This window comes from Sphingosinicellaceae bacterium (genome assembly GCA_019285715.1).
In the GTDB taxonomy this organism is placed as follows: domain Bacteria; phylum Pseudomonadota; class Alphaproteobacteria; order Sphingomonadales; family Sphingomonadaceae; genus Glacieibacterium.
In genome coordinates, this window is sequence record CP079108.1 from 1,463,305 (window position 1) to 1,690,895 (window position 227,591).

The window sequence follows — 227,591 nt, forward strand, 5'->3', positions numbered from 1 at the left end:
TCGAGCTGTTGCGCGACCATCTCGGGCTTACGGGCACGCACATCGGCTGCGAGACCAGCCAGTGTGGGGCGTGCAACGTTCTGGTCGACGGCTTGCCGGTCAAGGCCTGCACGGTGCTCGCAGCGGCGTGCGCCGGGCAGCAGGTGACGACGATCGAGGGGCTGGCGCGCGGCGACACCCTCCATCCGATGCAAGCGGCGTTTCGCGAGCATCACGGACTCCAGTGCGGCTTCTGCACGCCGGGCATGGTCATCGCCGGCATTGGTATTGCCCAGCGCCACGGGGCGGGGGTCGACCGGGCGACGATTGCGCACGAGCTCGAAGGCAACCTCTGCCGCTGCACCGGCTACATCAACATCGTCAGCGCCATCGAAGCCGGCGCACGGGCGATGACCAGCAACGCGGCGGAGACGGCCGATGCATGATTTCGAACTGGTGCGGCCGACGAGTCTTGCGGACGCGGTGACCGCGTTCGGAGCGGGTGGCGAGGCGGCATGGCTGGCGGGCGGGCATACGCTGCTGCCGGCGATGAAGGCGCGGCTGCGGGCTCCCGAGCGGCTGATCGACCTGACCGGCATTCCCGGGCTGGCCGCGATCACCCGCGACGGCGACCGGCTGTGGATCGGCGCACTCGCGACTCACGCGGCCATCGCCAACGACGCGACGGTCGCAGCGGCGATCCCGGGGCTGGCGGCAGCGGCGCTGCTGGTGGGCGATCCGCAGGTGCGTAATCGCGGCACCATCGGCGGCGTCATCGCCAACAACGATCCCGCCGCCGACTATCCCGCCGCGTGCCTCGCGCTGGACGCGGTCATTGAGACCGACCGCTCCAGCCATGCGGCGCAAGACTATTTCCAGGGCATGTTTGCGACCGCGCTCGAGGACGGCGAGATCATCACGCGCGTCGGCTTCCGGGTTCCCGACGCCAGCGCCTACGCGAAGTTTCGCCACCCCGCCTCGCGCTATGCCGTCGCCGCCGTGTACGTCGCGCGCTTCGGGGCCGAGGTTCGCGTCGCGGTCACCGGAGCCGGGCCGGGTGCGTTCCGCTGGGCCGAGGCCGAGGCGGCGCTCGCTGCGCACTTTGACGTCAGCGCCGTCGCCGGGCTGGTCCTGCCCGACGACGACCTCAGCGCCGACATCCACGCCTCCGCCGAATACCGCGCCCACTTGTGCGGGGTGATGCTGCGGCAGGCGGTGACCCAGCTTCAGACCCGGTAGAAGTCCGCGACCCGGTCGAGGGCGAGGCACAGCACCAGCTTGGCCGCGCGCGCCGGCCATTTGAGCGCGCGTTCGGCGGTCTCCAGCCCTTCGCCCATGCAGACGACGCGCCACAGGATATCCGACAGGCCGGGGCCGGCGGCGGCGACCGCGGCGTCGAAGCTTTGGCGCGCCGCGATGCGCGCCGTCGTCGGGTCGCTGGCGGGTGGTGCGCCGCGAGCCCCGCGGGGGCCGCGTTCCAGCGCATCACGATCGAGGGGCTGTGGCCGGCGCGCATGAAGTCGGCGCGCAGGCGCTCGCCCGCGACGAACTGGCGGTCGGTGACGAGACCACGCCGCGCCAGCCAGGCAAGCGGCGACTCGGTCAGGTTGACCGCGACTCGGACACGGTCGATAGCATCGGCGGGCGGCAGGCGGCGCTCGCCCATCACCCGATTGCGGCTCGGCGGGGCCAGCACGTCCGGCGCAACAGCATTTCTATGCAATCTAACCAAGTAAGAGTCCTTCGATGGGGGTTTTTCCTTGCCACAAGCGTACAAGTGTAGGACAGAGTTAACCGTTCAGGTTTTAGGAGGTAGCGTTGATCACCCGCATCCGTGAGGTCCGCAAGGCCAAGGGCATGACCCTGCACGAGGTCGCGATGGCCTGCTCGCCGCCGACGACGGCGCAAACGGTCGGACGCCTCGAGACCGGCATGCGCACGGTTTCGGTTGGCTGGCTCAACCGCATCGCCAAGGCGCTCGGGGTCGAGGCGGCGACGCTGGTGACGCTGCCCGACCGGGTCGACGTGCCGGTCAGCGCCGTGTTTGGCGCGGAAGGCCCGGCCGCGCCGCGCAAGGTCGCGACGCTGCTCGCGCCTGCCCCGGCGGGCGAGGCGGTCGGCGTCAGCTTCGAGGTTGCAGCGGGCGACTACCGCGCCGGCGATGCCTTGTGGCTCGACAAGTTGATGCCGACCGAGTTCGCCAAGGCGATCAACCGCGATGTGCTGGTGCCGCGCGGGTCGTCGCGCTTCGTGTTCGGAAGGCTCGCGGCGGTCGAGGGCGGCAAGCTCCAGATCCTGCCGATCTCGCCGGGTGCGCGTCAGGTCGTGGTCGGCGATGCGCCGTGGCTTGCGGTCGCGCGGACGCTGATCCGGGCACTGTGAACGCGACCGAGACGCTGTCGCCGGGCGCACTCGTCGAGGCGCTGATCCCCGCGATGCGCGCGGCAGCCGAGGTTATCGAGCAGGTCCGCATCGCCGGCATCGTCCACCGCGACAAGCCCGACAGTTCCCCGGTGACCGAGGCCGACGAGGCTGCCGAGCGCCTGCTGACCGCCGCGATCCGCGCCATTGACGATGCCCCCATCGTCGGCGAGGAGGCGCATGCCGCAGGCCATAGACCGCCGCCATGCGCGCGTTTCTGGTTGATCGACCCGCTCGACGGCACCAAGGATTTCATCGCCGGCCGCGCCGCCTATTCGGTCAACGTCGCGCTGGTCGAGGGCGGCATGCCCGTGCTCGGCCTCGTGCTCAGCCCGCGCGATGGCGTGTTGTGGACCGGGGTCGTCGGGGCTGGGCCCGGCCAAGGCGCGTTCCGGCAAGCGTCGGCGAATGCAGCGCGCCTGCCGATCACCACCCACGCGATGCGGCCGTTGCCGGTGATCGTCGTCAGCCATAGCCACCTCGACCAGTCGACAAAGGATTGGGTCACGGCGCTGGGCGCATGCGCGCTCGAACCCGCAGGATCGAGCCTCAAGTTCTGCCGCGTCGCCGAGGGGTCCGCGGACGCTTATCCGCGCTACGGCCCGACGTGTGAGTGGGACACTGCGGCGGGTCACGCGGTGCTCCTCGCCGCGGGCGGCGCGATGCATGCGGCGGGCGGCACGGACTTCACCTACGGCAAGCCCGCGTATTTCAACGGCGGCTTCCTGGCGGTCGGCGACCCCGCGGCATTCGCGCGGCTGCCGGCGCTATAGATCGGCCGTCCGCACGATCCCGAAGCGCCTGAGCAACGGCGTCACCCGCGGCACAGTCAGCATCGTGCTCCCCAAAGCCATCAGCAGCAGCGCCGTGAAGGTTTCGTTGGTGATGATGTCCTTGTCGAGCAGGACGTTGGCGAAAATGATCATGATCAGTGCCTTGGTCTGCAGCAGCCAGCCGATGATGGATGCCTCGCCCTTCGGCCAGCGCAGGATGCGCCCCGCCAGGTGAACCCCCGCGAGCTTGCCTGCGACCGACGCCACTAGCAGCAGCCCGGCCGCCGCAAACACCGCCGCACCGCCGACGCCCCACTGGGTCTTGAGACCGGTCGACAGGAAGAACACCGGCATCACCGCAAGCAGCACGAAGTGGCGGAAGCGGTCCGTCGCCTCGCGGTCGAACCACCTGGCGTCGAGCACCGCGCCCGACAGGAATGCGCCGACCATGAAGTGCAGCCCGGCCCAGTCCGCCGCAAAACCGCACGCGGCCAGCCAGATCAGGCTGAGGTACCAGCGGTCACTTTCGCCGACGCGCGCCATCAGCTTGCGGAACGCCCAGGTCGCGACGGCGAAGCCGACGAGGAAGCTACCCTGGCGGCCGACCCGCGCCCAGTCGAGCATGATCAGCGCGAGCACGCCCCAGATCGCGATGTCGTCGAGGCTGGCGTAGCGCAGGATGCGCTGGCCGAGCGGCGCGCGCAGGATCTCGAGCTTCTCCATGAACAGGACCAGGATCGGCAGCGCGGTCACGGCGCAGGCCATGCCGATGCCGAGGACAACCTGCCAGGTTGCGCCGTGCGGCCCCTGCCAGCCGGGGTAACGGAGTATCAGCAGTGCCGCGAGACTGCCCGCCAGCAGCGGGGCCGCCAGCGCGAGGCCGGCGGTGACACCGGTTTCGCCGCGGCGCGCCCAGGCCTCGGCGAGGTCGAGCTCGAGACCGGCGACCCACACGAACATCATCACCGCCCACCAGGCGATACCGTTCAGCGAGCCGATGGTCGCGGGTGTAAAGATGGCAGCGTAGTATTCGGGAAAGACGGCGCCGAGCACGCCGGGGCCGAGCAGGATGCCGCCGACGATCTGCACCACCACCAGCGGTGCCCAGTAATCGGTGCGCCCGAGCCGCCACACCAGGAATGGCGCGGTGAAGATGACGACCATCGCAAGGAGGAAAACCTCCGTCGGTGTCATGTGCATGTTAGCGCTCCCCATGACGGGAGTAGCGCGCGATCGTGTCGTGTTGCAACCCGGTCGCCGACGGTGCCGGTGCGGCGATATCAGGCCTGGAGTTTGCGGATCAGCTCCGTTCCGTCGAAGCCCTCCGCCGCCGCTCGCACCGTTTCGTAGAACGCCAGCAGGCCTTGGCTGGCTTCATAGAGCTCGACGAAGTGGCCGTAGTCGCGGGTGCAGTCCATCATCGCATAGGCGTTGCCGCTCGCCAGCTCCGCGTAGAGCGCGGCTGGGTGGCCCGCCGCCTCGAATTCGCGCATCGCGGTGCCGAGGTCGTCGACCATTAGCGCGACGTGGTGGAGGCCCTCGCCGCCGTCGGGGTAGAGATCGTGGAAAACCGAGGGGCCGGCGTTGTTCTGCTGGCAGAACTCGATCATCAGCGTGCCCCACTGGCCGTAGGCGGAGCTGTGGTCGAGCGTCGCGGGCCGACCGCGATACTCGCAACGCGTCAGCGCGATGTTCTCGAGCAGGAAGTACGGCCCGGAGCCTAACAGCGCGTGGTGACGCGCGGCGGCGGCGCGGACGTCGGGAACGAAATAGGCGATCTGGCGGATCGGCTGGCGGTCTCGCATCGACACACTCACCGGCGGCGCACGAAGCGCGCGACCAGCTCGACGTGGGTCGACCAGCGGAACTGCCCGACCGGCCACAGGCGCTGGAGGTCGTAGCCGGCATCGACGAGCGTACGGGCGTCGCGGGCGAAGGTGCTCGGGTTGCACGATACCGCGACGACCAGCGGCACCTTCGATGCAGCAAGCGCGGCGGTCTGCGCGGCGGCTCCGGCGCGCGGCGGGTCGATGACGACGGCGTCGAAGCGGTCGAGTTCCGGTCCGGCCATCGGGTTGCGGAACAGGTCGCGGTGCTCGGTGATCAGCTTGAGCCCGGCCGCGCGCGCCGCAGGGAGGAGCGCGGCGACCGCGGTTCCGGCAGCATCGGCGGCAAGGACGCGTGCACCCCGGACCGCGAGCGGCAGGGCGAAGGTACCGAGCCCGCAGAACAGGTCCGCGATACGCGGCGCCCCGATGGTGGCAGCGAGGACGGCGGCGACCAGCGCGGCCTCGCCGTCGGCGGTGGCCTGGAGGAACGCGGCGGGGGGCAACGCGACGGGGACACCGGCGAAGCGCAGCGTCGGCTGGGCACGCTCCGAGATGATGGTCAGGCCGTCTTCGTTGTCGACGGCGAGCCGGGCGAGGGCTTGCGCATCAGCGAAGGCGGTGAGGCGCTCGATCTGCTTGAGCGTCGTCGCCTCGATGCCCGCGAGCAGCACGTCGATCCCGGCGTCGGTCAGGGTCAGCGTCACGCCCGCGGCACGTCCGTCGCCGAGGATACCGCCGAGAAGGCGCCGCAGCGGGGCGACCAGCGCGAACAGTTCGGGACGCAGGACGTGGCATTCGTGGAGGTCGACGATGCGGTGGCTTGCTTCGGCGTTGAAGCCGAGCGTCAGTTGTCCGCCGCGCTTGACGGCGCGGAGCGAGGCACGGCGGCGCGAGCGGGGCGGCGACAGGTGGATGGGCTCGATGTGGCCGATCGGGATGCCGGCGAGCGCCGAGACGATGCGGTCGATCGCCCAGCGCTCGTAGGCGGGGTCGCTGACGTGCTGGAGCTGGCAACCGCCGCACTCCGGGTAGTGTCGGCATGGCGGCGCGAGGTGGTCGGGACCGGGGACCAGCATGCCGTCGTCGCCGATGCGGTCGCCGGGAACGCCAAACGGCACAAAGCGGCCGTCGCCGGTGACGCCGTCGCCGCGCCCGCCGATGCGGACGATGAGGTCGCTGTCGACGGTCGGCGCGAGGCTGTCGGTCACGACAGGTCGCGCAGCGCTGCGGGTATCAGCCCCGGCAGGTCGTCGGCGGTCAGCCCGGTGCCACCCCGAAGCCCCAGGTCACCGTGCAGCCAGACGCCGGCACAGACCGCGTCGAAGGCCTCGATCCCTTGCGCGAGCAGTCCGGCGATGATGCCGGCGAGGACGTCGCCCGACCCCGCGGTTGCCAGCGCGGGGGAAGCGTGGGCGTTGATCCGGGCGCGGCCGTCGGGCGCGGCGATCACCGTGTCGGGGCCCTTGAGGACGACCACTGCACCGGTCAGGGCGGCGGCGACGCGGGCGCGGTCGACTTTGCTGCCGGGGAGGGTGCCGAAGACGCGGTCGAACTCACCTTCGTGCGGGGTCAGGACGACCGGTCCGAGGACCTGCTGCGCCAGTCCCGCAGCGTCGCCGGCGAAGAGGGTGAAGACATCGGCGTCGAGCACCAGCGGCCGGCCACTGGTCAGCGCCCGCCGGACCAGTGACCGGGCCTTGTCGTCGTGGCCGAGGCCGGGTCCGAGCAGGAACGCTGCCGCGCGCGGGTCGTCGAGCAGGCGTGCCAGTCCCGCCGCATCGTCCACGACGCGCAGCATGACCGCGTCCAGGCGGGCGGCGTTCTCGATGAAGGCGTCCGCCGGAACGCCGATGGTGACGAGCCCGGCCCCGACCCGGAGCGCGGCGTGGGCCGCGAGTCGGGCAGCGCCGCCGCGTCCGCTTGGGCCGGAAACAACGTACACCGCGCCGCGCGAGTACTTGTGCGCCTCGGCACCGAGGCCCGGCAGTCGTGGTGCGGTGTTCAGCGTCAGCGCGGCGGCGACCTCGCCGAGCCCGATGTCGGCGACGACGATGCGCCCGCAGCGGGCCGCTGCCGGGTGAAGGTAGTGTGCGCGCTTGCGGGCTCCGAAGGCGATCGTCAGGTCGGCGACGAACGGGCAGCCGAGGTCGCTGCCGTCATCGGTGCCGACCCCGCTCGGCACGTCGAGGGCGACGCGCAGCTGCGCGGCGTCGGCGAGGCGGCCCAGCGTCTGCGCCAGCCCGGCGTCGAGCGGACGGCTCATGCCCGTCCCGAACAGCGCGTCGACCAGCGCGCCACCCAGCGGAGCGTCCCCGAAAGGTGCGACGGGCCCATCCCAGTCGTGCGCTGCCGATCCGGCGGGCTCGCTGCGAGGCGGGCCATCCGCCGCAATGGAGACCGCGACCCCTGCCGCGCGGAGGTGACGGGCGACGACATAGCCGTCGCCACCGTTGCCGCCCGGGCCGCACACGACCAGCGCCGCGCGGGGTGCCTCGAACCGCAGGATCGCGTCCGCGGCGGCGGCACCGGCGCGCTCCATCAGCGTGCGGGCGGGGACTCCGCCGGCAATGGTCTGCGCCTCCGCGGCACGCATTGCGGCGGCGTCCAGAACCGGCGGGGTTGTCAAAGCCACGGCCAAGTGTAATCGGCTGACGCCATGGTCCGGAACCGAATTCTCTCGCTGGCTGCAATCACCTCGGCGCTCGCTCTTGCAGCCTGCGCGGCGTCGCCGCTGTATGTCCAGACGGACCAGCACCGCGGCACCGCCGGCGATGTCCCGCGCGACGGGACCGGCGAGCCGATGTTCACTGACATCACCGTCCCGCTGCCGGCACCGCCCACGCCGTACGTCGCGCCCGCGCCGGGCATTCCGGTCACGGGGCCGGGCGCCCTGGCGTTCGATGCCGCCACGCTGCCGCCGCCGCCGGGCCCCGCCTTTACGCTGGCCCAGCGCACCCCGAAAGAGATCCGGCAGGAGGAGCGCCGGAAACGCCGCGCCTGCCGCCACCTGCGCTCGTGCAACTGAACGCTCAAATATCCGCGTAGACGTGACGCTCGGCCCTGGCGCCGGGGTGAGTGAGCGCGCCGAGGTAGGCCGGGCCAACGTTCTGAGAGTAGCGGTACAGCGCGCCTGACTGATAGGCATTGATCCGCGGCACCCACGTCGCCCGCCGCGCCGCCAGCACGTCCGCATCGACAAGCAGTTCGATGGTCCCCGCCTCCGCATCGATGCTGATCGCGTCGCCGTCCTCGACCAGCGCGATTGGGCCGCCGTCGGCCGCTTCCGGTCCGACATGGCCGATGCAGAAGCCGCGCGTGCCGCCCGAGAAGCGCCCGTCGGTGATGAGGGCGACATGCTCGCCGAGACCCAGGCCGTACAGCGCCGCGGTGGTCGACAGCATCTCGCGCATGCCGGGGCCGCCCTTGGGGCCTTCATAGCGGATGACCAGCACCTCGCCCTTGTTGATGCTGCGTGCCTCGACCGCGGCGAAGCACTCCTCCTCGCTGTCGAAGACCCGCGCCGGGCCAGTGAACTGGAGCCGGTGCATGCCCGCGACCTTGACGATCGCACCATCAGGCGCGAGCGAGCCGACCAGCCCGACGACGCCGCCGGTCGCGGTGATCGGGTTGCTGACCGGGCGGATGACCTTGTTGTCCACCCACGTCACCTCGGCCAGGTTCTCCGCCAGCGTCTTGCCGGTGACGGTCATGCAGTCACCGTGCAGGAAGCCGCCCTGAAGCAGGGTCTTCATCACCATGTAGATCCCGCCCGCGTCGTACAGGTCGCGGGCAACGTACTGCCCGCCGGGCTTGAGGTCGGTGATGTAGGGCGTGCGCTTGAAGATCGCGGCGACGTCGTGGAGCGTGAAGTCGATGCCCGCCTCGCTCGCCATCGCCGGCAGGTGGAGCGCGGCATTGGTCGAGCCGCCGGTCGCGGCGACCACCGTGGCGGCGTTTTCGAACGCCTTGCGGGTACAGATATCGCGCGGGCGCAGGTTGAGCTCGAGGCACTTCATCACGGCTTCGCCCGCCGCCACCGCCAGCCCGGCGCGGCCCTCATAGGGTGCGGGCATCATGTTTGACGACGGCAGCGACAGCCCGATCGCCTCGGCGACGCAGGCCATGGTGTTGGCGGTGAACTGCCCGCCGCACGCACCGTGGCCGGGGCAGGCGACCTTCTCCAGTGCAGTCAGGCGCGCGATCGGGCAGGTCCCGGCGGCGAATTGCCCGACCGCCTCGAACACGTCGACGACGGTGACGTCCTTGTCCTCGAAGCGCCCCGGCAGGATCGACCCGCCATAGACGAACACCGCGGGCACGTTGAGGCGCAGCATCGCCATCATCATGCCGGGCAGGCTCTTGTCGCAACCCGCAAACGCCAGCAGCGCGTCATAGCTGTGGCCGCGCATCGACAGCTCGACCGAGTCGGCGATGACCTCGCGGCTGACCAGCGACGACTTCATGCCCTGGTGGCCCATCGCGATGCCGTCGGTGACGGTGATCGTGTTGAACCGCCGCGGCGTTCCGCCGCCCGAGATGACCCCCGCCCGCGCCGCGTCCGCCTGCGCGTCGAGCGTCGTGTTGCACGGCGCGGAGTCGTTGCCCGCCGAGACGACGCCGACGAACGGCTTGGCGATATCTTCCGCGGTCAGGCCCATCGCGTAATAATAGCTGCGGTGCGGCGCGCGTTCGGGGCCGACGGTGACGTGGCGGCTGGGCAGGCGGGACTTGTCGAACGTCATTGGCGAGGCTCCCCTTCGGGGTCGCTAGTGCCGGGTAGGAGCCTTTGGGGTCAAGGACAAGCGTACAGGAGCAAGCGTATCGGCTGCCAGAGCTGACTCCGGTGAATGCGAGAGAGCATTATTGCGCAGTATACCGCGGGGGCGAGCGGCGCGCGCCGTCAAACGGTCCGCAGCCTGCGGACCAGCGCGTCGTCGTCCAGCTTTTCGAAGTGCACCAACGGGGCCGCGCGCGCGGTCTGCCAGTCCGGATGCGAGCCTAGCTCGTCCTGCAAACGGCAGCCACCGGAGAAATGTTTGCTTCTCCGGTGGCCTCGATGCCTTTGAGGTCAGTTCGCGACGGCGATTTCGCGGCGGCGCATTGCTACGCCGACGAAACCGAAGCCGGCGATCATCAGCGCCCAGCTGGCGGGTTCAGGAACAGCGCCAGAAAGCCGGAACGCGTAGTTGACGCCTTCACCGGGAGCGCCGTGGTCCTGCACGTAGGCGGAATAGGCAGAACCAGTGCCTGGGTTGCTGTTGTAACCTGAACCGCCGGTATCCAGGCTGTAGCTCTGAGAAACCGTCGAAGAGAGATACTGCGAGTCGGCCCAACCATCGACATGCGCCTGAAAGTTGATCGCCGAGGTGTCGGGGCCGAGTGTTGAAATCGCATAGCTGCTGGCAGTTCCGCCAAACAGCAGCGCAGCGGCTTCCTGGCCGGTATAGACTGCCGGATTGGTTTGCCAGTTCGGACCGTCGCTGACCGACCACGAACCGACATAGGTATACGTCGCAGCCTGCGCGGTGCTGGCAGCGGCGACTGCAATCGTGGCCGCGATGAATAATGATTTCAGTTTCATTGAAAATTGCCCCTCATTCGCAGTGCATCCTCTTCCTGGTGCACTCCCGAAACATAAAGCAACGATCGTGCCAACTTTCAATTTATAGCGTTTTCAACACCTTATTCTGGCACAAAGAGCTATATCGTTTCGACTATGTAATATTCTTCGACACTTCTTGGGACCGGCGTGGCTCGTGGCGCCAGCGGTCGATTCAGCGTTTCGGAACGAACGCGGAGCTTGAAACGCACTCGCCAGCTGTGCTCCACCGCCGTCCTTTGCCGGAACATGCTTTTTCGAAACTGGTCGACCCTCGCTCCGCGCCGCTGTATTCGCCAGCGATGCTCCACCGCCTTGACACCGTGACCGCCTGATGTCCCTCGAACTCCGTCCCGATTGCGAGCGCTGCGGGATCGACCTGCCGAACGGGGCGGATGCTCGGATCTGCACTATCGAGTGCACGTTCTGCGGCCCGTGCGTCGAGGGTCCGATGGGCGGTGTCTGCCCGAACTGCGGCGGCAACTTCGAGCGGCGGCCGGTGCGGCCGCCGGCGATGCTGGCGAAGTATCCGGCGTCGACCGTGCGGATGTACAAGGCTTCGTGACCCCGCGCATTTTGCCCCGCATCCTGATCGTCGCCGGCTCGGACTCGTCGGGTGGGGCGGGTATCCAGGCCGACCTGCGCACCGTGCAGGCGCTCGGCGGCTACGGCATGACGGCGATTACCGCGGTGACGGTGCAGAACACGCTCGGGGTCAGCGGCGTACACGCGGTGCCGCCAGCGGTGGTCGCGGCACAGATGCGGGCGTGCCTCGACGACATCGGTGCGGACGCGGTGAAGATCGGGATGCTTGGTGGGGCGGACGTGATCGCGGCGGTTGCGGAGGTGCTGGCGGGGTTGAAAATCCCGGTCGTGCTCGATCCCGTCATGGTGGCGAAGGGCGGCGCGGTACTGCTGGCGGACGACGCGGTCGCAGCGCTGATGCGGCTGCTGCCGCTGGCGACGATCGTCACCCCGAACGCGCCCGAGCTGGCGGCGCTGAGCGGGACCGAGATCGAGGACGAGGCCGACATGCTGCTCGCGGCGCAGGAGTTGCTGGGGCAGGGCGTGCGCGCCGTGCTGGCCAAGGGCGGGCATCTGGAGGGCGACGAGGTCGCGGACTGGCTGGTGACGCGGGCGGGGCAGGTGCGCTTCGCCGGCCCGCGCATCGACACGCGCCATACCCACGGCACCGGCTGCACGCTGGCGTCGGCGCTGGCGGTCGGGCTGGCGCGCGGGCTGGGGCTGGAGGACGCCTCGCGGCAGGCTCGGGACTACGTCCACCAGGCGATCCTCGCGGCTCCGGGGTTCGGCGGCGGCCACGGTCCGCTCGGGATTCCGGCATGGTGAAGGGCCCGACCTACAAGCGCGAGAAGGCGTATCCGGGGCGTGTCGCGGGCGTCGACGAGGCCGGGCGTGGGCCGTGGGCCGGGCCGGTAGTCGCGGCGGCGGTGGTGCTCGACCCGAAGTGCATCCCCAAGGGCCTCAACGATTCGAAGCAGTTGACGCATGAGCGCCGTGTCGAGCTGTGTGCGATGCTGGTCGACTGCGCCGAGTTCGGGGTCGGCATCGCCTCGGTCGAGGAGATCGACACGATCAACATCCACTGGGCGACGATGCTGGCGATGGAGCGCGCCGTCGCGTCGCTCCCTCAAGATTGCCACCACGTCCTGATCGACGGCAATCGCAAGCCGAAGTGGACCCGGAGTTGCGAAACTTTGGTCTCGGGCGATGCGCTGTGCGTGTCGATCGCGGCGGCATCGATCATAGCCAAGGTCACCCGCGACCGGATGATGATCGAGCTGGCCGGCAGCCACGACGGCTACGGCTGGACGACCAACAAGGGCTATGGCACCGCCGAGCACGCGGCGGGCCTGCGGGAGCTCGGGCCGAACGCGCATCATCGCCAAAGCTTCTGGCCGGTGCGCGAATGGCGGACCCTCGAACCACGCGCGTTCCGAAAGAAGGTCGCCTGAGTCCTTTGGGCAACACGCTATGGGTGGGAGTCTGTGGAGCGTCGGGACTCAACCCCTAGCGTTTCGAGTCGATCGCGAGACCTCGATGCCAAGCCGTTGAATCGTGACGGTTTCGCAATCTGTTGACGGGTGAGTCCCGCCTGACTCAAACTAGCCCCCGTCATCCCCGCGCAGGCGGGGACCCATCACCTCAACTTTCGGTGGTGATGGGTCCCCGCCTGCGCGGGGATGACGGCTAGGAGCGGGGGCGCGGGTGACATTCGAGACTGATCGCATCATCGCGGGCGACTGCATCGCCGCCATGGCGGCCCTGCCCGCGAAGTCGGTCGACCTGATCTTCGCCGACCCGCCGTACAACCTCCAGCTCCAGCACAATCTGATGCGGCCCGAGGGCGGCAAGGTCGACGCGGTCGACGATGACTGGGACAAGTTCGACAGCTTCGCGACCTATGACGCGTTCACGCGGGCATGGCTCGCGGAGGCGCGGCGGGTGCTGAAGGATGACGGCTCGATCTGGACGATCGGCAGCTATCACAACATCTTCCGGGTCGGCGTGGCGTTGCAGGATCAGGGCTTCTGGGTGCTCAACGACATCGTCTGGCGCAAGTCGAACCCGATGCCGAACTTCAAGGGCACGCGCTTCACCAACGCCCATGAGACGCTGATCTGGTGCGCTAAGTCGGAAACCGCGCGCTACAAGTTCAACTACCACGCGATGAAGGCGCTCAACGAGGACCTGCAGATGCGCAGCGACTGGCTGCTGCCGATCTGCACCGGGGCGGAGCGGATCAAGGAGGGCGGCGTCAAGGCGCACCCGACGCAGAAGCCCGAGGCGTTGCTGTACCGCGTCCTGCTGGCCTGCACCGAGCCCGGCGACATCGTCCTCGATCCGTTCTTCGGCACCGGCACAACTGGGGCGGTCGCCAAGCTGCTGGGGCGGCGCTGGATCGGCATTGAGCGGGAGGCCAAGTATATCGCCGTCGCAAAGGCGCGGATCGACGCGCTGCTGCCGCTGTCGGGCGGCGACATGGCGGTCAGCGAGGGCGCGCGCGGGCTGACCCGGGTGGCCTTCGGAGCGCTGGTCGAGACCGGCATGGTACGGCCCGGCACGATGCTGTGGGACGCCCGCCGCCGTCACCGCGCCCGGGTCCGGCCCGACGGCAGCCTCGAAGCCGAGGGCCGCACCGGTTCGATCCACCAGATCGGCGCAGCGGCGCAGGGCGCAGCGGCCTGCAACGGCTGGACCTTCTGGCACGTCGAGGAAGCGGGCGGGCTGGTTGTGCTCGACGACAAGCGCGTCGCATATCGCGCCGCGACGGGCGGCTGACCTTGCTACCCTCCTCGCTCGAGGGGGGAGGGCAGAGGGGTTGCTCGCGTTCGTGCGCCGCTTCACAACAAACTTATGAGAATCCTCGCGCTCGCCGTCCTGCTCGCCGCCCCTGTCGTCGCGCAAACCCCACTCCCGACGATGACGCCCGACATCGCCGGCCCCGCGTTTACCTCGCCGGCCGCGACACTCAACTACCAGCGCCGCGTGCTGATGATCCCGATGCGCGACGGGGTGAAGCTGTACACCGTCGTCGTCGTGCCCAAGGGCGTGACGCGCGGCCCGATCCTGCTGACCCGCACCCCCTACAACGCCGACAAGACGACCAGTCGCACCGCCAGCCCGAACGTCGAGGCGATCATGCCGATCGCGGACAAGGAGTTCGTCGAGGACGGCTATATCCGGGTCTACCAGGACGTCCGCGGCAAGCATAAGTCGGAGGGCGACTATGTGATGACGCGGCCGCTGCGGGGGCCGCTCAATGCCACAAAGGTCGACCACGCCACCGACGCCTACGACACCATCGACTGGCTGGTGAAGCACGTGCCGGAATCGAACGACCGGGTCGGCATAATCGGCTCGTCCTACCCGGGCTTCACCTCGCTGATGGCGCTGATCGACCCGCACCCGGCGCTCAAGGCTGCCGTGCCGCAAAGTCCGATGGTCGACGGCTGGATGGGCGACGACTGGTTCCACAACGGCGCGTTCCGGCAGTCGAACTTCGACTATATCGCCGGGCAGACCGGGGCCAAGGACGACGATACCGCGGTCTCGACCGGGGTCGCCGACAGCTATGCGTTGTACCTGCAGTCGGGGTCGGCGGGTGACTACGCGCGCAAATACGGCATCGATACCCTACCGTTCGCGCGCAAGCTGATGGAGCACCCCGCCTACGACGCGTTCTGGCAGGGGCAGGCGGTCGACAAGCTGCTCGGCCTCCGGACGCTGACGGTGCCGACGATGCTGGTCGTCGGCCAGTGGGACCAGGAGGACAGCTACGGCGCGCCGGCGGTGTGGCGGGCGCTGCAGGCCAAGGCGGGCGACAAGCTGCACCTCGTGATCGGGCCGTGGCGGCACAGCCAGGTCAATTACGACGCCTTCAACCTCGGGCCGCTGAAATACCCGACCGACACTGCGACCAGCTTCCGCCGCGACGTGATGAAGCCGTTCCTCGACCAGTATCTGAAGGACCCGGCGCCGGTGGTGGCGACGCCGCGCGTGCTGACCTACGAGACCGGCGTCGATGTCTGGCAACCCAGTTCGCAGTGGCCACCTGCAGACATGACCCCGACGCCGATCTACCTCGCCGAAAGGGGCGGGCTGAGCTTTGTGGCTCCAGCGAAGGCGGGCAGCGACTCCTACGTCTCCGACCCCGCCAAGCCGGTGCCTTTCGTGCCGCGGCCGGGCAACATCGGCGACACACAGGTGTGGAAGCCGTGGCTGGTCAGCGACCAGCGCAATGTCTCGACCCGCACCGATGTGCTGACCTACGTGACCCCGGTGCTGACCAAGGCCGTCCACATCGCCGGTGCGCCGCTGGTCGACCTCAACGCCAGCACGTCCGGCACCGACAGCGACTGGGTGGTCAAGCTGATCGACGTCTACCCGGACGAGATGCCGCAGGCGGAGCTGTCGGGCTACCAGCTGGGCATTGGCATGGAGATCTTCCGGGGCCGTTATGCCGCCAGTTTCGAGCATCCACAGGCGCTGACGCCAGGCAAGCCGGTGCGCTACCGTTTTGCGCTGCCCAACGCCAACCACCGGTTCCTGCCGGGCCACCGCATCATGGTGCAGGTCCAGTCGAGCTGGTTTCCGCTGTACGACCGCAACCCGCAGAGCTTCGTACCAAACATCTTCAATGCCAGGCCGGGCGACTATCACGCCGCGACGCAGACGGTGCTGCATGGCGGCAGCACGGCAAGCGCGGTGATCCTGCCGATCGTTCCGGACTGAGGCAAAATCGTCGCGTCCGGGCTATGGCTGTCGTAATTCCGACACGCTAGAGACGCGCGATCTTAGCTTTTCGTTGGAGTTTGCATGCGCCGTTTTACTCTGCTCGCAGCCGCTGCGGTGATCGCGCTGACCGGTGCTGCACCGGCCGCGGCAATCCGCAAAGGCGTGCATCCCGTTGCCGCCGCCGTCGCTTCGGCAAAGAAGCCGATGTACGGCGACTTCGGCGTTGATCTTGCAGGCATGGACCGCAGCGTCGCGCCGGGTGACGACTGGGGCCGGTACGTCAACGGCACCTACATCAAGAACCTGGTGATCCCTGCCGACCGGTCGAACTACGGCATGTTCACCAAGCTCCGGGACCTAAGCCAGGAGCGCACCCGCTCGATCATCGAGACGGCGGCGGCCACCAAGGCGGCCCCGGGCAGCGAGGCGCAGAAGGTCGGCGATTTCTACGCCAGCTTCATGGACGAGAAGGCGATCGAGGCGAAGGGGCTGACCCCGCTGGCCCCGCGGCTTGCAGAAATCGCAGCGATCAAGGACCGCGGGGCGCTGGCGCAGGCATTCGGCGACGCCAGCCGTGACGGCGTCGACGTGCCGATCGGAATCGGCCCGCAGCAGGACCTCAAGAACCCCGACATCTACTCGGTCTATGTCGCCCAGGGCGGCCTCGGCATGCCCGACCGCGACTATTACCTCGACGACAAGAATCCGAAGTTCGCCGAGGTCCGGGCCAAGTACCAGAAGTACATCGTCGACATGCTCAAGCTCGCCAACATCCCGAACGCCGAGGCGCGCGGCAAGGCGATCTACGACCTCGAGGTCAAGATCGCCCAGGTCCACTGGACCAAGGTCGAGCAGCGGCAGGTCGACAAGATGTACAACCCGGTGGCGCGTACCGAGATCGACGGCAAGTATGCCGGTGTCGACTGGACGCCGCTGCTCACCGCCGCCGGCGTCGCCAGCCGCCCCGAGCTGATTGTCACCAGTCCGAGCGCGATCAAGGGCGCAGCGAAGCTGATCAAGGACGAACCGCTCGACACTTGGAAGGACTACCTGACCTTCCACACGCTCGACCGCTGGGCGCCGATGCTGCCCAAGGCGTTCGTCGATACCAAGTTCGCCTTCACCGGCACCGTCCTGTCGGGCCAGCCTGAGAACCAGCCGCGGTGGAAGCGCGGTGTCGACGCGACCTCGAACGCGCTCGGCGAGGCGGCGGGCAAGCTGTACGTCGCCAAGTACTTTCCGCCCGAGGCCAAGGCCAAGGCCGACGAACTCGTCCGCAACATCATCGCGGCGATGGATAACCGCCTCGCCAACCTGACGTGGATGGACCCTAAGACCAAGGCCGAGGCACGCGCCAAGCTGGCGGTGTTCACCCCGAAGATCGGCTACCCCGACAAGTGGCGCGACTATTCGAATTTGAAGGTGGTGCGCGGCGACGCGCTCGGCAACGCGATGCGGGCGGCGCGCTTCGACTACCAGCGCGAGGTCGACAAGATCGGCAAGCCGATCGACCGCAGCGAGTGGGGCATGACCCCGATGACGGTCAACGCCTACGCCAACCCGCTGTGGAACGAGGTCGTGTTCCCCGCTGCGATCCTGCAACCGCCATTCTTCGATCCGAACGCCGATCCGGCGGTCAACTACGGCGGCATCGGCGCCGTCATCGGCCACGAGATCAGCCACCACTTCGACGACCAGGGCCGCAAGTTCGATAAGCACGGGGCGTTGGCGGACTGGTGGACGCCCGAGGACATCAAGCGCTTCACCGCGCTGACCGACAAGGTCGTCAAGCAGTACGCTGCCTACAGCCCGCTGCCCGGCCTGCACGTCAACGGCGAGCTCACGCTCGGCGAGAACATGGCCGACCTCGCGGGCATCAACGTCGCCTACGACGCCTATCACAAGTCGCTGAACGGCAAGCCCGCGCCGGTCATCGACGGCGTCACCGGCGACCAGCGCTTCTTCCTCGGCTTCGGGCAGATCTGGCGGCAGAAGTACCGTGATGCCGCGCTGCTCCAGCAGACCACCACCGACCCGCATACCGCAGGCTTCCTGAGGCCGAATGTCGTGCGCAACCTCGATGCCTGGTACGCGGCCTTCCCGTCGAAGCCGGGCGAGGCGCTTTACCTCGCACCGGCTGATCGGGTGAAGGTCTGGTAATCACTACCCTCCGCCTTCAAGGGGGAGGGACCGGTCGCCCTTCGGCGACCAGGGAGAGGGCAGGGAGGGGACAATCGGAATGAGCGGCCCCCGACCCCTCTCCCTGGTTGCGAAGCCGCAACCTGTCCCTCCCCCCACGGGGGGGAGGGTGGTCCCGCGCATCCTCGGCATTCTCAACGTCACCCCCGACAGCTTCTCCGACGGCGGTCGCCACGCCGCGCCCGACGCTGCCCTCGCGGCCGCCCGCGCGATGATCAACGCCGGCGCGGCCATGGTCGACATCGGCGGCGAGTCGACGCGCCCCGGCGCTCCCCCGGTCTCCGAAGCCGAGGAGATCGCGCGCGTCGCCCCCGTCCTCGAGCGCCTGACCGGCAGCGGCATCCCGTTCAGCATCGACACTCGCAACGCCGCGGTCATGGCGCGCGCCGTCGATGCCGGGGCGGCCATGGTCAACGACGTCTCCGCCCTGACCCACGACGCGCGCGCCCTTCCGGCGATCGCCCGGCGCAATTGCGATGTCGTCCTGATGCACATGCAGGGCACGCCCGCGACGATGCAGGTCGCGCCGCACTACGAGGACGTCGTCGTCGAGGTCCACGCCTGGCTCGTCGAGCGCATCCGCGCCTGCGTCGCCGGGGGCATCGCTCGCTCGCGGATCGTCATCGATCCCGGTATCGGCTTCGGCAAGACCGTCGAGCATAACCTCACCCTGCTGCGGGGCCTGTCGCGGTTCCGCGATCTCGGCTGCCCGGTGATGCTCGGTGCGAGCCGCAAGGGCTTCATTGGCGGGCCGGTGGAGGGCCGCCTGCCGGGGAGCCTCGTGCTCGCCGTGCATGCGGCGGCGCAGGGCGTGAGTTGGGTGCGGGTCCACGACGTACCCGAGACCTTGCAGGCGCTGCAGGTCTGGGCGGCCCTCAACCGCTAGCGACCTCCCGCCACGCTGGCACCGCCGCGCGAGCCGCCCTAACTAGCGAGAATGGCAGACACCAACTCCCTCGGCGGCCGGCTTTCGCGTTACGCCAAGGTCGGCAGCACCGGCCTCGGCCTCGCCGCGCAAATGGGCGCAGCGCGGCTGTTCGGCGGCGACGTCGACAAGGCGACCGGAGCCGCGCAGCTTCGCGCCGCGCTTGGCGGGCTCAAGGGTCCGGTGATGAAGATTGCGCAGATCATCTCGACCATCCCCGACGCGGTGCCGCCGGAATACGCAGCCGAGCTGTCGCAGCTCCAGGCCAACGCGCCGTCCATGGGCTGGCCCTTCGTGAAGCGGCGGATGAAGTCCGAGCTCGGCCCCGACTGGGAGGCGAAGTACCTGAGCTTCGAGCATGAGGCTGCCGCCGCCGCGTCGCTCGGGCAGGTCCACCGCGCGGTCGCGCTGGATGGCCGTCGGGTCGCGGCCAAGCTCCAGTATCCCGACATGGCGAGCGCGGTGGAAGCCGACCTCGGCCAGCTCGACCTGCTGTTCGGGCTCTACAAGCGCTTCGACAAGTCGATCGACACCGTCGAGATCCATCAGGAACTCGCGGACCGGCTGCGCGAGGAGCTCGACTACGAGCGCGAAGCGAAGCACCTCGGTCTGTATCGCGACATGCTCGCGGGCGAGGCCTCGACGCACTTGCCCGAGGTGCTGCCCGAACTCTCGTCGCGCCGCCTGCTGACGATGACCTGGCTCGACGGCAGCCCGCTGCTCGACTTCAAGGGTGCCGACCTCGAGACCCGCAATCGGATCGCCAACAACCTGTTCCGCGCGTGGTACCTGCCGCTCCACCACTTCGGGATCATCCACGGCGACCCGCACCTCGGCAACTACACGGTGCGGGACGACCACTCGATCAACCTGCTCGATTTCGGCTGCATCCGGGTGTTCCCGCCGCGTTTCATCGGTGCGGTCGTCGACCTGTACCGCGCCATCGGCAACGGTGACGAGGCGCTGGCGGTCGATGCCTTCGAACGCTGGGGCTTCACCGGCCTCAGCCGCGAGATCATCGACACGCTGCTGATCTGGGCGAAGTTCCTGTACGGCCCGCTGCTCGACGACCGCGTCCGGGTTATCGACGCCAGTGGCAACCCCGCCACTTACGGCCGCGAGACGGCACAGGCGGTCCACCGCCGCTTGCGCGAACTCGGCACCGTGACCATCCCGCGTGAGTTCGTGTTCATGGACCGCGCCGCTATCGGGCTCGGTGGCGTGTTCATGCACCTGAAGGCCGAGCTCAACTGGTACGCGATGTTCAACGCCATGATTGCCGACTTCGACGAAGCGAAACTTGCCGAGCGGCAAACGGCGGCGTTGGCCCGTGCCGGGCTTGGTACGGTCTAAGGGGCTTCCCCGAACGTAAAGCTTTGCTATGAAGCTTTGGGGGCACGTGCTCCACAGGTGGTCAATGTCCGAAGATTTCGAGATCGTCGCAAGCGAGTTGCCCCACGATGGTGCGGCGGCTGAACATGTTCACACCTACGAGCGTTTTATGGCTGCGATGAAATGGGGCGTCGTGGTGCTTGCCGTCCTGCTCATCCTGCTGGCGGTTTTCCTGGTCCGCTAGAGACCGGCTCTTGGGAGCGATGATGCGGATTGCAGTTTTGCGCGAGACCGAAGCCGGGGAGGCGCGCGTCGCCGCGACCCCGGAAACGGTAAAGAAGTTGATTGTGCTCGGGGCGACTGTCGCGGTCGAGGCCGGGGCTGGGGCCGGAGCCAATATCGCCGACCAGCTTTACACCGACGCCGGTGCCACTGTCGGCGACCGCGCCGCGTCGATAGCCGATGCCGACCTCATTGTCGGCGTGCAAGGCCCCGCCGCCGATGCATTGCCCGGGCTCAAGTCCGGCGCCGTGCTCGCCGCGATCCTGTCGCCGTTCGCCGACCGCGCCCGCATCGACGGCTATGCCGCCGCCGGCATCGACGCGCTGGCGATGGAGTTCATGCCACGCATCACCCGCGCCCAGTCGATGGACGTGCTGTCGTCGCAGTCCAATTTGTCGGGCTACAAGTCGGTGATCGACGCCGCGGAGGCTTATGGTCGCGCCTTCCCGATGATGATGACCGCCGCCGGCACGATCAGCGCGGCGCGCGTCTTTGTCATGGGTGTCGGCGTCGCGGGCCTGCAGGCGATCGCAACCGCGCGGAGGCTCGGGGCGCTGGTATCGGCAACCGATGTCCGCGCTGCGACCAAGGAACAGATCGAGAGCCTCGGCGCCAAGGGCATCTTCGTCGAGAAGGTCGCCGGCATCCAGGGCGAGGGCACCGGCGGCTACGCCACGGAAATGTCCGACGAATACAAGGCGGCGCAGGCCGAGCTGGTGTCGAGCCACATCGCCAAGCAGGACATCGTCATCACCACCGCGCTGATCCCGGGCCGCCCCGCGCCGCGACTGGTTTCCGACGCCCAGCTCGCGACGATGCGTCCCGGCTCGGTGCTGGTCGACCTCGCGGTCGAGAGCGGCGGCAACATCGAGGGCTCGCGCCCCGGCGAGGTCGTCGAGGTCCACGGCGTCCGCATCATCGGCCACAAGAACGTGCCCTCGCGCCTCGCCGCCGACGCCAGCGCTCTCTATTCGCGCAACGTCTATAATTTCATCGCGGCGTTCTGGGACAAGGACGCCGGCAAGGTCGTGTGGGCGCCGGACGACGAGATCGTGAAGGGCGTGACCCTGACGCGCGGCGGGGTTGTGGTGCATGAGCGGTTGCTGGCAGCGTGAGGGTGATGGTCGCCTCAATCGTGGCGGCTACGATGCTTACGCACTCGGGGGCGGCGTTTGCCGCTGCGCAGTTCCAGCCGACGGAAGTGCACCAAAGGCCGTGCAACTACGGTCAGGATGATGCGCGTCGCATCGATTTCATGGCAGCGTTTCAAGCCGCAACGCGTGCCGAGCTCGAGCTCTGCGGCAAAGAGCGTAGCGTGAAGGTTGACGGGCTTCGTCTCGAACTGGAGAGGATCGTCGTTCGCGCGCAGCGACGAAACCCGGACGTCAACTTGACGACCCTTGAAGCGCGCAGTGGCACCGAAGTCTGTCACATGACTGGTGACACTTTCGCCGCGTGCGAGGGCGACCAGTCTGTGAAGGTCGCGGCGTTTGCCGAGGCCATGAGTGTGCTCCGCGATCAAGTTAAGAAATGGCGGTAATCAAATGGAACACCTGATCCCCCAGCTCTCGGTCTTCGTGCTGGCCTGTTTTGTCGGTTATTATGTCGTTTGGTCGGTGACGCCGGCCCTGCACACGCCGTTGATGGCGGTGACTAATGCGATTTCTTCGGTGATCGTGGTTGGTGCACTGATTGCGGCGTCGGCGGCAGCGGGCGGCTCCGAGATTTCGAAGTGGCTCGGGCTGATTGCGGTGGCGCTCGCCTCGGTGAACATCTTCGGGGGCTTCGCGGTGACCCAGCGGATGCTCGGAATGTACAAGAAGAAGGACCGCAAGGTCCCCGCAGCGAAGATTTGAGGGGCGGCACATGCATGAAGCTTTAGCCGCGACGCCCGCCTGGGTCCTGCTCGCCTACCTCGTCTCGGGGGTATTGTTTATCCTCGCGCTGCGCGGCCTGTCGTCGCCTGAGACCAGCCAGCAGGGCAACCGCTTCGGCATGATCGGCATGGTCATCGCCGTCGGCACCACCCTGATCGAGCACAATGTCGGCCTGCCGCTGATCATCGGCGCCATCGCGATCGGCGGCGGCGTCGGCTATTATATCGCGCGCCAAATCAAGATGACCGCGATGCCGGAGCTCGTCGCGGGCTTCCACAGCCTCGTCGGCATGGCCGCAGTGCTGGTCGGCGTCGCGGCCTACCTGAACCCCGCCGCGTTCGGCATTCTCGATCCCGTCACCGGTGACATCGCGACCGTCAGCCGCGTCGAGATGGGACTGGGCGTCGCCATTGGTGCGATCACCTTCTCGGGGTCGGTCATCGCCTTTCTGAAGCTGTCGGGGCGCATGTCGGGCGCGCCGATCCAGCTGCCTGGCCGGCACATCATCAACCTCGGCATCCTTGCCGCGATCCTGATCCTGATCGGCGTTTTCGTCACCAATTCGGCGCCGCTGATCTTCTTCCTCATCGTCGGCCTCAGCTTTGCCATCGGCTTCCTGCTGATCATCCCGATCGGCGGCGCGGACATGCCGGTCGTGATCTCGATGCTCAACAGCTATTCGGGCTGGGCGGCGGCGGCGATGGGCTTTACGCTGCAGAACTCGGCGATGATCATCACCGGCGCGCTGGTCGGTTCGTCGGGCGCGATCCTGAGCTACATCATGTGCACCGCGATGAACCGCAGCTTCATCAGCGTCATTGCAGGTGGCTTCGGCGGCGACAGCGGCCCCGCAGTCAAGGGCGATGCCGTCGAGCGGCCGTGGAAGCGCGGTTCGGCTGAGGACGCCGCGTTCATCATGAAGAACGCCGAGAGCGTCATAATTGTCCCCGGCTACGGCATGGCGGTCAGCCAGGCCCAGCACGCGCTGCGCGAGATGGGCGACCTGCTCAAGAAGGACGGCGTCAGCGTCAAATACGCGATCCACCCGGTCGCGGGCCGCATGCCGGGCCACATGAACGTCCTGTTGGCCGAGGCCAATGTGCCGTACGACGAGGTCTTCGAATTGGAGGACATCAACGGCGAGTTCGCGCAGGCCGATGTCGCGTTCGTCATCGGTGCCAACGACGTTACCAACCCCGCCGCCAAGACCGACAAGACCTCGCCGATCTACGGCATGCCCGTCCTCGATGTCGAGAAGGCCAAGACGGTGCTGTTCGTCAAGCGCAGCATGGGCGGCGTCGGCTACGCGGGGGTCGACAACGACGTGTTCTACATGGACAACACCATGATGCTGCTCGCCGACGCCAAGAAGATGGTGGAAACGATCAACAAGTCGCTGGGGTAAATCTGATGCGTATCGCACTCGTTGCCGTGTCGCTGGTCGCGCTGGCCGCATGCAGCAACAGCAAGTCCACCTCGATGGGCAAGACCCGAGACGCGCCGCCTTCGGTCACCGCGACGACGCAGTTGCTCGGCCCCAACGGCGAGTTACGCGGCACGGCGCGGCTCGAGCAGCGGCCGGCGGGGACGCAGGTCACGGTGTCGGTCGAGGGCATGGCTCCGGGGACGTACGGGGTCCACCTCCATGCAGTCGGCAAGTGCGACGCGCCCGACTTCAAGACCGCTGGCGGCCATTTCAACCCGACGATGAAGCAGCACGGCCACGACAACCCGATGGGTGCGCACGAGGGCGACTTGCCTAACGTCGTCGTCGGCAGCGACGGGCGTGGGCGTTTCGTCGAACAGCTTGCCGAGCTGACCCTGACCGGCGGCACGGCGCCATTGCTCGATGCCGACGGCGCCGCGGTCGTCGTCCACGCTGGTCCCGACGACTACAAGTCCGACCCGGCCGGCAACAGCGGCAACCGCATCGCCTGTGGGGTCCTCGCGGCACATCCGTAGCGACCGGGCGTCGGAGCGCCTTGACCCGGCGCGAGCAGGTCCGTATCTGCACACCTCGCTGGGCGTGGCGGTCGTAGCTCAATTGGTTAGAGCGCCGGTTTGTGGTACCGGAGGTTGCGGGTTCAATCCCCGTCGTCCGCCCCAGCGATTTCAAGCATCTGGCGCTTCCCTGGGGGTCCATGACTCAATCTCCTGACTCGCCGAGTTTCGATGCCGTCGTCCTCGGGCGACGCAGCGTCCGTGGCTACCGGCCCGAGCCGGTGCCCAAGACCCTGGTCCGGGAGATCATCGAGATCGCGATGCGCGCGCCGTCGTCGCTCAACACCCAGCCGTGGAATTTCTATGTGGTCGCGGGCGCGCCGCTCGACCGCATCCGGTCCGGTAACACCGAGCGCAATCTCGCGGGCGTCCCGGCGTCCCGCGAATTCCGCAGCCACGGCGAGTATGTCGGTGTACACCGCGAGCGGCAGATCGAGATTGCCAAGCAGCTGTTCGGTGCCGCCGGGATCGAGCGGCACGATCAGGACAAGCGCCGCGACTGGGTGCTGCGCGGCTTTCGCCAGTTCGATGCGCCGGTGTCGGTCGTGGTGACCTACGACCGGTCGATCCACGGCGGCGATATCGCGCCCTTCGATTGCGGTGCCGTCGCCAACGCGCTGGTCAACGCGGCGTGGTCGCGTGGCCTCGGCTGCGTGATCAACAGCCAGGGCATCATGCAGTCGCCGGTGGTCCGCGAGCACGCCGGCATCCCGGACGACCAGGTCATCATGATCTGCATCGCGATGGGCTATCCCGACGACGACTATCCGGCGAACGCGGTCGTCTCGCGCCGCAAGTCGGTCGACGAGGCGGCGGTGTTCGTGGGCTTCGACGAGTAACGGCGGCCGCCGTTAGCGGTCGTTCTTGTCGCGCCGCCGCCGGTCGAACAGCAACCCGTGTTCGAGGCGAGAGCGCAGGGCCGCGTAATAGGCCGCGAGGAAGGCATAATCGTCGTCGCCGCGCCGCCAGCCGATCTTGGTGCGGACCGTCGCCGCGACCAGCGTCACCGGGTCGTCGGCGGGCCGCCGCATCATGTTCGGAGTGCCGCGGCGGAGGACGTTCTCCAGCGTCTGCAGTTCGAACTCGCCATAGGCGTCGAGCTGGGCATCGCTGAACTCGAAGCCAACTGTCCCGGTGCGCTCGGCGATGTCGAGGCCGAGGCCCGGCCGCGGATTGCGCAGCACCCAGGTCCCGGCGATCAGGTCGCCGACGCGCAGCCGGTCGCGGTTGAACAGCGGGAACAACAGGAAGATCAGGCTCCAGCCGAGGCCTGCGAGCGCGGTCAGGGCGTCGCCCGCTCCCTCGCTCGCCTGGTAGCCGAGGAACGACAGCGGCAGGAAGAATTCGAGCTCGCGGAGCATGTTGCGCGCCACGATGGCATTGGTCGAAAGGCGGCCGCCGTCGCGCGCCGCGACCCGGATGCCGAGCAGGCGCTTGCCCGGTGTGGCCGCGCGGACGCCGCTCTCGAACAGGATGAACCACAGGCTGCGGAGCACGAAGAAGCCAAGCAGCCAAACCACCGCGATCAGCTCTGCACCGGTGCCGCCGGTCAGACCGAGCACGAGCAATAGCCCGATCGTCATTGCGACCAGCGTGGCGATCATCAGCACCATGTCGATAAGGAACGCCCCGAGCCGTTGCCCGGCGCGCGCCAGCGTTAGGCGCAGCATGACACCCTCGGGCGTGACGAGTGCGCGCTCGAACGCCTTGTCGGCGCCCCGGAAGTGCGGCCGCTCAGCCACGCGCGGGCAGGGAGGACCGGGGCCAGTAGTAATAGCCGAGCCACAGGGTCAGCATCGCGGACGCGACGAGGTAGCGGACGGCGTCGACCTTTATCAACTGGCGCGCGAAGCCCTCAAGCAGGCCGGCGACGAGGAGCATGACCACGACCCCCATCATCGTCGTCGCTGCGGTGCGCCCGGCGGCCTGCGCTGCGGCGATGCGGGTCAGCTCGCCCGGGAAGGCGACGGCGCGCCCGATGCGGAAGCCCGCGGCGCCCGCGAGGACGATCGCGAACAGCTCCGTGGTGCCGTGGATCAGCAGCCAGCCGCCGAGTTCGAAGCCCAGCCCGACGTGCGCGAACAGCGCCACGAACGCCCCCGCCATCGCGCCGGTGTAGATCAACAGCAGCGCCGTCGGCACGCCGAACGCGAAGCCGAGCGCGAAGGCACCGATCGCGACCTTGGCGTTGTTGGTGAACAGGAACGCCGCGAGGAACGACAGCGCGCTGTTGCCGTCGCCGTCGTAGAGCGTCTTGCGCAGGCTGGCGGCGGACGCCTGCGGGTTGCGGCCACCCGCCATGCTGTCGGGGACAAAGGCCGAGTACCAGGTGGGGTCATGCGCAACGAGGATGTAGCCGACGACGGTGCCGAGTAGCAGCAGGGCGGCGGCGACAAAGGTCTCGGGCACCAGCGTCCGCACCGCGTGCGGCCAGTCACGGGCGAGGAAGCGGCGGGCACGGCCCCAGAAGTTGGCGCGGACCCCGTAGACGAAGAAGTAGGCGCGCGCCGACAGGCCCTCCAGATAGGCGATCAGGTCGGCGTCGAGCGATGTGGCGCGGGCGACCGACAGCGAGGAGAGCGTGGCGCGGTACAGGCGGGGCAGGGCGACCAGCTCGTCGTCGGTGAGGGCGCGGACGGACTTGCGCTCGGCCTTGTTGAGCAATGCCTCGAGGTCGCGCCACTGCGGCTCGCGGTCGGCGCGGAAGCGGCGGCTGCCGACGACGAGGGCGTCGCCGCTCACAGTCGGCGTCGCTTGGCTTCGAGGTAGCGGCGGACGACCTGCGGACCGGCGTCGCGCCAGCCAACTGGTACGACTTCGACGCCTAGGCGGGCTAATCGCGTTAATACGATGGCGCGTTCCCGCAGCAGACCGGCGGCGACGACGGCGCGGCTGACGTCCTCGGGGCTTGTAGGATTTGCCCCGGCCAGCCCCTCGAGCTCCTCGTCGCGCAGGACGATGCACAGCAAGACGTGGCGTTCGAGCAGCTTGCCGACCGAGCGCAGCATCAACTCCGCCGACGTCGAGTCGACGAAATCGGTGAACAGCATGACCAGTGAGCGCCGGTCGAGGCGGGCGGCCAGCGTGCTCAGCGCGAGGGTATAGTTGGTCTCCTCCGCCGAATAATCGAGACGGGCGGCGGCGCGCTGGAGGCCGGCGAAGGCCCCGACCCCGGCCAGTGCCGCGCCCGCCACCCGGGGCCGCGCGTCGAAGCCGAACAGGCTGACCCGGTCGCCCATCTTGAGGCTGATATAGGCGGTCAGCAGCCCGGCGGTGATGGCGCGGTCGAGGCGCGGCAGGCCGGCGATCGGCTCGCACATCGTCCGCCCGCAATCGAAGGCGAGCACGATGTTGTTGTCGCGCTCGGCCCGGTATTCCTTGGCGAGCAGCTTCGAATGGCGCGCCGACTGCTTCCAGTCGAGGCGGCGGCGGTCCATCCCCGAGCGGTATTCGGCCAGCGCGTCGAACTCGCTGCCCTGGCCCTGCTCAAGCTGCGCCATCAGGCCGGTCCGCGCCTCGCGGGTCAGCAGCGCGACGCCGTCGGTGCGCACCGTGCGGATGTCGGGGGTGACGACGAGCTCGTGATCGAGAACCTGCCGCCGCTGCCGCCACGCGAGGCCGAGCGGTCCCTGCCAGCGCAGGTCGAGGTGCGCGACCCGCGACAGTCCGCGGCGCAGCGCCGTCAACGGCAGGGTCGCCGTGGTGCCGTCGAAGCCGATGCGGCCACCGGATGCTGACTCCAGCAGCGCGTCGGTGGTCACCGCGGCTTCGCGCCGCCGCGCCAGACCGGACGCCGTCAGCCGCACCGCAAACGCCTCGCCGACGTTGACCGAGCGCGGGAGCTCGGCGGTCGCGGTCAGTCCGGAAGGCATTACCGCCGCATCATAGGCCGCAAACGCCAGCACGGCCGCGACCCAACCGACCGGCAGGAGCCACAATTGCGGGAAAACCACGCCGACGAGCAGCGCCACCGGCGCGCCTGCCGCGGTCAGCCACACCAGCCGGTCGGTCGGGTAGATCAACGCGGCGCCTCGACCTGCTCGATCAGCGCGGCGACGACCGCATCGACCGCGCGCCCATCGATCTCGGCGGCGGGCGACAGCACGACGCGGTGGCGCAGCACCGACGGGGCGAGCGCCTTGACGTCGTCGGGGATGACATAGTCCCGGCCTGACAGTGCCGCCTCGGCGCGGGCGGCGCTGGCCAGCATCGCGGCGGCGCGGGGGGAGGCTCCGGACGACAGGTCGGCGGCGGTGCGGGTGGCGCGGACGAGGGCGACGACATAGTCGATGACCGGGTCGACGAGCTTGACGTCGGCGGTCGCGTCGGCGGCGGCGGCGAGGCCGGCGGCATCGGTCCGCGCCTCGATCCCCCACGCCTGCGGGGTTGCCGCGCCGAAGCGGCCGCCGTGCGCGGCGACGATGCGGCGCTCCTCCTCGGCGGTCGGGTAGCCGAGCACGTGCTTGAACAGGAAGCGGTCGAGTTGCGCCTCCGGCAGCGGATAGACGCCCTGGTGCTCGAGCGGGTTCTGCGTCGCGACGACGGTGAAGCGCGGGCTGAGCGGGTGCGTCACGCCGTCGATGGTGACCGAGCGCTCCTGCATCGCCTCGAGCAACGCGGCCTGGGTCTTGGGCGGGGTGCGGTTGATCTCGTCGGCCAGCAGCAGCTCCGAAAAGATCGGCCCCTGGGTCATGGTGAAGCTGCTGGTCTGGAAGTTGAACAGGTTGGAGCCAAGGATGTCGCCGGGCATCAGGTCGGGCGTGAACTGGATGCGGCCGTAGTCGAGGCCGGTGGCGCGGGCGAAGCATTGCGCCAGGAAGGTCTTGGCGACGCCGGGCGGCCCCTCCAGCAGGACGTGGCCGCGGGCGAACAGCGCGACCAGCAGCAGGCGCACGGCGCGGTCCTGCCCGACGACCGCCTTGCCGACCTCGGCCGCGATCGCCTCGCCGAGAGCCCGGACGTTGTCGACGGTGGTGTCGGTCATCGGTCCGCGCTCCCTGTTCTGTAGCCCCGGCGGATGCTGCTTCCCTCTCCCGCTTGCGAGAGAGGGCGAGAGACGGCGCCGGGCGCCGGCCCGGGGAGAGGGTGTCTCACCGTACGAGGCTCGCTTCGGGATCGAGCGCGAAGGGGCTCGCTCGACGATCCAGTTCCTGACGGTGAGACACCCTCTCCCCGCCGCGCCCCGAAGGGCGCGAGTCGCCCTCTCCCGCAAGCGGGAGAGGGAAGCGGCGTTCGTCGCGATGGCAATTTATCAACCGTCATGCGTCACATCCTCTTTCCAGCGATACAGCGCCTGCGCCGCCGCCAGGCCTTCGTCGCGGGTCTTGGCCGCGTTCGCAGCCTCCGCGAGCTGTTCAAAGCGCGCGTCGCCGGTGGCGCGGCGGTCGAGCCAGGCGGCGAGTTCGGACGGTGCCAGTCTGGGCGGGGCGCCGCGCGTGGCGGCTGCGGCGTCGAGCATCAACTGGCCGTAGCGCACCGCCATTGCCGGCTCGCGCTTGGCGCTGCGGATCAACTCGGCGGCATTGTCGACCAGCGCACGCTTGCCGAAGGCGATGGCGCGCGGCGTGGCGCGCGGCGCGCCGAAGCGGAACGCGGTCTGCAGTCCGGCCAGCGCGGCGGCGGCGAGCAGGCACAGGGTCAGCGCCAGGAACGGCGGCTCGAAGGCAAGCTTGGCGATATTGTGGGTGTGTTCGTAGCCGTTGAGCGTGACGTCGAAGACGATGCCGCCGCGGTCGGCGCCGAGCTTGGCCAGCAACGCGAGGGCCGCGCGGGCCGTGGCGGGATCGCGCATGCCGGCATTGTCCAGCAGATCGGGGTCGGCAAGCACGTAGACATCGTCGCTGCGTGACCAGCCCATCACTTCGCCGCCATCGGGCGCGGCAAGGACGGTGGTCGGCTTGGCGTCCTCGAGGACGCGCAGCAGGCGCGGGGTCGGGAAGGTAATCGAACGGTCGGTTGCGGTCACGCAGCAGGCGGCGCTGCTCGCGGCCGCAACCCCGATCCCGAAGCGGCGGGCGACGGAGGCCGCGGCGGCGGGGCCGGGAAGCACGCCGGCCTGCTCGACCCAGCCGCGATGCCGGTCGACCGGACCGGTCACCCATTTCGGCAGGATCACCAGCACCGGTGACACGCCGGGTTGCCCGCGCCGCGCATCGATCAGGGCGTCGACCTTCTTCGGATCGGTACCGGGCCCGGGCGTCAGAACCAGCAACCCGCCCTCCGGCAGGCTGCGCGAGTCCTTGCCGAGCGTCGCCTTCATTCCCGTCGCCTGCGCCAGCGCGACAATGCCGCTGAAGCCGACCGCGGAATTCGACAGCGCGTGGCCGCCGCCGTCCTGCCCGTCGCGGAGCTCCGGGGCATAAGCGGTCAGCACCGCGTACAGCCCGGCCAGCGCGATGCTCGCCGCGAGCAGGATGCCCATCAGGCGCGCGCCGAAGGTGGCGGGGGCGGGATCGCTGGTTGCGCTCATGCCGCCCACGCGCGCGGGAACGCGACCGCCTCATAGGCCTCGCGGCACCGCGCCCAGGCGTCCGCCCCGACCGGGCGGGCGGCGAACAGCCCGGTCTCGACGACGCTCGCGATCAGCCCGAAGGCGCGCGCGACGTCGCCGGGTAATCCCTCGACCTGCGCGATGTCGCGGCTGGTCAGGGCCGGGCGGACCATGTGCGGGCGGCGCGCGCCGATCTGCTCGACGCTGCGGAGGAGGACGAGATGCGCCGCCTCGGCATAGGCACCGTCCGCCGCCAGCGCGTCGGCCTCGGCGAGCAGGGCGCGCGCCGGTGCCGCCTCGGGCCGCCAGCCTTCTTCGTCGGTGGTGCTGGTCTTGCGCAGCTGGTGCCACAGCCGCAGCGCGTACGGCCACAGCCAGCGCAGCAGCGCGAGCACGATAGCGGCGACGATCAGCCAGAACAGGATCTTGACCACCGGGCCGGCCTCGGCGAGCTTCTTGAAGCCTTCGATGATCCAGTCGAGCACGCGCTTCAGCCACTCCGGCGGCGGCGGCTCGGGCGGGTGCGTCGGCAGGTCGAACTGGATGCGCGGGTCGGCGAGCAGCGTCTTGTGGGCTGCGGCAAAGCGCGCGTCGGCCGTTGCCGCTCCGTTCGCCGCCCCTGCCGCCACGCTGCCCCCAGTCTGCCCGTACCCCGAGCGACCTTGAAGCGGCGCGCGCGCGGGCGCAAGTCGCTGGACAGTCGCGGCGTGGCGGGCAACATTGCCGGCGGGGCGCAGGGGGATTTCCGGATGGCGACAGCGGCAGGCGCACAGCGCTTCGATCTTGGCCGCGTGGTGGCTCGCGCAACCGGGTCGATCGGGCGGAATATCGGGCTGTTCGCGATCCTTGCGATCGGGCTGGAGTTCGTTCCCGCGCTGGCGGTCCGCGCCCTTACGCCCACGCCCACGACCTTCACTGCTGGCGCGATCCCGGGATTCGGCGCGGGCAGCCTGATCGGCGTGTTCGTGGGCATCGCATTCTTCTGCCTGATGATCGGCACGATGATCCGGGCCGTGGTGGCCGACCAGCGGGGCGAGAAGCCCGAGCTCATGCCGAGCCTCACACAGGGCGCGCGCTCGGCGTTGCCGATGCTGGTGATGTTCGTGCTGATGTACTTCGCAATCCTGATCGCGAGTGTCTTCTTCCTGGTCCCGGGCATCATCCTGGCCCTGATGTGGGCGGTCGCGGCGCCGGTCATGGTCGAGGAAAATGCCGGCATCATCGGCAGCCTTGGGCGCAGCCGCGCCCTGACCAAGGGATCACGGTGGGTAATCTTCCTGACGCTGCTGGCGTTGCTGATCCTCTACCTGCTGGTGCTCGGCGGCCTGATCGCGATCGGCGGCACCTACCAGACCGCGAGCGGAGCCGGATGGTTCACCGGGGCGGCGATAGCGACCAGCCAGGGCTTCGGCGGTCTGGCGATCGCCTACATGCTTGCCAATGTCGTGCTCAGCGTCGTGTCGACGGTGCTCGTCGCCGCAATCTACGTCGAGCTGCGCTTCGTCCGCGAGGGTGACCGGCCCGAGAGCCTCGCCGAGGTCTTCGCCTAGCTCGCGCCCGCCGCGGCCTTGGCGCTCAGGGCCCAGCGCAGCACCGTCGCCAGCCCGCTGCCGCCGGCGCGGACCAGCGGCTTGCGGTGCGCGGGGATGCCGAGGCCCTGCATGTCGGCAGCCCAGCGCGGCAGCAGGTCGACGCCGGCGTCGAGCATGACCCGGTTGATCGGCGCGATCATCGGGTTGGGCGCAGGGTGCGACAGCAGGATGCGCGTCACCTCGAGCGTCCGCGCATCGGCGACCAGCGCAGGCCTCGTCGCCTCGATGTAGGCGTCGATGTCGCGGCGGGTGTCGGGCACGTCGCCGGCCCCGAGCAGGCGCGCGACGACGGCGCTCTCGGCGAAATAGCGGTCCTGCGCGGCGCGGCTCAGCCACGGCTCGCGGTAGCGGACGTAGGCGTCGAGGAAGCTGCGCGCGCCCGTCGCGTGGACCCAGGTCAGCACCGCGGGGTCGTTGGCGAAATACGGCGTGCCGTCGAGCAATGTCCCGTCGACGCGGTCGTGGATGCGGCGGACGCGGTCGATGAGCTGGTGCGCGTGCTCGGTCGAGCCGAAGGTCGTGCCGGCGATGAACTGCGCGGTGCGGCGCAGGCGGCCGGTCATGTCGCGGCGGAAGTTGCTGTGGTCCCAGACGCCCGCCAGCGCCGCCGGGTGGAGCATCTGGAGCAGCAGCGCCGACACGCCGCCGATCATCATCGCGGGGAAATCGCCGTGGACCTTCCAGCCGATCGAGCCGGGGCCGAACAGGCCGTCGTCACCCGGGGGCCGTGGCGGCAGCGGCGTCGACCGCTTCGTTCCCATCATCTGGCGGACCTGGCCGGCGATGGCATTGCGGAGCGGCTGCATCCCATCAATCTAGGGCGGACGGCGCGAACGTCCAGTGCGGCGTCGCGACCGCATTTCGGGCTTCACGATACGCCACTATTCGATTATTGCGCGCCATTGAACGATTATTGCGAGCCAGGCCGATGCTGTTCGACGCCCCCGATTTCGATGCCCACGAGGCGGTCCAGTTCGTCGCCGACGAAGCGACCGGGCTCCGCGCCGTGATCGCCGTGCACTCGACCCACCTCGGGCCGGCCGCGGGCGGCTGCCGCTGGTGGACCTACGCCGACGATGCGGCGGCGCTGACCGACGCGCTGCGGCTGTCGCGCGGCATGAGCTACAAGAACGCCATGGCCGGCCTGCCGATGGGCGGCGGCAAGGCGGTGGTGCTCAAGGGCGCGCCCAAGATCGACGCGCTGCTCGAAGCCTTCGGGCGGGCGGTCGAGGGGCTGAACGGGCGCTACGTCACTGCCGAGGACGTCGGCATGTCCGACGCCGACATGACCGTCATCGCGCGCACATCACGCCACGTCTCGGGCCTGCCGGTCGCGGGCGGCCAGGCGGGCGGCAATCCTGGGCCGTCGACCGCCGAGGGTATCTTCGTCGGCATGCGCGCCGCCGTCCGCCACAAGCTCGGCAAGGACGGCTTCGCCGGGGTCCACGTCGCGGTCCAGGGGCTGGGCAGCGTCGGCCATGCGCTGGCCCGCAAGCTTGCGGCGGCCGGGGCGAAACTGTCGGTTGCCGACATCGCCGGTACGCGCGCCAGCGAGGTTGCTGCCGAACTCGGTGCGACGAAGGTGGACAATGACGCGATCATGGCGCTTCCCGCCGACGTGTTCAGCCCGAATGCGCTCGGCGCGGTGCTGACCGCCGATAGCATCGGCGCGCTCGACGTCGCCATCGTCGCGGGAGCCGCCAACAACCAGCTTGCCACGTCCGATGACGGCGAGCGGCTGCAGCGGCGCGGCATCCTGTACGCGCCCGACTACGTCATCAACGCCGGCGGCATCATCAATGTCGTCGCGGAATATCTGGGGCAGGGCGATGCGGCGAGCGTCGCCACCAGCATCGCTCGGATCGAGGGGCGGTTGGCCGAAATCTTCGCCGAGGCCGATGCCAGCGGGCGCGCTACGGATGCGGTCGCGGACGCGATGGCGCGGAAGCTGATCGGGCGCTGAGCAGGCGAACTGATTGGGCGAACGGAGCCCCGTTGTCATCCCGGGCTTGACCCGGGACCCAGTTTCCTTCGTCGTCCGAGTGCTGGGTTAGCTGGGTCCCGGGTCAAGCCCGGGATGACAATGGCGCGCTGGATCACGACAGCGCGCTGGATGACATCGCGGCCCCTGACGACTTCGCAAGCCTGAGCGGTCCACCGCCTATCCGCGGTGGACGATTACCCGGCTGGGGAGGGCGGCGCTTTTGCAGGATACGCCGTCGTTGGCGGGGTCGAGCCGCGACCAGTAGCCGGGGTCGCCGCGATGCGCCGGCGCGAGCCCGACTTCGCTGGCCGCACCACAACCCAAGGCGGCGACGAGGTGGCGGATCGCCACGCTCTCCGACCCGAAGCCGAAACTGCGCAGCCCGAGCTGGGCGACCATGACGATGGCGACGGCCCAGACGATGCCGACGATCGACACCATGAACTCCTGTAGCTTGTTCGATTTGCGCTCGGTCCGGACCCGCTGTCGGTAGCTGCGACGCGATTCGGCAGCGTCGAAATCGGTGTCGCCGGATCGGGAAGAATGGCGCACCTGAACGAAACTCCGATAAAGACGGTTTCGTGTCGGTAGCAGTTCGTTAACTATTTGGAAAGGGGATTGCTCGCGTCCGAGGCGCGATCAATAGTCCTTCTTGAGACGCAGGTTGACGCTCGTACCCCCGAGTGTCGCGACCTGGCTGAGGATCGACAGCGACCGCGTCAGCGACACCTCGATGTTCGTCGCGGTGTAGCCCTGGGCGTCGGAGGCGAGCTCGAGGTAGATCCGCCGGCCGATATATTGCCCCGCCGCGATCGCGGTCCGGCGGCCCGTCGTGGTGTCCGCCGGCAGGATGCGAAGGCGGTCGATGCCGAGGCTTTTCCGCACGAAATTGATCGGGTTGAGCCCGGCACCCTTACCGCCGCGCAGCGAGGCGAGCGCACCGGCGAGCTGCAGCGCCTCCGGGGCCGACAGGCTGGCGATCGACGTGCCGAACAGGACGCGGCTGAGCACTTCGTCCTGCGGCAGAGCGGGGACCGAGCCGAACGTGATCTCGGGCTTCAGGCCCGTGCCCGTGATCGTCAGGGTCGCGGTGAACCCCGCGCTGACGTTCTCGGCGGCGATGTCGAGGATTGGGTCGGGCGGGTAGGTCCCCCCGAAGCGCAGCACGCCGCGAGTGAGCTGGAAGCGCTTGCCGGCGAAGTCGTAGTCGCCGCGGACCATGTCGACGCGCCCCGAAAGCGCCGGTGCGGTCGTCGTGCCCTTGACGGTGATGTCGCCGCGCCAGTCGGAGTTTAGGCCCATGCCCTCGACGTTGATGCGGTCGGGCGCGCTGACGGCGATGTCGAGTTCCCAGCGCGTCGGCTTGGCGGTCGCGACGACGCGCTGGCGGACGATCTCGGCGTTGACCTCGCGGACGGCAAGGACGGGGACCTCGACGGTCGCCGGTCGCCCGATCCGGAAGCGTGCCTTATCGGCGACGAGCTTGCCGGTGATTTTTGCGCCGTCCTTGCCGCTGACCACCCGCATGTCGCCGCTGACCGTCGCGGCAAGGTCGTCGCGCTTGAGCGCCTGCGCGTCCTTCAGGGTGAACCTGACGTCCATCGGGAAGCCGTCGACCGCCGACAGGCCGATGCTGCCGCTGCCGGTAACGGTGCCGCCCTTGCCGACTTCGCCTCTGAAGCTGGTGAGTTCGAGGCGCGAGGCGGTGAAGCGGCTGTCGAGGTGCGCCTTGTCGACGACGGTTCCGAGGGTGACGTTCTCGATGCGCGCGCCGTCGCTGGCGATGGTGCCGGTCAGCGTCGGCTCGCCGAGTTTGCCCCCGATGTCGGCGGTGATCCGGACCGGTCCGCGGACGTCGATCGCCTCGATGCCCGCCAGGGGCCACAGCGCCTGCGACGGGCCGTTGTAGCGGGCCTGGGCGAACAGCGGGGTTGCGAGCAGGCGCTCGAGCACGGGATCCTCTGCGGTGCCCGGGATGCCGCGGAGCTGGGCCTGGAACCGTCCTTCGACGATACCAGCGCGGACGATGACCGCGCGGGCGCTGCCGCCGCTCTCGTTGAGGACGGCGTTGACCCCGAGGTCAATCGGTAGCGAGGCGCTGGCGAGCCCGGCGCGGCTGAGCCCACTGATCCTGAGCGACGCCGTGCCGGTCGGCAGCTTGCCGCGAACCATGCCGATGTCGAGCATTCCCGACACGCGGCCGCCGAAATCGAAGGTCGGGCTGACCAAGGTGAGCAGCGACAGGCCGAGATTGTCGAGCCGGGCCTTTACCGCAAGCCGCTCGCCGAAGCGCCCGGACACTTCGGCACGGCCGTCGGGCGTCGTGACGATCGCCGGGGCGAGCACCCAGTCGGGCCCGTCGCGGGTCAGTACCGCAGTCCGTTGGAGGCCGATGCGACGGCTGTTGAAGGTGCCGCCGCCATCGACCTCGATGCGGCCGTCGGTGAGGCGCGCCTTGCCGCCGATGGTGAACGGCGATTCCGCCAGCCCCGCGGCGTCGAACTGCGCGGTGCCGTGGCCGTCGCGGTAGTCGATGCTGCCCGACGCGGTGGTCAACACGGTGTCCTGGCGGCGGATCTCGGTGGCGGTGAAGCGTCCGGTGACCTGCGGCCCGGCGTCGGGCAGCAGGATCGTCGCGCGCAGGTCGCCCTTGCCGACGGTGACCGGGGAGCCGAACGCCAGCTTTGCGTTGCTCGCGGTGACAACGACGTCGGCGCGCTGGACGGCGCTTGCGGCGCTCAGCCCGATGGTGCCGGTCAGCCCGGGTCCGGCGACGTCGAGCCGCCCCGAGAAAGGCCCGGCAGCGGTCTGCACGATGGTGCCGTGGCCGGTGATGCCCGCGACGGTCACCGCCGCGAGGTCGATCGGGGTGGGCTGGACGGTGGCGCGGATCAGCCCGCGCGCCGCGACCGGGCCGTAGTCGCTGTTGCCCTTGGCGTCGAACGTCCAGTTGCCGGCGCTCGGCGTCAGGTGGGCGCTGACGCTGCTCAAGCCGGCGCCGAGACCGGGGCGGGCAAGGGTGACGTCGACCACCGGCGCCTCGATCGCGCCGACCAGCTTGACCCCGACCGGCCCGTAGCGTCGCGATGTGCCGCTGCCGCTCAGCTGGAGGATGCCGGTCGGCGACCGGGTGCCGGCGGCGACGAAGTTCAGGCCGGGTGACGCGACGCGGGTGTTGCTGAAGCCGAGGTCGCCCGCGGGGTTGAGGACGATCGCGCTGGTGACGGTCGGCAGCCCCTCGAGCAATGTCGCGAAGAACGCGTTGTCGAGCCGCTTGACCCGAACCCCGACCTGCCCCGTGACGCGCGCTCCGGTGCCTGCGGGTACGATGCGGACGTCGGCATGGACGTCGGTGACGCCGAGGCCGGGCACGAGATAGTTGGGCAGGTCGCCCTTCGCGAGGACGTTGAACGCGCCGCTGTCGGTGAGGGCGATGCTGGCAACAGCACGCGCGGTGATGCGGTCGGAGCGCAGGACCAGGCTGTCCGAGACGAGGGTGTCGCCGCGCACGGTCAGCGGCCCGGTAACGCGGACATTGTGGAGCAGGGCGTCGGCATCGACTCCGAAGCCCGTGACCCGGGACGCGCTGGCGGCGAGCGGCACCACCAGTGGCCGCGCGCCGGTCTGGACGATGCCGATGGCGCGCAGGTCGGTGAAGCCGTTCTTGCCGAAGGTCATCGCCGGCGTGGTCACGACGTAGTCGACGATCGGATTGCGGAACGACCCGGCGATCCGCGCGCGCAGCCGCAGGTCGCGCGCCGTCAGTCGCGGGTTGATCGCCGCCGGCTTGAGCACCCGCGTGTCGATGGTCATGCCCGAGAAGCTCTCGTCGCCGAAGTCGATGAGGCCGCTGCCGGTCGCGGCGAAGGCCGGCGCGGAGGCGGTGAAGCGCGTGTTGGCGCGGCGGTCGGCGAGCGTTGCCGTCGCGTCGATCCGCAGTGCCGGGGTCGTGACCCGGGCCAGCAGGCCGTCGAGCAGGTGGGCGGGCGCGATCGTGCCGCCGACCCCGAAGCGGCCGTTGGCAGCGCTCAGCACGAGGTCGGCGAGCGGCGCTGCGCCCAGCCTGGCGACGGCGCGACCCTGCCACGCGGTCCAGCGGCCATCACCCGAGATGCTGAGCGCCAGCGGCGACTTGATGCGGAGCAGCCCGGTGATGACGCCGCCGGCGGGTGCCGCGACCTGTGCGTCGATGTCGAAGCGGTCGCGGTCCGGCTCGGCGTCGAGGCGCAACTTGACGCTGTCCCCGCCAGCGGCAGCGGGCGCGGCGGCGTCGAGCACGATGCGCGCCCGGCCGCTGCGGATATCGGCGTTGCCCGTCAGGCTGACGACACGCGCGCTGCCGATGACCGGCGCGGCCAGCACGATGCGGTCGATGCTCAGCTTGCCGACGACGATGTCGATGTCGGGCAAGATGCGCTTGTCGCCGCTCGGTCGCAGCGCCGGGCGGCGCAGCACATCGACCTCGGGCACGTCGAGTTCGTGGATGTCGAGGAGGTTGTGGATCAGCTCGACCGGACGCCAGTCGAGCGTCGCGACGGGCGCGCGCGCGAAGACACCCTTGGGGTCGCCGAACTCGAGGTCATGGATCGCGGCGCGACCGAAGATGGTGCCCTCGATGCGCCCGGCGCGCACGGTCAGGCCGGACTTGGGGGCGTAGAGCGGCAGCTGCCGGACGATGAAGTCGCGGCCCGCGTCGCTGTTCAGGAAGCCGATGCCGGCGACCACGGCGAGCGCCACCAGCGCGACCAGCGCGGCGACGAGCCAGAGGGCGCGAACTGCTCTCATAGTGCCGGGCCGCTCAAAACGCCTGTCCGATCGAGACGTAGAAGGCGACGACGGGATCGCCCGGCCCGGGGTTGATCGGGGTCGCGAGGTCGATGCGGACCGGGCCGAAGCTGGTGTAATAGCGCAGCCCGAGGCCCGCGCCGACCTTGAGATTGTTGACGCCGGGCAGCGTGCCGGTGTCGACCTGCCCGGCGTCGATGAACGGCACCAGGCCGACATCGCTGCCGAACGCCTTGAAGCGGAAGCGTGCCTCGATCGAAGTCTCGATGATCGAGTTGCCGCCGAGCGGCTTGTCGTTGGCGTCCAGGGGACCGACCTGCTGGTAGCCGAAACCGCGCACCGAGCCGCCGCCGCCGGCGTAGAAGCGCCGGGTCGGCGCGATCGTGCCGCGGCTCGCGCCGAGGATGGTGCCGACATGGAGCCGCCCCGCCAGCACGAACCGGTCGCCGATCGGCAAATAGGCGGAGCCGTCGATCTGGGACTTCAGGTAGGCGAAGGCGTTCGACTGGTACGACAGTTCGGGCGAGACGCGGCCGGTCAGCCGGAAACCCCGCGTCGGGTCGAGCAAATTGTCCGAGCCGTCGTAGGTCAGCGACAGCGGTGCCGCCAGGATCAGGTAGGTGTCGAAGCCCGCGGTCGTGTTGCTGCCGTCGCGCTCCGACGAGCCGATCAACTGGACCCCGAGCGAGTAGGTCCACTTCTTCTGCCAGATGATGTTGGTCTCGCGCTCGATCGCAGCGCCGAGCGTCAGCGTCCGCGCGTCATAGGCGTCCTGTTCCTCAGCGGCGGCTTCGGCGGTGAGCAACAGCGTCACGTCGCGCTTGCGCCAGTTGTGCCGCCTGAGCTCGGCGCCCAGCAACTGCTCGCGCTCGGCCGCGACCAGCCGGAAGGTCACGCCACCTTCGGGTGGCAGCAGGTTACGGTGCTGCCAGCTGGTTTCGAGGCGCAGGCCCTGGCCCGTCGAATAGCCGAACTGCGCCGCGATCGTGCGCAGCGGCGCGGTCTCGGTGGTGACGACGAGATCGACGCGCTGCAGGCCGTCTTCGGTGGTCTCGCCTGCCACCGGGCGGATCGAGGCCGAACCGACCAGGCCGGTCTGGATCAGCGCGCGGCGCAGGTCCTCGAGGTCGGCACCGTTGTAATTGTCGCCGGCCTTGAGCCGCGCCAGTCGCGCCAGGTGGGCATCGTCGAAGGGCTGTTTCTTGACCCCCTCGGCGAAGCGCACGCGGCCAAATACCGCGCGGCGGCCCGGGTCGATGCGCTGGGTCAGCGTCGCGGTGCGGGAGCTGTGGTCGACCGCGATGTCCTGCGCGCCGACATCGGGGAAGGGGTAGCCCGCGTCGGCGAGCTTGAGCTTCAAGCCGTCTTCGGCCAGCCCGACGGCCGTCGCGTCGACGGGATCGCCGACCTTGATGCCGAGCGCGGCTTCGACGACCGGCTGCGGTGCCCCGGCGGGGACTTCGAGGTCGACCGTCGCGAACGTGTAGACCGGGCCGGGTACGACCGTCAGCGTCACCTTGGTCGGCGTGCCGGGCTTGTCGGGCGGGGTGATCGCCACCGCGACATTGCCGCCGTAGCGGCCCTCGGCGCGGAGCAGCTGATCGATCAGGTCACTGTCCTCGGTCGCCCGGCGGTTGATCTGCGCCAGGTTCGCGGGCTGGTTCCGCCCCAGCCACAGCGACGAAAGCTCGTGGAAGCGCGGCAGCAGCCGGATCTCGGTCAGCCCGGCGACGACGACCTCGTAGCGCACGTCGCCGGCCTCCGCGGCGGCCGTCGCGTCGCCCGCGGTCGTCGACACCGCCGTCGGCCAGTCGACCCCGCCGGGTAGGGGAGCCATAGCGTCGAGCAGCGGATCGGGAGCGGCGACGGTCGGAGCAACCTGCGGCGCAACGGCCGGCTTCGTCGTCGGGGGCGTTGCCTGCGCTCCTGCCGCCGGAGTCTGGGCGTGGAGGGGCGCGGCGACGGCAAACGCCCCGCTCAGCACCAACCCGACGATCCCTCGACCCATTGCACGAGCGTCTAGCCGACCCCTGCCGCCGGGCATAGCCGAACCGAATCCACCCGTGTCGCCCCTGCGTCGTCCGGGCGCAGGGCGGGTTCCGGCTGGCGCTGCTGCGGAGCGCATGCGAGAGCAGCAACGATGGAAGATCGTCCCCCTCGCGTCGCCGGCGGCTGCCTGCTCGCCGGCTTCACCCTCCTCGGCGCTGCGGTCGGCGTCGCGGTCAACCAGGCCAGTGCTGGACTCCTGAGCGGCTTTGCGGCCGGTGTCGTGCTGGCGATCGTGGTCGCGGTATGGGATTCCCGGCGCGGGTCACGCTAGGCAGCGGCCTGACACGCGCTGAGTTCGCCTGGACTTGTGTCGGTACCTGAACCCCCATTGTCATCCCGGGCTTGACCCGGGACCCAGCTAACCCAGCGCTCGGACTCCGTGGTTAGCTGGGTCCCGGGTCAAGCCCGGGATGACAATGCAGTGCTGGTCGGTCCCCGTTCAATAGTCGACGGACCGATAGAGCGATCCAGCCGCCTCAAGCCAGCCGGCGTCCGACCCAGACGACGCGGCCGATGACCGCGACGGTCGCAGGGTCGCAGTCGTCCCAGCTCGGATAGGCGATGTTGTCGCTCTTGATCGACAGGCGGCGTGTCGCCGGGTTCACGCTCAGGCGCTTGACCAGCAGCGCGTCGTCGGTGCGCAGCACGTAGATCCCGTCGCGGAGCCGCTCGCGGTCGTCGGTGTCGACCACGATCTGGTCGCCGTCGGCCAGCGTCGGCAGCATCGAATCCCCCTCGACGCGGATCACCGACAGCGCCTCCGGCCGCCCGCTGGCGATCGTCCGCACCCAGTTCGACTGGAAGGCGAGGGTGCTAATAGGGTTTTCACCATCGTTAAGCGATCCTCCACCCGCCGATGCGCCAATGTCGAGCGCCGGGATCAGCACATAGTCCGTCGAGCGGGCCGCCGCGTCGCCGCGCGCGGTCAGGCTGCGCACCGTCTCGCGCTCGTCGGGGCCGCCGAGCAGCCGTTCGGAAACGCCGAAATGCGCGGCGAGTTTACGGCGATCGTCCTCGCTGAGCCGCCGCGGGACACCCCGCTTGACGAACTGCTGGACGTAGGTCGGATTGCGCCCCAGCAACCGCGACAACGAGGCGTAGTCCTCGCCGCGCTGATTGATCAGCTCATCCAACCGTTTCCGGATGGCAAGGTAATCCATACACGCGGAGCCTCCTTCTCCAAGCCCCACCCGTTTCACTATAGCATAGGTTATTACCTAGACAAGTAGGAAATGGCCGGGAATATAGCCTATACCGATTCGGGTCGGGGGAGAAACTAAGATGACACCATTATTGACGAAGATTGAACGTTACCTTCGGGCGACGGCAACGCCCCCGAGCCGGTTCGGTCGCGAAGCGGCACGTGACCCGCGATTCGTGTTCGATTTACGCAACGGACGCGAGCCCCGCGACACGACGGTCACCCGGGTTCTCGCCTTCATCGATACGGTCGGTTCGGCCTCGATCCCCCACCAGAAGGCCGCACGATGAGCGACCGCCTGCTGCACCTGCCGCTCGCCGGCGTCCCGGGGCACCTGGTGCGCCGGCTCGCGGCGCTGATCGCCGGCACCGACGAGCCCGTGCCGATGTTCCCGATGCTGGTCCTCGAGGCGGTCACCACCCGGCCGTGGTCGAGCGCGACCTTCGAGGGCCAGCGCCACCGGCTCGACCTGCGCCTCCACGGCGACGCCGCGTGCATCGGTGCGGCGCTCGACCGGCTGATCGAAGTGCTACCGGAGGCGGAGTTCGAGCTGCCCCGGCAGATCGTCGCCGAGGCCAGGTTGACCTCGCTCAGGGTCGATCCCGACCCGGCAGTGGCGGCGCTGGCGTTGACCATAGAAGTCTTGACGGTCACCGACTGACGAAGTTGCGCCGACGACGTTGCGAATTGCCGCACTTGGCCCGCCGCCGGAACGAAGCGCGGCGGCGGGCCGTTTCGGCGCAATGCTCACCTACGGCGATACGTCCGAGCCCGGGATTACGCGGCGCAAGCGCGGCAAGCACTGGCATTACTTCATGCCCGACTGCATCCGCATCACCGCGCCGGACGAAATCGCGCGGTTGAACAAGCTCGCGGTGCCGCCGGCCTACCAGCGGGTGTGGTATTCGCCCGACCCCGACAGCCACTTGCAGGCAATCGGCTACGACGACCGCGGCCGCCGCCAGTACCGCTACCACCCCGATTTCCGTCGCGCGCAGGACGGGCAAAAATACGACCGCTGCGTCGAGTTCGGATCGTCACTGCCGCTGGTGCGCGCCCGCGTCGAGGCCGACATGAAGCTGTCCGGACTGCCCCGCGACAAGGTGCTGGCCGCGGTCGTCCGCCTGCTCGACCAGGGCCATGTCCGCGTCGGCAACGAAGCGTATGCGACCGAGAACAAGAGCTTCGGCGCGACGACGCTGCGCAACCGCCACGGCGCGGTCCGGGGCGACACGGTCAAGCTCGACTACCGCGGCAAGTCCGGCAAGCAGCAGCAGGTCAGCATCACCGACAAGGCGCTCGCGAAGATCGTCCGCCGCTGCCAGGACCTGCCGGGCCAAGCGCTATTCCAGTATGTCGCCGACGACGGCACTCCGCACCGGATCGGTTCCGCCGAGGTAAATTCCTACATCAAGGCTGCGATGGGCGACGACTTCTCCGCCAAGCACTTCCGCACCTGGGGGGCGAGCGTCATCGCCTTCGAGACGCTGATCCGCACCCGCGCGCCGCTAACGCTGAAGGCCGTGCTCGAGCCGGTGGCGGAGGCGCTCGGTAATACGCCTGCAATCAGCCGCAAGTCGTACGTCCACCCGAAGCTGCTCAAGCTGGTCACCGAGGGCCACGCGTTCGAACTGGCGGGCACGAAGCTGCCGCGGTCGACGCAGTGGCTGACGGGGGTGGAGCGCGGGCTGATCGGGTTGCTGGAGACCTAGCCAAGCCGCGCAAGCGCCGCCCGCAGCCGCTCAGCCTCAGCCCCCCGCGCCGCCATGTCCGCGCGCGCCTTCTCGACCGCCTCGGGCTTCGCCTTGTCGACGAACCCCGGCGAGTTGAGCCGTCCCGCCAGCCCGTCGCGGTCCTTCTCGGCGGCCAATGCGTTTTTCTCCAGACGAGCGCGCTCCGCTCCCAAATCGACGATCCCGCCGAGCGGCAGCGTGTAGGTCGCCTCGCCGTGGACCAGTTGCAGCGCGCCGCCGCCGGTTGCCGGGCCAGCCTCGATCCGCGCAAGACGGGCGAGGGCAGGGGCGTTCGCCGCGAGGCGCGAAACGGTTGCTGGGCTGGCACCGTCGACACTGAAGGTAAGCTTCGCGCCCGGCGGAATGTTGAGCTCGGTGCGTGCCGAGCGGACCTCGGACACCAGCCCGATCAGCCAGTCGATCTCCGCCGCATCGTCGGTGTTGACCAGCATCGCTTCGGTCACCGGCCACGGCGCGACGATGAGATCGTGCTCGCGCGCGGCCAGCTTGTGCCACAGCTCCTCGGTAATAAACGGCATTACCGGATGGAGCAGTATGAGGATCTGGTCGAGAGCCCAGCCGGCGACGGCACGGGTCTCGGCGGCGATGGCCTCGTCCGCACCCTCGCCGAGCAGCGGCTTGGTCAACTCGACGTACCAGTCGCAGAAGCGGCTCCAGACGAACTGGTAGGCGACCTCGGCGTACTCGTCGAAACGGAAGGCGGCGATGGCGGCGTCCAGGTTGCGGGCGGTGGCGACGACCTCGCCGATGATCCAGCGGTTGACCGCCTGCGTCGCGTGCGGCGGCGCAGTGCCTTGGCCTCCGGAAATGCCGTTGGACTGGCAGAAGCGCGCGGCGTTCCACAGCTTGGTGGCGAAGTTGCGGTAGCCTTCGACGCGCTTCTCATCGAGCTTGATGTCGCGGCCCTGGCTCTCCATCGCGGTCAGCGTGAAGCGCAGCGCGTCGGCACCGTACTTGTCGATCAGGCCCAGCGGATCGACGCTGTTGCCCTTCGACTTGGACATCTTCTGACCCTTGGCGTCGCGGACCAGCCCGTGGCAATAGACCGTCGCGAAAGGCACTTCGCCGGTGAAGTGGATGCCTTGCATCATCATCCGCGCGACCCAGAAGAAGATGATGTCGAAGCCGGTGACGAGCACGTCGCCGGGGTAATAGCGCGCCAGCTCCGACGTCGGCTCGGGCCAGCCGAGGGTGCCGAACGGCCACAGCGCGGAGGAGAACCAGGTGTCGAGGACGTCGTCGTCGCGCCACATGCTGATCGATGGTCGCCCTTCCATCGACGCTAGCAAATCGCGCTCGATTGCCTCAGCGCGGCTATCGCAGATTTTTAGGACTCCATCACCGATGCGGCAATTGTAGTGTTGGCAAGCAGCCTCGATGGCAGCCGCTTCGTCAAGCTGAACGAAGATGTCGACGTCATCCGACGTCTCGCTGAGGTAATACCCGTCATCGCTGGACAGGGTCGTCGTCAGTCGGCCATCCTTTTGACGCGGTCCAAACCAAGCCGGAATCCGGTGGCCCCACCAAAGCTGCCGCGACACGCACCACGGCTGGATGTTCTCCATCCAGTTGAAGTAGGTTTTTTCCCACGTCTTCGGCACGAACTGGGTCTTGCCCTCGCGCACGGCTTCGATCGCGGGAGCCGCCAGCGTGGCGGCGTCGACGTACCACTGGTCGGTCAGATACGGCTCGATGACGACGCCGGAGCGGTCGCCGTAGGGCACCTGGTGGCGGTGCGGCTCGGCCTTGTCGAGCAGGCCGAGCGCGTCGAAGTCGGCGATGACCTTGTCGCGCGCGGCATAGCGGTCGAGGCCGCGGTAGTCGGGTGGGCAGGCGTCGCTCATCGTCGCGTCGGGGTTCATCAGGTTGATCAGCGGGATGCCGGCGTCGGGGTGGCGCTGGTAGACCGCATAGTCGTTGACGTCGTGCGCCGCGGTGATCTTGACCGCGCCCGAGCCGAAGTCGGCCTCGACATAGGAGTCCGCAATAATCGGGATCGAGCGGCCGACGATCGGCAGCAGGCAGCGCTTGCCGACGAGGTGCTTGTAGCGCTCGTCGTCGGGGTTCACCGCCACCGCGCCGTCGCCGAGGATGGTTTCCGGGCGGGTCGTCGCGATCGCGATGAAGCCGCTGCCGTCCTCGAGCGGGTAGCGGAAGTGCCACATCATGCCGTCGATCTCGCGGTACTCGACCTCGAGGTCGCTGATCGCGGTCTTGAGCTTCGGATCCCAATTCACGAGCCGCTTGGCGCGATAGAGCAAGCCCTGCTTGTGGAGCTCGACGAACACCTTGCTCACTGCGGCCGAGAAGCCGGCGTCCATGGTGAAGCGCTCGTGCGCCCAGTCGCAGCTGGCGCCGAGGCGACGGAGCTGGCGGGTGATGGTGTCACCCGATTCCTCCTTCCACTCCCAGACCTTCGCCAGAAAGGCGTCGCGGCCCATCTCGGTGCGCTTCTTGCCCTCGGCGGCGAGGCCGCGCTCGACGACCATCTGCGTCGCGATGCCGGCGTGGTCGGTGCCGACCACCCACAAGGCGTCGCGGCCCTTGAGCCGGTGATAGCGGATCAGCACGTCCTGCAGCGTATTGTCGAGCGCGTGGCCGATGTGCAGCGAGCCCGTCACGTTGGGCGGCGGGATGACGATAGTGAACGGCTTGGCGTCGGGCCGCTCGGGCCGGAAGGCACCGGTCGATTCCCAGTGCGCATACAGCCGCGCCTCGATCTCGGTCGGGTCGAAGGTCTTGTCGATGATGTTGGCGGCGCTGTCGGGCGTGGAGTCGGTGGTCATCCGCGGCTTTTTGCGGAAGCGCGCACCGGGGGCAAGTTTTCGATGCCTGCCGCGACGAATTCGGCGCGGAGCGGGCCGGGCGGCCGGTGGTGCCAGACGATCGTCCTGCCGAGCGCCTTGGTCGCCATTAGCTCAGGTTCTCTGGCCGAATTGTCGAACACCGCGAGCCGGTCGACATGCTCGGCGAACCACGCGAGCTGCTCGAACGAGCGGGTCCGGCGCGAGCGGATCTTGTCCTCGGGAACGTCGTGACCGCCGCCGCGAACCCGGATGCGGACCCGTTCGATCTGCATCGCGACGGTTTTTAACAGCACGAACAGCATCCGCGTTTCGAAGCCCTTGGACTGCGCGCGCAGCACCAGTTCGCGGTATTTCGGCGATGACAGCACGGTCTCGACGCCGATGGTCTGGTACACGTCGAGCGACCCATTCAGCCAATGCTCGATACGTTGGACGGCTGCGAGATTCGCTGCGGTAAGGTCGAGTTGCTCCTGCTCGACGATGTGCGACGTAAGCAGGTCGGGGTTGATGATCCACACCGAACCGCCCCAGCCCTCGATGTCACTGCGATTGTAGAGGGAGCTTTTGCCGCTGCCGTTCGGCCCGGCGATGATCCAGAGAACCGGCCGCTCGGGTTTACGCGGCGTCTTCGACACGGGCACGCTTCCGCTGTTCGGCCCGGATGCGCCGGACGTTGGAGCGGAAAGCGGCGAGCAGATCGAGTTCGAGGGTCTTGCTGTCGGACTGGACGACCTTCATGCGGACGACGGTGCCGTCCGCGGCACGGACGATCTTGGTCGGCAGGTCGCGCGGGGTGATTTCGGCTTTGCCCGCCATCGTCGTCTCCTCGGGGTCCGATATAGCAGCTAGCGGCAGTTCTTCAAACGACTGCAGCCATTTCGGACCCTTCCGCCAGCGCTCGATCTCAGCGCTCGATCTCAGCGCCCGGTCAGGCGTGCGATCTCCGCCTGCGCGGCGCGGTCGACGATTTCGGGGAGGTGGGCGTCGAGCCATTGCTTCAGGACCGGCTCAAGCGCCGAGCGGACAAGTGCCTCGAGGGTAACGTCGCGGGCAAGCGCTGCGGCGGCGGCGGGGGCAGCCGCGACGGCGGTCTCGGGTGCTGGGCCCGCGGCAGGCTCGGCACCCTCGGTCGCAACCGCCTGCCGGATCGAGGCAAGGATGTCGTCCATCGACTCGCGCGTGTCGGGACCCTGCGCCTCGGACCCGTAGCCGGCGCGGCTGTCGTCGCTCACTGCTGCGGGCCAATGACTGCCGACCGCGTCGCGACACCGGGGTCGGGGAGCGGCAGCGCCGGCGGATTCTTCGGCGTATTCCAGTCGTTGATCAGGTGCCGGACGGCACGGGCGTTGACCTCGGGATTGTAGTTCTGCACGGGCACCTCCAACGCTGCCGCCTCGGCCGCACCAACGGCCGCGAGCAGCGTATAGGCCCCGACATATTCGTCGCGGCGCGCGGTGACCAGGTTGACCTTGGTGACCAGCAATTCCTGCTGGGCGTTGAGGACCTCGATGATCGTCCGGGTGCCGACCTGATTTTCCTGCGTGACGCCCTCCAGCGCGAGCGCGTTGGCATCGACCGCGACCTGGCTCGACTGGATGATCGCGCGCGCCGTGCCGATCTGGACGAAGGCGTTGGTGGCGCTCTCGGTGACCTGCCGGCTGGTCGAGCCGATCGCCTCCAGAAGCTCCGACCGCCGCTGCTGCGCCTGCCGGACCCGCGAGGCGACCGCCCCGGCCTGGTAGATCGGCACGGTCAGCGTCAGCCCGACGTTCTGGGTGAAGTAGCCGCCGCTGGTGCTGCCGGTCGGGATGACCGGAATAGTCCCGGTCCCGGTTCCCGTGGTGCCGCCGGTCGCGCCGATTGTGCTGCCGCTGCTGCCGCCGCTGTAGCGCTGGTAATCGGCCCCGGCACCGACCCCGAGTGCGGGCAGGCGCTCGCGCTCGATGGTGCTGACGTCGTAGCGTGCCGCCGACTCGTCGAAGCGCGCTGCGATCAATGCCGGGTTGTTGGCATTGGCGAGGTCGACCGACTGGCCCTGGGTGCCGGGCAGGGTCGGCTGCGCGGGCAGGGGCGCGAGATCGTCGGCGAAGTGTCCGACGACGCGGAGATACGAGGCGCGCGCCGCCGACAACTGCCCGCGCGCCGAAATCTCGTTGGAGCGTGCGTTGGCGAGGCGGGCGTCGGACTGGGCAACGTCGGTACGGGTCAGGTCGCCGACCTCGAAGCGGTCCTTGGAGGCCTGGAGTTCGCGCTCCAGCACCTTGACCTGGTTGGCGTTGAGATCGACCACGGCGGCGTAGCGCAACACATCCGAATAGGCGGTCACGACGTCGAGGATGATCTGGTTCTCGACGGCGCGGAGCCGGGCGCGTGCCGCGAGGACCCGGCTGTCGGCGGCGTTGGTTGCGGTGCGGGTGCGGCCGCCGTTGTACAGCGACTGGTTGACACTGAGGCCGCCGAAGAAGGTGCGACCGCCGTCACCGAAGGAGTCGACGGCATTCTGCTGTGCGCTGACGGACACGCCGACGGTCGGACGACCGGCGCTGAGTGCCTGCGGGACGAGCTCGTCGACCTGGCGGACGACGGCGCGCTGGGCGGCGAGGTCGGGGTTGGTCTCGTAGGCCGAGGCGATGGCCTGCGCCAGCGTCTCGGCGTGTGCCGGCGTAACGGCGATCGACCCGCAGAGCGCGACGCCGAGAGCCAGGAGCGAGGAGTTGCGGATCATGTGGCCCACGGTGCTCAGAACACGAACTCCGGAGCGCGCGCAAAGCCGGGGAGCAGGGCCGCCGGCACCTCGATGAAGCCGTCGCCGACAAGGTGCTCGCCGACGATCCGCCCGACCGTGGCGCGGCCCGGGCTACCGGGCGCACGCACGACCGCCGCGGCGCGCCCGAGCGGTCCGAGCTGCGCCGCGAGGGAGGCGGGGATGCGCTCGATCGCGCCGTCGAAGTAGATCAGGTCGTAGGGCGCGCCGTCGGGAGCACCGTCGACCAGTGGACGCTGCTCGATCGTCACGCCGCAGGCCGTGGCGTGGGAGCACAGGCTCTCGTCCTCCTCGACGGCGACGACGCTGTCGGTCAGGCGGGCGACGATCGCGGCGGCGTAGCCGGTGCCGGCCCCGACGATCAGGACGCGGTGATGCCGCTCGATACGAGCGTGGGTCAGCAGCAGCCCGGTGACTAGCGGCTCGGGCAGCCAGCGGCCATTGCCGAGCGGCACCGCGGCATCGGCGTAGGCGAGCGCCTCGCGGCCTGCGGGCACGAATTTCTCGCGCGGCACAGTGGCCATCGCCGCCACGACTTCGGGATCGTTGACCCCAACCGTGCGCAGCTGGCTCGCGACCATCGTCGCACGGAGAGTATTGTAATCGGTCAAGTTGCTATCCGGTCGCTGCGGGTGTCGTAATCTGGTGCCGTCGATCAGGTGAGTTATACAGATAATACACGTGCCGCGCAACCGGTCGCGTGGCAAGTCTGTAGCGACCAAGGTTGCGGTCGCCAAGCGCGATTGCTATGCCCCGCCGCTCGCGCGGTCGAGGCCCGATGGCGGAGTGGTGACGTAACGGACTGCAAATCCGTGCACCCGGGTTCGATTCCCGGTCGGGCCTCCAGCGCGTAAGTTTTCTAAAACATTGATCTCTTCCGGCTTACGGTGCCGCGATCGGCATCTCGATGATTTGGGCTGTGTGTACTTCTGGTGTAATCGTGCCAGCCAAGCCGAAGCTGAGCAGCGACGCTGCCTTGTGAACGTGAGTGTCGAGGGCATGGAAATATCGCAGCACCATTGCCAGCGTCTTGTGGCCGCTGATGAGCTGGACAGTGGGCAAGTCGACACCGGCCATAATGAGTTTGGTGATCGCGGTGCGGCGCATGGTGTGGGGCGTTATCCGCTCTGGAGACAATCCCGCACGCACAACCGCTCGCGAGAATTGGCGGCCCATACGGGTGCGGTGGGCAGCCTTGGCTTGCTTCGCGTTGGCGGTCGGGAAGATCCAGCCATCGGTGTCACCCCCCATTTTTCGTTGCTTTTTAAGCATATCGGCGAGTTCGGGTGTGATCGGTTGGTTGCGGCTGCCTGCCTTCGCCAGCGGGACGAAGATACGTAGATTTCCGGCGTCGATTTGATAGAACCGCGCACGTAGTATCTCGCGGTGGCGCATAGCGGTGTTCAGCCCGAAAGCCACGAACAGCCACGTGAGGCAGTCCTGATCGGCAACTGCTGCAGTCTTCAAGGCCTGCGCCTGGTCTTCGGTAAGGACGATCATAGGAAGCTGATCCTCCTTGGTCTTGGTGATAGGTGGGATGTCATCAGCCTTGATCCATTTCCACCACTTAGCGGACGATAGCATGTGGGAGAGGGTCGCCAGCTCTCGGTTGACGAGCGCGTCAGAGGCGCCCTCGCCGCGACGGGCTTTCCGGTATGCCTTGATGCCGAAGTCGGTCAGCCGGTCGATTCGCTGCGCGCCGAAGTAGGGCTTTAACCGATCGCGCAGATGCTGATGGTCGACCTTGCCGATCGCTTTCATCTCATTGCACCCGACTACATCGGCTTCGGGCACTCCGACGCACCGTCTAACACCGAGTTCAAATACACGTTCGACAACCTGGCGGCCCACGTGACTGGGCTGATCGACGTCCTTGGGCTGAAGTCGTACATCCTATATATGCAGGACTATGGCGGCCCAGTCGGCTTCCGCATCTTCGCAGAGCGGCCCAGCGCGATCGCAGGCTTCGTCATCCAGAATACTAACGCTTATGTCGAGGGTTTCGGCGAACCTCCGAAGGCGGCGCTCGGCCCCTTATGGCAGGAACGGACCCCCAAGACGGAAGAGCCCGCGCGGGCGTTTGTGGGCCTAGAAAGCACGAAGCACCACTGGCTAGCGGGTGCTCGAGACGAGGCGAGCATCAACCCGGACAACTGGGTGCTCGATCAGGCCCTGCTAGACCGTCCTGGCGTGCAGGATGCTCAGGTCGATCTCCTCGAAGACTACAAGAACAACGTTGCAAAGTACGATGCGTGGCATTCGATGTTTCGTCAGGTCAAGCCCAAGACGCTGATCGTTTGGGGCAAGCACGACACGTTCTTCATCGAAGCGGGCGCGCGCGCCTTTCTGACGGACCTCCCCGACGCGAAGCTTGTCTGGCTAGATGCTGGTCACTTCGTGCTCGACGAAAACCACACGAAAGTTGCCGACGAAATCAAGGCGTTGTTTGTGGCCTGATCCCGCCTCCAGCTGGGGTGCCGTGAAGACGGCATTCCGGCGGGGACGCCCCGCCCGAGGAGCCCGGTAATGCGGTCCGCGACTGCTCGTGCAGGTCGCGCATCGAAAGCATGCCCAGCGGGCATTTCACCGCGGCCCCGGCTGCGGCCATTGAGGTTGGCAGGGACCGGGGTCTTCCCCCCTTTGATCTCGGTCCCACCGTTCGCATTCCAGAGGAAGTCGCCGTGAACATCAGGTCCATCTTCGTCGCCGCCAGCCTCGCCGTCGGCGCGATTGCCATTCCGGGCGCAGTCATTGCCAAGACGGCGCCGGTCTATACCGGCACCTTCAGCAATATCGCGCTGTCGGGCTATGACGCGGTCGCCTATTTCACCCAGGGCAAGCCGGTGAAAGGCACCGCCGAGTTCACCACCCGCTACGACGGTGCCGACTGGCAGTTCGCCAGCGCCGCCGACCTCGCCGCCTTCAAGACCAGCCCCGCGAAATACGCGCCGCAATACGGCGGCTATTGCGCCTGGGCGGTCAGCCAGGGCTACACCGCCTCCGGCGACCCGATGATCTGGAAGATCGTCGATGGCAAATTGTATGTCAATTACAATGCCGCGGTCGGTGCCAAGTGGTCGAAGAACATCCCCGGTTTCATCACTGCAGCGAACACCAACTGGCCAAAGCTCACCGTAAAATAATTATCAGTGGTTCGTTCAAGGAGTGACTGTGATGAATACTGTCCGCAAATACCAGTTCGTTTTCGTACTCTATATCGCTTTCGTGTTCATCCAGTCACTGTTCTTCAAATTCACGAATTCGCCGGAGACCCAATATATCTTCGGCACGCTCGATGCCTGGGCTGCCTCGCTGGGCTTCGCGGGTGTGTTTGCGCCCGGCGGGATTTTCTCGCAGTACGTCATCGGCAGCTTCGAGCTGATTGCCAGTACGGCGCTGCTCGCCAGCCTGCTGCCCGCACTGCGCGGTATTCGTCCTTACGCGGCGCTGCTCGCGCTGGGCGTCATCTCGGGCGCGATCTTCTTTCACCTGTTCACACCGCTCGGCGTGTCGGTGGTCAACGCCGACGGCAGTCGCGACGGCGGCGAGCTCTTCGCTCTCGCCTGCGGAGTCTGGGTCTCGGCCGCAATCCTCATCCTCCTCAATCGCGACCGGCTGCCGTTCATCGGCGGCGCGGCGGCGGTCTGAACCCTTCTCGACCGGAGCCCATGCGATGCACAATTTCCTCGCCGACCTGCTGACGATGCAGATGCTGACGCCGGTCGCGCTGGTCGCCGCGCTGATCGTCGCGACCTTCGTCCTGGAGGATGTCGCGACCGTCGCTGCCGGGCTGCTGGCCGGGCGTATGGCGATCGACCCGGCGATCGCAGTCGCAGCCGTCATCGTCGGGACGGTTGCCGGCGATCTCGCGCTCTACGCCGCCGGTCGCTGGCTTGGCGGCACCGCCCTCGCCGCACGCCTGCGTGCCCGTGGCTCGGGCACCGTCGAGGCGAGTCTACGCCGTCGCGGCCTGGCTGCGGTCGCTATTGCGCGCTTCCTACCCGGCACGCGGTTCCCGGTCTTCCTCGGCAGTGGCGTCGTGTCCTTGTCCTTCGCCGCGGTGACCGCGACCGTCGTCGCCACGACATTAGTCTGGACCCCGGCGCTGTTCTTTGTGAGCAGCCAGGCCGGAGCAACCGTCTTCGCCGCGCTGACACCCGCGACGGTCGCACTCGCGGCGGGCCTGCTTGCGCTGGTGTTGTGGGGTCCGCGTCTGCTCGCCCGCCACCGTGCCACGCGCACGATCGTGGCCTGAGTCCGATGCTCGACCGTCACAACCAGCTCACGCTGACCACCAGCGACACGGATGTCGTCGTTGCAGTCGACGGTCTCGAGGCAGCATTGCTGCGCTACGGCCGAGAGGTTGGCGACTATCTCAGCGGCCCCGGGCCGTCGAGCGATAGCGCCTATGCCCTCGCCAGCGCTGCCGCGATCCACTTGTTCGCGCTGACCGCACCGGGCCGGGTCCGCGCGCAGCCCTATGTTGCGGCGGCCGAGGAGTTCGCGGCTGCCGGGACATTGCACGAGCAGATGTTCGTTGCCGGCATCGCGACATGGGCGCGCGGCGATCTCGGCGAGGCCAAGGCCCGGCATCTCGTCATCGCTCAGCAGTGGCCACAGGACCTGCTGTCCGCCAAGATCCTGCAGTTCCACCAACTCAACACCGGCGACTTCAGCGGCATGCTCGCTGGCGTCGATCTGATCGTTCGCGCGCAACCGCAGAACGGCTTTGTCCACGGCATGCGCGCCTTTGCCCTCGAGCAATGCGGCGAGCTCGAAGCCGCCGAGCGCGCCGGGCGCAAGGCCATAGCGATGGGTCACGACCCATGGGCTCACCACGCCGTCGCACACGTCCTCGACACGCAGGGCAGGGCGCGCGAGGGACGGTCGTGGGCGCAGCGGTTCGGGCACGAATGGGCGGGCTGCTCGTCCTTTCTCTACACCCACAACTGGTGGCACGCCGCGCTGTTCGAGCTCAGCCTCGGTGATGAAGACGCCGCGCTCGACCTGTTCGACACGCGGATCTGGGGTGTGCGCCGCGATAGCGTGCAGGACCAGATCAACGCCGTGTCGCTGCTCGCGCGCCTCGAGCTGGAGGGCGTCGATGCCGGCGACCGCTGGGCCGACATCGCACAGCACCTCGCGTCTCGCATCGACGACCGTGCCAACCCTTTCGTCGACCTGCACCTCGCCTACGGGCTGGCACGCGCCGGTTGCGACGACGCTGTCGCGGACCTCCTCTGCGATCTTGACGCGCGCGCGCGCGACGGCGGTCGCATCGAGGTCGCCGCCGCGCGTGCTGCCACGGGCTTCGTCGCGCATGCCCGGCGCCAATACTCCACGGCCGCGAAACAGATCGGCAGCGCGCTCGGCGATGCGATCGGGTTCGGGGGTAGCCACACCCAGCGCCGTTTGCTCGACCTCCTCGCCGCCGACGCCGCCAGCAAGGCGAGCGATCGGAGCCGGTCCGTCGGCGGCTGGGCCAGGCCGGTCGGCTCGCGGCCCGAGATGCTGTCATGCGCAAGCTGAGCATCCTCACCGCCGTCGCCCTGACCGGTTGCGCGATGCCGACGACGCCGAGCGCCAAGGACGCCGCCCGCGATCGGCTCGCACGGTCGAGCTACGCCGCCCCAGGAGGACTCCAGGTCAGCATGCTGTCGCGCGGCAACCCCGAGGACCGCCGCGTCATCTTCGTCCACGGCACGCCGGGCAGCGCGGTCGGGTGGGAACACTATGTCCGCTCGCCTGAGCCCGGCACCGAAGCAATCGCGATCGACCGGCCGGGTTTCGGCGCGACGCGCCCCGGTGAAGCGCTGGTATCGCTCAAGACGCAGGCGGCCGCGATCGCGCCCCTGCTTGTCGAACGCGGCGGCAGCTGGCCGATCCTCGTCGGCCATTCGCTCGGCGGCCCGATCATCGCGCAGGTCGCGGCGGACAATCCCGGCAAGGTCGGCGGCCTCCTGATCCTCGCCGGGGCGTTCGATCCCGGGCTCGAGAAGATCAACCCGATGCAGCCCATCGGAGAATGGCCGCTCGTGCGCGCGTTGCTGCCGGCGCGGTTTCGCAACGCCAACCGCGAACTCCTCGGCCTGAAGCCCCAACTCGTGGCGCTGGCACCGCGCCTCGCCAACTTACGCTGCCGCGTCACCATCATCCACGGAACCAAGGATGACCTCGTGCCCTACGCGAATGTCGCATTCCTGCGCTCCCACCTTACCGGGGTCGCGGCGCTCACTGTCGAGACGATCGAGGGCCAGAACCACTTCATCGTCTGGAACCAGGAGAGCCGCGTCGAGGCCGCCCTCGCGGGACTGCTCGCCGCACCGTCGCCGACATGCTGAGCGCGACGCCCTCGCCGGTGCCCCATCGCGGCATGCCGCCACTTGCCCCGGCGCCGGTGCTGTCGTTCTTCGAATTCTGGCCGGCGTGGCTGTTCTACCTGCCGGTCTGGCTATGGATCGGCTGGCTGTCGCTGCGCCACCGCGGCATCCGGCTGCCGCTGGTCGCCAACCCGCTGTTTCCGGCGGGCGGCCTGTTCGGCGAGGTCAAGTCGGACATCCTCGACCAGCTTGGCGGCGACGCCCAGCGCTGGGTCGCGCGCTACGTGACCGTGGCTCGCGGCACCGGCCCCGCCGCATCCGTCGCGGATGCGGCGATCGCCAGCGCTCGTGCTGCCGGGCTCGACTTTCCGCTCGTTGCCAAGCCCGAACTAGGGTGCCGCGGCGCAGGCGTCAGGCCGGTCAAGGACCTTGCCGAGCTCACGGTCTACGCGGCGGGGTTTCCACACGGCGAGGCATTCCTGCTACAGACGCTCGTCGACGTCGAAGGCGAGGCCGGGGTGTTCTACGTCCGCGAGCCGGGCCAGCCGCGCGGCGAGATCATCTCGCTGACGCTCAAGTACTTCCCCTACGTTACCGGCGACGGCAAGCGCACGCTCGAGCAGTTGATCCGCGACGATCCCCGCGCCGGGCGATTGAGCCATCTTTACCTGGGCCGTCATGCCCGGCGTCTCACCGAAATTTTCGCCGCCGGCGAGCCGTTCCGACTGGCGTTCGCGGGCAGCCATAGCCGCGGTGCGATCTTCCGCGACGGCACGCCGATGATCACCGAGGCAATGCGCGCGCGCTTCGACGCAATTGCGGCGCAGGTGCCGGAGTTCTGGTTCGGACGATTCGACGTGCGCTTCGCCGACTTCTCGGCACTCCAGCGCGGCGAGGATTTCACCATCGTCGAGTGCAATGGCGCCGGGTCGGAGTCGACCCACATCTGGGATAGCCGGACCACGCTCCGCGCCGCCTACAGCGCGCTGTTCCGGCAATATGCGCTGCTGTGGCGGATCGGCGCTGCCAACCGCGCGCGCGGCTTCCGGCCGGAGGCCTGGTCGGTGTTCCTGGCCCGTCGGCGGCGCGAACTCGATGCCACCCCAGCTTATCCGGCGACAGCGTGATGGTGCCCGGCGCGCCAACCGGCATGACGGCCGCCAACTGGCGCGCGCACCCGTATGCGCCCTGGGCGTTCCGTAACGTCGCGGCGTTCTTGCCCACCGCGCCGATCCTCGGCGTCGCGCCGACCGACTTTCTCCCCGGCTCGCCGCTGTCCTCGCTCGTTCTTCCCTGTGACGACGGCATGCCCACCGACCTGCATGCCATGCTCGATGCGACCCACGCCGACGGCTTCATCGTCCTGCACCGCGGCAGGATCGTCTTCGAGCACTATGCCGAAGGGATGACCGCGGCGACGCAGCACCTGTGCTTCTCGGTGACCAAGTCGCTCGTCGGCCTGATCGCTGAACTCCTCATTGCGGACGGGACCATCGGCCCCGCCGCCGTGGCGGGGACGGTCGTGCCCGAACTCGCTGGCACAGGCTTTGCGCCGGCGTACCTGCGCGACCTGCTCGACATGACCGACGGGGTCGCCTTCGACGAGGACTATGCCGACTCGGCCGCCCAGATCCACGACTATTCGCGGCACTTCTGGGGCGACGGCGGCGGCGGCGTGCTCGCTGCACTCGCCCGCCTGCCGCAGCGCGCCTCGTGCTGCAAATCCTTCGCCTATCGGACGCCGGTCACCGATGTCGTCGGCCTGATGCTCGAGCGGCTGACCGGCGACCCGCTCGAACGCTTGCTGGTCGACCTGGTCTGGGGCCCGGCGGGGGCCGGACCGGCGACCTGGGTACGCGACACCGGCGGGCGTGTCATCGCGTCCGCCGGCCTGTCGTGCACGTTACGCGATCTTGCCCGCGTCGGGCGCTTGCTGGCCACTGCGGCAGATACCCCGTTCGCAGAAGCGCGCGACGCCATCGCCACCGGCGGGGATCGCTCGCTGTTCGCTGCGGGAAAGCAGCCCACCCGGCCGGGCTTCAGCTACCGAAGCTTCTGGTGGATCGATCACCCGACCGGCGCGATGAACGCCTTCGGGGTCTTCGGCCAGCGCCTGCACGTCGTGCCGCAGGACGATCTCGTCATCGCCCGCTTCGGCTCGCATCCCGTCGCCAGCAATGCGGCCACCGACCTCGGCAACGCCCGCGTCAACGCGGCAATTCGAACAGCGCTCGGCACCGCGGAGATATGAGTCTTCAACGCCGACGACGGTCGAGAACAAACGGGAGGATCCACGCCACGGGCTGGGCCTGAAACAGAAGGGAACGCCACTTGGAAATGCAGCAGGTTCGATACTTTCTGGCGGTAGCGCGAACGCTGAATTTCACGCGCGCGGCCAAGCTGTGCAACGTGTCCCAGCCCTCGCTGACCCGGGCCATCCAGGGCCTTGAAGCGGAACTGGGCGGTCCGCTTTTCCACCGCGAGCGAGGCAATACGCATCTCACCGAACTGGGGCGTATCATGGCGCCCTTCCTTGCGACCGCCGCCGAGCAGACGGCGACTGCAAAGCTCGCGGCCGCCGCCTATCGGCAGCTCGACTCCGTGCCGCTCAAGATCGGGGTGATGTGCACCGTCGGGCCGGCAATCATCTCCGACCTGATCAGCAAGTTCAGGCGCGACTATCCGACCGTAAAATTCGTCGTGCAGAACTGCACGGCGCAGTCGCTTGTCTGCATGCTCATCCGCGGCGATCTCGATCTGGCGCTTTCCGGCATGCCGGAGCGCCTCGACGATCGCTTCCACGCCCTCGAGTTGTTCGACGAGCGCTTTGTGATCGTGCTTCCGCGGGATCATCCACTGACGAACGGGGTGGTTGTAACGGGCCGGGAGTTGCATGGCGAGAACTACGTCAATCGGGCGAACTGCGAGTATTTCGACATCGCCCGCACGCAATTCATCGCGATGGGAGTGAAGCTGGAACAGGTCTTCGCCAGCGAACGCGACGATTGGGTGCAGGGGATGATCAAGGCGGGGCTCGGCCTCGGCTTCTTCCCCGAGTTCAGCGTTACCGATCCAAACCTGTTGGTCCGGCCGCTTGTCGAGCCAAGCTTCCAGCGGCGCATCGAGCTGGTTACCGTGCGCGGGCGGCCGCATTCGCCCGCGGTGGGCGCCTTCGTCGCCGAGGCACGGGCATTCACGTGGCCACGGGGCGGGACATGGCGCTCATGCCCGACCAGTACGGCAGGTCCCGCTCTCGACCACGGGGCTTGATCTTTGAAGCGGTTGCCTGAACGCCACTTGCCCAGGCGACGGTCAAAAGCCCTGCACAAGCTGGACGATGTATTTTTCCCGGAACGAGTTGCGGGTATCCGTGACGGGAAACTCGACGCCGGCAAGCAGGAACAGGTTGCCGCCGACGTGCGTGCGCATGCCCGGCGTGACGCTGACGAAGCTCGGATTGTTGCCGGTTGTCGGCTCCCGCCAGTTGCCCGCTACATATAAGGTAAGGTCGCCAAAGGGCGCGTCGCTGTGCGGCGTGAACGTACGACCGACCGCCGCATTGAGGACGAAGCTGTCCGGTCGGCCGGAGTCCGCGAGCTCGTACGCGACACGGCCACGAAGCGAAAAGCCGTAACCGACGTCGCTCCACAAGTTGATCTGCGGTTGCGCCGCGAACACCGAATTCCCGAGGCGGCTCGACCCCGTCGGAATTCGCCAGCCGACCCCGGTGTTGATCGACAGGTTCTTGGTTTCCGCGAGCATAAGCTGTGTCGTCAGGGTGATGTCGCCGAAATCGCTCCGGCCTCCCGACTGCTGGTAAAACGGAACTTCGAGGCCGGCCCACAGGCGCCGCGAGATCGGGTAGTTGAAGCGCGCCAGAACCTCGTGCGCGCCCGGACCCTGGCGGTCGGTGTAATCGTAGGCGAGGTGGACTTCCCGGGTGAAGAAGCCGTCGGCCGTCGCGAGCCAGCCCTGCCGCGGTGCGCCGCTGTCGCCGTTTGGCACCGGTATCCATTTTTCGAGGAGTTCCGAGCCGAATGCGGCGGAGCTTAGTGGCGACCAGGCGGGGTCGGCCGCGGCTAGCAATGGAGTCTCCTGCGCCGCGGCGGCCACGGGGAGGACTGCGAGAGCGGCCAGGAACGCGACGCGGCAAGTAAGTGCCGGTTTCGGGATTTTCACCGACGGAATCATGCTCGAGCCTTCAAGATTGCCGCCGGGTACGCCTCACTGCAGTTGGGCGGCGGACCGGGAACGGCGTGGGATGGCAATCAGGGCCGGGGGGAGGGGGAGCCCGGCCCTAAAGGCGACTCAGCGGGAGGGAAGTTCGGGTTGCGCGATGACCGGGCAATTGATGATCGCGCCGGTCGGGCGGAGGCCGCCGACGAACGGGTTGCCCGGGGCTGGAGGGTTGATGAAGGCGCTCTCGACCAGGCCCGCGCCGATCAGATCCTTGAGATCGGTGAACGACACGATGCGCCGAACCTTACCGTCGCGGATTGCAGCGGCAGTCCACTGGCTGACGTGGGCATCCCACATCGGGCTGTAGTTGTTCGTCGCCGACCGGTTGTCGTTCTGCGGTCCGACCGGGAAGACGTTGATCGGATCGACGCCACCGTTCGCGAGCGACATCTCAAAGCCCTGCGACTGGTCCGAGCTCGCATCGCGCGGCCCGTTCAGCACCGGCGAGAACCCCAGCAGCGCCGAATTGTCATCGGGCGTGGATTGGCCGATCGTCGGCAATTTGCCCAGGCGCGGCGCGTACACGCCCTTCTCGAGGACCGACGGCACGGCCGCCGACACGTCGGTCACCAGATGGTAGAACCACTGCTTGCCGTCGTGCATGCCATCGAGGAGCGACATGGTGATCGTGCGCTTCTTGAGATCGACGGCGACCGCGCGGTCGTGCCGGCCGGTCGAGTTGGCGACGACCTGGATGTTGAGGACGACACCGCTCGGCAAGACGGCGAGCGAGGAGTAGTTCGCATCGCCGAGCGCGCCTGGCGTTGCGACGCTGGGCGGGAAAGGCTTGTCGCCGGCGCCGGGAGCAACCGCGTACACGGGCGTGAAGTCGACGTCGCCCGGCAGATGCACGACGCCCTTGACGATCGTGACGGGCATCGCGCCATCTGATTGCGCGCCCTTGGCGAGCTTGGGAGCGAAGTTGATCCCCATGGCCCGGGCCACGTCGAAGTCGGACGATTCAGTAATGATGAAGTAGGTCGGCTCGCCGCTGGGACCGATGCCGCGGTAGAGCGGCAGGGTGACGTTCGCCTTGCGGAACGTGAAGTCAATTGCAAGGGCGCTTTTCACGAAGACGTGATCGGTCGCCTTGAACTTGGTCCCGTGGCCGATGGAATAGGCGTGGCGACCCGACTCCTTGGCGGCTTCCTGCTGGATCGACTGGATTTCGTCGGTCGTCGCGGCTTGGGCGACAACCGGTGCTAATACGGCAATAGCAATTGCCAGTGTCTTGAGTTTCATTGCAGCGTTTCTCTCGGTTCAATGGTTTGAGGCTGCAGGGTAGTCGGGGCCGTTTGATCGGTAGAATGCCGAGATGCTATCGGTTCGATAGGGTGGCGCTATCATTCTCCAGCGAAGTCGGGATCTACGGCAGAACGACCGTGGCGCATGTGGTGCGGTTCCGGCGGACCGGGTCTATTCCGAGTACCAGACGGAAACCGCAGTCGCTTGGATTCACTGTTGCAACGCTTACCTGTCCTATCCAGTCAGGAGAACGAAATGGCCGAATATCAAAAATCCGAAGCCGCGATCGCCAACCTGACGCCGGAGCAGTTCCGCGTCACGCAGCACAGCGGCACCGAGGCCCCCGGCAGCGGCGAGCATCTCGACAACCACGAGGCCGGTATCTACGTCGACATCGTCTCGGACGAGCCGCTGTTCGCGTCATCGGACAAGTACGAATCCGGCTGCGGCTGGCCGAGCTTCACCAAGCCGATCGAGCCTGCAAATGTCGACGAGCTGCGCGACACGGCGCACGGCATGGTCCGTACCGAGGTCCGCTCGGTGAACGGTGACAGCCATCTCGGACACGTCTTTCCGGACGGCCCCGAGGACCGCGGCGGGCTGCGTTACTGCATCAATTCGGCCTCGCTGCGGTTCGTCGCGCGCGAGGACATGGAAGCCGAGGGATACGGCGCTTATCTCAGCCAGGTGGAGGATATCTGATGACCATTGAACGCGCAGTTCTGGCCGGCGGCTGCTTCTGGGGGATGCAGGACCTCATCCGGCGCTTGCCCGGCGTGGTCTCGACCCGCGTCGGCTACACCGGCGGCGACGTGCCCAACGCCACCTATCGCAATCACGGTGACCACGCCGAGGCGATCGAGATCAATTACGATCCCGCCAAGACCGATTATCGTTCGCTGCTCGAGTTCTTCTTCCAGATCCACGATCCGAGCACGCCGAACCGGCAGGGCAACGACCGCGGCGCGAGCTATCGCTCGGCGATCTTCTACGTCGATGACGAGCAGCGCCGGGTTGCACTCGACACCATCGCCGACGTCGATGCGTCCGGCCTGTGGCCCGGGAAGACGGTGACGCAAGTCGTGCCGGTCAGCGACTTCTGGGAGGCCGAGCCCGAGCACCAGGATTATCTGGAGCGCATCCCGAACGGTTACACCTGCCATTTCGTGCGTCCGGCCTGGACGCTGCCAAGACGGGCCGATGCGGCATAGCCGCAGATGCGTTGGCGATTTGCGGATCATGTGACCTTTACGCCAGCGGCAGCGGCAGCGGCTGACCGGATGCTGCGGGGGGAGCAGATAGAGCATCTTTCGAGCTGACAGACTCGTTGGGGATTCCCAAGCCGGCTTCGATCTGATTCAAGATGCATGCTGGCGAGGGAGGCTGGCGTGCATGACCAAGGCGCTGTCGATCGATCTTCGTGAGCGTGTTGTTGCGGTGATCGACGGGGGTTTGTCACGACGCCAGGCGGCGGCTCGGTTCGGGGTCAGCGTGTCGAGCGCGATCCGTTGGCATGCGCTGGCGAGACAGACGGGTGCTGCCACGCCAAAGCGGCAGGGCGGCGACCGGCGCTCGGGACGGATCGAGGCCCATGCCGACATGATCCTCGGCGCCGTCGCCAGGCAGCCCGACATCACGCTTGCCGAGCTACGCGAGATGCTTACCGGGCACGGCGTCACCGTCGGCATCGCGACGCTGTGGCGGTTCTTCGCGCGTCGGAAGATCACGCTCAAAAAAAGTCCGGGCATGCAGCGGAGCAGGATCGTCCCGACGTCGTAGCTCGCCGCGAGGCGTGGTTCGAAGGTCAGCTCGACCTCGATCCGCATCGCCTCGTGTTCATCGACGAGACCGGGGCCAACACCAAGATGGCGCGCCTTCACGGGCGTGCCCCGTGCGGGCAGCGGCTGCGGATGAGCGTGCCGCACGGACATTGGAAAACCACGACGTTTACGGGCGCTCTGCGGTTGACGGGCATGACCGCGCCGATGGTGCTCGACGGCCCGATGACGGGCGAGTGGTTCCTCGCCTATGTCGAGCAGGTGCTGGGGCCGACGCTCAGCCCCGGCGACGTGATCATCATGGACAACCTGCCAGCCCACAAAGGCGCCGCCGTCCGTGAAGCCATTGAGGCGAGCGGCGCGACGCTGCTCTTCCTCCCGCCATACTCGCCCGACTTCAACCCGATCGAAAACGCCTTCTCGAAGCTCAAGGCGCTGCTCCGAAAAGCCGCCGCCCGAACCGTCGACCAGCTCTGGACCGTCATCGGCAACAGCCTCGACGCATTCACACCCGACGAATGCGCCAACTACTTCAGGCACGCCGGCTATGATGCGTACTGATCGGAAAATGCTTGTCTTATGAAGACTCCGGCCTTTCTGCGAAGATAGGCCGCCGCCGACGAGCCGCAAACTCGCCGGTGGCGGGAAGGGACGGATCGTAAAAATGCTGGTCGTCATGGACCGAGCTAGAGTTTGATCGCCCTTCTCTTTTCCTGTGGCCTGAACGGATACGTGGGCTTGTGGGCCCGCATGACAAGCAGAGGACCTGGAAAAGATGGAGACCAGTATAGCTCAGAATGTCGGCGTCGATATCTGCAAAGCGACGCTCGACGTTCACTTGCACCCGGCGGGCACAGCCCGCCAGTTCACCAATGATGCCAAAGGCCTCAAGGCCTTGCTGGGCTGGCTTGCAGATCGTCGCATCGCCCGCGTCGTCTTCGAGCCGACCGGACGCTACCACCACAACTTCGAGCGCCGGCTCGGTAGTGCCGGCTTGCCGCTTGCCAAGGTCAACCCGCGCCAGGCCCGGCGCTTTGCCGAGGCAATCGGCTGCAACGCCAAGACCGATGCAGTCGACGCCGCGATGCTGGCACGCATGGGTGCCTTGCTCGAGCTGCCGTCGCGGCCAATCGTCAGCGAGATCCTCGACGATATGAAGGAGTTGCAGGTTGCCAGGCTCGGCCTGGTCAAGGACCGGACCGCTGCAAAGAACCGCGAGCATGTTTGTCGCTCGCGGCTTTTGAAACGCCACGCCGCGCAGCGGCTTGCCCAGATCGACCGGCAGATCGCCGCGATCGACGCCGAGCTGAAAGCCAGCCTGTCCCGCGAGCCGGACCTTGCAACGCGCTTCGAGGTTCTCGTCTCCATTCCCGGTATCGGCGAGACTACGGCGATCGCCATGCTCATCGAAATGCCCGAACTCGGAACGCTCGACAGCAAGCAGGTCGCGTCGCTGGCCGGCCTCGCACCAATCGCCCGCGACAGCGGGCAGCACCGCGGCAAGCGTCATATCCGGGGCGGACGAGCCCAGCTGCGACACGCGCTTTACATGCCCGCGCTCGTCGCCACCCGGTTCAACGCCGACATGAAGGCTAAATATAAGGCTCTCGTTGCTGCCGGAAAACCGCCGAAAGTAGCCATCACAGCGGTCATGCGTAAGCTCGTCATCCTGGCAAACTCGCTGCTCAAAACAGGCAGAAACTGGACACCGAAATCCGCTTGATCACAACGGATACTCTAGTGGTCGTTGGCGACTTTAAGTCTGAAAGCTGTAGCAGCGACAAATCACCGGAGGATGTTCCGCAGGCCGGAGAGTTCGGCGATTATCCTGGTGGCGAGACTGATCGGTGGTCCCATAAGTACACCCGAATAAGTCGCATGACCGACGCGGTCTCTGCGGTCGTCGAAAGCGTCGGAATGCCATTCCAGAGGATGAGTTTCGAGTGAACGATGAGCCTGGCGCTTCCGCCCGCGTTGGCTTTTCGGTAGACGTCTGCGTCGTCGAAGCTCGAGATCCGGTTGCCTAGTAACTCTCTAATGCCGCTCGGGAGCAGGCTTTGTCTCTGGACGACGGTGTCGTTGCAAATCGATTAGACCGTAATTTCTAGGTCTCCACGCCAAGTGTGGGCGGATTGACAGGTTGGCGCGTGGTTATTCCGTCCTGCTGGATGGCGTGAATGTTATACGGGCCGGAAAGCCGATCATTTGCTCACGCTCAAGAATGCGGAATAATTTAGCCGGCAGGCGACACGTCACCGACCCACCGTTTGGAAGATCGGAATAGCGGGTTGGTCAATGTGATGCAGCGGCTCCGACGGAGAAGTCCCAGAAGACTCCGGGAGACGCCGATCCGCGGCGATCTTGACCGGACTGACCGTCCACAAATGGGGTCTTCCAGATTGTTGAACTGGGCCACTGCGTCAGGCAAATTGCGCCTGCAGGTTGGTGAGCAACCACGTTCCCGCGCGGCCCAGCGGATGGTCGCGCATGTGCGCTGCATAGACCGTCAGCGAACCTTTCGGACCAGCCGGGTCGTCCTCGATGACGAGCGCCACGAGCCTGCCCGTGGCGATGTGCGGCGCCACGAGACGCTCGGGCATCCGGCACCATCCCATGCCCGCCAGCAGGAAGTCGAGGCGGCGGCCCAGCTCGACAAAGCGCCATTGCCGCGATCCGACCACGCCGTAGCTCGGCCCGTCGGGCGCGGATGGGTCGGACAGGACGAGCTGGACATGGTCGCTAAGGTCGCTGCGGGTCGCTGCCCGGTCGAGCCGTGCCAGTGGATGATCGGCCGATACCACCGGCACGAGTTCGATGCCGAGCAACGGCAGGGCGACGACATCCTCGGGCACGTTCGGCAGCAGGATGCACAGTGCCAGCGCTGCCTCGCCGCGCCGCAGCCGACGCTCGGCGCCGCCGAGCCCCTCCGTCGAGAAGCTGACCGACAGGCAGGGGAACTCAGCGCGCAGCGCATGCAGGCTGTCGATGAAGGTATCGGTCGGCACCAGCGGGTCGATCGCAATCGCCAGCTCAGGCTCGACGCCGCCGCGCGTCGCGGCAGCGATCGCCTCGAACCGGGCGGCGCCGGACAGCACCGTGCGCGCCTGGGCAACGAGGACGCGCCCTGCCTCTGTCAATACCGGCCGAAAGCCCGAGCGGTCGAACATTGCGATACCTTGCGCATGCTCGAGCGTTGCGACCATCTGGCTGATCGCCGATTGCGCGCGGCCGAGCCGACGTCCGGCCGCCGAAAAGCTGCCGACCTCGGCGATCGTGACCAAGACGCGGAGCTGGTCGAGCGTGAGGTTACCGATCATCCATCGGCAAGACTGATGGACATCATCACAACTTCATAGCTGTCGCTAGCCGCCTGCGGAACCCATATAACCGGCATGCAACCGACATTCTTCATCAATCACGGCGGCGGACCTTGCTTCTTCCTCGACCCCGGGCCGATGCGCGACACCTGGCGTGAGCTTGAAGACTATCTGCGCGGCTTCATGGCGACGCTCGACGAGCGACCGCGTGCGATCCTGATCGTCTCGGGCCACTGGGAAGCGGATGCGCCGACCGTTAACGCAGGCGCGCATCCGGCATTGATATACGATTACAGCGGCTTCCCGGCACACACCTACCGCCTGACTTTCCCGGCACGCGGCGCGCCCGATGTCGCGGCTAGAGTCAACGCGCTACTGTCTGCGGCGGGCATCGCCAGTGCCAGCGAGACGTCGCGCGGCTGGGATCATGGCGTGTTCGTGCCGCTCAAGGTCATGCTGCCGGGAGCGGACGTGCCTGCTGTCCAGCTCTCGCTCCAGCGCGGTCTCGATCCTGCCACCCACCTCGCGATCGGCCGAGCCTTGAAGCCGCTGCGCGACGACGGCGTGCTGATCCTCGGCAGCGGCCAGAGCTATCACAACATGCGGGGCTTCTTTGCCGGCGGTGGGCCCGACCTCAAGGCCGAGGCCTTCGACGAATGGCTTCGCGCGGCGATGATCGATGGCCAGAACCGGGACAGCGCCCTGCTGCGCTGGGAGGACGCCCCGGGTGCCCGCGACGCGCAGCCGCAAGAGGATCATTTCTTGCCGCTGATGGTCGCGGCCGGTGCCGCGTACGGCGAACCCGGCACTGTCGACTTTCACGGCCATGCACTCGGCAAGCCGATCTCCGGCTTTCGTTTCGGCTGATCCATTCCCCTCAGGAGTATACCCATGACCAAGCTTCTCGTCGTTGAGACCAGCCCGCGAGGCGACCATTCGATCTCGCGCGGCCTTACCCGCCGCTTCGTCGCTGAATGGCAGGCGGCGCATCCCGATGGCGAGGTCGTCATCCGCGACCTGATGGAGACCCACCTGAAGTTCATCGACGCGCCGTGGCTGCAGGCGTATTTCACGCCGGCCGAACAGCACTCGTCCGCGATGAAGGAGGAGCTGGCCCTGTCGGACGATCTCGTCGCCGAACTGCTCGCCTGCGACCACCTCGTCATCGCGACACCTGTCTACAACTACAATGTCCCCGCTGCGCTCAAGGCCTGGATCGACAGCATCGTCCGCAAGGGGATGACACTGGGCTTCGATGGAAGCGGCCTCGTCCTGGGCAAGAAGGCGACCATCCTGATGGCCTCGGGCGGCGTCTACACCGAAGGCTCGCCGATCCGCGACCGCGACATCGCCACGCAGTACCTGCGCCTGATCCTGAAGATCATTGGCATCACCGACGCCACCTTCATCGCCGCCAGCAATGCCAAGTCGGTCGACATGGGCGAGATCGACCGCGATGCCTTCCTCGACAAGTTCTCGAGCGAGATCACCGCTTAAGCCGCGTAACAGTAGGCAACTAGGCTCAGGACCCATTAAAGGGATTCCCATCGGATCGATGATCTGATTCATTGGTGGCGCTGAGGAGGCGTCGCGATGAGTGATCTGATCTGGTTGTCGGCGGCACAGATGCGTCGGATCGAGCCGTATTTTCCACTGTCGCACGGCGTACCCAGGGTCGATGACCGGCGGGTGATCAGCGGGGTCATCTTCGTGATCAGGAACGGCTTGCGCTGGCGCGATGCACCCAAGGATTATGGTCCGCACAAGACGATCTACAACCGCTTCATCCGCTGGAGCCGGCTCGGCGTGTTCAACCGCATCTTCGCAGCGCTGGCGGCAAAGGGCGGCAAGCCTGACCAGTTGATGATCGATGCGACACACCTGAAGGCGCGCCGGAGCGCCGCCAGCCTGCTCAAAAAAGGGCTCTTCCCCGATGTATCGGACGCACCAAAGGCGGCCTGAACTCCAAGCTGCACGCGGTCTGCGACGGCCAGGGTCGGCCGCTGGTGATGCTGCTTACGGAGGGGCAGACGAGCGACTACAAGGGCGCAGCGCTGATGCTCGAGGCCCTGCCCAAAGCCAAGGCCATGCTCGGCGACCGGGGCTACGACGCCGACTGGTTCCGCGCCGCGCTGCTCGCCAAGGGCATCGCACCCTGCATCCCGTCGAAAGCCAACCGCAAGATACCCATCGACCATGACCGCATACTCTACCGGCAACGTCACCGCATCGAGAACATGTTCGGCAAACTCAAAGACTGGCGGTGCATCCACACCCGCTATGACCGCTGCGCCCACACCTTCTTCTCGGCTATCGCAATCGCCGCCACCGTCATCTTCTGGCTCTGATCAATGAGTCCTGAGCCTAGAAAGGGCTCGTCACATCCAGTCCCGCTGCAGCCCTTTCAATGAAGTACCTAGGTAACCATAGCAGCTAAAATCAGCCGTATGAACCGCGGCGGTGTTGGAGATCGTGCGATAGTTGTAGTCGACGCAATCGCGGAAGGTAGCCACGCCGAACTTGGTTTTCGAACGCTGAAGCATCCCCTTGGACATGCCATCCGAGAAGATTCCGGCGCGGTGAACGGTCTAGTCCAGATCGTTAGGCTCGGTGTTCAGATAAGCCATCACGGCCTCGTTATCTAGTTTCCTACAAGCCGATGAACGTAAATTCGGGTCCACTTGTCGGCAATGTGATGATCGTGGATATCGAAACAGGAGGCACATCGTCATGAAGTTTATTAATGCGGCGAGCTTGCTCGTTTTGATCGGCCTGAACGCTTGCGAGAACGCGGCTCAACAAACGGTCGCTTCGACCAGCGGCACAGATGGACCGGTCTTGGACACCGCTGGAAATCTGCGCGTGCCGAGGAACTACCTCACTACGTATGAGACGCTGGGGAGTTGGGCAGTCGCCGCCGACAGCCGTCAGGGATCAAAGGAAATGCATATCGTCTATGCCTCTCCTGGTACGATCAACGCTTACCGCAAGACCGGGCGCTGGCCTGATGGTGCAGTCCTCGTTAAGGAGGTTCGCTCGACCGTGACGGCGCCGATGACAACAGGCACTGTCAGCCACCCCGGAGCGCTGAAGGGTTGGTTTGTCATGGTGAAGGATGGCAAAAACAGCCATCCGCAAAACAAGCTTTGGGGCGATGGTTGGGGCTGGTCATGGTTTGATGCAGCCAAGCCTCTGCACACAACGTCGAGCGATTATAAAGTGAACTGTCGGAGTTGCCATATGCCGGCCCAAAAAACCGACTGGATCTACGCCCAAGGTTACCCGAAACTTACCGGATCCTTGCCATAGTTGCTGAGAATATCACCATTCTAAGGCTCTGCAATCTTTGCTTAGCTGCAGCGACCGAAAACAATGATTACGACCTAGGGCCACGCCGCAATGTCACGTCTTTGGGCCCTCGCAAGTCCTTGGCCATCAGCATTACAAGGATCTTCGGGTTGGCAGCGTTCGGGGCTCCACTTACTGAAACCCCGGCGCCGCGTCCGCTACTTCTTCGGCTTCACATGTGCATCGTAAAAGCTGATGATATGGTTTGCGATGAAGGGTAGGTTGTCCTCGGTGGCAAAACGTCCGGCGTTGAGCCGGTAGAACTCGGCTTTGGGAAGGTCCTTCAGATACGATTCACCGCCTTCGGGCGTGAAGAACACGTCGTGCTGGCCCCAGAAGATCAGCGTCTTCGGCTGCTGGTCGCGCAGGAACTTCTGCCAGACCGGATAGAGCGCGACGTTGTTCCGGTAATCGTAGAACAGGTCGAGCTGGATGCGCAGGTTCTTGGGTCCGGCGACGGAGGCCGCATCGCTTTCATAGCTTTCCGGAGCGATCAGCTCGGGATGGCCGGCGCCACCGAGATAGACCGTGTTCTTGATCGCATCGAGCGTGTTGAACCCGGCGAGCGGGGCTTCGTTCGCCGCCGTGCGGTCGATCCACAGCGCCTTGCGGAAGCCGTCCCACGCCGGCGAGAAGCCATTTTCATAGGCGTTGCTGTTCTGGACGATCAGCCAGTCGAGCGCCTTGGGATTGCGGCCGACGATGCGGAAACCCACCGGGCCGCCGTAATTTTGCACGTACAGGCCGTAATGGTCGAAGCCCTTGGCGGCGAGAAATTTCTCGATCGTTACGGAGATCGCATCGAACGAATAATGGTACGTCGCCGGGTCGGGATGGTCGCTGTTGCCGAAGCCCTGGTAGTCGGGGGCGATGACGTGGAACCGGCCGGCGAGCGCCGGGATCAGGTTGCGATACTGGTGCGACGACGAAGGCCAGCCGTGGAGCAACACCAGCTTGGGGTTCTTCGGGTCACCGGCCTCGCGATAGGCAATGGTCAGGCCGTCGACCTTGATGGTGCCGTAGTGAACCTGGGTCTCGGCAACCGGGGTGGTGATGACCGCCGCCGGCGCTGCGTAAGCGGCAACCGACATGACGAGGGTGGATGCGGTGACGACGGCGCTGAAGGCAGCCGCCAGCAGGCGATGTTTGCGGGTCATGGCAATGGTCTTTCAATATGAGGGAAGGCGGCGATTGCCGGGCAGGGCGCTCAGGCGGCCTTGCGGGGCTCGACGACCGGAAAGTCGATCTCGGTGCCGAAAATCTCGTTGACGTAGAAAGTCCAGGTGTTGAGCACGACATGCTGGACGATCTCGAGCAGCTGGGCGTCGGTGTAACCGGCGAGTCGGACCGCCGCGAGGTCGGCCTCGGCGATGCTGCCGCGCTGGCGAGCCACCTTGGCAGCGAAGCGGACGGCGGCATCGGCCATCGGGTCGTTCGACGCACCGCTGCGGTTGGCGGTCATTTCCGCATCGTCGAGATTGGCGATGTGCTTGCCCATGTAGGTGTGCGCGGACAGGCAATAGCCGCAGCCGTTCACCTCGGCGACGGCGAGCGCGATCCGCTCGCGGGTCGGGGCGGGCAGGTCGCCTTTGCCGAGCGCGACGAACATGCGGAGGTGCCCCTCGAGCGCGTGCGGGCTGTTCGATATCAAGCGGTACATGTTCGGCACCAGGCCGAATTGGGCGTTGACGGCCTCGAGCAGCGGCTGCGACGCGGCGGGGGCTTCGGCGATCGTGGCGGGGGTCCGGATACGGGACATCGGTGCATTCCTTTGGCGCTGGCGGGCTGCAGCGCCCGGTAAGCACAAACTAGGCGCTTCCGCTTTCTTGGAATATCTGGCAAGATCAGGAACCAGACTTCCGTTTTACGGAAGCCCGGTAAAGTACTGCATGGCGATATAGTTGCCGCGTCCGACGGCGGCAACCTCCGGCAAGTCACGCCAGTTCTGCGAACCGCGCCTAACCAGCGAAAGCTCTCTCGATCGCCGCCAGGCTCAACTGCAGTCGGGGGACGACGAAATCGAGAAAAGCCCGCAACTTCATCGGTTGCTGCTGATGCGGGGCGTGGACGAGCTGGACCGGTATCGGTGGCGGTGCCCAATCGGACAGGATCGGGATCAGACTGCCATCGCTCACGCTGTTCGCGGCCTGGTAGGACAGCACTCGGGCGATCCCGAGGCCTGCGCGAGCGCCGCCGGTGACCCCGTCAGCGGTGTTGACCGAAAATCGCGGGTTGATGGTCACCTGCTGCGCCTTGCCTCCCGCATCGACGAATGGCCATTCGCGGTAGCTCTGCAACCCCTCGAAGGCGATGCAGTCATGACCAGCGAGCTCGGCGGGTTTGCGGGGTTCGCCGCGGGTGCCGAGATAGTCCGGGCTCGCGCAGACCACCCAGCGGATCTCTCCCGCGCGCCGCGCGACCAGAGCGCTGTCGGGCAAACGCCCTATCCTTACGGCCACGTCGACACGGTCCTCGAGTAGGTCGACGACATTATCGGACAGCACCAGACGTACCGTCACCTCTGGATAGGCGTATAGGAAGTCATGGACGATAGGTGCCACGATTAGGTTGCGGAACAGGATCGGCGCGGTGACGAGCAATTCGCCGCGCGGCGCACGGTATTCGCCAGAGGCCGAGCGCTCGGCCTCCGCAAGCTCGTCGAGAACGCGCCGCGCCGAGGCGACATAGGCTGCACCCGATTCCGTGAGCAGCAGCTTGCGGCTGGTGCGGACCACGAGCTGTGACCCGAGCATCGCCTCGAGATCCGAAACGCGGCGACTGACGGTCGAGAGCGGGATATTCAGCGTGCGGGAGGCAGCGGACAGACTTCCTCCGTCGATCGCCGCAACCAGCGTACGCATTGCCTCGAAACGATCCATTGAGGCTCTCGGATAACGGAAGTGTAAGCATCAACGATACGGCCTGCCGAGGCTTTGTGGAAGGACGTATCATGGAATTGCGATGCGTCCGTCCGAGCGCGTCTGGCCTGTCCGCGATAGGCTAGTGTCAGGTGTAGAACTCGCTGGCGATCTTCCACCGGCCGCCGACCTTGAGCAGCTGGAGTATCCGTTGTGATCAAGCGGATTTCGGTGTCCAGTTTCTGCCTGTTTTGAGCAGCGAGTTTGCCAGGATGACGAGCTTACGCATGACCGCTGTGATGGCTACTTTCGGCGGTTTTCCGGCAGCAACGAGAGCCTTATATTTAGCCTTCATGTCGGCGTTGAACCGGGTGGCGACGAGCGCGGGCATGTAAAGCGCGTGTCGCAGCTGGGCTCGTCCGCCCCGGATATGACGCTTGCCGCGGTGCTGCCCGCTGTCGCGGGCGATTGGTGCGAGGCCGGCCAGCGACGCGACCTGCTTGCTGTCGAGCGTTCCGAGTTCGGGCATTTCGATGAGCATGGCGATCGCCGTAGTCTCGCCGATACCGGGAATGGAGACGAGAACCTCGAAGCGCGTTGCAAGGTCCGGCTCGCGGGACAGGCTGGCTTTCAGCTCGGCGTCGATCGCGGCGATCTGCCGGTCGATCTGGGCAAGCCGCTGCGCGGCGTGGCGTTTCAAAAGCCGCGAGCGACAAACATGCTCGCGGTTCTTTGCAGCGGTCCGGTCCTTGACCAGGCCGAGCCTGGCAACCTGCAACTCCTTCATATCGTCGAGGATCTCGCTGACGATTGGCCGCGACGGCAGCTCGAGCAAGGCACCCATGCGTGCCAGCATCGCGGCGTCGACTGCATCGGTCTTGGCGTTGCAGCCGATTGCCTCGGCAAAGCGCCGGGCCTGGCGCGGGTTGACCTTGGCAAGCGGCAAGCCGGCACTACCGAGCCGGCGCTCGAAGTTGTGGTGGTAGCGTCCGGTCGGCTCGAAGACGACGCGGGCGATGCGACGATCTGCAAGCCAGCCCAGCAAGGCCTTGAGGCCTTTGGCATCATTGGTGAACTGGCGGGCTGTGCCCGCCGGGTGCAAGTGAACGTCGAGCGTCGCTTTGCAGATATCGACGCCGACATTCTGAGCTATACTGGTCTCCATCTTTTCCAGGTCCTCTGCTTGTCATGCGGGCCCACAAGCCCACGTATCCGTTCAGGCCACAGGAAAAGAGAAGGGCGATCAAACTCTAGCTCGGTCCATGACGACCAGCATTTTTACGATCCGTCCCTTCCCGCCACCGGCGAGTTTGCGGCTCGTCGGCGGCGGCCTATCTTCGCAGAAAGGCCGGAGTCTTCATAAGACAAGCGTTTTCCAGCCCGATGAACTTCCGGCCGCATCGGTGTTGACGAAAACCAGCGAGACCTGCGCCAGCGCGCCGTCCTGTTGAATGTTGATGTCCTTAAAGCTTTGGCGAAACGGCGCACCGTCGAACACGCCCTTCCGGAACGCCTCGTAGTTGTGCGTGCCGCCGGCGATCGAACCATGCTGGACCGCCGTTTCCGCATCGGAGAACGGAATCTCCTTGTTGAGCAGCAACGTCTCGAAAAAGGCCTCGTCCTTCGTGCTCACGGCAGTCGTATAGGTGTCGAGCAGCGCCTGGATCGCGCGTCGGTCGTCCCCGACGCTTTCGAAACTGCGAGCTGGGACCGTTTGCGCCGACAGCGACCCCGCCAGGAACATCACCCCGATCGCAGCCAACGCCAGCCGGCGAATGTTCTTCCAGCCATCGATCATCGAAACATCCTGATAATTGCGCCAACAGCGCGGAACACAGTCCAGCGTCGTACCGTCACCCGACATCGCTGCTGATCAGCATGTCGATCAACGCGCACAGTTCCTCGGGCGCGTCCTCCTGGAGGAAATGACCGGCACCCGCGATGATGCAGTGGGGCTGGCCGCGCGCGCCGGGGATGCGGTCGATGAAGATCTTTTCGCCGCCGCGGGTCACTGCATCGTTTTCACCGAAGGCGGTCAGGACCGGCTTCTCGAAACGACTGAGCACCTCCCACGCGGCAAGGTTCTCGGCGACCGAGGCATGGTCGGCAGTGATCGGCACCAAAGTCGGAAATTGTCGCGCGCCCTCCTTGTAGCGCTCATCGGGAAATGGCGCGTCGTAGGCCGCGATCTCCGCCGGGGTCAGGCTGCGCGTCACGCCGCCGTCGACGATCTTGCCGACCGCGAACTGCGGGGTGTTCTGGCTATACGCGAGCCAGGCGTTGAACCCGGCCGACGCTCCGGTGCCGACCGGGAGCCCGGTGTTGGCAATGAGCAGCCGGGCAAAGCGCTCGGGGAACGCTGCGACCAGCCGCAGCCCGATCAGGCCGCCCCAGTCCTGGCAAAACAATGTGGTGTCCTGCAGGTCGAGCGCCTCCAGCCAGATGGACATCCACGCGACATGGCGCTCGTACGTATAGTCGAGCCGCGCCGCCGGTTTGTCGGACTTGCCGAAGCCGATCAAATCCGGCGCAATCACCCGGTAGCCGCGGGCCGTCAGCAACGGCACGAACATGCGATAGAGGTAGGACCAGCTCGGCTCGCCGTGCATCAGCAGGACGATCTTGCCGTCGCGCGGGCCTTCGTCGAGATAGTGGATGCGCAGCGAGTTGCCGTCGGCATCGACGATAGTCCGGTAGTGCGGTTCGAAAGCATAGTCGGCGAGGCCGCTGAAGCACTCGTCCGGTGTCCTGAGTATATCCATTCGTACCTCCGTCATGCAGGCAGCTCGGGGTCGCAACCGTAAATTGCGTATGGTCGCAGAGGGGCAGCGGCGCAGCCTGTAGGCGATAGGCCTGCGCACTCAATGTAAGTCCGTGCCGTCAGTCGCGTTGGTTACAGGTCCCACCAAACGCCACCGATCGGATCGACCGTTGGTCACCCCACGCAGCCCGCCCGCTGCCGGCACCGGTCAGGGGCGTTGGAAGACAAAGACAAACTGGTCGGTGCGACCTCGAGTGGCCGGGTCGAACACCCTTGTGGTGTGCGGGTCGTCAGGATTGCGCAACAGGTCGCTGTGGCCGACGAACCGAAAGCCGGCCGCGGCCATGTCCGACTTGACGACCTCGGGATCGATGCGGTGCGTCGTGTTGGTCGCCTCGAGCTTCGACCCCGCCGGCGCGACATGGTCGATGACGACGAAACGGCCACCCGGCTTCAGAGTATTGAAGACCGCCTTGTCGAACGCCGCGACGTCCGCTGGCCCCATGAACGGGTCATAGAGATCGTGGTAATTCAGCCGGATCCAGACGATGTCGGCCTTCGTCGGCAGGCTGAAGGCGTTGACGTGATTGACGACCGCGGAGACGTTGGCGTGGCCCGGTAGCGACATCGCGCCAGCCGCCGGCGTGACGATCTTGTCGTCCGCGTCACCTTCGAGAAGATGGACAGCATAAACCTTGCCGGAGGGTCCGACGATATCGGCAAACAGTCGATCCCAGTAATCGCCGGGCCAGATATCGGCGATGGTGTCGCCCACGTGGATACCGAGGAGGGCGAGCAGTTCGGCAGGATGGCGCGCTGCATCCTTCATCCGGTCGGCATCCGGCCGGGCGGGGTCGGCAATCGCCGCGGAAATCCTCGCACCGGTCGTGGTTGCGGCGCCGGCCGCCGTTCCGGATAGCAGGGCAACCGCAGCGATAGCGCTCGTCAAACACCTCATTCTGGGTGTCATCGCGCCGGCTCCTTTGTCGTGGCTCGCAGGGGCGCTGGCAGCGCGGCGACAAGCCGGGCAAGCCCTTCGCCGTAGTCCTGTCGCAGCTGCCGCCAATAGTCGTTGTTCTCTTCGAATGTCGCCAAATCCTCGCCTGAGAAGCTCCCGCTCTCATAGCGCAGCAGATCGATCGGTGGCCCGACGGACAGGTTACTCCTGATCGTCGCATCGAAGGACAGCAATGCGAGCTTGCCCGCTTCGTCGAGGGTGCTGCTCGCGGTCAAGGCTCGGTCCAGGATCGGCTTGCCGTACTTGGTCTCGCCGATCTGCAGGAACGGCGAGCGGTCCGACGCCTCCACGAAATTGCCTGCCGAGTAAATTTGGAACAACCGCGGCGGCTCGCCCCTGATCTGGCCACCGACGATGAAGCTGCCCGTCGGATTGCCGTAGTCCTTCACGTATTTGGTGTCGCGGTCGACGACCGTGCGCAAGGTATCGCCGACGATCTTGGCAACATCCAGCATCGTCCGGGCGGTATGCACATCTCCGGTCGCGTCCGACCCTGCCGCCTCCCGCAGGGTAGTCACGACCCATTGCGTCGTCGCCAGATTTCCGGCCGAGAGGATGGTGATGAGCCGGTCGGCGGACTTGGCGATGATCGTCATCTTGCGCACGGTCGCAATCTGATCGACACCCGCATTGGAGCGCGAGTCCGAGGCCAAGACCAGGCCGGCGGGCAGAAGGATTCCAAGGCAATAGGTCAAGGGGTGTGCTCCTCGGCAGGCAGGCAGGCGGATATCTCATGCCCATGGCGGACGCACTGGATCTCGATGAGATCGTTACGCGCGTTCATGCGGACATGGCGACCCACCTCGGCCGCGGCAAAGTGGCGGATTATATCCCGGCCTTGGCGCGGATCGATCCGCGGCAATTCGGCATCGCGATCGCCTCGTGCGACGGCCGCACGGCGATGGCGGGCGACGCCGACACCGGCTTTTCGATCCAGAGCGTCTCGAAAGTCTTTACGCTTGCGCTGGCGCTGGAGAAGGTCGGGGCTAGGCTGTGGAAGCGGGTCGGCCGCGAGCCGTCGGGGTCGCGCTTCAACTCCATCGTCCAGCTCGAACATGAAAAGGGCATCCCGCGAAATCCGTTGATCAACGCCGGTGCCCTTGTCATCACGGACACCCTGCTCGACGGTGATCCCGGCAAGGTAATCGAGCAGATCACGGCGTTTCTCCGCCGCTTGGCGGACGACGCCAGCGTGTCCATCGACGAGGAAGTCGCCGAGTCCGAGGCTGAAACGGGGTTTCGCAATGCCAGCCTGGCCAATTTCCTGCGCGCCAACGGCAATCTGCACGGGGCGGTCGCCGACGTATTGAGCGTCTATTTCCACCAGTGCGCCCTGCGCATGAGCTGTCGCCAACTGGCGAGGGCGGGCCTGTTCCTCGCCGATCATGGCGTGGATTCGCCGACCGGCGAGCGCGTCACCACTGCCACCCGGGCACGGCGCATCAATGCCCTGATGATGACCTGCGGCCACTACGACGCGTCGGGTGACTTCGCCTTCCGGGTCGGCCTGCCCGGAAAAAGCGGCGTCGGCGGCGGTATTCTCGCCATTGCCCCACGCCGCGCCTCGATCGCCGTCTGGTCGCCCGGACTGAACGCCGCGGGCAACTCCGAGGTCGGGGTGCTGGCGCTCGAGCGACTGGTGTCGCTGACGGGCTGGTCTATCTTCTGAGGCCGCCAGCCTCACTGAGCCATCGACCGCGCCTTGGCAGCCACTGCGCGGGAGCCGGAATCGGCCGGATCGTCGGTCGGGTAGAGCTCATACAGCGGCCGCGAGATGGCGTCCGGGCAGACGATGCGGACGTGGAAGCGTCGGAGTTGGCGAGAGTTGGTTACGCCGCAGCTATGGGCGATGGTCTCTACATCGTGCCTGAGATTGGTGCAGTAATTAGTCACCCGCACCGCCTTGTCGGTCGGATCGAGACCCATCTGCAACCTTTTGTCGTGCGTGGTCACGCCCGTCGGACAGGTGTTCTTGTTGCACTTCAGCGACTGGATACATCCCAGCGCAAACATGAAACCCCGCGCCGAATTGACGAACGTCGCGCCCGCGCAAAGCGCCCACGCCACTTCGGCGGGCGTCGTCAGCTTGCCCGACGCAATGATCGGAATGCGCTCGCTGAGCCCGTGTTTCTTGATGATGTCGCGGACCAGCGGCAGCGACTCCCTAATCGGCAGGCCGACATTGTCCATCAGCGCCATCGGCGCGGCACCGGTACCGCCATCGCCGGAGTCGAGCGTGAAGAAATCCGGTCCAACGCCCCGTTCATCGATCATGACCATCAGGTCTTCGAGCCATCCATAGGCGCCAATCACCGCCTTGATCCCGACCGGCTTCAGCGTGATCGCCTTGATCCGAGCGATGAAATCCAGAAGCTCCGCATTGCTGTTGATCTCGGGGTGGCGGTTAGGACTGTTCGAGTCTTCCCCGGACGGTATGCCGCGAATGGCGGCGATCTCCGGAGTGACCTTCGCGCCCGGCAGGATGCCGCCTTTCCCTGGCTTCGCGCCCTGCGATAGCTTGACCTCGAACAACTTGATCTGCGGCATCGCGGCGAGTTCGCGAAGCCGTTCTTCGTCGAGCGTCCCGTCGGGGTGGCGGACCCCGTATTTGGCGGTGCCGATCTGGAAAACGATGTCGGCACCGCCCTCGAGGTGATAGCTCGACAGGCCGCCTTCGCCGGTGTTCAGCCAGCATTGGGCGGCTTTGGCCCCCCTGGACAAGGCGAGCACCGCCGGCGCTGACAACGCACCGAAGCTCATGCCCGAGATATTGAAGAATGATCTGGCGAGATAGGGATTGGGGCAATCCCGACCGATGATGAAGGGCGGCGTCGCTTCGATATGCTCTTCCAGGGTCGGATACGGACAGTTCACGAAGATCGCCGTCCCAGTTTCCCGTATGTATTTCGTCGACCCGAAGGCGACGGTCTGATCACTGTTCTTAGACGCGCTCTCGACCCAGGTTCGGTCGGCGCGGTTGAACGGCAATTCGTCACGGTCCATGGCGAAGAAATATTGGCGGAAGAATTCGCCTAATCCGCTCAATATGTGGCGCAAATGGCCGATGACCGGATAGTTGTGCAGGATCGCATCATGGTGTTGCCGCCGGTCGAGCGCAAAGACAACGACGATGGCGATAAAGACAACGCCGACACAGAATATGAAGAGGGTCGCCAGCGCCTCCATAGTGTTCGGCACGGAAGACGACAGAAATGTCATGTGAACATGCACCCCACAATCCGGCCAGTCAGATCGATGTCGTAAGATCGGTTAGCCAGGCCGGCGAGTTGGCCACGACGACACCTTCGAACACCCGGTCGGTGCCGGTGATGATGAGCAGGGCAACGAGGACGACGACGCCGCCAAGGACACGCTTGCCGCTGCCGCCGGCCTGCATCAGCGTGCGCCGCCAGCGGCTCAGCAGGCCACGCGCCGCGAAGGCTAGAACCATCAGCACCGAGGCGATGCCTAGGCCAAACGCCAGCATGACGAGCGCCACCTCGCCGAGGTCGCGGCCCTGCGCGGCGAGGACGGTCGCGGTGCCCAGCGTCGGCCCGACGCACGGGCTCCAGACGAGCCCGAGCAGCACGCCGATCGCCGCTTGGCCCGCCAACCCGTAGCGTTCGAGACCTGACTGGCGCGCCGTCGCCCAGTTGGCGAGCGGGGCCAGCGCACGTTCGACCACCGCCTGCGCCGCCGGCACCAGCAGCGCAATGCCGACGAGCAGCAGGACCACCGCGCCGATCGACCGCACGACCTCGCTGTCAAGGCCTGTCGAGGCACCGAGCGTCGCCACCGCAAAGCCGATCAAGGTGAACGAGGTGACAAGCCCGACACCCAGCGCGAGCGGCCCGAGCCGGCTGCGCTGCGCGGCGCTGCCGAGCACGATCGGCACCAAGGGCAGGACGCACGGCGACAGGATCGTCAGCGCGCCGGCTGCGAAGGACAGAAGCGGGTTGAGACCGGAAGCCAAGATTAGCGGACCGTCGACTGCAGCAGGTTCGTGATCTGCGTTTTGTCTGTCTGGAACGCGATCCGTCCGATCTCGCGGTGTCCCTTGAAGGCGATCAAGGTACCCTGCTTGGCGACGCCGAAGCTTTTCCACTCGGCCTTCTGCTTGTCGTAATTGATCTTGAAGATTGTCAGGTGCGTGTACCGAGGGTCGCTGGTGGCCGCCTTTATTGTGTGTTCCTGCGAAGCGCAGACCGGACACCACCAGGCGGCGACGTCGACGAGGATTGGTTGACCGGCGGCTTGCGCTGCGTCGAACGCCGTCCGGCTAAACGGCGCGTATTCAACCGCTTCCGCCGGCACGGCACTGGCGATTGTCGAGGCGATCGCCGCGGCGATCATGAGCGTATTCCTGCGAAGCATGAAATTCTCCAGTCGGTCGGGCACAGCCGCGACACGTACCGGGCGATCCGTTCCGGCGCCGCGATCGGTTACAGCGTCGCGGCTCAGTCAAGCTTCGGGGCGGGGGTCGCGAGCGCCAACACGACGAGCACGACGGCAAACGCAGCGATCGGCACGCCTTGCGAGACCACCATGGCAAAGTCGTCGCCACGCAAGGCCGCGCCCCGCGCCGCCCGAATGAAATGCGTCAGCGGGAAAAGATTGCCGGCGACCCGCGCCCAGGCCGGCAGGGTTTCGAACGGATACAGGAACCCGGACAACAGCATCGCCGGCAGATAAAACGCGACCGCACCCTGCAGCGCCTCGAGCTGCGTCGCGGCGCGGGTCGCGATGGCATAGCCGAGGATCACATGAGCTGCGGCGAACACCGGCAGCAGCAGGAGCAGCGCAACGATGCTGCCCCGCATCGGCAGGTCGAACAGCCAATCGCCGATGCCCAGCACCAGCATGCCCTGCAGCGTCCCCGTGACAATGTACGGCAGGAGCTTGCCCGCCATGATCTCGGCCTTCGTGATCGGCAACGCCAGCAGCGCCTCCCAGGTGCCGATCTCGCGTTCGCGCGCCAGGCTCAGGCTGCCCAGCATGATCGAGCTGATCATGACGACGACGCCGATCAGCGCCGGCACGAAGCTCCAGTCGGCGCGCTGATGGGGATTGTAGAGCCGCACGATGCTGAGCGGCAGGCGTTCATCGGGCGACGAGCGCTCGGCGACCGCGCGCCAGTACGTGGCCTGCAGTTGTGCCACGAGCCCCGAGACCAACGCCGGGTTGGTGTCGTCGATGAAGACTTGCAGCGGGGCCGGGCCAGCGAAGACGCTGGTCAGCGTCGCGAGCGGTGGCACTTCCACGCCGACCAGAATGGCACCGCGCTTGACCGCTGCTGCTGCCGTGCCCGCGGGCAATCGCGTCGTGATAACCTCCAGATCGGGACTGACGTGCAAGACCTCGGCGACCCGTCTGGCGCTCACGTCGCTATCGGCAGCAATCCCGACGATGATCGAGGTGGCGACTGGCTGGATGGCATAGCCGAACAGGGCCACCTGCAGGGCCGGCACGACCAGCAACAGGGTAAACGTCGTGCGGGCTCGGAGCAGGCGGCGGAGCTCGATGTCCGCGACTGCAGCGATTCGCGCCAGGCGGCTCCTCACCGGGCGGCAACCGCGCGGGCGATCACCGCGGCTTCGAGCGACTTCGTTCCAGCCGCTGCGGTCAGTGCGGCAGGATCGATAGGGCCCTCGGCCCGGCCATCGGCATAGTGCAGGATCAGCGGGCAATTTTCCGCCTCGGCAAGGTCGTGGGTGCTGATAATGGTCGCGGTGCCTTCGGCGGCGAGTTCGCCCAGCCAGCGCCAGATGTCGCGCCGTGTCGCGACGTCGAGGCCGGCGGTCGGCTCATCGAGCAAAAGCAGTGCCGGTCGCCCAAGCAGTGTCGCGGCGAACTGCACGCGGCGCGCCCACCCACCCGACAATCGCCCGAAGCGGGTGCCGAGTTGCAACCCGAGGCCGAAACGCGCGACGAGCTCGGCGAGCGCTTCCGGCTCCAGCGACAAGAGTCGAGCTCGAAAGCGCAAATTTTCAGCGACCGTGAGGTCGGGATAGAGCGCGAGCCGCTGGCTCATATACCCGATTCCCCGACGTGCATCGGGCGCCCGGCGGATATCGTACCCGAGGACCTGACCTTCACCGGCATCTGGACGCAGCAGACCGGCAAGCATCCGCAGCGTCGTCGTCTTGCCGCCACCGTTCGCGCCGACCAGCCCGATCGTCTGGCCGGCGTGCAGCGTCATCGAAACGTTGCCGACGACCGTCTTTCCGGCAAAGGCCTTGCCGAGGCCGCGAACCTCGACGGTCGGATCAGGCGGTCTCAAGGACGAAGCCGCCATGCATGAACTTGGTCGCTTCGGCACCGAGCACGACGGCCGTGTGTCCCGGCCACACGCCGGCCCCGCGCAATTCGTCCAGCGCGATCCAGATCGCGGCCGAGCCCGTATTGCCGATGGTGTCGGCGTTGACGAAAATCTGGTCGATGGGCAGCCCGAGATGCTCGGCGACTTGCTGGCCGATGCGCCCGCTGACCTGATGGGGGATGACGGTGTCGGCATCGGCGATGTCGAAGCCGTGGGTTGCCGCTGTGGCTGCGCCGGCGTCGAACAGCGTCCGGCCAGTCGCGAGGATGGCACGAAAATCATGTGCGAACTGCAAGGGCCCCGGACCCGTCGCCGACGCCAGGGAGCTATCGCCCCGCAGTTCGATCCCGGGCGAGCGGTCCAGCCCCATCGCGCCGAACCACGCCGAGTGCAGTCGATCCCGGCCGGGCCGGTACGGCGCGAGCACCACGGCACCGGCCCCGTCGCCCATCTGGACGAGGTTGACGATCTGGCTTGGGTCGATGCTCAGTTGCTCGGGGTCCAGGAAGGCCGATCCGGTCTCCGAACCGACGATCACCACAGGTCGCGCGTCGTGCCGGGCCAAAAGGCCGAAAGCGATCATCAACGCGTTGGCGAAGCCGGTGCAAGCCTGGCGCAGTTCGATGTGCGGCCCCGAATAGCCGAGCAGGTCGGCGACGAAGGTGACGTTGCCGGGCAGCAACTGGACCGGCGTCGCGGTATGGCTGATCAGGTAGGCGACGTCTGCGATCGACACACCGGCCTCGGTCAGCGCGGCCCGGATCGCTTGCGCTGCAAGCTCAGGATTCGACCGGCCGGGGTCAGGCGCTTCGATCCGCGAACGCCAAGACCGGCTGCAATGGCGCTTGGCGACACCGAGCTTGGCGGCAACCGCACGACCGCGCTCGCGCTCGCTCGGCCCCAGCCAGGGGCCGAGGCGGTCGAGCAGCGCCTCCGTGGCCAGCGGCGAGCCGGGGAGCGCCGATCCCGTACCAAGGACCGCGATCTCGCCCGCCGAAAGCCACGCCCGGCCGTCCGCCGCGGGGATGGCAGGGCTTGGAACTACAATTTCTGCGCGGGATCGAGCAATCATCATGCCCATTCCGCTGGACGTTCGAAGATCGTTACAGTGCATGCGCCGCCGACGCCGCGCCAGCCTCGGCCACGCGCTTCGCGGCGCTGCAGCGCTGTAACCATTCGCGAGCCTGCGCCGGAATTGGACAGAGCGGCTCACGTCGGGCCGTTGTCTCCCCGAAAAGGATCGGCCCGATGACCCAAATCGTCCCGCCACCTCATTCCTGACGAGCGACTGATGGGGGGCTTGCTGCTTGCCGGCCTCGGAGCGCTGCTGGTCGGTTGGTCGGTCAATCATGGCGGCATCTGCACGGTTCGCGCGGTGCGCGAGCTGATCGAGCGGCGGAGCCCAAGGTTGACGATCGGCATCGCGTTTGCGGCCGGTACGGCCGGACTGGTGCTCCTGCCGGCCGCCTGGCTGTCGCACGGCGAGTTGCATCTGGCCGGGAGTGTTGCGCTAGGCGGTTCGCTGGTCGTCGGCGCGTGCCTGCTCGGCCTCGGCGCGGTCGTGAACGACGCGTGCCTGCTCGGTTCGCTCGGGCGGCTGGGCAATGGCGAGTTGCGCTTTCTCGGCCTGCCCGTCGGCCTGGCGCTGGGCTCGGCGTTGACGCGTCTCGATCCACCGGCGCTCGCCACCCTGAAGACCCCACTGGCCAGCCCGACGCTGGCGGGCGGCGTCGTGCTGGTAATGTTCGCGGTGCTGTTCCTGAGCTCCGGTGCCATGCTGCTCGGAGACCGCGCCCATCGCGACAAGGGGCGCCGCCCACTCCTGCTGGTGATGTTGGTGCTCGGACTGTGCGGCGCGCTACTCTACGCGTCGCGGCCTGGCTGGGGCTATGCCGATGCGGTGCAGCGCGGATTTGGTGGGGCCCCGATGGCAATGGTGGCGGGTGAAGGCACCGGACTAGCCCTGCTGACCGTCGCCGGATCGATCGGTGCGACGCTGTTGGCGGGGCGCTTCATTGCGAAATGGCCCAGCGTCGGCAACCTGGCCCGCTCGATCCTCGGCGGCACGCTGATGGCGTTTGGCGCCGCGCGAGTGCCCGGCGGCAACGATTCCCTGTTGCTCGCGGCAATACCCTCCGGCTCGATATCCGGCATGCTCGCTTACCTGGTCATGTCCGCGACCGTCTTCGTATTGCTTCGGGCGAGACAAATGTTGCGCCCGCGGCTGCCGATACAGTCAACAAGCGGATAGCCGCGTGGTGATCGCGGTCAGCCGCCGACTCCGGTCAGCCCCGGATGGTCGAGCGGCCGCGGTCCGGGCGCGGCCCACAGGAAACGCCGGTCGGCTTCGGCGATCGCCACATCGTTGATCGAGGCTTCGCGTCGGCGCATCAGGCCGTTGTCGGCAAACTCCCATTGTTCGTTGCCGTAGCACCGGTACCACTGGCCCTCGGTCAGGCACTCGTACTGGAAGCGCACGGCGATCCGGTTTCCGGTCACCGCCCAGAGGTCCTTGATGAGCCGGTACTCGGTCTCACGAGCCCATTTTCGGGTGAGGAGGTCGACGATCGCCGCGCGTCCGGTAACGAAGCGGCCGCGATTCCGCCATTCGCTGTCGAGCGTATAGGCGAGCACGACGCGCTCGGGGTCACGGCTGTTCCAGGCATCTTCCGCCGCGCGCACTTTGAGCAGCGCGGTCTCCCGGGTGAACGGCGGCATCGGCGCGCGCGGGATCTCGGCTTCGGTCATGGTGCGGTCCTTTGTGCAAGCTCTGTGCGGAGTAATGCGTTTTCGGATTCGAGCTCTGCGAGGCGACCGATGAGCGGCGCCGAGGCCTCGGCAACCTCGACCTCGGTGAAGCGTGGGGTGATGTGCTGCGGACAGTTCCAGTCGAACGCCTCGACATGCAAGAGAAACGCACGCTCGGGAACGCCGCGATAGCCTGCCAGGTCGAGCGTCGCCGCGAGCGCCGGGTCGGCGTCAAGCTCGCGTGCTTCTAGCCGGGCATACAGCTTCAGGCGGCGGCGGTTCGGATAGTCCATCAGGAAGAGTGCGACGCGCTCGTTTGCCGCCGCATTGCCGAGGCTGATGTACTGGCGGTTGCCGCGGAAATCCGGAAAGGCGAGGGTGGTCTCGTCGAGCATCTTGAGGAACCCCGGCGGCCCGCCTCGGTGCTGGACATAGGGCCAGCCGCTCTCGGACGCGCTCGCCATGTAGAAACTGTCGCGCGCGGCGATGAAAGCGGTTTCGGCGGGCCCGAACCGGTCGGACGGCCGGTTGCCGCCGACCTTGTCGTAGAGCCCGGCGCTGCCGTTCGCGACCTGCGCCGCAAGCACGCTAGGCGTCGTCGCGATGGTCAGGAAGGCGTTCGGCATCGTGGTAACTCCTTGGCGGTGCAGGACGCCGTCGGCGGACCCGGGACAGGGACGCCGACGGCGTGACGTTCAGGCGGCCTCGGCGGCGAGGACGACCGGAAAGTCGATGTCGGTGCGGGCGACATTGTTGACGTAATTGGTCAGCACGTTGACGGCGACGGTGGCGACGATCTCGATGACCTGCGCTTCCGAGAAGCCGGCGACGCGAACGGCGGCGAGGTCGGCATCGCTGACCCGGCCGCGCGCTTCGAGCACCTTGCGGGCGAACACCACGGCCGCGTCGGCTTTGGCGTCGCCCGAGTGGCCGGCACGGTTCAGTGCGATCTCGACCTCGTCGATCTTGGCGAGGTTGAGCCCAAGATAGGTGTGGGCCGACAGGCAATAGTCGCAGCCATTCGCCTGCGCGACAGCCAGCGCTATCCGCTCACGGGTCTTGGCATCGAGGGCATGCCCGAGCGCGCTGTTGAGACCGAGATAGCCCTCGAGTGCGGCCGGGCTGGTGCCGATCAGGCGGAACATGTTGGGGACGACGCCGAGCTGCTTCTCGACCGCATCGAGCAGCGGCTGCGATTTGGCGGGGACATCAGCGCGGGCGGGAATGGTCAGGCGGGACATGAGGTTTCTCCGGGGCAGTGTCGCCAGATGCGGCCTGCCCATTAGAAATGCGCCGTCGCGTGCTAGATGATAATCCAGTCTATAGGCACGTCACTCATGCGGATATCGGGACAATCATGGATCAGCTCGAGATGCTCCGGACCTTTGTCGCGGTTGCCGACAAGGCCAGCTTCAGCGAGGCGGCGCGGCGTCTTCGCATATCGGCGACGGCTGCCAGCCGAGGAATTTCAGCACTGGAGGAAAGCCTCGGGACGGCGCTTTTGAGCCGCACCACGCGGGCCGTCAGGCTGACTGAAGCCGGCGCGTTGTATCTGGAGCGCTGCCGCGCGGTCCTGCTCGATCTCGACGAGGCAGCGCTTGCCCTCCGCGGCGGGACCTCGACGCCGGGCGGGACCTTGGTGATAACGGCGCCGGTGACCTTCGGGCGGCTGCATATCCTGCCGGTCGTGACGGCGCTGCTGCGCGAGCATCCGGCCCTCAGGGTCGAGCTGACGCTCATCGACCGGACGGTGAGGCTGGTCGACGAGGGTATCGATGTCGCCGTCAGGATCGGCGACCTTTCCGATTCCGCGCTCCATGCGCTCAAGGTCGCCGACGTGCGCCGGATATTGGTGGCCAGCCCGGGCTACCTTGCCGCGCACGGCACGCCGGCCAGCGTGACCGCCCTCCACGATCATGCGCTGATCGCCTTTACCGAACTCGACCGCGGACAGGAATGGCGGTTCGGGCCAGTCGGCAAGCCCGCCATCCGGATCGAGCCGCGGCTCAGCGTGAACACGGCGGATGCAGCGATCGCGGCCGCGATCGACAACGCCGGGATTGCGCGCGTGTTCTCCTACCAGGCTATGGCCGCCGTCGCCGCGGGCCGTCTGGTGCCGCTGCTCGACAGCGTCGCGCCGCCGGCAGTGCCGGTCCATCTCGTCTACCAGGCGAACCGCCGTGCCTCGGTCAATGTCCGGGCCTTTATTGATGCGGCACGAACGCGCCTCGCGCACGCCGGCGACTACGGCGCGCCATGACCGCGTCGGCGCTCAGGCGCGATCACTCTCGATCAGGACGCTGAGCTTGGCGAGGCCGCGGTGGATGTTGACCTTGACCAGCGATGGCGATTGCCCGGTGTGATCGGAAGCCATCTTGATCGTCAGGCCCTGCAGCTTGACCAGCCGGATGACACACGACTGCGCGGGCTTCAGGTGGGAAAGGAGGTTGGCAAGCACGATCGCGCTGGTCACGGCTGACTCGTGGTCCGCGACCGCGCTGTTGTCGTCGTCGTCGAGGTCGGATGTGGCCGGATCGCGCGCCAGCGCCCGCAGTCGATCGATCCACTTGTAGCGCGCGATGCCGGCCATCCAGGCCCCGAAGGGTCGGCCGGGCTCATAGGTATGGCGGCGTTTGTGGATGGTCAGCAACGTCTCCTGCGCCGCGTCCTCCACCATCGAGAACGGCAGCCGGCGCGCATAGTAACGACGGAGCCAGCCATCCACTTCATTCAAGAGACGATTGTATGCCCCGGTGTTGCCGCGCTGCGCTGCTGCCATGAGGTCGCCCCAAGGGTCATTCGGGGCGGTCACTACCGCCACGGGCCACGAGCTTTGAATGGTCACGGACATTCGATGTTTCCTTGCAGGGAGGCGATCGGCTCTCCGTCGACTGCAAAGGTCGCCTAAAACGTGGAGCGAATGAACGTCACTGGTGCGCATGAGTTCGATGCGCGGCGAGTATGCGGAGCATCTAGCCCGCACAACTCATTGGTCAGTAACAGTTTTCTGGAATCAGGCAGCGCGTCGTGGCGTCCGAACCCGAGCCGGCGCGGCGTAACCTCGGTTCGTTTTTGGCCGGATTGCCTCCTGTCACCGCAGTGTCGCTGGTGGCCTGCCCAGGAGGCCTCGATGCCGATTTCCCAGACTCCCACCGCCGGAATGTTTCACGCGGTCTTGCCGTTGCTCGGCGCGTCGACTGCGTTCGTCGCGTTGCTCGGCGTCATGCTCGCCAACCAAGTGCCGATGATGCTGATGATGTGACCTTGCCGCCCCCGACGGCGGGGCGGTGCGCGATTCAAATTTGCGACTCCAGAAAGAAATCCACCATGTCGTCCGCACCCGCTCGTCCCGACAAACACCATATCGTGATCGTCGGTGCCGGCTTCGGAGGGCTCGCGGTCGCCCGTGGACTCGCGCGTGCCGACGTCACGATCACGCTGGTCGACCGCCAGAACCACCACGTCTTCCAGCCGCTGCTGTACCAGGTCGCGACAGCCGGCCTGTCGCCGGCCGACATCGCCGCGCCGATCCGCTCGATCGTCAAGAAGCACGAGAATACGCGCGTCCTGCTTGGCGAAGTGACCGGCGTCGACATCGGGCAACGCCGTGTCGTGCTGGCCGACGGCGCAACGCTCGATTATGACGCGCTGGTGATCGCGACCGGTGCGCGACACAGCTATTTCGGGCGTGACGAGTGGGCGGAATTCGCGCCCGGCATCAAGACCATCGACGATGCGACGCGCGTCCGCCGCAACATCCTGCTGGCGATGGAGCGGGCCGAGACGATCCGCCAGGAAAGCCTTCCGGACCGCGAGGAATACCTTACCTTCGTCGTCGTCGGCGGCGGGCCGACCGGGGTCGAGATGGCCGGGGCTATCGCCGAGTTGACCCGTCATGCGGCCGATCTGGATTTCCGCTTCGTCACGCGCAATTGCCTGCGCGTCATCCTCGTCGAGGCCGGTAGCCGGTTACTCGCGACCTTTCCCCCGAAGCTTGGCGAGGCCGCGCGCAAGGCTCTCGAAGAGCTCGGCGTCGTCGTCAGGTTGAACGGGCAGGTAAAGGACATCGATGCTCACGGGGTTACCGTCGGCGACGAACGTATCGCGACGTCGACGGTGATCTGGGCGGCGGGCATCATAGCTTCCGATGCTGCGAAGTGGCTGGGCGTCGAGCCTGATCGCCGTGGGAGAGCGAGGGTTGATGCCAACCTGAACATCGCCGGCCATCCCGAAATCTTCGTGATCGGCGATACGGCGGATATCGTCGATGCCAACGGCAAGCCCGTGCCCGGCGTCGCACCGGCCGCGAAGCAGCAGGGCCAGCATGTTGCGAGGGCACTACTGGCTTCGCTCACCGGGAGACCGGCACCCGCGCCGTTCCGCTATCGTAACTGGGGTAATCTCGCGACGGTTGGTCGCAAACACGCCGTGGTTCATATCGGCACGCTCGAGATTGCGGGCCTGCTGGCCTGGCTGCTGTGGTCAACGACCCACATTTATTTTCTGGTCGGATTCCGCAATCGTATCGTCGTGGGTGCCAACTGGTTGTGGAATTACCTTACTTTCGAACGTGGCGCGCGGTTGATAACCGGGCTTCGAGTCGAAGTGTAAGTCGCGACCTTCGAGGCAAGCTGAACGTCGTCGTCGAAACCTGGGAGGGCCTCGCGCGAGGAAGAAGTCGAAAAGGAGCGGGCATCTCGGCCGATCGCGTTGTAACCGTATGGACAGCTCTGCCGAAGGTGGGGGCGTGCGTCGGAGAGTAAGGCGCGGAGATCCCACCAATATGGAAATGCACCAGATCCGCTATTTCCTGGCCGTCGCTCGCACCCTCAATTTCACCCGCGCTGCCGAAGAGTCGAACGTTACCCAGCCGTCGCTGACCCGCGCCATCCAGAAGCTTGAGGACGAATTCGGCGGGCTGCTGTTTCGGCGCGAGCGCTCGCTCACTCACCTGACCGACATGGGCCGCCAGATGCTGCCCCACCTGGAGCGCACCCTCGCGGCGGCGCACGCGGCGAAAAGCCTGGCGCGAGGGATCGGCAAGGCCGCCGTCGCGCCGCTCAACCTCGGCCTCGATTCCGCCCTTGCCCGGTCCGAGATCGGCGAGGCGCTGGCCGAGGTCGGCGCCGGACTGCCGGGTTTCCAACTCCGCATTGCCAGCGACGACAGCGAGGGCTTGCTGCAGGAGTTGCTCAAGGGCGACCTCGACATGGTCGTCGTCGTCGAGCCACGCGTCATGCACGACCGGTTCGATACGATCGAGCTGTTCGCGCAGGCGTACGCGGTCGTCGCACCCGACACGCACGCGCTGGCTACGGCGGCAACGCTATCGCTCGCCGATCTGCACGACGTCGTATGGGTCCGCTCGTCGGGCGATCATCTCGACGAGTTTCGCGACATCTGCGCCGCTGCGGGCGTCGACCCCGACTATCGGCACGAGACGGCGACCGACGCCGACGCAGTACGGCTGGTCGCGGCGCGCCTTGGTTGCGCGATCGTCGCGGTCGGTGTGATGCCGCCGGGGGTCACGGTCGTCGTGATCGAGGGGTTGGCCTTGACGCGCCGCGTCGTGATCGCGACCGTGTCGGGGCGGCAGCGGCCGCCCGCCGGCGATGCGTTGCTGCGCGCCATGCGGGCGCGGGCCTGGAACTAGCGGAGGGCTTCGACGACCGCGATGACGACGGCAGGGTCGGCGCGGATCCGGAAATCTGGCTCGACGAAGGCGAAACGGACGATGCCGCTGGTATCGAGCACGAAGGTCGCGGGGATCGGCAGGATGCGCCCTGAATCGCCGTAGATTTCGGCAAGCGACAGGCCGTAGTCCAGGTAGCTCTGGTGCAGTGCCGGGCTAAGCGCGAACGACAGCCCCAGCGACGTGGCGAGGCCATGGTCGATGTCGCACAGCACCTCGGCCTCCGGTGCGAGCGCACAGCGTGTGGTCTCGGCGCGACCGCCAACTTCGCCGCTGATCGCAATGAAGCGCCCACCGACGGCCGCCAATCGCGGCGCGGCCGCTGCCCAAGCGTTCATTTCCGCCCGGCAATAGGGGCACCAGCCCCCGCGCATGAAGCTGAGAACCACCGGTCCGTTTTCGAGCAACTCGTCGAGATCGACATGACGCCCAAGTGAATTGGGCAGGACGAACGGCTCGAAGCGGTCGTTTAGACCGGGAGCGCTGTTGCCAACCCCATGCTTGCGGAGGCCGGCAACGAAGTCGTCGTAGAGCTGGGGCCAGTCGATGATTGCGGGCGTCTCGGTGGGGATCGTCATCTCACCTCAATGACGCGGATGCTGCGATGTCGCCAGTGCCCGGCGCGCATGCATTCGATGCACGCCGCGAAACGGCAGCTTCGAGCTGATTGCCAGCACGGCCCTGCTGCCAGCCTGCTGCCCGCACTGCGCGGCATTCGGCCTTACGCGGCACTGCTCGCGCTGGGCGTCATCTCGGACGCGATCTTATTTCACCTGTTCACACCGCTCGGCGTGTCGGTGGTTAATACCGACGGCAGTCGCGACGGCGGCGAGCTGTTTGCCCTCGCCTGCGGGGTCTGGGCTTCTGCCGCGATCCTCATTATAGGTGGTGCGCAAACCGTGGCGCGTCTGAGCGGCCTAAGCCGACGGTGTGAAGCAGATGTCGCCCGCTGCGCTCGGCATGGCGTTCATCCGGCCTCTGCCCCAAGCAGGACCGCAAATTGATCCGGGTCCGGCAGGCCTTTGCCGAGCCGATTGCGGCCGCCGAGACGATTGCGCGTTACATCGCCAAGCTAGTCGATATGTTGTGCACGGCACTCGCGGAACGCAGTCTCGGTGCCCGCAAGCTCGACCTGCTGCTCTACCGCGTCGACAATGCGCTCCAGGCGGTGCGCGTCGGCCCCGCTAAGCCGATCCGCGACCGCAAGCGCATCACCCGGCTGCTGTGCGACCGCATCGAGACATGGCCGGTCACCTATATCGGCATCCTGCCCGACATATTCCGCGAAGGGCAGGGGGTAATCGCCGAAGGCAAGATCGATCCGGGATCGAGGATCTTTACCGCTGATACGATCCTCGCCACGCATGACGAGAAGTATATGCCGCCGGAGGTGGCGGGGGCTATGCACAAGGCGACGGCAAGGTTTCCTAGGGTAACTCTTACAATCGCCGCCCTCGGATTCACACGGCACCCAGCCGCTCCGGCGATCTGCGATTGGCGGGCGTCCTTCCTACGCGACCGCAGATTCCAGAATCCTCGCGGCCGGATGTGTGCGCGCTAGCTCGGTCAAGCGCGTGGCATCATCCGTCGGCGAAGGCTCGGTTGTCATCCCAAGGTGAGGGAGTTTGTGAAGGCCTCTAGACGCGAAGCCGGGGTCTACGCTAGCCCCGTACACCCGCCTCATGCAAGAGAGGCACGGGCGTTCCGAGCGGCCTCGACCATATTGGCCAGCGCGGGTTTCACGTCCTCCCATTTGCGCGTCTTCAGACCGCAGTCCGGGTTCACCCAGAGCTGGCGGACGGCGAGCCCGTGGCTCGCCTTGACCAGTAGGGCTGACATCTCGGCCACCGCGGGAATGCGCGGTGAGTGGATGTCGTAGACACCCGGACCGATGTCGTTGGGGTAGCGATAGCCTGTAAAGGCGTCGAGCAGTTCCATCTTCGACCGTGCCGTCTCGATCGAGATGACGTCGGCGTCCATGGCGCCGATCGCGGCGATGATGTCGTTGAACTCGGAATAACACATGTGGGTGTGAATCTGCGTCTGCGGTCGCACGCCCGAGGCCGAGATACGAAAGGCCTCGACCGCCCAGTCAAGGTAGTGCTGCCATCTGGTGCGGCGCAGCGGCAGGCCTTCGCGAAGTGCGGCCTCGTCGATCTGGATGATCTTTGCGCCGGCGCGTTCGAGGTCGACGACCTCGTCGCGGATTGCCAGCGCGATCTGGCGGCAGGTCTGCGATCGTGGCTGGTCGTCGCGGACGAACGACCATTGCAGGATCGTCACCGGGCCGGTCAGCATACCCTTCATCGGCTTGTCGGTCAGGCTTTGCGCGTAGCTCCACCAGTCGACCGTCATCGGTTGCGGGCGGGCAACGTCGCCATAGATGATCGGCGGGCGGACGCAGCGCGAGCCATAGCTTTGCACCCAGCCTGCATTGGTAAAGGCAAACCCCGACAGCTGCTCCCCGAAATATTGCACCATGTCGTTGCGCTCGAATTCGCCGTGTACGAGCACGTCGAGACCGATCTCATCCTGCCAGCGGACGGCGCGCGCGGTCTCGTCGCGGAGGAACTGATTGTAATCGGCATCATCTAGGCTGCCCTTGCCGTGCGCGGCGCGCGCCTGGCGGACCTCGGCGGTTTGCGGGAACGAGCCGATCGTTGTCGTCGGCAGCGGCGGCAGGTGCAGGAGCGACTTCTGTAGCTCTGTTCGCTCTGCAAAAGGAGTCACGCGCCGGGTCCAGTTGGCCGTCACGCCGGCGAGGCGCAACCGGACCGCCGCGTTGTTGGCCAGCGGCGAGGCCCGCCGGTCGGTGATCGCCGCCGCGTTCGCGTCGAGCTCGGCGACTATGCTGGCGCGGCCCTGGTTCAGGGCCTTGGCGAGGGTAGCGAGCTCGGCGATCTTCTGCACGGCGAAGGCCAACCAGGGCCGCACCGCCGGATCGAGCCTCGTTTCTAGGCCGAGGTCGATCGGGGTGTGGAGCAACGAACAGGACGGTGCCAGTTGCACCCGGCGGCCCGACGCTGCGAGCGGCCCGACACGCTCGAGCACGGCGGCAAGGTCCGTCTTCCAAACGTTGCGACCATCGACGATACCCAGTGACAGCACCTGATCGGGCCGTGCCCCGGCGACGACTGCGTCGAGCTGCTCTGGCGCGCGGATCAGATCGACGTGCAGGCCGGCAACCGGCAACGCCAGAGCGGTCGCCAGATTGTCGTCGAGCGCGCCGAAGTAGGTTGTCAGCATCAGCTTGAGGCCGGGAAGCTGCCCGGAAAAATGCGTATAGGCAGTTGTAAACGCAGCTTGTTGGTCCGGGTTGAGATCGAGAACCAGTGCGGGTTCGTCGATCTGCACCCAGTCCGCGCCGGCCGCATGCAGCTTGCGCAACAGTGCGACATAGACAGGCAGCAACGATGGCAGCAGCGTCAGCGGATCGAAGCCTTCGCTCTTCGACTTGGCGAGCAGGAGGTAGGTGACCGGGCCGAGCACGACCGGCCGGGTATGATAGCCCAGCGCCCTGGCTTCGACAAACTCGTCGATCGCCTTCGACGAACCGAGCGCGAAGGCCTGGCCCGGCTCAACCTCGGGCACCATGTAGTGATAGTTGGTGTCGAACCACTTGGTCATCTCCTGAGCGGGAACATCGGATCCGACGGCGCTGCCATGACTATGGCCGCAGTTCGCATCGTCCGTCTCCGCCGTGCGGGTACCGCGCGCCATGGCGAAATACACGTCGAGCGAGCCCGCTACGCCGAGGCCACGATAGATTGCCGGAACCGCGCCGACCATGATGCTGGTGTCGAGCACGTGATCGTAGAACGAGAAGTCGTTGCTTGGCAGGACGTCGAGGCCGAGCGAATTCTGCCGGGCCCAGGTCGCGGCGCGCAGCCCCTTTGCCTGTTCGAGCAATTCGGCTTGATCCAGCCGTCCGGCCCAATAAGCCTCGACGGCGGTCTTGAGTTCGCGGCGCGGGCCGATGCGGGGAAAACCGAGGTTGGCGACGGTGACGGACACAGTTATTCTCCTTCGGCGAGAGGGGCTCGCCGATCATGGTCGTTCAGGATTGGAATCTGGATGCGCGCCCGGTCAGGACGACCGGACGCGCCTGGTCATTCGCCGCTTCAGGGAGGCGGAGAAAGATGAAATCGTTGGGGGCGGACTCGTCATGGGCCTTACCTCGTCATGTGGGAGGAGGCCCGAAAGAACGCGCAAACACAGGCCGCCAGGCTGAGACCGGGCGCGCTTTGCGCGATCCATCGGAGGCACCCCGCCCGAGGAACGTTATCACGACGAGGCAGGTCTCCTGGCTTACGGGTCGACACGATGGTCCTGGCCTTCCCGGCGGTCGCCCGCCAGTGACACATCTCTGGACCACCGCTCACCGCTTACAGTTGCGGGGGCAGCGCCGGAATCCACCCTTGCGGATGTCACCGTCTTCCCGTCTTGGCTCCGCCGCCATTGCTGGAGCAGAGAACCTCGACGCTCGCTATTGACCGAACTTCGCCACGCCTGTCAATGCGCATATAAAGAATTCTTTATGTCATTCCTGGAACGCCGGGTATGGTTCCGCGCTACACGCCAATTGCCAGGCAACTTATCTACATCGGACAGCAGCGGAACGATCTCGCGGCTACTGCACCTGTCTCGGCGACTGGCGGGAGCCGACATTTGCCGGATGGTGACTCTGGTGGTGGGCGTATCGGCTGCTTTCGCATTCATTCTGGTGGAAAGCCGAATGGCGGCTTTCGGGCGGTCAGATGGCGTAAGGGGACGTTTGTTCAGGAAGTTGCGGTGGCAGCTACGCCCCGTTCGGTTCATCAATGGGATGTGAGCGCCGCCCTTTGATCATTCGCACGGTCCGTTTGGACGTATTTAGAATGGACAGCCGACCCCAGTTCTGTCTCAAGGCGTTCCTGCCATTGCGGGAGCGATCCGCCCCTCGGTCAGATAGCCAAAGGGCGGAGTTGGTCTAGAAGTCGTAGCGGGCGCCGACCTGGAACAGCCGCGGCGGCTTGTATGACAACTCGTTGCAGCCGCAGAAGCTCGCGAGGTCGAAGCCCTGCACGCCGGCGCGAACGTCGGTGACGTTCTTGACGGCAAAGCTGAGTTGTAGGTCGCGTAACGTCCAGATCACGCTGGTGTTGACCATGATCACGCGGTTGTAGCGGTCGGCGGTGAAGTTGCGGAGGTTGTAGTAGAATGCACCCGTGTACTCGGCATCGCCACCAATCGACAGGCGACCACCGAATGCGTCGAAGCCATAGCGCAAGATCGCCGTGCCCTGAAGCTGCGGTGCATAGACCGGCTTGACGTCACGGGAGATCGGGCCACCGACGCGCAGCGGCACGTTCTTTACCGTCGCATCAAACCACGACACCGATACACCCGCGTCGAGGCCGGGGATCGGCGAAGTGAACAACTCGGCCTCGCCGCCGTAAGTGGTGTCGTTGGCATTGATCACGACACCGGACACGCCGGTGAACAGGAACGCCTGGTAGTTCTTGTAATCATAGTAATAACCCGCGGCGTTGAAGCGGGTGCGGCCATCGGGGAAGGTGTATTTGAAGCCGCCCTCGTAGCTCGTCAGGACTTCGGCTTTGTACGGGATGGCAGTGATCGGCACTGGCAGGCCGCCAGCAAGCGCGGCGTTGTAGCTTCCCGCCTTCACGCCGCGATTGATGCCGACATAGAGCAGCAGGTCGCTGTCGGGACGGTATTCGAGCTGTGCCTTGCCGGCCCACAGGGTCTGGCCGCGCTTGTCGGCATAGGGCTTGCCGGCATCGGGTCCGATGATCGTCGGCGGGCCGTCCTGCGCATCGCGGGAGCCGGTCGTGGCGTAGATCGCCTGGAAGAAGTCGTACTTCTTCTGCTCCTGGATGATCCGGCCACCGAGAACCAGTGTCAGCTTGGGCGCGAACTGCCAGTCGAACTGGCCGAATGCGGAGTAGGAATCGGTCTTCAGTTTCGCGTCAAGGCCGAGGTCGAACGGGGCCCCGGGGACGACGCTGCCGACCGGAAACTTGAGGCCGTTGATCGCGTGGTTGTCGATGTGGAGATAGTACAGCCCGGCGACCCAGTTGACGTTGTCGACTTTGCCGTTGAGCCGGAACTCCTGCGATACGGTGCTGGCATGGACGCCGGCATAGTTTGCCGCCTGGTTGCCCGGGCCACCGTCGACATCGACGAATAGCAGCTTGGAGAAGTGCTTGTAATCGGTCACCGAGGTCAGCGTGACGGCGTCCGACAGCTCGACGTCGCCGGTCAGGTTGGCACCGATGGTCTTGACGTGGTCCTGCTTCTTGAAGGCAAAATCACTCGAGGTGCGGAAGTCGGGGCCGTCGGGATCCTTGTAGCCGAAGAAGTCGCCGCCGGGATTGGGGCGGCCGAACGAATCCCCGAAAACGCCGTTGTTATCGGTATCGGTGCCGGCGTCGGATCCATTGGCGGCGATCGAGGCGCGGGTTTCACCCGCGGCGGTGTTGGTCACGTCAACCAGTTCGCCCGCTGCGTTGAAGTGAGCGATAGTCGACTTGGCCTGATAGGGCGCGGTCGCCATGCGGCTACGCGCGGCGTTGACCGACAGGGTGAATGACGATGTCTCGCTCGGCTTGAACAGCGTCGTGATGCGCCCGGCGAGCGTGTCGTCGTCGCCGAGGTTGGCACCGGCGCCCGCGCCGGGCGCGCCACCGACCGCGCCCACAGGGTATTCGTTGCGGAGCAGAGGGTCGCTCTTATTCCACATCATTGCGGCGCGGACCGCGAGCTTGGGCGACAGCGGCACGTTGAGCGCGGCCTCGCCGTGGAAGGTGCCGGGCGTGCCGACTGATTCGTACAGCCCGTACTTGAGGTCGACGAAGCCCTCGACCTTGTCGAGGTCGGGTTTGACGGTGATGAAGTGGACGAGGCCGCCGGTCGCGTTGCGGCCGAACAGCGTGCCTTGCGGACCCTTCAGCACTTCGACGCGGTCGATGTCGAACAATGCGAAGGTCTGGCCCTGCGCAACGGCAATGTAGCCCTCGTCGAGATAGACCGCGTTAGGCGCCTCGACGATGTCGGCGAAGTCGTTCTGCGTGACGCCGCGGATGGTATATTGCGTGTTCTGCCCGGCGATATTGCCGCCGGTGTGAACGCCTGGCGAGAACGACGCGAGCTCACGCGAGTCGGTGATGTTGAGGGCGCGGAGCTGCGCTCCCGAATACGCGGTGATGGCGATGCCGACGTCCTGCACTCGCTGCGAGCGCTTTTGGGCGGTGACGATGATCTCGCCGCCGAGGTCGGAGGCCGCTGCGCTGTCGATGGGCGTTGCCGGCGTGGCGACTGTCGCCTGCGCCGACGCGGCGCTCGGTGACAGGCTCAAGGTCGCAACCGCAAGTGCCGCGATGCAGGTCCCGAATTTAAGCATGCTAGTCCCCTTGTTGAGTGATGTCGGCGTTGCTTCGCTCCCTTGGGTCGATCGGGGTCTCGAGGCCCCGTTTCAGCGTGACGGTGGCGTTGTCGGGTCGTCCTTTATGAGCGGCTGAAAAGGTCGCCACGGTCGTCGGCGAAATGGTCGGCCGTGCGCAGGGCGAGCGCCTGCAGCGTGAAGGTCGGGTTGACGCTGCCCTCGGTCGGGAACAGGCCCGAGCCGGCGACGTAGAGATTGTCGAGCCCATGGACCCGGCCGAAGCTGTCGGTAACCGACGACTTTGCGGCGCGCCCCATGATGGTGCCGCCGGCGAAATGCGCGGAGCCCATCGGGGTGTGCCAGGTCTCGGTCGCGCCGCCGGCCTTGAAGATCGCCGCCCCCTCGTCGCGCATCGCCGCCCACAGCCGCTTGGCATCGTCGGAGAAGCGGTGGACCAGCCGGGCCGGGCGGACACCCCAGGCGTTAGTGCCGTCGCCGAGTTCGACGCGGTTGTCGGGGTTTGGCTCCGCCTCGCACATGCCGATCATGTTGGCGGCGTGGCGCGCGGCGCGGTGCATAAAGTCGTCGAGTGCCGCGCCGTTTAGGTCCATCCGCGACGCCGCGAGCCCGGCGAGGTCGTTGGGCTTGATCGACGGCGCGATGAGCCATTGCCGGCTGCCAAACGCGCCCGGCGTCGCGGTCTTGGCATAGTCGTCGTGACAGATCAGGTGCGCCCCGGTGACCCCGCGATGCGGCTCGGTCGCTTCCGGAAAGATGCCGAGGATCTGGATCAGCCCGTGCGTCATCAGGTTGCGACCGACGAGGCCAGCGGCATTGCCGACGCCGGTCGGGTGCACCGGGCTGGCGGAATTGAGCATCAGTGCCGGATTACCCACTACCGAGCCGGCGAGGATGACGAGGCGCGCCGGCTGGACCGCCAGCCGTCCGGCAGCGTCGCGGTACTGGACCGCGTCGATGCGCTTGCCGGTCGAAGCCACCAGGTGCGTCACCGGCGTGTCGACCAGGATGCGCGCGCCGGCGGCCTCAGCGCGGGGCAGGTCCTTCGCCAGCGGGTTCGCCAGCGCCATGATCGGACAGCCGGCGTCGCACCAGCCGTCGTACTGGCACGGGGGCCGGCCTGCGTACTCGACCGAGTTGACCGCCATCGGGGCGGGCGCGGTGCGCTTGCCGACGGCGGCAAAGGCGCGGGCGAGCAGGCGGCCTTGCGCCAGAGGGTCGAGCGGCGGCATCGGATAGGGTGCGCCGGCCGGCCGCCAAATCTCGGCTGCAGCATCGCCCGAGATGCCGACCTCGGCCTGGATACGGTCGTAGAACGGGCGCAGTTCGTCATAGCCGATCGGCCAGTCGAGGCCGCGACCGTGGTCACGCCGCATGCTGAAGTCGGCGGCGTGCATCCGCGGCCACGTCGCATAATGGTGGAGCGCGGCCCCGCCGGTACCCCAGCCGGCGTTGAAGCCGAAGCCGACCGGGTCGGCCCCGGTGGTGGCGACCGGCGGACCACCCCAACGCAGGCGACGGCTCCAGATCTGCGAACTGACGAGGTCCTGCGCGTCACGTCGTGGGCCAGCCTCGAACATCACCACGGAGCGACCCGCCTCCGCCAGCCGCGCGCCGAGGACTGCGCCCACGGAGCCGGCCCCGACGATGGCGACATCGATGGTTTGCTGCACGCTCACCAGTCGGTCTCCGGCTCGATGTGCGCGAGGTAGTCGATACCGAGGCGAGCAAAGCCGGCGCGTGTGCCGTAGGCAATGTCGACCGCATCGAGGCGCACCGCGAACAGGAACAGTGGCGGCGGCGGACCCTGCCAACCGGACGGCGCCGGGCCGTTCAGGGCGGCCAGGACCGTGTTCCAGCGAGGATCACTCGTCGGCGGCGCGGCTCCGTGCAGACGCTGCAACGAGGCCAGTGCGGAGCGGTAGAAAGCGGCATAAGGCGGCGCCACGTCGAGGTAGCGAAGCGCAAGCAGGCTCTCGGCCGCCGGCAGTGCGAGATGGTGGTCGACATAGTGAACTAGCCCCGCAGCCCGCGACGGCGTGGCGATCGCCTCGCCGAGACCGGCCAGCCAGGCTGCCTCCACGGGGTCGAGTATCGCGAACCCGGCGCTCGCCGCGGTAGCCTCCGCCGACGACATCCATGCCGGTGTTCCCGCGACGCTCGCCAGTACCAGACCGATCGTGGAGTTCCGGATCACGTCGCGACGCGAAGGTGCCGGTTGGCCAGTCATGCCGGGCCGGCTTTATCGGACACCACACGCACCGCTGGCCGGCATGTCTCCACGATCGCTGCAGCGCCTCCAAGTCGTTGATGAAAAAGCTATCAATGATTCGTAATCTCGACAATGCTTCAGACCTAAATTACTTTTTCGTCAGCAATAATCGATCGGGGTGTGTCTAATGGACAGCAGGCGCGGCATGGCGCGAGCCGACCATTTCAAGCTCGGGACGTTCGCCAGCAATTGCTCGGGCGGAATGTCGGTGACGACCGTGCCGGAACGCTGGTCAGGGAGTTGGGACGACAACCTGCGGCTGGCGCGCCTGCTCGACGCGGCGGACATCGACTTCATGCTGCCGATCGCGCGCTGGATCGGCTACGGCGGTGCGACCAATTTTCACGGCAACGTGCTGGAAACGATGACCTGGGCAGCGGGGCTGCTGGCAGCGACGAGCCATATCGACATCTTCGCGACGATCCATACCGTCGCCAATCACCCGGTCATCGTGGCCAAGCAGATGGCGACCATCGATGCCATCGGGCATGGCCGTGCCGGGCTGAACATCGTTGCGGGCTGGAACGAGCCCGAATATCGAGCCCTCGGCATGACGCTGCCGCAGGATCACGAAACGCGCTACGCCTACGCGCAGCAGTGGTTCGACGTGGTCGAGGCACTGTGGAGCCGCGACGGCGCCTTCGACTGGAACACCGAACACTTCAAGCTTGCGGGCGTCCACGGCGACCCCAAGCCGCTGTTCGGACGGCCGCCGATCATCAGCGCCGCCGGCTCCGAAATCGGCCGCGATTTCGCCATCCGCAACGCCGACTTCCTGTTTACCCCGACGATCGACATCGCCCGCACCACCGCCGAAGTCGTCGATCTGAAAGCGCGTGCACGCGACGCCGGGCGTGACATCGAAGTGCTGACCTTCGCCCATGTCGTCTGCCGCCCGACGGAGCGCGAGGCGCTGGATTATGTCGCGCGCTTCGCCGGTGACGCGATCGACATGCCCGCGCTCGACAACCTCGTACGGCTGCAGTTTGCCCATGCCCAGTCGTTTCCGCACGACCTGCTGGCGCTGATCCGCGACCGAATGGGTATGGGACATGGCGGCTATCCGCTGATCGGCACACCGGAGCAGGTCGCCGAGGGATTGATCGCGCTCCACGCCGCCGGCCTTGGCGGGACGACGCTGTCATTCGTCGACTATGCGGAGGAGTTTCCCTATTTCCGCGACACCGTGCTGCCGATGCTCGAGGCCGCCGGCCTGCGCCAGCCGCGTGGCAGAAATTAAAGCCCCCAATAGTTCGCCTTACGCATTCAGCGATTGGATCGCCGGCGGGCGGCTACCCATGCCCCCTGCTCGGATGTCATGTTTTTGGGGTGCGCGCGGGCGCCCGTGCTTGGTCTCCTGTTCGCAGTTTGTCGCCGATGGGTGCAGGAGCATCGCTAAATCGTCACACTTATCGCTTCGATCTAGGGTCACGAAGCGATGCCTGGAACTAACAGAGAGCTCCATTCGCCTACAAGCCGAAGGGAAGCTAACCGCCAACTTGGCCGTCCGTCGCCGCGGTCCGCGCGCTTACGCGACATGAATAGATGTCCACTTCTAGGAAGCAATGATCGGGCTGTGAGCGACCGACTCTGGGTCTGCCCGGACTCAACCTCGGTTTTCTCTGCGAGCTCCAGAGCATCCTCGACATCGACGCCGAGGTAGCGGGCGGTGATCTCAATCTGGCATTAGCGCCTATCTCCGTGGTGCGGTAGATGACATAGCTAGGGAACAGTTTCAGGGTAGGCTTCTAGTTTCTAGAGCACTGCGTTAACGTTAGAATATCTGTGTCGCAGCCGAGGACATGAGAATATGGCCATCGAAAAGCCCGGTGCGCCGCGCGTAGGCCGGATGGTCTACCACTCGGCGATCCGGGAAACGATCGAGCCGGGTGACCTCGACCGCATGCGCGCGGTGCTCGAGCGAGCCAAGGCGTTGGAAGCGGAATTTGGCGGCATGGAGGAAGCGATCGCCCGCCTCGAGACCGCGATCAAGGACGCGAGTTGAGCGATGTCGAAGGCGGCGACCCGACTTCCAAGACGCTTCTTCGAAGCGAGCGAGCAGGAGAGGCGGGTCCCGGTCAGTGTCGTCTGGGAACTGACCGCCGCCTGCGATCTCGGCTGCGCCCATTGCGGTTCGCGCGCGGGACGGCGGATGGCAGCGGAGCTGGACACCGCCGAGTGCCTGCAGCTGATTGACGAGATGGCGGCGCTCGGTGTCCGCGACGTGGGCCTGATCGGCGGCGAAGTATATCTGCGCAAGGACTGGCTCCAGATCATCCGCGCCGTCCGCGCTGCAGGGATGGACTGCTCCTTGCAGACAGGCGGGCGCCACATGACCGCCGAACGGGCCGGTGCCGCTGTCGAGGCTGGCGTGCAGAGCATCGGAGTATCGGTCGACGGTCTTCGAGAGACGCACGACCAGCTTCGCGGCGTGCGCGGCAGTTTCGATCGGGCGATAGAGTTGCTGTCGACGCTGCGCGCGTTGCCGATCCAAGCGAGTGTCAATACCCAAATCAACCGCCTGTCGATGCCCTAGCTTCCGGCACTTCTCGATCTGCTTTTGTCGCTGGCTGTAAACAACTGGCAGCTCGCGCTGACTGTTGCCATGGGCAACGCTGCCGATCGTCCCGAGCTGATTGTCCAGCCCTACGAGCTGCTTGAGCTATTCCCCACATTGTCTCGGCTCCACGGGGAGGCCAAGGCCAACGGAATGGTGCTCCAGCCATCTAACAACATCGGTTACTTCGGCCCGTTCGAGCGCCAGCTCCGGCACGTCAACGACGAAGCCATCCACTGGTCCGGATGCGCGGCGGGCGACAACGTTTTCGGTATCGAGGCGAACGGAAACATCAAGGGATGTCCGGGGCTGCAGGCCGATTACATCGGCGGTAACATACGAGATGCACCGCTCGCGACGATCTGGGAGCACGCCGACAATCTGGGCGTCGCACGCAACGGCGATCGGTCGCGGCTGTGGGGTCATTGCGCGCAATGCTATTATGCCGAGGCCTGCATGGGCGGCTGCACCTGGACCAGCCATTCGCTGTTCGGGCGGCCAGGCAACAATCCGCTCTGCCATTATCGCGCGCTCGACTTCGCCCGACGCGGACTGCGCGAGCGTCTCGTCAAGGTCACCCCCGCACCCGGCCTACGCTTCGATAACGGTCGCTTTGAAATCGTTGTCGAAGCGCACGTGCACAGCGCGGACTACGTGCAGGATCCTCGTTGAATCCCCGCATTGGCCGGATTGCGCCCGACCTCGTGTTGTGCCGTGGTTGCGGCGCGTTCGTCTATCCCGATCCGTCCAACTGTCACCATTGCGGTGCCGACGTCGCCGGGGAAGCGCTCCGCCATTCGCGCGCAATGGCTGAAGCGCGGGCTGCCTTTGACCAACTTACGGAGCTCCTTTCACGGACGTAGTCCCGGAGAGCCATTGATCGCGTGATGCCGATTTGACGATTAGGTACTGAAGGGTAGACGGTAACTGTAGGGTGGAGCCCAGCGCAAACTTCGCGACTTAGCGCACAGCTGTCGACGGGTCGGATGAATGAACGGCCGGCTTTTGGAAGCCGCCATACACCGTTGAATGTCCACTTCTGGACCGTCACCACTGTACAGCGTAGGGACGGAGCCTGCGGCCGCCAGTAGGCAGTTTACGCCTTGAGCACCTAGATACGTATACTGATATTAAACCCAGATAAGCCGCTCAATCTTTTGCAGCAGCAGCCCCGCTTCGATGCTCTAGAGAAAATTCAGACATCCGCCCCGACGCCTTGGATTGGCGTCAGGGCGGTGCCGTGACACACCGCCCCCCGGCGGCGGCCCTCATCGGGCACACACGGCAGGGCCGTGCCGTGTGTGCCTGCTTTCGCAACCGCGACTACCGAATGGTCCGGAGCCAAGGGTCCCGAAGTGAGCTTCTTTCGCGTGAACAGCTCGGCGCTTTAGTTGCCGCTTCGCGACCAACTGTGCCTCGCGACGGGCATAAGATCAGGCAGCAAACGTTACGCGCCGGCGGCGCTGCGAGACGCCAACGAGGCCGAAGCCCGTGATCATCAGCGCCCAGCTCGCCGGTTCAGGGACCGTGCCGCCCGGATCGACCTGGCCACCGATGAAGCCAATCAGATTCTTGGTTAGTTGCTGCGATTCAAAATTGGCATCTGTTTGCAGGAAGTTGACGTCGAAGATCGCCGTGAGCGCTCCAGCCTTTGCGTTGGCCAGCGTCCCGACGCCGAACGCGACCCCGCTACCGCCACTGTCGTTTGAGGTAATAAACTGACCGGTGCCTGCCGTTGTGAGACCTCCGGCGACCGAATACTGAAGTGTCGAAACAGCATTCGGACCGGTGAACGGCGCGATTACAGTCTGGTTATCGCCCGGAACGATATACGTCAACGATCCACCGCCGGCTGCGGCGATCAGAGAAATAACGCTGTCGTTGCGGGTGCCAAAGAAAGCATTTTCGCCCATGGCGAAGATACCGCCGCCGCTCGCGAGATAGCTGACATATTCGGCCTGCAGCGGCGCGTCGATCGGGCTGCTATTCGAGAAACGGATGTCCCAGACCTGCTGATAACCGACAAGACTGATCGGGGTCGTGTCAACGACCGTAACGGTATTCCCCACCGCTATATGAAGCTGCGATATCTGTTGGGTAATCGAGGCGGTCGTGCCGGCCTCCGACGTTTCACCAGCGCCATTGACGATCAGGATATTCCCGGCGTTGGCGGCCGTGGCGATGCTAAGGACGGCGATCGCCGCCAGAACGGTACTGGGCACCAATTTCACGATTTTTCCCCTTGCAGCTCGAGACAGTGAGTTTTGCGATTCAAGGGTTAGCCATTCAAAGCAGGCGCCACATGGTCCATCTGCACTACGCGGCAGTAAAAGTTTCGTGAAGATTAACGGCGAAGCGTTACCCTCCTGAGCGGCTCAGCATCAGAACGAGCGCAGACTGGCGATTGGTATGCGTTTTCTCATAGAGCGCCTGGAGCTGGTTCCGCACCGTTTGGAAACTCACGCCAAGCCGAGCCGCTGCCTCGCGGGGACTTTGTCCATCAAGAAGTGCCATGGCGACTCGCGTCTCCGCGGTGGTAAGCCCGTAGCTCACCTGATTGCGCGCCGCCAAGACATCCCGCGCGACGGCAGGATCGCTAACCGCGACCATCGCCAGCGGTGCACCACCAAAGATCCCGGCAGCATTTCCGCGCACAGGCGTGACGAGCGCTACCAGGTCCTTTCCACCGGGCTGAGCGATCGAGACCGACCCGCCGGCGCGGCGCTCGGTATCTGACGCGGTGGCAAGGCAGATCGCAGCATCCAGCTGCCGTGATGTCTTCCGATCGACTGCGTAAAGGATGCCGCGATCGATACGTAGCCCGGATCCAGTGGCGGCTAGCGCTCGGGCGGCTTCGTTAGCGTGAGTTATGCGTCCAACAGTATCGATCAAAAAAACAGCGTGTTCGAGTGCATCGAGCACCATCATTGTCTCGCCACCGGCAATTCCCCCACCCAATTTGCGCGAAAGGTCGAAGGCGCGTCGGAGATGGGGGTGGAGCCGGCCCGCAAGTTCGACGTGTGCAGCGTTGAATCCGTCTATTGGCCGGTTGACATTTAGAACGCTGGTTTCGAGACCGTCAGCCGCGAGCCCGATCATCATTGAGGCATGAATGTCCTGAGGCTGGAGGAAGTCATTGTAGAACTCGGTTCGCGCAATCGTTTCACGTGGCAGGAAGTCCTCGTGAAAGCGAATTTTCGGCGTCCAGGCACGAATATATCGAACGGGGTGAGGCCTGTTGGCAAACGGGTTACGAATGGCAAAGTACGCCGTATACTTCTGTGGCATTACCGGATCGATCCGGGCGGTTATGCCGGTGCCACTACCGTCAGCGACGTTGACGCGTGACAACCAGGTGTTGGTCCCGCCAACCATGTCGGCGAGCCGCTCCATAGCAGGAACCCAAAGCTGCGGGTCGACGGCCGCTGCGTAAAGCAGGTCCAGGAACTCGCCCAGATCGTTGCCGTCCATGATCATCTAGTGCGGTCAGTGGCCCGCTAAATCAATGTTCTTGTTACGACTCTCTTTTTTGGGAGAGCCCCGCGCGCGCGGGGCCGATGCTAGGAGCAAGTGAAGAACCGTCATGCGCTCTAAAGGTCGTGATGAACTAGGGCTACGTCCGATCGGAACCGTAAGCGGCTCATCCACTCTGCCTCGACCTGTCTCTTTCCGAGGAACGGTCTGGGCCCGATTAAATAAGGTATTCCTACTGAACGAGAGTCCGGTTTCAGGCACCCGAAGATCAGCGTCAAGTGTCGGCTTTTGGGTCACGAACGCCGGGGCCGGCACGCCATTAGACGGCCTCAGCCCGGATAGCGCGCTCGAAGGGGGTTTTATTGGTTGGTGCCGGTGATGCCGCGACGGGTCACCACCGGCACCGCTATCCGACGCTAGACTGCCATCCGGGCCGGGGTGGCGAGTCGTCGCGAGCGGATAGCAAGACCTGTGGCCACGAAGCCGACGATCATCAACCCCCATGTCACCGGCTCCGGAACTGCGATGGCTCCCTCGCTGATCGTCAGCGTCGCGCTGGGCGGGCCGCCCGCAAATCGTATCGTCCCGATTCCCAGGAACGAACCGCTGGCGTTGGCGAACCGGCCCGTCCCACCTGTGACGACAAAGTTCTGGACGTTGTCGATAACCCCGATGGTACCCGCGTTCGACAACAGGCCGACGTAGGTACCGAACAGCGTCGCACCGCTGGCGAAGCTGTAGGTGAAGAGACCATCGTAATAAGCTGTATCGGGTGCACCGATCGCAATCGGCGGGCCGGAGTCGAGGCAATGGCTTTGAACTGCAGTGAACGCCCCAAAGTTCGACGCGCCGGTCGCATAAAATGGTCCGAAATTTCCGATGTTGACGGTCAGTCCGGCACAGCGCCCGCCCGATGCTGCAGGCGGGTTTGTGTTGTCGAAGGTGCCGCCGAACGACAAGGTGCCTGCCGACGCGGGTGCCACGGCGGGCAGGGCAAGCGCCGCTGCACAACAAGTTAATATCGGGATTCTCACGATCGCTGCTCCACAAAACGGGGCTGCACGCCCGCAACTTCGAGTTGCCGTAGCGGCTGCTTAAACGATAGGACCGCGCGACGACTTTTTGCCGACTTTTCGCCGACCATTCGGGTACGCTGACGGTAATGATCGACCTGGCCCACTGCGCCGACTTCAACCTTGGGCAGATCAGGGTTCGCCCCTCCTCGCGCGAATTGGTCGGTGCGGACGGCCCGGTGATGGTCGAACCCAAGGTGATGCAGGTTCTTGTTACACTTGCCGATGCCGGCGGTCGGGTCGTGTCGAGGGACGAACTCATCGAGAAGTGCTGGAGCGGCAGGGTCGTCGGCGAGGACGCTATCAACCGCATCATCAGCAAGCTTCGGCGCGTCGCGCAGGCGAGCGGCGGCGCCTTCCGCGTGGAGACGGTCGCGCGGTCCGGGCACCGGCTGCTCCAGGACGCTGTTGCCGTGGTAGAGTCGGCGACCGAGCCGACGCCAGTTCGCGCACAGCACCGGGCCTGGTGGCTCGTCCCGGCTTCCGCGGCAAGCCTCCTTATCGTCATCATGGTCGTGGCCGGCCGCCGCGAGCCCACACCCGTTGGCCACTTCGCGGGACCGGCTGCAATGCCGGCAGCCGTCACCGACCTCGAAACCCGCGGGCTGTCATCGATGTTCGAGAATACACCGGAGCAGACCGCAGAGGGCGTTGGCTATCTGCGCCAGGCGACTGCGCTTGCTCCGCGTGCTGCGCCGGTGTGGGGCTCGCTCGCCATGAGCTACGTGCTCAGCCTGGGCTGGGCCGCCCCAGGTGAGCGTGTGGGGATCGCGGCCCGTGTTCGCGACGCCGCCAATCGAGGCCTTGGCCTCGATCCTCGCGAAAGCCGGTCGGCTGCGGCGCTGGTTAGCCTGGAGCCTACTTTTGGCCGGTGGACGGCGAAGGCGGCAGCGCTCGCCGCTGCGAAGGCGCGATCTCGCCCTGATAACGGTCCACTGGCCTTTCAGGAGGCTCAGTTTCTGATGGCGACAGGCCGAAACCGGGCGGCATTGGCAGCGATCCGCCCGGTGATCGCAACTTCGCCATTGGTGCCTTGGGTTCGGGCCGCGCACATCGAGCTGCTCGCCGCCGCCGGAAGGCTTGTTGATGCGGACCGTGAGGCGGACGACGCCGCCAAGATCTGGCCGCGCGACCGGCTGATCTGGTTTACGCGTTTCGATCTCGCGACATTTAACGGCCAGCCTGAGCGGGCGCTCGCGATGGCCGCTGACCGCGGTGGCTGGCCAAAGCAGACGAGCGCTGCGGAAATCGAACTGGCGGCGCGAACTGCAAGAGCAATGGCGTCACGCAGCGCTGCCGACGCGAGTGCATTGCTGGCGACGCTTGCTGAAACCGCGAGGAATGGCCAAGCCGACGCCGAAAGGGCGATTCGCGCGGCAGTTGCATTAGGGCAGCCGGGTGCTGCGCTCTCGCTGGCACGCCGACTTTACGGGGCGCGCCTGATGGCGACGCCGCGTGCCACGGTCCTGCCAAACATAGGACAGCCCTCCGATGCAGACCCGCCAACTGCCGCGCTCTTTCTCCCGCCAGCCGGGCCGTTATGGACCGACCCGGCAATTTTCGATCTGATGGAGGAGATTGGACTTGCGGCTTACTGGCGCCGCGCCGGGCCACCCGACATCTGCAAGGTCCCAGACATGCGGTCGCGGTGTCGGGTGGCCGGTATTATCGGCTAATAAGTATCGTCGCGGCCTTCGAAAGCGCTGCCTTCGCCAGAGTTGCCGGCCACAACGCGATCTACCACAGCGTGAATGAACGTCCGATCTTGGGAACCTAGTAGAATGGCGCGAACTTCCGCAACTGGGTCTGCTCAGATCTCGGTTCGCTCCGCCAAGTCCAGGGCATCCTCCACGTCAACGCCAAGGTAGCGCACCGTGCTGTCAATCTTCGCGTGGCCAAGCAGGATCTGGACAGCTCTTAGATTGCCGGTGGCCTTGTAGATGATCGACGCCTTGGTTCGCCGAAGCGAGTGGGTGCCATAGTCGTGCGGCTGAAGGCCTATGCCGGCGACCCACTCATGTACCAGGCGAGCATATTGGCGTGTGCTCATGTGGCCCATGTAGTCGTTCCGACTGGGGAAGACATATTCGCCCAGCGAGCCGCCCCGCCGCTCCAGCCACGCGCGCATCGTTTTCCGGGCCGTATCCATCAGTTCAAACTGGACTGGCCGGTTAGTCTTTTGCTGCACGACAATAGCCCGATCGCGAAACTGAGGGTCCCCCGGATTTTCCTCCAGTTTGAAGGTGAGCATCCGGCGTTCATTTGGCGACCCGGAGAGTCGCCGCAGCAGCATATTCGTTCGGCGTCAGCCATCCAAGCGATGTGTGAGGCCGGCTCTCGTTGTAGAAGCTTCGCCATGCCTCGATCTTGGCCCGGGCATCGGCCAGCGACAGGAACCAGTGTGCGTTGAGGCACTCGTCGCGCAAGCGACCGTTGAACGATTCCACGAAGGCGTTGTCGGTCGGCTTGCCCGGGCGTGAGAAGTCTAGCGTAACGCCGTTTTCATAGGCCCAGCGATCGAGTGCCTTCGAGATGAACTCCGGACCATTGTCCACCCGAATGCTCTTGGGCGAACCGCGTGTGCCCGCTATCCGTGCCATCGCCTCGACGACCTGCTCGCCCTTGATGCCCTGATCGACATCGATCGCCAGCGCCTCGCGGGTATAGGTGTCGACGACGGTCAACGCCCGCAGGCGCCGGCCGTCGAACAACGCGTCCGAGACGAAGTCCATCGACCACATCTCGTTCGGTGCAGCCGCTGCCGGCTGCCGGACCCGGTCGGCGGCGCTGACGTTGCGCCGGGGCTTCTTGAGCCGAAGGCTCAGTCCATCCTGTCGATACAGGCGGTAGACCCGCTTGTGGTTCACCAACCAGCCCTCCCTCCGGAGCATGATGTAGATCCTGAAATACCCGTACCGCATCCGCGTCCGCGCCAGGTCGTGGATGCGCAGACGCAGCGGCGCCTGGTCCGGCTTGACCGAGACATAGCGGACCAGCGAACGATCGACGTCGAGCGCCAGGCAGCTGCGCCGCTGGCTGACGCCGTGAGACGCCTGGACGGACGCGACGAGCTCGCGTTGTCGCCCAGGCGTCAGAGCTTGTGGGATGGTCCGCCCCCTTACGGAGCGACGCGGTCGGGAGCATTCTGACCGCCTTCATCAAGGAGGACCGTCATGACAGAAGCAGCGGTAATTGGCATCGATATCGGCAAGACCTCGTTCCACCTGGTTGCGGTTGATGTATCCGGCGCGATCCAGTGGAAGAAGAAGTTCAGCCGCACCCAGCTGATGCGGCACATGGGCACGGTGCCGCAATGTCTCGTCGGCATGGCGGCCTGCTGCGGTGCGCATCATCTCGCGCGCGAGTTGACGGCGCTTGGACACGATGTTCGCCTTATGGCGCCACAGTTCGTGAAGCCGTTCGTCAAGTCCAACAAGAATGATTATCTCGATGCCGAAGCAATCGCCGAGGCCGTGCAACGGCCGACGATGCGCTTCGTGCCGGTCAAATCGGTCGAGCAGCTCGATCTTCAAGCGCTGCATCGTGTACGCGAGCGGCTCGTCAGCCGGCGGACGGCCGTCATCAATCAGATCCGCGCGTTCCTCTTGGAGCGCGGGGTGGTGTTCCGTACCGGCCGGCAGCACATGGCGCGCGAGATGCCGATGCTGTTCACCGACGAGCGGTCCACGCTCTCGCCAGGGATGCGGCTGATCCTGCGGCAGCTATGGGGTGAGTGGCGCGGACTCGACACCGACATCGCGACGGTGACCAAGGAGATCGAGACGATCGCGGCTGCTGATGCCGGCTGCCGACGCCTGCTCGCCATCCCCGGTGTTGGGCCGTTGGTCGCCACCGCGCTGGTCGCCGCAGTCGCCGATGGCACCGGCTTCAAGCGCGGTCGCGATCTGGCCGCGTGGCTTGGCCTTGTTCCACGCCAACACTCCACCGGCGGCAAGCCGAAGCTGCTCGGCATGTCGAAGCGTGGCAACAGCTCCTTGCGCCGGCTGTTCATCCACGGTGCCAGATCAGCGAGCCTGCACATGAAGCGTGATCGCGGCCTCGGCCCCTGGCTCGATCAGCTCGAGACGCGAACCCACAAGAACGTCGCCGTCGTCGCGCTGGCGAACAAGATCGTACGCATCAGTTGGGCGGTGCTGGCCCGGCAGGAAGAGTATCGGCCACCTATGCCGATCGCCGCCTGAGCCGGGCACCCGCACGAAGAGGTCTGCAGCGAGAGGAGTGATGGCAAACAGTCGATGGTGACACGATCGAAGCCTGGCCAAAAATGCAGCCGTCAAAGGCTGGACCAGCTTGAAAGGCCGATCGTAACGCGTATCCCATCATGGCCAGGGATCGAGATGTCCCACCAACAGGCCGGATACATTTACGCAGACTGTGCCGCCAACCACATCTCACGCTTGCCAGACGGGGGCGGACCATACATTTTTTGACAGCACGTCCTGCAGGATATGCTTGTCGAGGCTGAGGTCCGCGACGAGTTGCTTGAGCTTGCGGTTCTCCTCCTCGAGCAGCTTCAGCCGCCGCAGCTCGCCGACGCCGAGCCCGGCGTACAGCTTTTTCCAGCGGTAAAAAGTCTGCTCGGAAATCCCCATCCGCCGGATCACCTCAGCCACCGGCGTGCCCGTCTCGGCTTGCCGCAGCGCGTACGAAATCTGCTCCTCAGTATACCTGCTCTTCTTCACGGCCTGCTCCTCCTCGCGGGTGGTCACAACGCCGGAAAACTCTCACTCAAACCGGAGGAAGAAAACGGGGGGACGTCACCCGAGTTTTCCCTCGTCCTGCTGGGCGAGGCCGCCGCCTACCCGCATGGATCGCGCAAGCCGCAGCGCGTGTGCGAAAGCGAAGTGGTGCTGATGGATTGCGGCTGCACCGTACAGGGGTATCAATCCGACGTGTCGCGCACCTTCGTGCTTGGCAAGGCACCCGACAATGTCCGCAAAGTGTGGTACACGGTTCACGAAGGCCAGCAGATCGCCTTCCGCACCGCGCGCGTCGGCATTCCCGCAGGCCAGGTCGATGATACCGTCCGCGCTTTCTACGCGAAGCAGGGCTTCGGCCCGCGCTACCAGCTGCCCGGCCTCTCGCATCGCACCGGCCATGGCATTGGCCTTGATGGGCACGAACCGGTCAACTTCGTCCATAACGAGACGACGACGCTAAGGCCCGGCATGTGCTTCTCGGACGAGCCCGGGCTCTACTTGCCCGGCAAGTTCGGGGTGCGGCTGGAGGATTGTTTCCACATGACCGAAAGCGGACCGGCCTGGTTTTCAATCCCGCCAGTTTCGCTGGAGAAGCCGGTTTAGGCCGGACGCTCGCGAACGCCGTTTGTTGTCGATCGCAGTACCGCACCTTCGACCATCAGGACCCACATCCGGACGTTCACGGCCAATTTGTCGCTTCCCGAAATCTGCCATTCATTCACGTCGGCCCTGGCTGATTCAGGCTATCGGCAAAAGCCAGCTGAACAGCAAAATCGGGTTTGACCCGGACGGCGGCGAAGCGGGCACTTTGATTGGCGGACGAGATTGGGGATAGCCGCGTGACGCTGCGCCTCCGCCAATGTCGCCGGTAACCGGCAGCGCCGCCAAATTCGCCAGCGTTTGGCGTGTCAATGAGCGTTGTTTGCCCCTCGGCTGGCGTCCATATCTGTCTCTGTCCTGAAAACATCCCGCAGCCCGGAGCAATACGTGCTAGGCGCGAAAGCGTACTTTCGGCAAAACGCCTGCGTGCCGTCGCACACTGCATCTGCCGGGTATGGCTTTCGCTTTGCGAGTCTCCGGTCCCAGAGAGGGACACGTCGTGAATCTTCCCGTTCCGCCGCCCCCTGCCGTCGAACTCACATTGGCGATTGCCATGGTCGCGTCCGCCGGCACCCCGCTGCTGTTGCTCGATGGCAATCTCGATGTCGTCGCCGCGAGCCTGGCCTTTTGCCGGGAGTTTGAGGTCGATCCTGCACAGGTGACCGGTCGGGTCATGTTCTCGCTGGGAACGGGAGAATGGGATTCGCCACGGCTGCGGTCGCTTTTGACGGCAGTCGCCTCAGGCGGCGCGAAAATCGAGGCCTACGAACTCGACCTGCAGACGACAGACCGGGGTGTGCGCCGGCTGTGTGTAAACGCTCATCGACTCGATTATGACGATCACGAAGCGGTGCGCCTGTTCGTTGCGATCACCGACGTAACCGAGACCCGCGCCAACGACCGCCTTCGAGACGATCTGATCCGCGAAAAATCTGTGCTGCTCCAGGAGCTTCAGCACCGGATCGCCAACAGCCTGCAAATTATCGCCAGTGTCCTGATGCAGAGCGCCCGTAAAACCCAGTCGGAGGAACTGCGTGGCCACCTGACCAACGCTCATAACCGGGTGATGTCGGTCGCCGAACTACAGCGCCAGCTCGCGGTTTCAAGCCTGGACGACGTGGCTATGCAGCCCTACCTCGGCCAGCTCTGCCGGAGCATCGGTGCCTCAATGATCGTCGATCATGACCAGCTGTCGATCGCCGTCGACGTCGATGATAGCAGCGCCAGCCCGAACACCTCGGTGAGCATCGGTCTGATCGTCACCGAACTGGTCATCAACGCGCTCAAACACGCATTCCCCGACCATCGCCACGGCGAAATCAATGTCGGCTATAACGAAAACGCCAAGGGGTGGGAGCTTACCGTCGCCGATGATGGCGTAGGAATGCCGCGCGATGCGGACGACGCCAAGGCTGGTTTGGGGACGACGATCGTGAACGCGCTCGCCAAGCAACTTCATGCAACCGTTCACGTTGCTCCCGCTTGGCCGGGCACGACCGTAACCGTTAATTGGACCAAGTTGAGGCTTGTCGGGAGCGCTCGCGAGCCCGAGGTTCAGGCGGTCTAGCCGCAGGCTCTAAAACTCTACTAGGCGAATGCGCGTATCGCCTCGCCGACCGTAGCCGCATTGTAGGGCTTGCTGAAGTACAGCGCTCCCTCCGGAATCTCGTGCGCGGCCGCAATTTGATTGCCCGAAACGATAATGAAGCGAAGCGGCGGCCAGCGGTCACGGGCATAAGAAGCAAGCTGCAGCCCGTCCATGGACCCTGCCATCTGAACATCGGTAAATACGATCGTGATCTGGGGGTGCGTTTCGAGGAGCGTGATCGCTTCGTCAGCGCTAGAGGCCTCAAAAAAATCATATCCCAAATCTTGAACGAGCGCAGTCGCGCCCATACGGATTAGCGCCTCGTCTTCAACGACGAGCACGACGGGACGCGCGCTGCTGGTTACCATCACTCATACCTTTCGCCCTGAAGGATGAGCGTTTTACGGAACTACCAACTCCAGATCCCGAATTTTGATCCGGTTTGATTTAAAGTGGGGCGCCTGTTCGGTGTGCAGAAATTGCAAGGCAGCGGGCTTGATCCGATGTCGTAAGCACGGCGCTGGCTGATCAAGCTAAACGGCCGAAGGCGACAGACACGGCTTCTTGAGCGTAGTTTACCGGCCGGCTTGATGGCCGGCCGGTCGATCACGTCCTACGCCTTGGGCAGCAGAACCGCGTCGATGACGTGGATCACACCGTTGGAGCAAGCGATGTCGGCGGTCGTGACGTGCGCGCCGTTAACGCTCACGCCGTTGGTGCCGTCGACGTGGAGCGCCTCGCCGTTGACCGACGCGGGCGATAGTTTCTGACCGGAAACATCAGCCGCCATGACCTTACCCGACACAACGTGGAGCGTCAGGATCGCGGTCAGCTTGGCCTTGTTCTCGGGCTTAACGAGGTCCTCGACGGTGCCGGCCGGAAGCTTGGCAAAGGCATCGTCACTAGGGGAGAAGACAGTGAAGGGCCCGGCACCCTTGAGAGTGTCGACAAGGCCGGCAGCAGTGACGGCGGTGACGAGCGTCTTGAACGAACCCGCAGCAACTGCGGTGTCGACGATATCGTGCAGATCGGCCATGTCGATTTCCTTAGGTAAAGCCGACCCCGCCAACCCCCTCAAAGATGGTGGTTATGACGGTGCCGACGGAGCTTGCGCTGCACCCCAGTTCGAAGATGGATCAGACTGCAGCGCACGTGCTCGCTAGGCTGTGGCCACTGCATCTCGCACCGACATATCGTCATGCGTCAACATGTATCGCGATGTATCGCGCACCTTGAGACCTCCGTGGCGGCCGGTATGTGTCGATGCAGTGTCCGCACCGACAGGCCGATCGCCGAGAAAATCTCTCTTTGCCTCGTACCGCCGGCCAGAAGCTTGCGCGCTGCATCCAGCTTCTTAGATGTCCATCAGCGGCTTTCTGCCGCCAATCCGCCCCGCGCGGCGGACGAGACCCAGAAACGGTCATTCACGTTGCCCCCGCCGCTTCCCAACTTTCGCCACTCGTTCAGCTTCGACGTTGATTGGTGAGCGCCGCCAGCGAACGTTGTTTTCTCCAGCGATAGGCAGCGACGCAGACATTCCGCCAAATTATCGCACGTGGTTTCAGTAGTCGTCGTCAGGGCTCCGCGCGACGTCGAGCATGAAGTCGAGCATTGCGTCACCCGTTTGTCGGCGCCCGAGGGCAGCCAGCGGCGCGTCGGCGAAGCGGTCACGCAATGCGGGCGTGTCGCCGACGAACGCCATCGACCATTCGGTGAAGCGTGGCCGATCGGCGAACTGCGATGACAAAACCTCGATATTCTCGTGGCGCGGATCGAGCGAGATGCGGTCGAACGTTGCCTGCACCGCATCGCGCTCGCCCTCCAGCGCTTGAACGAAACGCCCTTCGGTCACCAACAGCGCGCCGGTAACCCCGCAGTCGACGTTCTTCCGGCGCGCGGTTGTCAGGATGGCATCGACCTCCCGGCCTGCGTCGACGCCGGCGGCTGAGCCGACCGCCTTGCTGACGTAAACAAGCGTGTAGGTGGACATTGAGCCACTCCTGAGTTTAGACGGCGAAGGCGTGACCGGCGAGCAGCGATGCCGCTGCCACGGCGGGACTCGCCCTGCCGAACAGATCGCCTTGGCCAATTTTGCAGCCGAGCCCCGCCAGCATCCGTGCCTGACCGTCGGTGCTCACACCATCGGCGGCGAGGCCGATCCCGAAGCCGTTGGCTAGCCCGATCATCGCCCGGACAATGGCACCGTCATTTGCGTCATGTTCGATGGTATCAACAAAGGACTCGTCGATCTTGATGCCGCTGACCGGCAGTCGCTTGAGATGTGAGAGTGATGCCGGACCGGTGCCGAAGTCGTCGAGCAGGATTTTGACGCCTGCGGCGCTGAGGACCTTGATCGCCGCTGCGACGTAGTCAGTACCCCGGCTGGCGAGGACGGTCTCCGCGACCTCAAGCTCGAACAGCTCGGGCGGCAGCCCGGCATCGTGGAGCCGCTTGAGGAAGCGCTCGGCATAGTCGCCGGTGCGGAATTCCGCCGCACATGCATTGACCGCGATGTGCGTCAGCACAAGGCCGCTATCGCGCCAGCGCTTTGCATCGTCGGTGACCTTGACCAGAACCCGCTCGCCGATCGCTCGCGCCAAATCGACGTCTTCGTTGCAGGCAGCGACCTCGCGCGAAGGCATCACCAGTCCATCGGGCAGGATGACATGCAGCTTCGCTTCGAACCCGAGCAGACCGCCCGAGGCGAGATCGATCATCGGCTGGTAGAAAGCATCGACGCGGTTCTCAGCGAGCGCCTCGCGCACCGCAGCCGCCGCGGCGGCGCGGCGGCGGATCGGCCCGTTCATTGACGGCACGAACAGCACATAGCCGCCGCGTCCGAAGGACTTCGCGGCATAAAGTGCGATGTCGGCATGCCTCAACAGGTCGGAGGGTGACTTGCCATGCTTGGGGAACAGTGCAGCGCCGATGCTGGCGCGCGGATGGAGGAGGTGACCCTTGATCTCGACCGCCCTGCCGAGCCGCTCTAGCAAGGCTTCAACGATTTCGCGCAAATCGTCGAGGTTGCCGATGTTTGACAGCACGACGCTGAACTCGTCGCCGCCGAGCCGCGCCGAGAAGCCATTATCGTCGACGACTTCGCGTAGACCGTCGGCGACCGCCTGCAGAATCTGGTCGCCGACATCGTGGCCAAGCGTATCGTTGATCAGCTTGAAATTATCGAGATCGAGCATGAGAACCGCGCCGGTGCTGCCGGTCGCCTCGCTGCGCCCGATCTCGAGAGCGAGTGTGTCCCGCAGAGCCGGGCGGTTGAGTAGGCCGGTCAGGGCGTCGTGTCGCGAGCGCCGGCGGTACTCGTCCATAGTCGCCAGTGTGTCCGAGACGTCGCGTGCTTGGGCGATCATGCCATCCCCCGCGACCGACAACACTACATCCCACCACAGCCGGCAGCCGCCGAGATCGCTGGCAGCGGAAAACCGCGTCGAACCGTTTGCCCTGGCGAGGGCGATATGTGACGCAACAGATGACCGCGATTCGGGAGCCCAGAGATCGATCCACGACAAGCCGCACAGCTCTTCGACCAAGCCGTCGAGCGCCGCTTTTCCGGCGTCGTTCATGCGGGTGAGCGCCCCGTCCCCCGCGATCCAGTCGATACGGTCTATGCCGTTCTCGAATACCGGTGCGCAGCCAGTCTGACGCAGTCGGTCGATCGGGGTGAATCTATCGTTCACTGCCTTCGACACATCAACTCCACCAACGCAAACCCCCGTTTAGCTGGAACTGGTTAACGACTGACACAGCGTCGCATATAACCTTCGGCTATCAAGGTGGAGAGATCATGCGACGAGCCATTCTGACCTGCGCATCGGCTGCGTTACTCTCCGCCTGCGGCTCGAACGGCACGACCATTGCGCACGACGGTAATGGCGGCAGCACCGTGACGATGGGCGACACCGGTCATGGCCCGGCAATGGTGGCCAAGGTAGCGGCACCCGACCAAACCGTGGCCCCAAGTGATCTGCCTGCCTGGGCTCCAGTGTACCCTGGGGCGACGGTTAGTCAGGTGGTCGACGTCGCGTTCAACGGCGCTACTGGAATGCCGGGCGGACCGCGTAAGCAGGTCGTGCTGATGACCGCAGATCCGATCCCGAAGGTGATGGCATTCTACGACCAAAAGCTTGCTGCGGCCGGGGTGAAGCCGATGATGAGCAGCGATACGCCGGACAGATCGATGCACGCAATCAACACCCCCAGCGGCCAGCCTGATTCGATAACGGTGGGCAAGACCGATGCGGAGACAGCGGTGGCTATTTCGTACGCTTCCGGTGAGGGCCGCCTTGAGTGATTTGACGGCTGCGGTGACGTAGCACTGGTGCAAGCGACGGTGTTTGCACCAGTGTTAGCGACGGTGCGATGGGCCAGGTCACGGTATATTCGGGTGTCGAGCGTCGTCGCCAGTGGAGCGACGAGCAGAAGCGGGCCTTGATCGATGCGGCGTTTGCGCCCGACGCGATTGTCGCTGAGGTGGCGCGGGCCGCGGATGTCCGACCGAGCCAGATCTATCGGTGGCGTCGCGACCTGTACGGCGCTGGCCACGCGGGCGCGGGCTTTGCGCCGGTCGTTGTCAGCGCCGACCCCCGCGATGTCGCGCCAGCATCATCACCGCCGCCGGCGATGCTGGTCGAGATCGGTGGCTCGGTCGTGCGGATCGCGGCGGACGCGCCGGCAAAGCTGGTAACGGCGGTGTTGCGGTCGCTGGCGCGGTGATCCCGGTCCCGGGTGGCGTCCGGATCTGGCTCGCAACCGGTCACACCGATATGCGTAAAGGCATGCACGGGCTGGCGCTGCAGGTGCAGCAGGGGCTGCGCCGCGACCCGCACGCGGGCGACCTGTACATCTTCCGCGGACGCACCGGTGGCCTAGTGAAGATCCTGTGGCACGACGGCCTCGGCACGTCGCTTTATGCGAAGCGGCTCGACCGCGGTCGCTTCGTCTGGCCTTCCGCGACCGACGGTGTCGTCGCGATCTCGGCGTCGCAGATGGCGTGCATGTTGGAGGGCATCGACTGGCGTAACCCGCAGCATACATGGCGGCCAAGCGCTGCGGGATAGGGTCTTTTCCCAAGCCAGACGACGCCAAAACGCTTCACGGTTCCTCGCGATTTTGCTAGGTTGTGGGGCGATGGAAGCGTTGTCTCCCGCCGATATTATTGCGCTCCGACAGGCGCTTGACGAGGCACGAAGCGATGCCGCCGTCGCCCGGGCCGACGCCGCCAACGCTCGCGCGATCAACTCCGACCTTGAGGCCCGCATCGCCCTTCAGGCGCTCCAGATCGCGATGCTCAAGCGCGACCGGTTCGGCCAGCGTTCGGAGCGCAGCCGGCGATTGATCGACCAGATGGAGCTGGTGTTCGAGGAGGCCGAGGCGACCGCCGCTGCCGACGAAGCCGCCGCCGCACGTGCTGCCGCGAAGACCACGACCGTCACCGCGTTCGTCCGCGCCCTACCGTCGCGGCAACCGCTGCCCGCGCACCTGCCGCGCGAGCGTGTCGTGATCCCGAGCCCGACCTGCTGCGCCGGCTGCGGCTCGGACCGCCTGTCGAAGCTCGGCGAGGATGTCACCGAGACCCTTGAGGTGATCCCGCGCCGGTGGAAGGTCATCCAGACGGTGCGCGAGCGCTTCGCCTGCCGGGCCTGCGAGCGCGTCAGCCAGCCGCCGGCACCGTTCCACGTCACCCCGCGGGGGCTGTTCGGCGCAAGTATGCTGGCGATGCTGTTGTTCGAGAAGTTCGGGCAGCACCAGCCGTTAAACCGGCAACGCGACCGTTATGCGCATGAAGGTGTCGATCTCAGCCTGTCGACGCTGGCCGACCAGGTCGGCGCCTGCACCGCCGCGCTTAAACCACTGCATCGGTTGATCGAGGCCCACGTCCTCGCCGCCGAGCGCCTGCACGGCGACGATACCACGGTGCCCGTGCTGGCCAAGGTCAAGACCGACATCGGTCGCATCTGGACCTATATCCGCGATGACCGGCCATTCGGTGGCCCAGCCCCTCCAGCAGCGCTGTTCCACTACTCGCGCGACCGGCGCGGTGAGCATCCGCGTGATCATCTGGCCCACTATAACGGCATCCTGCAGGCCGACGCCTATGCCGGGTACAACGAGCTGTTCAAGCCGGGGCGCTCAGCCGGGCAGGTCACCCGCGCGCTGTGCTGGGCACACGCACGGCGCAAGTTCTTCGTTCTCGCCGACGTCGCCACCCAGGTGAAGCGCAAGCCCGACATTGCCCCGGTGATCTCGCCATTGGCGCTCGAGGCGGTGGCGCGGATCGACCGTATCTTCGACATCGAACGCGCGATCTGCGGCAAGACCGCCGAAGGGCGGCTCGCCGTGCGTCAGGAACTCGTCACGCCCATCGTAACCGAGCTCGAACACTGGCTGCGCCAGCAGCGTGCGACGCTTGCCCGGCATAATCCGGTCGCGGTGGCGATCAACTACATGCTCAAGGACTGGCCCGCGTTCACCCGGTTCCTTGCCGATGGACGGATCTGCCTGACCAACAATGCCGCCGAACGAGCCTTGCGCGGTGTCGCCCTCGGCAGGAAGTCGTGGCTGTTCGCCGGCTCCGACCGCGGCGGACAGCGCGCTGCGTTCATGTACTCGCTCATCGTCACCGCCAAGCTCAACGATATCGACCCGCAAGCGTGGCTCGCCGATGTCCTCGCCCGCATCGCCGACCTCCCACAGCAGCGCCTCGCCGAACTGCTCCCGTGGAACTGGCGACCCGACACCTCAGACGTGCCGCTCGCTCAAGCCGCCTGAGCGTGTCGCAGCGACCCTGCGGCCCTCACCGGATGCGTACAAAGGAACCGCTGGCTCCGCACCAGGACGGCATCAACAGCCCAATTTACGGCAGTCGAGGAAATATGCGGCGTCCCTGGAAGGGTGGAAGGAGTTTCGAGGGTCGTCTGGTTGCGCCGCGATCATGTCCGTTGCGACCTCATCGGTGTATACCCGATCCCGATCGGCGGCGCGAAAGTCTTACGTCGCCGTAACATTGCTTAGCGTACTCACGACGTCTGAGTTGCCATGCAGGTCGAAAGCAGTGAATTCTGCCGGCAGCCGTAGCTACCGGCAGCGCTCGTTATTCAGGCTGGGAGTTTGCCCCGGCCTGAGCGAACAACTTACTCAGGCGGCGCGCACTTCGTCCATCGGCACCTCGGGATCGCGCAGCGCATAGCCGCGGCCCCACACCGTCTCGATACACCCGGACGCGCCGGCGCCCGCCGCCGACAGCTTCTTCCGCAGCTTGCAGATGAAGACGTCGATAATCTTGAGCTCGGGCTCGTCGCGGCCGCCGTAGAGGTGGGTTAGGAACATCTCCTTGGTCAGCGTCATTCCCTTCCGGAGCGACAGCATCTCGAGAATCGCATATTCCTTTCCGGTCAGGTGAACGCGGCGTCCACCAACTTCGACCGTTCGCGCCGACAGATCGATCGACATCGCGCCGGTCACTACGACTGAACGGGCGTGGCCTTTTGAACGCCGCACCAACGCGTGGATCCGCGCCAGAAGCTCAGCACGTTGGAAAGGCTTGGTAACATAGTCGTCGGCACCGAGGCCGAAACCCGAAATTTTGGATTCGGTCTCGCTGTTGCCGGTCAGGATGATGACCGGCGTGCCGATCCGGGCGACACGCAGGCGCCGGAGTACTTCATAACCGTGAAGGTCCGGCAACGTCAGGTCGAGCAGGATCGCGTCGTAGTCGTATACGCGAGCCAGCTCGATGCCGTCCTCGCCGGTCGCTGCAGTCTCGTGTTCGAGCCCGGCACCGCCAAGCGTTAGCTCGATGGACCGTGACATAAGGCGGTCGTCCTCGATAATCAGGATGCGCATTACTAACCCCCAAGCCCTGGGTGAGAGACACAACGCCCCCGTCCGGCGCCGGTGAACAGCTGTTCACAAAATAGAATATGGCCCAAAGCAATAATAACACAAGTATTATCTACGATAATATTCCGCCGTATCGGCCTATTAATGATTCAGGTTCGACCGTCTGTATGAATAGCTGTCGAAAGATCGTCTCAAGTTTGTAAGCCACGAAGCTAATCTGATTAAAAAGTCGTTTTCTTAATTATATTGCCCCAGGTCTGATGAGTGCTACGGAATGGGTGGCGAAGTCATTGCCTCAGGAAGCAAAAAGTGAAGGGAAGCGTCCTCTTTAGAGAGCCAAACTCGGCGCCTAACGGCACCTGTGGATCGGCTCCAAAGTCGGCCCCCTCTCCTACTCGGTGCAAGCGCCTGAGGTTGTTAAAGAAATCTCAGCCGCGGTGGGGTCGCGATCGGCGCCGACCGTGACCCCACCGCGACTGGGATCTTGGAACGGCTGCAGGGGGTTGGCTCTGAATCGCATGGGGTCTAGGTTAGAAGCCTATCCACAGCCGTAGGCGGCGGCTTCGGCTTGAAACGGTTGTTGTAGTCATCAACGCTCTTGAGCAATTTGTACTGAGCGAGCGCGGCTTCCCAGTCGACGAGCTCGCCACGACTCTTGTCCCGGATCGAGCGGGCGATCAGGGCGCGCGTTTCGCTGTCTACCGCCGGAGCCTCAAAAGCCGATCTCAAGCTATCCCGAGCGTTGAGGTAGACCTGCCTACATGCTGGAACGTCGCACAGAGCGAGAGCCGAACGGGTGACTGCGTCGTCACTGACGCCAACACCGAGGACAGTGATTGACGCCGCCATCCCGAGAAGCAAAATCATTGCACGCCAGTTCCCAGGGATAAGCATAAAACGCAGTGGTTGTATCCGCTGCTAACGATCGGTCTAGCATGCTGGTAGGCGGCTTCTAGTCGGCCGTCGTTTATTCCGGGGCGCGGGCTTCTGGCCCGGTAAATCAGGGGAGGCGCTGGCCCGCGCTACTCGAGTTGCCTCCGTCGACTTAGACCAAGTCCTCTGTCCGTCTAGCAACCGTATCCACAGCCATCGTAATCAGCCGTGCAGTCTCAATGGCGGCATCGTTGGTAAGCGCGGGGTGGGGCGAACTGCAACTGTCCACCACAATCCCCTCAGCGACGATGTTAACTGTCAGCGGTTTGTCGAAAACGGCGGGCATTTGTCTTTCCCCAGTGCGCGACGTCCTCCCCGAGGGTCGACCGACAACCGCTACCATAAAAGTCTATACGCTTTCGTAACGGCTGATAGGGAGCCCGCTGAGCGCCATCCTTTGGCAAGTGGCACAAGCTCTCCCGCCAATTCATCAACGCGTGCAGCACGACACGCATGAGCCGCCCGCGCCTCCTTACGGATTTCCCTCTAGAAATACGCGGGCGGCCTTTTCTCCGAGCTACCTTTTGCACCGTCATCGGCCAACTGCGATGGCGAGTTCGGTGACAGGCGAAAGCGCTGCGAGTGCTCAGCTTGAAGGTGGTTAAGACCCCCGTTGCCCAGGGGCTGCCCTGTCAGCACGTCGTACAGCTGAGGCGGGTATCAACTTTCGGCATCGAACCGTACATACGGGCCTATGGTTGGCGAGGTAGTGAATGCTCTGAGAGGATGCGGCTATTCCAGAAAACAGCTTCAGGGTGGCCCGCGTGAGCATCAGGCCGCTGACCGTTGACATTTTCGATGGTGAAATCACCGTCAAGGGCTTCTGGTCATCGTCTCAGCCGATATCCGCTGATGCGGCTCGCGAAATGGCACGGCAACTGGTTGAAGCCGCCAATTTCATCGACACGCAACGGCGATACACGTCGCGCTAGCACGGACCAATCCCCTGTCGGCCATTTTGGAAGTGGAAAGAGGAACTACTTCTCATATTGCCGGTATTCACTGGGAGAGGGGCACAGTCATGCTCGACCATGAAATCGCTATGCCACCTGTTAGCGACGCGCCGCTTACGGTGGATCTGATTGGTGATGAGATAGTCGTCGACGGTTTTACCTCGGCAGCTGCGTCCTTATCGATGGAAGCGGCGCGCGAAACGGCACGGTTACTGATGGTGGCAGTTGAGACGCTCGAGGCGCGCCGCCGAAGCAGATACTAAGGTCGAGGGGCTCCGCGATACGCGAATTTGCGTCCACCAGCGTTGGTAACGTAACCAGATTTCAGTCGCCTCGACGGCGCGCATTCTCATTCGCGATCACCGCATCAATGCACGGCATTCGAGGTTCGACTTGTCGGTAGGCGACATCCTCCGCTTTGGAGGCATAGCGCGCTGCCAGTTCCGTGTGAGCTCCTCGGGCGTGATCGCCGACAGCGACTGCAGCCATAGCACGGTGGGCCTGACTGCGCGTGAGATAGTAGAGCTTCGATTGAAGGTCCATGTTTGCGCTCTCCTACCCTGCGGGAGCACTCGATGTCTCTCAGCCCCCGACTCGCTTGACGCCGTCGGAAGTGCGCAACCGTACCGCGCTTATGTGGCTGTATCGAGTACGTAATAACTCGTAAGGCCCCCTCGGCTTGCCGTTTTGCTGCTCAAAACCGCTTAATTATAGTTCGTACGGTTTCGTGCGGAACTCTGTTGATGCTGCCGCAGTTATCGTTGCAGTAGTGGAGCAAGTAGCGTGGCGAATAAAGATAAGCCTATGCAAAGGCTTAACGGACCGCACTTCCCCGCATTCGATAAAGTGCGAGCTGCCAGTATCGGCGCCACGCTCAGAGACATGCACAAGGTACAGTCGCCGCATGAAATCCCGCAGGAATGGGAAACGCTATTGCTGCGACTCCGATAGCACTAGGCAACGTATTAATCCGGGCGGGGCATCATCGACCGCCCGTCAGGTGCCGTCCCCGGCAACGTCCCAACTTTGTTTCGTCCGTCGGCGGAATGGCTAACGAGCCGTGTCAGGCGTGCTCCAGCTTCCTATTGAGGTTTCGGTCGTTGATGCCGCTACGCGCCGCGAATTGTCCTAGGCGCATGTAGTCATGGAGCGTTATAGATGATGCACCTTGCTAAGCCGCCACGTGCGGAAATGCTGGCGCTTTGCGGCCAGCTGATTGACGGCATCACGCACCAAAGGACCATGCTTGGCGGTCAGGTCGACTGCGGGAGCTGCATGGAGATATTCCGACGGGGGCTTAGGGGCGGCGGGAGTGCGGGTCGCCGCGCGAGAACGCAGCGGTAGACTTCACGATCGCCGGATTTGCGCGGCGGCTTGGATGAGACGTCGCCCAGATTCCAAGGCTGAACTGGCGTCGAGTACAAGCGTGCTGTTACCGCTATTCACGACGACCTCATTGCCCACGACCTCGACGTCCATCGGCTCGGTCACGAGGCCGTGGTCAAAATCATCGGGGACGATCGCGCCGACCATGCGTTATGATAGTTCATAAAATGTTTGGCTGTCGGTACGCTGACAGCTTCGATTTAGCGTGCCGTTCGTCAGAATGCGCCGTAGCTCAGCGCTTTAAAGGCGGCCAGAACTCATCTCAGCGCATTGCGATTAGGTCCCAAGCGGCGACAGCCGCGATATATATTGCGATTAGGTCCCACGCGGCGACAGCCGCGATATATAGCGCCACGATGGTCGCGACGGGCGACGTGGCTCGATCATGGATCCGCCGGTGGTCAAGGCTTACCTCTGACGACTGCTTCGAGTCACTGAAAGGGCGGGATGCGTTCCGGGGCGGAAGCGAGATCAGCGTCGGAGAAATCATGCGAAAAGGCAAGACGTGATCATCAATAGCGAGCCACGTCGCGGGTTATATTCGTGCTCGCGCAGCCAACATTGACGCGGCGGAGGCGCTCGTCGCTGGCAACCCGATTTGCGAGCGAGGCGGTTCGGTCGAGCATGAGAGCCGCCAACTGACATACCGGGCATGGCCAACCTCATTATCTCGCTAAGTGGCGACAACAATCAGCTCTGGGGTCACTAAGGAAACACGCGCGCGGTGCACGTAACGTCTGCTTCTCAGGCAATGCGACGGGAGGCTTACGTCCGGTTTTGGACAAGGCGCTGTCTTGGGGGCGACGCTGAAAACCCCCTGCGAAAAGCCTATAGGTTGCAAAGAGACACCGTCCGATTGTCCAGCCAGTTGTTCCTCATCCTATCGTTAACGACGAGCTGCGGCGTATTTGCCGCGTGTGGCATCGTTCCGCATGGCAATTCAAGTGTAGACACCGGATTAGGGTAGCGAGAAACTAACCCACGAGCACAGGATGACGTGATGATACCATTGTCGGTGGGACAGTATACACTGGTGTACAATGCCTTCTCGTTCACCTTAGCAACTATGGCCGCTGCATCCGTATTCCTCTGGTTCGGCCGATCACAGGTCTCGACGTCCTACAAGACAGCACTGGTAATTTCTGGACTGGTAACGGCAATTGCCGCTTATCATTACTTCCGGATATTCAACAGTTGGGAGGATGCGTACACCCTGCGTAACGGCGTCCTGACTGCAACCGGAGTCGCATTCAACGATGCCTATCGTTATGTCGACTGGCTGTTGACGGTGCCACTATTACTTATCGAATTGATCCTCGTCATGAAATTGCCGCAAGACGAGACCGTCTCGCGTTCATTCCGTCTCGGACTGGCGGCCGCACTGATGATCGGTCTGGGCTACCCGGGCGAAATCGCCGGCGATAATGCTACCCGCGCCTTGTGGGGCACGCTGTCGACCATTCCGTTCATCTACATCGTGTGGTCGCTGTTCAAAGGCTTGGGTGACTCGATCAATCGGCAGCCAGAAAGCGTTCGCGGTCTGATCAAGAGTGCGCGCCTGCTGACCTTCGCATCGTGGGGGTTCTACCCCCTTGTCTACATGTTGCCCTATACCGGACTGAGTGGCGGCGCGGTCACGACCGGGGTCCAGATCGGCTACACGTTCGCCGATATCATTTCCAAGGTCGGCCTCGGCGTTCTGGTCTATAACATCGCGGTCAGAAAATCGGCGGCCGAGCGTGACGAGCCCTTCGTCGGCAGCCGTTCTGGAGCCTAGATGATCCACGCGACGGAACCCCGACGCATGGCATCACCACCAGCTGAATTGATCGAATCGAACTTCCCGGGCGCTACCGCCGCCATCATTCTGGCCACCTCGGTCATGATGGCGGCGGCTTGTGGCGTGCCGCTGTCGGGGAGCGGTCCGCAGTTTCTGGCGTGCGTGGCAATTCTGGTCTTCGGCTTGCCCCACGGAGCGCTCGATATCGAGGTCATCCGCCGCTTGGCTTATAATACCAGCGGCACCGCCACGATCGTCGCAGTCTATTTAGGCATCGCCGTCCTGACGGCGCTGGTCTGGCTTGCTGCTCCAGTCGTCGCCTTGGCCGGGTTTGTCGTCATCGCCGTGTTTCATTTCGCTGAAGACTGGGAGGCTGTGGAATCGAAGTTCCTAGCCACCAGCATCGCCGCCGCACTGATGGCTGCGCCAACAGTGGTTCATCACGATTCAGTGGCGGCGATCTTCGTCGCGCTAACGGACGCGCCCGCCGGCGCCTATCTTGCCGATGGGCTGCTGCTTGCCGCCCCGACGCTTCTGGCAATGGCTGCAGTTGGCGTGGTCGCGATGACGAAAGGGGGTCACTATGCTGCCGCGGCAGCGGCGACGGCTAGCTTGGCCGCCTTGATTACGCTGCCTCCGGTGACCGGGTTCGCAGTGTTCTTCTGCCTTTTCCATTCGCCACGCCATTTTATCGCGGCACGCCGGGCGGCGCAGCGCTGGCGTCCGTGGCGCTGGCTGCCAATTGTGGCGCCGGTTACCGGTGCCGCGCTGGCGATTGTCAGCGGCGTCTATGTTCTGCACGGTGGATTGACCGTGACACAACGACTGACCGCAGCGACCTTCATGGCCTTGGCGATCCTCACCGTCCCGCACATGCTGGCACCGGTAGTGCTGAAAAGACGCGCTCTGGGGCAGCGCCGGAGGTCACAGGCACTTGCTGCCCTTGGGACAAGAGCGCTGCGATAACGAACTTATAGCGGGGGTACTGTCTTAAGGGAAAAGTACAAGGCGGTGGCCCGAGTTGACGCTGGGCCAGATAATCTGTGGCTATTTAACTCAATAGTGTAGCCTGAATGAAACAAAGGCAAAGTGCCGCACCATATCTGTTGCACTAAACCTTCTGATGAGCGTGGGTTATATCACCGAGGTCGTTGCTATCCACATTGGTCAACGACTCTGAAAAGGGAAACATTATGCACGATATCGTCGATACTGCCGTTGCTGCCGGTTCGTTTAAAACCCTGGTTGCCGCTGTCACCGCTGCGGATCTTGGCGCGACGCTAAAGAGCGATGGCCCATTCACCGTCTTCGCGCCTTCGGATGATGCGTTCTCGAAGCTTCCCGCTGGTACGGTAGAAGAGCTTGTGAAGCCTGAGAACAAGGCGAAGCTCACTGCAATCCTCACCCTCCATGTCGTCTCTGGCAAGGTCATGGCGGCGGATATCACGGGGCCGATGTCCCCTGCTTCAGTCGGGGGTGAACACCTTCACATCACGACTGATCACGGGGTTAGCGTTAATGGCGCGCACGTCACCCAGGCGGACGTCGAGTGCACGAACGGCGTCATTCATGTGATCGATGCCGTACTCATGCCGAAGGCGTAGGAACATCATCGGGGGCGGCCACCCGGCCGCCCCATATAAGCTTGTATCTGCCGCTCATAAGCCTGCTCCAGAGTAAGCGTCAGCCGATCTACGCAGCGATCGCGAGAGTGGCGGGCTTCCGCCAGTTCCAGGGCATCAACGGGTCGAGGTCAAGCTGGCTGCGGCCGCGTGCGAGCTGGTCGAGAACGTCGGCGAGCCAGGCTTCCGTGTCGATGCCGTTGAGCCGGGCGGTTTCGAGTGCGGTGTAGACGATGGCAGCGCGTTCGCCGCCCTTGTCGGAGCCGAGGAACAGGAAGTTTTTGCGCGTGACGGCGATGCCGCGGAGGGCGCGCTCGGCGGCATTGTTGTCGATGGCGAGGCGGCCGTCGACTGTGAACCGGGCAAGCGCGGCCCAGCGGCCGAGGGCATACTGCAGTGCCTTGGCCAGCTCGTTCTTTCCCGACAGGCGCCGACGCTCGGTCTCCATCCAGGTGCGCAGATCGGCGAGTAACGGCGCGGAGCGCTCGACACGGACGGCTCCGCGTCGCTCGGGCGGCAGGCCGTTGATGTCGCGCTCGATGTCATAGAGCGCGCCGATGCGGCGCAGTCCCTCGGCGGCGATCGGCGAGCTGGTCTTCTGGTGGACGTCGTAGAGCTTGCGCCGGGCATGCGCCCAGCACGCGGCATGAACGATGCGCTGTCCTTGTTGTCCCGGAGGTGCCTTCGAGCGGGTCAGCGCCTCGTAGCCGGCGTAGCCGTCGGCGTGGATATAGCCGGCAAAGTTGGTCAGGTGCTCGGCTGGCCGCTCGCCCTTGCGGTCCTGGCTGTACCGGTAGAGCGCCATGGGTGGCCGATCGCCCGCCCAGGGTCGTTCGTCGACGACATAGGTCCAGATGCGCCCGGTCTTTGTTCGCCGGTTCCCGGGTGCCAGCACGCCGATCGGGGTGTCATCGGTAAAGATCACCGGTGCGGCCATGACGTGGCGGCCGATGGCCTCCGCGACCGGAGCCAGCCACCAGGCGGCGCGCCCGACCCAGTCGCACAGCGTCGCCCGGTCGATATCGACGCCGCCGCGCGCGATGATCCCGGCCTGGCGGTAGAGCGGCAGGCCGTCGATGTATTTACCCACGACGACATTGGCGATCAGCGCCGGACCCGGGCGGCCCTTGTCGATCGGCAGGTCGGGGGCCGGTGCCTGGATGATCGTCTCGCACGACCGGCAGCTCAGCCGCGGGCGGATATGGCGGATGACCTTCAACTGCGCCGGGATGCGTTCGAGGACCTCGGTGACGTCCTCGCCGAGCTTCGACAGGCTGGTGCCGCCGCAGCCTGGGCAGGCGTCGCCGGGATGGTGCAGGACCTCCTCGCGCGGCAGATGCGTCGGCAACGGCCGGCGCACCGGATGCCGGCGGGTCGGCTCGCCCGACGCCGGTACAGCGACCGTGGCGACGCGTTCGGCTTCGCCCTCCTCGAGGTCCTCGAGAAGCAGCTCGAGCTGGGTGATCTCGGCGTTGAGCTTCTCCGACGACCGCCCGAAGCTCATCCGCCGCAGGACGGCCAGCTGGGCCTTGAGCTGTTCGATAATCAGCTTGGCGCCGGTCAACTCGGCGCGAGCGACCGCCAGCTCGGCCTTCAACCGGGCGACCTCGTCAGGGTCGGATACGGCGCTCGTCACGGGTGGATATTACACCGTGACCAGCCCTGCTGCGACGACGATCAATGCCGATCACGCATCCGAGTCACTATGTCGCGCCGTGTCAGGCGGCGACTTCGGGCCGCCAGCTCCGTTCGACATTGCGCCAGTCGATGCCCTCCAGCAGCATCGACAGCTCCGCCGCCGACAGCCGCACCGAGCCGTCCTTCGCTGCCGGCCACAGGAAGCGGCCGCGCTCGAGGCGCTTGGCGAACAGGCACATGCCCTGGCCGTCCCACCAGATCGCCTTGACCAGATCACCGCGCTTGCCCCGGAAGACGAACAGCGCACCGTCGTGTGGATCGCGGCTGAGGACGGTCTGCACCTGCGCTGCCAGTCCGTCGAAGCCGCGCCGCATATCGGTTCGCCCGCACGCCAGATAGACGCGCATACCCGCCGGCAGCGCGATCACCGGCGAAGCGCCTCGAGCACCCGTGCCAGTGCACCGGGGTCAACGTCGCCAGCGAGGCGCAGCTTCGTGCCACCGGGCAGCTCGACCTCGATCGTACTTGCTGCGGGATGATCGGGAACCGGCAACGCCGCCGGAAGTGATCTCACGTCCGGAACCGGCAACGCCACCGCTGCAGGCTCGGCAACAACCTCGCAGCGGATAAACCCGTCGGTCGCCGCGGTCAGCAGCTGCTTGCGCCACGTGTACAGCAAGCCGGTCGAGATGCCGTAGCGACGGGCCACCGCCGTCGGCCCGGCACCCGGGGCGCGGCTCGCCTGGACGATCGCCATCTTCTGCTGAGGGTGCCAGCTGCGTCGCCGCTCCGAGCGGGGCGCCAGCGCCAAATCCTCGCTAAGAGACGTCTTAAGCGTCTCGTACGACGTCTCATCTTCACCCACGCCCGCCTCCGCCAATCACAGCAGCGACGACTCTCGCAACAGCGCGATCAGGACAAGGCGGGGATCGGCTGACGCTTACCATCCGCGTGAGGTGGGTTTGTCCGAAAAGCCATAACCAGGGAGCGACGGGGTCACGACATGGAAGGCGTCTTCGGCCTTGCCGCCATGAGCTTCCGGATCGGTAAGCGGCCCGATCACTTTAAGGAACTCGACCACCGACCCCGGCCACCCGTGCGTCATGATCAGCGGCAGCGCACTCTGATTCTGCGACTTAACATGCAAGAAGTGGATGCCCAGACCGTCGGTCCGCGTCCGGAACTGCGGAAAGGCATTCAGCCGCCGTTCGAGGCGATGCATATCGTACGCAGACCGCCAATACTCGGTGAGCGCCTTTATCTTCTCGACCGGGGCTCCTTGCGACCAGTCGTCGACCGTTTCCTTGTCCGGCCATCGGGTTTTAGCGAGTCTCTTCTTCAGATCACTCAGCGCACCCGTGGGAATCGACAGCTTGAAATCCGACAGCGATTCGGTTGCAGGCGGCAGAACAATCTCATTGACGTTCAAAGGCGCGGCGTTTGAGATCGAGGCTTTCCCCGCGAACAGGCAGATGCAGCCAACCCCACACCTCCAAGCCCGGTGACAAGCAATACTCCGCGACGCGAACTTCTCTCCGACAAGTGTTCATCTCCTGGAAGTCCGGATATGATCGCTGATGTCGGATTGATTTCAGAAGGTGAAATCGGGATTTGGGGTACATGTTATCGAACCCGAACAACCGTCGTGCCATCGTTGGCGTCAAGAAACGGTCCACGTTGTGGCGTCGATGCCCAGCATTTGTCCAGCTCTAAGAGTTAATTTCGGGATTTCAGTTCAACGCATTTCGTCGAATTTGCATGGTCAAATATTTACCTTTTATGATCGCCGCGACACAGCCCCTCAGACGCGGCCCACGCGACGCACTCCGTAGCCCTCGCCGCTGTCCAGCGCCGGCTTATCCGAGTGCGGCGAGAAGAGACACTGCAGCATTGAAGTCGACGGTGTCGAAGCCTTCGGTGGATCGATCGAGGACTGTGCGCAGACGCTGGGCGCCTTGTTTCGCTTGGTTCTCTGTCCGCGCCGCGCGTGCCCATGATATTGCGGTCCGCAGTTCCCACGCGCGGGCGCCTTGCGACTGCGCCAGCACGAACGAGCTGTCGTAAACCTGCTCCGCCTCGTCTACGTCGCCGAGATCCAACAGGATGTCGGCCCGAATCCGCTTCAGTTCCGCCATGCACCATGCCTCCCCGGTCCGCGCACAGACGGCAAGGGCCTCATCAACGGAGGCAAGTGCCAACCCGGGCTGGCGGCTTGCCCGAAGGCTTTCGGCAAGCACTCCGACGAAGGCCGTGTGATAGCACACGAAGCCGGCTCGATGCAGGGTGTCGATCCCGGCTCGTAGCTGCTCGATGCCGCGTTTCGTGTCTCCGCGGCGGATGCGAATTTCGGCTTCGAAACAGTCCCCATACATGTGCCACACGTCCAATGCCTGGAGCGACGTATGCAGACGGAGGGACGCGACGTAGCGCTCGGCAAGATCAAGATCGCCGCGCCACAGCGCAATGAAACACGCCGCATCAGAGAGCACGTGCGCGAGGGAAAGTATATGGCCTGTAGCGGCGACAAGCGCAAGATTGTTCTCGACCTCGTTCAACGCCTGATCGGCGAATCCTTTCAGCCATAACGCCCGCGCGAGCGTGACACGCGCCACGCTGCGCTGGTCATACTGGAACCTTGCGACGTCTGTTCGCCCGTTCTGCGGCTCGTACTGGATGAGCATCGCCGTTACACGACGATGCGCCTCGTCGGGTTCCCCCAGCAACAGTTCAGACCTTGCGCGCATGCGCTCCGCGATCAAGGGATCGGCTCCCGCAGGATAGGTTTCTGCGAGTTCGGCGAAACAGCTCGCGAAGTCCATCGCTTCGCGGGCTTCCCCGCTGTTCACGCGGTCGGTCCACAGGGCCCATAAAGACCGCCCCTGATAATCGAGGTCGCCGATCTCCTCAGCGATTGCGAGAGCAGTGCGCCACGCCGCTGCTCCGCTGGGAAAGCCCGCAACCCCACGCATCTGCGGAAAGCCAAGCCCCGCATAAAGCTGCATCCGGGCTCGCGGGTGTGGATCCGGTGATGTTTCAAGCCAGGTCAGCGCGCACTGGACCCGACCGATGCATTCGTCGACGAGCGAAAGTTGAAACCACAGCGGGATAGCGTTCACTGTCAACGCAACCCCGATCGCGCCGTCGCCCTGCTCGGCGAAGGCCCAGTCGATCGCCGCCCGCAAATTGGCGAGCTGGCCACCATTCTCTGTGGTCCATTCGGCCGCTGAGCGAGCAGTCCAGTTCGTGTCGGTGCCGCTCAAGAGATCGCGAAAAAAAACGGCATGGATGCGCCGCACGCGTTGGGTGTCGTCCGCATCCTGTAGCTTTTCTCCCGCATACGCACGCATCGTATCGAGCAGTCTATAGCGCGCATCGCCGCCCTGCGCGTCAGCTGTCACCAAAGACTTTGCGACCAGGTTGAGCAAGATTTCGTCGATAGCGGCGGCCGTCAAATCGCCACCGGCGACGACACTGCGCGCCGCCTGAAGCGTAAACGGCCCGACGAAGACGCTCAGGCGCTGCAGGGCCGTCTGCTCGCCAATTGACAATATGCCGTAGCTCCAATCGATCGCGCCGCGCAGCGTCTGGTGCCGCGGGAGAGCGGTGCGACGACCCCGCGTCAGAATTTGAAAACGGTCATCGAGCGACGCCGCCAGAGCCTCGACGCTCATGCCATCGAGGCGGCCAGTAGCGAGTTCGATCGCAAGGGCAATACCGTCCAGACGGCGGCAGATGTCCGCCACCAGCGGGGCTTGTGCGTCCATAAGCCGATAACCACCAAGAACGGCGGAAGCGCGTTCGACGAACAGCTCGACCGCCGGAAAGTCGAGCGCTTCGATTGCCGTAGGCGTGATCGAATGAGGCGGCAGTTCCAGTGATTTGAGGCGGTGGACCCACTCACCCTCCGCCCTGAGCGCCTCGCGACTGGTGGCGAGGATCTTGAGGTCGGGCGCCATTCCGAGAAGCTTCTCGGCTAGGTCGGCGGCGGCATCGACAAGATGTTCGCAACTGTCAAAAAGCAGAAGCAGACGCCGCCCGCTGACGGCCGCCACGATATCGTCTATCACGTCGCTGGACCGAACCGGTAGTCCGAGGGCGGTGGCCACGGCACCGGACACAAGCGTGGGGTCGCCGATCTGCCCCAGGTCGACAAATGCGACTTCGTGTCCGGGGTCCGCCGAAAGGCTTCGCGCGACCGCAAGCGCGACAGTAGTTTTTCCCATGCCGCCGGGCCCGACGATCGAGACGAGGCGCCGGTCCATTATCGATCGTGACACCTCGTTCACAACTTCTGTGCGCCCGATGATTTTCGTCAGCGTTGCAGGCAGCCGGGAAGCGGATCGCCTGGTCGTTACGGGCTGCGCGGTCGATGCGCTGTGGCTGCCGAGCAAGGTGACAGGCGCCACAAAGCTGTATCCACGGCCGGGAACGTTGGCGATCAGGCGCAATTCGCCCTCTCCATCGCCCAACGCCTTGCGCAATGTCGAGATGTGGACTCTGAGCGCGCTCTCCTCGACGATCGTGTCGGGCCAAACAGCGGCGATGAGGTCGTCCTTCCCCATAATTTCGCCGGCCTGCGCGACAAGCGCGATCAGGATGTCGAGCGAGCGGCTGCCCACACGAATGTTGACGCTCCCGCGCGTTAGCAACCGCGCAGCTGGAAAGAGCTGGAAGCCTTCGAAGGCAAAGCTCTCCTGCCTCGCGGGATCGAGAAGGGAATCCATCTAAATCCTCCGGCCGCTTGCCGCCCTCTGGTCTACCGGAGGTGGTACGGCGAAGCCAGATCGCGGTCATGAAGAAGTGCAACACTTCTTCACAACCGATAACTGGCGGTCGTCGCTCACGAAAGCGAATGTCTCCTCCGATCCGTCATCCACTGACGCAAGGAAGGCTAAAGAGATGCCGAGTTTATGCATCGTGTCTGTGTCGACGCAGGGGCCGTTCTCTGATCCCCATCGTTTAACGGGTCCTCTAGTCAGCGTGGCTGCAAAGGTTTGGAGCGCATCGTCGTTCCGTTTCCAGCGCTCACTGACAGAAGCGGTGAACGCCAGCGGCCGGGGCCAGAACCTCGTACGCTCAAGGCTTTCGGGTCGGACAAGTTTCCGGAAAATCGAGCGGCCGCGCAGGTCTGATCGCGATAACGGTATCGCCGAAGCGTCAGCACCCCAACAGGCCCAGGAGGCCGCTGCGCACGCATCCGGCCAAGCCTCCGAACGACTCCCCCTGATGCTCGCAAGCGCTCAGGTCCCGTCTGTGGCGGGCGTGACCGCGATGGCAACATCGACGCCGATGCGTCCGCAGGACGTGGTCGCCTTTCGCCCGGCGCTGGTCCGCTACTTCCGGCGCAAGCTGCGTGACATCAACGACGTCGAGGATCTCGTTCAGGAGGTCTTCGTGCGGATTGCGGCGCGCCGGGGCGGCGAGGTCGAGAACCTTGGTGGCTATGTCTTCCAGACCGCCGCCAGCGTGCTTGCCGACCGCCATCGCCGCCGCACCGTCCGTCACGCCGACGACCAGGTGCCGTTCGACAGCGAGCGTCACAGTGGTACCGATTTTGATGCGGGGCGGGTCGCCGAGAGCCGTCAGACGTTGCAGGCCGTGGTAACAGCACTGATAAACCTGCCCGAACGGACGCGGGCGATTTTCGTCCTTCGCCGGCTCGAAGGACAGAACTACAAGGATATAGCCGCACAGTTCGAGATTTCGGTGAGCGCGGTGGAGAAGCACATGGCGCGCGCCGTGCAGCAACTCATGGCCTCGCGCGGGTGTGGACGCGGAGAGACTAACGACCACTGGTGCCCTTCTCCAGGATGTGACCGGTCACAAGGGCCGGTCGCTGCTTCTCGCTGAGTGCACAGGGTCGTCTGCTACATGCGAAAGGGGCTTGATGCGGATATTGATGATATTGGTGGGAGAGCCGCAGGCGGGGGCCAGTCCTACGGTGGATTTCGAGCATTTTATCGAGCCCTATTTCCTTTTCCTGGATGCAGGCGTCGACGTTGTGTTAGCTTCGCTGCAAGGTGGTGATCCTGCGCTCCGGACATCTGAAGGTTATCGTACGAGCGCCTCGCCGTTGATGACCCGGCTCCGCCACGATCAGGCGGCGCGTGATGCGATCACCGACATGCTCGAAATCGCTGCTGTTGATGCATCGGATTTCGACGGGGCCCTATGCTTTGGGGTAACCGGGCGCGTGTGGCCGCCAGACGATGGCAACCTTGCGGGCACCCTGATCGGAAACCTTCTCGCTGCAGGCAAGCCGGTAGCCGCTGTTCCGATGCAGCTCGATCTAACGCCGCGCGGCACGGCAGAGGGCATCATGATCGCGGGCGATCGGGCATTCGCGGCCACGCTCGCCGCGCGTGCTCTGATCGGAGCGCTGCAAGGTCCGTCAACCGACGCCGATCGATAATGACTAAGCCTTCGGTTCAAGAAGCCCCGGCGCAACCTCATCGCTGCGCAGCGCGCCCGTCAACCTGCAGCGTCGGCAGCGAACGAGATGTGGTCGATGGGCTTTGTCTCCGACGAGCTTTCAACGGTCGAAGGCTGCGGGCGCTGACGGTGGTCGATGCCTTCACCCGTGAGGCGCTGGCAACCGACTTCAACCAGGGCATCAAGGGCGAGCAGGCGGGCGCGGCAATGACGCGGATCTAATTGGCTTTGATAACGCTCAGGACCTTAAGCGTCAGCTGATCCCCGCCTTGTCGTGACCGCGCTGGCGCGGGAGTCGTCACTGCTGTTGTTGGCGGAGGCGGGCGTGACGGATGATGAGACGTCGTACGAGACTCTTAAGACGTCTCTCAGCGGAGCGCCGACATCGATCTCGCGGGCCGAACGGCGTCGCAGCTGGCACCCGCAACAGAAGATGGCGATCGTCCAGGAGAGCTGCGCGCCCGGGGCGGTGCCGACCCAGATCGCCCGTCGGTACGGCATCTCGACAGGCCTGCTGTACACGTGGCGCAAGCAGCTTCTGACGGCGGCGACCGACGGATTTGTAAGGTGCGAGTTCGTTGCTGAGCCGGAAGTCATGGCGTTGCCCGCGCCGGAGGTGAGACCGACGCCCCCTGTGGCGTTGCCAGTCTCCGATCGCGCGGCGGCGGGCACTATCGAGGTCGAGTTGCCAAGCGGTACCAAGCTGCGCCTCGGCGGCGACGTTGATGCCGGGGCGCTGGCGCGGGTGCTCGACGTGCTTGTCCGCCGGTGATCGCGCTGCCGGCGGGGACGCGGGTCGATCTGGCGTGCGGGCGGACCGATATGCGACGCGGTTTCGATGGGCTGGCAGCGCAGGTGCAGACCGTGCTCGCCCGCGACCCGCACGACGGCGCGCTGTTCGTGTTCCGGGCCAAGCGCGGCGATCTCGTCAAGGCGATCTGGTGGGATGGCCAGGGCATGTGCCTGTTCGCCAAGCGCCTCGAGCGCGGCCGCTTCCTCTGGCCGGCGGCGAAGGAAGGCTCGGTCCGACTATCGGCGGCCGAGCTGTCGATGCTGCTCGAGGGTATCGACTGGCGCAACGTCGAGCGAAGCTGGCGACCCGAAGTCGCCGCCTGACGCCGACGCGGCATAGTGAATCGGACAGGATTACCGAGGCCGATCGTCGTCGCAGCGGTGATGGTCACGGTGTATTATCGGCTCTGTGACGAGTGCCGCATCCGACCCCGATGAGGTCGCCCGGTTGAAGGCCGAGCTGGCGGTCGCTCGCGCCGAGCTGACCGGCGCCAAGCTGATTATCGAACAGCTAAAGGCTCAGCTGGCCGTCCTGCGCCGGATGAGCTTCGGGCGATCGTCGGAGAAGCTCAACGCCGAGATTACCCAACTCGAGCTTTTGCTCGAAGACCTCGAAGAGGGCGAAGCCGAGCGGGTCGCCCTAGGGGTGGCGTCGACGTCGGGCGAGCCTATCCGTCGTCATCCGGTACGTCGCCCATTGCCGCCGCACCTGCCGCGCGAGGAGATCCTGCACCATCCCGGCGACGCCTGTCCGTGCTGTGGCGGGACGAGCCTGTCGAAGCTCGGCGAGGACGTCACCGAGGTCCTCGAACGCATCCCGGCGCAGTTGAAGGTCATCCGTCATATCCGGCCGCGCCTGAGCTGCCGGTCGTGCGAGACGATCATCCAGGCACCGGCACCCGACCTGCCGATCGAGAAGGGTCGCCCCGGTCCGGCGCTGATCGCCAACGTCGTCGTCGGTAAATACATCGACGGCCTACCGCTCTACCGCCAGGCCGGGATCATCGCACGCGGCGGCGTCGATACCGACCGCGCGACGCTGTGCGACTGGGTCGGGCGCGCCGCCTGGTGGCTGGCCCCGGTCGCCGAGGCGATCGGCCGCCACGTCATGGCGGCCCCGGCGATCCATACCGATGATACGCCGATCGGTGTGCTCGCACCCGGGAATCGCCGAACGAAGACCGGGCGCATCTGGACCTATGTTGTCGATGAACGACCCTGGGCAGGCGATCGACCGCCGGCAGCGCTCTACCTGTACAGCCAGGACCGCAAGGGCGAACGCCCGGCTGGGCACATAGCGACTTTACCGGTTACATCCACGCCGATGGCTATGCCGGCTACGAAGCGCTGACCCGGTCGAAGACGCAGCCGGGACGACAGGCTCAGCGCATCGTCCACGCCGCCTGCTGGGCGCATGCCCGGCGCAAGCTCTACGACGTCCACCAGAAGACGCAGTCGCCGATCGCCGCCGAGGGTCTGCGCCGGATCGGCGCGCTGTACGACATCGAGCGCGACATCAACGGCCTGCCGCCCGAGCGTCGCCGGACCGTCCGTGCCGAACGCTCGGCGCCCCTGCTGGCCGACCTTCGCATCTGGATGGAGACCGAGCGGCGGCGGTTATCGTGCAAGAACGAACTGGCCCAGGCCCTGCAATATGCCCTCAGCCGCTGGGACGCACTCGCCCGGTTCATCGCCGACGGCCGGCTCGCCATCGACAACAATGCCGCCGAACGCGCGCTTCGCGGCATCGCCGTCACCCGCAAGAACTTCCTGTTCCTCGGCTCCGACAAAGGCGGCGAACGCGCCGCCATCATCTATACCGCACTCGAGACCGCCCGGCTCAACGGCATCGATCCCGGAGCCTGGCTCGCCGACGTTCTCGACCAGCTCGCACGTGGTCGCAGCCAGCTCCACCTCGAACTGCTCATGCCCTGGAACTGGCGGAAGCCCGCAACGCTCGCCGTCGCCGCTTAGCATAACGAGCACAGCGGCCGTTTACGTAACAACCCGCGTCGACGTGAGCCTGCGCGGATCTTGTTCAGTGCGAGCAATGATCCACGCGATGATCTAGGTGCTCACCATTTTCCGCCTGCTGCCTCGATCGCGGCGAGCAGCGCGCGCTTGCTCGCCGTGCGACGCTTTCCAGAATTGCGGGGCACCGTGGTGATGCCACTCTCAACACGGCGACGCTCGACGTCTCGGCTAAATTCTTCGAGCGTCACCGGCTTATCGCTGTAGGTCGGTAACACCGTAATCTCCTGCGCTTTCACGTCTGATTTGACGTTCCATACCACACCCGCGCGCCCGGTGGAATCATCGCGGCGCCTTCATGCCGCTACCACGAGTGCCGCCGACGCCCGGGTAAGATGGCCGTGCGCCGGTCGCGCGGTCGATCAATGTCCTCGACCTTGCACGCAGCCGCAACCAGCTGGACAACGAGCGCTCATGCTATGGACTGAGGAAAGCCCAAGGCTTTCGCCGTCGCCGCGTAGATCGGCTGACGCTCACTCAGGACCTGCCCGCGGAGTGGGCTGAGTTGTTGCGTCAATTGGACCTGCCCCGCGGCCCCAACCCAGGCTGAGCTGGAAGCCATGAGCCCTACCAGCGCACAGTCACCTTAGTTTGAAGGCGCGAAATCGCTACCTAAGAGCGCCCAAGCTGCTCAGCGCATCTCTTGGTAACAATGAAACGAGGCGACCTTGCCACCATCAAGGAGAAACACGTCACAACAAGGGGCTTTCACGACCTTGCCCGTTGGCGGGATAAAACCGACGCCGGGAATTTCGAGAGGCCCCACGCTCGTACCGTTCAGAGACAGTTCCACGACAACCCGGTTGCCAACGACATACACGTCGTAAAGTTCGCGATGCATATCGGGCATTGCCGTTGCGTATATCTTTGCGGCGCGGGCGATCTCTTCCCGCCCATGATATGCGTAGCCGGAACCCTCGTCGATAAAAACGCCATCTTCGATAAATAGCTCAGCAAAGCCATGATAATCTTTCACCTCCGCTACTTGGTAAAGATTGCGGATAACCGCTTCGTTGTCGCTAGGAGCGCTTTTGTGGCTGCCTTCGTCCGTCATCGTCGTCTCCTACTGGGTTCAATAAGAGAGACGCATTGCAATCGAAACTCCTCATTTGAAAATGAGCGGTGGGGTCGACGCCTCCGACGACGTCTGTGTGCCAAGATAGCGGTATGAGGAGGCAGCTCATCTCCGCCTTGTCCTGATTGCGCTGTTGCGGAAGTCGTCGCTGCTGCGGCTGGCGGAGGCGGGCGCAGCCAGTGTCCAAGCTCGAGAGCGAGCTTGGACCGGTGCCACGTCGCCGCCTTAGCCGAACCACGCCAGGCGGACCGGCCGAGGGCGTACGATGGCTGAGCCGCCCGGCCTCGAACTGGTGCCGCCGATTCAGCGCGACGCAGGTGGATCGACACCCGCCGGCGCGACCCGGAGGCTCGAATACCTGCCGGTCGCGCTGTTCGGCTCGGTGATGGGCCTGTCGGGGCTGAGCGTCGCCTGGCGGCTGGCGGCAGGGCGCTACGGCGCACCGGAATGGGTGGCGAACGCCATTGCCGTCCTTGCGGTGCTGGCGTTCGCGGCGGTCGGTACCGCGTATCTCGTGAAGGCGCTCGCCGCGCCCAACGCCATACGCGCCGAATTCCGCCATCCGATCGCCGGCAACCTGTTCGGGACGATGATCATCAGCCTGCTGCTGCTGCCAATCGTGATTGCCCCCGTGGCGCTACGCCTCGCCCAAGTTATGTGGATCGTCGGAGCAGCCCTGATGCTGGGTTTCGCCTGGCTGGTCATCGACCGCTGGATGGGCAGCCGCCAGCAGGTGGCGCACTCGACGCCGGCGTGGATCGTGCCCGTAGTCGGCCTGCTCGACGTGCCGCTGGCGCTGTCCGGGCTCGTCGGCCACTCCTACGGCGGCGAAGTCATCGCGGTCGCGGCGAGCGGTGCGGCCAACGTCAAGGGACTGGTCTTCGTCGCCGGCCTCGCCCCCGAGCCCGGTGAAAGCGCCGCCAGCCTCGGCGCGCGCTTCCCGACCGGCACGCTCGGCCAGGCGCTGGCCCCGCCGGTCGTGCAGGCCAGCGGCGACAAGGACCTCTACATCGATCCGGCAAAATACTGGCAGCAGTTCGCCGCCGATGTGCCCGAGCCGGCAGCGATGCAGATGGCGGCGACGCAGCGCCCGGTCACCGAGGCGGCGCTGAACGAGGCCGCTGGGGAGACCGCCTGGAAGACGACCCCGTCATGGTTCATCTACGGCTCGCTCGACAGGAATATACCTGCAGCGCTGCACGCCTTCATGGCAAAGCGCGCTGGCGCGAAGCAGACCGTCGAGATCAAGGGGGCGTCGCACGTCGTGATGATCTCGCAACCGAACGACGTGGCAAAAAATGATCGAGCGTGCTGTGGGCGGATAGTCCAATGCCAGTCCGAAAAAAATTGCTGCGCTCGCGGCGCCTGTCGATTGACCATATCAGTTCCCGCGACACGACGAATTCGGATGCGACCGATATCGCGGTCGGGCTACGATGGGACGACCACCACCCATGCAATGGGCCCGAGGCTAGCGCGCTGCCGCATCACTGGAACCTAATCGGAATCTTGTGGCTAATCGACTGCGCGATTCCCGTCGGGCCAATGACGGTGGCGTGGTCGACGACCTTCCTCAGCAAGATGAAGGACACCGTCCCTGATGAATTCGATCCGGAAGGCTTGGCTCCCGGTATCGCCGCGCACAGCAACATTGGGGTGCGCTTCTATCATGACGTCCAAGTCAACGTTAAGGCTGGCAATGAGGACCAATTCGAGTTCTTCGTCGGGGTGAGCAATGTCTTCGATCGCAAGCCGCCGCAGCTTGAGGACACGGTGTTCTACGGCAACATCACCGGGACGGAGACTGCAGCCGACGTCTACGACCCGTTCGGTCGCCGTTTCTACGCTGGTGCACAGGTTCACTTTTAGGACGGGCTCGAACGGGGCGGATTTATGGGGCACCCTAAAAGGGTGCCCCATTTAGTTTTCGCGGCATCCTCTGGCGCGATTCGGGGTGGGGGATCGCCTAGATGTTTGATCCCAGGCTTTGAGGGTGCATTATTCACCGCGAGCTGGAAGGAGGCGCTATGGACCAGGTACTCCATGGGAGCGCCACGACGACTGAGGCAGTCCCCCGGATCAAGTCCGGGGCAGGCTAGCGATACAGCATAGTCAAGCGAGCCTGAGGGAGCTGGCCAAGCGCCACGGCATCAACCAGAAGACCGTCGCCAAGTGGAAGGGGCGTACGTCGACGGCCGACCTGCCGACAGGCCCCAAGGTCGCCCGATCGTCCGTACTGTCGATCGAGGACGAGGCGGTGATCGTCGCCTTTCGACGGCACACGCTACTGCCGCTGGACGATTGCCTCTACGTGCTCCAGGCCAGCATCCCGCATCTGACGCGCTCGTCGCTCCACCGCTGCCTGCAGCGACATGGCGTCTCGCAGCTTCCGTCGATCGAGGGCGACGCGCCCACTCGCGCCAAGTTCAAGAGTTACCCGATCGGCTACTTCCACATCGACATCGCCGAGGTTCGCACCGAGCAGGGCAAGCTCTACCTGTTCGTCGCGATCGACCGTACCTCCAAGTTCGCCTTCATCGAGCTTCATGAGAAGGCGACAAGGCGGGTCGCCGGTGACTTCCTCCGCGCTCTCGCTGCCGCCGTGCCCTACAAGGTGCACACCGTGCTCACCGACAATGGCACGCACTTCACCGACCCGACCGGTGACGGCTGGACGCCCGAGGACATCAAGGTGATGCGGGCACAGAAGATGCTCTTTCGCGGCCATGCCTTCGAGGCCGCCTGCGCCGATCTCGACGTCGAACATCGCCTGACTAAGCCGCGACATCCCTGGACGAATGGACAGGTCGAACGAATGAACCGCACAATCAAAGAAGCGACCGTCAAACGCTACCACAACGATGATCACGATCAGCTCAGGCAGCATCTTGCTGACTTCATCGCCGCCTACAACTTCGGCCGCAGACTCAAGACACTCAAAGGCCTCACCCCCTTACGAAGCGATCTGCAAAATGTGGCTCAGCCAGCCCCATCGATTTACGTCAGATCCGACCCACCAAATCCCGAGACAAAACACGTCTGTGCTCCCGATCACACGTGGATCAGACGGAGGTACTGGGCCGCGATATCGCGTTCGCGCATCGGCGAGCCCTCTACAACAGCGTTCGATCGGCGTAGATCAGCCGCCACTGCTTGACCAACGGCCCGCGGCTGTTCGGCTCAGCGGGGTCGCCTTCGATGCCCTCGTGCTCCTCGACGGTAATTCGCCAACCGCGGTCTTGGCCGGGCTCGCCAAGCGGGATCGACGTGCCGATGTCGATCACCCCGGTCCAGGCGAACTCGCCCGCCGCGGACAGCCCGCCGATGCTGAGCTCCTGCCGGTGGACGGCGTGCCAGTCGAGGTCCGAGACGTCGCCAGGCTCACGGTGCTCAAGCACCGCGTAGACTCGGCGGTCCTTGGCCATCGCGTTGGTCGGGTCGGCGGCTCCAAGGGGGTAAGGCCCGCCCACGCCCAGCGCGCCCGGATCGATCCCGGTCGGGATCGTCTGCTTCTGCGCGAAGACCCCGGGCGCCGCCGCTGGCGCGCTCTCGCGCAGGCCCGCCGGGCCGCTGACCGTCACGCGTACCGTGGTCACGTCGGGGCGCGACACCGTCATGGTGCGCTCGGGCAGGAGCTGGGTGAAATCACACAACACGATCGGCGACAGCTCCAGCCCTTGGAGCGAGTTGGGCTGGTAGCGCGCCACCGCGAGCCGCACGAACGCCCAGACCGATGCCGCTGGCTCGATCGCCACGTCGACGAACCACAGTTGCCGCTCCGCATTGTATTCGGGCCGGTAGCCGATCGCCGAGACGAGTTTACCGCCGGCGGGCAGGATCTTCAGCAGCGAAAGGCGCGGGTCGGGGCCGCGGACACCGTCGATGCCCGCCGCGCCGTACAGGTCCTCGACCGACAGGCCTACGAGCGGGACCGCAGGTCCGGCATTGAACCAGACCGGGTCCGACCCCCAGACGCTGGTGTGAACACCGGCGTCCTCGCCGTTGCTCGTGATGATGACCGCGAGTTGCTCGTCGTCGCCGCTGCGGAACCACGGGCGGCGGAGATAGACCCGCAGCCCGGCACGGCGGCGGCGACGGATGCCGAAGGGTTGCCCCGGATCGTCGCTCTCGTCCCAGCGGAACAGCGGGATCACCGAGTCGACGATCGGCGCAGGCGGCGCGGCAGTGCTGAGGAGGCTAAGCGTCGTCGGCACCCCGAGCACGCTGCGGCTTTCGGGCGTCGCGAGCAATGCGGGCGGGAAATACTCGCGGTAGCGGGTGGTCGCGCGGAAAGCATAGTCGACGACGCGGTGGCGGGTGTCGCCGAACTCGTGCCGGGCGCGGTGGATGCGAACCGCGCCGACGCCCGGGAACGCGAAATCCGCGTTCGCCGGGCCGAGCAGGACCATGTCCTCGTCATAGTCGACCTGGGCGTGGAACGGTACAGCGCGCTTGGCTTCGCGCACCGGCCCGTCGGCGGTGAGGTCGTCGATCCATTCGGACCAGCTTGCCTCGGCGTCGATGCGGTCCGTGCTGGCCGCGTGGACGTCGATGACGGCGCCAAGGCCGACGCCGGTCTCGCCCTTGACGCGTTGGCCGACGACGATCGCGGTATTCAGCGGGGGCAAAACCGGGCGCGGCACCGCGTGGATCAGGCTGATCGGCTCGTACGGGGTCAGCGCCCAGAACTGCCCGTCGGCGGCGGGCCGCTCGAACAGGTCGAGGCTTGTCAGGCTGGCCGGCAGCAGGCCCCACAAGGCGAAAAGCGGCAGGTCGGCGCGGCGCAAGCTCGACGACAGCCGCAGGTCGAGGCGTTCGCCGGGTGGAATGCCGATGGTCACCACCCGGTCCCTGACCGTCGCGGTCATGTCGGTCGCGGTCTCGACAACCAATCGGAATGGCTGCGGCGCGGGCCAGTCGCCGAGGTACGGCGCGGCGGTGCTCTCGACCCGGAATGCACCGACCAGCGGACTGCCCTTGTTGGCGGTGTTCATACCGAACGCAATTCCCGCCGCCATCGGGTCGGGCAGCCAGGGCAGCACAAGTTCGTCGACATCGTGGATGACATAATGTCCGACGGGCGGAGGGTTACCGCGATTGCCATCCTGCAGCGTTCCCAGGTCGGTAACCGGATCGGCGATCTCGGGCCCCGCCTGCAGACTGACGCCTGGCTGCTCGATCAGCACTAGGGGATCGTCGAGCGAAACGATCTTCTGATCGAACAATGTGCCGTCGTCGCGCAGCGCTGCAGCAAGCATTAGCCGGCGCTCCTCGGGCGTCCCGGTGCCGAGAGCAGGGTCGAAGCGGCCATGGAGCTCGTTGAGGATTTGCGAGCCCTTGGGTGCCGCGAGGTGCCGCTCGCAGGTCGGGCGCAGGTCGGCGGCGAAGGCCGGGGTCAGCGATGCGATGAAGGCCTCGGGGTCGAGTACCGTGGTCGTCTCGCCACCCGCACCGTCCGGGGAGGTGAGGAGGCCGCTGCGAATGACGAGGTGGTGGATCGACTCGGCGATGCTCAGCCGGTGGCGTGCGACGACGACCGGAGGCGGCACCGTGTCCCAGCGCCGGAACGGCGTCAGGGGCGTCAGTGTCTGGTCGGTCAGGTCGGTGAACACGGCGGGGTCGATCGGCTGGGTCACCACGTCGTTCAGCTCGATGCCGTCGAGGTCGTGCGCGATGACCGGGCCGAGTGTCTCCGAGCGCAGCCCGACCCGCGGCTCGAGGCTGACGGTCTTCAGCGCGTCGGTCAGCGCCGCCGAACCGGCCAACGAGGCGATCGGTGGAGCGACGATGCGCGGCCGGGCCTGCAGGCGGCTGAGAGCCAGGCTGTCGATAGACGCAAAACCGGTCAGCACCGGCGGGCTGTCGCCCGGAGTCGTGGTATCGCTCGCCAGCGACCGGGCCTGGAAGGCGATCAGCGCCTCGGCGGGTCCCGTCGGTGCAGCGGCTGTGGTCGCCCCGGCAGCGGACAGCGCGAGGCCATGGATGCCGGGCAGATCTTCCGACACCAGCGGCGTCGCGCGCACACTGGAGATGCGTTCGAGCGCCGGGCGGAAGGTCGCGAGGTCGACGGTGGCGCGCGCTGGTCCGCCGACCGCGCCGAAGCCGCGCCGTAGCCCGACCGCGCCGGCGGCTACCGGCACCGGGTCACCCGGCGAATTCCCTGCTAGGTCAACGCTCCACGCGCGGAACATATAGCTTCGCCCATAGCGCAGCCGCGGCAGGGTGCCATGCGCCACCTTGGTCGTCACCTGCACCGGCGAAACCGGGTCGGCGGGCGGGGCAGCCTCGAGCGCTGCCTCATGCTGCTTGCCGTTTTTCATGAAGGGTTCGGCGCGAGGGCCGGGGCGCGGCGCCGAAAGGCTCCATCCCGACCAGCCGAACATCGCCTCGTGAAGATACAGCGGGCCGTTTTCGATGCCCGGCGTCTCGTTGACCGCTGCTGTCTGGACATAGCCGCGCTCGGGCAGGTCGGTGTAGACCGGGGCGTCGAGCCCGGCGACCGTCGCGGTGGTCAGGCGGGCGTGGGGCGTGAACCACTTCTTGACGTGGTCGTCCCAGATCTCGACGCGGTAGCCGCGCGTAAGATCCTCGGTCCGAAGCGACGGCGGGGCCGCGGGAGTAGAACTGGCGACCATCGTCCCCGAAGCACTGAGCTGCGCCTGCACCGACGCCAGCTTGCCGGTCTGGACCAGGGTCAGACCCTCGCTGCGCAGCGCCGGGGGCGCGACATGGCCGGGGTCGCCGTTGACCGCCATCGCCTGCATCCGCGGCAGCGAGCGGATGAACGCCTCCGCCTTCAGCGCGCCCCCGTCGCTGTCCATCGCCAGCACCGAGTAGCGCTTGGTGTCGCCGAGCTTGAGCCGCCCGACCGTCCAGTCGTCAGTGCGCGGCACGCTCAGCAGGCGGCCGCCCGAATGCGTGACCGGGGTGCGGGCCGCAATGATGCTGACCGCCGACCCGCGCATTGCCATCCCGGCATGGAGTTCGATCGCCGCCTTGAGGCCCGCGAGATCGTCAACATGGACATCGATGACCAGCCCCAGCCGCCGTAGCAGTTCGGGCTGGTCAGCGAGGTGCGCAACCCGCTCGTGAAAGTCGGGCATCGGCTTGTCGAGAGGCTTCGGCGCGAGGTTCTCGGTCGGAATGTCCTGGTAAGCCCGCCGCGCTTCGGGTCGATCATAATAGCGCCGTGCCGCGTGCAGCGGTTCGAGTAGCGCCTTCCACGGGCTGTCCGCGCTGACGCTGCCCGCGCCCGGCACGTGATCGAGCTGTGCGGTCAGCGCGACCTCATCCGCCTCGCCGGCGCGTCCACGGCCGCTGCCGAGCTGGCCGATCAGCCGCGCCACCGGGTTCTTGAAATCCTGCCCGCGGATGTTCTTGGCGACGTAGGTCCTGAGGTCGGGCGGATCGACCGGGAACAGCATCGTGCCGAGCAGCGGCATCACCGCGGCAATATCGTGCACCGCCTTGACCGGGAAAGTCCGCCACGCCCGGTTCGGGAAGCTATCGAAGCGCGGCCGCCGGACGATAGTGTCGGGCGGGAAAACCTTCGACCACAGGCCGGCGTCGATGCGCTCGACCAGCGGCGTCGCCGCGATCGCCCCGGCATTACCCAATAGTTCGATCGTCGCCGCGCGCGCCGTCGCTGCCCAGTCGACGAAGCTGTCGAAGTTGCGGAGCGGCTCCTCGACCGCGTCGGGGACCAGCCGCGGCGCGACGTGGAGCGAGACATGAAAACCCGCGTCGGGTCGCAGGGTCAGCGGCAAGACGGTGAGGACGAAGCTCTCGGTGCGCATCTCAGGCCTCCGCTTCGTCGGCGAATGCGCCGCAATACAGGTTCCAGGTCTCGGACTCGGTGGCGCCATCGGGCAGCAGCACGTCGCGGCCGGTCGGGTCACCGTTCGACCCGGCGAACGTCCGCCGGACGTGGATGCTGACCGATGTCGAGAAGAACAGCACCGAGACGTGGATGGTCAGCGTCGCCTCGCCGATCATCTTGCCGGTGTCGAAGGCGTAGGTCAGCGCCATGTAAAGCTCGATCGACGCCGAGATCAGCGACAGCACGTCGACCTCGCCGCGAATGCGGAAATAGCCGGTCAGCGATCCGCCCGGGCCTTCGAGCTTGATGTAGACGCCGCCCATCGCTGAGATCGAACCCGAGGCAACGCCGAAGTCGAGTGCCACCACCGCGCCGAACTCGAGCGACATCTCGAGCAGGATCATGCCGTCCGGGTCGAGCCGCAGCCCGACGAAGCCGCCGCCGCCGAGCGGGAACACCGCCAGCGTGAATGGGCGCTCGCGGGTGCAGAAGTTGAAGCCGACGCTGATCGACGGGCCGAGGAACGGGACCCGCGCATCCGCTCCGAGGCTGATGTTGGTCAGCGAGAACACGCCGATCGCGACATTGGGGATAGCGAGCGTGAAGCCCGCCGAGATGCCCTCCGCACTGATGTCGACGAACGGCGGGTCACTGAAGCCGTCGAGCGGAATGACGTCCTTCAGCACCTCGATAAAGCCGAGCAGCCCAACGAACTTGATATCGCCGAAGACGACGTCGATCTCGGGCTTGCGCGACCCGCCGGCGCGAAATGCGATGCGGTCGAACGTGAGCTGCATCAGCGGCGCGTCGGGCAGCAGGTTGAGGTGGAAATTGGTCAGCTGGGCCGCGACCTCGATCCCGGCGGCGTGTCCGGCCGATGCACGGGCATCGACGCTGAGCACCAATGGGTCGTTGAAGGTCAGGATCGGTGAGGAGTTGAGTACCGTCTTCCATTCGAGGTGGGTGCGAAACTCGCCGCCGCCGGGGTCAAGGCCCTGGGCGAACTGCGCGATGGCACCGAGCAGGTCGATCAGCTTGGCGGCATCGAGCGCCGGCCTGAGCGCCGCAAGCAGCCGGTCGAACTGGGCACGGGCGAACGGGGCAAGGTTGAGCCCTGGCGCGGCGTCGGCGACCGTCAGGACCTCGCCGCCGATCTGGGTTAGCTGGGTCTTGATCGCGTCGAGCGCCTCGCTGGCGGGGGGGCCGCTGCCGCCGAGCAAGTTCTGGACTCCGGCTTGCAGCGACGCGATTTCGCCGGGAAGGTTGGTCACCGCGGCCTGCACCGCAGGGTCGGGTCCGGCCGCAATATCGGCCAGCGCCTTTGCCAATCCGTCGAGGTCGTGGAGCAGCGACGACACCCGGTCGAGCTGCTCGGTGACGAACTTCGGCGCCAGTGCTAGCGGTCCACCGGGGATCAGGTCGGCGAGGCTGAACAGCCCGAACAGCTTGGGCAGCCCCGCGCTGAACAACTTGGCCGGGTCGAAGTTGCCAAGCACGGCCTTGTCGACGTCGGCGACCAGACCGGTGCTGCGCGCCAGCCCGCCAACCGCGACGTCGGGCTGGATGAAGCCTCCGCTATGCTCGCTCGATCCGAACTTCAGCGCCGTCGTGTTGTCGAGCGCAAGGAAGACGTTGCCGGCGTTGCCGGCGTCAAAGCCATGGTCCTTGTAGGCCTGCGGATAGGTGGCTGCCTCGGGCGCGGCGCCCGGGGTCAGGCGCTGGATCGCCGGGATGACGACGCGGGCGCGGACCATAAACGGCTCGGAGCTGACCTTGCCCGCGACGCCCTTCCAGTCGAGGCTTGCGGCCTCTGCACTGGCGCGCGCGCCCGCACTGCCCAAGGTCGCCTGGGCCTCGGCGAGGGCCGGGGCGAAGGCCACCGTCTGGCCGTAGCCGTCGATCGTCATGCGGTCCACATGCGCGTTGGTCTCGGTATCAATCTCGGCCTGGGTCACTCCCACAGCGGCCCGGACGAACAGCAGCGGCGCGTTGAGGTGGATGATGGCGCCGTCGTGATCACTGGCATCGACGTGCCAGTTCAGCGGCTCCAAGGCACCGACCGCAGTTGGCCAGAAGAACCGTGCAGATTCGCCTCCCGGCGGCTCCTTGAGGTCGGGCGTACGCAGCGGCCCGACGTGAGCCTTGACGAACGGCAGATCGCGCCGCGAAAAACTGCGGTCGGGGTCGCCCAGCACGATGAACACGCGCTTGAATAATGCGGCCTGCGGCGGCGTGTCGACGACCTTGCGCCACATGATCCGCACGAGATAGGCAGCGTGGCCGAGCGGATAGAGATAGCCCGGATCGACGATGCGGACGTACTGGTCCCGCCCCATCGGCGAAATCTGGTCCCACGACGTCATCGGGCCGAAGCCCTGGGGGTAGCGGTCGGCGGTGGGAAACTGGACGTGGAGGTCTAGCCATGCGCCGAGCGCCGACAGCGCCAGGCGGCGGGCGCGGACCGGCGGCGGGGTCACTGTCGGTGCATCGTCGCTGCCGGAGGTCTGCTTGACTATTCGCTCGCGGTCAGCAGCTATCGGCAGCGAGTTGAACGGGTTCGGCGGGAGAAATCCGTCGCGGTCGCGCGTCCAGATGGCACGGACAATGCGCTGGTCGTCGTCGAGCTCGTCGAGGACACCATGGCTCCTCACCGCCAGCCGCGAATGCCACAACTCGACGCGCGCCCGGTCATCGGGCGCGGCTCCGACCGGCTTGCGGGCATGAGCCCAGGCGCCACGCACCGAAGGGGACAGGATCAGGCGGAACGGTGCTTCGATCGCGGTCTCGTGGACGAGCGGCTTGTGGGGGCGGGGGGTCACGGTGACCACCGGGCCGGGAACTAGCGGCCCGGGAACGAAGACCTGGCCGGGGTCGAGGGCCTGTCCTGGCTGGAAGACCTGGCCAGAATTGGCGACCGCGCCGTCGGCGACCGGTCCGGGGGTGAAGATACGTCCTGGTGCGGTCAGGATGCGCGAGCGGATCAGGCGGTTCGCCGCGACTAGCGCGCGCTGCGCCTCGACCAGCCCGACCGCACCGCGGCCGCGGAAGCGGGTGGCGGCGTTCTCGTCCGCCAGTCTGCCGACGGCGATCTGATCGACCCCGCGGGTCTTTGCGCCAGTTAGCAACTTGCCGATCAGTGAGCCCTGGTCACCGATAGTGATTACATTGGGCAGAAAGGTGAAGTCCGGGGCGGCGGTCGCGACCGGAGCGACCTCCAGCTCCAGGCTGCCCATCGCCTCGAGTAGGCCTTCGATGGTGAAGGCGATCTCAGTCCCCTTGGGGACTGCGTAGACCAATTTGCTAGGGTTGGCGGCGCGCGCCGGGACCGGGGGCTGGAGGTCGGGGGTAGGCTTGTCGTCCTCGGTGGCGAACTCGGCGACGTGCTGGAAGGCGAATTCGATGATCAGGTGGCCGGGACCGTCGGCGGCGATCAGTCGCGGTGGCGACGATATCTCGAGCCGCTGCGGGTTGGCGGGCGGTGCCGCAACACGAGCATCGGGACGATCAAGGGTAAGCCCCTCCCAAGATGCCTTGAACGATGTCAGGTCGACCGGGCGGAGGACACGAACCGACATAATCTCACGTCCGATCGTGGAACGCCTGAACGGCGGCTCGAAACGGCCGAGGACGTTCGGCACAGATGAGTCCAGGGGCCATGTCGCCATCGCGAATCTCTCCATCCGGCCATCAGACGCGGCTGTTTCGACTCGACCCGTTTTCTTTTTAGTGTAGTCCCGTCAGTGTTAAACTCTAGCGGCGCGAAGATCGCCGGTGCGAGGGCTTTCACGAACCGCTGCATCATCCTGCCGTCCATCACCAAGTCCTTGCGCCGCCCCATCGATTCGATGCCCTCATGACCTTAACCTAACGAGACGCGAACGGCGCTGATCGCTTTCAAAGCCAGCCGCGACATTGGGCGGGTGCATTACAGACCTTGGAGTCCGCGGCAGTGACGAGATGAAGGACCGTCCACTTTTGAAATGCGGCCAAGCAACTCCGAACGCCCGGGACTGGGTCTTTTCCGCACTGGCTGGCAGAAAACGCAGCTATCAGCGGCGCGGTCGAAAAGCGGTTTGGAATACATCATCGCCCTCCACGGCGAACCATCGGGCATGCCGGGATGACCTGAAGACGTGGTTGCGTGATGGACCTCCGGGCAAGTACAAGGCGTTACACCACTGTCCCGATCAGGAGTTTACTGCATGATTGATCAGGTTCGCGCGCACATGGAAGTCATCGGTGCCGATGGTGTCCATGTTGGCACCGTTGACAACGTCGAGGGCGGCCGCATCAAGCTGACCAAGAGGGACAGCGGCGAGGGCAGGCACAAGGGCCACCACCACTTCATCCCCGGTGGCTTGGTCGCTGAGGTAGAGGGCGACAAGGTCCGCCTGTCGGCGAATGGCGACGTTGCCGTCACGTTCGAGGAAGAAGCCTAAGCCGAAGCTAACGGAGCCGCGGCGCGCTACTTGCACGTCGCAGCCCGGTTTGCAGGGCCGGCGCTGTGCAGCCAAAGATTGCCGACGATCGCGCGGCTGAGCGGTAGAAAGGGTCTGGTAGAGGCTCCGCCATCGATCGTCGTGACGGCGAGGCAGTTCGTGGTTCGCACTGCGCGTTGCTTATAAAACCCAGCCGACTAGCCTGTGCTGCGGGAACCTCGAAACCGGCTGCTGGTCAAGATGAACGGATCTCCGTTCCTAGAATTCCGAGTAGCGCTTCCGAATATCGTATTTTAAGTCATGCTGCTTGCTGTGCTGCGACTGATCCGAGCCATACGTGGTGACGATTTGCGCTAAGCCCGGACCTCACCAGGGGATATTCTACGTCGTCGCCGCAGCGAACACCGCGCGCTGCGCCCCGAACGCGCGCCCAAACGCCGGTCGCGCCTCGCCGCGTGAGACATAGGTAGCGACAGTCGGCTGTTCTTCTAGCAGTCCCGACCCACCCAACCGGCGAAGCACCGTCACCATCACGACGTCGGCTGCGCCAAACTCCTCCTCCAGCCAGTCGCGGCCGACAAGCCAGCGGGAGAGGTCGCCAAGCCGCACCCGCACCCGCTCGTCGAGCATCCGCAGACGCTCGGCATGCCATGGCCGATCCGCCTCGAACAGTAATGCCATGCTGCGTTCGACCACCGCCGGCTCCACCGTACTCTTCGCTGCGAACATCCACGCGATCGACCGCGCGCGGGCGTTGGCATCCTCTGGTAGTAGTACCGGATGGCGCTCGGGGACGTGGAGCACGATCGCCGCCGACTCGAACAACGCGAGCATGCCGTCCTCGTAAGTCGGTATCTGCCCGAACGGCTGCAGCACACGATGCGGCGGCTCCTTCAACGCGGCGAAAGAGAGCAGACGCACGTCATAAGGCTGGCCCACCTCCTCCAGAGCCCACCGCACCGCAAGATCCCGCGCCAGTCCCCGGCCACGATCGGGGGACAGCGCGAAGGCGGTGATCGTCGGGTTCATGCGGTGGCTCAAGCTGGGCGGTAGCACGATGCTCGCCGGCTTAGGGTCCGACAAGAGCATCGACATGATCGGACGGCCGAAGTCGGGGAGCTGAAAAGGCAGCGTTTGGGTCCGTGCCGCCGCGGAGCTGCCGGTCCGCTGTCGCCCCAAAGACGTCACGCAGGAGCTGCGACAGGGGTCCGCCGAGCCGACGATTGCGGCGTGACGATGCCGGGAGCCTGATTCATTCCGTCCCGAAAAAGGCAGCCGCCGTATAGCCCCACCGTCCATCGAGGCTCGAAACGCCGCATGGCAGCTGACCTATCATGCTGGTGCAGGCAGCTGCGCCGCGCTTCACCCGATGCCGCGCTCGGCGGCGCCTGCCCGGGTGCTATCCCGGAGCCGCCGCGCGGCGGCGGCACCGTACAGGCTTTCTGCAGGCCAGCGTTTCTGCAAGACGGGCGTGCTGGCGGCAATGAGCTTCGCGGCCCCAGCGCGATCCCCTTGAGCAAGTAGGCAGCCGCCTTGCACGTTGTCGAGCCACGCGACGCGCCAGGGGTCTTCAGGATAGGTGCGGGTCATTAGCGGTCGCGCCAAGGTGAGCAGGGCGAGTGCTTCAATGGTTCGGCCATCGCTACATAACAGGTCGGCGAGATCCGTCATTACTGGCGCGCGATTGCGGTGATTGTGGATGGTCGCGGCTACAAGTGCTTTGCGGAACAGCTGCTCGGCCGGCTCGGCATGACCAAGGGCGCGTTCGGCAAGTCCCAAATTGTCGAAGATGAAAGCGAATTCGTCATGGGTCTCGTCTCGTTGGCGGCGCGTAATGGCGGCGGCGCGGGCAAGATAGCCGTACGCTTCGCGGTATTTACCCTGTTCGAGAACAACCCGGCCGAGACTGTTGAGTGTGATTGCGGTGTCTGGGTGTTCGGCGCCCAGCACGGCCTGGTCATTGTCCAGCACCCGCCGATAGTAACGCGCGGCGACGTCGGGTTGCTGGCGCAGATAGGCGATCGCTCCGAGCGTGTTCAGATCTTCGGTGACGCGCGGATGCAGCGCGCCCTCGTCGGCCGTCCGCAGTGCGATCGCGGTTCGGTAGAACGGCTCGGCGGTGTCGGGTTTATCGTCGTAGAAATAAGCTTCACCGAGCGCCTCGAGTGCGGTGGCGCGCGCCGGAGTGGCGGTGCCGGGTGCGCTGGCGAGCGAGAGTGCCTCGCGCGCCGTCGCCTGGGCCGCGAGGAAGTTGTTGTTACCAGCCTGTGCCTCGCTGAGTCCGATCAGCATTCGTGGCAGCAGCTCCGGCTGCCGGTAGTCGCGCCGCCGCGCCACCGCTAGCGCGCTTTCGAACGACCCAGTCGCAGCTGTGTAATCACCCAGCCGCACCTGGGACTCGCCAAGCACCATAAATTGGCGCGGAGCCAGCATCACGTCACGCCCGGCAATCGCAAAAGTATCCCGGACCAGCGCATCACTGCGCTTGAACAGCCCCAGCGCCCCATACACCTCGCTCAGCGTCGTCATCAGCTCGGTCTTGACCGACGGCTCGTTCTTCAGGCTCTGCTCGATGCGTCGGGCACCGTGATCGAGGACTTCGCGCGCCGTTATTGATTCGCCCTTGGACTCCGACGGGTCGGCGACCTCGAACAGCGATTGCACAAAATCCACGGTGCGTTCCGCAGTCTGGGTTTTTTCGCGCGCAAGATCGCGGTCGGCTATGGCCTGTTGGCGCTGGATCAGCGCGAACACGGCGAGCCCGGCCATCAAAACGAAGCCGGCCAGCGAGGCGGCTGCCAGTGTAGCCAGGCGCCGGTGGCGCCGCGCCGTCTCGCGGTCGCGGAGCTCACCGTAGCTAACGCCAAGCATTTGGGCGAGTAGCTTAAGCTTGGCGGCATGCTTGCCATCCATGCCAGGCCGGAGATCGGCTGCGAGCGGTTCGCGTGATCCATCCTCGAGCAAGGCTGACGGGAAGCACTCGAGCGCGGGATTGAACTCCGGCCGCCGCGAGGCGTATGGTTCGCCGGCAACGACGAGGCACTGGATATGTTGCCCGCGTCCGAGCACGCGAAAGCTCCGGATTTCCTCATTGACCCATCGCGACCGAGCGGCGTCTGGCGAGCAAATCACGATCAGTGTCGCTGCGTCGGTGAGCGCATCCAGGACGGACCGAGCAAGATCAGGTGAGGAGGACAGTTCCTCACGGTCTCGAAAAACCGGCGGCAGGCGATCGTCTATAGTGCCGATCGGACCGATCCGGCCGTTGAAGCGGCGCGGAATGCGATACGTTTCGAGCGCGCGATGCAGCCAGGCGGCGACCTTCCGATCGCGATGATTATAACTGATGAATGCGGAGTAGCGCATTTGACTGCTACTTGTCGCAGCACCGTCCGTAGCAGAGCCTGTCAGGCCGCCACGGCTCCCAGTGCGAGCGACCGGCGACCGCGTACGGCGCTACCGGCGGCGAGGAATCCGACCGTCAACATCAGCCACGCCGCCGGCTCCGGAGTTGGCGATCCGCCGCCGGCCGGGAAGGAGAAGCGGAATTCAGTTGCAGCGCCTTGTACCTCGGAGTGCAGCGTGGCGCCGTCGATCTGGCTGCCGCTCCCACCGAAAGAATAACCAAGATAGGCATCTGAGGCGATATCGGGGGTCAGGGTCTCGTCAAACGGGTCGCCGTGGTTAAACTGCAGAACGAAATCTCCGCCGCCGTTATCGAAAATGCTGAACTCCATCGGTTCGGCAGTGACGTCGTCGAACGTCGCGTCGTAGAGCACCCGGATCACCGGCGAGCCCGGGAAATCAAACACCGCGTTGGCCGGGTCCTGGAGACGAAAGTTTGAAAGGGTCATTGCGGATGAGTAGCCCGCAGTGAAGACATTGCCGCCGATCAATGCCAGTGAGCCGAAATCCGCTCCGGCCGCGATCGGCGCGCCGATCGATACTAAGCCGTTATCGTAGATATAGAGGCCATCGAAGGCACCAAAGCCAAAATTCACCGAAAAGGACACCGGTGTTGACGCACAGGCGGTACCGATCGTGCATGGCGTGAACGGCGTCGCTGAACTGTCGATATTGACCCGTCTTGCGGAGGCGGCGGTACCAAGACCAAGCAGCGCAACTGCAAGCACGCCGTTAACGATAAAGCGACGTAGGTTGAGCGGGCAATTCATGCTTAGCTCCTTGACACAAACGACTCGTCGGTACCGGGATATACTCATTACAATAAGCGATTCTGTCAATCATCGATTAACCATCGTTGATCTGATCGCATACTATCGTCAGCCGGATCTTGTTGCGGCGGCATAGTGGCGACGGGCGACTACCGACACGGCGCGGTGAGCGACTTTACTGCCAAGGGATGAACTCGGGCATCAGCTCGGGATCTACTCGCTGAAAACGGACGGAAATGGTGAGCCGTAGACGGAAAGATGGAAGTGGCCGGGAATCGATATTAACTGACATCTGCTTCCGAATGAGCGCCAAAGCCCGGCGGGACGTACGGATGTGCGTCGTCGCCGCCGCGAACTTGACGGCAGAAGACGCTTCCTCGCCGACACGAAGCCCCATTGTTCGCCTTCTCGGGATGCCGTTCTCCGCTGCGACTGATGCTTGCGCAATTCGTGAAGCCCTACTTAGAGCGCGCGAGAACGACGCGAAGGACAGCTGCGGCGGGTGACGCGGCCGGCCATGAGCTTCTTCGTGTCGGCCACGCCGATCGTACCCGATCTTAAGCTTTAGCCTGCATAGGGCGGTTTCCAAAGAGGTATCCCGTGTCAGTCGCCATTTTGCACGCGTTCGAAGACATCAAGATTTCAGACCTCGACGGTATGTCGCCTGGGCAACTCGACCAATTGCCCTTCGGCGTGGTCGGGATTGAGCAGAGTGGCCTCGTTGCGATCTACAATGCGACTGAGTCCCGGCTGGCGGGTCTGGACGCGCAATCCGTGATCGGCGTGCCATTCTTCGAGGCGATCGCTCAGTGCATGAACAATTTCATGGTAGCACAGCGCTTCGAAGACGAGAGTGAACTCGACGAGATAATCCCTTATGTGCTGACACTACGGATGCGACCGACTCGGGTCCGGCTGCGCTTGCTGGCTGCCTCCAATCAGCCCTTGAACTTCATCCTCATCGAGCGTTGACGCCGGCGTGTCCGAATACATTCAGCGTGATCACAAGCAATTGCTCGAGTTCCTATACGCCTGCCCGATCGGTCTGGTTGAATTTGACGCCGATGGGACCGTTGCGATGATCAACCCGAACGCAATGAAGCACCTGCTGCCGCTGGCTGGCGCGCGCGACCCGAGCAATCTGTTCGTCATGCTCGAGGGCTGCGCGCCGGAACTGCGAAATCTCTTCGAAAGCTATCCCAGGAACAGTGGCACGATCTGCGACGGGCATCGCATCGCTGTCGACATTGGTCCGGGGCGCGGCGGCAAGGATCCCAAAGTGCTCGCGTGCACACTCCTAAAGCTCGCACCCGATCGAGCAATCGCAACATTTACGGATATTACGGTGCAGGTCGCGCAGGAGCGACGGCTTAAGCAGGCCGAAACCTGGTTCGCGTCTCTAATTAACGTCGTCAACGACTATGCGGTACTGTCAATTACGACCGAAGGCGTGGTGCTCAGCGTCAACGAGGCCTTCACCCGACAAACCGGCTTTCCGGTCGATCAGGTTATCGGAAAGCCGCTCGAAACGATTTTGAACGGCGATCCCGCTTCCGGATCGCCGTGCCTATCGAGTCGATTGCGGCTTGCCGAGCGCGATGGCTGGTACCTCGACGAGAGCTGGCAGGTGCGCACCACCGGTGAGCGCTACTGGTCGCAGTGCCTGTTCGCGGCCCGACCCGGCGATCAGGGCGAGGCCGTGGGCGGCTACTTCGTTGTCCTGCGGGACGTGGTCCGGGACACCTCGGAGACGTCCGACCTGCGTCGTGTACTTTGGTTCGATCACCTGACAGGTGCCGCGAACCGGACGTATTTTCTCCAGCAATTCGAGCGTGAACAGCGGCGGTGGCGGGACGATCGTCAACCGCTATCACTGGTCTTGCTTGACATCGACCACTTCAAGAGCGTCAACGATGCATACGGCCATCCGACCGGCGACATCGTGCTGAAGCAGTTGACCCAGGCCTGTAACGCTTTGCTCCGTCCTTCCGATGTCTTCGCGCGTCTCGGCGGCGAAGAGTTTGCCGCTCTGCTTCCGAATACACCGATGTCCGAAGCGGTAGTGATCGCTGACCGACTACGCGAAGCGGTGGCATCGATGGCCTTCATCGTCGACGCTGCGCCACTCAGCATCACCGCCAGCTTCGGGTGTGCGACGGCGACGCAAGAATGCTCGACTGTCGAGGGCCTTATCGCGCTCGCTGATGCGCAACTTTATGCGGCCAAGCACGCTGGTAGAAACCGCGTAAATGCAGCCGCCGACTTGATGTCGACCGAGTGATGGCGCCAGCCATCGAGCGGGAAACACTACGCCGGATTGTTGCATCACTCGTCGCGACGGAAATTGGACGCGGGCGCAATCTCGACCCAGTTGGACGGGCTGAGGACCCGGCCGCCTGGACGGACGAGGAAGCATTGTCGGTTGGATCGATCGTCCTTGATTCGCTGGAGACCATGTACGCGGCGGCAGCCGTCCATGAGATGTTCGGGTCCGATAATGCCGAAGAGGACCATCCCCGGCGCTCGCCGGTCACGGTTGGAGAATGGCTTGACGATATCAGCCTCGCGCAAAGTCGGGAAAATGCCCGGCTGACCGTCATGACATCCGGTTCCACGGGCCGCCCCAAGCCGTGCGTTCACGCCGTCACCGATCTTCAGGACGAAGCCGCGTATTTCTGCGAACGGCTGCCGTCCATCAAGCGCGTCGTCGCACTGGTGCCTGCACATCATATTTACGGGCTCATTTGGACCGCACTGCTTCCGGCAAGGCTCGGTATACCGGTGATCTCTGCATCGGCGGCAAACCTGCCTCGACTTCAGGACGAAGACTTGATCGTTGCCGTCCCTGACCAATGGGTAGCGATACTCCGTTCGCGAATATGCTGGCCGCTGAAAGTTTGCGGGGTCAGTGCTGGCGCACCGCTCGATGACAGAGTGGCGAGCGAGCTACTCGGCGCGGGGCTACACCACCTCTACGATGTCTATGGTTCTTCCGAGACCGGGGGTATCGCTGTTCGCGAAGCGCCGAACGCCGCCTATGTGCTACTGCCGCGATGGCGCTTTGCATCACCGCCCGGAGCAGCGACTTCGGTGCTTATCGATCGCCTAGGCCGGGGGGTACAACTGCCGGATCACCTCGCGATCAAAGGCGATGCGAGCTTTACGGTGCTGGGGCGGCGGGACGGGGCGGTGCAGGTCGGTGGCCTCAACGTCTGGACCGAATACGTCGCATCCGTCCTGCGACGCTGCCCCGGCGTTGCCGACATCACCGTACGGCTCGGCGATCATGGTCGCCTAAAGGCGTTTATCGTGCCTGCCGAGGCGGGCGATGAAACCGCTCTACTCGATGGCCTGAGGCGGCATGCCATGCGGCTTCTGACATCCGAGCAGCGACCAACTTCTTTCAGCTTTGGCGTCACCGCTCCGCGAAACATTCTGGGAAAGCGGTGTGACTGGTCATGAAGATGGACGCCCCGAACGTAAAAACAGCCCGGTGCGGAGGCTGCCGCGATTGAATGGCCGTGCCGTTCAGCTTTACAATGTTTGATCCCAGGCTTTGATGGTGCACTATTCACCGCCAGCTGGAAGGAAGCGCTATGGGCTAGGTACTCCATGGGAGCGCCACGACGACTGAGGCAGTCCGGTCGGTGAACCTTGAGCTTGGCCTGAAAGCCGAACAGCTTGCCAGTCCGCAGTTCGACCATCGGCTCGTACACCGCTTCGACATGGTCGTAGGCGAGGGCTGGTCGAACCATATCCACGGCTGCAGCGCGGCGGCGGATCTGACCGCCCATCGACGGTACAAACGTAACAAAGCCGCCGCGTCCAAAAGCCTTAGCCGCATACAGCGCGATGTCAGCGTTCTTGAGTAGCTCTGCCGGGGTGCGACCATGTTTCAGGAACAGCGCGACGCCGATGCTGGCCCGCGGCGACAGCACCCGACCATGAAATGCGATGGGCTGGCGGAGGCGATCGAGAATTGCCTCTGCGGTCTCGCGCACGACGTCGTGATCCGGCGCGTCTGATAGCACGACTGCGAATTCGTCACCGCCGAGTCGAGCGGCTTTTGCGCCGGCTTGGTCGCCTAGGCCTACGGCAACCGCCTTGAGCACGGCATCGCCGGCATCGTGCCCGAGTGTGTCATTGATCAGCTTGAAATTATCCAGGTAGAGCATCATCAATGCCCCGGTAGATCGGGTCGCGATGCATCGTTCGATCTCGATCTCGATGTGCTCCTTGGCGGCGGCGCGATTGAGCAAGCCTGTCAGGCTGTCGCGCCGCACCTGGAAGCGGTCATCTGCTGCACGTGTCGTTGCAGCGGTGATGTCTCGGGCCTGGGCGATAACATCGCCGCCCGCTCGACGCGACAAGACTACATCCCACCAAAGTGTGCCGACAGGGCTGTCACATGACGCCGTGAAACGGGCGGGCAGGCCGGCTGTCGCTAACGCCAGCTACCCCTCAGCCAGGGGCTGCAATTCTAGCGACCACAGTGACGACCAGCGATGATTTCCCTCGGCAAGCCAACGTCGAAGCCGAGCGCGTTGCGACCGCCCTCGTTCATCGGCAGGAGCAAGCCCTCGGTCGATATCCACTCGATCCGATCGACACCGTTCTCGAGAATGGCCCAGCTTTCGATCGCGGCGTGCTCCATCGGCAAGTCAGCCTATCTTCGCTCGGGTGACGCACCGGCGCATTATTGATACCATGGCCCTGCTCAAAACCGATTAATGCAAATTAGCCTTGATTGGATCGAGGACGCTAACGCCGCGAATGCTTCTTTCTTTTCGGCGAAATGATTTCTTATAACGCGTCTTAACGAAACAAGGCATTATGACTCAGTCATTTCTTACATCGCGTGTTGCAAGCTACTACCAGCGCAAGCGAACCTAGTGTTATAAATTGCGTTTATGAACTTCTAACCACGTCTTAATCCACCAATATTCAAGCCGTATCATTCTGAAGAACGTGAAGCGACGTCGATCAGTCCAGCTTCCCCGGATGACCTTTATACATTTCTGGCAATCAACATCCTTGGTAATCAGAGTGCGCTCATGGAAGGTGCCATCGATATTGTGACCGCATTGCGCCCTCGGTGGCTCCAGCGGCAGCTCAGCCAAGTGCATCACTTCAAAATGCCTTGAAATCAGCCAATGAGGACTAACGCTTAACAGATATGGACGATCCAGACCATAGATCAGTCGGTAGATTGACATCGTCTCGATGGAGTGAGGCTTCGATAGAAGGTATTCGGTTTCCTTAACGTGTTGATATCATGCGATCGTACCGACCGACCCTTGGAAGCTCTGCTGCAAAGAATAGACATCAGTCGTGGTCGATCCGCTAAAGGGGCGGGGTGGCCCGAATACTACCATTCACGTTGGATCGCTCGACACCAAATAGCAGAAGCTTATTTAGGTAGCTCCCGCGTCTGAGTCTGGAAGGCGCAGTCCGTACGAAAACGATCCGCGATAGTGGACTGTTTCTGACCTACTTGCGGTGCCGACGAGGCGAAAGCGACAGTTCGACTACGTGTTAGGATCGATCGGTTGTGACATCAGACGTCCGGGCTCTCAACGCGCCGCTTCCTGATAGGCCGACCAAATACATTCCAACCAGTACAGTGTTGGGGATCACGTTGAGCCAGAACCCTGTCGCCACCGGTAAAATGCTGTCGATTGCATACCAGCTCACCATACCGGCATTGATCGCATGCCAGAACGCCCGTCCCTGCGGCCCAAGCTCGATCGCCGCGCGGATCGTCAAGTGAAGCGTCACAGCCCAGCCAATCGACACTGCGCCGACAACCGCCAGACTGAACTGCAAGGGCGGGTCGAGCGTGACCGTTCCACCGTGCAGTATCGAAAATATCGAGCGAACGGGACCACTGGTCACCGCGATCGCGCCGCCTGCCAGCACCAGTCCGAACACGCCTATCGAGCAGCACCATACGACGAACCAAATGCGCCACAGTCTGGACATCGCGGTCTCCTTCCACGCACACTTTGCTGATCCGTGGGCGGCGATCAATTACTTGCAAAGTTATTGAAGTGCCGCGTCCACCTTGCAATCATGTCACATGGAATCGGCAGCCGGATTTCCTCGACTATTGCGCGACTGTCGACAGAAACGCCGTATGTCGCAACTCGACTTGGCGCTGACATCCGGGGTTTCGCAGCGCCATATCAGCTTCCTCGAGTCCGCGCGTGCCAACCCCAGCCGGACGATGATCCTCCAGTTGAGCGAGACGCTCGGCGTTCCGTTGCGCGACCGCAACCAGTGGCTCAACGCGGCGGGCTTCGCACCCGTGTTCAAAACGCGCCCGCTCGATGATCCGCAGATGACGCAGGTCATGAGCGCAATCGACATGATGCTCTTGGCGCATGAGCCGTTTCCGGCGCTCGCTCTGGACCGCTCTTGGAATGTCCTGATGTGTAACCGCCCGTTCGACCTGTTGGGCAGTATGCTGGGCGACGATATCTGGGCGCGTATCGGCGGTGGGCAGCGCAACCTGATGCGGTTGTTCTTTCATCCCGACGGTATTCGCCAATATGTTACCAACTGGTCCGCCGTGGGGCCGTTGGTGTGGCAGCGCGCCAGGCGGGAGGCCGAGGCGCTGGCCGGCTCTGAAATGAGGGCGGTGCTCGACAGCCTTGCCGATTTTCAGGAACCCGACATCCTCTGGTCGGGAGCCGACGCGGCGCTTGTGCCGGTGATGCCGTTTAACTTGACAATCGGCGACTTGAAGATCGCGATGTTCGCGGTGGTGGCGACCTTCGGCACGGCGCAGGACATCACTGCCGAGGAACTCCGGATCGAGACCCTGTTTCCAGCCGATGCACCGACCGAGGCGCTGTTCCGCAGTACGGCCGTACGGCCTTACGGCCTTACGGAAAGACGATGATCCGGCAGGTAATTGCAACCAGCGCGATGCGGCCCGACAAGCGTGACGAACCTTCTTGAAGGAAACGATCATGACCGCATCATCCGCTTCCCCGCTCGACGCCGCAAAGGCCTTCCTGAAGGCGATGGAGCCGCTCGACTACGACGGCGCCCTTAAGTTCGTTTCCGTGGCCTGCGAGTACACAAATCCGCCGCCGATCGGTACGGTGCACGGCCCGGTCGGGATCAGGGCCGTGCTGGAGCCGTTCTTCGCGCCGACGCTGGAGAACGAGTTTCGCGTACTGCGCGAGGTGGTCAATGGTGCCGTCGCCGTCCTCGAAAGGCTCGATCGGCACCGCTTGGCTGACAAGTGGGTCGAACTGCCGGTCACCGGCGTGTTCGAGGTACATGACGGCCTCATCACCTACTGGCGCGACTATTTCGATGCCGCGACGATCCTGTCCCAGTGGCCGAAGGGTTAGAGATGCAGTGCCCTCATCGTGTGAACTGTGGCACCAAAATATCACCAAGGGGAGTTTTCCAGCTCGCGATTATGATGAACCCGGGTCAGAAGGCATCTGCTGTAAATAGCCAGATCGACCTGCTTGCGGCTGCTTCATCACTCGCGAAGCCATTTTGACCCCTGTGTGGACGGCTCTCCGTTGGCAAGCTTGAACAGTTGCTTCGCATTGCTGGTTGGTGCGATATCGTTCGCCGCTGGTCATCATCGCCCAGATTATGCGGGCGTTCCTGTTGGCGAGCGCGACCGCTGCGACCTTGGTCTTGCGACGGGCGAGTAGCTGAACGAGCCAGGGGCGCTTCGCCCCGTGTCGTTCGGCGTAGCACACCACCGCCATCGCGCCGACGATGAGCATCTGGCGCAGGTACTGATGCCCGGCTTTGGTGATGCCGCCGAGCCGCTCCTTGCCGCCGCTGGAGTTCTGCCGTGGCACCAGGCCGATCCACGCAGCGAGGTTGCGGCCCGAACGGAAGATCGCGGGATCGGGCACCGTGCCGACGATCACGCTGGCGAGCAGCGGACCGACACGGGGGATCTCCATCAGCCGGCGGCCAAGCTCGGTCTCCCGCGCGCTCGCCGGGATCCGGCGGTCGTTCTCGAGGATCTGCTCCTTCACGATGCGCAGCTGAGCGGCCAGCATCTCCAGGCAGATACGCGCGTCGGGCGGTACCCGATCGTCGGTCCGATCGGCGATGACGTCGAGCAGCCGATCGATGCCGTTCCTGCCGATCGGCGCCACCACCCCGAACTCCGCAAGGTGCGCCCGCATCGCGTTCGACAGCTGCGTCCGCTGACGGTTGAGGATCAGGCGAACACGATGCAGCATCATCGCGCTCTGCTGTTCAGGGGTCTTGATCCCGACGAAGCGCATCGTCGGCCGCGTTACCGCTTCGCAGATCGCCTCGGCATCGGCCGCGTCGTTTTTGCCGCGCTTGACGTACGGCTTCACATACTGGGGCGGCATCAGCTTCGCGAAGAATTTCAGCATTCTCGCGCGGCTCAGACGCTGGCGGACCACCGCCGTGCCCTCAGCATCGATGCCGTGCACCTGGAACACGTTCTTCGCCAAATCCAGACCGATCGTCGTGACGTTCCCGTTAGTGGCTGTTCCTTCTGACTCTCCGCAGATCATCCTGCCAGCGACCGTAGAGTTCGAGCAGCGCGGCGCGGTCCAGTGGACCCGTGCCGGAACGAGACAGATCCTACATGCCGTGGGCGGCGAACGACGACGCTGCGGGATCGAGGGCGATGGCAATGTCATCACCGGGGCGGAAACCGGCTTTCTCGATCGCCTCGACGATCAGATCGCACGCGGCCTCGTTACTGGCGAGATCAGGGGCGAAGCCGCCCTCGTCGCCGACGGCAGTCTTCAACCCGCGCGCGTGCAACAGTGTCTTCAGCGCAGCATAGTGATTTGCCCCCGTCTGAGTGGTCCATCGACTATGATAGTCTGGATCACGAATGAGGGTCCCCCGGATTCTCCTCCAGTTTGAAGGTGAGCATCCGGCCTTCATTTGGCGGCCCTAAGCGCCGCTGCAGCAGCATATTCGTTCGGCGTCAGCCAGCCAAGCGATGTGTGAGGCCGGCTCTCGTTGTAGAAGCTTCGCCATGCCTCGATCTTGGCCCGGGCATCGGCCAGCGACAGGAACCAGTGCGCGTTCAGGCATTCGTCGCGCAAGCGACCGTTGAACGATTCGACGAAGGCGTTGTCGGTCGGCTTACCCGGGCGGGAGAAGTCGAGCGTGACGCCGTTCTCGTAAGCCCAGCGGTCAAGCGCCTTCGAGATGAACTCGGGGCCATTGTCCACTCGAATGGTCCTCGGCGAACCGCGTGTGCCCGCGATCCGCGCCATGGCCTCGACGACCTGCTCGCCCTTGATACCCTGATCGACATCGATCGCCAGCGCCTCGCGGGTATAGGTGTCGACGACGGTCAACGCCCGCAGGCGCCGGCCGTCGAACAACGCGTCCGAGACGAAGTCCATCGACCACATCTCGTTCGGTGCAGCCGCTGCCGGCTGCCGGACCCGGTCGGCGGCGCTGACATTGCGCCTCGGCTTCTTGAGCCGAAGGCTCAGTCCATCCTGTCGATACAGGCGATAAACCCGCTTGTGGTTCACCAGCCAACTCTCCCGGCGCAGCATGATGTAAATCCTGAAATACCCGTACCGCATCCGCGTCCGCGCCAGGTCGTGGATGCGCAGACGCAGCGGCGCCTGGTCCGGCTTGACCGAGACATAGCGGACCAGCGAACGATCGACGTCGAGCGCCAGGCAGCTGCGCCGCTGGCTGACGCCGTGAGACGCCTGGACGGACGCGACGAGCTCGCGTTGTCGCCCAGGCGTCAGAGCTTGTGGGATGGTCCGCCCCCTTACGGAGCGACGCGGTCGGGAGCATTCTGACCGCCTTCATCAAGGAGGACCGTCATGACAGAAGCAGCGGTAATTGGCATCGATATCGGCAAGACCTCGTTCCACCTGGTTGCGGTTGATGTATCCGGCGCGATCCAGTGGAAGAAGAAGTTCAGCCGCACCCAGCTGATGCGGCACATGGGCACGGTGCCGCAATGTCTCGTCGGCATGGCGGCCTGCTGCGGTGCGCATCATCTCGCGCGCGAGTTGACGGCGCTTGGACACGATGTTCGCCTTATGGCGCCACAGTTCGTGAAGCCGTTCGTCAAGTCCAACAAGAATGATTATCTCGATGCCGAAGCAATCGCCGAGGCCGTGCAACGGCCGACGATGCGCTTCGTGCCGGTCAAATCGGTCGAGCAGCTCGATCTTCAAGCGCTGCATCGTGTACGCGAGCGGCTCGTCAGCCGGCGGACGGCCGTCATCAATCAGATCCGCGCGTTCCTCTTGGAGCGCGGGGTGGTGTTCCGTACCGGCCGGCAGCACATGGCGCGCGAGATGCCGATGCTGTTCACCGACGAGCGGTCCACGCTCTCGCCAGGGATGCGGCTGATCCTGCGGCAGCTATGGGGTGAGTGGCGCGGACTCGACACCGACATCGCGACGGTGACCAAGGAGATCGAGACGATCGCGGCTGCTGATGCCGGCTGCCGACGCCTGCTCGCCATCCCCGGTGTTGGGCCGTTGGTCGCCACCGCGCTGGTCGCCGCAGTCGCCGATGGCACCGGCTTCAAGCGCGGTCGCGATCTGGCCGCGTGGCTTGGCCTTGTTCCACGCCAACACTCCACCGGCGGCAAGCCGAAGCTGCTCGGCATGTCGAAGCGTGGCAACAGCTCCTTGCGCCGGCTGTTCATCCACGGTGCCAGATCAGCGAGCCTGCACATGAAGCGTGATCGCGGCCTCGGCCCCTGGCTCGATCAGCTCGAGACGCGAACCCACAAGAACGTCGCCGTCGTCGCGCTGGCGAACAAGATCGTACGCATCAGTTGGGCGGTGCTGGCCCGGCAGGAAGAGTATCGGCCACCTATGCCGATCGCCGCCTGAGCCGGGCACCCGCACGAAGAGGTCTGCAGCGAGAGGAGTGATGGCAAACAGTCGATGGTGACACGATCGAAGCCTGGCCAAAAATGCAGCCGTCAAAGGCTGGACCAGCTTGAAAGGCCGATCGTAACGCGTATCCCATCATGGCCAGGGATCGAGATGTCCCACCAACAGGCCGGATACATTTACGCAGACTGTGCCGCCAACCACATCTCACGCTTGCCAGACGGGGGCGGACCATACATTTTTTGACAGCACGTCCTGCAGGATATGCTTGTCGAGGCTGAGGTCCGCGACGAGTTGCTTGAGCTTGCGGTTCTCCTCCTCGAGCAGCTTCAATCGGCGCAACTCGCCGACGCCGAGCCCGGCGTACAGCTTCTTCCACCGGTAGAAAGTCTGCTCCGAAATCCCCATCCGACGGACCACCTCAGCCACCGATGTCCCCGTCTCGGCCTGCCGCAGCGCGTACGAAATCTGCTCCTCAGTGTACCTGCTCTTCTTCACAGCCTGCTCCTCCTCGCGGGTGGTCACAACGCCGGAAAACTCTCACTCAAACCGGAGGAAGAAAACGGGGGGACGTCAGTACGCGGTGGCATGAACGAACGCGGCTTCCGTCGCGCCTTCGCGGCGGCGCGAGCCGCGCAGCGGAAAGCGATCTGACACCGTGAACGGATGTCCGCTTTCGGGAAGCGCAAATTCGTCTGTGAGTGGCCGGCATTGGGTCTCTCGGAGTGGCGGGCAAGAGCGGCTATCTTGGGAAACCGTCCGCTGCGGCGCTGGCACTGAACAAGTCTGCAACTCGGGCCAGGCGGCGACCGTTTTCGCTCAAGCTAACGCCCTCGAACATTCTCTACGTTTCCAAGAACCGAGACCGGGCCGAAATCCTCGCCATAACGCGCCAGAATGCTTGCCAGGCGATCAATGCCCTGCGGAGTTGCGTGAACGACGTCCGGGCGTTTGCTGCCGCGCGCAGCGCGCATTATAGCGAGGTCGCCACGCTCAACAGTCTCGCGCAAGTCACGAGTGTAAGCGCGGCCACCCGGAACATCCAAGGCAAGGCCGCCGTCCCGGCTCGCAAGCCGCAGGTACGCTGTCATGACCTCCAGCGCGAATTTTGCATCCTTTACCATGGATGTTGGGTCGCACGAGACCGCGCGGATGTCACGGTCAGCACGGACGACCATCACATCGACGCCAGAAACCGCTTCTGCGGCGGCGACCGCGCGGGCGACGTTCTTGAGGATGACGGAAAGCGCCTTTGCTTGGTCAGATCATTGCATAAGGCACGATGTTGCTGATGTCTGGATCGGTTAGGAGGGTCTGGCCGGCCGGCGGAAAGCCGCCGTCAGCGATTCACCAGGTTGCGCCGCTCAACTGGCGCATGAAAGCGCCTGAAAACAATAGGCGTGTCTTAATTTTGCGTGTGTAATTCCTGTGTAATCAGGCCGGGGAAATCTGGGATGTTCTAGGCATGTTCCAGCCAACCAAATTCCTCGATCATTTTGAAATTGAACCTCAATTCGATTTTCAGGTACCAATGGGCATCCCACGATATAGGACTGCAAATCCGTGCACCCGGGTTCGATTCCCGGTCGGGCCTCCAGCGCGTAAGTGGTTCACTGACGCCACCGCAGGCAAATCAACTTCGGAACAATCAGCCTGCTTAGGGCAGGATCCCGCGTCCTGTGAGGCTTCGCCTGAGTCGGGTCGGTCGCGACATGCCGACGGGTATTCCAGCCTCGCCGACGCTCAGGCAGGAGACGCCGGTCCTAGCCTGTCTCGACCGCGCGGACGAAAGCGGCGCGCTCGCGGTCTGTCGGGATCAGCAGAGCGAGTTTCCGGCACAGGTCGGCCGTCGAGCCCGCGACCCGCTGCTCGCGCGCCACCAGCCGCGGCGCGATCGGGCCGAGCGAGCGGGTCAGCGCTGCGGTGATCGCGGCGATCCTTTCGGGCTGCCAGGCCGCGGGTGCGGCTACCGGAGCAACCTCGGCGGCTCGAGCCGCTGTCGGAGCGGGCTCCTGCACGTCGGCGAGGAAGGCGCTGCGCTCGGCGTCGGTCGGCAGCTTCGTCGCGAGGGCCTGGTACAGTTCGGCTTTGCTGCGAGCGCTCCCGGCCGCAGCCTTGACCAGCATGCCCGCAATCGGCCCCATGCGCGCGGTCAGGCGTCGCCGGGCGAGCTCAACCACCGCCGCGTCGAGTGGCGCGACCGGCTCGGCCACGGCGGCGGCGGGAGCGGTCGTGGCCACGGGTTCATTGTAGCGCGCGATCTCGGCCAGGCACTTGCGGAGCGCCCGATCGTAATCGGTCGTCGCGTCGATATACTGCATTCGCGTCATTCGCAGCGGCACCGTGCAGGGCGTGATCATCAACGGGATGACGGCTTTCTTGAGCTCGATGGCGACGCTGACCTCGTCGGCGACGTTGGGCGACGCGGCCGAGTGCGGCGACAGTACGACGATCATGCCGGCGGACTCGCGTACGGCATCCTCGACGGCACGGTCCCAGTGCTGGCTCGGGCGGATATCGTACTGGTCGACCCACAACGGCACGCCGGCGGCGAGCAGGTCGTCGGCGAGGCGCAGCGTCACGACCTCGTCGGCGCGCGAGTAGCTGAGGAAATAGCGCGTCACGTGGTCAAGCTTTACGCTCGGCGTCACTGGTCGTCGAGCAGGCGCAGCGCCTCCTGCAGGCTCCGGCGCATGCGGTTGAAGGATGCCGACAACCGCGCGATCTGGTCACTGCCACCGCGGACATAGTCGGGGACATCGGCAGCCCCGAGGCTGACTGCCTCCGCCATCTTGGTGATGCGGTCGATCGGCGTGATGATGATGCGGTCGAGCAGGACATTCAGGAGCAGGAACAGCAGCAGGAAGACGCCCAGGAACGGCACCACGAAAAGCTCCCGGATGCGCTCGGCGCGGGCCAACGGGACCGCCATCGGCACCGAGACAATCTGCGCGCCGATGATGTCGTGCGCCTTCCAGCCAAAGCCATTCTGGGTGCCGTAGAGCGCGATCATCGACTTCGGCGCGGCGGCGGGCACGCTGTGGCATTCGAGGCAGGCGGGCTTGGCGACCAGCGGCCGCGCGAGGTCGAGCACCGGCCCGGTCGGCGTGTCGCGCACGGCGCTGATCTCGGCCCGGTCGAGGTGGGCGCGGAAGTCGTTGATGATGTCCGCCTCCCAGTCGACGGCGCGGTCCTCCGGATTGGTCGGGTTGAGCGCCGCCTCGCGGTAGCGGTAGTCGGCGAAACGCGCGTGCAGGACGTCGAAGTTGCGCTTCGCCGCATAGGCCGCGACCGCCTGCGGGTGGAAGGTCGTTGCCATGCTGTCGACCAGCAGCGGGGTGATCTGCTCGGAGGTGTATTTGCGCGCGCCGGCAGCGCTTTCCATCATGATGCGCGAGCTCTGGAGGACCTCCTCCTTGGTGACTTCCTGCAGGAATGGTGCGGAGGCCAGCCAAAACATGGCGATGCCGAGCACGCCGACGAAGGCGAGCAGCAGATTGAATTTCGTCCGGATGCCCACGCCCACGTACCCCACGTATCGGAGGCCTATTCAGGGCTTTGCACGGCCGACGCAAGCGTTTGTTTTCGCAGCCGTTCCGGATCGAGTTCGGAGCCCTCACCGAGCCTCGCAGGCCTCGGCGGGCTCGCTTTGAGCTTAGCTGCTTCTTGCCGCCAGTCGAGTTGGCTCCAACCCCGATCTATCGCGAGTTGTTTTAATTGCCGGGACGGATTCACGGCGATCGGCTCGTCGCACCATTCGAATGTGGTGCGGTCTGAAAGATCATCGGAGAGAAACCGCAGGCGACATTCGCTGCGCTTTACTCCAGCGGCGTCCAGATATTCGATGATATGGGCGAGCTTGTCGCTCGAATGACAATTCGAACCATTGATCCGCGGTGTGAGGCGGTCACCGCGCCACGTGGACTCGGTCGCGACCACGTGATGAATGCCGAGCCGGGCGGCGATCGGCGCTGCATAAAAGCGGTGCGCGGCGGTCGCCATTATCAGGAGGCGACCTTGGGCACGCTCACGGTCGACAAAGGCCCGGGCTTGTGGGTAGACATTGCTCTCGAGCAAACGGTCGGCGAACCGTTCCGCGATATGATTGATGGTTTGGCGATCTATGTTCGCGCCGATCAGCAGTCGGTGCATGAGCTCTTTAAGCTGCTTCCGACGGAGCAGACGAAATTTGTACGCGATCATCGCAGCAAGGACGACCGGCACGAACATCAGGCGCCACGGGCAATGGACCCGAGCTGCGTAGAGCAGGAACGGCGAGTAGGTCCCGTTCCGGGTCAGCGTCCGATCCAGATCGAATATGGAGACACCGGTCAGCATTCGCCCATCTGAGGGAGTGGCGGCCACGTCCTGTGCGGCGAGAGGGTGTTGGCAATCGAACACGATCTGTGACGGCATCGACCACCGAAAACCGCATCTTTACCCTCGGCACCGGCCGATCAGCGCGGCCCGCCGGCCAGCTACGCCTTCACCACGGTCAGGCTGGCAGTCGCTGGCTGCGCCAGGCGTCGAAGGCACTCATCTGGTGGACGCAGGGCAGGGTGCAGAACGGCGCGCAGGACTTGGGCGTTGCGTTGGCGCGCTCGATATCGGCGGTGGTGTAGTCCAGGATCGAGATGCCGGGAGTGCCGCGCCGCTGTGAGCAATAATGGACCAGCCCATCCTCGCAGACATACAGGTAGCGGCCGCCAGCGCGGCATTTCCAGCTGTTGGGCAGGCCGGTGATCAGGTTGCGCTGGAACAAGTGGTAGTTCAGCCGCTGGGCGCGCGATCCGCCACCCTTCATGACCGCCTTGTACGCGGCGAGCTGCGCCGGGCTAAGCGGCCGGATGTGCCCGTCGCTATCGTGGACCAGCGCCGCCGAACTCGAAAAACCCATGTCGCGTGCTACCCGCGTGACTTCGACGGCGTCCGCGGCGCGTTCGTCGCCAAGCCCGAGCACGCTGTTGACGTTGACCGGAAACCGGGCGTGGGCGTGGAGCAGCTCGAGCTTGCCACGAAGTGATTTCAGGCTTTTCCGCGAGGTGGCATCCGGAATGACGTTGTCGATGCTGATCTGCAGGCCCTGCAGGCCCGCGACGCCAAGCGCTTCGATCCGACTGCGGGTCAACAGGAACCCGTTCGTGATGATCGTGCAGATCATGTTCCGCAGCCGCACACGCGCGACGAACTCGACAAGGTTGGGGTGGGTCAGCGGCTCGCCCCCGGTCAGCGTGACGGCTGCCGTGCCCAGGGCCGCGACCGCGTCGATGCGTTCCAGCATGGCCGCCCGCGGCACCGGCGCCGACACCTTGTCGAACTCGTTGCAATAGCTGCAGTCGAGGTTGCAGTAACGGGTGATGACGAGCTGTGCGAGCAGCGGCCGGTTCGGGAACAAGACAGCGGCGCTCGCAAAACGCGCCGCGGTCGCGAAAGCTGAAGCCAAAAATACCGTCCTTGCTCATCACGACCCCGACATCGGGTCGCCGGGTGCCCGGTTCTACGACGCCGCCTGTCGTCACTTTCCGCAGACGGACGCTGTCGCCCGTACATCATCACGAGAACTGGGCGACGGCGCCGAGCGCTGGCACCGACTGCCGCGTCCGACGAAACACCTGCGCATAGCGCGGTGCGGCGCGCTCGATGGTGAATTGCGAGACCTTGGCTTCGGCCGAGGCGGCACACGCAGCGGTAATCGTCGCGCCGTCCATGGCGCGGGAGAGTGCCGCGCGGTCGCCGACCGTGACGAGCGTGCCGAGCCGCCCGCCGTCGAGCAGCGAGCGCATGCTGACGCTGCAATCGGTGGCGACGATCGACAGGCCGGCGGCGAGCGCCTCGATGATGACCGCGGGCACCCCCTCGTAATTCGAGGAGAGTACGAACACGCTGCTTTCGGCGAGCCAGGAGCCGACCTGGTCGGAGTGTCCCGGCAGTTCGACGCGGTCGGCGAGACCCAGACGGTTGATCAAGTGCTCAAGCCTAAGTCTTTCGGGACCGTCACCGACGATCGTGAGCCTGTCGCCCCCCGACGCGATGGCCGCGAAGGCCTCGATTAGCAGAGCGAAGTTCTTCTGGGGCACGAGCCGCCCGATGCCGAGGAAGTGCCGGCCCGGACCGGTCGTCCCGCGACGTTGGCGCGCTTCTGCCAGACGAACGATGTCCTCGGTCGCCAGCGCCGGGTCGTCGATGATCGAGACCCGCGCGTCCGAGATCCCCATCGCATCGATGATTTCGTCCCGGGTCGGTTCGTACATGCCGATGAAATGGTCGATGAAGCGGCCCTGCAGTCTAAGCCAGACCCGGTAGAGCCAGCGCTGCGACGCCGGCTGGTCGAGCCGCGCCAGATCGTTGCTGACCTTGCAGAACACCGGGGGACAGCGCCCGAAGCTGAGGAGCTTGAGGCCCAGGGCGACGATCGCATAGGTGTTGCCCGCACAGAAGATGACATCGGGGCGGTAGGCGCGAACGCGCGCTGGCAGGCTCGCGATCATCCACAGGGTCTCGAAGCGGCGCGTCCAGCCGCGCTTGTCCAGGATCTCGACATCACACCGCGCCAGGCACGCTGGCGCAATTCCGGTGTCGCGACCTACGATGAAGCGCACCGGCATGCCCGACGACGACCAGGCCGCGGCCAGCCGCATCGCGACCTTCTCGACTCCCCCTGGCTCGTAACTGTGGATGAAGGTGAGGACGCGGGGTGGGTGTGGCATTGGCCTCCGGTGGTAGAGCGAGGACGTGGGAGCCGGCTCCCGGCGCGCGGGAGTGGCTGGCAGGGCTTTGCGCGGATGGCGGGAAGCGACGCCTTGCTGCGGCCATTTGCAGCAGCGGCGGTGTCGGCTGTGGGTCACTTTCGCATCGTTGCTGGCGAGGTCGGCCGCGATCTTCACCGCCTCGTCACGTCTCTGGGCCCTAGAAATGCCTCCGGAAATACAGCGTCCCCTGCATGTCCTGCCGGAGACCGGAGCCGATCACCGCCATGTCTGCCGACGAGACGGTCGCGCGCCGGGCCTCGAAGCCGAAGGTGTCCTGGTGCGGATCACTGGTCCCCCCGGGAAGGAACGCGACCGACAGCCGCAATCCCTGTTCGTGGATGGGCGCGCCGCCGGCGATGGCGACCATCCGGTCCGATGCGCCGCGGGTGGAGCCGCCGTCCTGCTGCCACCCCAGCCCGAGCCGCCATTGCTCGCCGCGCGCCCAGGTCAGGGCCAGCCGCTTGAGCGATGTCGTGGCGCGTGGATCGGTGGTTATGCCAGCCGACGGCAGATTGCGGTAGGTTCCGGCAGCCAGCCCCAGCGAGAGCCGGTTGTCGGCGTCGACCGCCCATTCCGAAGTCAGTCCCATTGCCCACGACTTGCGCGGCCGATTGGTATCGCTGGTGACCTGCCAGGCGCCGGAGCGCCCCTGCAGCCGCAGTGCCTCCGCACCCAACACCACGGCCCCGAGTTCGAAGCGGTAGCTGCGCCGCCGGGCGGAGCGCATGATGGTGTCACGCCCCGCGAACAGCCCGTCGAGCAGCGGTGTTTCACGCGCGGTAACCAGGCGATCGTCCGGACGCCAACGCAGCGCTGACGACGAATCGTTGAACATGATCGCCGGCATGTCCGCGATAAGTTTTGAATGTATTAGCGACCAAGAGGCTGAATCTACGGATGCGGCAGCCGCCGAAGTCGAGCATGACAAGAGTGCAAGCGCAGATCCGCAGCGCCTTCTCATCGCCTGTTCCTTGTATGTCGCACGACCATCGTGGGTGCGACCTGAAACACAGACGTCAGCCGCGCTGAATACCCGCACTTGTTTGTGCAAGTGCGGGTCTAAGCCTCATTCGGCGTCATTCGTGCAGATGTCAGCTGTGAAAGCCAAGATGAAAACCGGCAGCTGGCTTATCGCCGCAATACTGTCGGCGTTGTCGCTGTCGGGATTGATGCTGGCAGGGGCCGCGCAGGCCCAGGCCGGTCCGCGGATCACCCTGCTGACCTATAATGTGAAGGGCTTGCCGTGGCCGGTCGCATCGGACCGCTCAGCCGCGCTCGACGCTATCGCAGGCCGTCTCGCGGCGATGCGCCGCAAGGGCCAGCAGCCCAATTTGGTGGCGCTGCAGGAAGCGTTCATTCCCGAGGCCAAGGCGATCGGGCGGAAAGCCGGTTACCGCTACGTCGCGTTCGGTCCGGGCAGCGACGAGGTGTCGGTGTCGGCGGGTACCCCACAGGACCGCGCTTTCCGGGACGCAGCACGCTTCATGGACGGCGAAAGCTCCGGCAAGCGCGTCGACAGCGGCCTCGTGATATTCTCCGACTACCCGATCGTCGCGGTCCACCGGACGGCCTACGCGGTCTGTGCCGGGTACGACTGCCTCGCCAACAAGGGCGCACTGGCCGTCGCGGTCGTCGTGCCCGGACTTGCCGCGCCGCTGACGGTGATCAATTCGCATCTCAATTCCGGGGCAGCCTCGGGTGCCCCGCGCGAGCGCGCGACCTACGCCTATCGGCGACAGGTCGATGCGTTGAAGCTATTCATTGCAAGCACTTGCCCGCCCGGCTTGCCGATCCTGATCGCCGGCGACTTCAATGTCGGCAACCGGGCCGAGCGCCGTAACTATTTCACGGACCAGATCCTCGGCATCAGCGGGTTGCTGGTCGCGGAGCGGGCTTGCGGGCAGAAATTCGTGTGCAGTGGCGGCACCAGCGGGGGCATCGCGGAATCAATCCGGCACGGCAAGGATTGGCTGCTGTACCGGCCATCGCGGTCGCTGGCGTTATGGCCGGTAAACCTTAGCGCCTCGTTCGGGCGGGCTCCCGATGGCTCGATGCTCTCGGATCACATCGGCGTCGCCGTCACCTACGCGTTCGACCGGCTCACAGGCCCGGGACCCCGCGATCTCGAGATCGCCATTCGCTGATGCCTGGGCGTCGCCTGCGGTGGCGACCTCTGTCGATCCTGGCAAATTCGCGCTCGCCAGGGCCTGGGCATAGCGCTCCGCGAGCTCGCGGTGGATCGCTTCGGCGTTCGTCCCGGAAGTCGCGTCTGCCAGCCGCAATTCCTCGCGCTCGCGTCGACGAAAATAGTTCGCGTCGTTTTTCAGCATGTCGATGGCCCCCGCACTGCAGACGCCTTGCTGCCGGACGATGACGGTGCGGTGCCGAGAAACCCGTAACTCGATGTCCGGCAGTCCTTCGTCCGCTCGCGCAGTCCTGGCGTGGAACCGCATAATCGCGCCGCCGTTTGAGGGCTGTCTGCAAGGAGCCTTATAATGCGCCAGCTGAAACTTATCCTGATACTCGCGACCTTCGGTGCCGCGACAGCCGCCGCGGCGTCGCCGACCAGCGACTTCCTGAGCGATGCGATCAAGGGCGACAATTCGGAGATCAAGCTCGGTGCGCTGGCGATGGAGAAGGGTGGCTCGGCCGCCATCAAGGCGTATGGCAAGATGCTGAATACCGATCACACCGCGCACAAGGCGAAGCTCACCGCGATCGCCCGGCCGCTCAACGTGACGATCCCGGACGGCATGACCGCCGGTGCCGATGTCGAATATATCAAGCTCAAGGTTTTGTCGGGCGCATCGTTCGACAAGGAATTTGCGCGCCACATGGTCAAGGACCACGAAGACGACATCGCCACCTATGAGAAGGAAGTCGCCCGCGACGACCGCGCGACCGTCAAGCTGGCCAAGGCGACACTCCCGACCCTCCGGAAGCATCTGAAGACGGCTCAGCAGCTCTCCGGCTGATTGATGCCCGATCGAGCATCGGGCCTGCAGCCGCCACTGTAACGCTTACCCCTCAGGGGTTGGCCTTCAGGTGCGCGATCATCTCGTCGAAGAAACGTTCGAGGTGGTGGATGACGTTGAGCTTGAACTCGTAATTCACCTGCGGGCTTGACGATTCGATGATCGTCGACTCGTCGACCTTGGCGGAATAGGCTTCGGCCAGCTCGCGGATGTACTCCGGGGTCAGTTCGATCTGTTTCAACCGGTCGAGGATGCGGAGCTGGGTGATCATCATCTGGCCGACCATCATCTCGATGGCGGTGATGCGGGCCACCGTAACGACGGGGTCGAGGGCGACTTCCTCCTCGCCGTCGTCGTCGCCGTTGTCGCCGCCGGGCTGGTCTACCACGAGGCAAAGCCTGCAAACTGCCACGCCACGGCCAGCGCGATGGTCAGCCAGATCGCGACGATCAGCGTGGCGGCGACATGGCTGCGCGGGTTGCGCTCGGCGCGCGCGGCAGCGATCCGCGCGTCGGACATCACCACGGGCGGCACCATCCGGACGAACAGCCACAACCCGGCGGGCACGATCAGCAGGTCGTCGAGCAGCCCGAACACCGGCACGAAATCGGGGATCAGGTCGATCGGTGAGAGCGCGTAGCCCGCGATGCCGATGCCGAGCAGCCGCGCCCCCCACGGGGTCCGCCGGTCGCGCGCCGCCAGCCACACGGCGTGGACTTCGAGGATCAGGGCTTCGGCCCAATGTCGCAGGCGGGTGAGCATTTCGGGTCCAGCCTAGCGGGTGCGCGGGCCTACCGCTACAGCGGCGCGCATGACCCGGCAGCTTACCGCCCGCATCGAGACCTACCCCGTCCGCGGTGCCTTCGTCATCGCGCGCGGCGCCAAGACCCACGTCGACGTCGTGGTCGCAGAGATCGAGGACGGCCCGGCGCGAGGGCGCGGGGAGGGGACCGCGATCTATTACCGGGGCGAGAGCGCGGCGGGTGTGCTCGCGGCGGTCGAGGCGCAGGCTGACGCCATTGCTGCCGGAGCCTCGCGCGCCGACCTGCTGGCCCTGATGCCCGCGGGTGCGGCGCGCAATGCGCTCGACGCGGCGCTGTGGGACCTCGAGGCGAAGCAGGCTGGCGTGGCGGTGTGGCGGACGCTCGGGCTACCGACCCCGCAGCCGATGCTGACCGCCTTCACCATCAGCCTCGGCGAGCCGGGCGCGATGGAGGCGGATGCGCGTGCCGCGTCCAGCCGCGAATTGCTCAAGCTCAAGCTGTCGGGGGAGGGCGATATCGAGCGCGTTGCCGCCGTCCGCCGGGGAGCCCCCGATGCGCGCCTGATCGTCGATGCCAATGAGGCTTGGGGGCGGGCGGACATCGAGCGGCTGGCGCACCAGCTGGCGGCCCTGCGGGTCGAGCTGATCGAGCAGCCGGTGCCGGCGGGCGAGGACCACATCCTCGACCACGTCCGCTCGCCGATCCCATTGTGCGCCGACGAGAGCTGCCATGACCGCGCGACGGTCGGCAGCCTGATCGGTCGCTACCGGTTCATCAACATCAAGCTCGACAAGGCGGGTGGGCTGACCGAGGCGCTGGCGCTCGCAGCGGCGGCCAAGCAGCGCGGGCTTGGGCTGATGACCGGCTGCATGTTGTCGACCTCGCTCGGCGTCGCGCCGGCGTTCATGGTCGGCATGCAGAGCCAGTTCGCCGACCTCGATGGCCCGCTGCTGATCGAGGACCGGCCCGGCGGGATGCGGTTCGCGGGGTCCGACGTGTGGCCGCCGGAAGCGGAGTTGTGGGGGTAGCCTACGCCGCCCCCTCCACCAGCCGCTCGATCAGCCAGCGCGTCGCCGGGCCGGGCGGGGCCTCGGTGCGGTAGATGACCTGCATGCGGTAGCTCGCGCCGCGCCAGTCCGCGAGATCGAGCGCCACCAGCCGCCCCGCCGCGAGGTCGTCCGCCACCATGGCCTCGGGCATGTTGCCCCAGCCGAGGCCGTGGCGCAGCAGCGCGTGCTTGGCGCCGAGGTCCGACAGCCGCCAGTTGTTCGCCGCGACGACCCCGAAATCCTGCCCCTCCGTCACGGTCGAGCGGTCGCTCAGGACAAGCTGCACGTGCTCGCGCGCGGCACCCGGCGGCTGCGGTCCCTGTGCGAGCGGGTGGCCAGGGGCGGCGACCGGCAGCATCGTGATGCCGCCTGCGTCGATGCGCTCTAGGCCGCCTTCGGTCGCTGCGTTGATCGGGCCTGCGACCCCGAACGCCGCCTCGCCCGCCAGCACCAGCGTGGCGACCGCGCCGAGCGCCTCGACGTGCAGCCGCAGGTTAACCGTCGGATAGGCTTCGCGGAAGTCGTGGAGCGCGCCGACCAGTCGGGCCGTCGGGAACATCACGTCGACCGCCAGCGACACCTCCGCCTCGAGCCCGCCGAGCAGCCCGGCGACCCGTGCCCGCAGCGACGCGACCCCGTCGCCGACCCGCCGCGCCTCCGCCACCACCGCGCTGCCCGCCGCGGTCAGCTTCGGCGCGCGGGTCGTGCCGCGGTCGAACAGCGCCAGCCCAAGCTGCGCCTCCAGCCCGTCGATCGCATAGCTGATCGCCGAGGTCGCCCGCCCGAGCCGCCGCGCCGCGGCCGCCAGCCCGCCCGCCTCGACCACCGCGAGGAAGACAGTAAGCTGGTCGAGCGTCGGCGTTCCCGGTTGACGCATGCGGCCTCTTTTCTGATTATTCGAACATCGACCCAGATATTATCCTGATTTCAGGCGTAACAACCAGCGTCTATATCCGCCCTGTCCCCATTCAGGAGCACGTCATGACCAAGGTTCTCGTCCTCTATTATTCGAGCTACGGCCACATCGAGCAGATGGCCAACGCCGTCGCCGAGGGTGCACGCGCCGCCGGTGCCGAGGTCGACATCAAGCGCGTTCCCGAGACCGCGCCCGAGGATGTCGCCCGCGCCGCGCACTTCAAGCTCGACCAGGCCGCCCCCATCGCGACCATCGCCGAACTCGCCAACTACGACGCCATCGTGATCGGCGCGCCGACGCGCTTCGGCCGCATGCCGTCGCAGATGACGGCGTTCCTCGACCAGGCCGGCGGCCTGTGGATGACCGGCGCGCTCAACGGCAAGGTCGGCGCGGCGTTCACCTCGACTGCGTCGCAGCACGGCGGGCAGGAGACGACGTTGTTCTCGATCATCACCAACCTGCTGCACTTCGGCATGACCGTCGTCGGCCTGCCGTACAGCTTCCAGGGCCAGATGACGCTCGAGGAAATCAGCGGCGGCTCGCCCTACGGCGCCACCACGATCTCAGCCGGCGACGGCTCGCGCCAGCCGAGCGAGAACGAGCTGGCGGGTGCGCGCTTCCAGGGCGATCACGTTGCCAAGACCGCGGCAAAGCTGTTCGGCTAAGGTGTCTCTGGCCCCGAAACCAGTCCTCGGGGGTTGGTGTTCGGGGCCACCGCCCCCGGAGAAATTCATTGCTGCTGCCACACGGAACACTCGTCGCTGTCGCCGACGGCGAGACCCTCAACCTCTATCGCAACACTGGTACCGACGCCGAACCGAAGCTGTCCCCGGTCCAGCACGGCGAAGTCTCGGGCGACAACAAGGGTGCCGGCGCGCACCACGGCAGCAGTTCTGCCAACCCCGACGACAGCCGCCTCGAGGAGGACAGCTTCGCCGCCGCGACCGCCGCGATGCTCAACAAGCAGGCCCTGTCCGGCAAGTTCGACGGCCTTTTCGTCATCGCCGCGCCCAAGACGCTCGGCGAGCTGCGCAAGCACTGGCACAAGGCGCTCGAGGCCAAGCTGGTCGGTGAACTCGCGAAGGAGCTGACCGGGCATTCGATAAGCGACATCGAGGCGGCGATCGCGAAGGCCTGAGGCGGGGCGCGTCGGCACGCGTCGGCGCGAGGCGCTGCACGTCGCGCGTTTTTTGTCATCCCCGCGCAGGCGGGGACCCATGAACACCGGTTTCGGAATGACGACGCGGGTTCGTGTTCATGGGTCCCCGCCTGCGCGGGGATGACAACGACAGGTAGACCCCGAACCACCGCCCTTGACAAAACGAACCATATCGGCTAGGCAGGCCACATCGGATGGTCCTGCGCCACCCGATGCCGGGACAAGGGCGCGCTACCTAAGCCCCGGCGCGAACGATGCAGGGGCAATCACGGACTAGTCGCCGCCACTGGCACCCCGCGAGCCTTCGACCGGACGGCCATCCGATCGCTGGACCGCACACCGTCCTTCACGACCCGACCCGTCGATGGCGAACCCAGCCCCTGCATCGTCCGCGCTGCTGCCGTATCCGACCCGAGGCCCCCGCCCAGTTTGCGCCGGGAGGGGAGAGTAGCCCGGACGGCCCGAAATCATCGCCCCCATGGTGTTGGAACACCGGCGGGGGCTTTTGCACGTCCCGCTCAGTAAACCTCGAACAGCCCGGCCGCGCCCATGCCGCCGCCGACGCACATTGTCACGACGACGTACTTCACGCCGCGCCGCTTGCCCTCGATCAGCGCGTGCCCGGTCAGGCGTGCGCCGGACATGCCGTAGGGGTGGCCGATCGAGATGCCGCCGCCGTTGACGTTGAGGATGTCCTGGTCGATCCCGAGCTTGTCGGCGCAGTACAGCACCTGCACCGCGAACGCCTCGTTCAGCTCCCACAAGCCGATGTCGCTCATCTTGAGGCCGTTGCGCTCGAGCAGCTTGGGGATCGCATAGACCGGCCCGATGCCCATCTCGTCGGGCTCCAGCCCGGCCACTGCCATGCCGCGATAGGCACCGAGTGGGGTTAGGCCGCGCCGCGACGCCTCGCCCGCCTCCATCAGCACGCTGGCCGAGGCACCGTCCGAAAGCTGGCTGGCGTTGCCGGCCGTGATGACGCCGCCCTCACGGACGGGCTTCAGGCCCTTGAGACCCTCCAGCGTCGTCTCGGGGCGGTTGCCCTCGTCCTTGGACAGCGTGATCTCGTGGAAGGTGACTTCCTTGGTCTCCTTGTTGACCATGCCCATCTTGGTGGTGATCGGCACGATCTCGTCGTCGAACTTGCCGGCCTGCTGGGCGGCGTGGGTACGCATCTGCGAGCGGAAGCCGTACTCATCCTGGCGGTCGCGGCTGATGCCGTAGCGCTTGGCGACGTTCTCGGCGGTATCGATCATCGGGATGTAGGCGGTCGGGATCATCGCCAGCAGGCCCATGTCCGGCTCGACCCGGAACTTCTCGTTCTGGACCATCGAGATCGAATCCTGCCCGCCACCGATGGCGATCTGCATGCCGTCGACGATGATCTGCTTGGCGGCGGTGGCGATCGCCATCAGGCCGGACGAGCACTGGCGGTCCATCGACTGGCCGCTGACCGTCACCGGCAGGCCGGCGCGGAGCAGCGCGAGCCGTCCGATGTTGGGCGCCTGGCCGCCCTGCTGGAGCGCCGCGCCCCACACGACGTCGTCGACTTCGCCACCCTCCAGGCCAGCCTTGGCGACGGCGTGCTTGATCGCGTGGCCACCGAGCAGCGGCGGCGGCGAGGCGTTGAAGGCGCCCCGGAAGGCCTTGCCGATGGGGGTGCGGGCGGTGGAGACGATGACGGCTTCGCGCATGGCGGTATCCTTCGTGAAAAGCGGGCGGGCTGGCGACTAATCGGTGGTTGGGAAACGGGTGAACCCGGCCTCGTTCTGCAGGTCGAGCGCGCCGACGACGAGCGCGACGCTGTGGTAGAAACCGACGAGCTGGACGACTTCCAAGACCTGCGGCGTGTCGAAGTGCGCGGTCAGCGCGGCGAACTCGGCGTCGCTCAGCTTCTTGCGGTCGAGCAGCGCGTCGGTCGCGGCGATCAGCGCGGTCTCGGCCTCGCTCCAGTTGCCGTCATAAGCGTCGCCATCGAACAACGAGCGGACCTGCGGCTCGGTCAGCGCCGCCTTGCCGGCGAACATCGTGATGTGAGCGCCCCACTCGTACTCGTTGCCGGTCTTGGCCGCGGTGCGGTCGATGACGATCTCGCGGTGGCGGAAGTCGAGCGGGCCCTTGCCCGACATCGAGGCGCCCGAGAACTTCTCCCAGGCGCGCGGCGACTGCGCGACCGCGGTCATCAGCGCCAGCGGTTCGCGCTCGCCGAAGATCGCGCCCATCGCATTGGCGAACGGCTCGGGCCATTCGGCGCGGGACAGCAGGCCGATGCGGCTCACAGGTAAACCAGCGTCAGCCACTCGGCGATGAGCGCCGGCTTGGTCTCGCCCTCGATCTCGACGGTGACCGAGACGGTCGACTGCCAGCCGGTGTCGGGGCGCTGCTCGACGCCGAGCAAGGTGAACTTGCCGCGCACCCGCTTGCCCGACTTTACCGGGGCCATGAAGCGGACTTTGTTGAGGCCGTAGTTGACGCCCATCTTGACGCCCTCGATCGACGGCATCGCGCCGTAAGCGAAGACCGAGCACAGGCTGAGCGTCAGGTAACCGTGGGCGATGGTGGTGCCGAACGGGGTCTTGGCCGCAAGCTCCGGATTGACGTGGATGAACTGGTGGTCGCCGGTGACCTCGGCAAAGGCGTCGATGCGGGCCTGGTCGACGAGCATCCAGTCGGACACCCCGAGCTCGGTGCCGACCAAGGCACGATAGGCGTCGAGCGGCATGGCGGCGCGCATAGGCTTCCTTCCCCGGGTGTATTTCGCGACAGCCTTGGCGCAGGGTGCCGGAAGCGTCAACTAGCCTTGCCGCAGCCTCCCGGAGATAATCCCTGCCATTCGATCAAGCGGAGACGGTGATGAGCGCGCTGGTTTTCTACACCAATCCGATGTCGCGTGGCCGTGTCGCGCGCTGGATGCTGGAGGAGGTCGGGCAGCCGTACCGGACCGAGGTCCTGGACTATGCGACGACGCTGAAGGAGCCCGAATATCTGGCGATCAACCCGATGGGCAAGATTCCGGCGATCCGGCACGGCGACACGGTCGTCACCGAAACGGCGGCGATCTGCGCCTACCTGGCGGACGCGTTTCCGGATGCCGGTCTGGCGCCCGCCCCGGGGAGCTTCGACCGCGGCGACTACTACCGCTGGCTGTTCTTCGCGGCGGGGCCGGTCGAGACTGCCGTCGTCACGTCCGCGATGGGTTTCGAGGTCGCGGCGGAGCGTGAGCGGATGGCCGGCTGGGGGTCCATGACACGGGTCGTCGAAGCCCTCGACCACCTCCTGCAGGACCGCGACTATCTTGCCGGTGGCACGTTCAGCGCCGCCGACGTCTATCTCGCGGCGCTGCTCGGCTGGGGCATGGCGATCAAGAGCATCGAGGCGCGCCCGTCGTTCGCAGCCTATGTCGCGCGCACCTCGGAGCGCCCTGCCGCGGTACGTGCCCGCGAGATCGACGACGCGCTGATCGCGCAGCTGCAGGGCCAGACTGCCGCCGCCTGAGCGACTTTGCGGCAGGCCGGGGACGGTCTATCGAAGGGCTATGTCGATCAAGAATCTGGCGTTTGCGGCAATCGTCCTACCGCTCCTCGCGGCTGCTCCGGCTCCGAAGCGAACCGCGCTCGATGCCGTCGCGCGTGGCTACGTGCACCTGACGCTCGAGGCCGGCGAGCGCGAACCCGAGTATGTCGACGCTTATTATGGTCCGCCTGAGTGGCTGGCGGCGGCGAAGGCCAAGCCGCGCTCAGTCGGGGTCCTCCAGCAGGATGCCGGTGTCCTCAAGGCTCGCGCCGAGGCGATTCCGACCGCCCGGCTGACCCCGCTGGAGCGCCAGCGCCGGGCGTTCCTGATCGGCCAACTGGCCGCCGCCGAGACCCGGCTGGCGATGCACGGCGGACGACGCTTCCGCTTCGACGACGAGGCGGAGGGCCTGTTCGGGGTGCGCCCGGTGCTGAAGCCGCTCGCCGACTACGACGCGACGCTCGCCGAGATCGACCGGCTGGTGCCGGGCAAAGGCCCGCTGTGGCAGCGCGTCGACGCCTACCGCACCCGCTTCGACGTGCCCGCAGCCAAGCTCGACAAGGTCATGCACGCCGCCATCGCCGAGTGCCGGCGGCGGACGCTCGTGCACGTTCCGTTGCCGAGGGACGAGAAATTCACGCTCGAACTGGTCACCGGCAAGCCGTGGAGCGGGTACAATTACTACAAGGGCAACGACACCAGCCTGATCCAGGTCAACACCGACCTGCCGGTCAACATCGACCGCGCCGTCGACCTCGGCTGCCACGAGGGCTATCCGGGGCACCACGTCTACAACATGCTGCTCGAACAGCGTCTCTCCAAAGCCCGCGGCTGGGTCGAGTTCACCGTCTATCCGCTGTACGGACCGCAGTCGCTGATCGCCGAGGGCTCGGCCAACTACGGCATCGACCTCGCGTTTCCGGGCAATGAGCGCGCGGCGTTCGAGGCCCGTGTCCTGTACCCGCTCGCCGGCCTCGATCCCGCCGAGGCCCCGCGCTTCGCCGCGCTGCGCAAGGCGATGGAGCAACTGTCCGGCGCACGCTTCACGATCGCGCGCGAGTATCTCGACGGGCGCATCGACCGCGAAGCGGCGGTGGTGCTGACCCAGAAATATTCGTTGCTGTCGCGGGCAAGGGCGCTGAAGTCGCTCGACTTCGACGATCACTACCGGAGCTATGTGATCAACTACGGGCTCGGCAAGGACATGGTCGCAGCGCATGTCGAGGCGGCGGGGCCCGGACAGCCGGCGCGGTGGCGGGCGATGACGAAGCTGCTGTCGGAGCCGACGACCCCGGACGCGCTGACGCACTGACTTTCGCGGGCGGCGCGGCGGGTCTAGAGGTCCGCGATGCCCAGCCTGACCGACGCCCGCGCGGCGCTCCGCCCCCTCCACCGTGCGCCCGAGCCGGAGGTGATGGCGCGCCTGCTGCCCGCCGCGACCCTCGATGCCGCGACCCGCAACGCCGTCGAGAACCGCGCTCTCGGGCTGCTCGCCGACCTCCGCGCCGCGCAGGGGGAGGGCTGGGTCAACCGTTTCCTCCACCAGTACCGGCTCAACACCCAGGAGGGCATCGCGCTGCTCAGCCTGGCGGAGGCGTTCCTGCGGGTGCCCGATGCCGAGACCGCCGACCTGCTGATCCGCGACAAGATCGGCGGGGCGGACTGGGGGGCGCACAAGGGCCAGTCGGACTCGCTGCTGGTCAATTCCGCGACCTGGGGCCTGATGCTGACGCGGGCCGTGGTCGGCGAAAGCGGCCGCGCCTCGGTCCTCAAGCGCCTGATCAACCGTACCGGCGAGCCGTTCGTGCGGACCGCGGTCGGCGCCGCCATGCGGATGATGGGGCAGGTCTTCGTCATGGGCCGGACCATCGACGAGGCGATGGCGCGCGCCGCGCTGCCCGAGAACAAGGGCTTCACTGCCAGCTTCGACATGCTCGGCGAGGCGGCGCGGACCTATGAGGACGGCCAGCGCTATTTCGACTCGTACATGGCGGCGATCCGCTCGGTCGGTGCCTCGAAGCAGGGCGCCGGCCACTCGATCTCGGTCAAATTGTCGGCGCTGCACCCGCGCTACGAGACCGCGCACGCCGATACCTGCGTCCCCGCGCTGATCGACATGACCCACGCGCTCGCGGTCGAAGCAAGCAAGGCCGGCATCGGGCTGACCGTCGACGCCGAGGAGACCGAGCGGCTGGAGATGTCGCTCGACATCATCGGCACGGTCGCGGCGCTGCCCGGTCTGCGTGGCTGGGACGGCTTCGGCATGGCGGCGCAGGCCTATGGAAAGCGCGCCAGCGCGGTCATCGACTGGGCGCAGGCACTGGGTGCCGGAACGGGCCGCCGCCTGATGGTCCGGCTGGTCAAGGGTGCCTATTGGGACAGCGAGATCAAGCGGACTCAGGAGAGCGGCCTCGCCGACTATCCGCTGTTCACCCGCAAGGCCGCGACCGACGTCAGCTACCTGGCGTGCGCGCGCGCCATGCTCGACGCGCCGAATATCCTGCCCGCGTTCGCCAGCCACAATGCGCTGACCGTCGCGACGATCATGGAGTGGGCGGGAGACCGCCGCGACTTCGAGTTCCAGCGCCTCCACGGCATGGGCGAGGGCCTGTTCGAGCGCGCGGTGCGCGAGCAGGGCTATCACTGCCGGACTTATGCGCCCGTCGGCGGGCACCGCGACCTGCTGGCCTACCTCGTGCGCCGTCTGCTCGAGAACGGCGCGAACTCGAGCTTTGTGCACCAGTTGGCCGATGCGAACGTCAGCGACGCGGACTTGCTGGCGGACCCGGCGGTGAAGGTGAGCGCGGTGGGGGGCACGGCACATCCGTCGATCCCGATGCCGCGGGATATCTTTCCGGGGCGGGTGAATTCGGGGGGGATCGACCTTGCCGATGCGGAAGTGCTGGCGCGGGTGGCGAAGGGCATCGCGTGGGAGCAAGTCCCACCCCTAACCCCTCCCGTACCGGGAGGGGGATCCGCTCGTGGGTCGAACTCCCTTCAAGGCGCTGGGGAGACCTCGCCGCAAGCGGGTTCCCCTCCCGGTACGGGAGGGGCTAGGGGTGGGACTTCTGTGCGCGATGCAGTTGGAAAGGCCTACGCCGCCTTCCCAGCGTGGTCCGCCACCCCCGTCGACACCCGTGCCGCGATCCTCGAGCGCCTCGGCGACCTGCTCGAGGAACACCGCGAGGAGCTGATGGCAATCGCCGTCCACGAGGCGAAGAAGACCATCGGCGACGCGCTAGCCGAAGTCCGTGAAGCGGTCGACTTCTGCCGCTATTACGCGATCCGCGCGCGGCTCGACTTCGCCCCCGTGCTCCTCCCCGGACCGACCGGCGAGCGCAACGAGCTCCGCCTCGCAGGGCGCGGCGTGTTCGCGTGCATCGCGCCGTGGAACTTCCCGCTGGCGATCTTCATCGGGCAAGTCGCCGCCGCGCTCGTCACCGGCAACAGCGTCGTCGCCAAGCCGGCACCGCAGACCCCCCGCATCGCCGCGCGCGCGGTCGAGTTGGCGCACGAAGCCGGGGTGCCCGCCGACGTCCTGCACATCGTGACCGGTGGCGCGGAGGAGGGGCGGGCGCTAGTCGCCGACCCGCGCATCATGGGCGTCGCCTTCACTGGCTCGACCGGCACGGCGCGCAGCATCGCGCGCACGCTGCTGGAGGACGATGACCGCCCGCTGGTGCCATTCATCGCCGAGACCGGCGGCATCAACGCGATGATCGTCGACTCGACCGCGCTGCCCGAGCAGGTCGTCGTCGACGTGGTGACGAGCGCCTTCCGCTCGGCCGGGCAGCGCTGTTCGGCGCTCCGCCTGCTGCTGCTGCAGGAGGATATCGCCGACAACACGCTGCACATGCTGGCGGGCGCGATGGACACCTTGGTGCTGGGCGATCCTGCCGATCCGCGCACCGACGTCGGCCCGGTGATCGACGAGGCCGCGTACGACCGGCTCGAAACCTACCGCCAGTCGGCCAAGGCGCGCTGGGTCCACGCGCTGAGCACCGATGTTCCCGGCCTGGTGCCGCCGACGGTGATCCGCCTCGACCGCATCGAGGACCTCAAGAAGGAGTGGTTCGGGCCGATCCTGCACGTCGTCACCTGGAAGGCGGGAGCGCTCGACGCGACGCTCGCGGCGGTCAACGCCAGCGGCTACGGCCTGACCATGGGCCTGCACAGCCGCATCGCCTCGACTGCCGAGCGCGTCGCGGCGGCGGCGAAAGTCGGCAACCTGTACGTCAACCGCTCGATGATCGGCGCGGTCGTCGGCAGCCAGCCGTTCGGCGGCGAGGGCCTGTCGGGCACCGGCTTCAAGGCCGGCGGGCCGCACTACCTGCTGCGCTTCGCTACCGAGCGCACCGTCTCGACCGACACCACCAGCGCCGGCGGCAACGCCAGCCTGCTCAGCATCGAGGATGTCGGGGGCATCTGAGCGGCTCGGGATCGCTCCGCCGACGAAGTACCTCGCGGTTCCGGTCGACCAGCGCTAGCGGAAAGCCGCCGACCCTCGCGGATCGGCGGCACCCCCCCAAGGCTGCTACGCGTAGACGATTGTTGCGGTCGAGCGGCGGCGCAGGGCTGCGCCGACCAACCCGAAGCCGCCGAGCATCAGTGCCCAGCTTGCCGGCTCCGGAACGATGGAGCTCCCGATGATCTGGGTGCCGCTGCGCTGTTCGACCTGCGTCGAGACGCTGTCGAACTGATCGGGGATAGCGCTGGCACCCTGGAAGCAGGTGCCGCTGACGCTCGCGTTGCAATAATACTTCTTGCCGGTGCCGAAGCTGCCGAACTGGAACAGCAGGAATCCGGAGGGGCCGCTGTAGTTGAAGGACAGGTCGTGCGCGGTGGCGCTGAAGTTGCTGCCCTCCGTGACGATGACGCTGTTCGCCTGAGTAAGTTCAATCGAGACGCCCGGACCACCGACCAGCAGGTCGAAACCGATGACGTCGGACTGGTCCAGATTGCCGAGCGTGCCGTTAGTCTGGATAGTACCGGAGACATTCCCGAGGTTGATGGTCTGGTTGACGGTATAGGTGATCGTCGCAGCAGAGGCTGAAGTTCCAGCCAGCGCGAGAGCAATCAAGGAAACGGTCTTTATCACAAGCAACACCCCAGCCTTGTCCGGGTCGGAACAGCTCCGCGTCCTCGCCCGAACCCAATGGCCTACCCATACCATATAGTTAACAGGAGTTTAACTAACTGAAGTTAATATGAGGCTTATCGCGAAAATATTTCTGGTTCGGCCAGCGTGCGCCGCATCGCGAGCCATCCCGTCGCTGCTGTACCCCACAGGATCAGTGCATTGGCCGCAGCCTCCAGCCCGACTGCGCGGGAGTCCGGTGCCGCGTGGAGCGCCATGATCACGACGAGGGCCACGGCGATCATCAGGGCAGCGGTCCAGGTGAACGCCGGGTTGTTGAAGAACCGTGCCATGGGCAGGAAGTGCAGCCCGACGACGATCGAGATAATCGGGACCAGGTAGCCCAATCCGCCCAAGCGGCCGAGCAGCCAGACCGCCAGGTTGAGCACCACGATCTCGCCCACGAAATTGAGCCAGAACAGCCGCCACGATCGCTTCGAGGCGGCGTGTTGTCCCGCATCGGGTGCGGCCAGTCGGCGGGAGCCGCGGATTACCGAGATCCCACCGGCGATCAGGCAGGCGGCAACGGTGACGGCTCCGATCGGAGTGGCGACGCTCCCGGGGGCGAGGACGCGCGCCGCATAGATCGCCCATCCTCCAGCAATCGCCGAGCCGACGACGATGCCGATACCGCGTCCCCGAACCCGTTCCGCGGTCGCGCGCATCCCCTAGCTTGCCGATTTGACCGGCGGCACGGTGACATCGCGTTCCGCGACCACACGCTCGGGCCGCGGCGGTGCGGCCTCGCGCAGATCGATCGCGCGGCCGTCGGGCCCGGCGGTGAACGACATCTGCGACGGGTAGGCGAAGTCGATGCCGAGCTCGGCGAAGCGCCGGATGATCGCGAAGGCGACCGCTTGCCGTTCGGCCATCATCGTCACGTAGGCCGGTTCGACGACGTGGAAGACGATCTCGTAGTCGAGCGACGACGCTCCGAAATTCGAGAGATGCGCGCGGTCGAAGTGGCACTTCTCGCGCGCCGTGACGATCGCCTCGATCTCGTGCGGGATCGCCTCCAGCAAGTCGGGGCTAGTCTGGTAGGTGACACCGATGGTCATCACCACCAGCCGCTGCTCGATGCGGCGCTGGTTGGCGATCTGCAGCTTGAGCAACTCGGCGTTGGAGATGATGACCTGGTCCCCGGTGGTGGCGCGGACGCGCACGGTCTTCAGCCCGATCGCCTCGACGTCACCGGTGACATTGCCAAACTTGATCTGGTCGCCGACCCGGAAGGGCCGGTCGAACAGGATCGCCAGCGCCGCGAACAGGTCGCCGAAAATGCCCTGCGCCGCGAGGCCGATGGCGATGCCGCCGACGCCGAGACCCGCCACCAGACCGGTGACGTTGACCCCGACATTGTCGAGCACGAGGATCGCCGCGACCGACCAGACGACGACGTTGACCAGCACCCGGATGATGTTCATCGCGCTGGCGAGGGCGAAGTGATCGTCGTCGGCCGTGGCGGCGCGGCGCTCGACGAGGCCGAGGATCGCCTCGCGGATCCACACTGCGCCCTGCACCGCGGCGCCGATCGTGAACAGGAAGGTGATGACCGTGATCACCGGCCCCGGCGGTGCAATGAAATGCGCGACGATGTCGGCCGACAGCACCGCGAGGAAGAAGCTCCGCGTCCGCCGCACCATCCGGTAGGCGAAGCCGCGCCACGTCGCGATGTCGCGCGTGTCGCCGATAATCCGACACGCGCCTGCCCGGATACCGACGAAGACGAGGTACAGTACGACCGCTGCCGCGACGCCGATGGCCGCGGCGAGGCTGTCGGTGCGCAGCCAGTGGACGGTGTTGAACGTCAGGTGCTGGACCTGCGCAGGCAGCGCCGTCAGGTCCTCGGCGATCTTCGGGGTCGGGTTCATCGGCGGCAACCTAGCGTCCTGAGCCTGAATGAACACCCGACGGGTGTCGCTTCAGCCCGCGTCGCGAGGCAGCCATGCCGGCCAGATCACCGCAACCGGCACGCCACCTTGCACAAGCTCGCCGCCCGCGTGCTCCATCCGCAGATACGCCATGCCGAGGTCGCCGTGGCGCGAGCGCAACTCGCCCGCCTCGCGGTCGCCTGCCATGATCGGTCCCAGCTCCGCCGCTCCGCGCACCGGCAGGAGCCGCCGCCGCAACTTGTCGCGGTGATGCATCCGCGCAGTGTTCTCCTGCCCGACGTAGCAGCCCTTGGTGAACGACACGCCGTTGAGCTCGGCCGCATCGGTTTCCAGCCACAGCAGGTCGGTCATCTCGGCGGTGTCGGGCACCCCGAGCGCCAGCCGGTGGCGGTGGTAGTCCTCGAGGCTGGCGCGGGCATGACCGCCGAAGCCGAGCCAGCGCTCGCCCATCTCGGGCAGGCGCGGATCGGCTGGGCGCTCGCCGTCGGGCCCCTCGTTGAAGGCGTCCCAGCGCGCATAGACCTGCGCATCGCTGGCCTCGATCGTCACCGCCCGGCGCAACTTGTACATGCCCAGCCGCTTGGCGAGGGCCTCGGCATGGCTGGCGGCGACATCGACCAGCAGTTCCTCGCCGCCCTGGTGGAGGATCATGTCGAACATCGTCTTGCCCTGCGCGCTGAGCAGCCCGGCGTAGACCGGCAGCGGCCCGCTCAGGTCGTTGGTCAGCATGTCCTGCAGGAAGTCGCGGGCCTCGGGGCCGGCGATGCGGAGAACGGCGCGGTCGATCAGGTGGGTGGTGGGCATCCGCCATATCTGGGGTTAGAAAGGGCGCATGGCTAGTTACGATCTTATCCTCCGCGGCGGCACCGTCTGGACACCGGGAGGCCCCGTCGAGGCCGACCTCGCGGTCAGCGACGGGCGCACCGCCGCGATCCTGGCACGCGGGGCCAGCAGCGCCGCCGAGGAGCAGGACTGCACCGGGCTGATGATCCTGCCCGGCGTCATCGACACCCAGGTCCACTTCCGCGAACCCGGCCTCGACCACAAGGAAGACCTCGCCTCGGGCAGCCTCGCGGCGGTGCTCGGCGGGGTGACCGCGGTGTTCGAGATGCCGAACACCAAGCCCAACACCGACTCGGCGGAGGCACTGGCGGAGAAATTGCGCCGCGCCGAGGGCCGGATGTGGTGCGACCACGCTTTCTACGTCGGCGCGACCGCGGCCAACGCCGATCACCTCGACGTGCTGGAGAAATTGCCCGGCTGCTGCGGCATCAAGGTGTTCATGGGCGCGTCGACCGGCGACCTGCTGGTCAGCGACGACGCGACGCTCGCCCGCGTGCTGGCCTCGGGCAACCGCCGCGTCGCGATCCACGCCGAGGACGAGTATCGGATGAAGGACCGCGAGGGTTTCCGCATCCCGGGCGACGCGTCGAGCCACCCGGTCTGGCGCGACGACGAGAGCGCCATGCTCGCCACCCGCCGCGTCGTCCGGCTGGCGCACGAGACCCGTCGCCGCATCCACGTCCTCCACATCACGACTCCCGCCGAACTCGAATTCCTCGCCGACCACAAGGCCATCGCCAGCGCCGAGGTTACCCCGCAGCACCTTACCCTTGCTGGCGAGGAGGCGTATCCGCGCCTCGGCACCTACGCCCAGATGAACCCGCCGATCCGCTCGGGTGCGCACCGCGACGGCCTGTGGCACTGGATGGGGCAGGGTGTGCCCGACGTCGTCGGCTCCGACCATGCGCCCCACACCCGCGAGGAAAAGGCGCAGGAATACCCGAAGTCGCCTTCGGGCATGCCGGGCGTCCAGACCCTGCTGCCGCTGCTGCTCGACCACGTCGCCGCCGGCCGCCTCAGCCTCGCGCGTCTCGTCGACCTGACCAGCGCGGGCGCGGTCCGGCTGTTCGGGATCGTCGCCAAGGGGCGCATCGCGGCGGGCTTCGACGCGGATTACTCTGTCGTCGACTTGAAGGCCCGGTGGACGATTGAGGCCGACTGGCTTGCCAGCCGCTGCGGCTGGTCGCCGTTCGAGGGCATGCAGCTGACCGGCCGCCCGGTCGGCACGATCATCCGGGGCAAGCGCGTGATGTGGGAGGCGGAGGTCGCCGGCACCGCCGCGGGCGTGCCGCTGCGCTTCCAAGAGACGCTGCGGCGCTGAGGCGGCGTGCACGCACTAACAATTGTCGTCATCCCCGCGTAGGCGGGGACCCATCACTACAGCATTTCGGGCTGATGGGTCCCCGCCTGCGCGGGGATGACGAACCGATAAAAGAGATCCGGCAAAAGGGCAGCGACATGCGTATCCTGGTTACCAACGACGACGGCATCCACGCCCCCGGCCTCGTCGCGCTCGAGAAGATCGCGGCGCAATTGTCCGACGACGTCTGGGTCGTCGCGCCCGCCGAAGAACAGTCGGGCGCTGGCCACTCGCTGACCCTGTCCGAGCCGATCCGCCTGCGCGAGATGAGCGACCGGCGCTTCGCGGTGCGCGGCACCCCGACCGACTGCGTCATGCTGGCGCTCGGCCACGTCATGCGCGACCACCGCCCCGACCTGATCCTGTCGGGCGTCAACCGCGGCGGCAACCTCGGCGAGGACGTCACTTATTCGGGCACCGTCTCGGCGGCGATGGAGGGATGCCTGGCGGGCATCCGCTCGGTCGCGATGAGTCAGGTGATGGCCGACTACAACCACGGCATGGAGCGCTTCGACGCTGCGGAGCAACACGGTGCCGGCATCGTCCAGACCCTGCTCGACGCGCCGTGGCCCGACCGCATGCTGGTCAACATCAACTTCCCGCCGGAGGTAACCGGGGGCGTCGAGGTCACCGAGCAGGGCTTCCGCGACTACGGCCACATCGCGCTCGACGCCCGCGTCGACCCGCGCGGCTTCCCGTATTTCTGGTTCGGCTATGGCCGCGAGATCGCCGAGCCCGGTCACCAGACCGACCTCAAGGCGATCCGCCACGGTCGCATCTCGGTCACCCCGCTCCACCTCGACCTGACCTACCGCGAGAGCCTCAAGACCATGCGCAGCCTGTTCGGCGAGCGCGACGCCCCGGAAGCGGCGGCGGCCTGAGCGATTTCGGTGACGGCAGCGATTCCCGTCGCTGCCGGGATCGGCTAGAGGCGGTGGCGATGTCGGCGTTTCGCACCTCGCTCCTGATCGCTCTCGCGGGCCTTGCCGCCTGCGCGCGCGATGCCGGCCCGCCGCCGTTCGCCGCGGCTGCGCCATCCCGCGCCGTCGTGGTCGCGCCGCCTGCTGTTGTGCCGCCCAAGCCCGTCTGGACCGCGCGCAAGGTCGTGACCGACGCCGTCAATGTCCCCGGCGGCCGCCTCCACACCGTGAAGCCGGGCGAAACCGGCATCGCGATCGCGCGCGCCTACGGGGTCGACTGGCAGCGAGTCGTGACCAGCAACCACCTCGTGCCGCCCTACCGGATCGCGGTCGGCGACAAACTGATGTTGCCGTCGCGGAAGCAGGTCGCGGCGATGAGCATCGAGCAGCGCGCCAAGGCGTTCAGCATCGACATGGACGACCTGATCACCGGCGCCGAGCCTGCCGCGCCGAAGACCGCGACACAGCGTAAGCTCAAGCCGCTGCCCTTCGTGCCGGGGCCACCACCGAAGTTCGAGTGGCCGCTGCAGGGCAAGGTCTTGGCGAGCTTCGGGGCCAAGCCGGGCGGCCGCTTCAACGACGGCGTTGACCTCGCCGCGAGCCTCGACGAGCCGGTCCGCGCCACCGCGGACGGGGTCGTCGCCTATGCCGGCAACGCGCTGGCCGGGTTCGGCAACCTCATACTGATCAAGCACGCCGACGGCTGGGTCAGCGCCTACGGACACAATGCGAGCATGCTCGTCGAGCGCGGCACCAAGGTTACCAAGGGCCAGGTCATCGCCCACGCCGGCGCGACCGGGTCCGTCGCCGAGCCGCAGTTGCATTTCGAGTTGCGTCGCGGGCGCCTCGCGGTCGATCCGCAACGACTGCTGCCGGCGCGCGGTTAGGGCACGTCGCCGCGCGGGCGTGACGTTTGAGGCCTGAGCGACTACAGCGCTGCCGATGCTCACCACACTCCCCAGGCCGCCCCGTGTCGGCATGGTCTCGCTCGGCTGTCCGAAAGCCCTCGTCGACAGCGAGCGGATCCTCACGGCGCTGCGTTCCGACGGCTACCAGATGTCCGCGACCTACGAGGACGCCGACGTCGTGCTGGTCAACACCTGCGGCTTCATCGACAGCGCCAAGGCGGAGAGCCTGGAGGCGATCGGCGAGGCGATTGCCGCCAATGGCAGGGTCATCGTGACGGGCTGCCTCGGCCTCGAGGCGGACGCGATCCGCGCCGCGCACCCGAAGGTCCTCGCGGTCACCGGCCCGCAGCAGTACGAGCAGGTCGTCAACGCCGTGCGCGCCGCCGCACCGGTGCCGCCGTCGGCCTACCTCGACCTCGTCCCCGAGGCTGGCCTGAAGCTGACTCCCCGCCACTACAGCTACCTCAAGATTTCCGAGGGTTGTAACCACCGCTGCAAGTTCTGCATCATCCCGTCGATCCGCGGCGACCTCGTCAGCCGCCCCGCCAATGCGGTCATTCGCGAAGCCGAGAAGCTCGTCGCGGCTGGGACGAAGGAACTGCTGGTGATCAGCCAGGATACCTCGGCATACGGCGTCGACATCCGCCACGCGACCTCGATGCTGAACGGCCGCGAGACGCGTGCGCACGTCGTTGACCTGGCGCGCGAGCTCGGGCAGCTCGGGGCGTGGGTCCGCTTGCACTACATTTACCCGTACCCGCACGTCGACCTGCTGATCCCGCTGATGGCCGAGGGGCTGATCCTGCCGTACCTCGACATTCCCTTCCAGCACGCCAGCCCCGCGGTCCTGAAGGCGATGAAGCGCCCGGCGAACGAGGTCCGCGTCCTCGACCGGATCCGGAGCTGGCGTACCCAAGCCCCTGACATCGCGCTGCGCTCGACCTTCATCGTCGGCTTCCCGGGAGAAACCGAGGACGACGTCTCGTACCTGCTCGACTGGCTTAGGGAGGCCCAGCTCGACCGTGTCGGCTGCTTCAAATACGAGGCCGTCGCCGGTGCCGTGGCGAACGACCTGCCGAACCATGTGCCCGAAGAGGTCAAGCAGGCGCGCTGGGAGCGTTTCATGGCGGTCTCGGCGCGCATCTCCGCCGCCAAGCTCCAGGCCAAGATCGGCCGCACCCTCGACGTGCTGATCGACGCGGTCGACGACGAGGGCGGCGCGACGGGGCGCTCCAAGGCCGACGCGCCGGAGATCGATGGCGAGGTCCACCTTCGCGACGCCCATGGACTCAGCATCGGCGACATCGTCGCGGTCAGAATCGAGGATGCCGACGCCTACGACCTCATGGGCGTCGCCGCGTGACCGACTTCGCGGCCCTGCTGCGGAGCGGTACGGACACCGCGCGCCAGATCGAGCTCGTTACCGGCGGTGGCCTCGACGCATGGCGCACGGGCCTCAGCGAGCGGGCGCGGGCGGGGGTCGCGGCGGCGCGGTTCAAGGGCAAGCCTGGCGAGGTCGTCATTCTGCCCGGCGATGCGCCCGGGGACTGGAGCGCCGCCGCCGGGATCGGCACCGATGGCCTCGCCGATCCGTGGGCGCTGGCCAGCGCTGCCGCAAAGCTTCCGGGCGGAACCTACAGACTGGCGAGCGGCGAGCCGGGTACGGCGGGCCTCGGCTGGGTGCTCGCCCAGCATCGCTTCACGCGCTACAAGAAGGCCGAGGATGCCGAGCCGCGGGTGCTGCTCTCGAACGATATCAACGCGGTGCGCGACGCTGTTCGGCTGGCCGAGGCCGTCTCGCTGGTCCGCGACCTTGTCGACACACCCGCCGGCGACCTCGGCCCGTCCGAGCTTGCGGCGGCGATCCAGGGCCAGGGTCGGAGCTTCGGCGCGACGGTCACGGTCATCACCGGCGAAGCGCTGCGTGACGGTTTCCCGGCTGTCCATGCGGTCGGGCGCGCGGCGGCGCAGGCTCCGCGGCTGGTCGAACTGACCTGGGGCGATCCGGCGCATCCCCGGCTGACCCTTGTCGGCAAGGGCGTCACCTTCGACAGCGGCGGCCTCAACATGAAGTCGGGTGCCGGCATGGCGCTGATGAAGAAGGACATGGGCGGCGCGGCGCATGCGCTCGCGCTGGCGCGGCTGGTCATGCAGGCCGACCTGCCGGTGCGGCTGCGGCTGATCGTCCCGGCGGTCGAGAATGCGGTCGACGGCAACGCCTTCCGCCCCGGCGATGTCCTGACCACCCGCGCCGGCCTGACCGTTGAGATCGGCAATACCGACGCGGAGGGCCGGCTGGTCCTCGCCGATGCCCTGACCTACGCCCAGGAGGCCGCGACGCCGGACGGCGGACCCGACTGGCTGATCGACTTCGCGACGCTGACCGGTGCCGCGCGGGTCGCCCTCGGCCCCGAGCTCGCCGCGTTGTTCGTGAACAATGATAGCTTCGCAGACACCCTATTTGAGGGTGCGACAATAATGTACGATCCGCTATGGCGATTACCGTTGTGGCCGGGTTACCGGGACATGCTGAAGTCGGGTATCGCCGACCTCAATAATGCGCCGGAAGGGGGCTTTGCCGGAGCGATCACCGCGGCATTGTTCCTGGAACGCTTCGTCAGGAACGGGCAGCGCTGGGCCCATATCGATACGTTCGCCTGGACCCCGTCTGCGAAGCCGGGACGACCGAAAGGTGGTGAAGCTTTGGGGTTGCGGGCCGTCTGGCGCGCGGTTTTGACGAAATATTCAACAAACAGCTAAAAAATATCATGTCATCAATGAAACAACATCGGAGTGTCGGGGGTTGGGGTCCATCATCAAGGCAGGGCGGCTTTTCGCGCACTGCTGACCAGTCGAGGAAGTGTAATGCGTATCGAAGCTACGGAGAATGCCGCGTCGGAGGGTCTGTCCAGCTGGATGGGGACACTGATCGGCTACGTCCAGTCGGCGAGGCCGGACCTGACCAATCGCCAGATGGCGCTCCTTCTGGTCGTCTACCTCACCGACGGACCGCACACGGTGCGTGGTCTCGCGGCAAGGCTCAAGGTTTCGAAGCCCGTGGTAACCAGGGCGCTCAACACCTTGGGAGCGCTCGGTTATCTGCGCCGCCAGAAGGACGAAAGCGACCTTCGCAACATCTTCGTCGAGCGTACTCCCCAGGGTACGGCGTTCCTCGATGAGTTCGAGCGGCTCATTGCTCGCACCGAAGGCCGCGCTCGCCACTAGGCAGGTGCGCCTCGCTGGCGTGACCCCGGCGCTCGATCGCCGCGTCAACGCATTCCGCAGCGACCTCGCTGACATTGCCTTGGCGGGTCGCGTGATTGCGCCACGCTATGCCGCGCCGGTCGTGATGCGCTGCCGGCGTCCGGTCGCCCCGATCTACGGCGCTCCCGATGCAGGCAGCGTCTGCATCAGCGAGCTTCTGTGGGGCGAGGACTTCGACGTTTTCGACCGGGTCGCGGGCTGGGCGTGGGGCCAGTGCGTCCTCGACCGCTACGTCGGCTGGGTTTCGGAAGGTGCGCTGGGTGCGCGCGACGCTGCGCCGACTCATACGGTTACAGCCCCGCAAGCGCTGCTGTTCGCGGCTCCCTCGATCAAGGCACCGGTGTCCGCGACCCTCCCGCTCGGGTCCGCCGTCACCGCGACCGACCACGACGACAGCTTCCTTGGCGTCGGCGAGGCCTTTCTGCACCGGCGCCACGTCCAGCCGCTGACCGGCGATACAGTCGATCTCGGCCGTGCCTTTATCGGCACCCCGTACCGCTGGGGCGGCCGGACCCGCGACGGGCTCGACTGCTCCGGACTGATCCAGGCCGTGCTGTCGGCACACGGTGTCGCCTGCCCGCGGGACAGCGACCAGCAGTTCGCAGCCTTTCCGACTGTGGCCTTAGAGGACCGCCGTCGCGGGGACCTCGTCGCATTTCCGGGGCACATCGGCGTACTCGTCGACGCCGAGCATCTGCTGCACGCCAACGCCTTTCACATGACGACGCTGGTCGAGCCCTTGGCGGTCGTTACGGCGAAGCTTGAGCCACTGCATGAAACGCCGGTTCTCGGCGTCGTTCGCCCCCCTTGTGGCACCATGGGAGCGTCGCTATAGGCCCGCTCGGGGACGGAGCACGGATGTCACTCCCGCTTTACGGGGTGGCCGACGAGCCCGGGGTAGGGAGTTCGCCGATGTCCGAAATTGGCTTGATGCGGGAGTCGGACGACGGCGAAGTCCCGTCGGTCGTCGCCGGTGTCGAAGTGCCGACCGGGTATCGCCCGTCTGCCGGCGAAGAGTTCATGAATCCGCGGCAGCTCGCGTATTTCCGCGGCAAGTTGCTCGACTGGAAAGACGACATCCTGCGCGAGGCGGCTGGCACGCTGGCGACGCTGCAGGTTGAATCGCTGCGTGAGCCCGATGTCACCGACCGCGCCAGTTCCGAGACCGACTGGGGCATCGAGCTCCGCACCCGCGATCGCCAACGCAAGCTGATCAGCAAGATCGATGCCGCGTTGCGCCGCGTCGAGACCGGCGACTACGGCTATTGCGAGGTCAGCGGCGAGCCGATCGCCCTACAGCGCCTCGAGGCCCGCCCGATCGCGACGATGACGCTGGAGGCGCAGGAGCGCCACGAGCGGACGGAGAAGGTGACGCGCGAGGAATGACGCGCGGTGCGCCATTATTGCTCGCTCTCGCCATTTTTGCCTGCGCGCCTGCAATCAAGAATGCGAACGAAGCCGGCGGCCGTATCGACCAGCTTGGCTCGATGGGCAACGATCGCGCTTTTTCTCTAGCCGAAGCTCATTGCGCTAAGTTCGGAAAGGTTGCGATAGTCACCGACCGAAGTGTGCTGAACCACAGTTCGCAATTTGAATGCCGCAACCGCTAGTTCACCCCCGCCCACGGTACCCCGCCACGCCTTGGTCCGGGACCCACAGCCCCGCGGGAATCGGCCCGGACTGCCAGAACACGTCGATCGGGATGCCGCCGCGCGGGTACCAGTAGCCACCGATGCGGAGCCACTTGGGCGCCATTTCCGCCACCAGCCGCTGGCCGATGCCGACGGTCACGTCCTCGTGGAAACCGCAGTGATTACGGAACGATCCGAGGAACAGTTTCAGCGACTTCGACTCGACGATGGTCGCGGCCGGGCAGAAGTCGATGACCAGGTGCGCGAAGTCGGGCTGGCCGGTGACCGGGCACAGCGAGGTGAACTCCGGCACCGCGAAGCGCACCAGGTAATCGGTGCCGGCGCGCGGGTTGGCGGGATAGTCGAGCACGGCCACGTCGGGCGAGGCGGGCAGGGCGCTGGGGCGGCCCAGGTGAAGCGGTTCGGTCATCGCTCCCTCTAAACCGCTGCGTCGCCTCGGCCAAGTGGCCCGGCCAAGCGGGGTGACACGGCACACCGCCCCCGCTATTGCGTCCCGATGATCGGCGGGCTGACGCCGACCAGCAGGAGTAATCGATGACCCCCTTGGTGACGACCGAATGGCTCGCGGCCGAGATCGGCAAGAGCGACCTTCGCGTCATCGATGCGACGCTGATCCCGCCGGGCGAGTCCGGCGAGGCGCGTGCCGCATTCGAGGCTGCCCATATCCCGGGCGCGGTGTTCTTCGACCTCGACGAGATCGTCGATAATTCGAGCGAGCTGCCGCACATGCTGCCGCTCCCTGAGAAGTTCGCGAGCCGAATGCAGGCGCTCGGCCTCGGTGATGGCAGCCGCATTGTCGTCTACGACAATTCGCCGCTGCACTCGTCGGCGCGGGCGTGGTGGATGCTGACCCTGTTCGGCGCGCACGAAGTCTCGATCCTTGATGGCGGTCTCGCCAAGTGGCAGGCCGAGGGCCGCGCCATAGAGTCCGGGCGGCCGATCGTCCGCCATCGCCATTTCACCGTCTGGGCCGACAAGAAGTCGGTCCGCACCCAGGCGCAGATGCACGACATCCTGCGCTCCAAAGCCGAGCAGATCGTCGATGCGCGTTCTGCCGGGCGCTTCACCGGAACCGAGCCGGAGCCGCGTGCGGGCCTGCGCAGCGGCCACATCCCCGGCTCCAAGAACCTGCCGATCGCCAAGCTGTTCAATGACGACGGCACCTGGAAGCAGGGCGACGCGCTGACCGCAGCCTTCACCGAGGCGGGCGTCGACATCAGCAAGCCGATCGTCACCACCTGCGGCTCGGGCGTCACCGCGTCGGTCATTTACTTCGGCGCGACGTTGCTCGGGGCCAAGAACCTCGCGCTCTACGACGGCAGCTGGGCGGAGTGGGGCGCGTCCGCGTCGAACCCGGTCGTCACCGGAGCGGTGTGAGCAAGGGTCCGGGCGACTACGGCCCCGCGACCCGCCTCGCGCAGGCTGGGCGGCGCAGGGAGTGGACCTACGCCGACGAACACCGCGGCGTCGTCAATCCACCGGTGTGGCGCGCCTCGACGGTGCTGTTCGACAGCCTCGCCGCGCTCGATGCCAGCATCAAGGCACCCGACGACGGCCTCAACTACGGCCGTCGCGGCACGCCGACCCAGTGGGCGCTGGAGGAAGCGCTGACCGGGCTCGAACCGGGCGCGGCGGGCACCAAGCTGTTCCCGAGCGGGGTCGCGTCGCTCGCGGCGGCGCTGCTGACGGTGGTTTCGGCGGGCGATCACCTGCTGGTCACCGATTCGGCCTATGATCCGACGCGGCTGTTCGCCGACCGCGTGCTCAAGCGCATGGGCGTCGAGACGACCTACTACGATCCTATGATCGGCGCGGGCATCGACGCGCTGGTCCGGCCGAATACGCGCGCTATCCTGCTCGAAGCGCCGGGCTCGCTGACCTTCGAGGTGCAGGACGTGCCCGCGATCGTCGCGGTCGCGAAGGCGCGCAGCCTGGCGACGGTGCTCGACAACACCTGGGCGACGCCACTGCTGCTGCCCGCGATCGGCCTCGGCATCGACCTCAGCATGCAGGCCGTGACCAAGTATGTCGGTGGCCACAGCGACCTGATGATGGGCGCGGTGACGGCGGCCCCGGCGTGGTGGGGGCGGCTCAAGGAGACCACCTACCGGCTCGGGCAGCATGTCGCGCCCGACGACGCGGCGCTGGCGCTGCGGGGCTTGCGGACGCTGGCACTCCGGATGACGGAGCACGAGGCGAATGGCCTCGCCGTTGCGCGCTGGCTGCAGACGCACCCGGCGGTCGAGCGGGTCATCCATCCGGCGCTGCCCGGCTGCCCCGGCCACGAGTTCTGGGCGCGCGACTTCAAGGGGGCGAGCGGGCTGTTCGCCTTCACGCTCAGGCAGGGCACGCGCGCCGACACCGGGCCGCTGATCGACCACCTCGCGCATTTCGGCATCGGTTTCAGCTGGGGCGGGTTCGAGAGCCTGATCCTGCCGGTCGAGCCCAACCGCGTCCGCACCGCGACGCGCTTCGAGAGCGCCGGGCCACTGGTACGCCTGCACATCGGCCTGGAGGACGTCGCCGACCTGATCGCGGACCTCGATGCGGGCCTCGCGCGCTACACCGCGCAATTCGCGTGACCGACGCCGTCCTCGTCGCCGCCAAGGCCAGCATCGCCGCCGGATCGAAGAGCTTCGCGCTCGCCTCGAAGCTGTTCGCGCCCGCCGAGCGTGACCTCGCTACTCTGCTCTACGCCTGGTGCCGGCACTGCGATGACGTTGTCGACGGGCAGGCCGCCGGTTTCGGGCAGGTCGAGCGCGACGGTACGCCCGCCGCGCGACTGGCCCGGCTCGAGGCCGACACCCGCGCCGCGCTGGCTGGCAAGCCGCCGCCGGAGATGCCTTTCCAGGCGCTGGCCCGCGTTGCCGCCGCGACCAACATGCCCGAGCGCTATCCGCTCGACCTGATCGAGGGCTTTCGCATCGATGTCGAGCAGCGCCCGTTCCGGACCTTCGACGACACGCTGACCTATTGCTACCACGTCGCCGGCTGCGTCGGGGTGATGATGGCTGTGGTCATGGGGGTATTGCCCGACGACCATGCGACGCTCGACCGGGCCAGCGACCTCGGCATCGCCTTCCAGCTCAACAACATCGCGCGCGACGTCGTCGAGGATTCGATGCAGCGCCGCCGCTACATCCCCGACGACTGGCTGGCCTCGGTCAACCTGCAGCCCAACAGCTACTCGTTCCCGCCCAACCGGCGGCAGCTTTCCCGCCTCGTCACCCGGCTGGTCAATGCCGCCGAGGACTATGAAGCGAGCGCCCGCTACGGGGCCGCCGCCCTGCCGACCCGCGCGGCGTGGGCGGTGCTGGCGGCGGCGAGGATCTACGGCGACATCGGCCGGCAGGTCCGCGACGGCGGCGAGGCGGCGCTCGAGGACCGAGTGGTGACATCGCGCAGTGCCAAGCTGGGTGCCGTGGCCTTGGCGTTCGGGCAGGCGCTCAGGCGGAAGCGCAACCAGCCGGTTCCGGCACCATCGCGCGAAGGCCTCTGGACGCGGCCTCAGTAGGCGAAGTCGAGCGCCACCAGCCGGCGCCAGCGGCGCTGGCGGTGTCGGTAGAACAGCGCGGCGAATGCCCACACGAACGGGGTCAGGAGCCCGGCGGCGACGGTGACCTCGTCGCGGTAATTGGTGCTGCCATCCGCGCGTCGCTGCAGGATAATCAGGTGATCCCAACGCCGCGCGAGGTCGCCCGTGCCGTTATCGCGAACCCGGAACTCGCCGGTGCCGGTAGCGGGAAGCGTGATGACGATCCACTGTCTTCCCAGCGGAAACACGCCGAACAGCCGGATCGCGACCCGCCAGCGCCCTTCGGCCCAATGCTCTGGAAACCGCGCCGGCTCGAGCGGCGTGAAGTGAACCAGCGGCGCGGCGATATACTCGAGCAGCCGGGGCCGCAGCACTTCGGCAGCGATGCGTTCAAGCGGTGCCAGCAGGACCGTGTCGATCCTGACCAGCACCCAGCCTAGCCGGCGACCGGCTCGGTCGATGCCATCTCGCGGACCTTCGCGCCCCGGATCTTGCCTGCGCCACTGGCTTCGAGCTGAGCCAGCAATGTCCGCACGGGCGGCGCGACGAGGAAGCCAAAGCTGACCGTGCCGTGCTTGCTCTCGACGACATGGTGGAGCCGGTGCGCCTGGACGATGCGCTTGATGTAGCGACCCTGCGGGTTCCAGCTGTGGCGGAAGCGGCGGTGCACCAGCACATCGTGGAAGCCGGCGTAGATCGCGCCGTACGCTGTGATGCCGGCCCCGATCCATGTCAGCGCCGGCATCCCGCCATAGACGCCGAGCGCGATGAGCGTGATCGCCGGGGCGGCGAACATCACCGCGAACCAATCGTTCTTCTCGAACGCGCCGTGACGCGGTTCATGGTGCGACTTGTGCAGCGACCACAAGAAGCCATGCATCACCCAGCGATGGGCGACGTAGGCAAAGCCTTCCATGAAGGCGACGGTACCGACGAACAGCAGGACGCCGAGGGCAGGGTGCAAGGGGGTGGCTCCGGTCACGCCGCCTGTATAGTGAGCGCAGAACGGCTTTGCACGTCGCAACCATGCCGCAGGAAGTGCCGATGCGTATCGCCCTGTTCGTTATCCTGGCCGCCTTGGCGCTGGCGTCCTGCGCCAGTCCCGCCGACCGGATCACCGAGGCACTGCTCAAGCACGGCGTCCATCAGCGGCAGGCCAAGTGCATGGGTGCGCGGCTTGCCGACCGGCTCGACAGCGCCCAGCTCCAGCGGTTGAGCGAGCTGTCGAAGCTCGACAACCCCGACCGCGTCGGCAAGCTGACGCTCGACCAGTTTCTCGACCAGCTCAACCGGTCGGGCGATCCGAAGCTGGTGTCGCAGGTGGTCAGGGCGGGCCTGAGCTGCGCGATCTGAGCGGCTTCAGGCCACCGACGCTTCCCAGGGAATCGTCACCTCACTGGTAAGCCCGGTCGGCTGCCAGTCGAACGAGACCTTGCCGCGCAGCTGGCGCGCAGTCACGGCGTTGATCACGGTCAGGCCGAAGCCTGGCGGGCGATCCTCCGCCGGGCTGGGGCCACCGCTTTCGCTGAGCGTGATCGCGACATGGCCGGGATCGGGCCGCCAGACGATCTCGAGCTTGCCCTCCGGCACCGACAGCCCGCCGTGGCGCAGCGCGTTGCCGAGCAACTCGTGGAGGAGCAGCGCCAGCGGCTGAACCTGCCCGGGCGCGATACCGACGGCGGGACCCTCCGCGGAGACCTGCGTCAGCCCCATGCCGCGGATCATCCCCGCGACGAGGCTGTCGAGCGGCACCGCCTGCCAGCGCCGATCGGCAAGCAGGCTGTGAGCGAGCGCCAGCGCGTCGACCCGGCCCTGGACCGCGGCGGCATAGTCGCTGGCATTGTCGGCGCGGCTGAGCCGGACGATGCCCTGGACCAGCGCGAGGGCGTTCTTGGCGCGGTGGTCGACCTCGCGCAGCAGCGCGATCTCGCCCGCTTCAAGCGTCATCGCATCGTGATTGCGGGTAACGTCCTGCTGCGACGCGAAGTGGTAGATGAGCTCGCCCTGATCGTCGAACAGCGGGCTGATGTGGAGCTGATTCCAGAACGTCGAGCCGTCCTTGCGGTAGTTCAGGATCTCGACGAGGCTATCACGCCGGTTGACGATGTCGTCGCGGATCTGGGCGAGCGCCAGTTGCGACGTCTCGGGACCCTGCATGAAGCGACAATTCTGCCCAATGATCTCCCCGGCGGTATAGCCAGTCAGGTCGAGGAAGGCCTGGTTGGCCAGTACGATCGGATTGTCGGCCTGGCGCGCGTCGCTGACCACCATCGGCATCCGGGTCTTTTCGACCGCGAGCAGCGCCAAATCGCGGCGATCGGGCAGTACGGCGTCCGCCGATGCGGCAGCGTCGTGAACCGCGAGATTGGCGGACTGGGTGGTCAAGATCGGCTCCGTCGCTACCGGGAGCAGGCTGAACGCGTCGAGTCGCCGTCGGGTTCACGTGCGACGAAAATGCTATGTGCGATTTAGTACTAGAATGGCGCCTTCTTAACGCCGCGCGCCCCCGAACCGCTTGCTGGACTTCTGCTTCATCTTGGCGAACCGCGTCGTCCGCGTGCCGGGTGCGCCGCCCATGCTGCGGCCCTGCACCGGGGCCTTGCGCTGGTCGGGCGGCAGGCCGAGTTCGTCCTGCTCGAGCCGCCGGATCTGGTCACGGACGGCGGCGGCGATCTCAAAGTCCAGGTCGGACGCCGCCTTCTGCATCTGCTTCTCGAGGTCGGCGATATAGGCCTTGAGATTGTGGCCGATGAGGTGCGGGGTCTCCTCGTCGCCGGTGTCGACGGTCAGGCTGTCGCGCTGCGAGACATCCGCCAGCACGTCGGAGATGTTGCGCTTGATGGTCGTCGGCGTGATGCCGTGCTCGAGATTGTATGCCTCCTGCCGCGTCCGCCGCCGACCGGTCTCGGCGATGGCGCGCTCCATGCTGCCGGTGGTGTGGTCGGCGTACAGGATGACGCGGCCCTCGACGTTGCGCGCGGCCCGCCCGATCGTCTGGATCAGCGAGGTCTCGGAGCGCAGGAAGCCCTCCTTGTCGGCATCGAGGATGCAGACCAGCCCGCATTCCGGGATATCCAGCCCCTCGCGCAGCAGGTTGATGCCGACCAGCACGTCGTAGACCCCGAGCCGCAGGTCGCGGATCAGCTCAATGCGTTCAAGGGTTTCGACGTCGCTGTGCATGTAACGCACGCGCAGTCCGGCCTCGTGCATGAACTCCGTCAGGTCCTCCGCCATGCGCTTGGTCAGCGTCGTGACGAGGGTGCGGTAGCCGTTGGCGGCAACCTTGCGCGCCTCGGCAATGCAGTCCTCGACCTGGTCCTCGACCGGCTTGATCTCGACCGGCGGGTCGACCAGCCCGGTCGGCCGGATGACCTGCTCGACGAAGACGCCGCCGGTCGCCTCCATCTCCCACTTGCCCGGCGTCGCCGACACGAACACCGTCTGCGGGCGCATGGCTTCCCACTCCTCGAAGCGCAGCGGGCGGTTGTCGATGCAGCTCGGCAGGCGGAAGCCGTACTCGGCCAATGTCAGCTTGCGCCGGTGGTCGCCGCGCGACATGCCGCCGATCTGCGGCACCGTGACGTGGCTCTCGTCGACGAACAGCAGCGAATTCTCGGGGAGGTACTCGAACAGGGTTGGCGGCGGCTCGCCGGGCAGGCGGCCCGTCAAAAAGCGGCTGTAGTTCTCGATGCCGGCACAGCTGCCGGTCGCCGCGATCATCTCGAGGTCGAAGTTGGTGCGCTGCTCGAGCCGCTGGGCTTCCAGCAGCTTGCCCTCGATGTTCATCTCCTTGAGCCGCTCGGTCAGCTCGTGCCGGATCGCCTCGCTGGCCTGCTTAAGCGTCGGACCTGGGGTCACGTAGTGCGAGTTGGCGTAGACCTTGATCGACGGCAGGTCGGTGATCTTCTTGCCGGTCAGCGGGTCGAACTCGACGATCGATTCGATCTCGTCGCCGAAGAAGCCGATCCGCCACGCCGAGTCCTCGTAGTGCGACGGGAACAGCTCCAGCGAATCGCCCCGCACCCGGAAGTTGCCGCGCGCGAACGCCGCCTCGTTGCGCTTGTACTGGAGCGCGACGAGCTTGCGGATGATCTCCTGACGATCCGACGTCTGGCCCTTCTTGAGGCTGAAGGTCATCGCCGAATAGGTCTCGACCGAGCCGATCCCGTACAGGCACGACACCGAGGCGACGATGATGACGTCGTCGCGCTCCAGCAGCGCGCGCGTCGCCGAGTGCCGCATCCGATCGATCGCCTCGTTTACCGAGGATTCTTTCTCGATGTAGGTGTCCGATCGCGGCACGTACGCCTCGGGCTGATAATAGTCGTAATAGCTGACGAAATACTCGACGGCGTTGTTCGGGAAGAACGACTTGAACTCGCCGTACAGCTGCGCCGCGAGGATCTTGTTGGGGGCCAGCACCAGCGCCGGGCGCTGCACCGCCTCGATGACCTTGGCGGCGGTGAAGGTCTTGCCCGACCCCGTCACGCCGAGCAGCACCTGGTCGCGCTCGCCGGCCTCCGCCTGGGCGACAAGCTCCATGATCGCCGCCGGCTGGTCGCCCGCCGGGCTGTAGTCGGTGACCAGCTCGAAGCGCTTGCCGCCCTCCGACTTTTCGGGTCGGGCGGGCCGGTGCGGCGTAAACGGCCCGGTGCTCTCGGGCTCGGCGAGCGAGGTGCGGATCTGGATTGCGGCCATGCGGACAATATGGGCCGCGGACGCGATTTGTTCCAGTGGCACTTGCCACCCTCCCCCTTCAAGGGGGAGGGACAGGCTGCGTCTTCGCAGCCAGGGAGAGGGCAGGGAGGGGATGCTTCGAATAGGCCCCTGTGCCAGCTCACTCAAAGGGAGCGGCCGGGGCCCTCACCCTGGCTGCGAAGACGCAGCCTGTCCCTCCCCCCCGAGGGGGGAGGGTAGAAGGCCGACCACCGCCGCCCCGACCAGCCCGACCACCGCGCCCGCCGCGACATCGGAGACGAAATGCGCCCGGCGCGGCACCTGGACCAGCGACAGGAAGCCGGCGGTGGCGAGCGCCTCGCCTGCGTGCTCCGGATAAGCCCGCGCAAACACCGTCGCGACCGCCACCACCCCGGCCGTATGCCCCGACGGAAACGAGGTCCGGTCGTGGTCGTCGCTGTCGCCGGGATGCGCCTCGTATTCTCCATCCTCGACCAGCAGCGACGGCCGCGTGCGGTCGACCTGCGACTTGACCAGCGTCTTGATCCCGGTCGCGAGCGTGTGCGCCGCCAGCATCCGCAAGCCCGTGCCCGCCAGCCGCGAGTCGCCGCGCCACGCGCCCGCGACGATGATGCCGCCGCACAGCATCCGCAGCGGCGGCTGGTCGCCGAGCGCGCCGAGCTTGCCGACCAGCCGGCCGACAAGGGTCTCCTCGACCGGTGCGGTCGCTTTGGCGACGGCGATGTCCGCCGCCTCGATCTTTGCTACCGGATCGGCCATGCCGCCCTCTCGTCAAGCGTGCGCTGTTCGCGTCTGGGTTGGTTGCGGCTGCCCGCCACCAGGGCGACGGGCAGCGCGCTGCTCACCTTACTGCTTGGTCGTCGTCGCGGTCGTCGTGGTCGTACCGGCTGGCGTCTTGACCGTCGCCGAGCTGGTGTGGGTCGCCGCGGCCTTGTGATGCACGGTATGATGACGCTTCTTGGCGGTGTGATGCACGACCTTGACCACCGGAGTCGTCTCGGTGGTGTGCTTGTTGGTCGTCGTCGTCGACGAGGTCGTCATCTGCGCCGTAGCCGGAACCGCGATGACCGCGGCAAGTGCGATGAGTGCGAGCTTCATGTGCGTTCTCCCTCTGGCCGGTCTGGTTGATCCGCCGGCCTGGCGCTTGTCGGCGCAATGACATTAAGCGTGGCCGAACGCGTCTGTTCCGTAACGTTCAGATTCGCGCGATGCTGACTCGCATCGCCAATGGAATTGACGCTCCGTTTACAGCGTCGGCTGTCCGGTTCAGGTGCCGCATCTGGTATCGCCGGCCAAGGTGTTGACCTTGTTCGCAACTCCAGAATTCCTATATTCAGGCTTGCGTCTCGGCAGCGATCAGGCACTATTCGTAGCGGGGAAAACGGGGACAGACACAAGCCGTGGTAGCTTCGGGATCGATCCGACCGGCCACGCGCTGTTCCCGCCGCATGAGAACGAAAATAGAACATTGTGCCCGCTGTGGATATCGGGGATGCTTTGTTGCCAGCAGGTGACAGCGCCTCCGGAACGGCCCAACGGGTAGAGACAAAGTGGAGAGAGTGATGGACTTCAGCGCGGGAACGATCACCGCCGACGCAGGCGCCAGCGAGAACGAGCGGCCCGACGTGAAGGCGGCAAAGCGCGACTCGACGACGGTGATGGCGTGGCGCTTCCCGGTCGAGGTCGACCGCAGCCGCGACGCGTTGCTCACCGACTTCGGCCGCGAGACGCTGAAGGACCGCTACCTGCTGCCCGGCGAATCCTACCAGGACCTGTTCGCGCGAGTCGCGGCCGCCTACGCCGACGATGCACCGCACGCCCAGCGCCTCTACGACTATATGTCCAAGCTGTGGTTCATGCCGTCGACGCCGGTGCTGTCGAACGGCGGCACCGGGCGCGGCCTGCCGATCTCGTGCTATCTGAACTCGGTCGGCGACAGCCTCGAGCAGATCGTCGGCACCTGGAACGAGAACGTCTGGCTGGCGGCGCGCGGCGGCGGCATCGGCACCTATTGGGGCCATGTCCGCGGCATCGGCGAGCCGGTCGGCCTCAACGGCAAGACCAGCGGCATCATCCCGTTCGTACGGGTCATGGACTCGCTCACCCTCGCGATCTCGCAGGGCTCGCTGCGGCGCGGCTCGGCGGCGGTCTATCTCGACATCAACCACCCCGAGATCGAGGAATTCCTCGAAATCCGTAAGCCCAGCGGCGACTTCAACCGCAAGGCGCTCAACCTGCACCACGGCGTCCTCGTCACCGACAAGTTCATGGAGGCCGTCCGCGCCGGCGACGAGTGGCATCTGACCAGCCCGAAGACCGGCGAGCGCCGCGCCACCGTCGACGCCCGCGGCCTGTTCACCAAGCTGGTCGAGACCCGGCTGGCGACCGGCGAACCGTACATCGTCTTCGTCGACCACGTGAATAACGCCATGCCCAAGCACCAGCGCGACGTCGGCCTCAAGGTCTCGACCTCGAACCTGTGCTCGGAGATCACGCTGCCGACCGGCATCGACCAGTACGGCAAGGAGCGCACCGCGGTGTGCTGCCTGTCGAGCCTCAACCTCGAGATGTGGGACGACTGGCAGGGTGACAAGGTCTTCATCGAGGACGTCATGCGCTTCCTCGACAACGTGCTCAGCGACTATATCGAGCGCGCCGAGCCCGAGATGGCGCGCGCCAGCTACGCCGCGATGCGCGAGCGCTCGGTCGGCCTCGGCGTCATGGGGCTGCACAGCTTCTACCAGGCGCGCGGGATTGCGTTCGAGGGCGCGATGGCAAAGTCGTGGAACCTCAAGATCTTCCGCCATGTTCGTGAGCGCGTGGATGAAGCCTCGATGCAGCTCGCGGTCGAGCGTGGGCCGTGCCCGGACGCCGCCGACATGGGCGTCATGGAGCGCTTCAGCTGCAAGATGGCGATCGCCCCGACCGCGTCGATCTCGATCATCACCGGCGGCACGTCGGCCTGCATCGAGCCGATCCCGGCCAACATCTACACCCACAAGACGCTGTCGGGCTCGTTCTCGATCCGCAACCCGTTCCTCGAGAAATTGCTCGGCACCAAGTCCAAGAACTCCGACGCGGTGTGGAACTCGATCCTCGAGCAGGGCGGCTCGGTCCAGCACCTCGACTTCCTCAGCGCCGACGAGAAGGCGGTGTACCGCACCGCGTTCGAGATCGACCAGCGCTGGCTGCTCGAACTGGCCGGCGACCGCACCCCGTACATCGACCAGGCGCAGTCGCTGAACCTGTTCCTGCCCGCCGACATCGAGAAGTGGGACCTGCTGATGCTTCACTTCCGGGCTTGGGAGTTGGGCATCAAGTCACTGTATTACCTGCGTTCCAAGTCGATCCAGCGCGCCGGGTTCGCCGGCGGCGTCGAGGCCGACAACACCCCCGACCTGCGCCAGCTCGAGCTCGCGCCAAACGATTATGACGAGTGCCTTGCCTGTCAGTAAGGCGCCCCCGCGGACGCAAGTTCGCGGGACCTGCCGGTGCACGCCGCACCGGCGGGCGGGTGAGGGGCCGTGCCTGCGCATTCCACGACGCGCGCGCATGGCCCCTCGCTTACCCGGCGCGGATGATGGGCGAATGAACGCGATGCCGACCCCCTCGTTGTCATCCCGGCGAACGCCGGGACCCAGCTTGCGTGGGGCCGCATCGAACCGAAGTCGAGCTTGATCAAAACTGGGTCCCGGCGTCCGCCGGGATGACAATTACGAAAGTGTAAGGCGACCCGACCATGTCCCTCCTCAAAGCCTCCAACAGCTACAAGCCGTTCGAATACCCGTGGGCGTTCGACTTCTGGAAGCGCCAGCAGCAGATCCACTGGATGCCGGAGGAGGTGCCGCTCGGCGAGGATTGCCGCGACTGGGCGCAGAAGCTCAGCGAGCATGAGAAGAACCTGCTGACCCAGATCTTCCGCTTCTTTACCCAGGCCGACATCGAGGTCCAGGACTGCTACCACGACAAATACGGTCGGGTGTTCAAGCCGACCGAGGTCAAGATGATGCTGACCGCGTTCAGCAACATGGAGACGGTCCACATCGCCGCCTACAGCCACTTGCTCGACACCATCGGCATGCCCGAGAGCGAGTACAGCGCGTTCCTCAACTACAAGGAAATGCGCGACAAGCACGATTACATGAGCCGCTTCGGCGTCGACAACGACGGCGATATCGCGCGCACGCTGGCGATGTTCGGCGGCTTCACCGAGGGGCTGCAGCTGTTCGCCAGCTTCGCCATGCTGATGAATTTCCCGCGCTTCAACAAGATGAAGGGCATGGGGCAGATCGTGACCTGGTCGGTCCGCGACGAGTCGCTGCACTGCGAGGGCATCATCAAGCTGTTCCACGCCTTCTGCGCCGAGACCGGCGTGCTGACGCACAAGCTGCGGGACGATATCGCCGACGTCTGCCAGATGACGGTTCGCCTGGAAGATGCCTTCATCGACCTGGCGTTCGAGATGGGCCCGGTCACCGGCATGACCCCGCACGAGATCAAGAAGTACGTGCGCTTCACCGCCGACTGGCGCCTCAAGCAGCTCGGCATGAAGCCGATCTACATGATCGACGAGCACCCCCTGCCGTGGCTCAGCCCGCTCCTCAACGGCGTCGAGCATGCCAATTTCTTCGAGGCCCGCGCTACCGAATATTCAAAGGCCGCGACCAAGGGCAACTGGAACGAAGTCTGGGACGCCTTCGACAAGCGCAAGGCCGCGAAGTTCGCGAGCGCTCCGGCGGCGAACGAGGCGGACGACGGCGCGCAGGGCGGGTTGCTGGGCGTGGCGGCGGAGTAGGGGTTGGCACGAAGGTGGCAGTAGCAAAAGAGGTGGGAGCAGTCATTCCCGCGACACTTCACCTGTTTATCGACACGAACATATTTATTAGACTGTTCGGATTCACCGATGACAGCTTAACAGAAGCGGAGAAATTTGCTGCTTTGATCTCGGCCGGGAAGATTGTCTTATACGTCACGGAACAACTGGTGTGGGAATACCTGAGGAACAGTGACAATCAAATTCACTCTTCATTGGAAGATTTGGAAAAAGTAAAATACATATCGCAGACTCCACGTTTATTGAGCATTACAGCGAAACGGCAGAACTCGTCGCTGCTCTTAAAGTTTGCGAAAAGGTCAGGAGCGAACTGCTAGCCAAAGTTCGCAAGGATGTCCTTGACAAGGAAATAAGAGCAGATAAATTGGTTATCGAATTGCTAAGGCTTGGAAAGCGCATCAAGCAGTCTGATGATGTCGTAGATAAGGCGAGATTGAGAAGAGACATTGGTAACCCACCAGGAAAATCTAATTCGCTTGGTGACCAGATGAATTGGGAAAGCTTGATAAACGAAGTCCCTGAGGGGAATGATATTCACATTGTAACGAGAGACGGAGACTACAGTAGCAAGGTAGACAAATTGCTTCCATCACGGATTATTGAACGTGAATGGTATATGCACAAGAAATCTAGCGTTCTACTTTATAACAGTCTGGGGCAGTTTGCTAAAAGGCATTTTCCGGAGATCAAGTTTCCGAAAGATGTGATAAAAAACGACGCAATTAATAAGCTCGTAAATGCGACAAACTTTACTGTCACTCATTCGGCGATCGAAACTCTGGATGATGCTTTTGACGAAATAAATTCTGATGATGCGATACGCATATTCAGGGCAGCTATCGACAACAGTCAAGTTCATTGGATAATAGACGATTCTGATGTATCTAATTTTATGAAGAAGCTGTACACAAAGTTCTTTGTAGATGTGCCATTTGAAATGGATGCAGAGCTTGATGAGCTGTCTGATTACTTCAAAGCTCCATTCTGACACCACAACCTAATCCCTAGCCTCCCTTCGCTCCAACGCCCGCTCCCGTGCCCCCGCCACCTTGAGCGCCCGCACCTCGGGCCGCCGCGCGTCGCACATCGAGCAGCGCAGGATGCGGGCGGCTTCGCTCAGCGTCGGGCCGCGGCGACGGGCGGCGAGGAGCTCGACGATCGCCGGGCCGGGGATGCGCGTCGAGTGGCGGCACGAGCGGCAGGTGACGCGGAGCTCGAGGCCGCGCGGCGCGAGCTGGTCGACGGTCAGGGCCTCGGGCCGGGGTTCGGGAACGGGAAACATCCGCGGAACATAGCAGGAACGCAGCGCGGCGCCAGAGCGAAGCCCGGAGCGAAGCCTTGCCTCGTCCGGCCCGCTGCCCCAAATCCGCTGGCATGACCAACTCGCCTCTGCCCCGCTCCCCGACGCCCCCGCCCGCCGCGACGCCCGCGAAAGCCGTGCCGCCGCTGCAGGCCGTGATCGTGCCGGTGACTCCGCTCCAGCAGAACTGCACCCTGATGTGGTGCACGAAGACGATGCGCGGTGCCTTCGTCGATCCGGGTGGCGACCTCGACCGGCTGCTGGCGGTCGCGGACAAGCAGGGCGTGACGATCGAGAAACTGCTGATCACCCACGGCCATATCGACCATTGCGGCATGGCGGGCGTGCTGGCGGAGCAGCTCGACGTGCCGATCGAGGGGCCGCACCCCGACGACAAGTTCTGGATCGACTCGAACCCGGAGAGCGGCCTCAAGTACGGCATGGTCGGCGCGACCGCGTTCACGCCCGACCGCTGGCTGGGGCAGGGCGACACGGTGACGGTCGGCGAGCTGGTTCTCGACGTCCACCACTGCCCGGGCCACACGCCGGGGCACGTCATCTTCCACCACGCGCCGTCGAACCTCGCGATCGTCGGCGACGTGCTGTTCCAGGGCTCGATCGGGCGCACCGACTTCCCCAAGGGCAACCATGCCGACCTGATCCACGCGATCACGACGCGCCTGTGGCCGCTCGGCGGGCAGACCGCCTTCATCCCGGGGCATGGCGCGATGTCGACCTTCGCGGCCGAGCGGCGGTCGAACGCCTATGTCGCGGACGCGGTGCTCGCGCGGGGCTAGGCGGGCTGGCGCGGTCGTCGCGCCCTTGTCATCCCGGCTTGACCCGGGACCCAGCGAACCCGGAAGTCGGACTGCTGGGTTAGCTGGGTCCCGGGTCAAGCCCGGGATGACAATAGAGGACCCGGAACGACACTTGGGGCCTGGACGCCGCCCCTATCCCTCAGAACAGATGGTGCAGGTGCGCCGAGATGATCAGCGCCCAGACGCTGGTGACGATCAGGATCAGGAAGGTGCCCGAGGTGCCGACCATGCGGCCGGGGTTCGGGGCCGGGCGCGCCATGCCCCAGGCGTGGGCGATGCGGCACAGCACCAGCCCAATGCCGAGCACGCCGAGCGTGACGTTGGGCCCGTGGTCGACGCCGACGCTGGTCGCGGCGATGTTGGCCTCGATCATCCCCATCAGGATCAGGATGAAGGGCACGTACTCGACGAAGTTGGCCTGGGCGCGGATGCGGGCAAGCAGGTGCGGATCGCCGCCGTCGCCGAGCGAGACCTTGGACGCGGTGCGGCCCATCGAGACGCGGACGCTGAGTACCAGCAGGATCAGGCCGCACAGGCCCGCGGTCGTCAGTGTGATGATCATTGCATCTCCCCCTTGTTAGTTCGGAACAACCTACTTTCGCGCCGTGCCCGCGTCCACCGGTCATAAAGCCGGGTAGCATGGTCCGCCACCGCGCAACCATTTCAGGCCATCATCGTTCTTCACCCGCTTACATAGCGAAGGAGTTTTACCATGGACGAAGATCGCATCGACGGCGCGCTGAAGAATGTCGGCGGCAAGATCAAGGAAGGCTTTGGCAAGCTGACCGGCGATACCAAGACCGAAGCCGAAGGCAAGGCCGAACAGGTTGCGGGCAAGGCCCAGAACACCTGGGGCGGTGCCAAGGACGCGGTCCGCGACGCCACCGACACGCGCGACGACAAGATCTAGCCTTATCGCGGCGCTGGCCTTGCCGCCAACGCCCAGGCTGGACTAAAGGCCGCCGTCCCCGAAAGCTCGGGGGCGGCGGTTTTCTGTTGCTTACCGGCGCGAAATCACTATGTTCCGCGCCTCACTGACAGCCGGGGCTTCCGCCGGCCGCATGCCGCGGCCCGTTCGTCGTTGCCCCTCAAGATGAAGATGACAGGTGCCGGATGGCCGTTCCGAAACGCAAGACCTCGCCTTCGCGCCGCAATATGCGCCGCAGCCACCACGCGCTCAGCGCGACGCCGTACCAGGACTGCCCGAATTGCGGGGAGCTCAAGGAGCCGCACAACCTGTGCAACTCGTGCGGTCACTACAACGGTCGCATGATCGTCGAGGTCGGCGCCTGAAGCCAGTGTCCGGGGGTCGGCAAGTTCGCTGTCAGCGGTCTCGCTGCCGGCCGTCTCGCTACCTGGCCGCCGGTCTGAGCCGTTCGGTTTCGCCGTGAACGAAAACCCCGTCATCGCACTCGACGCCATGGGCGGGGACGGCGGACCGGCAGCGGTCGTCGCCGCCGCCGAGATCGCGCGCGAGCGTTATCCGAAGCTGACCTTCCGCATCTACGGGCAGGAAGCCGCGATTCGTGCCGCGCTGGCGACGGCACCGCGCGTCGCCGCCGAAGCGACCGTCATCCACACCGATACGCAGGTGCTCGGCACCGACAAACCCAGCCAGGTCATCCGGCGCGGGCGCGGCACCTCGATGGGGCTCGCGATCGACGCGGTGAAGGCCGGCGAGGCGCACGCCATCGTGTCGGCCGGCAACACCGGCGCGCTGATGTCGATGGCGTATCTGTCGCTGCGCACCATGGAGGGCATCGACCGGCCGGCGCTGGCGGCGCTGCTGCCGACCCTCAAGAACGATTCGGTCGTGCTCGACCTCGGCGCCAACACCGAGTGCGACGCCGAGAACCTCGTCCAGTTCGCGGTCATGGGCGCTGCCTTCGCGCGCACCGTGCTCGGGCTCGAGCGGCCACGTGTCGCGCTGCTCAACATCGGCGAGGAGGAGCTCAAGGGCACCGACGAGCTGAAGGAAGCGGCTGCACTGCTCCGCGCCGTGGAGTTGCCGATGTCGTTCCTCGGCTTCGTCGAGGGCGACAAGATCGGCCAGGGCAATGTCGACGTCATCGTCACCGACGGCTTCTCGGGCAACATCGCGCTGAAGTCGGTCGAGGGCACCGGCAAATTGGTCACCGGGCTGCTGGCGGAGGCGTTCAAGACCTCGTGGCTGACGCGGCTCGGCTACCTGCTTTCCCGCGGCGCCCTTCGGGCTCTCCGCGCGCACCTCGATCCGAACGCGCATAACGGCGCGGTCATGCTCGGGCTCAACGGCCTCGTCGTGAAAAGTCACGGCAGCGCCACGGTGCGCGGCATCGCCCACGCCATCGGGGTCACCCACGACCTCATCGTCGCCGACGTCCAGCGCAAGATCTCGGACGACCTCGCCAACTTCCGCGCCCATCGCCCGGCCAAGCTCGACCTCGAGGACGCTGCCAAGTGAACTTCGGCGGATGAGGCGTGCATGCATCGTCGGCACCGGCGGTTACCTGCCCGAGACGATCCTGTCGAACGCCGACCTTGCGGCGCGCGTCGACACCACCGACGCTTGGATCGTCGAACGCACCGGCATCAAGCAGCGCCACATCGCCGCCGAGGGTGAGTTCACCTCCGACCTGGCGACCGTCGCTGCGAAGCGCGCGCTGGAGGCGGCCGGGCTGACCCCCGACGACGTCGACCTGATCATCGTCGCGACCGCGACCCCCGACCAGACCTTCCCGGCCTGCGCCACCGTCGTCCAGCACAAGCTCGGCATGCGCCACGGCGTGGCGTTCGACGTCGGCGCGGTGTGTTCGGGCTTCCTGTATGCGCTCAGCGTCGCCGATGCGATGGTCGTCACCGGGGCCGCCAACACCGCGCTGGTGATCGGTGCTGAGACCTTCAGCCGCATCCTCGACTGGGAGGACCGCGGTACCTGCGTGCTGTTCGGCGACGGCGCGGGAGCCGTCGTGCTCCGCGCCGAGATCGGCACCGGTACGTCCGACGATCGCGGCATCCTCGCGACACGGCTACATTCGGATGGCAAGTACAACGACTTGCTGTACGTCGACGGCGGGCCGGGGTCGACGGGCACCGTCGGCAAGCTGCGCATGAAGGGCCGCGAGGTCTTCCGCCACGCCGTCACCAACCTGGCCGCGGTGATGACCGAGACGCTGGCGGCCGCGGGACTCGACGCCGACGACGTCTCGTGGGTGGTGCCGCACCAGGCCAACCTGCGCATCCTCGAGGGCACCGCCAGGAAGCTCGGGCTCGGTATCGATCGGGTCGTCGTGACTGTCGACCGGCACGCCAATACGTCCGCTGCATCGGTGCCCTTGGCTCTTGACGTTGCCGTGCGCGACGGGCGTATCAAGCCACGAGATTTGTTGCTATTAGAGGCGATGGGCGGCGGCTTCACGTGGGGCGCGGCGGCTGTCCGGTTTTAGATGAACCGTGTTCGTGCGGGCTAAGGTACGAATTTCGGGCGGTTCTGGTTTTTAGACGGCTCTGGTTTGAGCGGGCGGGGAGGCTTCGGGGTCATGGCGAAAGCAGAAGTTGCGGCGAGTGCGGCGAAGAAGCCGGGCTCGCTGACGCGTGCGGATTTGTGCGAGGCGGTGCACCGCGAGATTGGCCTGTCGCGAGCCGAATCCTCGACGCTGGTGGAGCAGGTGCTCGATCACGTCTGCGGCACCCTGGTTGGCGGCGACAACGTCAAGATCTCGTCGTTCGGCAGCTTCGTGCTGCGGAACAAGGGCCAGCGCATCGGGCGCAACCCCAAGACCGGTGAAGAAGTCCCGATCGAGCCGCGCACCGTGCTGACCTTCCGGCCGAGCCAGCTGCTCCGCGAGCGCATCAACGCCGGATGAGCGACGACGACCGTCCGATCCCGACGACCGCGACCAAGCCCCCGTCAGGTAAAAGCTTGGCAACCAAGTCCTCGGCCGCCTTCCGCACCATCGGCGAAGTCGCCGAGGAGCTGGGCGTTGCGCAGCATGTCCTGCGCTTCTGGGAGACGCGGTTTCCGCAGGTCCAGCCGCTCAAGCGCGGCGGTAACCGGCGCTATTATCGCCCGACCGACGTCGAGCTGCTCCGCGATATCCACCGCAAGCTCCACGCCGAAGGCTACACGATCAAGGGCGTGCAGAAGCTGCTCAGCGAGCGCGGCGGCAAGGGTGCGCCGGTGTCGCCTGCACTGGGCGAGCTGAACCTCGGCGGGGACGAAGGCTTGAGCATCTCCGGCGAAGGTCCGCCGCCTTCGTTCACCGACCAGTCCGAGTCCGTCGAAGTCCGGCATCACGGCGTCGATCTCGCCGGCGTCCGCGCCGTTCGCGACCGGCTGGCATCCGCACTCGCCGCCGCGCGCGCCTGATGGCGTCGTGCCGCACCGCAGCGTGCCCGACCGCATCGTGAAGGCCCGCATCGTGAAGGCCCGCATCGTGAAAGCCCGCATCGTGAAAGCCCGCATCGTGAAAGCCCGCCACCGATGAAGTCGGTCGCGGTCTTCAGCGTCAAGGGCGGGGTCGGCAAGACCGCGATCGCGGTCAACCTGGCCTATGCAGCCGCGACCCAGAGCGCGCGCCGGACGCTGCTGTGGGATCTCGATGCGCAGGGCGCCGCGACCTACGTGCTCAAGCTCGCGCCCAAGGGCGGGGCGGTGGCGCGCAAGCTGTTCGGGCGCGATCCGGAACTCGCGGCCCTGATCCAGCCGAGCGCCTGGGCCGGTCTCGACGTGCTGGCAGCGGACAAGTCGCTGCGCAGCCTGGAGGGCCAGCTCGCCGGCGACGACAAGGCCAAGCGCCTGCGCAAGATGCTCAAGGACCTGGGCGACGACTACGACCGGATCATCATCGACTGCCCGCCCGGGCTCGGCGCGCTGTCGGAGCAGGTTTTCCGCGCCGTCGACCTGCTCGTCGTGCCGATGCTGCCGTCGCCGCTGTCGGTGCGCGCCACCGAGCAGCTGACCGAGCACCTCCAGCGCCAGCACGACGGCAAGCCCGATGTCGTGCCGGTGTTCTCGATGGTCGACAGCCGCCGGGCGCTGCATCGTGCGTTGGTCGAGGCATCGCCGGGGCAGGCGGCGATCCCCTACGCCAGCGCGGTCGAGGGCATGGCGGTCCACCGCTCGCCGATCGCGGCGCGAACTCCGTCGGCACCGGCCGCGCGGGCGTTTACGGCGCTTTGGGCCGAGGTCGAGCGACGGTTGTTGTCGCAGGGCTGAACCCCGTCCGGCTGGGGGGCGTTGCCCCGTAGTCCCACCGGAGCCCAAAATGCAGCTTAAGCCACTCCACGATCAGGTCGTCGTCATCACCGGCGCGTCGAGCGGCATCGGGCTCGCCACCGCCGAGGCCGCGTCGGCACGGGGCGCGCGGCTGGTGCTGGTGGCACGCAACGGCGACGCGCTGGCCGAGATCGCCGCCCGGCTCAACGCGCAGGGCGGGCAGGTCGAGGTCGTCGTCGCCGACATTGCGGACGACAGCACCCCCGAACGTATCGCGGACGCCGCTCTGGCCCGCTTCGGGCGCGTCGACTCCTGGGTCAACAACGCCGCCGCCGCGACCTACGGGACGCTCGCCGAGACGCCGGAGGAGGACCACCGGCGGGTCTTCGACGTCGGCTATTTCGGCACCGTCCGCGCCTCGCTCCGCGCGTTGGAAGTCCTCAAGGAGCGCGGCGGCGCGCTGGTGAACGTCGGCTCGATCCTGGCGAACCGCGCGATGATGTTGCAGGGGCCGTACAGCGCCATGAAGCATGCGTTGAAGGGCTTCACCGATGCCCTGCGCAGCGAGGTGCTGGAGGCCCGGCTGCCGGTGTCGATCACCCTGATCAAGCCGGGCTCCATGGCGACGCCGTACCCGGAGCATGCCCGCAACCGCATGGAGCGACCGGCACGGATCCCGCCGATCGAGTACGACCCGCGGCTGGTCGCGCGGGCGATCCTGTTCTGCCTCGAGCACCCGCGCCGCGAGATCACCGTCGGCGGGGTCGGGCGCTTCATCGAACTGTTCGGCAACGCCTTCCCGGGCCTCACCGACCTCGGCATCGCGCTGATCGGCCGCGGCTCGCAGCAGATCGACCAGCCGCCGGCGCCGGAGGTCGCGGACAACCTCTACGAACACCGCGCCGACGGACGCATCGAGACCGTGCAGGACGTCTACGTACGCCGCACCAGCTTGGCGCTGGAGGCGCAGATCCGGCCCCTGCAGGCGGTCGCGGCCGTGGGTGCCGGGCTGCTCGCTGCGGCCTTGCTGGCGAGCCCGCGGCGGCGCTAGCGTCTCGAAACTTCAGCGTCAGTTAGGCTCTCGTCACCGCTCCGCGCCTTGACGCCGCACGCCCCCGCGACCATATGCGCCGGGTCGCTGGCACTCGCCTCGGGTGAGTGCCAACGGACACGCTATCAACCGCTGCAATAGGTGCGATCCATGAAATTCACGCCGCTCCACGACCGCGTGCTCGTTCGCCGTGTCGAAGCCGAAGAGAAGACCGCCGGCGGGATCATCATCCCCGACAGCGCCAAGGAGAAGCCCCAGGAGGGCATCGTCGTCGCCGCCGGCAAGGGCGCGCGCAACGAAGCCGGCGAGCGCGTCAAGCTCGACGTCTCCGAGGGCGACAAGATCCTGTTCGGCAAGTGGTCGGGCACCGAGGTCAAGGTCGACGGTGAAGACCTCATCATCATGAAGGAAAGCGACATCCTCGGCGTTCTCGCCTGAGCCTGAATGGTACGCCGAAATATACTGTTTAGGCGTAGAAGTCGTAACTTTTCACGAAATTCCTGAAGGAAACCAACATGGCAGCTAAAGACGTCAAGTTCAGCCGCGACGCGCGTGAGCGCATCCTGCGCGGCGTCGACATCCTCGCCGACGCGGTCAAGGTGACGCTCGGCCCCAAGGGCCGCAACGTCGTGATCGAGAAGTCGTTCGGTGCCCCGCGCATCACCAAGGACGGCGTCACCGTCGCCAAGGAAATCGAGCTCAAGGACCGCTTCGAGAACCTCGGCGCGCAGATGGTCCGCGAAGTCGCTTCGAAGACCAACGACATCGCCGGTGACGGCACCACCACCGCGACCGTGCTGGCCCAGGCCATCGTTCGCGAGGGCATGAAGTCGGTTGCCGCCGGCATGAACCCGATGGATCTCAAGCGCGGCATCGACATGGCCGTCGTCGCCGTCGTCGCCGACCTCAAGGCGCGCTCCAAGCCCGTCGCCGGCACCGCCGAGATCGCCCAGGTCGGCGTCATCTCGTCGAACGGTGACACCATCGTCGGCGAGAAGATCGCCGAAGCGATGGAAAAGGTCGGCAAGGAAGGCGTCATTACCGTCGAGGAGGCCAAGGGTCTCGATTTCGAGCTCGATGTCGTCGAGGGCATGCAGTTCGACCGCGGCTACCTGAGCCCGTACTTCATCACCAACCCCGAGAAGATGTCGGTCGAACTCGAGAACCCGTACATCCTGATCAACGAGAAGAAGCTCTCGAACCTTCAGGCGCTGCTGCCGGTGCTCGAGGCCGTCGTCCAGAGCGGTCGCCCGCTGCTGATCATCGCCGAGGACGTCGAGGGCGAGGCTCTCGCCACGCTCGTCGTCAACAAGCTGCGTGGTGGCCTCAAGGTCGCCGCGGTCAAGGCTCCCGGCTTCGGCGATCGTCGCAAGGCGATGCTCGAGGATATCGCGACGCTGACCAAGGGCGAGACGATCTCCGAGGACCTCGGCATCAAGCTCGAGAACGTCACGCTGGCGATGCTCGGCTCGGCCAAGCGCGTCACGATCGACAAGGACAACACGACGATCATCGACGGTGCCGGTGACCAGGACGCGATCAAGGGCCGGGTCGAGCAGATCCGCGCGCAGATCGAGACGACCACGAGCGACTACGACAAGGAGAAGCTGCAGGAGCGTCTCGCCAAGCTGGCGGGCGGCGTTGCGGTCATCAAGGTCGGCGGCTCGACCGAGGTCGAGGTCAAGGAGCGCAAGGACCGCGTCGACGACGCTCTCCACGCGACCCGCGCCGCCGTCGAAGAAGGCATCGTCCCCGGCGGCGGTACCGCTCTCCTCTACGCCACCAAGGCGCTCGAGGGCATGAAGGGTGCCAACGACGACCAGACCCGCGGCATCGACATCATCCGCAAGGCACTGTTCGCTCCGGTTCGCCAGATCGCTCAGAACGCTGGTCATGACGGCGCGGTCATCTCGGGCAAGCTGCTCGAGGGCAACGACGACAAGATCGGCTTCAATGCCCAGACCGATGTCTACGAGAACCTGGTCGTCAGCGGCGTCATCGACCCCACCAAGGTCGTTCGCACCGCGCTTCAGGACGCAGCTTCGGTTGCCGGCCTGCTGATCACCACCGAAGCCGCAATCACCGAACTGCCCGCCGACGACAAGGGCGGCGCTGGCGGCATGGGCGGCGGCGGCATGGGAGGCATGGGCGGGATGGACTTCTAAGTCCCGCACACCACCAACGACGCATAAGGAAAGGGCCGCGACGGATGTCGCGGCCCTTTCTGCGTCAGAGCGGCGAAGCGCCCCTCACTCGTTCGTCGGAAGTGACGAAGAACGCGTCACTTCGGAGCGGCGCCGCCCGGGTTGCCGGTCTGGCCCGACGGGGTCGACTGGGTTTCGGTACCGGTCGTCGACCCGGCGGTGCCCGAAGTCCCGGCGCTGGTGCCGGCGGTCGAGCCGCTGCCCGAGGTCATGCCCGCGCCGGCATCGCTGCCGCCGGTGGTCGAGCCGGTCGTCGAGGTGCCGGCGCCGCTGCCGGTCATGGCATCGCTGCCGCCGGTGGTGCTGCCGGTGCCGCTGGTCGCGCTGGCATCGGTGCCGGTGCCCGCGCCGCTGCCGGTCGCGGTCGTGTCGGTGGTTGCCGGGGCGGTGGCGTCGGTCGCCGTGGTGGTCGTCGTCGACTCGGTCTTCTTGCCGCAGCCGGCGAGGCCGACGGTGGCGATCAGGGCGATTGCAGTCGTAGTCAGGATGCGCATGGCGAGGGTCCTTGGCTGGGGGGTATCAGCCGCGGAAACCGGTCGTGATCGCCTTTGGTTCCAGTCTATTGCGCGGCCGCCGGGGCCGGTTGCACAGGGCGCGCCTCGGCCAGCGCCGCGTCGGTGTCGCTCACGGCCTTGCGCTCGGCGGCAGCGATGGCGGCATCGTTGCCGGTCGGCGCTTTGGGTCCCGCGTTGTCGCAGGCCGCCAGCCCCAGCAATAGTAGCAGCGCCGCGGCCGGTGCGCGGCGCATCACTGCGGCGGCTGCGGCGCTGCCGGCGTGCCTGCGGGATCGGCCTCGGCAGGCGCGGCATCGGACTGAGGGGCGCCCGTCGGTGCCGGGGCTATCGGAGACGCGACGCCGCTGCCCGGGTGCGCGGGTGGCGTCGCGCCGGGAGCAAGCGGCGCATCCTCGACCGGTGCATCCTCGTCGTCAGGCGGTGAGCCGTCGTAGATTTCGGACTGGCGGCGCTGCAGGAAGGCCGAGCGCACCGTCGCATATTCGTCGAGGCTCGACGCGAGGACGCCATCAGCACCGGCATCCATCAGCTTCGAGCGGAGGTCGAGCACGCCGACGGCAGCCTGGCCGGCCTTCGCGGCAAAACTCGGGTGGAGGACGGCGTTGCGGGCATAGGGCACCGGGTCGGTGACAAAGTCGACGCCCATGCCGCCGGCATCGCGGAACGTCGACGGGCCGAACAGCGGCAGCATCAGGAACGGCCCCGACTTGACCCCCCAGACCGCGAGCGTCTGGCCGAAATCCTCGGCCTGCACGGGCAGGCCGATCTTGCTGGCATGGTCGAACAGGCCGCCAACGCCAACGGTGGTGTTGACCGTAAAGCGCTTGAACGTATGCCACGCCTCCTTGGGCTTGGCCTGCAGCAGGGCATTGCCGAACGACAGCGGTTCTTCGAGGTTGTTGAGGAAGTTGGTGACGCCGCGACGAATGAAGGTCGGCAGGATGAAGCGGTAGACCTTGGTCGCAGGCTTCAGCGCGACGCGGTCGAGCCCCTTGTTGAAGCCGTACATGCTCCGATTGAACTTCTCGTACGGATCGCGGAGCGCCGGGGCGTTGCTGCCGGGGTGGGGCGCGGCGCATGCGCTCAGCGTGAAGACGAGCCCGCCGAGTGCCGTTCGGGACGCGATACGCCGCACCGATTTCGTGGGGTGAATTACCATGGACTACCCGGTGCCACAGGCACGTTTATCCGACAAGCGGCGTCGGTCCCCGTTGACTCATATAAAGATATCTTTATATCCCACCGCATGTCCGCCGCGCTCGACATCTTCCGTGCGCTTGCCGATCCCACCCGGATCCGCATTTTGCTGTTGGTACGC

Annotated in this window: 220 protein-coding genes, 2 tRNA genes, 10 pseudogenes and 1 riboswitch (2 of these 233 only partly in view); of the genes and pseudogenes, 121 read left to right on the top strand and 111 right to left on the bottom strand. The window is 65.9% G+C overall.

Features of this window, described 5'->3' with window-relative positions; all coding sequences use genetic code 11:
- Together KX816_06725 and KX816_06730 are read left to right on the top strand one after the other, a co-directional pair.
- Positions 1–425 carry the 3' portion of a (2Fe-2S)-binding protein gene (locus KX816_06725; protein QXQ07698.1) on the top strand. It extends 67 nt beyond the left edge of the window, so the window shows 425 of its 492 coding nt (coding positions 68–492); the start codon falls outside the window, past its left edge; it ends in the stop codon at positions 423–425.
- The gene (locus KX816_06730) at positions 418–1,218 is read left to right on the top strand and encodes a xanthine dehydrogenase family protein subunit M (GenBank protein ID QXQ07699.1); all 801 of its coding nucleotides are present in this window, start codon (positions 418–420) and stop codon (positions 1,216–1,218) included. The genes KX816_06725 and KX816_06730 overlap by 8 nt, the downstream gene beginning before the upstream one ends.
- Here KX816_06730 and KX816_06735 read toward each other — a convergent pair.
- Positions 1,206–1,645, bottom strand: a pseudogene (locus tag KX816_06735) (hypothetical protein). The gene KX816_06730 and the pseudogene KX816_06735 overlap by 13 nt on opposite strands.
- A 152-nt stretch (positions 1,646–1,797) precedes the next feature.
- On the opposite strand from KX816_06735, the gene KX816_06740 reads away from it, so the two are divergent.
- Positions 1,798–2,361, top strand: a complete 564-nt coding sequence (locus KX816_06740; GenBank protein ID QXQ07700.1) for a helix-turn-helix domain-containing protein — start codon at positions 1,798–1,800, stop codon at positions 2,359–2,361.
- Positions 2,358–3,173 carry a 3'(2'),5'-bisphosphate nucleotidase CysQ gene (locus KX816_06745; GenBank protein ID QXQ07701.1) on the top strand — a complete coding sequence of 272 codons (816 nt, stop codon included), beginning with the start codon at positions 2,358–2,360 and terminating at the stop codon, positions 3,171–3,173. The genes KX816_06740 and KX816_06745 overlap by 4 nt, the downstream gene beginning before the upstream one ends.
- Here the strand turns inward: KX816_06745 and KX816_06750 are convergent.
- The 4 genes from KX816_06750 to KX816_06765 form a co-directional block, all read right to left on the bottom strand.
- A complete protein-coding gene (locus KX816_06750) occupies positions 3,168–4,367 on the bottom strand; it encodes a cation:proton antiporter (protein ID QXQ08438.1) in 1,200 nt (399 codons plus the stop codon). The genes KX816_06745 and KX816_06750 overlap by 6 nt on opposite strands.
- 86 nt (positions 4,368–4,453) lie before the next feature.
- The gene (locus tag KX816_06755; protein ID QXQ07702.1) at positions 4,454–4,978 is read right to left on the bottom strand and encodes a VOC family protein; all 525 of its coding nucleotides are present in this window, start codon (positions 4,976–4,978) and stop codon (positions 4,454–4,456) included.
- Positions 4,979–4,986: 8 nt separating this feature from the next.
- Entirely contained in the window at positions 4,987–6,210 is a 1,224-nt protein-coding gene (locus KX816_06760) for a methyltransferase (protein ID QXQ07703.1), read from the bottom strand.
- Positions 6,207–7,628 (bottom strand): NAD(P)H-hydrate dehydratase, encoded by a 1,422-nt coding sequence (locus tag KX816_06765; protein QXQ08439.1) that lies wholly within the window; start codon positions 7,626–7,628, stop codon positions 6,207–6,209. The genes KX816_06760 and KX816_06765 overlap by 4 nt, the downstream gene beginning before the upstream one ends.
- A gap of 30 nt (positions 7,629–7,658) precedes the next feature.
- Between KX816_06765 and KX816_06770 the strand changes: the two genes are divergently transcribed.
- Positions 7,659–8,027: a hypothetical protein gene (locus KX816_06770; GenBank protein ID QXQ07704.1), complete on the top strand. Its 369-nt coding sequence runs from the start codon at positions 7,659–7,661 to the stop codon at positions 8,025–8,027.
- A 4-nt stretch (positions 8,028–8,031) separates the two neighbouring features.
- Here the strand turns inward: KX816_06770 and ilvD are convergent, their stop codons facing one another.
- Positions 8,032–9,744 (bottom strand): dihydroxy-acid dehydratase, encoded by a 1,713-nt coding sequence (gene ilvD, locus KX816_06775; GenBank protein QXQ07705.1) that lies wholly within the window; start codon positions 9,742–9,744, stop codon positions 8,032–8,034.
- Between the two features lie 326 nt (positions 9,745–10,070).
- Positions 10,071–10,583, bottom strand: coding sequence for a PEPxxWA-CTERM sorting domain-containing protein (locus KX816_06780; protein QXQ07706.1), 513 nt, complete (start codon positions 10,581–10,583; stop codon positions 10,071–10,073).
- A 352-nt stretch (positions 10,584–10,935) separates the two neighbouring features.
- Here KX816_06780 and KX816_06785 point away from each other — a divergent pair, with 352 nt between their 5' ends.
- The 16 genes from KX816_06785 (at position 10,936) to KX816_06860 (ending at position 25,315) form a co-directional block, all read left to right on the top strand.
- A complete protein-coding gene (locus tag KX816_06785; GenBank protein ID QXQ07707.1) occupies positions 10,936–11,166 on the top strand; it encodes a DUF1272 domain-containing protein in 231 nt (76 codons plus the stop codon).
- Positions 11,167–11,174: 8 nt separating this feature from the next.
- A complete protein-coding gene (thiD, locus tag KX816_06790) occupies positions 11,175–11,951 on the top strand; it encodes a bifunctional hydroxymethylpyrimidine kinase/phosphomethylpyrimidine kinase (protein ID QXQ08440.1) in 777 nt (258 codons plus the stop codon).
- A complete protein-coding gene (locus KX816_06795) occupies positions 11,945–12,577 on the top strand; it encodes a ribonuclease HII (GenBank protein ID QXQ07708.1) in 633 nt (210 codons plus the stop codon). The genes thiD and KX816_06795 overlap by 7 nt, the downstream gene beginning before the upstream one ends.
- A gap of 253 nt (positions 12,578–12,830) precedes the next feature.
- Positions 12,831–13,904: a site-specific DNA-methyltransferase gene (locus KX816_06800; protein QXQ07709.1), complete on the top strand. Its 1,074-nt coding sequence runs from the start codon at positions 12,831–12,833 to the stop codon at positions 13,902–13,904.
- Positions 13,905–13,979: 75 nt separating this feature from the next.
- Positions 13,980–15,857: a CocE/NonD family hydrolase gene (locus KX816_06805; protein ID QXQ07710.1), complete on the top strand. Its 1,878-nt coding sequence runs from the start codon at positions 13,980–13,982 to the stop codon at positions 15,855–15,857.
- An 84-nt stretch (positions 15,858–15,941) separates the two neighbouring features.
- Positions 15,942–18,020 (top strand): M13 family metallopeptidase, encoded by a 2,079-nt coding sequence (locus tag KX816_06810; protein QXQ07711.1) that lies wholly within the window; start codon positions 15,942–15,944, stop codon positions 18,018–18,020.
- Between the two features lie 79 nt (positions 18,021–18,099).
- Positions 18,100–18,945: a dihydropteroate synthase gene (gene folP, locus KX816_06815; protein ID QXQ07712.1), complete on the top strand. Its 846-nt coding sequence runs from the start codon at positions 18,100–18,102 to the stop codon at positions 18,943–18,945.
- A gap of 51 nt (positions 18,946–18,996) precedes the next feature.
- Positions 18,997–20,337, top strand: a complete 1,341-nt coding sequence (locus KX816_06820) for a hypothetical protein (protein ID QXQ07713.1) — start codon at positions 18,997–18,999, stop codon at positions 20,335–20,337.
- A gap of 64 nt (positions 20,338–20,401) precedes the next feature.
- Entirely contained in the window at positions 20,402–20,560 is a 159-nt protein-coding gene (locus tag KX816_06825) for an aa3-type cytochrome c oxidase subunit IV (GenBank protein ID QXQ07714.1), read from the top strand.
- A gap of 22 nt (positions 20,561–20,582) precedes the next feature.
- Positions 20,583–21,713, top strand: coding sequence for a Re/Si-specific NAD(P)(+) transhydrogenase subunit alpha (locus tag KX816_06830; protein ID QXQ07715.1), 1,131 nt, complete (start codon positions 20,583–20,585; stop codon positions 21,711–21,713).
- 2 nt (positions 21,714–21,715) lie between these two features.
- Entirely contained in the window at positions 21,716–22,138 is a 423-nt protein-coding gene (locus tag KX816_06835; protein QXQ07716.1) for a hypothetical protein, read from the top strand.
- A gap of 4 nt (positions 22,139–22,142) precedes the next feature.
- Positions 22,143–22,454 carry an NAD(P) transhydrogenase subunit alpha gene (locus KX816_06840; protein QXQ07717.1) on the top strand — a complete coding sequence of 104 codons (312 nt, stop codon included), beginning with the start codon at positions 22,143–22,145 and terminating at the stop codon, positions 22,452–22,454.
- Positions 22,455–22,464: 10 nt separating this feature from the next.
- On the top strand, positions 22,465–23,880 hold the full coding sequence (locus tag KX816_06845; GenBank protein ID QXQ07718.1) for an NAD(P)(+) transhydrogenase (Re/Si-specific) subunit beta: 1,416 nt from the start codon (positions 22,465–22,467) through the stop codon (positions 23,878–23,880).
- A 5-nt stretch (positions 23,881–23,885) separates the two neighbouring features.
- On the top strand, positions 23,886–24,437 hold the full coding sequence (locus KX816_06850) for a superoxide dismutase family protein (GenBank protein QXQ07719.1): 552 nt from the start codon (positions 23,886–23,888) through the stop codon (positions 24,435–24,437).
- A gap of 67 nt (positions 24,438–24,504) precedes the next feature.
- Positions 24,505–24,581 (top strand) — tRNA-His (locus tag KX816_06855).
- A 35-nt stretch (positions 24,582–24,616) separates the two neighbouring features.
- Positions 24,617–25,315, top strand: coding sequence for a nitroreductase (locus KX816_06860; protein ID QXQ07720.1), 699 nt, complete (start codon positions 24,617–24,619; stop codon positions 25,313–25,315).
- A 12-nt stretch (positions 25,316–25,327) separates the two neighbouring features.
- Here KX816_06860 and KX816_06865 read toward each other — a convergent pair whose 3' ends face one another.
- The 6 genes from KX816_06865 to KX816_06890 all read right to left on the bottom strand — a co-directional run bounded on the left by KX816_06865 (position 25,328) and on the right by KX816_06890 (position 31,595).
- Entirely contained in the window at positions 25,328–26,146 is an 819-nt protein-coding gene (locus tag KX816_06865; GenBank protein QXQ08441.1) for an RDD family protein, read from the bottom strand.
- A gap of 64 nt (positions 26,147–26,210) precedes the next feature.
- Positions 26,211–27,218, bottom strand: a complete 1,008-nt coding sequence (locus KX816_06870; protein QXQ07721.1) for a stage II sporulation protein M — start codon at positions 27,216–27,218, stop codon at positions 26,211–26,213.
- Positions 27,215–28,498: a DUF58 domain-containing protein gene (locus tag KX816_06875; GenBank protein ID QXQ07722.1), complete on the bottom strand. Its 1,284-nt coding sequence runs from the start codon at positions 28,496–28,498 to the stop codon at positions 27,215–27,217. Before KX816_06875 ends, KX816_06870 begins: the two co-directional genes overlap by 4 nt.
- Positions 28,495–29,460, bottom strand: coding sequence for a MoxR family ATPase (locus KX816_06880; GenBank protein ID QXQ07723.1), 966 nt, complete (start codon positions 29,458–29,460; stop codon positions 28,495–28,497). Before KX816_06880 ends, KX816_06875 begins: the two co-directional genes overlap by 4 nt.
- A gap of 267 nt (positions 29,461–29,727) precedes the next feature.
- Positions 29,728–30,945 (bottom strand): hypothetical protein, encoded by a 1,218-nt coding sequence (locus KX816_06885; protein ID QXQ07724.1) that lies wholly within the window; start codon positions 30,943–30,945, stop codon positions 29,728–29,730.
- Positions 30,942–31,595: a hypothetical protein gene (locus tag KX816_06890; protein ID QXQ07725.1), complete on the bottom strand. Its 654-nt coding sequence runs from the start codon at positions 31,593–31,595 to the stop codon at positions 30,942–30,944. The genes KX816_06885 and KX816_06890 overlap by 4 nt, the downstream gene beginning before the upstream one ends.
- A 33-nt stretch (positions 31,596–31,628) precedes the next feature.
- Between KX816_06890 and KX816_06895 the strand changes: the two genes are divergently transcribed.
- Positions 31,629–32,516 (top strand): hypothetical protein, encoded by an 888-nt coding sequence (locus KX816_06895; GenBank protein QXQ07726.1) that lies wholly within the window; start codon positions 31,629–31,631, stop codon positions 32,514–32,516.
- Here KX816_06895 and KX816_06900 read toward each other — a convergent pair.
- Entirely contained in the window at positions 32,513–33,364 is an 852-nt protein-coding gene (locus KX816_06900; GenBank protein QXQ07727.1) for a DUF2236 domain-containing protein, read from the bottom strand. The two genes, KX816_06895 and KX816_06900, sit on opposite strands and share 4 nt — an antisense overlap.
- A 122-nt stretch (positions 33,365–33,486) precedes the next feature.
- Here KX816_06900 and KX816_06905 point away from each other — a divergent pair, with 122 nt between their 5' ends.
- Positions 33,487–34,521 (top strand): amino acid dehydrogenase, encoded by a 1,035-nt coding sequence (locus tag KX816_06905; GenBank protein QXQ07728.1) that lies wholly within the window; start codon positions 33,487–33,489, stop codon positions 34,519–34,521.
- A 198-nt stretch (positions 34,522–34,719) separates the two neighbouring features.
- Here the strand turns inward: KX816_06905 and KX816_06910 are convergent, their stop codons facing one another.
- The 3 genes from KX816_06910 to KX816_06920 all read right to left on the bottom strand — a co-directional run bounded on the left by KX816_06910 (position 34,720) and on the right by KX816_06920 (position 41,335).
- Positions 34,720–34,983: an excalibur calcium-binding domain-containing protein gene (locus tag KX816_06910; protein QXQ07729.1), complete on the bottom strand. Its 264-nt coding sequence runs from the start codon at positions 34,981–34,983 to the stop codon at positions 34,720–34,722.
- Between the two features lie 198 nt (positions 34,984–35,181).
- Positions 35,182–39,327 carry a translocation/assembly module TamB domain-containing protein gene (locus tag KX816_06915; protein QXQ07730.1) on the bottom strand — a complete coding sequence of 1,382 codons (4,146 nt, stop codon included), beginning with the start codon at positions 39,325–39,327 and terminating at the stop codon, positions 35,182–35,184.
- 13 nt (positions 39,328–39,340) lie between these two features.
- Positions 39,341–41,335, bottom strand: a complete 1,995-nt coding sequence (locus KX816_06920; GenBank protein ID QXQ07731.1) for a BamA/TamA family outer membrane protein — start codon at positions 41,333–41,335, stop codon at positions 39,341–39,343.
- 132 nt (positions 41,336–41,467) lie between these two features.
- On the opposite strand from KX816_06920, the gene KX816_06925 reads away from it, so the two are divergent.
- The gene (locus KX816_06925; GenBank protein ID QXQ07732.1) at positions 41,468–41,647 is read left to right on the top strand and encodes a hypothetical protein; all 180 of its coding nucleotides are present in this window, start codon (positions 41,468–41,470) and stop codon (positions 41,645–41,647) included.
- Between the two features lie 205 nt (positions 41,648–41,852).
- Here the strand turns inward: KX816_06925 and KX816_06930 are convergent, their stop codons facing one another.
- Positions 41,853–42,536 carry a peptidase S24 gene (locus KX816_06930; GenBank protein ID QXQ07733.1) on the bottom strand — a complete coding sequence of 228 codons (684 nt, stop codon included), beginning with the start codon at positions 42,534–42,536 and terminating at the stop codon, positions 41,853–41,855.
- A gap of 327 nt (positions 42,537–42,863) precedes the next feature.
- Between KX816_06930 and KX816_06935 the strand changes: the two genes are divergently transcribed.
- Together KX816_06935 and KX816_06940 are read left to right on the top strand one after the other, a co-directional pair.
- Positions 42,864–43,238 carry a hypothetical protein gene (locus KX816_06935; protein ID QXQ07734.1) on the top strand — a complete coding sequence of 125 codons (375 nt, stop codon included), beginning with the start codon at positions 42,864–42,866 and terminating at the stop codon, positions 43,236–43,238.
- 82 nt (positions 43,239–43,320) lie between these two features.
- The gene (locus tag KX816_06940; GenBank protein QXQ07735.1) at positions 43,321–44,289 is read left to right on the top strand and encodes a DNA topoisomerase IB; all 969 of its coding nucleotides are present in this window, start codon (positions 43,321–43,323) and stop codon (positions 44,287–44,289) included.
- Here the strand turns inward: KX816_06940 and KX816_06945 are convergent.
- From KX816_06945 to KX816_06970, 6 genes are all read right to left on the bottom strand, one after another.
- On the bottom strand, positions 44,286–47,117 hold the full coding sequence (locus KX816_06945; protein ID QXQ07736.1) for a valine--tRNA ligase: 2,832 nt from the start codon (positions 47,115–47,117) through the stop codon (positions 44,286–44,288). The two genes, KX816_06940 and KX816_06945, sit on opposite strands and share 4 nt — an antisense overlap.
- On the bottom strand, positions 47,114–47,773 hold the full coding sequence (locus KX816_06950) for a zeta toxin family protein (GenBank protein ID QXQ07737.1): 660 nt from the start codon (positions 47,771–47,773) through the stop codon (positions 47,114–47,116). Before KX816_06950 ends, KX816_06945 begins: the two co-directional genes overlap by 4 nt.
- Entirely contained in the window at positions 47,754–47,954 is a 201-nt protein-coding gene (locus tag KX816_06955) for a hypothetical protein (protein ID QXQ07738.1), read from the bottom strand. Before KX816_06955 ends, KX816_06950 begins: the two co-directional genes overlap by 20 nt.
- A gap of 101 nt (positions 47,955–48,055) precedes the next feature.
- Positions 48,056–48,307, bottom strand: a complete 252-nt coding sequence (locus tag KX816_06960; protein ID QXQ08442.1) for a DUF2497 domain-containing protein — start codon at positions 48,305–48,307, stop codon at positions 48,056–48,058.
- 59 nt (positions 48,308–48,366) lie between these two features.
- A complete protein-coding gene (locus KX816_06965) occupies positions 48,367–49,863 on the bottom strand; it encodes a TolC family outer membrane protein (protein QXQ07739.1) in 1,497 nt (498 codons plus the stop codon).
- A gap of 14 nt (positions 49,864–49,877) precedes the next feature.
- A complete protein-coding gene (locus KX816_06970) occupies positions 49,878–50,513 on the bottom strand; it encodes a protein-L-isoaspartate O-methyltransferase (GenBank protein ID QXQ07740.1) in 636 nt (211 codons plus the stop codon).
- Between the two features lie 161 nt (positions 50,514–50,674).
- Here KX816_06970 and KX816_06975 point away from each other — a divergent pair.
- Positions 50,675–50,748, top strand: a tRNA-Cys gene (locus tag KX816_06975).
- A 36-nt stretch (positions 50,749–50,784) separates the two neighbouring features.
- On the opposite strand, the gene KX816_06980 is transcribed toward KX816_06975, so the two are convergent.
- The gene (locus KX816_06980; protein QXQ07741.1) at positions 50,785–51,663 is read right to left on the bottom strand and encodes a site-specific integrase; all 879 of its coding nucleotides are present in this window, start codon (positions 51,661–51,663) and stop codon (positions 50,785–50,787) included.
- On the opposite strand from KX816_06980, the gene KX816_06985 reads away from it, so the two are divergent.
- From KX816_06985 to KX816_07025, 9 genes are all read left to right on the top strand, one after another.
- A complete protein-coding gene (locus tag KX816_06985) occupies positions 51,631–52,359 on the top strand; it encodes an alpha/beta hydrolase (GenBank protein QXQ07742.1) in 729 nt (242 codons plus the stop codon). The two genes, KX816_06980 and KX816_06985, sit on opposite strands and share 33 nt — an antisense overlap.
- 224 nt (positions 52,360–52,583) lie before the next feature.
- Positions 52,584–53,045 carry a YHS domain-containing protein gene (locus KX816_06990; GenBank protein QXQ07743.1) on the top strand — a complete coding sequence of 154 codons (462 nt, stop codon included), beginning with the start codon at positions 52,584–52,586 and terminating at the stop codon, positions 53,043–53,045.
- 31 nt (positions 53,046–53,076) lie between these two features.
- A complete protein-coding gene (locus tag KX816_06995; GenBank protein QXQ07744.1) occupies positions 53,077–53,550 on the top strand; it encodes a hypothetical protein in 474 nt (157 codons plus the stop codon).
- Between the two features lie 25 nt (positions 53,551–53,575).
- The gene (locus KX816_07000; GenBank protein ID QXQ07745.1) at positions 53,576–54,157 is read left to right on the top strand and encodes a VTT domain-containing protein; all 582 of its coding nucleotides are present in this window, start codon (positions 53,576–53,578) and stop codon (positions 54,155–54,157) included.
- A 5-nt stretch (positions 54,158–54,162) separates the two neighbouring features.
- Positions 54,163–55,431 (top strand): tetratricopeptide repeat protein, encoded by a 1,269-nt coding sequence (locus KX816_07005; GenBank protein QXQ07746.1) that lies wholly within the window; start codon positions 54,163–54,165, stop codon positions 55,429–55,431.
- The gene (locus tag KX816_07010; GenBank protein ID QXQ07747.1) at positions 55,419–56,243 is read left to right on the top strand and encodes an alpha/beta hydrolase; all 825 of its coding nucleotides are present in this window, start codon (positions 55,419–55,421) and stop codon (positions 56,241–56,243) included. Before KX816_07005 ends, KX816_07010 begins: the two co-directional genes overlap by 13 nt.
- Positions 56,237–57,349, top strand: coding sequence for a hypothetical protein (locus KX816_07015; protein QXQ07748.1), 1,113 nt, complete (start codon positions 56,237–56,239; stop codon positions 57,347–57,349). Before KX816_07010 ends, KX816_07015 begins: the two co-directional genes overlap by 7 nt.
- Positions 57,346–58,473 carry a beta-lactamase family protein gene (locus KX816_07020; protein QXQ07749.1) on the top strand — a complete coding sequence of 376 codons (1,128 nt, stop codon included), beginning with the start codon at positions 57,346–57,348 and terminating at the stop codon, positions 58,471–58,473. The genes KX816_07015 and KX816_07020 overlap by 4 nt, the downstream gene beginning before the upstream one ends.
- An 80-nt stretch (positions 58,474–58,553) precedes the next feature.
- Positions 58,554–59,492, top strand: a complete 939-nt coding sequence (locus KX816_07025) for a LysR family transcriptional regulator (GenBank protein QXQ07750.1) — start codon at positions 58,554–58,556, stop codon at positions 59,490–59,492.
- Positions 59,493–59,534: 42 nt separating this feature from the next.
- Here the strand turns inward: KX816_07025 and KX816_07030 are convergent, their stop codons facing one another.
- The gene (locus tag KX816_07030) at positions 59,535–60,401 is read right to left on the bottom strand and encodes a transporter (protein QXQ07751.1); all 867 of its coding nucleotides are present in this window, start codon (positions 60,399–60,401) and stop codon (positions 59,535–59,537) included.
- Between the two features lie 129 nt (positions 60,402–60,530).
- On the bottom strand, positions 60,531–61,703 hold the full coding sequence (locus KX816_07035) for a hypothetical protein (GenBank protein ID QXQ07752.1): 1,173 nt from the start codon (positions 61,701–61,703) through the stop codon (positions 60,531–60,533).
- A gap of 258 nt (positions 61,704–61,961) precedes the next feature.
- On the opposite strand from KX816_07035, the gene msrB reads away from it, so the two are divergent.
- The 4 genes from msrB to KX816_07055 all read left to right on the top strand — a co-directional run bounded on the left by msrB (position 61,962) and on the right by KX816_07055 (position 65,207).
- On the top strand, positions 61,962–62,408 hold the full coding sequence (gene msrB, locus KX816_07040; protein QXQ07753.1) for a peptide-methionine (R)-S-oxide reductase MsrB: 447 nt from the start codon (positions 61,962–61,964) through the stop codon (positions 62,406–62,408).
- The gene (gene msrA, locus KX816_07045) at positions 62,408–62,917 is read left to right on the top strand and encodes a peptide-methionine (S)-S-oxide reductase MsrA (protein ID QXQ07754.1); all 510 of its coding nucleotides are present in this window, start codon (positions 62,408–62,410) and stop codon (positions 62,915–62,917) included. The genes msrB and msrA overlap by 1 nt, the downstream gene beginning before the upstream one ends.
- Before the next feature lie 181 nt (positions 62,918–63,098).
- Positions 63,099–64,045, top strand: a protein-coding gene (locus tag KX816_07050) for an IS630 family transposase (GenBank protein QXQ07755.1) whose coding sequence is annotated in 2 segments (ribosomal slippage) — positions 63,099–63,435 and positions 63,435–64,045 — 948 coding nt in all. Because the reading frame shifts where the segments join, the coding sequence is not laid out codon by codon here.
- Positions 64,046–64,259: 214 nt separating this feature from the next.
- Positions 64,260–65,207: a transposase gene (locus tag KX816_07055; protein QXQ07756.1), complete on the top strand. Its 948-nt coding sequence runs from the start codon at positions 64,260–64,262 to the stop codon at positions 65,205–65,207.
- 697 nt (positions 65,208–65,904) lie between these two features.
- On the opposite strand, the gene KX816_07060 is transcribed toward KX816_07055, so the two are convergent.
- Positions 65,905–66,801, bottom strand: a complete 897-nt coding sequence (locus KX816_07060; protein QXQ07757.1) for a LysR family transcriptional regulator — start codon at positions 66,799–66,801, stop codon at positions 65,905–65,907.
- A 75-nt stretch (positions 66,802–66,876) separates the two neighbouring features.
- Between KX816_07060 and KX816_07065 the strand changes: the two genes are divergently transcribed.
- The 3 genes from KX816_07065 (at position 66,877) to KX816_07075 (ending at position 69,149) form a co-directional block, all read left to right on the top strand.
- On the top strand, positions 66,877–67,668 hold the full coding sequence (locus tag KX816_07065) for a dioxygenase (protein ID QXQ07758.1): 792 nt from the start codon (positions 66,877–66,879) through the stop codon (positions 67,666–67,668).
- 24 nt (positions 67,669–67,692) lie between these two features.
- A complete protein-coding gene (locus KX816_07070; GenBank protein QXQ07759.1) occupies positions 67,693–68,298 on the top strand; it encodes an NAD(P)H-dependent oxidoreductase in 606 nt (201 codons plus the stop codon).
- Positions 68,299–68,394: 96 nt separating this feature from the next.
- Positions 68,395–69,149 (top strand): IS5 family transposase gene (locus KX816_07075; protein QXQ07760.1). Its coding sequence is split into 2 segments (ribosomal slippage): positions 68,395–68,728 and positions 68,728–69,149, totalling 756 coding nucleotides; the frame shifts between segments, so codons are not numbered across the junction.
- A 30-nt stretch (positions 69,150–69,179) separates the two neighbouring features.
- Here KX816_07075 and KX816_07080 read toward each other — a convergent pair.
- On the bottom strand, positions 69,180–69,356 hold the full coding sequence (locus KX816_07080) for a hypothetical protein (GenBank protein ID QXQ07761.1): 177 nt from the start codon (positions 69,354–69,356) through the stop codon (positions 69,180–69,182).
- 175 nt (positions 69,357–69,531) lie between these two features.
- Between KX816_07080 and KX816_07085 the strand changes: the two genes are divergently transcribed.
- Entirely contained in the window at positions 69,532–70,110 is a 579-nt protein-coding gene (locus KX816_07085; protein QXQ07762.1) for a cytochrome P460 family protein, read from the top strand.
- A gap of 197 nt (positions 70,111–70,307) precedes the next feature.
- On the opposite strand, the gene KX816_07090 is transcribed toward KX816_07085, so the two are convergent.
- The 8 genes from KX816_07090 to KX816_07125 form a co-directional block, all read right to left on the bottom strand.
- The gene (locus tag KX816_07090) at positions 70,308–71,306 is read right to left on the bottom strand and encodes an alpha/beta hydrolase (protein ID QXQ07763.1); all 999 of its coding nucleotides are present in this window, start codon (positions 71,304–71,306) and stop codon (positions 70,308–70,310) included.
- A 50-nt stretch (positions 71,307–71,356) separates the two neighbouring features.
- The gene (locus tag KX816_07095) at positions 71,357–71,908 is read right to left on the bottom strand and encodes a carboxymuconolactone decarboxylase family protein (GenBank protein QXQ07764.1); all 552 of its coding nucleotides are present in this window, start codon (positions 71,906–71,908) and stop codon (positions 71,357–71,359) included.
- Between the two features lie 199 nt (positions 71,909–72,107).
- Positions 72,108–73,028 carry a LysR family transcriptional regulator gene (locus KX816_07100; GenBank protein QXQ07765.1) on the bottom strand — a complete coding sequence of 307 codons (921 nt, stop codon included), beginning with the start codon at positions 73,026–73,028 and terminating at the stop codon, positions 72,108–72,110.
- A 196-nt stretch (positions 73,029–73,224) separates the two neighbouring features.
- Complete coding sequence (locus tag KX816_07105; GenBank protein ID QXQ07766.1) at positions 73,225–74,172, bottom strand: transposase; 948 nt, start codon at positions 74,170–74,172, stop codon at positions 73,225–73,227.
- A gap of 192 nt (positions 74,173–74,364) precedes the next feature.
- Positions 74,365–74,805: a hypothetical protein gene (locus KX816_07110; GenBank protein ID QXQ07767.1), complete on the bottom strand. Its 441-nt coding sequence runs from the start codon at positions 74,803–74,805 to the stop codon at positions 74,365–74,367.
- 55 nt (positions 74,806–74,860) lie between these two features.
- A complete protein-coding gene (locus tag KX816_07115; GenBank protein ID QXQ07768.1) occupies positions 74,861–75,769 on the bottom strand; it encodes a haloalkane dehalogenase in 909 nt (302 codons plus the stop codon).
- Between the two features lie 207 nt (positions 75,770–75,976).
- Entirely contained in the window at positions 75,977–76,738 is a 762-nt protein-coding gene (locus KX816_07120) for a methyltransferase (GenBank protein ID QXQ07769.1), read from the bottom strand.
- The gene (locus KX816_07125; GenBank protein ID QXQ07770.1) at positions 76,735–77,481 is read right to left on the bottom strand and encodes a peptidase; all 747 of its coding nucleotides are present in this window, start codon (positions 77,479–77,481) and stop codon (positions 76,735–76,737) included. The genes KX816_07120 and KX816_07125 overlap by 4 nt, the downstream gene beginning before the upstream one ends.
- Positions 77,482–77,519: 38 nt before the next feature.
- Here KX816_07125 and KX816_07130 point away from each other — a divergent pair, with 38 nt between their 5' ends.
- Positions 77,520–78,455 (top strand): glutaminase, encoded by a 936-nt coding sequence (locus tag KX816_07130; GenBank protein ID QXQ07771.1) that lies wholly within the window; start codon positions 77,520–77,522, stop codon positions 78,453–78,455.
- 11 nt (positions 78,456–78,466) lie between these two features.
- On the opposite strand, the gene KX816_07135 is transcribed toward KX816_07130, so the two are convergent.
- The 6 genes from KX816_07135 to KX816_07160 all read right to left on the bottom strand — a co-directional run bounded on the left by KX816_07135 (position 78,467) and on the right by KX816_07160 (position 84,177).
- Positions 78,467–80,005, bottom strand: coding sequence for an FMN-binding glutamate synthase family protein (locus tag KX816_07135; protein QXQ07772.1), 1,539 nt, complete (start codon positions 80,003–80,005; stop codon positions 78,467–78,469).
- Positions 80,006–80,033: 28 nt separating this feature from the next.
- Positions 80,034–80,759, bottom strand: coding sequence for a cytochrome c biogenesis CcdA family protein (locus tag KX816_07140; GenBank protein QXQ07773.1), 726 nt, complete (start codon positions 80,757–80,759; stop codon positions 80,034–80,036).
- Positions 80,760–80,761: 2 nt separating this feature from the next.
- Entirely contained in the window at positions 80,762–81,160 is a 399-nt protein-coding gene (locus tag KX816_07145) for a thioredoxin family protein (GenBank protein QXQ07774.1), read from the bottom strand.
- An 83-nt stretch (positions 81,161–81,243) separates the two neighbouring features.
- Positions 81,244–82,347: an ABC transporter permease gene (locus KX816_07150; protein QXQ07775.1), complete on the bottom strand. Its 1,104-nt coding sequence runs from the start codon at positions 82,345–82,347 to the stop codon at positions 81,244–81,246.
- Positions 82,344–83,066, bottom strand: coding sequence for an ABC transporter ATP-binding protein (locus KX816_07155; GenBank protein QXQ07776.1), 723 nt, complete (start codon positions 83,064–83,066; stop codon positions 82,344–82,346). Before KX816_07155 ends, KX816_07150 begins: the two co-directional genes overlap by 4 nt.
- Complete coding sequence (locus KX816_07160; GenBank protein QXQ08443.1) at positions 83,053–84,177, bottom strand: 3-oxoacyl-ACP synthase; 1,125 nt, start codon at positions 84,175–84,177, stop codon at positions 83,053–83,055. Before KX816_07160 ends, KX816_07155 begins: the two co-directional genes overlap by 14 nt.
- A gap of 219 nt (positions 84,178–84,396) precedes the next feature.
- Here KX816_07160 and KX816_07165 point away from each other — a divergent pair, with 219 nt between their 5' ends.
- Positions 84,397–85,356: a YeeE/YedE family protein gene (locus tag KX816_07165; protein QXQ07777.1), complete on the top strand. Its 960-nt coding sequence runs from the start codon at positions 84,397–84,399 to the stop codon at positions 85,354–85,356.
- A gap of 17 nt (positions 85,357–85,373) precedes the next feature.
- Here KX816_07165 and KX816_07170 read toward each other — a convergent pair whose 3' ends face one another.
- The 3 genes from KX816_07170 to KX816_07180 form a co-directional block, all read right to left on the bottom strand.
- Positions 85,374–85,853, bottom strand: a complete 480-nt coding sequence (locus KX816_07170) for a nuclear transport factor 2 family protein (GenBank protein ID QXQ07778.1) — start codon at positions 85,851–85,853, stop codon at positions 85,374–85,376.
- The gene (locus KX816_07175) at positions 85,850–86,479 is read right to left on the bottom strand and encodes a pyridoxamine 5'-phosphate oxidase family protein (protein QXQ07779.1); all 630 of its coding nucleotides are present in this window, start codon (positions 86,477–86,479) and stop codon (positions 85,850–85,852) included. The genes KX816_07170 and KX816_07175 overlap by 4 nt, the downstream gene beginning before the upstream one ends.
- A 69-nt stretch (positions 86,480–86,548) precedes the next feature.
- Positions 86,549–87,094 carry a carboxymuconolactone decarboxylase family protein gene (locus tag KX816_07180; GenBank protein ID QXQ07780.1) on the bottom strand — a complete coding sequence of 182 codons (546 nt, stop codon included), beginning with the start codon at positions 87,092–87,094 and terminating at the stop codon, positions 86,549–86,551.
- A 116-nt stretch (positions 87,095–87,210) separates the two neighbouring features.
- On the opposite strand from KX816_07180, the gene KX816_07185 reads away from it, so the two are divergent.
- Positions 87,211–88,113, top strand: coding sequence for a LysR family transcriptional regulator (locus KX816_07185; protein QXQ07781.1), 903 nt, complete (start codon positions 87,211–87,213; stop codon positions 88,111–88,113).
- 12 nt (positions 88,114–88,125) lie between these two features.
- On the opposite strand, the gene KX816_07190 is transcribed toward KX816_07185, so the two are convergent.
- Positions 88,126–88,632 carry a sigma-70 family RNA polymerase sigma factor gene (locus tag KX816_07190; protein QXQ08444.1) on the bottom strand — a complete coding sequence of 169 codons (507 nt, stop codon included), beginning with the start codon at positions 88,630–88,632 and terminating at the stop codon, positions 88,126–88,128.
- 548 nt (positions 88,633–89,180) lie between these two features.
- On the opposite strand from KX816_07190, the gene KX816_07195 reads away from it, so the two are divergent.
- Positions 89,181–90,464 carry an NAD(P)/FAD-dependent oxidoreductase gene (locus tag KX816_07195; GenBank protein ID QXQ08445.1) on the top strand — a complete coding sequence of 428 codons (1,284 nt, stop codon included), beginning with the start codon at positions 89,181–89,183 and terminating at the stop codon, positions 90,462–90,464.
- A 172-nt stretch (positions 90,465–90,636) separates the two neighbouring features.
- On the top strand, positions 90,637–91,506 hold the full coding sequence (locus KX816_07200) for a LysR family transcriptional regulator (protein QXQ07782.1): 870 nt from the start codon (positions 90,637–90,639) through the stop codon (positions 91,504–91,506).
- Here the strand turns inward: KX816_07200 and KX816_07205 are convergent.
- Entirely contained in the window at positions 91,503–92,123 is a 621-nt protein-coding gene (locus KX816_07205) for an AhpC/TSA family protein (GenBank protein QXQ07783.1), read from the bottom strand. The two genes, KX816_07200 and KX816_07205, sit on opposite strands and share 4 nt — an antisense overlap.
- A gap of 9 nt (positions 92,124–92,132) precedes the next feature.
- On the opposite strand from KX816_07205, the gene KX816_07210 reads away from it, so the two are divergent.
- Positions 92,133–92,549 (top strand): hypothetical protein, encoded by a 417-nt coding sequence (locus KX816_07210; GenBank protein ID QXQ07784.1) that lies wholly within the window; start codon positions 92,133–92,135, stop codon positions 92,547–92,549.
- A 77-nt stretch (positions 92,550–92,626) separates the two neighbouring features.
- Positions 92,627–93,106: a cytochrome c maturation protein CcmE gene (locus KX816_07215; protein ID QXQ08446.1), complete on the top strand. Its 480-nt coding sequence runs from the start codon at positions 92,627–92,629 to the stop codon at positions 93,104–93,106.
- 119 nt (positions 93,107–93,225) lie between these two features.
- Here KX816_07215 and metE read toward each other — a convergent pair whose 3' ends face one another.
- The 4 genes and pseudogenes from metE to KX816_07235 all read right to left on the bottom strand — a co-directional run bounded on the left by metE (position 93,226) and on the right by KX816_07235 (position 101,177).
- Positions 93,226–95,559: a 5-methyltetrahydropteroyltriglutamate--homocysteine S-methyltransferase gene (metE, locus tag KX816_07220; GenBank protein QXQ07785.1), complete on the bottom strand. Its 2,334-nt coding sequence runs from the start codon at positions 95,557–95,559 to the stop codon at positions 93,226–93,228.
- 261 nt (positions 95,560–95,820) lie between these two features.
- Positions 95,821–96,039, bottom strand: a riboswitch (cobalamin riboswitch).
- Between the two features lie 475 nt (positions 96,040–96,514).
- Positions 96,515–98,947: a TonB-dependent receptor gene (locus KX816_07225; protein ID QXQ07786.1), complete on the bottom strand. Its 2,433-nt coding sequence runs from the start codon at positions 98,945–98,947 to the stop codon at positions 96,515–96,517.
- A 104-nt stretch (positions 98,948–99,051) separates the two neighbouring features.
- A pseudogene (locus KX816_07230) lies at positions 99,052–100,608 on the bottom strand (GMC family oxidoreductase).
- A 14-nt stretch (positions 100,609–100,622) separates the two neighbouring features.
- A complete protein-coding gene (locus tag KX816_07235) occupies positions 100,623–101,177 on the bottom strand; it encodes a hypothetical protein (GenBank protein QXQ07787.1) in 555 nt (184 codons plus the stop codon).
- Positions 101,178–101,364: 187 nt separating this feature from the next.
- Between KX816_07235 and KX816_07240 the strand changes: the two genes are divergently transcribed.
- The 4 genes from KX816_07240 to KX816_07255 all read left to right on the top strand — a co-directional run bounded on the left by KX816_07240 (position 101,365) and on the right by KX816_07255 (position 104,448).
- On the top strand, positions 101,365–102,459 hold the full coding sequence (locus KX816_07240) for an LLM class flavin-dependent oxidoreductase (protein QXQ08447.1): 1,095 nt from the start codon (positions 101,365–101,367) through the stop codon (positions 102,457–102,459).
- 570 nt (positions 102,460–103,029) lie between these two features.
- Positions 103,030–103,224 (top strand): hypothetical protein, encoded by a 195-nt coding sequence (locus KX816_07245; GenBank protein QXQ07788.1) that lies wholly within the window; start codon positions 103,030–103,032, stop codon positions 103,222–103,224.
- 3 nt (positions 103,225–103,227) lie between these two features.
- Positions 103,228–103,755 carry a radical SAM protein gene (locus KX816_07250; GenBank protein QXQ07789.1) on the top strand — a complete coding sequence of 176 codons (528 nt, stop codon included), beginning with the start codon at positions 103,228–103,230 and terminating at the stop codon, positions 103,753–103,755.
- A 24-nt stretch (positions 103,756–103,779) separates the two neighbouring features.
- Positions 103,780–104,448 carry an SPASM domain-containing protein gene (locus tag KX816_07255; GenBank protein ID QXQ07790.1) on the top strand — a complete coding sequence of 223 codons (669 nt, stop codon included), beginning with the start codon at positions 103,780–103,782 and terminating at the stop codon, positions 104,446–104,448.
- 761 nt (positions 104,449–105,209) lie between these two features.
- Here KX816_07255 and KX816_07260 read toward each other — a convergent pair.
- From KX816_07260 to KX816_07270, 3 genes are all read right to left on the bottom strand, one after another.
- Positions 105,210–106,007, bottom strand: a complete 798-nt coding sequence (locus tag KX816_07260; GenBank protein QXQ07791.1) for a PEPxxWA-CTERM sorting domain-containing protein — start codon at positions 106,005–106,007, stop codon at positions 105,210–105,212.
- Positions 106,008–106,134: 127 nt separating this feature from the next.
- Positions 106,135–107,253, bottom strand: coding sequence for a helix-turn-helix transcriptional regulator (locus KX816_07265; GenBank protein ID QXQ07792.1), 1,119 nt, complete (start codon positions 107,251–107,253; stop codon positions 106,135–106,137).
- A gap of 413 nt (positions 107,254–107,666) precedes the next feature.
- Positions 107,667–108,233, bottom strand: coding sequence for a PEPxxWA-CTERM sorting domain-containing protein (locus tag KX816_07270; GenBank protein QXQ07793.1), 567 nt, complete (start codon positions 108,231–108,233; stop codon positions 107,667–107,669).
- A gap of 179 nt (positions 108,234–108,412) precedes the next feature.
- Here KX816_07270 and KX816_07275 point away from each other — a divergent pair, with 179 nt between their 5' ends.
- On the top strand, positions 108,413–109,999 hold the full coding sequence (locus tag KX816_07275) for a winged helix-turn-helix domain-containing protein (GenBank protein QXQ07794.1): 1,587 nt from the start codon (positions 108,413–108,415) through the stop codon (positions 109,997–109,999).
- Positions 110,000–110,133: 134 nt separating this feature from the next.
- Here the strand turns inward: KX816_07275 and KX816_07280 are convergent, their stop codons facing one another.
- Complete coding sequence (locus KX816_07280) at positions 110,134–110,574, bottom strand: tyrosine-type recombinase/integrase (GenBank protein QXQ07795.1); 441 nt, start codon at positions 110,572–110,574, stop codon at positions 110,134–110,136.
- Positions 110,575–110,581: 7 nt separating this feature from the next.
- A pseudogene (locus tag KX816_07285) lies at positions 110,582–111,424 on the bottom strand (IS3 family transposase).
- Between the two features lie 72 nt (positions 111,425–111,496).
- Here KX816_07285 and KX816_07290 point away from each other — a divergent pair.
- Positions 111,497–112,525: an IS110 family transposase gene (locus KX816_07290; protein QXQ07796.1), complete on the top strand. Its 1,029-nt coding sequence runs from the start codon at positions 111,497–111,499 to the stop codon at positions 112,523–112,525.
- A gap of 243 nt (positions 112,526–112,768) precedes the next feature.
- Here KX816_07290 and KX816_07295 read toward each other — a convergent pair.
- Positions 112,769–113,026 (bottom strand): annotated as a pseudogene (locus KX816_07295) (transposase).
- Here KX816_07295 and KX816_07300 point away from each other — a divergent pair.
- Positions 112,919–113,647, top strand: coding sequence for a M24 family metallopeptidase (locus KX816_07300; GenBank protein ID QXQ08448.1), 729 nt, complete (start codon positions 112,919–112,921; stop codon positions 113,645–113,647). The pseudogene KX816_07295 and the gene KX816_07300 sit on opposite strands and share 108 nt — an antisense overlap.
- A gap of 451 nt (positions 113,648–114,098) precedes the next feature.
- Positions 114,099–115,211, top strand: coding sequence for a PAS domain-containing protein (locus KX816_07305; protein ID QXQ07797.1), 1,113 nt, complete (start codon positions 114,099–114,101; stop codon positions 115,209–115,211).
- 20 nt (positions 115,212–115,231) lie between these two features.
- Here the strand turns inward: KX816_07305 and KX816_07310 are convergent, their stop codons facing one another.
- The 4 genes from KX816_07310 to KX816_07325 form a co-directional block, all read right to left on the bottom strand.
- On the bottom strand, positions 115,232–115,600 hold the full coding sequence (locus KX816_07310) for a response regulator (GenBank protein ID QXQ07798.1): 369 nt from the start codon (positions 115,598–115,600) through the stop codon (positions 115,232–115,234).
- 245 nt (positions 115,601–115,845) lie between these two features.
- A complete protein-coding gene (locus tag KX816_07315) occupies positions 115,846–116,268 on the bottom strand; it encodes a fasciclin domain-containing protein (protein QXQ07799.1) in 423 nt (140 codons plus the stop codon).
- A gap of 525 nt (positions 116,269–116,793) precedes the next feature.
- Complete coding sequence (locus tag KX816_07320; GenBank protein ID QXQ07800.1) at positions 116,794–117,222, bottom strand: BLUF domain-containing protein; 429 nt, start codon at positions 117,220–117,222, stop codon at positions 116,794–116,796.
- A gap of 16 nt (positions 117,223–117,238) precedes the next feature.
- Positions 117,239–118,924 (bottom strand): EAL domain-containing protein, encoded by a 1,686-nt coding sequence (locus KX816_07325; protein QXQ07801.1) that lies wholly within the window; start codon positions 118,922–118,924, stop codon positions 117,239–117,241.
- 107 nt (positions 118,925–119,031) lie between these two features.
- Here KX816_07325 and KX816_07330 point away from each other — a divergent pair, with 107 nt between their 5' ends.
- The 4 genes from KX816_07330 to KX816_07345 all read left to right on the top strand — a co-directional run bounded on the left by KX816_07330 (position 119,032) and on the right by KX816_07345 (position 122,015).
- Positions 119,032–119,538, top strand: coding sequence for a hypothetical protein (locus tag KX816_07330; GenBank protein ID QXQ07802.1), 507 nt, complete (start codon positions 119,032–119,034; stop codon positions 119,536–119,538).
- A gap of 68 nt (positions 119,539–119,606) precedes the next feature.
- Positions 119,607–119,960, top strand: a complete 354-nt coding sequence (locus KX816_07335; protein ID QXQ07803.1) for a transposase — start codon at positions 119,607–119,609, stop codon at positions 119,958–119,960.
- On the top strand, positions 119,957–120,304 hold the full coding sequence (tnpB, locus tag KX816_07340) for an IS66 family insertion sequence element accessory protein TnpB (protein QXQ07804.1): 348 nt from the start codon (positions 119,957–119,959) through the stop codon (positions 120,302–120,304). Before KX816_07335 ends, tnpB (KX816_07340) begins: the two co-directional genes overlap by 4 nt.
- A 70-nt stretch (positions 120,305–120,374) precedes the next feature.
- The gene (locus KX816_07345) at positions 120,375–122,015 is read left to right on the top strand and encodes an IS66 family transposase (protein QXQ07805.1); all 1,641 of its coding nucleotides are present in this window, start codon (positions 120,375–120,377) and stop codon (positions 122,013–122,015) included.
- A gap of 366 nt (positions 122,016–122,381) precedes the next feature.
- Here the strand turns inward: KX816_07345 and KX816_07350 are convergent, their stop codons facing one another.
- Positions 122,382–123,089, bottom strand: a complete 708-nt coding sequence (locus KX816_07350; protein ID QXQ07806.1) for a response regulator transcription factor — start codon at positions 123,087–123,089, stop codon at positions 122,382–122,384.
- Positions 123,090–123,611: 522 nt separating this feature from the next.
- Positions 123,612–123,953, bottom strand: coding sequence for a hypothetical protein (locus KX816_07355; GenBank protein ID QXQ07807.1), 342 nt, complete (start codon positions 123,951–123,953; stop codon positions 123,612–123,614).
- An 830-nt stretch (positions 123,954–124,783) separates the two neighbouring features.
- On the opposite strand from KX816_07355, the gene KX816_07360 reads away from it, so the two are divergent.
- Positions 124,784–124,951 (top strand): hypothetical protein, encoded by a 168-nt coding sequence (locus KX816_07360; protein QXQ07808.1) that lies wholly within the window; start codon positions 124,784–124,786, stop codon positions 124,949–124,951.
- 89 nt (positions 124,952–125,040) lie between these two features.
- Positions 125,041–125,235 (top strand): hypothetical protein, encoded by a 195-nt coding sequence (locus tag KX816_07365; GenBank protein QXQ07809.1) that lies wholly within the window; start codon positions 125,041–125,043, stop codon positions 125,233–125,235.
- Between the two features lie 1,084 nt (positions 125,236–126,319).
- Here KX816_07365 and KX816_07370 read toward each other — a convergent pair.
- Entirely contained in the window at positions 126,320–126,505 is a 186-nt protein-coding gene (locus KX816_07370; GenBank protein ID QXQ07810.1) for a hypothetical protein, read from the bottom strand.
- Between the two features lie 853 nt (positions 126,506–127,358).
- On the opposite strand from KX816_07370, the gene KX816_07375 reads away from it, so the two are divergent.
- From KX816_07375 to KX816_07385, 3 genes are all read left to right on the top strand, one after another.
- A complete protein-coding gene (locus tag KX816_07375; protein ID QXQ07811.1) occupies positions 127,359–128,135 on the top strand; it encodes a bacteriorhodopsin in 777 nt (258 codons plus the stop codon).
- The gene (locus KX816_07380; protein ID QXQ07812.1) at positions 128,136–129,104 is read left to right on the top strand and encodes a Brp/Blh family beta-carotene 15,15'-dioxygenase; all 969 of its coding nucleotides are present in this window, start codon (positions 128,136–128,138) and stop codon (positions 129,102–129,104) included.
- A 227-nt stretch (positions 129,105–129,331) separates the two neighbouring features.
- The gene (locus KX816_07385; GenBank protein ID QXQ07813.1) at positions 129,332–129,742 is read left to right on the top strand and encodes a fasciclin domain-containing protein; all 411 of its coding nucleotides are present in this window, start codon (positions 129,332–129,334) and stop codon (positions 129,740–129,742) included.
- 88 nt (positions 129,743–129,830) lie between these two features.
- On the opposite strand, the gene KX816_07390 is transcribed toward KX816_07385, so the two are convergent.
- The 5 genes from KX816_07390 to KX816_07410 all read right to left on the bottom strand — a co-directional run bounded on the left by KX816_07390 (position 129,831) and on the right by KX816_07410 (position 136,122).
- Positions 129,831–131,396 carry an IS66 family transposase gene (locus KX816_07390; protein ID QXQ07814.1) on the bottom strand — a complete coding sequence of 522 codons (1,566 nt, stop codon included), beginning with the start codon at positions 131,394–131,396 and terminating at the stop codon, positions 129,831–129,833.
- Between the two features lie 82 nt (positions 131,397–131,478).
- Positions 131,479–131,826 carry an IS66 family insertion sequence element accessory protein TnpB gene (gene tnpB, locus KX816_07395; protein QXQ07815.1) on the bottom strand — a complete coding sequence of 116 codons (348 nt, stop codon included), beginning with the start codon at positions 131,824–131,826 and terminating at the stop codon, positions 131,479–131,481.
- Positions 131,823–132,263, bottom strand: coding sequence for a transposase (locus KX816_07400; GenBank protein ID QXQ07816.1), 441 nt, complete (start codon positions 132,261–132,263; stop codon positions 131,823–131,825). Before KX816_07400 ends, tnpB (KX816_07395) begins: the two co-directional genes overlap by 4 nt.
- 75 nt (positions 132,264–132,338) lie before the next feature.
- Complete coding sequence (locus KX816_07405) at positions 132,339–132,812, bottom strand: epoxide hydrolase 1 (GenBank protein ID QXQ08449.1); 474 nt, start codon at positions 132,810–132,812, stop codon at positions 132,339–132,341.
- 442 nt (positions 132,813–133,254) lie between these two features.
- Positions 133,255–136,122 carry a helix-turn-helix transcriptional regulator gene (locus KX816_07410; protein QXQ07817.1) on the bottom strand — a complete coding sequence of 956 codons (2,868 nt, stop codon included), beginning with the start codon at positions 136,120–136,122 and terminating at the stop codon, positions 133,255–133,257.
- Positions 136,123–136,198: 76 nt separating this feature from the next.
- Here KX816_07410 and KX816_07415 point away from each other — a divergent pair, with 76 nt between their 5' ends.
- The 5 genes and pseudogenes from KX816_07415 (at position 136,199) to KX816_07435 (ending at position 140,596) form a co-directional block, all read left to right on the top strand.
- Positions 136,199–137,248, top strand: a complete 1,050-nt coding sequence (locus KX816_07415; protein QXQ07818.1) for an RNA polymerase sigma factor — start codon at positions 136,199–136,201, stop codon at positions 137,246–137,248.
- Positions 137,249–137,285: 37 nt separating this feature from the next.
- Positions 137,286–137,810, top strand: a complete 525-nt coding sequence (locus KX816_07420; GenBank protein ID QXQ07819.1) for a hypothetical protein — start codon at positions 137,286–137,288, stop codon at positions 137,808–137,810.
- 294 nt (positions 137,811–138,104) lie between these two features.
- Positions 138,105–138,602 (top strand): transposase, encoded by a 498-nt coding sequence (locus KX816_07425; GenBank protein QXQ07820.1) that lies wholly within the window; start codon positions 138,105–138,107, stop codon positions 138,600–138,602.
- On the top strand, positions 138,599–138,946 hold the full coding sequence (tnpB, locus tag KX816_07430; GenBank protein QXQ07821.1) for an IS66 family insertion sequence element accessory protein TnpB: 348 nt from the start codon (positions 138,599–138,601) through the stop codon (positions 138,944–138,946). The genes KX816_07425 and tnpB (KX816_07430) overlap by 4 nt, the downstream gene beginning before the upstream one ends.
- Positions 138,947–139,019: 73 nt before the next feature.
- Positions 139,020–140,596 (top strand): annotated as a pseudogene (locus KX816_07435) (IS66 family transposase).
- 101 nt (positions 140,597–140,697) lie between these two features.
- Here the strand turns inward: KX816_07435 and KX816_07440 are convergent.
- Complete coding sequence (locus tag KX816_07440) at positions 140,698–140,892, bottom strand: hypothetical protein (GenBank protein ID QXQ08722.1); 195 nt, start codon at positions 140,890–140,892, stop codon at positions 140,698–140,700.
- A 392-nt stretch (positions 140,893–141,284) separates the two neighbouring features.
- On the bottom strand, positions 141,285–141,707 hold the full coding sequence (locus KX816_07445) for a nuclear transport factor 2 family protein (protein ID QXQ07822.1): 423 nt from the start codon (positions 141,705–141,707) through the stop codon (positions 141,285–141,287).
- Positions 141,708–142,317: 610 nt separating this feature from the next.
- Between KX816_07445 and KX816_07450 the strand changes: the two genes are divergently transcribed.
- The 3 genes and pseudogenes from KX816_07450 (at position 142,318) to KX816_07460 (ending at position 144,745) form a co-directional block, all read left to right on the top strand.
- Positions 142,318–143,229 carry an alpha/beta fold hydrolase gene (locus KX816_07450; GenBank protein QXQ08450.1) on the top strand — a complete coding sequence of 304 codons (912 nt, stop codon included), beginning with the start codon at positions 142,318–142,320 and terminating at the stop codon, positions 143,227–143,229.
- A 44-nt stretch (positions 143,230–143,273) separates the two neighbouring features.
- A complete protein-coding gene (locus tag KX816_07455) occupies positions 143,274–143,597 on the top strand; it encodes a TonB-dependent receptor (GenBank protein ID QXQ07823.1) in 324 nt (107 codons plus the stop codon).
- Between the two features lie 232 nt (positions 143,598–143,829).
- Positions 143,830–144,745: pseudogene (locus KX816_07460) on the top strand (IS481 family transposase).
- Between the two features lie 96 nt (positions 144,746–144,841).
- On the opposite strand, the gene KX816_07465 reads toward KX816_07460, so the two are convergent.
- Both KX816_07465 and KX816_07470 read right to left on the bottom strand, forming a co-directional pair.
- The gene (locus KX816_07465; protein QXQ07824.1) at positions 144,842–149,524 is read right to left on the bottom strand and encodes a hypothetical protein; all 4,683 of its coding nucleotides are present in this window, start codon (positions 149,522–149,524) and stop codon (positions 144,842–144,844) included.
- Position 149,525: 1 nt separating this feature from the next.
- Positions 149,526–153,122 (bottom strand): hypothetical protein, encoded by a 3,597-nt coding sequence (locus tag KX816_07470; protein QXQ07825.1) that lies wholly within the window; start codon positions 153,120–153,122, stop codon positions 149,526–149,528.
- Positions 153,123–153,749: 627 nt separating this feature from the next.
- Here KX816_07470 and KX816_07475 point away from each other — a divergent pair.
- On the top strand, positions 153,750–153,986 hold the full coding sequence (locus KX816_07475; GenBank protein QXQ07826.1) for a DUF2171 domain-containing protein: 237 nt from the start codon (positions 153,750–153,752) through the stop codon (positions 153,984–153,986).
- Positions 153,987–154,367: 381 nt separating this feature from the next.
- Here KX816_07475 and KX816_07480 read toward each other — a convergent pair whose 3' ends face one another.
- From KX816_07480 to KX816_07490, 3 genes are all read right to left on the bottom strand, one after another.
- Entirely contained in the window at positions 154,368–155,015 is a 648-nt protein-coding gene (locus KX816_07480) for a glutathione S-transferase family protein (GenBank protein QXQ07827.1), read from the bottom strand.
- Positions 155,016–155,348: 333 nt separating this feature from the next.
- Complete coding sequence (locus KX816_07485; GenBank protein ID QXQ07828.1) at positions 155,349–157,352, bottom strand: toll/interleukin-1 receptor domain-containing protein; 2,004 nt, start codon at positions 157,350–157,352, stop codon at positions 155,349–155,351.
- A gap of 41 nt (positions 157,353–157,393) precedes the next feature.
- On the bottom strand, positions 157,394–158,161 hold the full coding sequence (locus KX816_07490) for a hypothetical protein (protein QXQ07829.1): 768 nt from the start codon (positions 158,159–158,161) through the stop codon (positions 157,394–157,396).
- 657 nt (positions 158,162–158,818) lie between these two features.
- Between KX816_07490 and KX816_07495 the strand changes: the two genes are divergently transcribed.
- From KX816_07495 to KX816_07505, 3 genes are read left to right on the top strand one after another with little or no spacing between them, the layout of a single operon-like run.
- Positions 158,819–159,133, top strand: coding sequence for a phosphonate transporter (locus KX816_07495; protein ID QXQ08451.1), 315 nt, complete (start codon positions 158,819–158,821; stop codon positions 159,131–159,133).
- 7 nt (positions 159,134–159,140) lie between these two features.
- A complete protein-coding gene (locus tag KX816_07500; GenBank protein QXQ07830.1) occupies positions 159,141–160,442 on the top strand; it encodes a diguanylate cyclase in 1,302 nt (433 codons plus the stop codon).
- The gene (locus KX816_07505) at positions 160,442–161,623 is read left to right on the top strand and encodes an AMP-binding protein (GenBank protein ID QXQ07831.1); all 1,182 of its coding nucleotides are present in this window, start codon (positions 160,442–160,444) and stop codon (positions 161,621–161,623) included. The genes KX816_07500 and KX816_07505 overlap by 1 nt, the downstream gene beginning before the upstream one ends.
- 1,018 nt (positions 161,624–162,641) lie before the next feature.
- Here the strand turns inward: KX816_07505 and KX816_07510 are convergent.
- Entirely contained in the window at positions 162,642–162,815 is a 174-nt protein-coding gene (locus tag KX816_07510; protein ID QXQ07832.1) for a hypothetical protein, read from the bottom strand.
- Between the two features lie 881 nt (positions 162,816–163,696).
- Positions 163,697–164,143 (bottom strand): hypothetical protein, encoded by a 447-nt coding sequence (locus tag KX816_07515; protein ID QXQ07833.1) that lies wholly within the window; start codon positions 164,141–164,143, stop codon positions 163,697–163,699.
- Between the two features lie 154 nt (positions 164,144–164,297).
- On the opposite strand from KX816_07515, the gene KX816_07520 reads away from it, so the two are divergent.
- Entirely contained in the window at positions 164,298–165,065 is a 768-nt protein-coding gene (locus tag KX816_07520; GenBank protein ID QXQ07834.1) for a helix-turn-helix domain-containing protein, read from the top strand.
- Positions 165,066–165,135: 70 nt separating this feature from the next.
- Positions 165,136–165,525: a nuclear transport factor 2 family protein gene (locus KX816_07525; GenBank protein QXQ07835.1), complete on the top strand. Its 390-nt coding sequence runs from the start codon at positions 165,136–165,138 to the stop codon at positions 165,523–165,525.
- 219 nt (positions 165,526–165,744) lie between these two features.
- Here KX816_07525 and KX816_07530 read toward each other — a convergent pair.
- The 3 genes and pseudogenes from KX816_07530 to KX816_07540 all read right to left on the bottom strand — a co-directional run bounded on the left by KX816_07530 (position 165,745) and on the right by KX816_07540 (position 167,916).
- Positions 165,745–166,695, bottom strand: a pseudogene (locus tag KX816_07530) (IS110 family transposase).
- A gap of 70 nt (positions 166,696–166,765) precedes the next feature.
- The gene (locus KX816_07535; GenBank protein QXQ07836.1) at positions 166,766–167,077 is read right to left on the bottom strand and encodes a hypothetical protein; all 312 of its coding nucleotides are present in this window, start codon (positions 167,075–167,077) and stop codon (positions 166,766–166,768) included.
- Positions 167,074–167,916, bottom strand: a pseudogene (locus KX816_07540) (IS3 family transposase). Before KX816_07540 ends, KX816_07535 begins: the two are co-directional and overlap by 4 nt.
- A gap of 72 nt (positions 167,917–167,988) precedes the next feature.
- On the opposite strand from KX816_07540, the gene KX816_07545 reads away from it, so the two are divergent.
- Positions 167,989–169,017: an IS110 family transposase gene (locus KX816_07545; protein QXQ07837.1), complete on the top strand. Its 1,029-nt coding sequence runs from the start codon at positions 167,989–167,991 to the stop codon at positions 169,015–169,017.
- 243 nt (positions 169,018–169,260) lie between these two features.
- Here KX816_07545 and KX816_07550 read toward each other — a convergent pair.
- Positions 169,261–169,518: pseudogene (locus tag KX816_07550) on the bottom strand (transposase).
- Positions 169,519–169,745: 227 nt separating this feature from the next.
- On the opposite strand from KX816_07550, the gene KX816_07555 reads away from it, so the two are divergent.
- Entirely contained in the window at positions 169,746–170,312 is a 567-nt protein-coding gene (locus KX816_07555; protein ID QXQ07838.1) for a hypothetical protein, read from the top strand.
- 471 nt (positions 170,313–170,783) lie between these two features.
- On the opposite strand, the gene KX816_07560 is transcribed toward KX816_07555, so the two are convergent.
- The 6 genes from KX816_07560 to KX816_07585 form a co-directional block, all read right to left on the bottom strand.
- Positions 170,784–171,644 (bottom strand): toll/interleukin-1 receptor domain-containing protein, encoded by an 861-nt coding sequence (locus KX816_07560; protein ID QXQ07839.1) that lies wholly within the window; start codon positions 171,642–171,644, stop codon positions 170,784–170,786.
- Between the two features lie 23 nt (positions 171,645–171,667).
- On the bottom strand, positions 171,668–172,546 hold the full coding sequence (locus KX816_07565) for a DUF3365 domain-containing protein (protein ID QXQ07840.1): 879 nt from the start codon (positions 172,544–172,546) through the stop codon (positions 171,668–171,670).
- Between the two features lie 20 nt (positions 172,547–172,566).
- Entirely contained in the window at positions 172,567–173,436 is an 870-nt protein-coding gene (locus tag KX816_07570; protein QXQ07841.1) for an HAD-IB family hydrolase, read from the bottom strand.
- Between the two features lie 79 nt (positions 173,437–173,515).
- Positions 173,516–174,463, bottom strand: a complete 948-nt coding sequence (locus tag KX816_07575) for a radical SAM protein (GenBank protein QXQ07842.1) — start codon at positions 174,461–174,463, stop codon at positions 173,516–173,518.
- A gap of 109 nt (positions 174,464–174,572) precedes the next feature.
- Positions 174,573–175,727 (bottom strand): glycosyltransferase, encoded by a 1,155-nt coding sequence (locus KX816_07580; GenBank protein ID QXQ07843.1) that lies wholly within the window; start codon positions 175,725–175,727, stop codon positions 174,573–174,575.
- Between the two features lie 199 nt (positions 175,728–175,926).
- Positions 175,927–176,616 carry a hypothetical protein gene (locus tag KX816_07585; GenBank protein ID QXQ07844.1) on the bottom strand — a complete coding sequence of 230 codons (690 nt, stop codon included), beginning with the start codon at positions 176,614–176,616 and terminating at the stop codon, positions 175,927–175,929.
- Between the two features lie 241 nt (positions 176,617–176,857).
- On the opposite strand from KX816_07585, the gene KX816_07590 reads away from it, so the two are divergent.
- Both KX816_07590 and KX816_07595 read left to right on the top strand, forming a co-directional pair.
- The gene (locus KX816_07590) at positions 176,858–177,913 is read left to right on the top strand and encodes an endonuclease/exonuclease/phosphatase family protein (GenBank protein ID QXQ07845.1); all 1,056 of its coding nucleotides are present in this window, start codon (positions 176,858–176,860) and stop codon (positions 177,911–177,913) included.
- Between the two features lie 351 nt (positions 177,914–178,264).
- Positions 178,265–178,744, top strand: a complete 480-nt coding sequence (locus KX816_07595) for a DUF4142 domain-containing protein (GenBank protein QXQ07846.1) — start codon at positions 178,265–178,267, stop codon at positions 178,742–178,744.
- Positions 178,745–178,796: 52 nt separating this feature from the next.
- On the opposite strand, the gene KX816_07600 is transcribed toward KX816_07595, so the two are convergent.
- Together KX816_07600 and KX816_07605 are read right to left on the bottom strand one after the other, a co-directional pair.
- Complete coding sequence (locus KX816_07600; GenBank protein ID QXQ07847.1) at positions 178,797–179,132, bottom strand: hypothetical protein; 336 nt, start codon at positions 179,130–179,132, stop codon at positions 178,797–178,799.
- Positions 179,126–179,506: a DUF1232 domain-containing protein gene (locus KX816_07605; protein ID QXQ07848.1), complete on the bottom strand. Its 381-nt coding sequence runs from the start codon at positions 179,504–179,506 to the stop codon at positions 179,126–179,128. The genes KX816_07600 and KX816_07605 overlap by 7 nt, the downstream gene beginning before the upstream one ends.
- 49 nt (positions 179,507–179,555) lie before the next feature.
- Here KX816_07605 and KX816_07610 point away from each other — a divergent pair, with 49 nt between their 5' ends.
- The gene (locus tag KX816_07610) at positions 179,556–180,536 is read left to right on the top strand and encodes a dipeptide epimerase (protein QXQ07849.1); all 981 of its coding nucleotides are present in this window, start codon (positions 179,556–179,558) and stop codon (positions 180,534–180,536) included.
- 1 nt (position 180,537) lies between these two features.
- On the opposite strand, the gene KX816_07615 is transcribed toward KX816_07610, so the two are convergent.
- The gene (locus KX816_07615; protein QXQ07850.1) at positions 180,538–181,434 is read right to left on the bottom strand and encodes a LysR family transcriptional regulator; all 897 of its coding nucleotides are present in this window, start codon (positions 181,432–181,434) and stop codon (positions 180,538–180,540) included.
- 104 nt (positions 181,435–181,538) lie between these two features.
- Here KX816_07615 and wrbA point away from each other — a divergent pair, with 104 nt between their 5' ends.
- Positions 181,539–182,138: an NAD(P)H:quinone oxidoreductase gene (gene wrbA, locus KX816_07620; protein QXQ07851.1), complete on the top strand. Its 600-nt coding sequence runs from the start codon at positions 181,539–181,541 to the stop codon at positions 182,136–182,138.
- 68 nt (positions 182,139–182,206) lie between these two features.
- Positions 182,207–182,611, top strand: a complete 405-nt coding sequence (locus KX816_07625) for a host attachment protein (protein ID QXQ07852.1) — start codon at positions 182,207–182,209, stop codon at positions 182,609–182,611.
- A gap of 539 nt (positions 182,612–183,150) precedes the next feature.
- Here KX816_07625 and KX816_07630 read toward each other — a convergent pair.
- From KX816_07630 to KX816_07640, 3 genes are read right to left on the bottom strand one after another with little or no spacing between them, the layout of a single operon-like run.
- Positions 183,151–184,326 carry an acetyl-CoA C-acyltransferase gene (locus KX816_07630; protein QXQ07853.1) on the bottom strand — a complete coding sequence of 392 codons (1,176 nt, stop codon included), beginning with the start codon at positions 184,324–184,326 and terminating at the stop codon, positions 183,151–183,153.
- Between the two features lie 36 nt (positions 184,327–184,362).
- Positions 184,363–184,911: a carboxymuconolactone decarboxylase family protein gene (locus KX816_07635; GenBank protein ID QXQ07854.1), complete on the bottom strand. Its 549-nt coding sequence runs from the start codon at positions 184,909–184,911 to the stop codon at positions 184,363–184,365.
- Positions 184,908–185,366, bottom strand: coding sequence for a MaoC family dehydratase (locus KX816_07640; GenBank protein QXQ07855.1), 459 nt, complete (start codon positions 185,364–185,366; stop codon positions 184,908–184,910). Before KX816_07640 ends, KX816_07635 begins: the two co-directional genes overlap by 4 nt.
- Before the next feature lie 119 nt (positions 185,367–185,485).
- On the opposite strand from KX816_07640, the gene KX816_07645 reads away from it, so the two are divergent.
- The 3 genes from KX816_07645 to putA are packed head-to-tail and all read left to right on the top strand — an operon-like array spanning position 185,486 to position 190,574.
- Entirely contained in the window at positions 185,486–186,127 is a 642-nt protein-coding gene (locus KX816_07645) for a glutathione S-transferase family protein (protein QXQ07856.1), read from the top strand.
- Positions 186,128–186,167: 40 nt separating this feature from the next.
- Positions 186,168–187,457: a hypothetical protein gene (locus tag KX816_07650; protein QXQ07857.1), complete on the top strand. Its 1,290-nt coding sequence runs from the start codon at positions 186,168–186,170 to the stop codon at positions 187,455–187,457.
- A gap of 36 nt (positions 187,458–187,493) precedes the next feature.
- A complete protein-coding gene (gene putA / locus KX816_07655) occupies positions 187,494–190,574 on the top strand; it encodes a bifunctional proline dehydrogenase/L-glutamate gamma-semialdehyde dehydrogenase PutA (GenBank protein ID QXQ07858.1) in 3,081 nt (1,026 codons plus the stop codon).
- Between the two features lie 105 nt (positions 190,575–190,679).
- Here the strand turns inward: putA and KX816_07660 are convergent.
- From KX816_07660 to KX816_07675, 4 genes and pseudogenes are all read right to left on the bottom strand, one after another.
- Positions 190,680–190,778: pseudogene (locus KX816_07660) on the bottom strand (PEPxxWA-CTERM sorting domain-containing protein).
- 581 nt (positions 190,779–191,359) lie between these two features.
- A complete protein-coding gene (locus KX816_07665) occupies positions 191,360–191,947 on the bottom strand; it encodes a hypothetical protein (protein QXQ07859.1) in 588 nt (195 codons plus the stop codon).
- Between the two features lie 3 nt (positions 191,948–191,950).
- Complete coding sequence (locus KX816_07670) at positions 191,951–193,153, bottom strand: mechanosensitive ion channel family protein (protein QXQ07860.1); 1,203 nt, start codon at positions 193,151–193,153, stop codon at positions 191,951–191,953.
- Between the two features lie 51 nt (positions 193,154–193,204).
- Entirely contained in the window at positions 193,205–193,978 is a 774-nt protein-coding gene (locus KX816_07675; protein QXQ07861.1) for a folate-binding protein, read from the bottom strand.
- Between the two features lie 28 nt (positions 193,979–194,006).
- Between KX816_07675 and KX816_07680 the strand changes: the two genes are divergently transcribed.
- The 9 genes from KX816_07680 to KX816_07720 all read left to right on the top strand — a co-directional run bounded on the left by KX816_07680 (position 194,007) and on the right by KX816_07720 (position 202,079).
- Positions 194,007–195,338 carry a dihydroorotase gene (locus tag KX816_07680; GenBank protein ID QXQ07862.1) on the top strand — a complete coding sequence of 444 codons (1,332 nt, stop codon included), beginning with the start codon at positions 194,007–194,009 and terminating at the stop codon, positions 195,336–195,338.
- Between the two features lie 137 nt (positions 195,339–195,475).
- The gene (gene surE / locus KX816_07685) at positions 195,476–196,258 is read left to right on the top strand and encodes a 5'/3'-nucleotidase SurE (GenBank protein ID QXQ07863.1); all 783 of its coding nucleotides are present in this window, start codon (positions 195,476–195,478) and stop codon (positions 196,256–196,258) included.
- 59 nt (positions 196,259–196,317) lie between these two features.
- On the top strand, positions 196,318–197,184 hold the full coding sequence (locus KX816_07690; protein ID QXQ07864.1) for a peptidoglycan DD-metalloendopeptidase family protein: 867 nt from the start codon (positions 196,318–196,320) through the stop codon (positions 197,182–197,184).
- Between the two features lie 55 nt (positions 197,185–197,239).
- Positions 197,240–198,568, top strand: a complete 1,329-nt coding sequence (rimO, locus tag KX816_07695) for a 30S ribosomal protein S12 methylthiotransferase RimO (protein ID QXQ07865.1) — start codon at positions 197,240–197,242, stop codon at positions 198,566–198,568.
- Entirely contained in the window at positions 198,565–199,965 is a 1,401-nt protein-coding gene (locus tag KX816_07700; GenBank protein QXQ07866.1) for a leucyl aminopeptidase family protein, read from the top strand. Before rimO ends, KX816_07700 begins: the two co-directional genes overlap by 4 nt.
- 105 nt (positions 199,966–200,070) lie before the next feature.
- Positions 200,071–200,430: a MarR family transcriptional regulator gene (locus KX816_07705; GenBank protein ID QXQ07867.1), complete on the top strand. Its 360-nt coding sequence runs from the start codon at positions 200,071–200,073 to the stop codon at positions 200,428–200,430.
- Positions 200,381–201,304: a C40 family peptidase gene (locus KX816_07710; protein ID QXQ07868.1), complete on the top strand. Its 924-nt coding sequence runs from the start codon at positions 200,381–200,383 to the stop codon at positions 201,302–201,304. Before KX816_07705 ends, KX816_07710 begins: the two co-directional genes overlap by 50 nt.
- A gap of 95 nt (positions 201,305–201,399) precedes the next feature.
- A complete protein-coding gene (gene dksA, locus KX816_07715) occupies positions 201,400–201,855 on the top strand; it encodes an RNA polymerase-binding protein DksA (protein ID QXQ08452.1) in 456 nt (151 codons plus the stop codon).
- Complete coding sequence (locus KX816_07720) at positions 201,852–202,079, top strand: hypothetical protein (GenBank protein ID QXQ07869.1); 228 nt, start codon at positions 201,852–201,854, stop codon at positions 202,077–202,079. Before dksA ends, KX816_07720 begins: the two co-directional genes overlap by 4 nt.
- Before the next feature lies 1 nt (position 202,080).
- On the opposite strand, the gene queF is transcribed toward KX816_07720, so the two are convergent.
- Entirely contained in the window at positions 202,081–202,530 is a 450-nt protein-coding gene (queF, locus tag KX816_07725; protein QXQ07870.1) for a preQ(1) synthase, read from the bottom strand.
- Between the two features lie 125 nt (positions 202,531–202,655).
- On the opposite strand from queF, the gene sseA reads away from it, so the two are divergent.
- Genes sseA through KX816_07740 form a run of 3 tightly spaced genes read left to right on the top strand, consistent with a single transcriptional unit; the run spans position 202,656 to position 205,635 of the window.
- Positions 202,656–203,498, top strand: a complete 843-nt coding sequence (gene sseA, locus KX816_07730; GenBank protein ID QXQ07871.1) for a 3-mercaptopyruvate sulfurtransferase — start codon at positions 202,656–202,658, stop codon at positions 203,496–203,498.
- On the top strand, positions 203,495–204,703 hold the full coding sequence (metC, locus tag KX816_07735; GenBank protein QXQ07872.1) for a cystathionine beta-lyase: 1,209 nt from the start codon (positions 203,495–203,497) through the stop codon (positions 204,701–204,703). Before sseA ends, metC begins: the two co-directional genes overlap by 4 nt.
- On the top strand, positions 204,694–205,635 hold the full coding sequence (locus KX816_07740; protein QXQ08453.1) for a phytoene/squalene synthase family protein: 942 nt from the start codon (positions 204,694–204,696) through the stop codon (positions 205,633–205,635). Before metC ends, KX816_07740 begins: the two co-directional genes overlap by 10 nt.
- On the opposite strand, the gene KX816_07745 is transcribed toward KX816_07740, so the two are convergent.
- Both KX816_07745 and KX816_07750 read right to left on the bottom strand, forming a co-directional pair.
- Positions 205,629–206,087 carry a hypothetical protein gene (locus KX816_07745; GenBank protein QXQ07873.1) on the bottom strand — a complete coding sequence of 153 codons (459 nt, stop codon included), beginning with the start codon at positions 206,085–206,087 and terminating at the stop codon, positions 205,629–205,631. The two genes, KX816_07740 and KX816_07745, sit on opposite strands and share 7 nt — an antisense overlap.
- Positions 206,088–206,092: 5 nt before the next feature.
- On the bottom strand, positions 206,093–206,572 hold the full coding sequence (locus tag KX816_07750; GenBank protein QXQ08454.1) for a sterol desaturase family protein: 480 nt from the start codon (positions 206,570–206,572) through the stop codon (positions 206,093–206,095).
- Positions 206,573–206,700: 128 nt separating this feature from the next.
- On the opposite strand from KX816_07750, the gene KX816_07755 reads away from it, so the two are divergent.
- Positions 206,701–207,009 (top strand): hypothetical protein, encoded by a 309-nt coding sequence (locus tag KX816_07755; GenBank protein ID QXQ07874.1) that lies wholly within the window; start codon positions 206,701–206,703, stop codon positions 207,007–207,009.
- 6 nt (positions 207,010–207,015) lie between these two features.
- On the opposite strand, the gene KX816_07760 is transcribed toward KX816_07755, so the two are convergent.
- The 4 genes from KX816_07760 to KX816_07775 form a co-directional block, all read right to left on the bottom strand.
- The gene (locus KX816_07760; GenBank protein ID QXQ07875.1) at positions 207,016–208,041 is read right to left on the bottom strand and encodes a PAS domain-containing protein; all 1,026 of its coding nucleotides are present in this window, start codon (positions 208,039–208,041) and stop codon (positions 207,016–207,018) included.
- Between the two features lie 105 nt (positions 208,042–208,146).
- The gene (uvrB, locus tag KX816_07765; protein ID QXQ07876.1) at positions 208,147–210,354 is read right to left on the bottom strand and encodes an excinuclease ABC subunit UvrB; all 2,208 of its coding nucleotides are present in this window, start codon (positions 210,352–210,354) and stop codon (positions 208,147–208,149) included.
- Positions 210,355–210,519: 165 nt separating this feature from the next.
- Complete coding sequence (locus KX816_07770; GenBank protein QXQ07877.1) at positions 210,520–211,113, bottom strand: phosphatase PAP2 family protein; 594 nt, start codon at positions 211,111–211,113, stop codon at positions 210,520–210,522.
- An 87-nt stretch (positions 211,114–211,200) separates the two neighbouring features.
- Positions 211,201–211,452, bottom strand: coding sequence for a hypothetical protein (locus KX816_07775; GenBank protein QXQ07878.1), 252 nt, complete (start codon positions 211,450–211,452; stop codon positions 211,201–211,203).
- Between the two features lie 464 nt (positions 211,453–211,916).
- Here KX816_07775 and KX816_07780 point away from each other — a divergent pair, with 464 nt between their 5' ends.
- From KX816_07780 to KX816_07795, 4 genes are all read left to right on the top strand, one after another.
- Positions 211,917–213,809, top strand: coding sequence for a ribonucleoside-diphosphate reductase subunit alpha (locus tag KX816_07780; GenBank protein QXQ07879.1), 1,893 nt, complete (start codon positions 211,917–211,919; stop codon positions 213,807–213,809).
- Between the two features lie 284 nt (positions 213,810–214,093).
- Positions 214,094–215,149: a ribonucleotide-diphosphate reductase subunit beta gene (locus tag KX816_07785; GenBank protein QXQ07880.1), complete on the top strand. Its 1,056-nt coding sequence runs from the start codon at positions 214,094–214,096 to the stop codon at positions 215,147–215,149.
- A 14-nt stretch (positions 215,150–215,163) separates the two neighbouring features.
- Positions 215,164–215,505, top strand: a complete 342-nt coding sequence (locus KX816_07790) for a DUF4935 domain-containing protein (protein ID QXQ07881.1) — start codon at positions 215,164–215,166, stop codon at positions 215,503–215,505.
- A 47-nt stretch (positions 215,506–215,552) separates the two neighbouring features.
- Complete coding sequence (locus tag KX816_07795; protein ID QXQ07882.1) at positions 215,553–216,176, top strand: hypothetical protein; 624 nt, start codon at positions 215,553–215,555, stop codon at positions 216,174–216,176.
- Between the two features lie 9 nt (positions 216,177–216,185).
- On the opposite strand, the gene KX816_07800 is transcribed toward KX816_07795, so the two are convergent.
- Positions 216,186–216,470 carry a hypothetical protein gene (locus tag KX816_07800; protein ID QXQ07883.1) on the bottom strand — a complete coding sequence of 95 codons (285 nt, stop codon included), beginning with the start codon at positions 216,468–216,470 and terminating at the stop codon, positions 216,186–216,188.
- Positions 216,471–216,562: 92 nt separating this feature from the next.
- Here KX816_07800 and KX816_07805 point away from each other — a divergent pair, with 92 nt between their 5' ends.
- Complete coding sequence (locus tag KX816_07805) at positions 216,563–217,285, top strand: MBL fold metallo-hydrolase (GenBank protein ID QXQ07884.1); 723 nt, start codon at positions 216,563–216,565, stop codon at positions 217,283–217,285.
- A gap of 160 nt (positions 217,286–217,445) precedes the next feature.
- Here KX816_07805 and KX816_07810 read toward each other — a convergent pair whose 3' ends face one another.
- A complete protein-coding gene (locus KX816_07810; GenBank protein QXQ07885.1) occupies positions 217,446–217,868 on the bottom strand; it encodes an MAPEG family protein in 423 nt (140 codons plus the stop codon).
- 150 nt (positions 217,869–218,018) lie between these two features.
- Here KX816_07810 and KX816_07815 point away from each other — a divergent pair, with 150 nt between their 5' ends.
- From KX816_07815 to groL, 10 genes are all read left to right on the top strand, one after another.
- Entirely contained in the window at positions 218,019–218,216 is a 198-nt protein-coding gene (locus KX816_07815; protein ID QXQ07886.1) for a CsbD family protein, read from the top strand.
- Between the two features lie 203 nt (positions 218,217–218,419).
- Positions 218,420–218,599 carry a 50S ribosomal protein L32 gene (rpmF, locus tag KX816_07820; protein ID QXQ07887.1) on the top strand — a complete coding sequence of 60 codons (180 nt, stop codon included), beginning with the start codon at positions 218,420–218,422 and terminating at the stop codon, positions 218,597–218,599.
- A gap of 94 nt (positions 218,600–218,693) precedes the next feature.
- Positions 218,694–219,749 (top strand): phosphate acyltransferase PlsX, encoded by a 1,056-nt coding sequence (gene plsX, locus KX816_07825; GenBank protein QXQ07888.1) that lies wholly within the window; start codon positions 218,694–218,696, stop codon positions 219,747–219,749.
- 10 nt (positions 219,750–219,759) lie between these two features.
- Positions 219,760–220,731 (top strand): ketoacyl-ACP synthase III, encoded by a 972-nt coding sequence (locus tag KX816_07830; protein ID QXQ07889.1) that lies wholly within the window; start codon positions 219,760–219,762, stop codon positions 220,729–220,731.
- Between the two features lie 93 nt (positions 220,732–220,824).
- Complete coding sequence (locus tag KX816_07835; GenBank protein QXQ07890.1) at positions 220,825–221,151, top strand: integration host factor subunit alpha; 327 nt, start codon at positions 220,825–220,827, stop codon at positions 221,149–221,151.
- Positions 221,148–221,654 carry a MerR family transcriptional regulator gene (locus KX816_07840; protein ID QXQ07891.1) on the top strand — a complete coding sequence of 169 codons (507 nt, stop codon included), beginning with the start codon at positions 221,148–221,150 and terminating at the stop codon, positions 221,652–221,654. The genes KX816_07835 and KX816_07840 overlap by 4 nt, the downstream gene beginning before the upstream one ends.
- Positions 221,655–221,768: 114 nt before the next feature.
- Positions 221,769–222,503 (top strand): ParA family protein, encoded by a 735-nt coding sequence (locus KX816_07845; GenBank protein QXQ07892.1) that lies wholly within the window; start codon positions 221,769–221,771, stop codon positions 222,501–222,503.
- Between the two features lie 49 nt (positions 222,504–222,552).
- Positions 222,553–223,554 (top strand): SDR family NAD(P)-dependent oxidoreductase, encoded by a 1,002-nt coding sequence (locus tag KX816_07850; GenBank protein QXQ07893.1) that lies wholly within the window; start codon positions 222,553–222,555, stop codon positions 223,552–223,554.
- A 150-nt stretch (positions 223,555–223,704) separates the two neighbouring features.
- Positions 223,705–223,992, top strand: a complete 288-nt coding sequence (gene groES, locus KX816_07855; protein ID QXQ07894.1) for a co-chaperone GroES — start codon at positions 223,705–223,707, stop codon at positions 223,990–223,992.
- 77 nt (positions 223,993–224,069) lie between these two features.
- Positions 224,070–225,719, top strand: a complete 1,650-nt coding sequence (gene groL / locus KX816_07860; protein ID QXQ07895.1) for a chaperonin GroEL — start codon at positions 224,070–224,072, stop codon at positions 225,717–225,719.
- Positions 225,720–225,835: 116 nt separating this feature from the next.
- On the opposite strand, the gene KX816_07865 is transcribed toward groL, so the two are convergent.
- The 3 genes from KX816_07865 to KX816_07875 form a co-directional block, all read right to left on the bottom strand.
- The gene (locus KX816_07865) at positions 225,836–226,252 is read right to left on the bottom strand and encodes a hypothetical protein (GenBank protein ID QXQ07896.1); all 417 of its coding nucleotides are present in this window, start codon (positions 226,250–226,252) and stop codon (positions 225,836–225,838) included.
- A gap of 65 nt (positions 226,253–226,317) precedes the next feature.
- Entirely contained in the window at positions 226,318–226,506 is a 189-nt protein-coding gene (locus KX816_07870; GenBank protein QXQ07897.1) for a hypothetical protein, read from the bottom strand.
- Positions 226,506–227,432, bottom strand: a complete 927-nt coding sequence (locus KX816_07875; GenBank protein ID QXQ07898.1) for a VacJ family lipoprotein — start codon at positions 227,430–227,432, stop codon at positions 226,506–226,508. The genes KX816_07870 and KX816_07875 overlap by 1 nt, the downstream gene beginning before the upstream one ends.
- An 87-nt stretch (positions 227,433–227,519) precedes the next feature.
- On the opposite strand from KX816_07875, the gene KX816_07880 reads away from it, so the two are divergent.
- Positions 227,520–227,591 carry the 5' portion of a metalloregulator ArsR/SmtB family transcription factor gene (locus KX816_07880; protein QXQ07899.1) on the top strand. 885 nt of this gene lie beyond the right edge of the window, so 72 of the gene's 957 nt are visible here — the first part of the coding sequence; the start codon lies at positions 227,520–227,522; its stop codon lies beyond the right edge, outside the window.

Excerpts from the sequence above, each read along its gene's own strand:
- KX816_07105 (QXQ07766.1), bottom strand. The coding sequence starts at position 74,172 with ATGGAGACCAGTATAGCTCAGAATGTCGGCGTCGATATCTGCAAAGCG.
- KX816_07100 (QXQ07765.1), bottom strand. The coding sequence starts at position 73,028 with ATGGATCGTTTCGAGGCAATGCGTACGCTGGTTGCGGCGATCGACGGA.
- KX816_07780 (QXQ07879.1), top strand. The coding sequence starts at position 211,917 with ATGGACTTCAGCGCGGGAACGATCACCGCCGACGCAGGCGCCAGCGAG.
- KX816_06810 (QXQ07711.1), top strand. The coding sequence starts at position 15,942 with ATGCGCCGTTTTACTCTGCTCGCAGCCGCTGCGGTGATCGCGCTGACC.
- KX816_07110 (QXQ07767.1), bottom strand. The coding sequence starts at position 74,805 with ATGATCGATGGCTGGAAGAACATTCGCCGGCTGGCGTTGGCTGCGATC.
- msrB (QXQ07753.1), top strand. The coding sequence starts at position 61,962 with ATGGCCGAATATCAAAAATCCGAAGCCGCGATCGCCAACCTGACGCCG.
- KX816_06845 (QXQ07718.1), top strand. The coding sequence starts at position 22,465 with ATGCATGAAGCTTTAGCCGCGACGCCCGCCTGGGTCCTGCTCGCCTAC.
- KX816_07015 (QXQ07748.1), top strand. The coding sequence starts at position 56,237 with ATGCTGAGCGCGACGCCCTCGCCGGTGCCCCATCGCGGCATGCCGCCA.
- KX816_07800 (QXQ07883.1), bottom strand. The coding sequence starts at position 216,470 with ATGTTTCCCGTTCCCGAACCCCGGCCCGAGGCCCTGACCGTCGACCAG.
- surE (QXQ07863.1), top strand. The coding sequence starts at position 195,476 with ATGCGTATCCTGGTTACCAACGACGACGGCATCCACGCCCCCGGCCTC.
- KX816_07275 (QXQ07794.1), top strand. The coding sequence starts at position 108,413 with ATGATCGACCTGGCCCACTGCGCCGACTTCAACCTTGGGCAGATCAGG.
- wrbA (QXQ07851.1), top strand. The coding sequence starts at position 181,539 with ATGACCAAGGTTCTCGTCCTCTATTATTCGAGCTACGGCCACATCGAG.
- KX816_07475 (QXQ07826.1), top strand. The coding sequence starts at position 153,750 with ATGATTGATCAGGTTCGCGCGCACATGGAAGTCATCGGTGCCGATGGT.
- KX816_06935 (QXQ07734.1), top strand. The coding sequence starts at position 42,864 with ATGAGCGACCGCCTGCTGCACCTGCCGCTCGCCGGCGTCCCGGGGCAC.
- KX816_07055 (QXQ07756.1), top strand. The coding sequence starts at position 64,260 with ATGGAGACCAGTATAGCTCAGAATGTCGGCGTCGATATCTGCAAAGCG.
- KX816_07090 (QXQ07763.1), bottom strand. The coding sequence starts at position 71,306 with ATGACCCGCAAACATCGCCTGCTGGCGGCTGCCTTCAGCGCCGTCGTC.
- KX816_07775 (QXQ07878.1), bottom strand. The coding sequence starts at position 211,452 with ATGAAGCTCGCACTCATCGCACTTGCCGCGGTCATCGCGGTTCCGGCT.
- KX816_07410 (QXQ07817.1), bottom strand. The coding sequence starts at position 136,122 with ATGGATTCCCTTCTCGATCCCGCGAGGCAGGAGAGCTTTGCCTTCGAA.
- sseA (QXQ07871.1), top strand. The coding sequence starts at position 202,656 with ATGACCCCCTTGGTGACGACCGAATGGCTCGCGGCCGAGATCGGCAAG.
- KX816_06865 (QXQ08441.1), bottom strand. The coding sequence starts at position 26,146 with ATGCTGCGCCTAACGCTGGCGCGCGCCGGGCAACGGCTCGGGGCGTTC.
- KX816_06945 (QXQ07736.1), bottom strand. The coding sequence starts at position 47,117 with ATGACCACCGACTCCACGCCCGACAGCGCCGCCAACATCATCGACAAG.
- KX816_07290 (QXQ07796.1), top strand. The coding sequence starts at position 111,497 with ATGACAGAAGCAGCGGTAATTGGCATCGATATCGGCAAGACCTCGTTC.
- KX816_07875 (QXQ07898.1), bottom strand. The coding sequence starts at position 227,432 with ATGGTAATTCACCCCACGAAATCGGTGCGGCGTATCGCGTCCCGAACG.
- KX816_07815 (QXQ07886.1), top strand. The coding sequence starts at position 218,019 with ATGGACGAAGATCGCATCGACGGCGCGCTGAAGAATGTCGGCGGCAAG.
- KX816_07770 (QXQ07877.1), bottom strand. The coding sequence starts at position 211,113 with ATGGCCGATCCGGTAGCAAAGATCGAGGCGGCGGACATCGCCGTCGCC.
- dksA (QXQ08452.1), top strand. The coding sequence starts at position 201,400 with ATGCGGGAGTCGGACGACGGCGAAGTCCCGTCGGTCGTCGCCGGTGTC.
- KX816_07710 (QXQ07868.1), top strand. The coding sequence starts at position 200,381 with ATGAGTTCGAGCGGCTCATTGCTCGCACCGAAGGCCGCGCTCGCCACT.
- KX816_06955 (QXQ07738.1), bottom strand. The coding sequence starts at position 47,954 with ATGGCGGGCAAAGCCGAAATCACCCCGCGCGACCTGCCGACCAAGATC.
- KX816_07160 (QXQ08443.1), bottom strand. The coding sequence starts at position 84,177 with ATGATTGCTCGATCCCGCGCAGAAATTGTAGTTCCAAGCCCTGCCATC.
- KX816_07665 (QXQ07859.1), bottom strand. The coding sequence starts at position 191,947 with ATGCGCGCGACCGCGGAACGGGTTCGGGGACGCGGTATCGGCATCGTC.
- KX816_07215 (QXQ08446.1), top strand. The coding sequence starts at position 92,627 with ATGTTGTGCACGGCACTCGCGGAACGCAGTCTCGGTGCCCGCAAGCTC.
- KX816_07545 (QXQ07837.1), top strand. The coding sequence starts at position 167,989 with ATGACAGAAGCAGCGGTAATTGGCATCGATATCGGCAAGACCTCGTTC.
- KX816_07080 (QXQ07761.1), bottom strand. The coding sequence starts at position 69,356 with ATGTCCAAGGGGATGCTTCAGCGTTCGAAAACCAAGTTCGGCGTGGCT.
- KX816_06960 (QXQ08442.1), bottom strand. The coding sequence starts at position 48,307 with ATGGACGACATCCTTGCCTCGATCCGGCAGGCGGTTGCGACCGAGGGT.
- KX816_07490 (QXQ07829.1), bottom strand. The coding sequence starts at position 158,161 with ATGAATTGCCCGCTCAACCTACGTCGCTTTATCGTTAACGGCGTGCTT.
- KX816_06995 (QXQ07744.1), top strand. The coding sequence starts at position 53,077 with ATGAATACTGTCCGCAAATACCAGTTCGTTTTCGTACTCTATATCGCT.
- KX816_06850 (QXQ07719.1), top strand. The coding sequence starts at position 23,886 with ATGCGTATCGCACTCGTTGCCGTGTCGCTGGTCGCGCTGGCCGCATGC.
- KX816_07595 (QXQ07846.1), top strand. The coding sequence starts at position 178,265 with ATGCGCCAGCTGAAACTTATCCTGATACTCGCGACCTTCGGTGCCGCG.
- KX816_06750 (QXQ08438.1), bottom strand. The coding sequence starts at position 4,367 with ATGACACCGACGGAGGTTTTCCTCCTTGCGATGGTCGTCATCTTCACC.
- KX816_07210 (QXQ07784.1), top strand. The coding sequence starts at position 92,133 with ATGACGCGGATGCTGCGATGTCGCCAGTGCCCGGCGCGCATGCATTCG.
- folP (QXQ07712.1), top strand. The coding sequence starts at position 18,100 with ATGAGCGGCCCCCGACCCCTCTCCCTGGTTGCGAAGCCGCAACCTGTC.
- KX816_07000 (QXQ07745.1), top strand. The coding sequence starts at position 53,576 with ATGCACAATTTCCTCGCCGACCTGCTGACGATGCAGATGCTGACGCCG.
- KX816_07755 (QXQ07874.1), top strand. The coding sequence starts at position 206,701 with ATGCGTATCGCCCTGTTCGTTATCCTGGCCGCCTTGGCGCTGGCGTCC.
- KX816_06795 (QXQ07708.1), top strand. The coding sequence starts at position 11,945 with ATGGTGAAGGGCCCGACCTACAAGCGCGAGAAGGCGTATCCGGGGCGT.
- KX816_07570 (QXQ07841.1), bottom strand. The coding sequence starts at position 173,436 with ATGCCGTCACAGATCGTGTTCGATTGCCAACACCCTCTCGCCGCACAG.
- KX816_07345 (QXQ07805.1), top strand. The coding sequence starts at position 120,375 with ATGGAAGCGTTGTCTCCCGCCGATATTATTGCGCTCCGACAGGCGCTT.
- KX816_07580 (QXQ07843.1), bottom strand. The coding sequence starts at position 175,727 with ATGCCACACCCACCCCGCGTCCTCACCTTCATCCACAGTTACGAGCCA.
- KX816_07830 (QXQ07889.1), top strand. The coding sequence starts at position 219,760 with ATGAGGCGTGCATGCATCGTCGGCACCGGCGGTTACCTGCCCGAGACG.
- KX816_07645 (QXQ07856.1), top strand. The coding sequence starts at position 185,486 with ATGAGCGCGCTGGTTTTCTACACCAATCCGATGTCGCGTGGCCGTGTC.
- KX816_07590 (QXQ07845.1), top strand. The coding sequence starts at position 176,858 with ATGTCAGCTGTGAAAGCCAAGATGAAAACCGGCAGCTGGCTTATCGCC.
- KX816_07510 (QXQ07832.1), bottom strand. The coding sequence starts at position 162,815 with ATGGAGCACGCCGCGATCGAAAGCTGGGCCATTCTCGAGAACGGTGTC.
- KX816_07375 (QXQ07811.1), top strand. The coding sequence starts at position 127,359 with ATGATACCATTGTCGGTGGGACAGTATACACTGGTGTACAATGCCTTC.
- KX816_06880 (QXQ07723.1), bottom strand. The coding sequence starts at position 29,460 with ATGACCGACACCACCGTCGACAACGTCCGGGCTCTCGGCGAGGCGATC.
- KX816_07315 (QXQ07799.1), bottom strand. The coding sequence starts at position 116,268 with ATGGCCGATCTGCACGATATCGTCGACACCGCAGTTGCTGCGGGTTCG.
- KX816_07810 (QXQ07885.1), bottom strand. The coding sequence starts at position 217,868 with ATGATCATCACACTGACGACCGCGGGCCTGTGCGGCCTGATCCTGCTG.
- KX816_07235 (QXQ07787.1), bottom strand. The coding sequence starts at position 101,177 with ATGACTGGCCAACCGGCACCTTCGCGTCGCGACGTGATCCGGAACTCC.
- KX816_07470 (QXQ07825.1), bottom strand. The coding sequence starts at position 153,122 with ATGTCGGTTCGTGTCCTCCGCCCGGTCGACCTGACATCGTTCAAGGCA.
- KX816_07785 (QXQ07880.1), top strand. The coding sequence starts at position 214,094 with ATGTCCCTCCTCAAAGCCTCCAACAGCTACAAGCCGTTCGAATACCCG.
- KX816_07450 (QXQ08450.1), top strand. The coding sequence starts at position 142,318 with ATGATCATCAGCCTGCTGCTGCTGCCAATCGTGATTGCCCCCGTGGCG.
- KX816_06860 (QXQ07720.1), top strand. The coding sequence starts at position 24,617 with ATGACTCAATCTCCTGACTCGCCGAGTTTCGATGCCGTCGTCCTCGGG.
- KX816_07035 (QXQ07752.1), bottom strand. The coding sequence starts at position 61,703 with ATGAAACTCAAGACACTGGCAATTGCTATTGCCGTATTAGCACCGGTT.
- KX816_06825 (QXQ07714.1), top strand. The coding sequence starts at position 20,402 with ATGTCCGAAGATTTCGAGATCGTCGCAAGCGAGTTGCCCCACGATGGT.
- KX816_07355 (QXQ07807.1), bottom strand. The coding sequence starts at position 123,953 with ATGATTTTGCTTCTCGGGATGGCGGCGTCAATCACTGTCCTCGGTGTT.
- KX816_07520 (QXQ07834.1), top strand. The coding sequence starts at position 164,298 with ATGTCGCAACTCGACTTGGCGCTGACATCCGGGGTTTCGCAGCGCCAT.
- KX816_07330 (QXQ07802.1), top strand. The coding sequence starts at position 119,032 with ATGCGACGAGCCATTCTGACCTGCGCATCGGCTGCGTTACTCTCCGCC.
- KX816_06755 (QXQ07702.1), bottom strand. The coding sequence starts at position 4,978 with ATGCGAGACCGCCAGCCGATCCGCCAGATCGCCTATTTCGTTCCCGAC.
- KX816_06900 (QXQ07727.1), bottom strand. The coding sequence starts at position 33,364 with ATGCAGCCGCTCCGCAATGCCATCGCCGGCCAGGTCCGCCAGATGATG.
- KX816_07070 (QXQ07759.1), top strand. The coding sequence starts at position 67,693 with ATGACCAAGCTTCTCGTCGTTGAGACCAGCCCGCGAGGCGACCATTCG.
- KX816_07180 (QXQ07780.1), bottom strand. The coding sequence starts at position 87,094 with ATGTCCCGCCTGACCATTCCCGCCCGCGCTGATGTCCCCGCCAAATCG.
- msrA (QXQ07754.1), top strand. The coding sequence starts at position 62,408 with ATGACCATTGAACGCGCAGTTCTGGCCGGCGGCTGCTTCTGGGGGATG.
- KX816_07245 (QXQ07788.1), top strand. The coding sequence starts at position 103,030 with ATGGCCATCGAAAAGCCCGGTGCGCCGCGCGTAGGCCGGATGGTCTAC.
- KX816_07060 (QXQ07757.1), bottom strand. The coding sequence starts at position 66,801 with ATGATCGGTAACCTCACGCTCGACCAGCTCCGCGTCTTGGTCACGATC.
- KX816_07610 (QXQ07849.1), top strand. The coding sequence starts at position 179,556 with ATGACCCGGCAGCTTACCGCCCGCATCGAGACCTACCCCGTCCGCGGT.
- KX816_07005 (QXQ07746.1), top strand. The coding sequence starts at position 54,163 with ATGCTCGACCGTCACAACCAGCTCACGCTGACCACCAGCGACACGGAT.
- KX816_07205 (QXQ07783.1), bottom strand. The coding sequence starts at position 92,123 with ATGACGATCCCCACCGAGACGCCCGCAATCATCGACTGGCCCCAGCTC.
- KX816_07135 (QXQ07772.1), bottom strand. The coding sequence starts at position 80,005 with ATGACATTTCTGTCGTCTTCCGTGCCGAACACTATGGAGGCGCTGGCG.
- KX816_07380 (QXQ07812.1), top strand. The coding sequence starts at position 128,136 with ATGATCCACGCGACGGAACCCCGACGCATGGCATCACCACCAGCTGAA.
- KX816_07190 (QXQ08444.1), bottom strand. The coding sequence starts at position 88,632 with ATGGCAGCAGCGCAGCGCGGCAACACCGGGGCATACAATCGTCTCTTG.
- KX816_06780 (QXQ07706.1), bottom strand. The coding sequence starts at position 10,583 with ATGAAACTGAAATCATTATTCATCGCGGCCACGATTGCAGTCGCCGCT.
- KX816_07240 (QXQ08447.1), top strand. The coding sequence starts at position 101,365 with ATGGCGCGAGCCGACCATTTCAAGCTCGGGACGTTCGCCAGCAATTGC.
- KX816_07165 (QXQ07777.1), top strand. The coding sequence starts at position 84,397 with ATGGGGGGCTTGCTGCTTGCCGGCCTCGGAGCGCTGCTGGTCGGTTGG.
- KX816_07845 (QXQ07892.1), top strand. The coding sequence starts at position 221,769 with ATGAAGTCGGTCGCGGTCTTCAGCGTCAAGGGCGGGGTCGGCAAGACC.
- KX816_07320 (QXQ07800.1), bottom strand. The coding sequence starts at position 117,222 with ATGTCCACCTACACGCTTGTTTACGTCAGCAAGGCGGTCGGCTCAGCC.
- KX816_06905 (QXQ07728.1), top strand. The coding sequence starts at position 33,487 with ATGCTGTTCGACGCCCCCGATTTCGATGCCCACGAGGCGGTCCAGTTC.
- KX816_07690 (QXQ07864.1), top strand. The coding sequence starts at position 196,318 with ATGTCGGCGTTTCGCACCTCGCTCCTGATCGCTCTCGCGGGCCTTGCC.
- KX816_07650 (QXQ07857.1), top strand. The coding sequence starts at position 186,168 with ATGTCGATCAAGAATCTGGCGTTTGCGGCAATCGTCCTACCGCTCCTC.
- KX816_06915 (QXQ07730.1), bottom strand. The coding sequence starts at position 39,327 with ATGAGAGCAGTTCGCGCCCTCTGGCTCGTCGCCGCGCTGGTCGCGCTG.
- KX816_07335 (QXQ07803.1), top strand. The coding sequence starts at position 119,607 with ATGGGCCAGGTCACGGTATATTCGGGTGTCGAGCGTCGTCGCCAGTGG.
- groL (QXQ07895.1), top strand. The coding sequence starts at position 224,070 with ATGGCAGCTAAAGACGTCAAGTTCAGCCGCGACGCGCGTGAGCGCATC.
- KX816_07465 (QXQ07824.1), bottom strand. The coding sequence starts at position 149,524 with ATGCGCACCGAGAGCTTCGTCCTCACCGTCTTGCCGCTGACCCTGCGA.
- KX816_07670 (QXQ07860.1), bottom strand. The coding sequence starts at position 193,153 with ATGAACCCGACCCCGAAGATCGCCGAGGACCTGACGGCGCTGCCTGCG.
- putA (QXQ07858.1), top strand. The coding sequence starts at position 187,494 with ATGCCCAGCCTGACCGACGCCCGCGCGGCGCTCCGCCCCCTCCACCGT.
- KX816_07480 (QXQ07827.1), bottom strand. The coding sequence starts at position 155,015 with ATGAACCCGACGATCACCGCCTTCGCGCTGTCCCCCGATCGTGGCCGG.
- KX816_06770 (QXQ07704.1), top strand. The coding sequence starts at position 7,659 with ATGGTCCGGAACCGAATTCTCTCGCTGGCTGCAATCACCTCGGCGCTC.
- KX816_07805 (QXQ07884.1), top strand. The coding sequence starts at position 216,563 with ATGACCAACTCGCCTCTGCCCCGCTCCCCGACGCCCCCGCCCGCCGCG.
- KX816_07605 (QXQ07848.1), bottom strand. The coding sequence starts at position 179,506 with ATGCTCACCCGCCTGCGACATTGGGCCGAAGCCCTGATCCTCGAAGTC.
- KX816_07225 (QXQ07786.1), bottom strand. The coding sequence starts at position 98,947 with ATGCTTAAATTCGGGACCTGCATCGCGGCACTTGCGGTTGCGACCTTG.
- KX816_07675 (QXQ07861.1), bottom strand. The coding sequence starts at position 193,978 with ATGCCCACCACCCACCTGATCGACCGCGCCGTTCTCCGCATCGCCGGC.
- KX816_07370 (QXQ07810.1), bottom strand. The coding sequence starts at position 126,505 with ATGGTCGGCGCGATCGTCCCCGATGATTTTGACCACGGCCTCGTGACC.
- KX816_07085 (QXQ07762.1), top strand. The coding sequence starts at position 69,532 with ATGAAGTTTATTAATGCGGCGAGCTTGCTCGTTTTGATCGGCCTGAAC.
- KX816_07095 (QXQ07764.1), bottom strand. The coding sequence starts at position 71,908 with ATGTCCCGTATCCGGACCCCCGCCACGATCGCCGAAGCCCCCGCCGCG.
- KX816_07850 (QXQ07893.1), top strand. The coding sequence starts at position 222,553 with ATGCAGCTTAAGCCACTCCACGATCAGGTCGTCGTCATCACCGGCGCG.
- KX816_07130 (QXQ07771.1), top strand. The coding sequence starts at position 77,520 with ATGCCCATGGCGGACGCACTGGATCTCGATGAGATCGTTACGCGCGTT.
- KX816_06910 (QXQ07729.1), bottom strand. The coding sequence starts at position 34,983 with ATGGTGTCGATCGTCGGCATCGTCTGGGCCGTCGCCATCGTCATGGTC.
- KX816_06785 (QXQ07707.1), top strand. The coding sequence starts at position 10,936 with ATGTCCCTCGAACTCCGTCCCGATTGCGAGCGCTGCGGGATCGACCTG.
- KX816_07630 (QXQ07853.1), bottom strand. The coding sequence starts at position 184,326 with ATGCGCGAAGCCGTCATCGTCTCCACCGCCCGCACCCCCATCGGCAAG.
- KX816_07720 (QXQ07869.1), top strand. The coding sequence starts at position 201,852 with ATGACGCGCGGTGCGCCATTATTGCTCGCTCTCGCCATTTTTGCCTGC.
- KX816_06985 (QXQ07742.1), top strand. The coding sequence starts at position 51,631 with ATGCTGATGGTCGACCTTGCCGATCGCTTTCATCTCATTGCACCCGAC.
- KX816_07515 (QXQ07833.1), bottom strand. The coding sequence starts at position 164,143 with ATGTCCAGACTGTGGCGCATTTGGTTCGTCGTATGGTGCTGCTCGATA.
- KX816_07195 (QXQ08445.1), top strand. The coding sequence starts at position 89,181 with ATGTCGTCCGCACCCGCTCGTCCCGACAAACACCATATCGTGATCGTC.
- KX816_07200 (QXQ07782.1), top strand. The coding sequence starts at position 90,637 with ATGGAAATGCACCAGATCCGCTATTTCCTGGCCGTCGCTCGCACCCTC.
- KX816_07385 (QXQ07813.1), top strand. The coding sequence starts at position 129,332 with ATGCACGATATCGTCGATACTGCCGTTGCTGCCGGTTCGTTTAAAACC.
- KX816_07065 (QXQ07758.1), top strand. The coding sequence starts at position 66,877 with ATGCAACCGACATTCTTCATCAATCACGGCGGCGGACCTTGCTTCTTC.
- KX816_07535 (QXQ07836.1), bottom strand. The coding sequence starts at position 167,077 with ATGAAGGCCGGATGCTCACCTTCAAACTGGAGGAGAATCCGGGGGACC.
- KX816_07455 (QXQ07823.1), top strand. The coding sequence starts at position 143,274 with ATGACGGTGGCGTGGTCGACGACCTTCCTCAGCAAGATGAAGGACACC.
- KX816_07350 (QXQ07806.1), bottom strand. The coding sequence starts at position 123,089 with ATGCGCATCCTGATTATCGAGGACGACCGCCTTATGTCACGGTCCATC.
- KX816_06820 (QXQ07713.1), top strand. The coding sequence starts at position 18,997 with ATGGCAGACACCAACTCCCTCGGCGGCCGGCTTTCGCGTTACGCCAAG.
- KX816_07120 (QXQ07769.1), bottom strand. The coding sequence starts at position 76,738 with ATGACACCCAGAATGAGGTGTTTGACGAGCGCTATCGCTGCGGTTGCC.
- KX816_06965 (QXQ07739.1), bottom strand. The coding sequence starts at position 49,863 with ATGATCCGCAACTCCTCGCTCCTGGCTCTCGGCGTCGCGCTCTGCGGG.
- KX816_07115 (QXQ07768.1), bottom strand. The coding sequence starts at position 75,769 with ATGGATATACTCAGGACACCGGACGAGTGCTTCAGCGGCCTCGCCGAC.
- KX816_07365 (QXQ07809.1), top strand. The coding sequence starts at position 125,041 with ATGCTCGACCATGAAATCGCTATGCCACCTGTTAGCGACGCGCCGCTT.
- KX816_07680 (QXQ07862.1), top strand. The coding sequence starts at position 194,007 with ATGGCTAGTTACGATCTTATCCTCCGCGGCGGCACCGTCTGGACACCG.
- queF (QXQ07870.1), bottom strand. The coding sequence starts at position 202,530 with ATGACCGAACCGCTTCACCTGGGCCGCCCCAGCGCCCTGCCCGCCTCG.
- KX816_07145 (QXQ07774.1), bottom strand. The coding sequence starts at position 81,160 with ATGCTTCGCAGGAATACGCTCATGATCGCCGCGGCGATCGCCTCGACA.
- KX816_07505 (QXQ07831.1), top strand. The coding sequence starts at position 160,442 with ATGGCGCCAGCCATCGAGCGGGAAACACTACGCCGGATTGTTGCATCA.
- KX816_07615 (QXQ07850.1), bottom strand. The coding sequence starts at position 181,434 with ATGCGTCAACCGGGAACGCCGACGCTCGACCAGCTTACTGTCTTCCTC.
- KX816_06930 (QXQ07733.1), bottom strand. The coding sequence starts at position 42,536 with ATGGATTACCTTGCCATCCGGAAACGGTTGGATGAGCTGATCAATCAG.
- KX816_07175 (QXQ07779.1), bottom strand. The coding sequence starts at position 86,479 with ATGCCGAACGCCTTCCTGACCATCGCGACGACGCCTAGCGTGCTTGCG.
- KX816_07865 (QXQ07896.1), bottom strand. The coding sequence starts at position 226,252 with ATGCGCATCCTGACTACGACTGCAATCGCCCTGATCGCCACCGTCGGC.
- ilvD (QXQ07705.1), bottom strand. The coding sequence starts at position 9,744 with ATGACGTTCGACAAGTCCCGCCTGCCCAGCCGCCACGTCACCGTCGGC.
- KX816_06840 (QXQ07717.1), top strand. The coding sequence starts at position 22,143 with ATGGAACACCTGATCCCCCAGCTCTCGGTCTTCGTGCTGGCCTGTTTT.
- KX816_07705 (QXQ07867.1), top strand. The coding sequence starts at position 200,071 with ATGCGTATCGAAGCTACGGAGAATGCCGCGTCGGAGGGTCTGTCCAGC.
- KX816_06980 (QXQ07741.1), bottom strand. The coding sequence starts at position 51,663 with ATGAAAGCGATCGGCAAGGTCGACCATCAGCATCTGCGCGATCGGTTA.
- rimO (QXQ07865.1), top strand. The coding sequence starts at position 197,240 with ATGCTCACCACACTCCCCAGGCCGCCCCGTGTCGGCATGGTCTCGCTC.
- rpmF (QXQ07887.1), top strand. The coding sequence starts at position 218,420 with ATGGCCGTTCCGAAACGCAAGACCTCGCCTTCGCGCCGCAATATGCGC.
- KX816_06830 (QXQ07715.1), top strand. The coding sequence starts at position 20,583 with ATGCGGATTGCAGTTTTGCGCGAGACCGAAGCCGGGGAGGCGCGCGTC.
- KX816_07170 (QXQ07778.1), bottom strand. The coding sequence starts at position 85,853 with ATGACCGAAGCCGAGATCCCGCGCGCGCCGATGCCGCCGTTCACCCGG.
- KX816_07835 (QXQ07890.1), top strand. The coding sequence starts at position 220,825 with ATGGCGAAAGCAGAAGTTGCGGCGAGTGCGGCGAAGAAGCCGGGCTCG.
- KX816_07870 (QXQ07897.1), bottom strand. The coding sequence starts at position 226,506 with ATGCGCCGCGCACCGGCCGCGGCGCTGCTACTATTGCTGGGGCTGGCG.
- KX816_07750 (QXQ08454.1), bottom strand. The coding sequence starts at position 206,572 with ATGGAAGGCTTTGCCTACGTCGCCCATCGCTGGGTGATGCATGGCTTC.
- KX816_06925 (QXQ07732.1), top strand. The coding sequence starts at position 41,468 with ATGGAAGATCGTCCCCCTCGCGTCGCCGGCGGCTGCCTGCTCGCCGGC.
- KX816_07840 (QXQ07891.1), top strand. The coding sequence starts at position 221,148 with ATGAGCGACGACGACCGTCCGATCCCGACGACCGCGACCAAGCCCCCG.
- KX816_07010 (QXQ07747.1), top strand. The coding sequence starts at position 55,419 with ATGCGCAAGCTGAGCATCCTCACCGCCGTCGCCCTGACCGGTTGCGCG.
- KX816_07495 (QXQ08451.1), top strand. The coding sequence starts at position 158,819 with ATGTCGCCTGGGCAACTCGACCAATTGCCCTTCGGCGTGGTCGGGATT.
- KX816_07250 (QXQ07789.1), top strand. The coding sequence starts at position 103,228 with ATGTCGAAGGCGGCGACCCGACTTCCAAGACGCTTCTTCGAAGCGAGC.
- KX816_07585 (QXQ07844.1), bottom strand. The coding sequence starts at position 176,616 with ATGCCGGCGATCATGTTCAACGATTCGTCGTCAGCGCTGCGTTGGCGT.
- KX816_07265 (QXQ07792.1), bottom strand. The coding sequence starts at position 107,253 with ATGATCATGGACGGCAACGATCTGGGCGAGTTCCTGGACCTGCTTTAC.
- uvrB (QXQ07876.1), bottom strand. The coding sequence starts at position 210,354 with ATGGCCGCAATCCAGATCCGCACCTCGCTCGCCGAGCCCGAGAGCACC.
- KX816_07185 (QXQ07781.1), top strand. The coding sequence starts at position 87,211 with ATGGATCAGCTCGAGATGCTCCGGACCTTTGTCGCGGTTGCCGACAAG.
- KX816_07310 (QXQ07798.1), bottom strand. The coding sequence starts at position 115,600 with ATGGTAACCAGCAGCGCGCGTCCCGTCGTGCTCGTCGTTGAAGACGAG.
- KX816_07445 (QXQ07822.1), bottom strand. The coding sequence starts at position 141,707 with ATGACGGACGAAGGCAGCCACAAAAGCGCTCCTAGCGACAACGAAGCG.
- groES (QXQ07894.1), top strand. The coding sequence starts at position 223,705 with ATGAAATTCACGCCGCTCCACGACCGCGTGCTCGTTCGCCGTGTCGAA.
- KX816_07485 (QXQ07828.1), bottom strand. The coding sequence starts at position 157,352 with ATGCGCTACTCCGCATTCATCAGTTATAATCATCGCGATCGGAAGGTC.
- KX816_07280 (QXQ07795.1), bottom strand. The coding sequence starts at position 110,574 with ATGCTCACCTTCAAACTGGAGGAAAATCCGGGGGACCCTCAGTTTCGC.
- KX816_06920 (QXQ07731.1), bottom strand. The coding sequence starts at position 41,335 with ATGGGTCGAGGGATCGTCGGGTTGGTGCTGAGCGGGGCGTTTGCCGTC.
- KX816_06940 (QXQ07735.1), top strand. The coding sequence starts at position 43,321 with ATGCTCACCTACGGCGATACGTCCGAGCCCGGGATTACGCGGCGCAAG.
- KX816_06730 (QXQ07699.1), top strand. The coding sequence starts at position 418 with ATGCATGATTTCGAACTGGTGCGGCCGACGAGTCTTGCGGACGCGGTG.
- KX816_07640 (QXQ07855.1), bottom strand. The coding sequence starts at position 185,366 with ATGCGCGCCGCCATGCCGCTCGACGCCTATCGTGCCTTGGTCGGCACC.
- KX816_07305 (QXQ07797.1), top strand. The coding sequence starts at position 114,099 with ATGGCTTTCGCTTTGCGAGTCTCCGGTCCCAGAGAGGGACACGTCGTG.
- KX816_06885 (QXQ07724.1), bottom strand. The coding sequence starts at position 30,945 with ATGAGCGCAACCAGCGATCCCGCCCCCGCCACCTTCGGCGCGCGCCTG.
- KX816_06805 (QXQ07710.1), top strand. The coding sequence starts at position 13,980 with ATGAGAATCCTCGCGCTCGCCGTCCTGCTCGCCGCCCCTGTCGTCGCG.
- KX816_07525 (QXQ07835.1), top strand. The coding sequence starts at position 165,136 with ATGACCGCATCATCCGCTTCCCCGCTCGACGCCGCAAAGGCCTTCCTG.
- KX816_07420 (QXQ07819.1), top strand. The coding sequence starts at position 137,286 with ATGCGGATATTGATGATATTGGTGGGAGAGCCGCAGGCGGGGGCCAGT.